214 protein-coding genes and 1 riboswitch (2 of these 215 running past the window's edge) are annotated in these 230686 nt (G+C 36.4%); of the genes, 119 read left to right on the top strand and 95 right to left on the bottom strand.

Features of this window, described 5'->3' with window-relative positions:
• The 13 genes from MP478_RS08160 to MP478_RS08100 all read left to right on the top strand — a co-directional run.
• Positions 1-398 carry the 3' portion of a hypothetical protein gene (locus MP478_RS08160; RefSeq protein ID WP_257200154.1) on the top strand. It extends 355 nt beyond the left edge of the window, so the window shows 398 of its 753 coding nt (coding positions 356-753); the start codon falls outside the window, past its left edge; its stop codon occupies positions 396-398.
• A gap of 2 nt (positions 399-400) precedes the next feature.
• A complete protein-coding gene (locus MP478_RS08155) occupies positions 401-940 on the top strand; it encodes a phage tail protein (RefSeq protein WP_257200153.1) in 540 nt (179 codons plus the stop codon).
• 442 nt (positions 941-1382) lie between these two features.
• On the top strand, positions 1383-1751 hold the full coding sequence (locus MP478_RS08150; protein ID WP_257200152.1) for a hypothetical protein: 369 nt from the start codon (positions 1383-1385) through the stop codon (positions 1749-1751).
• A gap of 106 nt (positions 1752-1857) precedes the next feature.
• Positions 1858-2283 (top strand): hypothetical protein, encoded by a 426-nt coding sequence (locus MP478_RS08145; RefSeq protein WP_257200151.1) that lies wholly within the window; start codon positions 1858-1860, stop codon positions 2281-2283.
• Positions 2284-2292: 9 nt separating this feature from the next.
• Positions 2293-2439, top strand: coding sequence for a hypothetical protein (locus MP478_RS08140; RefSeq protein ID WP_257200150.1), 147 nt, complete (start codon positions 2293-2295; stop codon positions 2437-2439).
• Positions 2440-2447: 8 nt separating this feature from the next.
• Complete coding sequence (locus MP478_RS08135) at positions 2448-2708, top strand: hypothetical protein (protein WP_257200149.1); 261 nt, start codon at positions 2448-2450, stop codon at positions 2706-2708.
• Between the two features lie 203 nt (positions 2709-2911).
• The gene (locus tag MP478_RS08130; RefSeq protein WP_257200148.1) at positions 2912-3340 is read left to right on the top strand and encodes a rhodanese-like domain-containing protein; all 429 of its coding nucleotides are present in this window, start codon (positions 2912-2914) and stop codon (positions 3338-3340) included.
• 1 nt (position 3341) lies between these two features.
• Positions 3342-3842: a TlpA disulfide reductase family protein gene (locus tag MP478_RS08125; RefSeq protein WP_257200147.1), complete on the top strand. Its 501-nt coding sequence runs from the start codon at positions 3342-3344 to the stop codon at positions 3840-3842.
• A 136-nt stretch (positions 3843-3978) separates the two neighbouring features.
• Positions 3979-4362, top strand: coding sequence for a DoxX family protein (locus tag MP478_RS08120; protein ID WP_257200146.1), 384 nt, complete (start codon positions 3979-3981; stop codon positions 4360-4362).
• A gap of 128 nt (positions 4363-4490) precedes the next feature.
• Positions 4491-5564, top strand: a complete 1074-nt coding sequence (locus MP478_RS08115; RefSeq protein WP_257200145.1) for a sensor histidine kinase — start codon at positions 4491-4493, stop codon at positions 5562-5564.
• On the top strand, positions 5545-6246 hold the full coding sequence (locus MP478_RS08110) for a LytTR family DNA-binding domain-containing protein (RefSeq protein WP_230039177.1): 702 nt from the start codon (positions 5545-5547) through the stop codon (positions 6244-6246). The genes MP478_RS08115 and MP478_RS08110 overlap by 20 nt, the downstream gene beginning before the upstream one ends.
• A gap of 113 nt (positions 6247-6359) precedes the next feature.
• Positions 6360-9383: a SusC/RagA family TonB-linked outer membrane protein gene (locus MP478_RS08105; RefSeq protein ID WP_257200144.1), complete on the top strand. Its 3024-nt coding sequence runs from the start codon at positions 6360-6362 to the stop codon at positions 9381-9383.
• Between the two features lie 11 nt (positions 9384-9394).
• On the top strand, positions 9395-10834 hold the full coding sequence (locus MP478_RS08100; RefSeq protein ID WP_257200143.1) for a SusD/RagB family nutrient-binding outer membrane lipoprotein: 1440 nt from the start codon (positions 9395-9397) through the stop codon (positions 10832-10834).
• A gap of 278 nt (positions 10835-11112) precedes the next feature.
• Here the strand turns inward: MP478_RS08100 and MP478_RS08095 are convergent, their stop codons facing one another.
• On the bottom strand, positions 11113-11430 hold the full coding sequence (locus MP478_RS08095) for a multidrug efflux SMR transporter (RefSeq protein ID WP_230039165.1): 318 nt from the start codon (positions 11428-11430) through the stop codon (positions 11113-11115).
• 307 nt (positions 11431-11737) lie between these two features.
• On the opposite strand from MP478_RS08095, the gene mug reads away from it, so the two are divergent.
• Positions 11738-12238 carry a G/U mismatch-specific DNA glycosylase gene (gene mug, locus MP478_RS08090; RefSeq protein WP_257200142.1) on the top strand — a complete coding sequence of 167 codons (501 nt, stop codon included), beginning with the start codon at positions 11738-11740 and terminating at the stop codon, positions 12236-12238.
• 16 nt (positions 12239-12254) lie between these two features.
• Here the strand turns inward: mug and MP478_RS08085 are convergent, their stop codons facing one another.
• Positions 12255-12860, bottom strand: a complete 606-nt coding sequence (locus MP478_RS08085; RefSeq protein WP_230039161.1) for a DNA-3-methyladenine glycosylase — start codon at positions 12858-12860, stop codon at positions 12255-12257.
• A 123-nt stretch (positions 12861-12983) separates the two neighbouring features.
• Between MP478_RS08085 and MP478_RS08080 the strand changes: the two genes are divergently transcribed.
• Positions 12984-13409, top strand: coding sequence for a hypothetical protein (locus MP478_RS08080; protein WP_230039159.1), 426 nt, complete (start codon positions 12984-12986; stop codon positions 13407-13409).
• A gap of 23 nt (positions 13410-13432) precedes the next feature.
• On the opposite strand, the gene MP478_RS08075 is transcribed toward MP478_RS08080, so the two are convergent.
• Together MP478_RS08075 and MP478_RS08070 are read right to left on the bottom strand one after the other, a co-directional pair.
• Positions 13433-13702 carry a hypothetical protein gene (locus tag MP478_RS08075; protein WP_257200141.1) on the bottom strand — a complete coding sequence of 90 codons (270 nt, stop codon included), beginning with the start codon at positions 13700-13702 and terminating at the stop codon, positions 13433-13435.
• A gap of 85 nt (positions 13703-13787) precedes the next feature.
• The gene (locus MP478_RS08070; protein ID WP_257200140.1) at positions 13788-14006 is read right to left on the bottom strand and encodes a hypothetical protein; all 219 of its coding nucleotides are present in this window, start codon (positions 14004-14006) and stop codon (positions 13788-13790) included.
• A 199-nt stretch (positions 14007-14205) separates the two neighbouring features.
• Here MP478_RS08070 and MP478_RS08065 point away from each other — a divergent pair, with 199 nt between their 5' ends.
• Positions 14206-14766, top strand: a complete 561-nt coding sequence (locus MP478_RS08065) for a hypothetical protein (RefSeq protein ID WP_257200139.1) — start codon at positions 14206-14208, stop codon at positions 14764-14766.
• A 74-nt stretch (positions 14767-14840) separates the two neighbouring features.
• Here MP478_RS08065 and MP478_RS08060 read toward each other — a convergent pair whose 3' ends face one another.
• Together MP478_RS08060 and MP478_RS08055 are read right to left on the bottom strand one after the other, a co-directional pair.
• Positions 14841-17012 (bottom strand): S9 family peptidase, encoded by a 2172-nt coding sequence (locus MP478_RS08060; protein WP_257200138.1) that lies wholly within the window; start codon positions 17010-17012, stop codon positions 14841-14843.
• A 12-nt stretch (positions 17013-17024) separates the two neighbouring features.
• On the bottom strand, positions 17025-18419 hold the full coding sequence (locus MP478_RS08055) for an aminopeptidase P family protein (RefSeq protein WP_257200137.1): 1395 nt from the start codon (positions 18417-18419) through the stop codon (positions 17025-17027).
• Between the two features lie 186 nt (positions 18420-18605).
• Here MP478_RS08055 and MP478_RS08050 point away from each other — a divergent pair, with 186 nt between their 5' ends.
• The 19 genes from MP478_RS08050 (at position 18606) to MP478_RS07960 (ending at position 43354) form a co-directional block, all read left to right on the top strand.
• Complete coding sequence (locus MP478_RS08050; RefSeq protein WP_257188773.1) at positions 18606-19490, top strand: AraC family transcriptional regulator; 885 nt, start codon at positions 18606-18608, stop codon at positions 19488-19490.
• A gap of 88 nt (positions 19491-19578) precedes the next feature.
• Complete coding sequence (locus MP478_RS08045; RefSeq protein ID WP_257200136.1) at positions 19579-20484, top strand: dihydrodipicolinate synthase family protein; 906 nt, start codon at positions 19579-19581, stop codon at positions 20482-20484.
• Positions 20485-20500: 16 nt separating this feature from the next.
• The gene (locus tag MP478_RS08040; protein ID WP_257200135.1) at positions 20501-21991 is read left to right on the top strand and encodes an aldehyde dehydrogenase (NADP(+)); all 1491 of its coding nucleotides are present in this window, start codon (positions 20501-20503) and stop codon (positions 21989-21991) included.
• Positions 21988-22986 (top strand): 4-hydroxyproline epimerase, encoded by a 999-nt coding sequence (locus tag MP478_RS08035; RefSeq protein WP_257200134.1) that lies wholly within the window; start codon positions 21988-21990, stop codon positions 22984-22986. The genes MP478_RS08040 and MP478_RS08035 overlap by 4 nt, the downstream gene beginning before the upstream one ends.
• 8 nt (positions 22987-22994) lie before the next feature.
• Positions 22995-24260, top strand: a complete 1266-nt coding sequence (locus MP478_RS08030; protein WP_257200133.1) for an FAD-binding oxidoreductase — start codon at positions 22995-22997, stop codon at positions 24258-24260.
• 175 nt (positions 24261-24435) lie between these two features.
• Positions 24436-26490 carry a zinc-dependent metalloprotease gene (locus tag MP478_RS08025; RefSeq protein WP_257200132.1) on the top strand — a complete coding sequence of 685 codons (2055 nt, stop codon included), beginning with the start codon at positions 24436-24438 and terminating at the stop codon, positions 26488-26490.
• Between the two features lie 320 nt (positions 26491-26810).
• Positions 26811-27305 (top strand): GNAT family N-acetyltransferase, encoded by a 495-nt coding sequence (locus MP478_RS08020; protein WP_257200131.1) that lies wholly within the window; start codon positions 26811-26813, stop codon positions 27303-27305.
• Positions 27306-27668: 363 nt separating this feature from the next.
• On the top strand, positions 27669-28085 hold the full coding sequence (locus tag MP478_RS08015) for an Rrf2 family transcriptional regulator (protein ID WP_230039128.1): 417 nt from the start codon (positions 27669-27671) through the stop codon (positions 28083-28085).
• Positions 28086-28167: 82 nt separating this feature from the next.
• Positions 28168-28881, top strand: coding sequence for a phosphoadenylyl-sulfate reductase (locus MP478_RS08010; protein ID WP_257188780.1), 714 nt, complete (start codon positions 28168-28170; stop codon positions 28879-28881).
• 10 nt (positions 28882-28891) lie between these two features.
• On the top strand, positions 28892-29800 hold the full coding sequence (gene cysD, locus MP478_RS08005) for a sulfate adenylyltransferase subunit CysD (protein WP_257200130.1): 909 nt from the start codon (positions 28892-28894) through the stop codon (positions 29798-29800).
• 93 nt (positions 29801-29893) lie between these two features.
• Positions 29894-31132: a sulfate adenylyltransferase subunit 1 gene (locus MP478_RS08000; RefSeq protein ID WP_257200129.1), complete on the top strand. Its 1239-nt coding sequence runs from the start codon at positions 29894-29896 to the stop codon at positions 31130-31132.
• Between the two features lie 5 nt (positions 31133-31137).
• Complete coding sequence (gene epsC / locus MP478_RS07995; RefSeq protein WP_257200128.1) at positions 31138-31968, top strand: serine O-acetyltransferase EpsC; 831 nt, start codon at positions 31138-31140, stop codon at positions 31966-31968.
• A gap of 26 nt (positions 31969-31994) precedes the next feature.
• Positions 31995-32906 (top strand): cysteine synthase A, encoded by a 912-nt coding sequence (gene cysK, locus MP478_RS07990; RefSeq protein WP_257200127.1) that lies wholly within the window; start codon positions 31995-31997, stop codon positions 32904-32906.
• A gap of 24 nt (positions 32907-32930) precedes the next feature.
• Positions 32931-33776: a uroporphyrinogen-III C-methyltransferase gene (gene cobA / locus MP478_RS07985; RefSeq protein ID WP_257200126.1), complete on the top strand. Its 846-nt coding sequence runs from the start codon at positions 32931-32933 to the stop codon at positions 33774-33776.
• A complete protein-coding gene (locus MP478_RS07980; protein ID WP_257200125.1) occupies positions 33766-35478 on the top strand; it encodes a sulfite reductase flavoprotein subunit alpha in 1713 nt (570 codons plus the stop codon). Before cobA ends, MP478_RS07980 begins: the two co-directional genes overlap by 11 nt.
• Positions 35479-35511: 33 nt before the next feature.
• Complete coding sequence (gene cysI / locus MP478_RS07975) at positions 35512-37185, top strand: assimilatory sulfite reductase (NADPH) hemoprotein subunit (RefSeq protein WP_257200124.1); 1674 nt, start codon at positions 35512-35514, stop codon at positions 37183-37185.
• 622 nt (positions 37186-37807) lie between these two features.
• Positions 37808-40684, top strand: a complete 2877-nt coding sequence (locus tag MP478_RS07970) for a TonB-dependent receptor domain-containing protein (protein WP_257200123.1) — start codon at positions 37808-37810, stop codon at positions 40682-40684.
• A gap of 5 nt (positions 40685-40689) precedes the next feature.
• Entirely contained in the window at positions 40690-42207 is a 1518-nt protein-coding gene (locus MP478_RS07965; RefSeq protein WP_257200122.1) for a TSUP family transporter, read from the top strand.
• Between the two features lie 355 nt (positions 42208-42562).
• A complete protein-coding gene (locus MP478_RS07960) occupies positions 42563-43354 on the top strand; it encodes a hypothetical protein (RefSeq protein ID WP_257200121.1) in 792 nt (263 codons plus the stop codon).
• Positions 43355-43533: 179 nt separating this feature from the next.
• Here the strand turns inward: MP478_RS07960 and MP478_RS07955 are convergent, their stop codons facing one another.
• The 4 genes from MP478_RS07955 to MP478_RS07940 form a co-directional block, all read right to left on the bottom strand.
• A complete protein-coding gene (locus MP478_RS07955; protein ID WP_257200120.1) occupies positions 43534-44442 on the bottom strand; it encodes an AraC family transcriptional regulator in 909 nt (302 codons plus the stop codon).
• Between the two features lie 168 nt (positions 44443-44610).
• A complete protein-coding gene (locus MP478_RS07950) occupies positions 44611-45546 on the bottom strand; it encodes an NAD-dependent epimerase/dehydratase family protein (RefSeq protein WP_257200119.1) in 936 nt (311 codons plus the stop codon).
• 189 nt (positions 45547-45735) lie between these two features.
• Positions 45736-46122 (bottom strand): DoxX family protein, encoded by a 387-nt coding sequence (locus MP478_RS07945; RefSeq protein WP_257200118.1) that lies wholly within the window; start codon positions 46120-46122, stop codon positions 45736-45738.
• 67 nt (positions 46123-46189) lie between these two features.
• Positions 46190-47173, bottom strand: a complete 984-nt coding sequence (locus MP478_RS07940; RefSeq protein WP_257200117.1) for a polysaccharide deacetylase family protein — start codon at positions 47171-47173, stop codon at positions 46190-46192.
• An 89-nt stretch (positions 47174-47262) separates the two neighbouring features.
• Between MP478_RS07940 and MP478_RS07935 the strand changes: the two genes are divergently transcribed.
• The gene (locus MP478_RS07935) at positions 47263-48111 is read left to right on the top strand and encodes an AraC family transcriptional regulator (RefSeq protein ID WP_257200116.1); all 849 of its coding nucleotides are present in this window, start codon (positions 47263-47265) and stop codon (positions 48109-48111) included.
• A gap of 65 nt (positions 48112-48176) precedes the next feature.
• On the opposite strand, the gene MP478_RS07930 is transcribed toward MP478_RS07935, so the two are convergent.
• Positions 48177-48674, bottom strand: a complete 498-nt coding sequence (locus MP478_RS07930) for a hypothetical protein (protein ID WP_230039070.1) — start codon at positions 48672-48674, stop codon at positions 48177-48179.
• A gap of 157 nt (positions 48675-48831) precedes the next feature.
• Here MP478_RS07930 and MP478_RS07925 point away from each other — a divergent pair, with 157 nt between their 5' ends.
• Both MP478_RS07925 and MP478_RS07920 read left to right on the top strand, forming a co-directional pair.
• A complete protein-coding gene (locus MP478_RS07925) occupies positions 48832-49335 on the top strand; it encodes an N-acetyltransferase (RefSeq protein ID WP_230039068.1) in 504 nt (167 codons plus the stop codon).
• 271 nt (positions 49336-49606) lie between these two features.
• A complete protein-coding gene (locus MP478_RS07920) occupies positions 49607-50095 on the top strand; it encodes a hypothetical protein (protein WP_230039066.1) in 489 nt (162 codons plus the stop codon).
• A 149-nt stretch (positions 50096-50244) separates the two neighbouring features.
• On the opposite strand, the gene MP478_RS07915 is transcribed toward MP478_RS07920, so the two are convergent.
• Complete coding sequence (locus tag MP478_RS07915) at positions 50245-50706, bottom strand: Lrp/AsnC family transcriptional regulator (protein ID WP_257188794.1); 462 nt, start codon at positions 50704-50706, stop codon at positions 50245-50247.
• Positions 50707-50905: 199 nt separating this feature from the next.
• Positions 50906-51090: riboswitch (cobalamin riboswitch) on the top strand.
• 175 nt (positions 51091-51265) lie between these two features.
• Here MP478_RS07915 and metE point away from each other — a divergent pair.
• Positions 51266-53566: a 5-methyltetrahydropteroyltriglutamate--homocysteine S-methyltransferase gene (metE, locus tag MP478_RS07910; protein ID WP_257200115.1), complete on the top strand. Its 2301-nt coding sequence runs from the start codon at positions 51266-51268 to the stop codon at positions 53564-53566.
• A 58-nt stretch (positions 53567-53624) separates the two neighbouring features.
• Here the strand turns inward: metE and MP478_RS07905 are convergent, their stop codons facing one another.
• Entirely contained in the window at positions 53625-54014 is a 390-nt protein-coding gene (locus tag MP478_RS07905; RefSeq protein WP_257188796.1) for a Fur family transcriptional regulator, read from the bottom strand.
• Positions 54015-54102: 88 nt separating this feature from the next.
• On the opposite strand from MP478_RS07905, the gene MP478_RS07900 reads away from it, so the two are divergent.
• The 3 genes from MP478_RS07900 to MP478_RS07890 all read left to right on the top strand — a co-directional run bounded on the left by MP478_RS07900 (position 54103) and on the right by MP478_RS07890 (position 57113).
• Positions 54103-54441, top strand: coding sequence for a MerC domain-containing protein (locus tag MP478_RS07900; protein ID WP_230039058.1), 339 nt, complete (start codon positions 54103-54105; stop codon positions 54439-54441).
• Positions 54442-54444: 3 nt separating this feature from the next.
• Positions 54445-55641: a GTP-binding protein gene (locus MP478_RS07895; RefSeq protein ID WP_257200114.1), complete on the top strand. Its 1197-nt coding sequence runs from the start codon at positions 54445-54447 to the stop codon at positions 55639-55641.
• Positions 55642-55718: 77 nt separating this feature from the next.
• A complete protein-coding gene (locus MP478_RS07890; protein ID WP_257200113.1) occupies positions 55719-57113 on the top strand; it encodes an alkaline phosphatase in 1395 nt (464 codons plus the stop codon).
• Positions 57114-57404: 291 nt separating this feature from the next.
• Here MP478_RS07890 and MP478_RS07885 read toward each other — a convergent pair whose 3' ends face one another.
• Positions 57405-58229, bottom strand: a complete 825-nt coding sequence (locus MP478_RS07885; RefSeq protein ID WP_257200112.1) for an anti-sigma factor — start codon at positions 58227-58229, stop codon at positions 57405-57407.
• Position 58230: 1 nt separating this feature from the next.
• On the bottom strand, positions 58231-58800 hold the full coding sequence (locus tag MP478_RS07880; RefSeq protein ID WP_230039050.1) for an RNA polymerase sigma factor: 570 nt from the start codon (positions 58798-58800) through the stop codon (positions 58231-58233).
• Positions 58801-59110: 310 nt separating this feature from the next.
• On the opposite strand from MP478_RS07880, the gene MP478_RS07875 reads away from it, so the two are divergent.
• From MP478_RS07875 to xth, 4 genes are all read left to right on the top strand, one after another.
• Positions 59111-59680: a fasciclin domain-containing protein gene (locus MP478_RS07875; protein WP_230039048.1), complete on the top strand. Its 570-nt coding sequence runs from the start codon at positions 59111-59113 to the stop codon at positions 59678-59680.
• A gap of 80 nt (positions 59681-59760) precedes the next feature.
• The gene (locus tag MP478_RS07870; protein WP_230039046.1) at positions 59761-60474 is read left to right on the top strand and encodes a ferritin-like domain-containing protein; all 714 of its coding nucleotides are present in this window, start codon (positions 59761-59763) and stop codon (positions 60472-60474) included.
• A gap of 24 nt (positions 60475-60498) precedes the next feature.
• The gene (locus MP478_RS07865) at positions 60499-61314 is read left to right on the top strand and encodes a ferritin-like domain-containing protein (RefSeq protein WP_257200111.1); all 816 of its coding nucleotides are present in this window, start codon (positions 60499-60501) and stop codon (positions 61312-61314) included.
• A gap of 267 nt (positions 61315-61581) precedes the next feature.
• The gene (xth, locus tag MP478_RS07860; RefSeq protein WP_257188803.1) at positions 61582-62358 is read left to right on the top strand and encodes an exodeoxyribonuclease III; all 777 of its coding nucleotides are present in this window, start codon (positions 61582-61584) and stop codon (positions 62356-62358) included.
• A gap of 112 nt (positions 62359-62470) precedes the next feature.
• On the opposite strand, the gene MP478_RS07855 is transcribed toward xth, so the two are convergent.
• Positions 62471-63262 (bottom strand): LexA family transcriptional regulator, encoded by a 792-nt coding sequence (locus tag MP478_RS07855; protein WP_230039040.1) that lies wholly within the window; start codon positions 63260-63262, stop codon positions 62471-62473.
• A gap of 442 nt (positions 63263-63704) precedes the next feature.
• Here MP478_RS07855 and MP478_RS07850 point away from each other — a divergent pair, with 442 nt between their 5' ends.
• Positions 63705-63989 (top strand): hypothetical protein, encoded by a 285-nt coding sequence (locus MP478_RS07850; protein WP_179140018.1) that lies wholly within the window; start codon positions 63705-63707, stop codon positions 63987-63989.
• A gap of 205 nt (positions 63990-64194) precedes the next feature.
• Entirely contained in the window at positions 64195-66579 is a 2385-nt protein-coding gene (locus MP478_RS07845) for a TonB-dependent receptor (RefSeq protein WP_257200110.1), read from the top strand.
• Between the two features lie 59 nt (positions 66580-66638).
• Here the strand turns inward: MP478_RS07845 and MP478_RS07840 are convergent, their stop codons facing one another.
• Positions 66639-67244: an alpha-ketoglutarate-dependent dioxygenase AlkB gene (locus MP478_RS07840; protein WP_257200109.1), complete on the bottom strand. Its 606-nt coding sequence runs from the start codon at positions 67242-67244 to the stop codon at positions 66639-66641.
• A 298-nt stretch (positions 67245-67542) separates the two neighbouring features.
• Between MP478_RS07840 and MP478_RS07835 the strand changes: the two genes are divergently transcribed.
• The 3 genes from MP478_RS07835 to MP478_RS07825 all read left to right on the top strand — a co-directional run bounded on the left by MP478_RS07835 (position 67543) and on the right by MP478_RS07825 (position 69140).
• Complete coding sequence (locus MP478_RS07835; RefSeq protein WP_257200108.1) at positions 67543-67674, top strand: hypothetical protein; 132 nt, start codon at positions 67543-67545, stop codon at positions 67672-67674.
• 144 nt (positions 67675-67818) lie between these two features.
• Positions 67819-68817, top strand: a complete 999-nt coding sequence (locus MP478_RS07830; protein WP_230039034.1) for a phosphotransferase — start codon at positions 67819-67821, stop codon at positions 68815-68817.
• A 26-nt stretch (positions 68818-68843) separates the two neighbouring features.
• Positions 68844-69140 carry a hypothetical protein gene (locus MP478_RS07825; protein ID WP_230039025.1) on the top strand — a complete coding sequence of 99 codons (297 nt, stop codon included), beginning with the start codon at positions 68844-68846 and terminating at the stop codon, positions 69138-69140.
• Between the two features lie 199 nt (positions 69141-69339).
• Here the strand turns inward: MP478_RS07825 and MP478_RS07820 are convergent, their stop codons facing one another.
• On the bottom strand, positions 69340-69933 hold the full coding sequence (locus tag MP478_RS07820) for a hypothetical protein (RefSeq protein WP_257200107.1): 594 nt from the start codon (positions 69931-69933) through the stop codon (positions 69340-69342).
• A 206-nt stretch (positions 69934-70139) separates the two neighbouring features.
• On the opposite strand from MP478_RS07820, the gene MP478_RS07815 reads away from it, so the two are divergent.
• On the top strand, positions 70140-70535 hold the full coding sequence (locus MP478_RS07815) for a VOC family protein (protein ID WP_257188809.1): 396 nt from the start codon (positions 70140-70142) through the stop codon (positions 70533-70535).
• Between the two features lie 355 nt (positions 70536-70890).
• On the opposite strand, the gene MP478_RS07810 is transcribed toward MP478_RS07815, so the two are convergent.
• On the bottom strand, positions 70891-71673 hold the full coding sequence (locus MP478_RS07810; protein WP_257200106.1) for a YdcF family protein: 783 nt from the start codon (positions 71671-71673) through the stop codon (positions 70891-70893).
• A gap of 153 nt (positions 71674-71826) precedes the next feature.
• Here MP478_RS07810 and MP478_RS07805 point away from each other — a divergent pair, with 153 nt between their 5' ends.
• The 9 genes from MP478_RS07805 (at position 71827) to MP478_RS07765 (ending at position 78182) form a co-directional block, all read left to right on the top strand.
• Complete coding sequence (locus MP478_RS07805; protein ID WP_257200105.1) at positions 71827-72639, top strand: helix-turn-helix domain-containing protein; 813 nt, start codon at positions 71827-71829, stop codon at positions 72637-72639.
• A gap of 65 nt (positions 72640-72704) precedes the next feature.
• The gene (locus MP478_RS07800) at positions 72705-73175 is read left to right on the top strand and encodes a DUF6265 family protein (RefSeq protein WP_257200104.1); all 471 of its coding nucleotides are present in this window, start codon (positions 72705-72707) and stop codon (positions 73173-73175) included.
• Between the two features lie 539 nt (positions 73176-73714).
• Positions 73715-74584: a YDG/SRA domain-containing protein gene (locus MP478_RS07795; RefSeq protein ID WP_257200103.1), complete on the top strand. Its 870-nt coding sequence runs from the start codon at positions 73715-73717 to the stop codon at positions 74582-74584.
• Positions 74585-74716: 132 nt separating this feature from the next.
• Positions 74717-75046 (top strand): helix-turn-helix transcriptional regulator, encoded by a 330-nt coding sequence (locus MP478_RS07790; protein ID WP_257200102.1) that lies wholly within the window; start codon positions 74717-74719, stop codon positions 75044-75046.
• 123 nt (positions 75047-75169) lie between these two features.
• Positions 75170-75640: an SRPBCC domain-containing protein gene (locus MP478_RS07785; protein WP_257200101.1), complete on the top strand. Its 471-nt coding sequence runs from the start codon at positions 75170-75172 to the stop codon at positions 75638-75640.
• A 199-nt stretch (positions 75641-75839) separates the two neighbouring features.
• Complete coding sequence (locus MP478_RS07780; RefSeq protein ID WP_257200100.1) at positions 75840-76418, top strand: YdeI family protein; 579 nt, start codon at positions 75840-75842, stop codon at positions 76416-76418.
• An 18-nt stretch (positions 76419-76436) separates the two neighbouring features.
• Positions 76437-76838 carry a DoxX family protein gene (locus MP478_RS07775; RefSeq protein ID WP_257200099.1) on the top strand — a complete coding sequence of 134 codons (402 nt, stop codon included), beginning with the start codon at positions 76437-76439 and terminating at the stop codon, positions 76836-76838.
• A 186-nt stretch (positions 76839-77024) separates the two neighbouring features.
• The gene (locus MP478_RS07770; protein ID WP_257200098.1) at positions 77025-77501 is read left to right on the top strand and encodes a hypothetical protein; all 477 of its coding nucleotides are present in this window, start codon (positions 77025-77027) and stop codon (positions 77499-77501) included.
• A 123-nt stretch (positions 77502-77624) separates the two neighbouring features.
• Positions 77625-78182: a DUF4256 domain-containing protein gene (locus MP478_RS07765; RefSeq protein WP_257200097.1), complete on the top strand. Its 558-nt coding sequence runs from the start codon at positions 77625-77627 to the stop codon at positions 78180-78182.
• A gap of 664 nt (positions 78183-78846) precedes the next feature.
• Here MP478_RS07765 and MP478_RS07760 read toward each other — a convergent pair.
• Positions 78847-79800, bottom strand: a complete 954-nt coding sequence (locus MP478_RS07760; protein WP_257200096.1) for a hypothetical protein — start codon at positions 79798-79800, stop codon at positions 78847-78849.
• A 168-nt stretch (positions 79801-79968) separates the two neighbouring features.
• On the opposite strand from MP478_RS07760, the gene MP478_RS07755 reads away from it, so the two are divergent.
• Positions 79969-80469 carry a hypothetical protein gene (locus tag MP478_RS07755; protein WP_257200095.1) on the top strand — a complete coding sequence of 167 codons (501 nt, stop codon included), beginning with the start codon at positions 79969-79971 and terminating at the stop codon, positions 80467-80469.
• Positions 80470-80524: 55 nt separating this feature from the next.
• On the opposite strand, the gene MP478_RS07750 is transcribed toward MP478_RS07755, so the two are convergent.
• The 3 genes from MP478_RS07750 to MP478_RS07740 form a co-directional block, all read right to left on the bottom strand.
• Positions 80525-81556 carry a low specificity L-threonine aldolase gene (locus tag MP478_RS07750; RefSeq protein WP_257200094.1) on the bottom strand — a complete coding sequence of 344 codons (1032 nt, stop codon included), beginning with the start codon at positions 81554-81556 and terminating at the stop codon, positions 80525-80527.
• Positions 81557-81653: 97 nt separating this feature from the next.
• Positions 81654-82076, bottom strand: coding sequence for a hypothetical protein (locus tag MP478_RS07745; protein WP_257200093.1), 423 nt, complete (start codon positions 82074-82076; stop codon positions 81654-81656).
• Positions 82077-82173: 97 nt separating this feature from the next.
• The gene (locus MP478_RS07740; RefSeq protein WP_257200092.1) at positions 82174-85185 is read right to left on the bottom strand and encodes a reprolysin-like metallopeptidase; all 3012 of its coding nucleotides are present in this window, start codon (positions 85183-85185) and stop codon (positions 82174-82176) included.
• A gap of 242 nt (positions 85186-85427) precedes the next feature.
• Here MP478_RS07740 and MP478_RS07735 point away from each other — a divergent pair, with 242 nt between their 5' ends.
• Together MP478_RS07735 and blaIND are read left to right on the top strand one after the other, a co-directional pair.
• Entirely contained in the window at positions 85428-86081 is a 654-nt protein-coding gene (locus tag MP478_RS07735) for a metal-dependent transcriptional regulator (RefSeq protein WP_230038962.1), read from the top strand.
• Between the two features lie 189 nt (positions 86082-86270).
• Complete coding sequence (gene blaIND, locus MP478_RS07730; protein ID WP_230038960.1) at positions 86271-86990, top strand: IND family subclass B1 metallo-beta-lactamase; 720 nt, start codon at positions 86271-86273, stop codon at positions 86988-86990.
• A gap of 56 nt (positions 86991-87046) precedes the next feature.
• On the opposite strand, the gene MP478_RS07725 is transcribed toward blaIND, so the two are convergent.
• The 4 genes from MP478_RS07725 to MP478_RS07710 all read right to left on the bottom strand — a co-directional run bounded on the left by MP478_RS07725 (position 87047) and on the right by MP478_RS07710 (position 91370).
• A complete protein-coding gene (locus tag MP478_RS07725) occupies positions 87047-88213 on the bottom strand; it encodes an aminotransferase class V-fold PLP-dependent enzyme (protein WP_257200091.1) in 1167 nt (388 codons plus the stop codon).
• A 118-nt stretch (positions 88214-88331) separates the two neighbouring features.
• Positions 88332-89471: a hypothetical protein gene (locus tag MP478_RS07720; protein WP_047495386.1), complete on the bottom strand. Its 1140-nt coding sequence runs from the start codon at positions 89469-89471 to the stop codon at positions 88332-88334.
• A 25-nt stretch (positions 89472-89496) separates the two neighbouring features.
• Positions 89497-90333, bottom strand: a complete 837-nt coding sequence (locus MP478_RS07715) for a TssN family type VI secretion system protein (protein ID WP_373567393.1) — start codon at positions 90331-90333, stop codon at positions 89497-89499.
• Positions 90334-90452: 119 nt separating this feature from the next.
• The gene (locus MP478_RS07710; protein ID WP_257188830.1) at positions 90453-91370 is read right to left on the bottom strand and encodes a type VI secretion system baseplate subunit TssG; all 918 of its coding nucleotides are present in this window, start codon (positions 91368-91370) and stop codon (positions 90453-90455) included.
• A 412-nt stretch (positions 91371-91782) separates the two neighbouring features.
• Here MP478_RS07710 and MP478_RS07705 point away from each other — a divergent pair, with 412 nt between their 5' ends.
• The 5 genes from MP478_RS07705 (at position 91783) to MP478_RS07685 (ending at position 96543) form a co-directional block, all read left to right on the top strand.
• Positions 91783-92574, top strand: coding sequence for a S1/P1 nuclease (locus MP478_RS07705; protein WP_257188831.1), 792 nt, complete (start codon positions 91783-91785; stop codon positions 92572-92574).
• Between the two features lie 277 nt (positions 92575-92851).
• The gene (locus tag MP478_RS07700) at positions 92852-93718 is read left to right on the top strand and encodes an RNA polymerase sigma factor RpoD/SigA (RefSeq protein WP_002979276.1); all 867 of its coding nucleotides are present in this window, start codon (positions 92852-92854) and stop codon (positions 93716-93718) included.
• Positions 93719-94234: 516 nt separating this feature from the next.
• On the top strand, positions 94235-94831 hold the full coding sequence (locus MP478_RS07695; protein WP_257200090.1) for a hypothetical protein: 597 nt from the start codon (positions 94235-94237) through the stop codon (positions 94829-94831).
• A gap of 11 nt (positions 94832-94842) precedes the next feature.
• Positions 94843-95343, top strand: coding sequence for a GNAT family N-acetyltransferase (locus MP478_RS07690; RefSeq protein ID WP_257200089.1), 501 nt, complete (start codon positions 94843-94845; stop codon positions 95341-95343).
• Positions 95344-95424: 81 nt separating this feature from the next.
• Positions 95425-96543: an FAD-dependent monooxygenase gene (locus MP478_RS07685; protein ID WP_257200088.1), complete on the top strand. Its 1119-nt coding sequence runs from the start codon at positions 95425-95427 to the stop codon at positions 96541-96543.
• A gap of 117 nt (positions 96544-96660) precedes the next feature.
• On the opposite strand, the gene MP478_RS07680 is transcribed toward MP478_RS07685, so the two are convergent.
• The 7 genes from MP478_RS07680 to MP478_RS07650 form a co-directional block, all read right to left on the bottom strand.
• Positions 96661-99429 (bottom strand): multicopper oxidase domain-containing protein, encoded by a 2769-nt coding sequence (locus MP478_RS07680; RefSeq protein WP_257200087.1) that lies wholly within the window; start codon positions 99427-99429, stop codon positions 96661-96663.
• Between the two features lie 89 nt (positions 99430-99518).
• Positions 99519-99992 (bottom strand): DUF3347 domain-containing protein, encoded by a 474-nt coding sequence (locus MP478_RS07675; RefSeq protein ID WP_257200086.1) that lies wholly within the window; start codon positions 99990-99992, stop codon positions 99519-99521.
• Between the two features lie 117 nt (positions 99993-100109).
• Entirely contained in the window at positions 100110-100490 is a 381-nt protein-coding gene (locus tag MP478_RS07670) for a hypothetical protein (RefSeq protein WP_230038937.1), read from the bottom strand.
• Between the two features lie 171 nt (positions 100491-100661).
• Positions 100662-102863: a TonB-dependent siderophore receptor gene (locus MP478_RS07665; protein WP_230038935.1), complete on the bottom strand. Its 2202-nt coding sequence runs from the start codon at positions 102861-102863 to the stop codon at positions 100662-100664.
• Positions 102864-102907: 44 nt separating this feature from the next.
• Positions 102908-103717 (bottom strand): 3-deoxy-8-phosphooctulonate synthase, encoded by an 810-nt coding sequence (gene kdsA, locus MP478_RS07660; RefSeq protein WP_047495421.1) that lies wholly within the window; start codon positions 103715-103717, stop codon positions 102908-102910.
• A 105-nt stretch (positions 103718-103822) separates the two neighbouring features.
• The gene (locus tag MP478_RS07655; protein ID WP_257200085.1) at positions 103823-104584 is read right to left on the bottom strand and encodes a hypothetical protein; all 762 of its coding nucleotides are present in this window, start codon (positions 104582-104584) and stop codon (positions 103823-103825) included.
• Positions 104581-105009 (bottom strand): MarR family winged helix-turn-helix transcriptional regulator, encoded by a 429-nt coding sequence (locus MP478_RS07650; RefSeq protein WP_257200084.1) that lies wholly within the window; start codon positions 105007-105009, stop codon positions 104581-104583. The genes MP478_RS07655 and MP478_RS07650 overlap by 4 nt, the downstream gene beginning before the upstream one ends.
• 220 nt (positions 105010-105229) lie before the next feature.
• On the opposite strand from MP478_RS07650, the gene MP478_RS07645 reads away from it, so the two are divergent.
• On the top strand, positions 105230-105478 hold the full coding sequence (locus MP478_RS07645; protein WP_230038929.1) for a hypothetical protein: 249 nt from the start codon (positions 105230-105232) through the stop codon (positions 105476-105478).
• A 243-nt stretch (positions 105479-105721) separates the two neighbouring features.
• Here MP478_RS07645 and MP478_RS07640 read toward each other — a convergent pair whose 3' ends face one another.
• Entirely contained in the window at positions 105722-106090 is a 369-nt protein-coding gene (locus tag MP478_RS07640) for a hypothetical protein (RefSeq protein WP_257200083.1), read from the bottom strand.
• Positions 106080-106634, bottom strand: coding sequence for a DNA-3-methyladenine glycosylase I (locus MP478_RS07635; protein WP_257200082.1), 555 nt, complete (start codon positions 106632-106634; stop codon positions 106080-106082). Before MP478_RS07635 ends, MP478_RS07640 begins: the two co-directional genes overlap by 11 nt.
• Positions 106635-106779: 145 nt before the next feature.
• Here MP478_RS07635 and MP478_RS07630 point away from each other — a divergent pair, with 145 nt between their 5' ends.
• The gene (locus tag MP478_RS07630) at positions 106780-107079 is read left to right on the top strand and encodes a hypothetical protein (protein WP_230038923.1); all 300 of its coding nucleotides are present in this window, start codon (positions 106780-106782) and stop codon (positions 107077-107079) included.
• Positions 107080-107200: 121 nt separating this feature from the next.
• Positions 107201-108010: an enoyl-ACP reductase gene (locus MP478_RS07625; protein ID WP_047495453.1), complete on the top strand. Its 810-nt coding sequence runs from the start codon at positions 107201-107203 to the stop codon at positions 108008-108010.
• Between the two features lie 85 nt (positions 108011-108095).
• Here the strand turns inward: MP478_RS07625 and MP478_RS07620 are convergent, their stop codons facing one another.
• The 6 genes from MP478_RS07620 to MP478_RS07595 all read right to left on the bottom strand — a co-directional run bounded on the left by MP478_RS07620 (position 108096) and on the right by MP478_RS07595 (position 118577).
• Entirely contained in the window at positions 108096-109535 is a 1440-nt protein-coding gene (locus MP478_RS07620) for a glycoside hydrolase family 30 beta sandwich domain-containing protein (RefSeq protein WP_257188841.1), read from the bottom strand.
• Between the two features lie 39 nt (positions 109536-109574).
• Positions 109575-110384 carry a glycoside hydrolase family 16 protein gene (locus MP478_RS07615; protein ID WP_257200081.1) on the bottom strand — a complete coding sequence of 270 codons (810 nt, stop codon included), beginning with the start codon at positions 110382-110384 and terminating at the stop codon, positions 109575-109577.
• Positions 110385-110461: 77 nt separating this feature from the next.
• Positions 110462-112684: a glycoside hydrolase family 3 N-terminal domain-containing protein gene (locus tag MP478_RS07610; protein WP_257200080.1), complete on the bottom strand. Its 2223-nt coding sequence runs from the start codon at positions 112682-112684 to the stop codon at positions 110462-110464.
• Between the two features lie 11 nt (positions 112685-112695).
• Positions 112696-114120, bottom strand: a complete 1425-nt coding sequence (locus MP478_RS07605; protein WP_257200079.1) for a glycoside hydrolase family 30 beta sandwich domain-containing protein — start codon at positions 114118-114120, stop codon at positions 112696-112698.
• Positions 114121-114122: 2 nt separating this feature from the next.
• Positions 114123-115652, bottom strand: a complete 1530-nt coding sequence (locus tag MP478_RS07600) for a RagB/SusD family nutrient uptake outer membrane protein (RefSeq protein ID WP_257188845.1) — start codon at positions 115650-115652, stop codon at positions 114123-114125.
• 9 nt (positions 115653-115661) lie between these two features.
• Positions 115662-118577, bottom strand: coding sequence for a TonB-dependent receptor (locus tag MP478_RS07595; RefSeq protein WP_257188846.1), 2916 nt, complete (start codon positions 118575-118577; stop codon positions 115662-115664).
• Between the two features lie 177 nt (positions 118578-118754).
• Between MP478_RS07595 and MP478_RS07590 the strand changes: the two genes are divergently transcribed.
• From MP478_RS07590 to MP478_RS07575, 4 genes are all read left to right on the top strand, one after another.
• Positions 118755-119942 carry a sugar MFS transporter gene (locus MP478_RS07590; RefSeq protein WP_257200078.1) on the top strand — a complete coding sequence of 396 codons (1188 nt, stop codon included), beginning with the start codon at positions 118755-118757 and terminating at the stop codon, positions 119940-119942.
• A 23-nt stretch (positions 119943-119965) separates the two neighbouring features.
• Positions 119966-120754: an NUDIX domain-containing protein gene (locus tag MP478_RS07585; protein ID WP_230035637.1), complete on the top strand. Its 789-nt coding sequence runs from the start codon at positions 119966-119968 to the stop codon at positions 120752-120754.
• Positions 120755-120883: 129 nt separating this feature from the next.
• Complete coding sequence (locus tag MP478_RS07580; RefSeq protein ID WP_230035635.1) at positions 120884-122062, top strand: acyl-CoA dehydrogenase family protein; 1179 nt, start codon at positions 120884-120886, stop codon at positions 122060-122062.
• A 160-nt stretch (positions 122063-122222) separates the two neighbouring features.
• The gene (locus MP478_RS07575; protein WP_257200077.1) at positions 122223-124178 is read left to right on the top strand and encodes a T9SS type A sorting domain-containing protein; all 1956 of its coding nucleotides are present in this window, start codon (positions 122223-122225) and stop codon (positions 124176-124178) included.
• An 85-nt stretch (positions 124179-124263) separates the two neighbouring features.
• Here the strand turns inward: MP478_RS07575 and MP478_RS07570 are convergent, their stop codons facing one another.
• The 5 genes from MP478_RS07570 to rsmG form a co-directional block, all read right to left on the bottom strand.
• Complete coding sequence (locus MP478_RS07570) at positions 124264-126630, bottom strand: patatin-like phospholipase family protein (protein ID WP_257200076.1); 2367 nt, start codon at positions 126628-126630, stop codon at positions 124264-124266.
• Between the two features lie 172 nt (positions 126631-126802).
• A complete protein-coding gene (locus tag MP478_RS07565; RefSeq protein ID WP_257200075.1) occupies positions 126803-129490 on the bottom strand; it encodes a PD-(D/E)XK nuclease family protein in 2688 nt (895 codons plus the stop codon).
• A complete protein-coding gene (locus MP478_RS07560) occupies positions 129487-130023 on the bottom strand; it encodes a DUF922 domain-containing protein (protein ID WP_257200074.1) in 537 nt (178 codons plus the stop codon). The genes MP478_RS07565 and MP478_RS07560 overlap by 4 nt, the downstream gene beginning before the upstream one ends.
• 2 nt (positions 130024-130025) lie before the next feature.
• A complete protein-coding gene (locus tag MP478_RS07555) occupies positions 130026-130430 on the bottom strand; it encodes a hypothetical protein (RefSeq protein WP_257200073.1) in 405 nt (134 codons plus the stop codon).
• A gap of 62 nt (positions 130431-130492) precedes the next feature.
• The gene (gene rsmG, locus MP478_RS07550; protein WP_230035622.1) at positions 130493-131128 is read right to left on the bottom strand and encodes a 16S rRNA (guanine(527)-N(7))-methyltransferase RsmG; all 636 of its coding nucleotides are present in this window, start codon (positions 131126-131128) and stop codon (positions 130493-130495) included.
• Positions 131129-131360: 232 nt separating this feature from the next.
• On the opposite strand from rsmG, the gene MP478_RS07545 reads away from it, so the two are divergent.
• From MP478_RS07545 to MP478_RS07525, 5 genes are all read left to right on the top strand, one after another.
• On the top strand, positions 131361-132554 hold the full coding sequence (locus MP478_RS07545; protein ID WP_257200072.1) for a pyridoxal phosphate-dependent aminotransferase: 1194 nt from the start codon (positions 131361-131363) through the stop codon (positions 132552-132554).
• A 22-nt stretch (positions 132555-132576) separates the two neighbouring features.
• The gene (locus tag MP478_RS07540; protein ID WP_257200071.1) at positions 132577-135516 is read left to right on the top strand and encodes a pitrilysin family protein; all 2940 of its coding nucleotides are present in this window, start codon (positions 132577-132579) and stop codon (positions 135514-135516) included.
• A 143-nt stretch (positions 135517-135659) separates the two neighbouring features.
• Complete coding sequence (locus MP478_RS07535; protein ID WP_047098363.1) at positions 135660-136292, top strand: peroxiredoxin; 633 nt, start codon at positions 135660-135662, stop codon at positions 136290-136292.
• A 127-nt stretch (positions 136293-136419) separates the two neighbouring features.
• Positions 136420-136728 (top strand): co-chaperone YbbN, encoded by a 309-nt coding sequence (locus tag MP478_RS07530; protein ID WP_230035616.1) that lies wholly within the window; start codon positions 136420-136422, stop codon positions 136726-136728.
• Positions 136728-136976, top strand: coding sequence for a hypothetical protein (locus MP478_RS07525; protein ID WP_257200070.1), 249 nt, complete (start codon positions 136728-136730; stop codon positions 136974-136976). Before MP478_RS07530 ends, MP478_RS07525 begins: the two co-directional genes overlap by 1 nt.
• Positions 136977-137698: 722 nt before the next feature.
• On the opposite strand, the gene MP478_RS07520 is transcribed toward MP478_RS07525, so the two are convergent.
• The 3 genes from MP478_RS07520 to MP478_RS07510 are packed head-to-tail and all read right to left on the bottom strand — an operon-like array spanning position 137699 to position 139953.
• Positions 137699-138388, bottom strand: coding sequence for a Bax inhibitor-1 family protein (locus tag MP478_RS07520; RefSeq protein WP_257200069.1), 690 nt, complete (start codon positions 138386-138388; stop codon positions 137699-137701).
• A gap of 34 nt (positions 138389-138422) precedes the next feature.
• Positions 138423-138869 (bottom strand): peptidylprolyl isomerase, encoded by a 447-nt coding sequence (locus tag MP478_RS07515; protein ID WP_257200068.1) that lies wholly within the window; start codon positions 138867-138869, stop codon positions 138423-138425.
• Between the two features lie 49 nt (positions 138870-138918).
• Complete coding sequence (locus MP478_RS07510; RefSeq protein WP_257200067.1) at positions 138919-139953, bottom strand: acyl-CoA reductase; 1035 nt, start codon at positions 139951-139953, stop codon at positions 138919-138921.
• Between the two features lie 59 nt (positions 139954-140012).
• On the opposite strand from MP478_RS07510, the gene MP478_RS07505 reads away from it, so the two are divergent.
• The 8 genes from MP478_RS07505 (at position 140013) to MP478_RS07470 (ending at position 149042) form a co-directional block, all read left to right on the top strand.
• Positions 140013-140363 (top strand): 4Fe-4S binding protein, encoded by a 351-nt coding sequence (locus tag MP478_RS07505; RefSeq protein ID WP_257188859.1) that lies wholly within the window; start codon positions 140013-140015, stop codon positions 140361-140363.
• A gap of 121 nt (positions 140364-140484) precedes the next feature.
• Positions 140485-141549 carry a 3-phosphoserine/phosphohydroxythreonine transaminase gene (gene serC, locus MP478_RS07500; RefSeq protein WP_257200066.1) on the top strand — a complete coding sequence of 355 codons (1065 nt, stop codon included), beginning with the start codon at positions 140485-140487 and terminating at the stop codon, positions 141547-141549.
• Between the two features lie 112 nt (positions 141550-141661).
• On the top strand, positions 141662-142627 hold the full coding sequence (locus tag MP478_RS07495) for a D-2-hydroxyacid dehydrogenase (RefSeq protein WP_257200065.1): 966 nt from the start codon (positions 141662-141664) through the stop codon (positions 142625-142627).
• 2 nt (positions 142628-142629) lie between these two features.
• A complete protein-coding gene (locus MP478_RS07490) occupies positions 142630-143874 on the top strand; it encodes a DUF1015 domain-containing protein (protein ID WP_257200064.1) in 1245 nt (414 codons plus the stop codon).
• 56 nt (positions 143875-143930) lie between these two features.
• A complete protein-coding gene (locus tag MP478_RS07485; RefSeq protein WP_257200063.1) occupies positions 143931-145334 on the top strand; it encodes a M28 family peptidase in 1404 nt (467 codons plus the stop codon).
• Position 145335: 1 nt separating this feature from the next.
• Positions 145336-146697, top strand: a complete 1362-nt coding sequence (locus tag MP478_RS07480; protein ID WP_257200062.1) for a M28 family peptidase — start codon at positions 145336-145338, stop codon at positions 146695-146697.
• 2 nt (positions 146698-146699) lie between these two features.
• Positions 146700-148058 (top strand): M20/M25/M40 family metallo-hydrolase, encoded by a 1359-nt coding sequence (locus MP478_RS07475; protein WP_257188865.1) that lies wholly within the window; start codon positions 146700-146702, stop codon positions 148056-148058.
• A gap of 738 nt (positions 148059-148796) precedes the next feature.
• A complete protein-coding gene (locus MP478_RS07470; RefSeq protein WP_209799765.1) occupies positions 148797-149042 on the top strand; it encodes a hypothetical protein in 246 nt (81 codons plus the stop codon).
• Between the two features lie 70 nt (positions 149043-149112).
• On the opposite strand, the gene MP478_RS07465 is transcribed toward MP478_RS07470, so the two are convergent.
• The 4 genes from MP478_RS07465 to MP478_RS07450 all read right to left on the bottom strand — a co-directional run bounded on the left by MP478_RS07465 (position 149113) and on the right by MP478_RS07450 (position 152513).
• A complete protein-coding gene (locus MP478_RS07465; RefSeq protein WP_257188866.1) occupies positions 149113-149328 on the bottom strand; it encodes a hypothetical protein in 216 nt (71 codons plus the stop codon).
• 207 nt (positions 149329-149535) lie between these two features.
• The gene (locus MP478_RS07460) at positions 149536-150573 is read right to left on the bottom strand and encodes a peptidylprolyl isomerase (protein WP_257200061.1); all 1038 of its coding nucleotides are present in this window, start codon (positions 150571-150573) and stop codon (positions 149536-149538) included.
• An 81-nt stretch (positions 150574-150654) separates the two neighbouring features.
• A complete protein-coding gene (locus tag MP478_RS07455) occupies positions 150655-151167 on the bottom strand; it encodes an FKBP-type peptidyl-prolyl cis-trans isomerase (protein ID WP_257200060.1) in 513 nt (170 codons plus the stop codon).
• 275 nt (positions 151168-151442) lie between these two features.
• The gene (locus MP478_RS07450; RefSeq protein WP_230035586.1) at positions 151443-152513 is read right to left on the bottom strand and encodes a branched-chain amino acid aminotransferase; all 1071 of its coding nucleotides are present in this window, start codon (positions 152511-152513) and stop codon (positions 151443-151445) included.
• Positions 152514-152598: 85 nt separating this feature from the next.
• On the opposite strand from MP478_RS07450, the gene mnmD reads away from it, so the two are divergent.
• Both mnmD and MP478_RS07440 read left to right on the top strand, forming a co-directional pair.
• Positions 152599-153273: a tRNA (5-methylaminomethyl-2-thiouridine)(34)-methyltransferase MnmD gene (gene mnmD / locus MP478_RS07445; protein WP_257200059.1), complete on the top strand. Its 675-nt coding sequence runs from the start codon at positions 152599-152601 to the stop codon at positions 153271-153273.
• Between the two features lie 99 nt (positions 153274-153372).
• Positions 153373-153789, top strand: coding sequence for an NUDIX domain-containing protein (locus tag MP478_RS07440; RefSeq protein ID WP_257188869.1), 417 nt, complete (start codon positions 153373-153375; stop codon positions 153787-153789).
• A 28-nt stretch (positions 153790-153817) separates the two neighbouring features.
• Here MP478_RS07440 and MP478_RS07435 read toward each other — a convergent pair whose 3' ends face one another.
• Positions 153818-154522 (bottom strand): DUF4294 domain-containing protein, encoded by a 705-nt coding sequence (locus MP478_RS07435; protein ID WP_230035580.1) that lies wholly within the window; start codon positions 154520-154522, stop codon positions 153818-153820.
• A 51-nt stretch (positions 154523-154573) separates the two neighbouring features.
• On the opposite strand from MP478_RS07435, the gene MP478_RS07430 reads away from it, so the two are divergent.
• Together MP478_RS07430 and rpe are read left to right on the top strand one after the other, a co-directional pair.
• Positions 154574-155647, top strand: a complete 1074-nt coding sequence (locus MP478_RS07430) for a M42 family peptidase (protein WP_230035578.1) — start codon at positions 154574-154576, stop codon at positions 155645-155647.
• A gap of 130 nt (positions 155648-155777) precedes the next feature.
• Positions 155778-156428 carry a ribulose-phosphate 3-epimerase gene (rpe, locus tag MP478_RS07425; RefSeq protein ID WP_047495569.1) on the top strand — a complete coding sequence of 217 codons (651 nt, stop codon included), beginning with the start codon at positions 155778-155780 and terminating at the stop codon, positions 156426-156428.
• 212 nt (positions 156429-156640) lie between these two features.
• Here the strand turns inward: rpe and MP478_RS07420 are convergent, their stop codons facing one another.
• The 3 genes from MP478_RS07420 to MP478_RS07410 are packed head-to-tail and all read right to left on the bottom strand — an operon-like array spanning position 156641 to position 158485.
• The gene (locus tag MP478_RS07420; RefSeq protein WP_257200058.1) at positions 156641-157126 is read right to left on the bottom strand and encodes a DUF1772 domain-containing protein; all 486 of its coding nucleotides are present in this window, start codon (positions 157124-157126) and stop codon (positions 156641-156643) included.
• A 39-nt stretch (positions 157127-157165) separates the two neighbouring features.
• Positions 157166-158260: a DUF692 domain-containing protein gene (locus MP478_RS07415; RefSeq protein ID WP_257200057.1), complete on the bottom strand. Its 1095-nt coding sequence runs from the start codon at positions 158258-158260 to the stop codon at positions 157166-157168.
• A gap of 3 nt (positions 158261-158263) precedes the next feature.
• Positions 158264-158485: a hypothetical protein gene (locus tag MP478_RS07410; protein WP_230035572.1), complete on the bottom strand. Its 222-nt coding sequence runs from the start codon at positions 158483-158485 to the stop codon at positions 158264-158266.
• Between the two features lie 180 nt (positions 158486-158665).
• On the opposite strand from MP478_RS07410, the gene MP478_RS07405 reads away from it, so the two are divergent.
• On the top strand, positions 158666-160513 hold the full coding sequence (locus MP478_RS07405; RefSeq protein WP_257200056.1) for an alpha-L-fucosidase: 1848 nt from the start codon (positions 158666-158668) through the stop codon (positions 160511-160513).
• A gap of 86 nt (positions 160514-160599) precedes the next feature.
• Here MP478_RS07405 and MP478_RS07400 read toward each other — a convergent pair whose 3' ends face one another.
• From MP478_RS07400 to MP478_RS07360, 9 genes are all read right to left on the bottom strand, one after another.
• Entirely contained in the window at positions 160600-161016 is a 417-nt protein-coding gene (locus tag MP478_RS07400; protein WP_034687444.1) for a nucleoside-diphosphate kinase, read from the bottom strand.
• Positions 161017-161621: 605 nt separating this feature from the next.
• Complete coding sequence (gene rsgA, locus MP478_RS07395) at positions 161622-162548, bottom strand: ribosome small subunit-dependent GTPase A (protein ID WP_257188873.1); 927 nt, start codon at positions 162546-162548, stop codon at positions 161622-161624.
• A gap of 191 nt (positions 162549-162739) precedes the next feature.
• Complete coding sequence (locus tag MP478_RS07390; RefSeq protein ID WP_047495586.1) at positions 162740-163822, bottom strand: chorismate mutase; 1083 nt, start codon at positions 163820-163822, stop codon at positions 162740-162742.
• 393 nt (positions 163823-164215) lie between these two features.
• The gene (locus tag MP478_RS07385; protein WP_257200055.1) at positions 164216-164602 is read right to left on the bottom strand and encodes a hypothetical protein; all 387 of its coding nucleotides are present in this window, start codon (positions 164600-164602) and stop codon (positions 164216-164218) included.
• Between the two features lie 227 nt (positions 164603-164829).
• Positions 164830-165915, bottom strand: coding sequence for a DNA polymerase III subunit gamma/tau (dnaX, locus tag MP478_RS07380; RefSeq protein ID WP_230035564.1), 1086 nt, complete (start codon positions 165913-165915; stop codon positions 164830-164832).
• A 98-nt stretch (positions 165916-166013) separates the two neighbouring features.
• Positions 166014-166646: a TetR/AcrR family transcriptional regulator gene (locus MP478_RS07375; protein WP_257188874.1), complete on the bottom strand. Its 633-nt coding sequence runs from the start codon at positions 166644-166646 to the stop codon at positions 166014-166016.
• 6 nt (positions 166647-166652) lie between these two features.
• Positions 166653-167909 (bottom strand): aminotransferase class I/II-fold pyridoxal phosphate-dependent enzyme, encoded by a 1257-nt coding sequence (locus MP478_RS07370; RefSeq protein WP_257200054.1) that lies wholly within the window; start codon positions 167907-167909, stop codon positions 166653-166655.
• Between the two features lie 426 nt (positions 167910-168335).
• Positions 168336-168695, bottom strand: coding sequence for an AraC family transcriptional regulator (locus MP478_RS07365; RefSeq protein WP_230035559.1), 360 nt, complete (start codon positions 168693-168695; stop codon positions 168336-168338).
• 87 nt (positions 168696-168782) lie between these two features.
• Entirely contained in the window at positions 168783-169520 is a 738-nt protein-coding gene (locus MP478_RS07360; protein ID WP_257200053.1) for a response regulator transcription factor, read from the bottom strand.
• An 88-nt stretch (positions 169521-169608) separates the two neighbouring features.
• On the opposite strand from MP478_RS07360, the gene MP478_RS07355 reads away from it, so the two are divergent.
• The gene (locus tag MP478_RS07355) at positions 169609-170256 is read left to right on the top strand and encodes a DUF1349 domain-containing protein (protein WP_257200052.1); all 648 of its coding nucleotides are present in this window, start codon (positions 169609-169611) and stop codon (positions 170254-170256) included.
• Positions 170257-170438: 182 nt separating this feature from the next.
• Here the strand turns inward: MP478_RS07355 and MP478_RS07350 are convergent, their stop codons facing one another.
• The 8 genes from MP478_RS07350 to pdhA all read right to left on the bottom strand — a co-directional run bounded on the left by MP478_RS07350 (position 170439) and on the right by pdhA (position 177516).
• The gene (locus MP478_RS07350) at positions 170439-171050 is read right to left on the bottom strand and encodes an inorganic pyrophosphatase (RefSeq protein WP_230035553.1); all 612 of its coding nucleotides are present in this window, start codon (positions 171048-171050) and stop codon (positions 170439-170441) included.
• Positions 171051-171067: 17 nt separating this feature from the next.
• Complete coding sequence (locus tag MP478_RS07345; protein WP_257188877.1) at positions 171068-171580, bottom strand: hypothetical protein; 513 nt, start codon at positions 171578-171580, stop codon at positions 171068-171070.
• A gap of 224 nt (positions 171581-171804) precedes the next feature.
• Positions 171805-172716: a hypothetical protein gene (locus MP478_RS07340; RefSeq protein WP_257200051.1), complete on the bottom strand. Its 912-nt coding sequence runs from the start codon at positions 172714-172716 to the stop codon at positions 171805-171807.
• Complete coding sequence (radC, locus tag MP478_RS07335; protein WP_230035547.1) at positions 172713-173390, bottom strand: DNA repair protein RadC; 678 nt, start codon at positions 173388-173390, stop codon at positions 172713-172715. The genes MP478_RS07340 and radC overlap by 4 nt, the downstream gene beginning before the upstream one ends.
• Before the next feature lie 40 nt (positions 173391-173430).
• On the bottom strand, positions 173431-174009 hold the full coding sequence (locus MP478_RS07330) for a murein L,D-transpeptidase catalytic domain family protein (RefSeq protein ID WP_257200050.1): 579 nt from the start codon (positions 174007-174009) through the stop codon (positions 173431-173433).
• A 14-nt stretch (positions 174010-174023) separates the two neighbouring features.
• Complete coding sequence (locus MP478_RS07325) at positions 174024-174692, bottom strand: ABC transporter ATP-binding protein (RefSeq protein ID WP_047495625.1); 669 nt, start codon at positions 174690-174692, stop codon at positions 174024-174026.
• Between the two features lie 113 nt (positions 174693-174805).
• Complete coding sequence (locus MP478_RS07320; protein WP_257200049.1) at positions 174806-176416, bottom strand: 2-oxo acid dehydrogenase subunit E2; 1611 nt, start codon at positions 176414-176416, stop codon at positions 174806-174808.
• Between the two features lie 98 nt (positions 176417-176514).
• Positions 176515-177516, bottom strand: coding sequence for a pyruvate dehydrogenase (acetyl-transferring) E1 component subunit alpha (pdhA, locus tag MP478_RS07315; RefSeq protein WP_230035542.1), 1002 nt, complete (start codon positions 177514-177516; stop codon positions 176515-176517).
• A gap of 125 nt (positions 177517-177641) precedes the next feature.
• Between pdhA and MP478_RS07310 the strand changes: the two genes are divergently transcribed.
• The 3 genes from MP478_RS07310 to MP478_RS07300 are packed head-to-tail and all read left to right on the top strand — an operon-like array spanning position 177642 to position 180520.
• Positions 177642-178244, top strand: a complete 603-nt coding sequence (locus MP478_RS07310; protein ID WP_257188881.1) for a phosphatase PAP2 family protein — start codon at positions 177642-177644, stop codon at positions 178242-178244.
• Positions 178245-178252: 8 nt separating this feature from the next.
• Entirely contained in the window at positions 178253-178744 is a 492-nt protein-coding gene (locus MP478_RS07305) for a BlaI/MecI/CopY family transcriptional regulator (RefSeq protein WP_230035538.1), read from the top strand.
• A 12-nt stretch (positions 178745-178756) separates the two neighbouring features.
• Entirely contained in the window at positions 178757-180520 is a 1764-nt protein-coding gene (locus MP478_RS07300; RefSeq protein ID WP_257200048.1) for a DUF4153 domain-containing protein, read from the top strand.
• A 39-nt stretch (positions 180521-180559) separates the two neighbouring features.
• Here the strand turns inward: MP478_RS07300 and MP478_RS07295 are convergent, their stop codons facing one another.
• Complete coding sequence (locus MP478_RS07295) at positions 180560-180934, bottom strand: RNA-binding protein (RefSeq protein WP_209799804.1); 375 nt, start codon at positions 180932-180934, stop codon at positions 180560-180562.
• 577 nt (positions 180935-181511) lie between these two features.
• Between MP478_RS07295 and MP478_RS07290 the strand changes: the two genes are divergently transcribed.
• From MP478_RS07290 to MP478_RS07250, 9 genes are all read left to right on the top strand, one after another.
• Positions 181512-181907, top strand: a complete 396-nt coding sequence (locus tag MP478_RS07290) for an acyl-CoA thioesterase (RefSeq protein WP_230035534.1) — start codon at positions 181512-181514, stop codon at positions 181905-181907.
• A complete protein-coding gene (locus MP478_RS07285; protein WP_257188883.1) occupies positions 181904-182464 on the top strand; it encodes an AraC family transcriptional regulator in 561 nt (186 codons plus the stop codon). The genes MP478_RS07290 and MP478_RS07285 overlap by 4 nt, the downstream gene beginning before the upstream one ends.
• Before the next feature lie 269 nt (positions 182465-182733).
• Positions 182734-185586 (top strand): heavy metal translocating P-type ATPase, encoded by a 2853-nt coding sequence (locus MP478_RS07280; RefSeq protein ID WP_257200047.1) that lies wholly within the window; start codon positions 182734-182736, stop codon positions 185584-185586.
• A gap of 4 nt (positions 185587-185590) precedes the next feature.
• The gene (locus MP478_RS07275) at positions 185591-186316 is read left to right on the top strand and encodes a DUF72 domain-containing protein (RefSeq protein ID WP_257200046.1); all 726 of its coding nucleotides are present in this window, start codon (positions 185591-185593) and stop codon (positions 186314-186316) included.
• Positions 186317-186626: 310 nt separating this feature from the next.
• On the top strand, positions 186627-187487 hold the full coding sequence (locus MP478_RS07270; RefSeq protein WP_230035527.1) for a polysaccharide deacetylase family protein: 861 nt from the start codon (positions 186627-186629) through the stop codon (positions 187485-187487).
• 76 nt (positions 187488-187563) lie between these two features.
• Positions 187564-188223, top strand: a complete 660-nt coding sequence (locus MP478_RS07265; protein ID WP_257200045.1) for a YggS family pyridoxal phosphate-dependent enzyme — start codon at positions 187564-187566, stop codon at positions 188221-188223.
• Positions 188224-188279: 56 nt separating this feature from the next.
• Positions 188280-189464 carry a sigma-54 dependent transcriptional regulator gene (locus MP478_RS07260; protein WP_230035523.1) on the top strand — a complete coding sequence of 395 codons (1185 nt, stop codon included), beginning with the start codon at positions 188280-188282 and terminating at the stop codon, positions 189462-189464.
• 99 nt (positions 189465-189563) lie between these two features.
• On the top strand, positions 189564-190925 hold the full coding sequence (locus tag MP478_RS07255) for an MATE family efflux transporter (protein ID WP_230035521.1): 1362 nt from the start codon (positions 189564-189566) through the stop codon (positions 190923-190925).
• Between the two features lie 85 nt (positions 190926-191010).
• Complete coding sequence (locus MP478_RS07250) at positions 191011-191835, top strand: GLPGLI family protein (protein ID WP_257200044.1); 825 nt, start codon at positions 191011-191013, stop codon at positions 191833-191835.
• Positions 191836-192039: 204 nt separating this feature from the next.
• Here the strand turns inward: MP478_RS07250 and MP478_RS07245 are convergent, their stop codons facing one another.
• Together MP478_RS07245 and MP478_RS07240 are read right to left on the bottom strand one after the other, a co-directional pair.
• On the bottom strand, positions 192040-192543 hold the full coding sequence (locus MP478_RS07245) for a GNAT family N-acetyltransferase (protein ID WP_257200043.1): 504 nt from the start codon (positions 192541-192543) through the stop codon (positions 192040-192042).
• 316 nt (positions 192544-192859) lie between these two features.
• Entirely contained in the window at positions 192860-193423 is a 564-nt protein-coding gene (locus MP478_RS07240; protein ID WP_257200042.1) for a Crp/Fnr family transcriptional regulator, read from the bottom strand.
• 76 nt (positions 193424-193499) lie between these two features.
• Between MP478_RS07240 and MP478_RS07235 the strand changes: the two genes are divergently transcribed.
• Positions 193500-194189 carry an HAD family hydrolase gene (locus tag MP478_RS07235; RefSeq protein ID WP_257200041.1) on the top strand — a complete coding sequence of 230 codons (690 nt, stop codon included), beginning with the start codon at positions 193500-193502 and terminating at the stop codon, positions 194187-194189.
• Between the two features lie 74 nt (positions 194190-194263).
• Here the strand turns inward: MP478_RS07235 and MP478_RS07230 are convergent, their stop codons facing one another.
• From MP478_RS07230 to era, 3 genes are all read right to left on the bottom strand, one after another.
• Positions 194264-196666, bottom strand: coding sequence for a prolyl oligopeptidase family serine peptidase (locus MP478_RS07230; RefSeq protein ID WP_257200040.1), 2403 nt, complete (start codon positions 196664-196666; stop codon positions 194264-194266).
• Between the two features lie 144 nt (positions 196667-196810).
• Positions 196811-197239 (bottom strand): DoxX family protein, encoded by a 429-nt coding sequence (locus tag MP478_RS07225; protein ID WP_257200039.1) that lies wholly within the window; start codon positions 197237-197239, stop codon positions 196811-196813.
• Positions 197240-197306: 67 nt separating this feature from the next.
• Positions 197307-198182 (bottom strand): GTPase Era, encoded by an 876-nt coding sequence (gene era, locus MP478_RS07220; RefSeq protein ID WP_230035508.1) that lies wholly within the window; start codon positions 198180-198182, stop codon positions 197307-197309.
• 327 nt (positions 198183-198509) lie between these two features.
• Here era and MP478_RS07215 point away from each other — a divergent pair, with 327 nt between their 5' ends.
• Both MP478_RS07215 and MP478_RS07210 read left to right on the top strand, forming a co-directional pair.
• Positions 198510-199073, top strand: a complete 564-nt coding sequence (locus MP478_RS07215; RefSeq protein WP_257200038.1) for a Crp/Fnr family transcriptional regulator — start codon at positions 198510-198512, stop codon at positions 199071-199073.
• Positions 199074-199181: 108 nt separating this feature from the next.
• Positions 199182-199514, top strand: coding sequence for a multidrug efflux SMR transporter (locus MP478_RS07210; RefSeq protein ID WP_027375222.1), 333 nt, complete (start codon positions 199182-199184; stop codon positions 199512-199514).
• A 166-nt stretch (positions 199515-199680) separates the two neighbouring features.
• On the opposite strand, the gene MP478_RS07205 is transcribed toward MP478_RS07210, so the two are convergent.
• The 5 genes from MP478_RS07205 to gpmI all read right to left on the bottom strand — a co-directional run bounded on the left by MP478_RS07205 (position 199681) and on the right by gpmI (position 204539).
• Positions 199681-200448, bottom strand: a complete 768-nt coding sequence (locus tag MP478_RS07205) for a class I SAM-dependent methyltransferase (RefSeq protein ID WP_230035504.1) — start codon at positions 200446-200448, stop codon at positions 199681-199683.
• Positions 200448-201257 (bottom strand): type I methionyl aminopeptidase, encoded by an 810-nt coding sequence (gene map / locus MP478_RS07200; RefSeq protein WP_230035502.1) that lies wholly within the window; start codon positions 201255-201257, stop codon positions 200448-200450. The genes MP478_RS07205 and map overlap by 1 nt, the downstream gene beginning before the upstream one ends.
• An 84-nt stretch (positions 201258-201341) precedes the next feature.
• Positions 201342-201773, bottom strand: a complete 432-nt coding sequence (locus MP478_RS07195) for a BT0820 family HAD-type phosphatase (protein ID WP_209799831.1) — start codon at positions 201771-201773, stop codon at positions 201342-201344.
• 97 nt (positions 201774-201870) lie between these two features.
• The gene (locus tag MP478_RS07190) at positions 201871-202848 is read right to left on the bottom strand and encodes an acyl-ACP desaturase (RefSeq protein ID WP_257188897.1); all 978 of its coding nucleotides are present in this window, start codon (positions 202846-202848) and stop codon (positions 201871-201873) included.
• Positions 202849-202997: 149 nt separating this feature from the next.
• Positions 202998-204539, bottom strand: coding sequence for a 2,3-bisphosphoglycerate-independent phosphoglycerate mutase (gene gpmI / locus MP478_RS07185; protein ID WP_257188898.1), 1542 nt, complete (start codon positions 204537-204539; stop codon positions 202998-203000).
• Positions 204540-204754: 215 nt separating this feature from the next.
• Between gpmI and MP478_RS07180 the strand changes: the two genes are divergently transcribed.
• Positions 204755-205078, top strand: coding sequence for a translation initiation factor (locus tag MP478_RS07180; protein ID WP_047495705.1), 324 nt, complete (start codon positions 204755-204757; stop codon positions 205076-205078).
• A 2-nt stretch (positions 205079-205080) separates the two neighbouring features.
• On the opposite strand, the gene MP478_RS07175 is transcribed toward MP478_RS07180, so the two are convergent.
• On the bottom strand, positions 205081-205980 hold the full coding sequence (locus tag MP478_RS07175) for a leucine-rich repeat domain-containing protein (RefSeq protein WP_257200037.1): 900 nt from the start codon (positions 205978-205980) through the stop codon (positions 205081-205083).
• Positions 205981-206030: 50 nt separating this feature from the next.
• On the bottom strand, positions 206031-208184 hold the full coding sequence (locus tag MP478_RS07170) for an alkaline phosphatase PhoX (protein ID WP_257200036.1): 2154 nt from the start codon (positions 208182-208184) through the stop codon (positions 206031-206033).
• 382 nt (positions 208185-208566) lie between these two features.
• Here MP478_RS07170 and MP478_RS07165 point away from each other — a divergent pair, with 382 nt between their 5' ends.
• Entirely contained in the window at positions 208567-210918 is a 2352-nt protein-coding gene (locus MP478_RS07165) for a PDZ domain-containing protein (RefSeq protein WP_257200035.1), read from the top strand.
• Between the two features lie 152 nt (positions 210919-211070).
• On the opposite strand, the gene MP478_RS07160 is transcribed toward MP478_RS07165, so the two are convergent.
• Positions 211071-212900, bottom strand: a complete 1830-nt coding sequence (locus MP478_RS07160; protein ID WP_257200034.1) for a cytochrome-c peroxidase — start codon at positions 212898-212900, stop codon at positions 211071-211073.
• A 230-nt stretch (positions 212901-213130) separates the two neighbouring features.
• On the opposite strand from MP478_RS07160, the gene MP478_RS07155 reads away from it, so the two are divergent.
• Together MP478_RS07155 and MP478_RS07150 are read left to right on the top strand one after the other, a co-directional pair.
• Positions 213131-213592 (top strand): hypothetical protein, encoded by a 462-nt coding sequence (locus MP478_RS07155; protein WP_257200033.1) that lies wholly within the window; start codon positions 213131-213133, stop codon positions 213590-213592.
• A gap of 18 nt (positions 213593-213610) precedes the next feature.
• Positions 213611-214465: a nucleoside phosphorylase gene (locus MP478_RS07150; RefSeq protein WP_047495721.1), complete on the top strand. Its 855-nt coding sequence runs from the start codon at positions 213611-213613 to the stop codon at positions 214463-214465.
• A 243-nt stretch (positions 214466-214708) separates the two neighbouring features.
• Here MP478_RS07150 and MP478_RS07145 read toward each other — a convergent pair whose 3' ends face one another.
• From MP478_RS07145 to MP478_RS07135, 3 genes are all read right to left on the bottom strand, one after another.
• Positions 214709-215236, bottom strand: a complete 528-nt coding sequence (locus MP478_RS07145; RefSeq protein ID WP_257200032.1) for a DUF1697 domain-containing protein — start codon at positions 215234-215236, stop codon at positions 214709-214711.
• A 125-nt stretch (positions 215237-215361) separates the two neighbouring features.
• Positions 215362-216855 (bottom strand): hypothetical protein, encoded by a 1494-nt coding sequence (locus MP478_RS07140; protein ID WP_257200031.1) that lies wholly within the window; start codon positions 216853-216855, stop codon positions 215362-215364.
• Positions 216856-216944: 89 nt separating this feature from the next.
• Positions 216945-220430: a DUF2723 domain-containing protein gene (locus MP478_RS07135; RefSeq protein ID WP_257200030.1), complete on the bottom strand. Its 3486-nt coding sequence runs from the start codon at positions 220428-220430 to the stop codon at positions 216945-216947.
• Positions 220431-220651: 221 nt separating this feature from the next.
• Between MP478_RS07135 and MP478_RS07130 the strand changes: the two genes are divergently transcribed.
• From MP478_RS07130 to MP478_RS07110, 5 genes are all read left to right on the top strand, one after another.
• The gene (locus MP478_RS07130; RefSeq protein ID WP_257188908.1) at positions 220652-221689 is read left to right on the top strand and encodes a PLP-dependent cysteine synthase family protein; all 1038 of its coding nucleotides are present in this window, start codon (positions 220652-220654) and stop codon (positions 221687-221689) included.
• Positions 221690-221770: 81 nt separating this feature from the next.
• Positions 221771-223042 (top strand): pyridoxal phosphate-dependent aminotransferase family protein, encoded by a 1272-nt coding sequence (locus MP478_RS07125; protein WP_257189048.1) that lies wholly within the window; start codon positions 221771-221773, stop codon positions 223040-223042.
• Between the two features lie 73 nt (positions 223043-223115).
• The gene (locus MP478_RS07120) at positions 223116-224006 is read left to right on the top strand and encodes a DMT family transporter (protein WP_257200029.1); all 891 of its coding nucleotides are present in this window, start codon (positions 223116-223118) and stop codon (positions 224004-224006) included.
• A gap of 510 nt (positions 224007-224516) precedes the next feature.
• On the top strand, positions 224517-225209 hold the full coding sequence (locus tag MP478_RS07115; protein WP_257200028.1) for a hypothetical protein: 693 nt from the start codon (positions 224517-224519) through the stop codon (positions 225207-225209).
• Between the two features lie 96 nt (positions 225210-225305).
• Complete coding sequence (locus MP478_RS07110) at positions 225306-227495, top strand: radical SAM protein (RefSeq protein WP_257200027.1); 2190 nt, start codon at positions 225306-225308, stop codon at positions 227493-227495.
• A gap of 960 nt (positions 227496-228455) precedes the next feature.
• Here MP478_RS07110 and MP478_RS07105 read toward each other — a convergent pair.
• The 3 genes from MP478_RS07105 to atpD form a co-directional block, all read right to left on the bottom strand.
• Positions 228456-229274, bottom strand: coding sequence for a hypothetical protein (locus MP478_RS07105; protein ID WP_230035471.1), 819 nt, complete (start codon positions 229272-229274; stop codon positions 228456-228458).
• An 81-nt stretch (positions 229275-229355) separates the two neighbouring features.
• A complete protein-coding gene (locus tag MP478_RS07100) occupies positions 229356-229637 on the bottom strand; it encodes a F0F1 ATP synthase subunit epsilon (RefSeq protein WP_230035469.1) in 282 nt (93 codons plus the stop codon).
• A 98-nt stretch (positions 229638-229735) separates the two neighbouring features.
• Positions 229736-230686 carry the 3' portion of a F0F1 ATP synthase subunit beta gene (gene atpD, locus MP478_RS07095; protein ID WP_257200026.1) on the bottom strand. Its footprint extends 558 nt past the window's final position, so 951 of the gene's 1509 nt are visible here — the last part of the coding sequence; its start codon lies off the right edge, out of view; its stop codon occupies positions 229736-229738.

The following is a 230686-nucleotide window of genomic DNA, read 5'->3' as shown; positions in this document are numbered from 1 at the left end:
ATTACAATGAAGCTGTTACACTTTCTGAATGGATGAAAGCAAACAAAGGATTAAGTAGAGAACAGATTATAAACCAAATGGAGAATAGAAGTTCTTCACCTCTAAATTCCCAACAAGGAGGACCTGCAATAAGATATGTATTTCACCCCAAAACTGGAAATGTTATTGATATGAGACATATGCTGATTATGGGAAATAACGGACCTATAATTGGGACATCTGTAGAAATCGGACAGCAAATTGCAGGATTACCGAGTGGAATGAACAGGCAAGATTTTTATTCAAATTCTTTGGGGTATAAATTTTACAGAACGTACAACGATACTGGGGCTCAAATTTTAAGCTTCTTTGGAGTTGGTAATTTTACAAGTTTAATAAAAGGATTTTTAACTCGATAATTATGAATATAAGAATTTGGCTTTGTATTTTGCTCATCATAATTGTATCTTGTAAATCGGATAATTTTTATGATACAAAACGAGAATTATCTACAAACAAAACTATCTATAATATTGGGGATGAGATTATAATTAGAATGAAAATAACTCCTCAAAAAATTAGAAAAGAAATACTTGTATACAAAAATTATAAAAATATTGATTTTTCATTTTCAATAATTAATCATCATAAAAATATCTACAACGGTTATTGGTCAAATACAAGTGGAACAAATCTACCATTATCAGATATTAAAGAATTGACTATTACAAAAAATGATCCGTTTATAGTAGAATATATAGGTAATATTGGTGTTGAAAATGAAAATGTATACATACTTTTTCCTAAACTTAATAATTATAAAGTAACATTTAATAAAGAGATTTTACAAGATGCGAATACGTTCATCAGAATACACGGAATAAGTTATCCCATAAAACCAGAAATAGGAGCATCTCTGGAAGAATATTTTAATACTAAAGATTTTAAAATTAAATTATAAAACAGCAGTAAATCAATTACCGCTGTTTTTGAATTTACGGATTCTAAAATAGAAGAAGATTAATCCCTTACGCTGGCGCGAACATCTTACTCGTGCCTATTTCCTTACTTGGATACAAGCAGACGCTTGCGCCAGCTTGGGAATATGATTGATCATCAAGCAGTATATTCAGCAGGGGGTTGTATTTAAAAATACCCAAAACACTTTTAACCATATCCAAACATAACTTGTAAAAATAAGAATCTATGAAAACCATAACTTATTTGTTTTGGAGTTTGTATAAGTATTTCATGAGGACTTGGAGGTGAGACTGGATTAGTTATTTGGTTTCCTATACTATTATTAATTCTTCTAATTATTAAGTCATTTGCGGAAAAATAGTAGATAGCATGAATCAGACCAAGAGTCTGGAATTTTGAAAGAGGACCTAAATACTAATTATATGAGAAACAAAATATTTATAGTAATTACTTTTTTTATAATATTTTCTTGTAATATATCGGATACTTATGAGAAATTACCTTTTGGAGGGTATGAAATTGATTTTGAAGGAGGTAGTCAAAACAGGCTACTGAAAAATAATGAATTAATTATTGATAGTGGACTAGTGGATTGCAAGTATAATGATGCTTATATGTTGGTTTCTGTAGATACTACTTATTCTATGAAACCAGAAAAAAAAGACAAGAAAAATTTGAAATATTTTATACAGGATTTAAAGAAAGATACTATTATCAAAAAAATATCTTATAAGGATCTGCAAAAGATTATAAAAGAAAAATCCTTAAAAGATATAGATATTACAAATTAAATGAAGTCTTATTGATTGGAGTTTTTTAGAAGCTATATATCATATTGAATGGAAAATTAGTTAGGGGTAAATACAGTAATCATCCTATACCTTAAAAATTAAAATTATGAAAATTATAAAAATCATAGTACTATTTTCATTGCTAATATGCTGCTCAAAAGAAAAAGAGCAAAAAAAATCTAAAAATATTACAATAGAAAAATTCAAAAAAGAAATTTTAATAAATGGTAATATTAATGCATATAACAAATTAAGTATATATTATCTGAAATCAACATTTCATAATGAACTTTTACCTTACTCAATTCTAATGGCAGATAAATATAATCACGGAGATGCCTGCCATGATATATTTGTGCAATTAATCGGTTTAAAACAGGCACCAAAATCTCAAAAATATGACATTTCCATTTTTAATAAATTAAATGAAGGGGAAAAGCAGTATGTCCTATTTTATCTGAAAAAAGGAGCTACATTAAAGAACATAAATTGTATAGTAGTTTTAAAAGAACTAGGTTATTCCGACAATTAATACTCCAGATTGCTTGAGAATCTTTTTGCTGGTGTTAAAGCTGGTCAAGTCAGAAACTGGGCTAGTTTTTATGGGAGGAACGCTGTTTGGTTTGGAGGTGCAAGAGTAGGAGTAGGAGTACGAAACGGACTTATCTATAATGGAACTCATAAATAATATTGAAGATGGATATACAGGAGAAAACAATAATGTTTTTTAAAAAATGTGGTGTTTATGATGATAAACTAAAGAACAAAACAATTATTAATGATGTAAATGAAGATTTTATGGATTTAGAATCGTTATTTGAATCTTTCTTTAAAGATTTTGACATTGAGAATAGCTGTGATTTTGATGTTTATAAATATTTTCATAAAGTGTCTTTTTTTAGTAAAATTCTAATAGCATTTGGATTTAAGATTAAAACAGAAATAAACCATCAATAACAATAAGCCATATGATAGAAATAGCGAAGCGAAAAGAATGGTTTGACCCGGAATAAAATTATTTCCTGTTTCCATGGGGTGACAAAGCTTTGGAAGTGCTTTTCATCAGGATTTTTAGAAAACCTACGTAAAAGCTGTATTCCGGATAGATTCCTCTTTCCACTGTCAACTTCTTATTTATCTTTGTAAAAAATAGAAAAGCTATGAAGTATTTGTTTGTTATGGTTTGTTTTGTCTGCTCGATGCTGAGCCAGGCACAGCAAAAACAAGATCCATGGAAAGATAGTCAGCTGATGGACCCTGCATTGTTGGCTTCCAGCATTGTAAAGAATAAGACGAAGGATATCGTAATTATTTCTGTAGGTCCGGAAGCCATTATTAAAGGCTCTGCAGATATAGGTCCCACGCATGAACCTGAGAATCTGGAGAAATTGAGAAACTACCTTAAGGGCATTCCTAAAAACAAAGAAATTGTGATCTACTGTGGATGCTGTCCTTTTGTAAAATGTCCTAATATCCGTCCGGCATTTAATCTGCTGATGGAAATGGGCTTTAAAAATGCAAAGCTTCTGAACCTTCCGAAAAATATTAAAACAGATTGGTTAGATAAAGATTATCCTACAAATGATTAAGATGAAGATGTATTATACCGTATTATTTTGTGTCATTTTCTCTGGATTGATGATGGCTCAAAACCGCAATATTGAAATAGGCAAGAAAGCTCCGGAAATTACCCTGACTAAGGCAGACGGAAGTACATTTATCCTTTCTTCATTAAAAGGTAAAATGGTATTGATTGATTTTTGGGCAACCTGGTGTGCCCCCTGTGTAGAAGAACAGCCGGAACTGAAAACCCTGTATACTACCTACGCAGGTCAGGAGGATAGCAAGAAATTTGAAATTCTTGGCATTTCTTTAGATAAAAATAAAGAAAACTGGCAGAAAGCGATAGACCGGTTTGCTATTAACTGGATTCAGGTCAGTGATTTAAAGTTCTGGAAAAGTCCGGTAGCAAAATTGTATGAAGTAGATGAACTTCCTTTCAATGTCATCATAGACGGAGAGGGTATGATCATCGCTAAAAACCTTCATGGTAAAGATTTGGAAGACTTTTTAAAGAAAAATTTAAATTAGAATTAGTATAAAAACAGCGGTAATTGATTTACTGCTGTTTTTGTATAGATAAGGTGGAAAATACTTTCATCTATTTTTAAAAGCTGTTGATATACAGTTGAGAATACATTTTCTTAGAGCTTCCTACTTTAGTTCTATGAAAAAAAGCATCTTCCTCCGTTTTGCACTCTCCGTGATTTTGTTAATGCATAGCCTGATTTCTATTTTCAGTGGCGATGTCAATAATTTTGGAATCCATTATCTGGATGCCATAGGGTTCAGTCCTGTAGGGCTTTATGTTGCCTGGACTGTTAAACTGATCCATCTATTTTCAGTCCCTTTAATCTGGGTTGACCGGTATATTAAACCGGTGGCAATCTGCAATATCCTGATTTTTGTTTTTGGAATTTATTATGTTCACTGGCAGAACGGCTGGTTTGTTGTGGGGGGTGGCACCAATGGTGTTGAATTTAATTTCCTGTTGATTTTTTCCTTTCTCAATCTAATGTTCCCAGAAATCCGTTTTAAAAAGACATCGTGATTATTGTTTACCCAACCTATACAGCATAAAAAACAAGTCGTTTATAGATGAGTACCATACTTTGGTAGACTTTATATTTTTATATTTGACTGAACAATATTACTTTGTACATTTAAATTATTATAATTTTGAAACCTATCGGAAAATCTAAGCTCCGTATTCATTTGCTCTTTTGGATACTTTATTATATCCTGGAAGTTTATCTTGATTTTTATTGGTCAAAATATCAGTTCCCGGATTTCAAATGGCAAATAAGACTTCAGAATACTTTTATGCTGGAGCTGGGTTATCTTATGATTAAAATCCCGCTTGCCTATTCCTTGTTATATGTATATGAAAAGATGCATATCAAAAGCATTTTTAAATATACTCTTTATATTGCTATTGTGATAATAGCCGTGTTGGGACATCGGTTTTTCACCCATTATGTAATGTACCCTTATATCTATGGGCTTGAAGAAACACAGGACGGCAAAGAGCTTTCAGGATATATTAACGGACTGGTAGCCTTCAATTCTTTTATGGATCTTATTTTTATGGTTGGGCTGGTTTTTGGAGTGGAAATCACCAGACAGAAAAACGTGTTGAAAGACCAGATTTCCCAATTGAAATCCGAAAAACTGGATCAGGAGCTTACGATGCTGAAGGCGCAGATCAATCCGCACTTTCTTTTTAACACCCTCAATAATATTTATGGGATGGCTCTTAAAAAAGCGGATGAAACACCGGATGTTATCCTGCAGCTTTCTAAAATAATGAGATATAATATTTATGAGGCTGCGGAGAAAAATATCTCTATAAAAAAAGATATTGAAAACATCACAGATTTTATCCAGATCCAAAAAATAAGACATCGCCATCTTAGCATTCATTTTAATGAAAATATAGATAATCCGTCACAGGAAATATCTCCGCTTATACTGATCCAGTTTGTTGAAAATGCTTTTAAGCATGGGGTGTCCGAAAGCTTGGGAAAGGCTTTTATTCATATTGATATTCAATTGAAAAATAGAGTTCTTGTTTATTGTATCGAAAATTCAAAAGAAGACAGATCCCATGAACATTCTACCAAACTGGGACTGAAAAATATCCGCAGACAGCTGGAGTTGCTTTATCCTGAGCATATACTTTCTGTTGAAGATAAAACTGACCGATATATTGTACAATTAACCATCGATTTCAATGATACATTCCACCACTAAAAAATACAGCTGCATTATTGTAGAAGACGAGCCCATAGCGGCAGAAATTCTGGAAAATTTTGTTTCCCGGGATGAAGAACTGAATCTTGTGGGGAAATGTGCTGATGCCGTTTATGCCAGTAACCTTTTGAGTATTCATAATGTGGATCTGATGTTTTTGGACCTTCATCTTCCTGTAGTAAAAGGTTTTGACTTTCTAAGAAAATTAAAGAATCCTCCTTTTGTCATTGTAACCACTGCTTATCATCAATACGCTGTGGAAGGCTATGAACTGGATATAGCAGATTATCTGATGAAGCCTATCCCTTATGACCGTTTCGTTACAGCCGTTGAAAAATTCAAGCATTTGATGCAGGCCGAAGATGCTTTGCTGGAAGTGGCTGAGCGTGATTATATTTTTATCAGCAGTGGAAAAAAACAGATTAAAATTATACTGCAGGATATCTTTTACATCGAAAGTTTAAGAGAATACATCAATATTCATACAAAGACAGAAACCTTCACTTTTAAAATGCCGATCAGTAAGATTGAAGAAAGCCTGAACCCAAAAATGTTTCTCCGCATCCATAAATCTTATATTATTTCCCTTTCAAAAGTGGAAATAAAATCTGCTAACATCATTCAGGTTAACGGAAAAAAGCTTCCGGTTGGAAGGACTTATAAACCACTCGCAGGATTTTAAAGGCCCTATTTATTTTTAGTAGACGTTAATGAGCTGTTGATATATAGATTTGATTATAATTTTCACTAATTATTGAATTTTGAATAACAATCATGTTATAAAAATTAATAATTATGAAATACAGGTTAAAGCTTTTCAGTGTAGGTGTTGCTTTTTTTATCGGAAGTGAAACCTATTTCAGCCAGGGTAAGCAAGATACCCTCAAAGCACAGAACATAGAAGGGATTGTAGTTACGGCCTTAGGAATAAAAAGAGAGAAAAAATCTCTGGGCTATTCCACACAGGAGCTAAAAGGAGAGGAGATCAACAAAAATCCAACGACCAATTTTCTGAATAATCTTTCCGGAAAAGTAGCCGGTCTAGAGATCAGACAGTCTACCAATTTCGGGGGATCCATAGATGCTGTTTCCAGGGGATACAAATCTATTCTGGGAGATAACCAGGCTCTTTTTGTAGTAGATGGCGTTCCGATTATCAATAGAAATATCAATTCTACAGGGCAGCAAAATGGGGGCGGAGGCTATGATTATGGAAGCCCTGTATCAGATATCAATCCCAATGATATTGAGACATTAAATGTACTAAAAGGAGCTGCCGCAACCGCTTTATACGGATCAAGAGCTCAAAATGGCGCTATTATTATCACTACAAAAAAAGGAAAGAAAAATACGCAGGGAATTGGATTGGAATATAGCGGAAGTATTTCTGTTTCCACTGTTGATAAATCTACCTTTCCTGAATATCAGACGCAATATGGACAGGGCTATTTCGGGAATATTTTTGCGAACTATCAAAATAGCCCCATGGCCATCTTTTGGCATGATGCTTCTTATGGAGCGCCTTATGATCCTAATCTGATGGTTTGGCAATATGATGCTTTTATTCCCGAATCACAGAATTTCGGAAAAAAAACGCCTTGGGTCATGGCTAAAAACGGGCCTATTACTTTTTTTGATAAAGCAATTAATCAAACCAATAATATTGCTTTGAGTGGTGGAAATGACAGGGCAACATTCAGGTTAAGTTATTCCAATACCAATGCAACGGATATCATGCCGAACTCTTCTTTAATGAAGAATAACTTTGGTGGGAATGCCTCCTATAAGATTACAGATAACCTTACCGCTACTATTTTTGCCAATTATATTACACAAAATACAAAAGGAAGAAATTCTACAGGATATACCGATAATATTATGGGTAATTTCCGACAGTGGTGGCCCACAAATGTAGACATTCAGTACCAGAAATATCTTTTTGATGCTTTTGATAAAAACTATACCTGGAATATTAAATCTCCCGTTAATCTGTCGCCGGCTTATTGGGATAATCCCTATTTCACAAGATATAAAAATTACCAGAATGATAAAAGAGAACGGTTTGCAGGAAATTTCAGCCTGAGCTACGACCTGTCAAAAAATATCAATATACTGGGAAGAGTAGGGATCGACGGATATAGTATGATTACTGAGGAAAGGAGGGCCGTGGGTTCTATTCCTGCATTTTTCAGCTTTAATACGATTGAGCAGCCTTCAGGATATGCCGTGACGAATCTCCGTTTTACAGAAACCAATTATGATCTGATAGCCACTTACAAAAAGAATATTACTGAAGATCTGAGTATTCAGGGATTACTGGGGGGAAATATCAATGTTCAGACCAATTACTCTAATGCACAGACTACATCGGGAGGATTGTACATTCCGGATCTCTATACCATTTCCAATTCAGTGGCTACTCCTGCAAAACCTATTATTACAGATAATTCTAAATATATTTATGGGGCTTTTATCCAGGCATCTTTAGGATATAAAAACACCTATTATCTGGAAGGAACATTCAGAAGAGATCAGTCTACGGCTTTACCTAAAGGAAAAGGAGCTTACTATTATCCTTCTGTTTCGGCAAGTATGGTGTTTTCTAATCTCCTGAAACAAGACTGGCTAAGCTTTGGAAAGCTGAGAGGGGCCTATGCGGAAGTGGGTTCGGATACTAATGCAGATCAATTGAGGAACAGATATCTTGCTCAGGCTTCTTTTGGAAATAATCCCGTTTATTCTTATAATACCACGTTAAGAAATGCAGATCTTCTTCCCCAAAAACTTAAAAATATTGAGATAGGAACCAATATGCAGTTCTTTAAAAACAGAATAGGATTTGATTTGGCATGGTTCAGAAATAAGGCATTTGATCAAATACTGCCACTTCCTATTTCCCTGGCAACAGGAAGTGGTGCTAAAATTCAGAACACAGGAGAACTGACGACAAAAGGGTTTGAAGTTTCCTTAAATATTACCCCATTAAAGTTCAATAATTTTACCTGGGATATGATGTTGAACTGGTCTAACCCTAAGACCAAAGTTACCGCGTTAAGAGAAGGTATTGAAAATATCACCATCGGTACGCTGCAGGGAGGCATTAGCATTAATGCACCTCTGAACGGAGAATATGGAAGCATCTGGGGCTCAGATTTCGTTTATGATCCCAATGGTAATAAAATTATAGGAACCAACGGAGCTTATCTTCATACAGATGACAGCAATCACAATTTAGGAAGCTTTCAGTCGGATTTTATCGCAGGACTGAATAATTCTTTTACATATAAAAATTTCAACCTTAGCTTCCAGATCGATTGGAAAAAAGGAGGTAAAATATTTTCTCTGGATCAGTATTATGGATATGGCACAGGTCTTTATCCTGATTCTGTAGGCCTGAATGACCTGGGAAATCCTGTCAGAAACACTTTGGCAAATGGGGGTGGACTTATTCTGCCGGGGGTAATGCAGGATCCTAATAATCCGGGACATTATATTCCCAATACAATACGTCTTGACCGTTCCATCTCCAGCCAGAATTTAGAAACAGATCCTCCTGTGGCCGCATTTGTGTATGATGCCAGTTTTATAAAGCTTCGCCAGGTATCCGTTTCTTACACCTTCAATAATACATTCTTAAAAAATGCAGGAATTCAAGGTCTTACGCTCGGACTCACGGGAAGTAACCTTTGGATCATCCATAAAAACCTTCCTTATGCCGATCCAGAATCGGGGCTTTCCTCAGGAAGTATACAGGGGTATCAGTCGGGGGTAATGCCTTCCACAAGGAACTTCTCATTTAATCTGAAAGTAAATTTTTAAAATCTATTACAATGAAAAACACTATTATACTTATATCCTTTCTGACCGTATTGTTGACAGGCTGTACATCAGATGATGTTAATAATGATCCTAATGTAGCTTACAATATGTCACCGGAACCTCTGATTACCTATGCAGAAAAGGAGCTCAGCGATTATATGAATACGCCCAGTGTCAATGAAAATAACTTCAGGCTTACCATGCAGTATTGGCAGGAAGCTACCTATGTAAGCGAAAGCAACTACAATTTTACGGCAAGAAACGTTTCTAATAACATTTGGGGAGATAATTATGTGAATGTTCTCAATAATCTAAACAAAGCAAAAGAGCTTGTACAACAGTATCAGCCGGCTGCTTCAGAGGTAAACTCCTGGCCTGCGAAAAAGCAGAACCAATTGGCTATTATTGATATCCTTTCGGTCTATACCTTTCAGACTTTGACTGATATATTTGGAGATATCCCTTACAGCCAGGCTCTTAACAATGAAAAATTTCCGCTTCCTGCCTATGATGATGATGCACAGATCTATGAAAAGCTTATCATCCGTTTAAAAACAGATATCAATAACCTGCAGGAAGGAGAAGGAACGTTTGGAGCTGGCGATATTCTTTATGGCGGAGATATAGGAAAGTGGAAAAAGTTTGGAAATTCCCTTCTTTTAAAACTGGGAATTGCTGTTTCTGACATTAACCCGACGCTTGCCCAATCCAGCATTAATGTTGCAATCTCCGGTGGAGTTATCATGGATGAATCACAAAATGCTATTTTCAGATATCAGGCTGAAACACCAAACTTCAATCCTTTATTTGAAAACCTGGCGAACAGTGGAAGAGACGATTTCTTTGGCGGAAAACCTTTTGTCGATTTTCTAATCACAACTTCTGATTCGAGAATAACAAAATATTTTCAGGATGTAGATGGCGTTTACATCGGGCAGGAAATTGGTTTGCCGGGAGTTTTTTCAGATTTTTCAGCTCCGGGGATCTTTGCATATATTCCTGTAACACCCGGCACTCTGATCACCTATACTGAAGTAGCTTTTTACAGGGCTGAAGCAGCAGCCCGATTTGGAATCGGCGGCAGCCCGGAGGCCCTTTACAACACCGCTGTTCAGGCTTCATTCCAGGAATGGGGGCTTCCTTCCCAGGATGCCCAGAATTATCTCTCAGACCATCCTTACAATGCTTCCAACTGGAAAAAATCTATTGGAGAGCAGGCATGGGTTGCTACGTACAATCATCCGGTAGTTTCCTGGAATTTCTACCGCAGATTAGATTATCCTGCTTTACAGGCTCCCCCAACAGCTATTGCCAATGCCGAAGGAAAAGTTCCGGTAAGATTACAGTACCCAACTTTAGAAGCAACTACCAATGGTACTAATTATGCCAAAGCTGCTGCTGCAATAGGCGGAGATAAACTGACTACAAAAGTTTTCTGGGATATCCATTAAATAGAGTTTCTTATTTTTTTCATATCATTTATTTTGTAAATCTTTTGAAGCCTGTATTTCTTTATACAGGCTTTTTACTATCCTTTGGTAGATCACAAGTCTTTATTGATAGCTTAATTTTCTTTATCACCGGCTATTTATTCAAATTTGATTCAGAAAAAAATGAATGATCATATAAATATATAATGTGGTTGATTATTATTCGAATGTTGAATAATGTTTTGGCTTAATGATTAGTAATAATCTTAAGCCAATTTTATTTTCAGACCTATTTTTTATTAAAATACTTTGAGACCAACGATTCCGACCACAATGAGTAAGGCAGACAATAATCTGAAAATATGGGCAGAATCCTGAAAAAACAGAACACCTACTAATAAAGTTCCTACCGCACCAATTCCTGTCCATACTGCATATGCTGTCCCCATAGGAATACTTTTCTGTGCATACCAGAGAAATCCGCCACTGACAGCCATACAGGCAATTGAAAATAGGATCCAACTCCATTTATTACTACCCGGCTGTTGAGATAATTTAAGTCCCAGTGGCCATCCGATTTCAAAAATTCCGGCAATAACTAATGCCATCCAATTCATACTTTTTATTTTAAGGTTATTTAGGATTGAAATTCATCTATCCTAGTGAACATGATTAAGCTTACAATTGATTTCTTATCATCTATCATCAGGTACTTCATCTATGTTACGTCGGTAAAATTAGTACAACCTGTTTGCTTTCAGTTAAATGAATGATGTGACACGGCAAAAATAACAGGTAAAATGTAATATACTCACAATGAAACGTTATGTATTTTAAAATAAACTGTAAGTTAAATAGGGTATCTTTAAGCAGTAAAAACAGATAGAACAGATGTATTCTATCCTAATATGCTCCATTTCAACTATGCTAACAGATATAATTGCTACCAACCTCGATGTCATTTTTTGTGGGATCAATCCAGGGTTGAAATCAGCGGATGACGGCCATCATTTTTCAGGAAGAAGCAACCGGTTTTGGAAAGTGCTCCACCAGTCCGGTTTTACACCTTATGAGGTTCAGGCGGTCAATGATACTTCTATTCTGGATTTCGGATATGGCCTTACTACTGCTGTTGCAAGGGCTACTTCCCGTGCTGATGAACTTTCAAAAGAAGAATTTGACGAATCTCTTGAAGCTTTTAAAGTGAAAATGACAAAATTCCAGCCCAGATATGTTGCATTTCTGGGTAAGGCAGCTTACAAAGCTTTTTCTAAAAAGAAAGAAATTCTTTGGGGACATCAGTCTGAAGATTTTTGTGGCGCAAAGGTTTGGGTTCTGCCAAATACCAGTGGTTTGAACCGTGGATTTTCTCTTGACGATCTTGTTGCATCTTACCGTGAATTTTATGTAGCTATTCAGGAGTAGTCAGGAATACATAGACCTATATTTTGTTGGGCTTGCTTACATATTTATTATTTTTCACAAAAAAACGCCAGGGTAAAAGTGCATCTTCCTGTGCATAAGCAACTCCTATGCGAGGGCCGGCTATTATTTCATCAGGCTTGTACAGAATACCATGATCTTCAATCCAGATCTCATCTCCGGTCAGATCTTTTTTATTAAAAGACTGATTAATTCCTAATGCTTTTGCTGCAGATCCGGGGCCAGAGGAAATAGCAGCTTTGGAGAACGGCATATTTCGTCTGTACTCCATAATTTCTTTCCCTATCAATGGTTCCACAGCTCTGATCAGTACGGCATGAGGATCATCTTCTACAGAAGTTACCACATTGAAAAGATGATGAATTCCGTAGCACAAATACACATAAGAAATACCACCATGGCTGTACAGCGGCTCAGTGCGGTTAGTACGCCTGCCTCCATAAGCATGGGAAGCTTTATCCTGTACCCCAAAGTAAGCTTCTGTTTCTACAATAATTCCGGCCGTAATATCATCACCAATTGCAGTAAAAAGAACTTTTCCTAAAAGGTTCTGAGCCAGGAAAAGGACATCTTGATTGGAATAATAGGAGAGTGGTAATTTCAAATCGATGATTTTATGAGTTGACAGATCAAAATTAATGATATAAAAACAAATTTCATAGACTTAAGCAGATTGTTACTACATTTGGAAATTAGTTATCTTCATTTTTCACACCAAAAATAAAATATGATGAAGCCCTTTAATCTGATCCTGTTTCTATTTACTTTTTGTTTGGCGGCACTGTCATTCAATATTCCTTATCAGCAATCGTATAAAAAAATGATTGTTGGAAAATGGCAGCCCGTACTTTCAACAAGTGAAGGAATTGAAGCCAATGGAAACAAAACAGTAAAAAATTACAGACTAAGCAGCAAAGATCTCATGGAGTTTAATGCTGACGGTTCTATTACTGATAGCGGGCAGCTTTATTTTTCATATGAATTAGATCCTGATGAAAAAATCTTATCCTTATTCGAAGGAGGCAATCATGAACGAAAATTTGAAATCCAGCAGCTGGATAAAACAACAATGAAGATTGTCATGAAAGATACTGACAAGTACAAAGGAGAACCCTTTCATATTATCTGGACCATTGTATTTAAAAGAAAATAAATTTATTGATTGGTCCGGAATGTTTACGGTAAATTAGAAAAGTTTTCCAGTTTACCTTCCAAAAGCAGCACTTCTCCATTATCATACTGATCTCTTCTATCCAGTAAGTATCCTAAATAGATTATAATTGAATCTATCTGCCTTCTGGAAATAAAAACATTTTCTTTTTGAATTTCGTCTTCTATTTCTTCAACATAGTCAATTTCATCTTCATCAGCTCTATCTTGTATTTCTTTTTCGTATTTGATTGCTGACAGTATTAATTTTTTTTCTTCAGTAGTAAATTCTAACATGGTTTTTATTTTTTAATGAATATCATTTTGTATCACTATAAAAAATAGGTTTCAATGATTTTTAATCCTCGGAGAAGTTCTTTTTTTATTTAGGCAGAGTAATACGTCTCATATTTAAGCTGTTAAAGATAAATATTTTCTTTTCCTTAGCCATTCGCATCAAGACTTCATTTCTGTCTTCAATGGACATATTGAGAATATGATCAAAAGCTCCAAAGGTAACGCCGTTATTACCTCCGTCTTTTTCATGCTGTACTCTAACGATCTCCAGTATCTGCTTCTCTATCTCTTCCTGATTTTCCATGGAGTAAAGATACAAAGTTTGTAACTGTTCCTGAAAGTGAAAATCCAAAATTATTTATAATTCTCTTTAATCATCATATAGAGTTGGATGCATTAAAAGCTGGTAGCAATGATGTTTTTAACCGTATTTTAAGTGAGCTCTAATTGTATTCTAATGCATTAAAGCTATTCTGTTGCATTATTAGTTTTAATTTTGCAGAATGAAAAAGAAATATTTTGCGGCTGTATGTAAAGCTTTTTACTTATTATTTTTAATGGTTGGCAGTAATTTGTTTAAATCACAAATGAAGGGAAGCTCCGAGATAAAAATAGCATATGGACTTGGTACGACCACTGATTTTATTAATGCTTTCAGCTCTATTTTTACATTGGGTTATGGTCCTTACGAGAAAAGGAATTCCGGCGCCTTTATTCTTGGATATAACTATACAATACAAGATAAATGGGTGATTGGGACAGATTTTTTATATCAGCAAATAACGAGAGAATATCCTGATCATGTATTACAAAAATCACACAATTATACTGTTGCGGTAAAAAGCGACTATAACTATATCTCAAAGCCAAAATTTCGCATGTATTCCGGAGTGGGGCTAGGACTCACGATGGAAAAGAGCAGGAACCCTTCGGAAAGTATTTCACATTTTAATTTTCACCTTACGGGATTAGGAATTAGATTAGGAGGCAGGCTTGGCGTAAATGCTGAAGTAGGTTTTGGATATAAAGGAATAGGCAATGTAGGATTTGCTTACAGTTTATAATTAACAAGATCATATTCATTATCCCTATTTAAAAGAAAAATACCAGATGAATTGATATCTGGCATTTTTTTATATTATTTTCCTCCCGGTGGGCAATGTTCTTTTAGATATTTGGTAAACATGGTGGCCAGATGGAGTGATGTTCCTTCTCCTTCACTGATCGAATGCGTTCGGTTAGGGTAAGACATCAGCTGAAACTGTTTATTGTATTTCACCAGTTCATTAATGTATACTTCCGTATTTTGGTAATGCACATTATCATCTCCTGTTCCATGAACCAATAAAAGGTTTCCTTTCAGATTTTTAGCATAGGCGAGTGGAGAACCGTTTACAAAATCTTCTCTGTTTTCCTGGGGAAGTCCCATATACCTTTCCTGATAGATATTGTCATAAAATAACTGATTGGCTACAGGAGCAATAGCAATTCCTGTCTGATAAATTTCAGGATATTGTCCCAAAAGGTTTAATGTGGAAGAACCTCCACCGCTCCAGCCCCATACGGCAACTCTGGAAGTATCTACATAGGGCCATTTTGCAAATAAAGCTTTTGCTCCCATTGCCTGATCACGGATATTAAGCTGACCTATTTTACGGTAAACAGATTTTCTCCATTCACGTCCTTTAGGTGCAGGTGTTCCACGGTTTTCAAGAGAAACATATAAATAACCGTCCTCAGCCATGTCACCAACGTATAAAAAATTCCTGCCTGTATAGAAGTTATCTGTTACCGTTTGCGATCCGGGCTCCCCATATACGGTAAAAACAATTGGATATTTTTTGTTAGGATCAAAATTTTTAGGTTTTACCACCCAGCCGTCCAGGGTTACCCCGTCCTGCGTCGTAATCTGGAAGAATTCTGCTTTAGATTTTGCAGGATCTGCCTTTGCTGATCTTTTTGCAGCCACAAGCTCTTTATGATCAGGAAGTGATACCACAGCTCCCACAGAATTTGCATTGACACTGCTGTTACTAAACATCGCAATCTTTCCGTTGGGTGATACCATGTAATTATTAGAACCCGAATAGGATTCAGGAGTTACCCTTTGTGCATGCCCTCCTTTCATGCTTACTTTATACAGGTACTTCTGAGTGGCATTCTTAGGAGAAGCTAAAAAGTAGATCTGTTTTTGGGGAACGTCAAAAAATTCCGGTTTTATAACATCAAAATTATCTTTTGTAATCAGTGTTTCTTTCCCGTTCAGGTCTATTTTATAAATATGCCTCCATCCGTCTTTTTCAGAAAGCCACAAAAACTCTTTCCCATTGTCTATCCAATCCCAGCCGCTTGGATCATTATCATTCCAACGGGATTTTATGTCAATCCACGCGGCATCTGCTTCCGTATAAATTGTTTTCCCATTTCCGGAGCCGGCATCGGCTACAATAATTTTACTTTGATTCTGTTTTCTGTTCAGCTGCTGCAGAATAACAGACTTAGAATCCAGTACCCATTCCATTCTCGGAATATAGTGTTGTACTTCATCCCCTGCAATATTGGCCTTCTTTGATGACTGGGAGACCACATCATAAAACCAGATGCTGCAGCCTGAAGGGTTTTCTCCAACTTTCGGATATTCCACAGGAACCGTAAACGAATACAGGCTGTCTGTATTATTGATCATCAGGAAATTCTTGGTTCCCCTTGCATCCAGCTTCCAGTAAGCAATTTTACTTCCGTCCGGAGACCATCTGAAACCATCCTGAGTTCCGAATTCCTCTTCATATGCCCAGTCGAAAGTACCGTTAATGATTCCATCTGTGCCATCCTGGGTAATTTTACTGATCTGGTTGTTTGAAAGATCTTCAATATAGATATTATGCTTAGACACATAAGCTACTTTTTTACCGTCTGGGGAGAACTTGGCAAACATTAATGATGCTGTCGGCAACCCTTTTCCAAGCTGAGTAAGCTTTTTGGTGTTTTTATCAAAAATCCAATAATCTCCACGTGTATTGTCTCTCCATACTTTCTGAGTATTGGCAAAGACTAATAAGCTTTTCTCGTCCGGAGATACCTGAAAGCTTTGTACCTCTAAAGGGGCAGAGCTTCCGGAAGGAATTAATTCATTGCTGTTTAAAAAAGTCTGATCTTTTCCGGGATTCAGGACATTAACAACTTCAATTCCTTTTTTTGTAAATGAATAATAAGCATTGCCATCAGGAGTCCACTGTGTTTTTTGCGCAGCTAATGGCGACAGGCACAGGAAATATAAAGCAATGACGGTTAGTTTTTTTATGTTCTTCATATGATATTTCAATTAATCTAAATGTTCAGCACGGTAGTTTTCAATGTCTGCAACCGTTTTAATCAGTCCGTTCCCCAGAAGCCTGTAGCTGCCATCTGTAATCAGGAAGTCATCTTCTACACGTATCCCTCCAAAATTCCGGTACTCATTTACTTTATCATAGTTAATAAAGTCAGCATTTTTATTTTCAGACTGCCAGATATCAATCAGCTCCGGAATCATATAAATACCGGGTTCAACTGTTACTACAAATCCTGATTCCAGTTCCTTTCCTAAACGTAAAGATTTAAGTCCAAATGTTTTGGTATCCTTCGGATCTTGTTCGGTATAACCAATATATTGCTCTCCAAGATCCTCCATATCATGAACGTCAAGTCCCATCATATGTCCTAATCCACATTGGAAAAATAGAGTATGAGCATGGTTTTTTACTGCTTCTTCAGGATTTCCTTTCATCAGCCCCAGGTCAATAAGACCTTCTACAAGGTGCTGGGATGCTTTCAGGTGAATATCTTTAAATCGAACTCCGGGTTTCAGAAGACGTTGGGCATTATCAAAAGCATTCAATACCACCTCATACATTTCCTTTTGCTTTGTGGTAAAAGTGCTGCTTACCGGGAATGTCCGGGTTAAATCACCTGCATATCCCATCGCCGTTTCAGCTCCTGAATCATTAAGAAAGAGATCTCCTTCTTTCAGTGTATTGAGACGGTAATGATTATGAAGTATACCTCCGTTTATCGTTACAATAGGGGGATAAGACATCTGGCATTCTTTATTGGCTGCAAGATATTGAATAGCATTCGCCACTTCATATTCTTTACGGCCAGGTCTGGCCATACGCATGGCCAACAGATGCATTTCATTAGATACATTGACCGCTTCTTCTATCTGTACTATTTCCTGGGCTTCTTTTATAGAACGCTGTTTTACAATAGCCTTAATCATCTCCACAGAAGGATGTAATTCTGCTATTTTTATACCTAGAAGATCCGCCACCAAAATTTTATTGGAAGACTGATAGGGAGGAAGGTAATGTACTTTTCTGCCGGAAGCCCGTGCTTTTAGAAGATACTGAGGAAGCTCAGCATAAGGCAAGGTTTCCTCTACACCTGCTTTCAGGCTTTTCTCTTTCAGTGTTTCCTGCCTTCCCATCCATACAATATCATCAATACTTAATTCATCTCCGAAAACAATCGTCTTATTTTCATCAATATCAATAATGGCAGCAATCCGGGGTTCCTGAATCCCGAAATAATATAAATAAGTACTGTCCTGACGGAAATAATAAGGATTGTGTTCAAAATTCACAGGATTTTCTATATTTCCTAAAAACAGTAAAATCCCATTAGCTACATTACTTTGTAATATGGCTCTTCTGTCTTGGTAAGTTTGTGCTGAAAACATATAGTATGAATACTTTTTTATTTAAAGGTTTAAAGTTACGATTTTGTACTATTTGTAGCGCTTTGTTCACTAAAATAAATAATAGGTAAAGTTTGGATTTTAATATGATATTCAATGTTCATATTTTGCTTAAATTCGGCAATATTTTAACATATTACATAATCTGTCCCATAAAGTATTGATTTTATGAAAAGTCTCCAGTTTTCAGTGCCTGCCGACACCAACAAAAGCATCCGTATACAGGAAGATAGTATGCCTAATTTCTATCCTTACTTTCACCGCCATACGGAAACCCAGATCATGTGGATCCTCAAGGGGCATGGAACACTGGCTATAGAACAGAATCTCTTTACTTTTGAAGCAGGGGATATTTTTTATCTTGGAGCCAATCAATCACATGTCTTCAAAGGTGATTTTGATAAAAATGAAAAACAAAAGGTTCATTCAATCTCCATTTTTTTTGATCCCCGCAAAAAGATCTCTGCATTTTTCCACTTACCGGAATTTGAAGAGCTTAAAAATTTTATTGATACCTCAGAGGTAGGTTTCAAAGTGGCTTCAAAATTAAAAACAAGTGTAGGAGAAAGCATTGCAGCGTTACAAAAAACAAAAGGAGTAGATCAGATCATAGATTTCATAAGGATCTTAAACCATCTTATGCAAAACAGACATGTGCATATTCCTTTATCTTCAGAAAAGAATCTCCCTAATCATATTTCGGATAATGACCAGAGAATTATAGATGCTCAGAATTATATTAAGAAAAATTTCACCCAGCAGAAACTCACCCTTGATCTCATTGCAAAAGAAGCTTGTATGACTCCACAGGCATTTTGCAGATCTTTTAAAAAACGTACCAGAATTACCTATATTCAATATCTTAATGAATTACGAGTGCAGAGAGCCTGTAGATTATTAACCTCCAGCAACATGTACAACATTTCTTCCGTTGCTTTTAACAGCGGATTCACCAGTATTACCAACTTCAACCGGGTATTTAAATCCATCATGAAGTACTCTCCAAAAGAATATCTGAAGCATTATAAAGAGGCTACTACAGACCACGAATAATCACATGTTAAAATACGGTTAGAATACATTAAAATATTAACATTTACCGTTTTAAAATTCACCTAGTTTTGAATAAATATTATTTGATATGAGTACAAAACTAAACTGGGAAGGGATTTATCCTGCTGTATTAACTCCTTTTACAAAAGAAGGAAAGATTGATTTTGAAATGTTTGCAGTCAATACAGAAGCCCAGATTAAAGCCGGAGTGCATGGCATTATCCTGGCAGGGACATTAGGAGAGGCCAGTACTTTGGAAGCTGAAGAAAAATTTGAATTGCTGAAGTATGCTAAAAAAATGACAGAGGGAAGAATTCCCGTCATCCTAAACCTTGCTGAAAATACAACCAAAAATGCTATACATTTCGCTAAAAAAGCAAAAGAATCAGGGGCTGATGGACTTATGCTTCTTCCACCCATGCGTTATAAAGCGGATAGTCATGAAGTAGTAGAATATTTTAAAGCAGTAGCTACCGCTACAGATCTTCCTATCCTTATTTATAACAACCCGGTAGACTACGGAATTTATGTTACCCTTGAGATGTTTGATGAGCTTATTCAATACCCAACCATTCAGGCTGTCAAAGAATCTACAAGAGATCTTGCCAATGTAACGAGAATGATTAACCGTTTTGGAAAGAGAATCAAAATTCTTGGAGGAGTAGACACCATCTGTCTGGAAACCCTGATGCTTGGAGCAGATGGCCTTGTTGCAGGCCTTGTGGATGCTTTTCCTAACGAAACAATGGCCATGTACAACTATGCTAAAGCAGGTGAATATGACAAAGCATTAGCCATCTACAGATGGTTTATGCCTTTGCTGGAACTGGATATTCATCCTAAACTCATTCAGTATATTAAACTGGCTGCCACAGCAGAAGGAATAAGCAATCCTTATGTAAGGGCACCCCGTCTTGAACTGCAAGGTGAGGAGGCAGCAAGAATTAAAAAAATCATTGAAGAGGGCAGAAGCAACCGTCCGGCACTAGATTAACACCATACATAAAGCTATGATTCCAGAAACATCAAAAGAAAATATAGAGAAAAGGATTCAGATGGCTGCTGAGGCCTATCAGTTCCTGAAGAATACTACCATAAAAGAACGGGCGGTATTTATGAATGCTGTTGCCGATCAGATTGAAGCTTTAGGAGAAGAACTCTTGACAACAGCTCACGCTGAAACTTCATTGCCTTTAGAAAGACTCACAGGTGAAAAAGCCAGAACAACAGGACAGTGGAGAACTTATGCAAAAGCAGTAGCCAGTGGAATATATACAGAACCACGAATTGATCTCGCACAAGCTGACAGACAAAAAGGAGACTTAAGAAAATATAATGTAGGCATCGGTCCTGTGGTTGTTTTTGGAGCCAGTAATTTCCCATTTGCATTTTCTACAGCTGGAGGCGATACGGCAAGTGCTATCGGAGCAGGTTGCCCTGTAATTGTAAAAGCCCATCCTGCACACCCTCAAACTTCTCAAATAATGGCTGATGCCATAACAGCTGTTGTAGAAAAATTTGGATGGACGGAAGGAATCTTTAGCCATATAATGGGACCATCCCATGAGATCGGGGCTTATTTAATCCAACATACAGATATTCATGCCGTAGCATTTACAGGTTCATTCAGTGGGGGAAAAGCCTTATTTGATATCGCCAACCGTCGCGAAAATCCTATTCCGGTATTTGCAGAAATGGGAAGTATCAATCCGGTATTTGCCTTTGAGCATATATTGGAAAATAAAGCAGAAGATCTGGCAAAAGAATATGCATCCTCTTTAACACTGGGGGTAGGGCAGTTCTGTACCAACCCGGGAGTATTTGTTGCTCTGAAAGGAGAAAGCCTGACCAGATTTATTGCCACATTAAAAAATGAAATTCCGGGCATTGTTCCTGTCAATATGCTTCACAAAGGGATTTTTGAAGACTTCGAAAAATTGAAAAGTACGGCTGTTGCACAATCAGGGGTAAACGTACTTGCAGAAGTAAATACAGAAATTAATGAATGGCAGGGCCGGGCTATGGTTACAGAAACTACAGGTCAGCATTTTATTCAAAATAATATTTTAAGTGAAGAGGTTTTCGGACCATTTGGTATTATAGTAGCTTGTGAAACTCCTGAAGAAATATTGCAGATTGCCCAGGCGTTGAAAGGACAGTTAACCATAACCGTAGCGGCTACAGATGAAGATGTGCGTCTAAATATCAAGCTAATTGATATTCTGAAGGATAAATGTGGCCGGCTTTTATTCAACGGAATGCCTACAGGAGTAGAAGTGGTTTATGCTATGCAGCACGGAGGTCCTTTTCCCTCTACTACAGATGCCCGTTTTACATCCGTAGGACCGGATGCCGTCAAACGGTTTGTTCGCCCCATTTCTTTTCAAAACTGGCCGGATGAATTCTTACCGGAAGAACTGAAGGATGAAAATCCATTGCAAATCAGCAGAATGGTAGATGGAGAAGTGAACTCAGGATCATTAAAATTGCAAACAACATGAACAGAACATTTTTTTGTATAGATTCCCACACTTGTGGCTGCCCTGTGCGCCTTGTTGCAGGTGGCGGACCTATTTTAAAAGGAAACTCCATGATGGAGCGCCGGCTTCACTTTATGAAGGAATATGACTGGATCCGCAAAGGGCTCATGTTTGAACCCCGAGGACATGATATGATGAGTGGCAGTATTCTGTATCCTCCTATTGACGACAATAATGATATAGGGGTTTTATATATTGAAACCAGCGGATGCCTTCCTATGTGTGGACATGGTACTATCGGAACAGTAACCATAGCCATAGAAGAAGGGTTGGTAATTCCGAAAGTTCCCGGAAAATTACGCCTTGAAACCCCTGCAGGACTTATTCTCATTGATTACGTACAGGAAGGGAAAAAAGTAAAGTCTGTAAAACTGACCAATGTAAAGTCTTTTCTGTATGCTGAAAATCTGGAAGTTGAATGTCCGGATCTTGGATTGATACAGGCAGATGTAGCTTATGGCGGGAACTTTTATGCCATTATTGATCCTCAGGAAAATTTCAGGGATATATCAGATTTTACAGCCAGCCAGCTTATTCATTATGGGAAAATGATCCGAAAATTACTTAATGAGAAATATCAATTTATTCATCCTGAAAACGAACATATTACCGGATTAAGCCATATTCAATGGACAGGTCAGCCTACCGATCCCAAAGCCAGCGGACGTAATGCTGTTTTAGTGGGTGAAAATGCTTTAGACCGCTCACCTTGCGGTACCGGAACTTCTGCAAGAATGGCACAATGGTATGCCCAAGGAAAATTGAAAGAAGGAGAAGAATTTATCCATGAAAGCTATATCGGTTCCCAGTTTATCGGAAGAATTGAAGGAACAGCTACTGTTGACGGAAAACTGGCTATTATTCCATCCGTTGAGGGCTGGGCAAGAATTACCGGCTATAATCAAATTATTATTGACGATGAAGATCCTTACTGGCAGGGATTTCAGGTTATGTAAACAAACGTATGACACAGAATAAAGGAAAAGCACTTATTATCGGTGCAGGTATCGCAGGATTGAGTTCAGCTTATTATCTCTTACAGAAAGGCTGGCAGGTAGAGATCCTGGAACAGAATGATCTTTCCAATAATTGCTCTTATGGCAATGCAGGGATGATTGTACCCAGTCATTTTACTCCATTGGCGGCTCCGGGAGTAGTTGCCCAGGGAATACGCTGGATGTTTGACAGTAAAAGTCCGTTTTATGTCAAACCTTCACTCAACTCCAAACTGATATCATGGGGGCTGAAATTTTTAAAATATTCTAACCAGCATCATGTAGACCGTTCAGCATCAGCAATCCGGGATCTTAATCTGGCCAGCAGTGTACTTTATAATGAAATTGCTGAAAAAGAGGAATTTGACTTTGAGCTTAATCAGAATGGTATTCTAATGCTTTACAAAACCGAAAAAGTAAGGGAAGAAGAAACAGAACTTGCCCATAAAGCCATGAATTTGGGATTAGCGGTTGATATTCTGGATCAAAAAGGAATCCAGGAACTGGAGCCCAACACAAAACTGGATGTTATCGGAGGAATCAATTACAAATGTGACGGGCATATGAACCCGATGAAACTGATGAAGCAAATGATCTCTTACCTTAAAACTAATGGTGTCATTTTCCATACTCAGCATAGACTAACAGGGATTGAAACTTCCGGAAACGATATTAAAGCAGTGATTGCCAATAATAGGCGATTCACTGCAGACCGGTTTGTAATGACAGGAGGGTCATTTTTACCTGAACTGGCCCAAAAAGCGGGTATTAAAATCCACTTAATGCCGGGGAAGGGCTATTCATTCATGCATCGGCCCGTAAATCCTGTCAATACAATGGAACATGCAGCCTTATTACTGGAGGCAAGAGTAGCGGTAACCCCTATGGGTGGGCAGATCCGCTTTGGTGGCACTATGGAACTGGCTTCCCATCAGGATAAAATTAATATGAAAAGAGTAGAAGGAATTGTTCGGTCTATTCCTCAATACCTGCCCGATTTTCAGGTAAAACTGCCCAAAGAATCTGACATTTGGTTTGGGTACAGGCCCTGTGCTCCGGATGGATTACCTTATCTGGGGCAGTCTTCAAAACTAAAGAATTTAATCGTTGCAGGCGGCGGGGGAATGATGGGACTAAGTCTGGGGCCCATTTTTGGAAAAACAGTTTCAGAACTTGCCAATGACCAAAAGCCAACGGTTGAGATAAAGATATTCAACCCTGAAAGATTTAGTTAAAAAAACATTACATAACACACAAAATTAAGCCCAAAACAATTTGATTATTCAAATAATTTATTAACAAACAAATCCAAAATTTATGAAAAAATTTAAATTACTACTACTTGTTTCCCTATTTCCAATAATAGGTTTTGCTCAAGAAAATAGACCTCATGAGTGTAAAGCAGATGAAATGATGAAAAAACATTTTGAACTGCACCCTGAATCTAAGACTGAATATGAAAATTTTGAGAAATACACCAAAGATTTCATAAAAAAAATGGGATCAAACAAAAATTCATTGAATAATACGATCAACAATCCAACCTACATCATCCCTGTGGTTTTTCATGTGTATGGAGAATCTCAAAGTAATGTAAAAGTAAATTACCAAAAAGTAGTTGACTTACTGCAACAAATCAACTTAAATTTCAATGGAATCAACACTGATTCAAATACTGTGGATCCTGATTTCCAATCCATTAGAAGAGCGTTAAGTATTGAATTTCGATTAGCTAAAATTGATCCAACTGGAAAAGCAACAAGCGGAGTGATTTTTCATCCTTTCAAAGGTGGATATGGCAATGGAGGTGGATATGATGCAGAAATTGGTGCAGATGCATGGGATAATACAAAGTATATGAATGTGTATATACAAAATGATCTATATTCAAATAAAGATTTATATCAATCAGGAGTTGCCTGGTATCCGGATTCATACATGACTTCAGTAAATACAGCCAGAGTTGTTTATAATGGACGTTATATATTTAATGCTTCAGGAACAGTGGCTTCAAACGAGTTTTCTGATACATTTACTCACGAATTTGGGCATTGGTTAAATCTTCAGCACACGTTTAATGTTCCATGTTCAACTGCAAACCCAACTAATGATGGCGATGGAGTTGCTGACACACCTGTAGAAAATACTTCTTCCGGATTAGGATGTACAGCTGGTAACAATTGTCTTGGACAAAAAGTGAACGTTGAAAACTATATGGGATACAATGGTTCTTCCGGTTGTTATAAAATGTTTACCAATGGACAAGTTGGCAGAATGCTAGCAGCATTAAACCATCCTTCAAGAATAAATTTATGGCAGCCTGCCAACTTAGCCGCAACCGGAGCTGCCAATACTCCACCTAGATTAACCCTTAGCAACAGTACATTTACAGAGAACTTAAACAATAATGGAGCCGTGTCATTAGATGGAACAGCAGCATCTGTCCCTACATCAACCATTACCCTAAACGGAGCAATATTTGCCGTACCAAATGGAACAACTCTTACTGCAGGAACACATTTCACTTCTTCATTACCATCAGGACTAACAGCAGCTATAGCAGTTACAAGCCCTACTACTGCTACACTTACCATAAATGGTACGGCAACCAGTCATCCTAAAAGTCAGGTCCTGAATTCATCAATTACGTTCCTAGATCGGGCTATAACAGGAGGCGTAACTTCATTAGGATCAACTACAGCTTTGGCATTAACTTTTTCTTATAAAGACCCTTATAAAATAGTTACAGGAACTCCTCTGGAAAGTTATGCCAATCCAACACCAACAACAGTAACAACCAACTCCGGAGCACCTTGGAAATATTTTATCATTAACCCGGAGCTTAGTGATGATGCAGGGTATGGCGCTTGGTACTATGGCGCAAATCAATTAAAATTTGAAACCTATTGGAAAGGATTAGTATGTGGGGTGGGGACAAGAAATATTAGTTTAATTCCTGCTTGCACCACTATAACTAATGCAAATAATATAGGTTACCCAATTGGTACTCCCGGACAACTTGACGTGTACACCCCTACATACACTAACTGGTCTGGCCAAACCGCTTATGTTGGTTTTAGAAACCAATTCGAAGGCTACAATATTAACGGCTATTTCAAACTGATTGTTGGGACCAATGGTTCAGGTTATTCTGTAACTGAGTTTGGATACAATACACAACCATATGGCAGTATTACAACGCCTTGTGCATTATCATTATCCACTTCAGACGTTGATACAACAAACTCAGAAACTTCTATCTATCCAAATCCAGTTTCTGATGTATTGAATATTAAAACAAAAGGGAAAATTAAGTCAATTTCTGTTTATGATATGTTTGGAAGAAAAATGAATGCTAAAGTTATTGGTGATAAGGTTGATGTTAAACACTTCCTAAGCGGAACTTATTTAATTGATATTGAAACTTCTTTAGGGAAATCTTCCCAAAAATTCATTAAAAAATAGGATCAAACGCTATATCAATACAATATGATCGTTAGTACTAGGTTTTATTTTAACTATAAATTCGTCAAACATTCATAGTTTACCTGCATGTACTTTTGAGATGGTACAGGATTAAGATGAGCTCAATGAGCTCATCTTTCTTTTTTCTATACCACAATCTTCTTTCAAATTAAATAACAAAACACTTTTCTCAGAAATATGAATAATAGTTTAGTATTTATATACAGTTGATTGGGCTTCATTGTAAGCCCAATTTTTTTCCTATTTATGAGCAGTTCTTCATTTATTTACGTAATTTTATTCTTTGATAACAATATTCAGTGCATTATAAAAACGACACCATCATCATCCGCGAATTTACTCCCGAAGAATTCCCTTTATTTTCTACTCTTTTTGAAAATGAGAATGTTACCCGCTACCTGCCTTACAAAACTCCTGAAGAATATAAAGAGATGTTTGACAAAGCACTGGCAGATTATGAAACAGAACCATTCAGCAGATGGGGAATATTTAACACAAAGAATAATGATTTTGTGGGAATGTGCCTGGCCAGAATCTTCCTTGATAATCCTGACCAGCTGGAAATAGGATACACCTTAGGAGAAAATTACTGGGGAAAAGGTCTCGGAACGGAAGTCTGTAAAGCACTTGTTGACTATTGCTCTTCATTACATCTTAAGAAAGATATTGTAGCAGTAACCGATCTGGATAATATAGGATCTCAAAAAGTGCTTCTGAACAACAACTTTAAAAGAATTGAAAACATAAAACGGGAAGATAGGGAACTGGCTTATTTTGTATTGGATAAAAAGTAACCGGAGGAGAGTCGGGTACTGACATTGTAATTTTTTTGTGGAAACGACTGTAGAACCACCCCGTCAAATCTTTGATTTGACACCCCTCCGGAGGAGGGGAATATACAGTCCTTCAATAGAATATTTGTGAAAGTCTCTGATTTCCTTAGCTTAAGAACTTCTCAGCAGCCAGTTTGTACCTTACATTATACTAAGTGTTAAAAATACTTTTTCTGATTTTTGCGGTTGACCTCTTAATGGTTTACATTGATTCAATATTGTATGGAGAAACACAAACCTATATCTTTTATCAATTAATTATAAACCTGTCTCTGATTGATTAGATTTCATTTATCAGATAATTTGTTATAACTTGCAGAAATTATGATGTCGAAACGTTGCAAATACGCACTGAAAGCAATGGTCAGATTAGCAAGAAATTACAATCAAGGCTTTCTGCCCACTTCCGTTATTGCACAGGATGAGAACATTCCCAAGAAATTTCTCGAACAAATTCTTCTTGAACTTAAAAGAGCCAAGCTTGTTAACAGTAAGCAGGGTAAAGTAGGAGGATATTATTTGCTTAAATCCCCTGATGAAGTTTCATTAGCAGACATTTACCGTATTTTTGACGGGCCTATCGCTCTTACTCCATGTGTATCCTTAAACTTCTACGAAGCATGCGATGACTGCGTAGATGAAGCTACCTGCTATCTGAGAAATGAACTTATTATCGTTCGTGAAAAAACCAGAAATAGCATGATGGAGGCCACTCTTACTAAGTTTATCAACAAAGATTAAATTTTTTTTCATTTAAATTCTACTAATTTGATAGGAGTTATAGAATTTTATATATATTTGCAATAATTAATTTCAATTGGATATGGAAAACAATCTGAAAAAAGAATTTGAACAACTTCTGGAAGGGGCCTCCGAGGCTTCTTTTCAAAATAACAGTCTTCAGGTTCTGGCAGAAAGATTCCCTGGTAAGGTTATTTTTTCGACCAGTTTTAGCTATGAAGATCAGGTAATTACCCATCTGATAAAAGATCTGGAAGTAGAAATCTTCACATTGGATACAGGAAGACTTTTTGAACAGACCTACGAAACATGGACGAATACAAGAGCTTTTTTCAAAAAGAATATCAAAGTCTATTATCCGGATACGGAAGAAATAAGAGCTTTTGTTTCAGAAAACGGGCCTGATTCATTTTATCAATCCGTAGAGCAGAGGAAGATGTGCTGTACAATCCGTAAAGTGCATCCTTTGAAAAAAGCATTGAAAGGCTATAAAGTATGGATCACGGGACTTCGGTCAGAGCATTCTGCCAACAGACAGCATATGCCGCAACTGGAATGGGACCCGGATAATAAGATTATCAAATTTCACCCCCTCCTCAATTGGACGTCTGAACAGGTAACAGACTATGTGAAAACACATCATTTACCTTATAACTCCCTTCACAAAAAAGGATTTATCAGCATAGGATGCGCACCCTGTACCAGGGCCATTAAAGAAGGAGAGGATTTCAGAGCAGGCCGCTGGTGGTGGGAAGATGCCAACAAAAAAGAATGCGGCTTACATATTCATCAATAAAAAAGAAAAAATGTCAATACATCAATTAAACTACTTAGATCAATTAGAGGCTGAATCTATTTACATATTAAGAGAGGTCGCAGGACAGTTTGAACGCCCGGCACTACTATTCAGCGGAGGAAAAGACAGTATTGTACTGGCTCATTTGGCTAAAAAAGCATTTTTATACGGAAAGATTCCGTTCAAATTTGTACATGTTGATACCGGCCATAACTTTCCGGAGGTCTTAGAATTTCGTGATCAGCTAGTTAATCAGCTCAATGTCGATCTGGTTGCAAGAAAAGTGGAAGATACCATAAAAAGTAAAAAACTGACAGAAGCTAAAGGGAAATTTCCCAGCAGAAACTGGCTGCAGACCTATACTTTGCTGGATACTATTGAAGAATTTGAATTTGATGCCTGTATCGGAGGAGCAAGGAGAGATGAAGAAAAAGCCCGTGCTAAAGAAAGAATATTCTCTGTCCGTGATGAATTCGGGCAATGGGACCCTAAACTTCAGCGCCCTGAATTGTGGAATATCTTTAATGGAAAAATTCACAAAGGAGAAAATGTAAGGGTTTTCCCGATCAGTAACTGGACAGAACTCGACATCTGGAACTACATCCGAAGAGAAAAAATTGACCTGCCTTCTATTTATTTTTCGCATGAAAGGGAAGTGGTAGACTTTAACGGACAGTGGCTTGCCAACTCTTTACATGTCTTTTTAGAACCCGGAGATGTGGTAACAACAAAAAAAATCCGTTACAGAACCGTGGGAGACATGACGTGTACGGCTGCAGTGGAATCTAAAGCGGATACCATTGATGCCGTAATTGAAGAGATTGTGGCCACCAGGATTTCAGAACGTGGAGAAACGCGTATTGATGACAGGGTAACAGAAGCCGCCATGGAAGACCGCAAAAAAGGAGGCTATTTCTAGATAAGCAATCAGCAGTGAATACTATAATTGACAGCCATAACTTATCATACATTATTCATTGCCCATTACTCATTATTTATAATTCAAAATCAGATGGATATATTAAGATTTATAACAGCAGGAAGCGTAGATGACGGTAAAAGTACCCTTATCGGAAGACTGCTTTACGATAGTAAAAGTATTTTACAGGATCAGCTGGAGGTACTTGAAAAACATTCTAAAAACAAAAATGAAGACGGGGTAGATCTTGCACTTTTAACAGATGGGTTACGTGCAGAAAGAGAACAGGGAATCACTATTGATGTTGCTTACCGCTATTTTTCGACCCCAAAAAGAAAATTTATTATTGCCGATGCTCCCGGTCATGTACAATATACCCGGAATATGATTACCGGAGCATCTAATTCCGAACTGATGGTTATTCTTATCGATGCCCGTAAAGGAGTGATCGAACAGACAAGAAGACATTCTATCATAGCATCATTGCTGAAACTGAAAAAAGTAGCAGTAGCCATCAATAAAATGGATATGGTAGATTATTCAGAAGATGTTTTTGAAACCATCAGATCAGATTATTCTAAAATTGCAGAGCATCTGGGACTTAATGAGGTTGCCTATTTTCCAATTTCAGCATTGAAAGGAGATAATATCGTTTCAAAATCCTCCAGGACAGGTTGGTACAAAGGAAGCTCACTTTTAGAATATCTGGAACAGGTAACCCTACATGAAGAACTGAATACCGGCAGCCGTTTTCAGGTTCAGTATGTAATCCGTCCGCAGACCGAAGAGCTTCATGACTACAGAGGATATGCAGGGCAGATATTGAGTGGACAGTTTAAAAAAGGAGACAAAATCCATATTCTTCCGGCAGGTTTAGTCACTGAAATTGCTAAAATTGAGATCAACGGATTTGAAAAAAATGAAGCTTTTGAAGGTCAGCCTGCGGTCATCCATACCATTCATGATCTGGATATCAGCAGAGGGGATATTTTTGCAACAGAAGAACAGCTTCCAACAGTAGAAAAAGATCTGGAAGTTCTTTTATGCTGGCTGGATCAAAAACCGCTGCAGCCTGGTAATAAATATCTGTTACAACAGAATAGCAGACTGGTAAAAGCTGTTGTCAAAGAGGTAGAATATAAGATCAATGTCAATACCCTTAGCCGCGAACAAATTGAAACTGGTATCAAACTTAATGAAATTGTGAAAGTTACGCTTCGAACGGCACAACCTTTGGTCTATGATAGTTTTATCAATAATAAAACAACAGGATCTGCAATTTTAGTAGATGAAACGTCTAATTCAACTGTTGCAGCCTGTATAATTCAATAGAAAAAATGGCAATTCCCAATAATTTAATTGAAAGAATTCATCAGACGAAACAAAGTAATATTCATGGATTCTTTGATAAGATCAAAACAAAGAAATGGGTTAAGGATTTGTATGAGACGCTTTTCCTTCCTCAGAATGACAATACTGAAGATCAGTTGAAAAGGAATTTTCAATCATTGGAAGAAACACTTTTTAGTCTGATTATTACGGTAACAGGAAATAAAGAGATCACTCAGGTTAATGTCAGTCAATTCTTTGAAGCCTTGCCTGAAATGTATGATCAGCTGGTTCTGGATGCAAAATCTATTTTGGAGTTTGATCCCGCTGCCCACTCTCCGGAAGAAATATACCTTGCCTATCCCGGATTTTTTGCTACTTATGTATATCGTATTTCACATCAGCTTTGGAATCAGGAAGTAAGAATATTACCCCGGGTCATTTCGGAATATGCCCACAGTAAAACGGGAATTGATATTCATCCAGGGGCTATCATTGGAAAATCATTCTTCATTGATCACGGAACCGGAATTGTCATCGGAGAAACTACGGTTATTGGAAACAACGTCAAAATATATCAGGGAGTAACCCTCGGAGCATTACATGTCTCCAAAGAAAAGGCTCATCAGAAAAGGCATCCCAATATTGAAGATGATGTTATTATTTATTCAGGAGCCACTATTTTAGGAGGAGACACCACCATTGGCAGAGAGAGTATTATCGGAGGAAATGTATGGATCACACAGGACGTTCCTGCCAACTCTCTGGTCTATCATAAAAGTGAAATCAAAATAAAGGATAACACATCCTTACCGGAATCCTTAACCTTTGTGATATAAAGAACAAAAATAAAAATTATATTGATATGAAATTTCAGAATGCATTAGAAACGGTTGGGAATACGCCCGTCGTAAAAATCAATAAATTATTCAATTCAGATCATGAAATCTGGATCAAGTTAGAAAAAAGCAATCCGGGAGGAAGCATTAAAGACAGAATTGCACTGGCTATGATTGAAGATGCAGAAGCTAAGGGATTATTAAACCAGGACAGCACCATTATAGAACCGACAAGTGGAAATACAGGAATCGGTCTTGCATTGGTTGCTGCAGTAAAAGGTTACAGACTTATTCTTGTAATGCCAGACAGCATGAGTATTGAAAGACGTAAGATCATGGAAGCTTATGGTGCCAATTTTGTGCTTACTCCCAGGGAAAAAGGAATGAAAGGGGCCATTGAAAAAGCCAATGAACTGGCAGAAGAAACGCCTAATTCATGGATCCCGAGACAGTTTGACAATCCTGCGAATGTAAACATCCACATAGAAACCACCGCTCAGGAAATTTTAAAAGACTTCCCTGACGGCCTGGATTATATTATTACAGGAGTAGGAACCGGAGGGCATATCACCGGCATTGCAAAAGTGGTAAAAGAAGCTTATCCCCATGTAAAAGTAATTGCTGTAGAGCCGGAATTATCTCCTGTATTAAGTGGAGGAAGTCCTGCACCGCATCCATTACAAGGCCTAGGAGCCGGATTTGTACCTTCTATTTTGGATATCACCCTTCTGGATGGAGTCATTACAGTAGGTAAAGAAGAAGCCTACGAATATGCGGTTAACGCAGCAAAAAAAGAAGGTCTTTTCGTAGGCGTTTCTACAGGAGCCGCTTTAGCAGCAATCGCAAAACATTTACCACAAATACCACCTAACGCTAAAATCCTTACCATCAACTACGATACCGGAGAAAGGTATCTGTCTGTAGAAGGACTCTTCTAAATCCTCAACTAACACCTACTTTCAATGAAAACACTTATAAAATCACCAAAGGTTTACCTTATCGGTGCAGGGCCCGGCAACCCTGAACTGATCACCATAAAAGCCGTAAAAGCCATTGCCAAGGCAGATGTCATTTTATGTGACCGTCTTGTAAGTCCTGAGATCCTGGAAACTTACGTCAATGGAAATACAGAAATCATCTATGTGGGTAAAGAATGCAGTAAAAATGCATCTACTCCTCAGGCTCATATCAACAGCCTGATGGTTGATTATGCCCTTCAGAATAAAACCGTTGTAAGGCTTAAAGGAGGAGATGTATCCCTATTTTCCAATATCCTGGACGAGCTTCAGATTTTAAAACAACACCATATTCCTTATGAGATTATCCCTGGAATTACAGCAGCTTTAGGAGCAGCAGCATTTGCAGGGATGCCTCTGACAGCAAGGGGATATTCAACATCTGTCCGGTTTCTGACCTATTATAAATCTGAAATTCTTACTGAGGAATATTGGAAAGAATTAGCTGCTACCAATGATACCCTTGTCTTTTATATGTCTAAAGGAAACCTTACAGATCTTGTGGAGAAGCTGAAACAGCTTGAGATTTCCAAGGACAAAAAAATAGCGGTTGTCGAACAGGCTACTACACCTTATCAAAAAGTGTATACCTCTTCATTTGATGATTTTAATGAGACTTTTGGAGATAAAAACTTTGCTTCACCTTCATTGGTGATCATTGGTAAAATAGTACATCTGCATGAAGAATTTTCATGGATGGAAAATGCAGAACAGGAAGGTTTATATTTTAAATCGGTGGAGAACGGAAGTCTTATATCAAAAACTCAAAATTTCTTTGAATATGCTGTCTGAAACTAAATTAAATGTATTAAAACAAATATCCGGTGAATTCTCCAGAGATGAAGCCATCTGGGCAAGTGGCTATTTAGCAGGTATTGCAGGCGGAACTTCACTCACAGCTGTATTACCACCTTTACAAACTGAGGATATCCATCAAAATACAGTAAAAAAGATAACCTTAGCATATGGTACGGAAACCGGAAACAGTAAAAAACTGGCTACAGGTTTGGCGGGAATTATCAAGAAAAAGGGAATTCAGGTTAAACTGGCAGACCTTTCCCAGTATAAGCCAAAAGATCTGGATAAAGAAGAGTTTTTCTTTGTTATCATCAGTACACAGGGAGAAGGAGAACCTCCTCTTCTTGCGAAGAAATTTTACGATTATATCCATGAGAATGAAGTCAATCTCACCGGTCTGAAGTTTGGAATTTTAGCACTAGGGGACAGCAGCTATCCTCAGTTTTGCAAGACTGGTGAAGATATAGATTACCGTTTTGAAATATTGGGAGCACAACGTATTATTCCGTTGAAAAGATGTGATATAGACTATGAACAGGAAGCCACCCATTGGATAGAACAGGTATTTGAAACAGTCAGTAAGACTTCTGATACGACACCAAAAAACAGTGCTGTTCCTAAAGTATCAGCGGGAAGAAAGAAATACAAGGGAACGGTTTCCTCCCTAATCAATCTGAATGATATTACTTCTGAAAAAGAAACCTATCACATTGAAATAGAAACAGATGAACCTCTCTTGTATCAGCCGGGGGCAGCACTGGGCATTATCCCTTTCAATTCAAAATCTGTCGTGGATGAGATCATTAATCTCACAGGAATTGATCCTAAAAAGAAAATTGAAACAGCAAAAGTAACGGACAGCGCAGAAGAACTGCTACATAAACATCTTAATATCAGTTATTTATTAAAAAATGTAGTCAGCCAATATGCAAAGATCACAGGACATTCTATTCCGGAAGTACGTTTAAGTCTTCTTGATCTCTTGAGAATTTATCCTGTAAAAACAGCTGAAGAATTTGAAGAAGTCATTCAGGTATTAACAGGTCAGGCACCCCGTCTGTATTCTATATCTTCTTCTCTGGAGGCTCATGGTGAAAATGAAATTCATATCACTGTTGCCAAATCGGAGTTCTTTGTTGACCATGAGAAACACAGTGGTTTGTGCAGTGGCTTTCTTAGCGGGTTCAGTGAAGGAGAGACCGTAGAGTTTTACATTCAGGATGCAGGACATTTCAGATTACCTGAAGCCGATAAAGATATTATTATGATTGGTCCCGGAACCGGTATCGCTCCTTTCAGATCATTCCTTTGGGAGCGGGATGCTTTAGGAGCAGAGGGGAAAAACTGGCTCTTTTTTGGAGACCGGAATTTTGTATCAGACTTCATCTATCAGTCTGAAATTCAGGATTTCCTGAAAACTGGCAGTCTTACTCATTTAGACCTTGCTTTCTCCCGGGATACCGCTGAAAAAATCTATGTACAGCATAAATTGGAACAAAAAGCCCAGGAAGTTTTCTACTGGCTTGAAGGAGGCGCCTCGGTCTACGTATGCGGTGCTAAAGAACCTATGAGCCGTGATGTGGAAGAAACCCTCCTCAATATCATTCAGCGTCAGGGAAAACGAAATAAAGAGGAAGCTATTCATTATCTGGAAGACATGGAGCTGAGTGGCAGATATGCTAAAGATGTCTATTAACCCTACAAAAGTACCGTAACATAAAAAACAATTATGAGCAATAAAGATAACCTTTCACCGGTAGAAAGAATTAAAACCGGAAGTAACGGCCTCAGGGGAACATTAAAGGAAAGCCTTTCCGATGATTTCACAGGAGCCATCAGAGAAGATGATCAGACCCTGATCAAGTTTCATGGGATGTATCAGCAGGACGATAGAGACAGAAGGGAAGAGAGGGTTTCCAAAAAGCTGGAATGGCTGTATTCTTATATGATAAGATTAAGGCTTCCCGGAGGATTTTTAACCTCGGATCAATGGATAGGCTTGAATGCAACAGCTGAAGATCATTCTACAGGAACTATAAAAATCACCACAAGACAGACCATTCAGCTGCATGGTATTTTAAAATCACATTTAAAACCAACCATTCAGAGTTTCAATCTGCAGCATCTTGATTCTATTGCAGCCTGTGGAGACGTCAACAGAAATGTAACCTGTACAGCCAATCCTTCTGAATCTCCATTGCACCGGGAGGCTTATGAACTGGCTGGCAAGATCAGTGAAATGTGTCTTCCGAAGACTCAGTCTTATTATGATATCTGGATTGATGATGAGCTTATTGTAGATCGAAAAGCTGAAGAAGATCCGCTGTATCAGGACAGGTATCTTCCCAGAAAACTGAAAATAGGAATTGCTGTTCCTCCGAATAATGATGTGGATGTATTCATCAATGATATAGCCTTGATTGCCATTATTGAGAACAATGAAATCGTTGGATATAATATTGCGGCCGGAGGTGGATTGGGTGCTACTCATGGAAATGAAGCTACCTATGCCCGTCTTGCATCCGTTCTTGGATTTGTAGATACTGGAGAAAAGGTTTTAAAAGCTGTTTATGAAATCATCACGGTACAGCGGGATTTTGGAAACAGAAGTGACAGAAAACTGTCCAGATTAAAATATACAATCGACAAACTTGGAATTGACCAGTACAGGACTGAGGTAGAAAAAAGAACAGGCTTTAGTTTTGAACCGGCAAGAACATTTAAGTTTGAACAGAGAAAAGACCGCTACGGATGGATACAGAACCATGAAGGGAAATGGTTCTATACTTTATTTGTAGAACATGGCCGCGTTTTAGATACCCAGGAATATCCTTTAAAGTCAGGATTATTAAAAATAGCCCAAACCGGGAAACTTAATTTCCGTTTCAGCTGTAACCAAAACCTTATTCTTGCTGACATCAATGAAGAGGATAAAACCGAAATTGAAAACCTTCTTAAAGAATATGGGATTTCAGATGATACCGATCAGGCAAGTGCCCTTCGTAAAAATTCTGTTGCCTGTGTGGCATTAAACACCTGTTCTCTTGCCTTAGCCGAAGCTCAGCGCTATCTGCCTTCTTTAGTCACAAAAATAGAGCCTATCCTTGAAAAATACGGTCTTTTACAGGAAGATATTACCATCCGTATGACGGGATGCCCCAATGGCTGTGGAAGATCTCCCAATGCGGAAATCGGATTTGTAGGGACTGCTTATGGTAAATATAATCTTCATATCGGAGGAGATAGATTGGGAATGCGCCTTAATACAAAATTTAAAGAGAATATTGGCGAAGAAGAGATTCTTGCGACACTGGATGAGCTTTTTGGAAGATATGTACAGGACAGACATACGGAAGAAACATTTGGTGATTTTTCATACCGTTACTTACAAACTTTAGATTGAGATAACAGGTGTTTAAACTTTTTATTCTAAACCACAAAAGTCACAAAAGTTTTTATTTTAAACACTTTAGTTCACTTAAGTCGGTTTAAAATGATGCAGTATAAAAAGTTCACAGAAGCAGAAAATCTTTGATTTTCAGAAAACTGAAGTGTACTTACTATCCACAAAGCTTTTAACTTAAAAAATAACTAAAGTGTTGAAACTTTGTTCCTTTTGTGGTTAAAATACGTCCCTACATTAAAAAACTAAAATTGAAAATATGACTAGCCTTTTTTATGACCGGAAAAAAATAAACCAGCACTATCTTCTTTTAGGCGAACGAATGTGTATCTGTTGTTGATTCTCAGATAACAATACCAATCAGGCTGTTTAACTTTTATAATGTAGTAAAACCACCCCGTCAAACCTTTGGTTTGCCACCCCTCCGGAGGAGGGGAATATACCGTACTTAAATTGAAATACTTAGGAAAATCAGAGATTTTCAAAAAACTTAATGTACTTCTTATACACGAAGATTTTCACTTGAAAAAAACTAAAGTGTTTAAGGTTTTGTGGTAGAAAATATGGTGTTTTATTAAAAAAGTTCAGACAGCTTCATTCTCAACCTAAAAAATGAAGAAAAATGAAAAACAAAAAAGAAGGAGCCTTTCTGCCAAAAGCAGGCATTATTGCATTTACATTTCTATTTTTTAACCTGGCGGAAGCACAGCAGCAACTTATTGAATTAACAGGGAGCATCAGGAATACAGGTACCCGTAAAGGTCTTGACTCAGTAAAAGTACAGATTGAAAATACAGAAGATACAGCATTAACGGACCCACTTGGTCATTTTAAGATAAGAACCAGAGTTACCATTCCATTCAGATTGGTGATTAATAAAGAGGGGTTTTCGAACCAAACGGTTGAAGTTCTTTCATCTACCAACAAAATAACCATAGGACTCAATCCTCAAAATACCATTATTGACGCGGTTGTTATTTCAGCATCAAGAGCTCCCGAAAAAATTTTGAGATCACCGGTTGCCATTGAGAAAATTGATATCAAAACGATCCGGGAAAGTCCTGCTGCTTCCTTTTATGAAACGCTGGAAAACGTGAAAGGGCTTCAATTGCTGACTTCAAGTCTCACCCTGAAGATCCCTAATTCCAGGGGCTTCAATTCACCTAATAATTTTCGGTTTATGCAGCTGGTGGATGGGGTAGATGTACAGTCTGCAACGCTGGGAGTACCATTGGGAAATGCAATAGGGCCTACCGAACTGGATATTCAGTCTATGGAAGTGACTCCGGGAGCGGCTTCTGCACTGTATGGGATGAATGCCATCAACGGATTGGCAAGCCTCCAGACAAAAGATCCTTTTACCTCTCAGGGAGTAAGTGTTTATTTCCGGGGTGGGGTCAATCATGTGGACAATGTCAGTCATAAAATATCTTCTCTGGGAGAAAGTGCCATTCGGTTTGCAAAAGTTTTCAATAAAAACTGGGCTGTTAAAGTGAATGCTTCTTATTTCAGCGGAGTAGATTGGATTTCAGATCATCATACGGACCAAAATCCCAATTCACTGATCACCGCCAATCCTAACTTTTCTTTAGCAAATAATCCTGCTGAAGATCTCTGGAATAAATACGGTGACGAAAGGAATAACAGAGTAGCTGTAAAGGTTGATTATAACGGAAAACCTACTACTTTCAATGTTTCAAGAACAGGATACCTGGAAAAAGACCTGGTAAATCCTGATGTGAAAAATATAAAATTTGATGCAGGGCTGTATTACCGTTTTGGAGATCAGTGGAGAGCTTCCTATGTTTACCGGTACGGATTACTAGATGGGACATTTCAAAGGGGAAATAAAATCAGGCTACAGAATGCTACCGTTCAAAACCATAAAATAGAACTTACAGGCAAAGAATTGACTTTCAGGGCCTATGTCTCCATTGAAAATACCGGAGATTCCTATAATCTGAAACCCTTAGCCGATAACATGGATCTCACCAACCTTTCGAATACCAACTGGAAAAATATATTTCAAACAAGCCTTCAGAATAATCTCAATGCGGGGCAAAGTCTCAATAATGCTTTTATTCTGGCCCGTCTGGAAGCCGATAAAAATAGAGCAGTCCCGGGAACTACAGCTTTTGAACAGTTAAAAAATACCATTATCGGAATTAATAACTGGGATTCTGCCAATGCCGGAATTGCAGGAGCACCAGCAACTGGTGGCGCTAAGCTGGAGCAAAAATCGCGTTTTTATCAGGGCGAGCTTACCTATGATCTTACCCGCTTTGTAAAAATATTTAATCTTCTTGCCGGTATAGATTACCGTTTATACAGCATCACTCCGGACGGAAATAACTTCGTAGACTTCAACAGACCTGTGAGTGAGAGAAATATTCCTTTGGCCAACGGTACATTCGGGAAAGATGTTATCTATCAGAAGTATGGCCTATTTGCACAGATTACCAAACTTTTCTTTGATAATAAGTTAAAACTGAATGCAGCATTACGGGTTGACAGAAACCCGGAATTTGAATCCAAGCTTAACCCGAGAATAAGTATCGTCTATTCTCCTGTTACCCAACATAACTTCAGGGCTTCCTTTCAAAACGGATACCGTTTTCCTTCACTTTTTGAGGCTCTTTCCTTTGTCAACAACGGAAATGTACGAAGAGTGGGAGGCCTTTCCAAAGTAAATGAAGGATTAGGTTATCTGGAAAACTCTTACACACTCGCTTCTATTGACAGATTTACTTCTGCTGTAAATGCGGATGTAGACGGAGGAAAAAGTCAAAGTCAGGCAGCACAGGACCGTCAACAGCTTTTAACGGTCGCTAATCTGCAAAAACTACAACCTGAAAAGATCAATTCATTTGAAGTAGGCTATAAATCTGTATTTTTCAATAATAAACTTGTACTGGACTGGGATTTTTATTACAATATCTACGAAGGGTTCCTCGGCCAGGTAGAAGTTGCCGTTCCTAAAAACAGCCAGGTAGGAAGCAATACGGCAGTGCTTGCCATGCTGGACCGTAGCAAACAGGACCGATACAGGGTCTATACAAACAGTAACACGACCTACAAAAGCTATGGAACTTCTTTAGGAGTCCGGTATAATGTTATTAAAAATTATAACATCAACACCAATATCTCTTATAATGATCTTGCTTCCAACAACAATTCGGATCTATTTATTACGGCATTCAATACTCCGAAATGGATGGTTAATATAAGTGTGGGCAACAGGGAAATTATTAAGAATATTGGATTTACGGTGGTCGCAAGGTGGCAAAACAGCTTTATGTGGGAAAGTCCTTTAGCTTCAGGAGAAATACCGGCTTATTATACCATAGATGCCCAGGCAACATGGAAACTTCCTGAGATCCATGCGAATATAAAAGTAGGGGCCACCAATCTGCTTAACCGCCGTTATTTTCAGTACGCCGCCGGACCTGAAATCGGAGGGTTATACTATCTCGCTTTCACCTATGATTTAAAACTTTAATTAAGATGAATAACTCACTATATCCCATATTCTTAAAGCTTGAAAACTTATCATTACTAATCATTGGTGGTGGCAAGGTTTCTCTTGAAAAATTAGAATCAGTACTTGGAAACTCACCTGAAACCTCCATACAACTGGTGGCTAAAGACATCATTCCGGAAGTTAGGGTTTTACAAAACCAATACCCTAATATAACTTTGCATGAAAGACCTTACAACGAGAATGATTTTAAGAATATTGATCTGGCCATTGTAGCAGTAAATGATATTGCACTGGCAGCACAGATCAAAGAACAGGCCCATCAGAATAACGTATTGGTCAATATTGCAGATAAACCGGATTTGTGTGATTTTTATTTAGGATCTATTGTGAAAAAAGGAAGCCTTAAAATTGCCATTTCAACCAACGGAAAATCACCAACCATAGCCAAGAGGTTAAGAGAAACATTTACAGAAACCATTCCTGATGAAATGGAGCATATACTTGATAATATGCACAATATACGAAACCAGTTAAAGGGAGACTTTAATTACAAAGTAAAAGAGCTCAATAAAATAACTACCCAGTATTTATCTAAAGGAACGGCCTCTCCGGCAACATCAAATATAGAAATTGAAAAGTTGATCAATATTACCAAAATAGCCCAGAGAAAGGCAAATATTTATCTGGTGATTATCGGCGTTTTGCTGCTGTTTGGAATATTTGGGCTTGTTGTTTATCAGTTCAATCTTTCCGGTGATATTCAGAATTTCCTGAGTAAAGATGGTCATATTTTTTACTGGATGCTTTTTGCAGGTTTTATGGCAGAAATAGTTGCCGGATCTATGGGAATGGGATATGGTGTGATATGTACTACTATATTGCTTTTGCTCAATGTTCCGCCACCCGTAGTGAGCGCAAGTATCCATTCTGCAGAATCATTTACCACTGCAGCCGGAGGATTCAGCCATTACAAATTAGGAAATGTCAATAAGAAAATGGTGTGGGTATTGTTCCCGTTAGCCATCGTAGGTTCCATTATCGGAGCATTAACCCTATCTCATTATGGTGAACACTATGCCCACATCGTGAAGCCTATTATCGCTTGTTATACGTTATATCTGGGAGTCAATATCCTGAAAAATGCCTTTAAGAACAAAAAAACAGGCCGCATCAGAACAAAACGGAGAACGAATCTCAGAGTATTGGGACTGGTGGGTGGTTTTATAGACTCTTTTGCAGGCGGTGGCTGGGGGCCTTTGGTTACCGGAACATTAATAAAAGAAGGAAGAATTCCAAGGTATGTGGTAGGCAGCTCAACCGTTGCTAAATTCCTGTTAACGGTCACCAGTGCCATCACTTTTATTTTCACCATTGGGATTCATCATTGGAATATTGTGCTGGGGCTTCTGTTGGGAGGCGTTTTTACGGCTCCGTTTTCAGCGATGCTTACCTCGAAATTACCCACTAATAAAATGTTTGCTGTAGTAGGCGTAGTTGTTATTGTCATGAGTCTTATCACCATCATAAAATCATTATTATAATACAGGCATAAAAAAAGCTCCTTTGGGAGCTTTTTCGGTTGAAATAAGATTCATAACGGGAGCTTATTTTTTATCAATTCCCAATCCGGTACATCCCTGAAACAGGAAAAGGGACAGGAACAGTAAATACAGGGTCTGTGGAAGATAGAGAAAATAGCTTAGCCATGTAAAAGGATCCATTTCATAAATTCCGGTCTCTGCCTTAATGGAGATAGGCTCTTTAGGAATTGTATTCAGATCATGGGTGAATAATGCAATAAGTAATGAATAAAAATAGCTGAAATTGACTAATTAAATTCGCATTCTATTCAATAGCTTTGTAAAAAATAATTATTCAATAATAAAGAAGTAGAAAATGATGAAAAACAAATTATTCTTAACCATATTATCCTTCTCAACATATATGTTATCAGCGCAGGAAGCAGATAATTCTTTACAAGGTTATTATAAGGCAAGTAATGATAAAACACTTTACAATAGTTTTAATTTCGATGGCAATGGAAAAGTATTGATAGCTGATATGGATTATGGGGATTATTTTACAAGAAATGACAGCCTGATCATTTATCCGGATAAAAGTATCTTCATTTTCAAGATCAAAAAAGGAAAACTTACAGGAATCTCAGATTGGATTGAAAAAGGAGTTTGGATTCCCAAAAAAGACGGCTCAGAAATCAATAACAGACGTCATCCGGCAGATGCCCAAAAGAAAGCCCAGCTGTTAGCCGAATATTATGACAAAACAAAAAGTTCCACAGGGTCAGATCTTGATTTTGAAGCATTAGCCTCCGGTAAAACCTCAAAAATAAATGAAGACCTGTGTAATAAAGGCTTAGCAAAGGCTTGTATGAATCTTTTTGGGTTAAAAATGCTGCAATATACTCCTGGTCTTCTCACAGACCCTGTAAACATTGCGTCAAAAAAAATAAAACCTCATCCTGAACTACTCTCACTATCAAAGAAAATTATAGATCTTGGAGAACCTGAAGGATATACCGTATTGGGAACTTATTATTTTACATTGGGATTAAGAGAAAAAGCCTTTAAAACCTGGGAAGAAGGAGAAAAAAAAGGAAGTTTAAAATCCGGTACCACAAAAGCTTTAATTGAATTTCAGGAAGAATTGGATAAAGAAAAAAAGGACTAAGGGCACATCCCGTCATAATTTAAAAGTATAAAAGATGGAGTAGTACAGGGAATGATACAGCCCGGTCAATTATATTTACAAGAACTACAGACTCGTGGAAGTAACTGCTCCTTCAAAGGCCAAATAAGTAATATACTCATAGGACTTAAGAGTAAGTGTTTCTTTTTATAAAGCTATTTTTAGTTAAACGTCTGCCTGAATTCCAGCGGTGAAACTGCCGTCCTGTTTTTAAATAAACGGTGAAAAGACTGTGGATGCTCAAATCCTAAATAATAAGCAATCTCAGACACGGTCATCGCTGTTGTAGACAGTAATTCCTTTGCTCTGTCAATCAGCCTGTTCTGAATGTGCTGCTGCGTAGTTTGGCCTGTATGAACTCTAAGCATATCACTTAAATAATTGGGACTGATATTCATTTCTGAGGCAATAAACTGTACAGTAGGGATTCCATCCATAATTAATCTGTCGTTTTTAAAATAATCATTCAGTAACCCTTCAAGCTGAATCAAAAGATCATGATTCATTTTCTTTCTGGTCAGAAACTGGCGGTTGTAAAAACGGTCACAGTATTTCAGCAGCAAATCAATATTGGAGACTAATAAATCCTGAGTGAAAACATCCATATTATTTTCGGTTTCCCTGCGGATGTTATCAATGATATCCGTAACAGACTTTTCTTCTCTTTCAGAAAGATGTAAAGCCTCATGGGCAGCATATGAAAAATAGCCATATTCCTTTACCGTGGATGCTACAGGATATCCCTGTAAAAAATCAGGATGAACAAGCAATACACTGCCCTTGACTTCGGAAAGTAAAATATCTTCAAACTGTACCACCTGATGGGGAGCAATAAAATACATGATACCATCCTGAAAATCATAATATTGCTGGCCATATTTAAATTTTCCTGCACAATCATTCTTAATGGCCACAACATAGAAATCTGTAGTTACAGCACTGCGAAGACTCTTAGGATCAGCAGAAACTTCAGTAAAGTCAAAAACACTGATCAAAGGATGGGAAGGTCTTCCCAGCTTTAAATAAAGATGCAGTGTCGTAATGGAGGTTATTTTTTCAGGTGCTTTCATTGGCTTTCTGCTTTTACCACTTTAAATGTATTGATAATTGAATGAAAAAGGTACAAAATTTTATTTTTGGAGATCTTCCCACCTAAGTGCTAAAATCTTTTGTGACTTTTACTGCATCGAATTTTCGAGTTGTGGTTTAAAATAGGGTGATTTATTCTAAGAATATATTTACTTTGCTGCCAGCTGTTCTTTTCGGATTTGCTCAATTCCCTGTCTGTAGGTCGTTACCTGAAAATCGGGAAACCTTTTTCTAAATTTAGAATCATCGAACAGATTATCATACCCATATCTTGGAAGCAGTTCCAGCAGTTCCTTTGCATTTTTATTGAAAAGGGCACCTATTCTGAAAGCTATTTTAGGAATGACAGAATACCGGAATTCTTTCCCATATACCTGAGAAACCAGTGTCATAAATTGTTTATAGGTCAGTTTATGATCATCTACAGGCAGGTGCCAGGTCTGACCGAAAGCATCGGGCGTATTTCCTATTAAAGCAGTAGCACTGCTGGCATCTGGGGTCCAGATCAGGCTTCGAAGTTGGTCATCCCTCAATGGAACTTTCAGTTTCTTATCTTCTTTAATGGCATTGAAAATAAGACTGTTGGTAATACTTTGTGTCTTTCCAGGTCCATAAAACTCAGGCGCTCTGCAGATCACCGCTTCTATAGTTCCGGCTGCCATTTCCTTTAGAAGCATGTCGGTCATCTCTTTTCTTACCATTCCTTTTCTTCCTACAGGGGCAAAAGCAGTCTGTTCCGTCAGGACCTTGTTATTTTGAGGGTACATATAGGTATTATCAAAAAATACCAACTTCGTTCCATTGATAATACAGGCATCTATTACATTTCTTAGAATCATTGAAAACTGTTTCTCCCATAAATCCGTATCCATAGGAAGTCCCAGTGTAAAATAAGCAATTTCACTTCCTTTTACCGCTTCTATTGCTTTATTTCTGTCTGTGAGGTCTGCAGAGAATACAGTATCGGTATCATTTACTTTAACGGCTTTTCTGCTGACGATTCTGATATCGGAGGTATAGTTCCGTTTCAGTTCCTTTGCCAGTTCCTGCCCAATCTTCCCATTGGCTCCTAATATTGTTTGCATACTATTTTATTTTCAGAGTTTCTTATTAAAACTGATCATCAGTAAAATACCATTGATAACCATCTTTATTTCTGATACAAAATTCGGGCATCATCGGAAAAAATAGGTATCCCAATCATCGGAATTTGTAACACAATCTCTGAAAGACGGCTGAAGGTGAGAAAACTTTTCTCACCTTCAGCCATGGTATCACTTCCTGTCCAATGCAAGACTATTATCCTCTATTCTGCTGATCAGGATATAAAATAATCCGGCATAGATCATTTGAATTCCCATGGCCTCCCAGTTTTCAACTGTACTGCACCCGAAAAGCAGCATCACAATGAGTGATGCTCCACTCATCGTGACAATACGGGTTTTGAAACCTATCATAAGCAGCAGACCAATTGTAAACTCGAGAAAGGGTAGTGCTGTACTAAAAGCATGTACCAATACCTGTGGCAGCCAGCTTTTTTCAAAACCCGTTGTCATTCCGCCTGCAAAATCCTGTAATTTGGTGAGCCTCACAAGCCCGTGTCCAAAAAAATTGATTCCCATTGATATACGAAGGAAAAAGTATCCGGTTCTTTTATTCATTGTTGTTATTTTTATGTGTTATATTATTTTTGAGGATCTGAAAGGGAAGTATACAGTACATGCTCTCTTACTTATTATACTTCTCTTCACTGTTATCCACAGGAGTCCTGGGATCATTCATCACCATTTTGGCAATATCATCTTTTCTCATAAAAACAACCCCCTGTTTTTTCTGAGTGTATTTGATAAACTCTTCCATGGCATGAATCATAGCAGGCGTTCCGCCAATCCGGTCATGAAAGCTTATGCTCATCATTCTCCTTTTAGAAGCTCCTTCCTCATAGAGACGGTTAAACTCAAATTTCAGCTGAGCCAGAAACTGATCAGGGCTCCAGTGTTTGCCTTCAATGTTCACAATATCGTTATTCCGGATAGTATAAGGTATTACCATGAAATTTTTCCCTTTAACTTTAGTAATGAAAGGCTCATCATGGCTTACATCATCTATATGGTACAAAAATCCGAGTTCCTGTAGTACTTTCAATGTATTCGGACTTCTCCTCAGCCAGTTGCTGTTATAGCCTACCGCTATTTTTCCGGTTATTCTTTCAACAACGTCTACACCTTCTTTCACAAAATACAATTCATCAGTAAAGCTTTTATTCCACTGATTATCCCAGGTAAAACCATGGGCAGCTACTTCATGGCCTCCATTTGCAATGGCTTTGGCAACCTCCGGATATTTTTCGGCAGCAGTTCCCACCATATGGGATGTTACTTTAATATTATATTTTTTCCAAAGATCCAGCATACGGTAAATGCCTTCATTGGCCCCATAACGGTACCAGCTTTCCGCAGGAAGATCCGGCTGGCCCGTTGGAAGGGGAGTCCCGCTAAAAGGGCTTTCAGCACCTTCAGGCTGTCCACCGGTTTCAAACTGCATAGAGACGGAAATAACCAGTTGAGCACCATTGGGCCAATATCTTTTTCCTTTGACTTGTGTTTCCTTTGGGTTACTATTTTCCCCTTGGGTCCTGTCGTCATTACTGAAGCAGGAAACCAGGAATACGGTAGAGAAAAGCAACGATGCTGATTGTCTTATATAGTTCATTTCGAATATTTTTGTTCTGCAAAATTGCTTAGTATTCAATCATTATATATTGTAAAAATTAATGGTAAATTTGTAAAAATCCATTCTTTATGAAACGCATTGTTAATTTCAATTCCTTTAATGTTTTCAGTATTGAAAAAGAAATATGGGATGTTGAGTATCATAATCATAACTTCTATGAATTGATTATCATTGAGAAAGGAAAAGGATTCCACCACCTGAACGGTATTGTATTTCCTTATAAAAAAGGCGATGTCTTTCTGCTCAGACCCAGTGACGGACATGAGTTTTCTATAAAAAGTAAAACAAGGTTTATCTATATAAAATTTACAGAGCAATATATATGGGAAAACCTGTTGATGAATAAAAAGAATGAATTAAAAAAGGTCATTCAGCTTCTTATGGAAGATCGGTCTTTTGTCTATGAATCGGCCATCAACGATAAAGCTGACAGAGCTCACCTGTTACAGCTTGCCCACATTCTACTCTATGAATTCAGTCATCAAAGCAGATATAATAAAGAGATTCTAACAGATATCTTCTCAGCCATTATAACGGTTCTGATTAGAAATACCATGGAAACCACCACCCATAAAAAATGGATTTTTCAGCATGTAGGCAGGATTGAAAAGATCCTGTACTATATCAATGTCAATGTACTGGATACAGATAAAATGAAAATTGAGAACCTGGCTAAAGAATTTCTGCTTTCTCCCAACTATATCAGTATTTATGTGAAAAAGCAAACCGGGTTTTCAATACAGCAGCACATCATTCAATACAAAATAAAAACAGCAGAGAAGCTTCTCCTGCAAAGCCATTACAATATTAATGAAATTGCTGATAAACTGGGTTTTAATGATACCAGCCATTTTAATAAAATATTCAAAGCCTATCAACAGAAGTCTCCGTCTGAGTTTAGAAAAGAAAATAAATAGTCTTGAAAATACTTAAATTAAGTATAAACTGTATTAAAATCAGGATATTGCAGGTGATGTTTAGTTTATCGCTTATTTTTTATTCCAATCACTTTTAAAGCATCAGGTGTCAAATAAATATCATCAAAAACAGTAAGAGATTCCACATCATTGAAACCCAGAGGAATCATATCATTTTTATTAAAAGATAATTCTATGGAAGGATCATATGATGCTACGATTCTCACCTTTGAGTAGCCGTTATAATCCACTTTAAAACCTTCAAACATACATTTTTGTTCTGCTTGCTGATACTCTGCATACTCTTCAAATCCCACCACATCCGTTCTTTTTCCATCATTATGCTCCAGGGACTTCCAGGAAGCATAATTTTTGGGCTCCTTCAGTACATTTCCTTGCTTATCTACAGGAACAAACATTCCAAGATAGAGTGGTTTTCTTAGAAAATTAGCATAATTATTCATCAAATTTAAAATTTGAAGATCGGCATACCCTTCATTAGAATAGTATTCAATTACGAAGGTTGTCATCGGAATCAGCTTGAGAGAAGCATCAGTCGGCATAATGTGTGTTTTCTTTATCGGACGATAAAAATAGTATTTTTATTTTCTTTTCCCAACGGAAGTCTGCAATAGAATGGAATTTATACCCATTCTGAATAACAATAATAAATATACATCTGTTTATTTTTTGGTATTTTTGAAGAACAATAACGTAATAATGATAGTGAACACCTTTCTACAGGATATTAATGAAGTTTTTGCTCTTTATAAAATGGCTTCTGATTTCAAGAAAACAGTATCCGGGGTACAATGGCCGGAATTTGACAGAAGCATGATAGAAACAGAAATTAAAGAAAACCGCCATTGGAAAATTATAGTAGACGGACAGATTGCCTGTGTCTGGAGCATCACATTTAATGATCCTCAGGTTTGGGAAGAAAGAAATGCAGATCCTGCCGTTTATATTCACAGGATTGCTACCCATCCAAATTTCAGAGGACAGAAATTTGTGGAACAGATTGTTGAATGGTCGGCACAATTCGCAAAGGAAAGTGGGAAAAAATATGTAAGAATGGATACCACAGCAGGAAACCAAAGACTGGCTGATTATTATATACAATGCGGATTTACCCAATTAGGCGCTAAAAAAATAGCTGATACCGAAGGGCTTCCTGCCCATTATCATGATGCGACTATGGTACTTTTTCAGTTGGAAGCTTAATATTTTATTTACAGACAGGTTTAACATCGTTTAATAAGGTAACTAAGTTCCTCAATGGGGACCAGAAGGGCAGAATTTCAGACTATATTCTTTTTTTAAACAGAGCTTTTACACTTTTATGTTGCTTTCAGAATTATTTAGTGTGTACTTACATTCTTATTAAAATTCTTGAAAATCCACTTTAAATTCGAATAAATTCCTTCAAAACAACAGTTCATTAGCATTAAATTTAAAAGAGCTATCTTTACAATAACCAAACAAAATTATTAATATGTCATTTGTAACCCCAGAAGGAGCAAGGAAAGCTCAGCTGTCTGTAACAGAAAGAGCACCCGTTGCTCATGCCGTTCTGTCAGGCGCAGAAAATATCTCAAAGTATAATACCGGCGTATGTCATGATGTAGTAGCTTATGCTTTATACATGCGAGGTGCCCGGATAAGCCCGAATCAGCTTGCTGAATCAGCAGGACAAAAATGGCTGACTGTATTCAGATATCCGGAAGGAGAAAAGTGGGATGGATACGCTCCCATTCCGGCAGGAAAAGCAATCGGCTTCTACAGACTTATCGACAAAACATGGTTTCATTCAGCAATTACTACAGGAAATGGTAACGAAATCCGATCTGTAAACGGATTCTCATTAGGATCAGCATGGTCTGTTCCCGTAGATATGGACTGGGTTTTCTTAGGTAAAAGAAATTCAGACGGAACCTTTAATTATGACGGCACTAAAATAGAAGTGTACATTTCACCTTTATAAGGAGCCTAATAAGACAGAAGCAATTTTTAATAAACTGTTTCTGTCTTATTTTTATTTCTTTTTCTTCTGAAATAACAGGAATTCACCCATCGATTCCTTTATTTTCTCCAAATACCCGTTACCAGCTAAAACGATTGTACTCAAAAATATCAGATTGTTAATCCATGGGTATTTTTTACTTCTGCCATTACAAACGTACTGTGCGTACTTCCGATAGAATCTACAGAACCCAGTGTGTTGAATACAAAATCCTGATAATGTTTCATATCCCGGACCTGAACTTTCAGCAGGAAATCAAAATCTCCGGAAATATTATAACATTCTGCCACTTCTTCTATTTCCAGAATTTCATTAACGAAATCATAGCCTACAGAACGGTCATGAATTTTCAGCTTGATCTGGCAGAAAACGGTAAAACCCCGGTTAAGCTTATCCGGATCAAGAACCGCAGCATATTTTTTCACATAGCCTTCCTGTTCCAGACGTTTCACCCTTTCAAAAACAGGAGAAGGGGAAAGATTAATTTCTTTGGCAAGCTCCTTAACGGTAAGTTTTGCATTTTTCTGAAGCAGTCTCAGCAGCTGTATATCTTTGGTATCAAGATGTTCCACAGGATATTATTCTTTTTAGTATTAATTTTATTCAAAATTACAGAATTATATTCTTTTAAAATAAAATTATACAGATTTATTTACTTTATTTAAAACTATTTATTATTCGTTTATTCTGTATTTGTAAATTTACACAAAATTAAAATCTTCTATTAGCACAGATAGAAAATGTAATTGATAAGAATAGTTCTTTACAGATACTTCATCAAACAGGAGAGGTTTTACGTAAGGTAAATTAATAGGGAATCGTGTGCAAATCACGAGCTGTCGCGCAACTGTAAGTAACATACCAAAGGGTTCTGTCCTTGTGATCCACTGCCTAAGCGGGAAGGACGACAGAAACTGTTACAAGTCAGGAGACCTGCCTTTACTGAATTGACAATGCTTTCGCGGTCTGAAGCTTTGGGTCATACAGATGATATACTTTTTAGTACGTTTTTCCAAGAGTAAAACGGAACTGTCAGGTATGCATTATTTCCCCAAAAAATCTTACCGGCAAAAGCATTACGAAGCATTCAAAGAGCTTTTAAAAATAAGTTTAATTAAAAGTTTAAAAAAAATGCAAACGCACATTCTTGGCTATCCGCGAATTGGTAGCAAAAGAGAACTCAAAAAAGCCTGCGAGCAATATTGGTCAGGCAAAATCCTTTTGGAAGAACTTCTTACTACAGGAAGGAATATCTGCAATCACAATTGGAATATTCAGAAGGAGGCAGGGATAGACCTTATTCCATGTAATGATTTTTCCTATTATGATCAGGTACTGGATATGAGCTTAATTGTAGGTGCTATTCCGGTACGTTATCATGAAGTAGCCCTTAAAAAAAATAATTCAGAGCTGGATCTGTACTTTGCGATGGCCAGAGGATACCAGAAAGACGGGCTGGATATCACGGCCATGGAAATGACCAAATGGTTTGATACCAATTATCATTATATTGTTCCTGAATTTTATAAAAATCAGCAGTTTACACTGACTTCCGACAAAATATTCAACGAGTTTGCAGGAGCTAAACAAGCAGGAATTAATTCCAAGCCGGTACTCATCGGACTTGTTTCTTATCTTCTTTTAGGAAAGGAAAAAGAAGAGGGATTTGATAAACTGGATCTTGCCAAAAACCTTCTTCCGGTATACACTGAAATCTTAACAAAACTTCAGGATCAGGGTGCTCAATGGATTCAGTTTGATGAGCCGTTTTTAACTTTAGATGTAACAGAGAAAGCAAAAGAAACCTACCAGTACGTTTACCGGGAACTTAGAAAACAATTCCCACTGCTAAAATTCATCGTTGCGACCTATTTCAATGGATTGAAAGACAATGCATCTCTTGCTGTGTCACTTCCTGCAGACGTTCTGCATATAGACCTGGTGAGAAATCCTGAGCAGCTGGCAGATATTTTACATACTGTTCCTGAAAACTTAAGCCTGTCATTAGGAGTGGTAGACGGAAGAAATATCTGGAAAAATGATTATGAAAAATCTTTGGCTTTCATTAAAAAAGCTATTGAAAAACTCGGTACAGAAAGAATTTTTGTGGCTCCGTCATGTTCATTGCTTCATTCACCTTGTGATCTGGATTTTGAAACGGCCCTTCAGCCTGAAATCAAAAACTGGCTGTCTTTTGCAAAACAAAAAGTGAAAGAAGTCGTAAGTCTTAAAGCTCTTGCTTCAGGAACTGAGGACGAAAGTATCCTTGCAGATTTTGAAGACAATAAAAAGGCTGTGGCCGGCAGAAAAACATCTTCTCTTATCCATAATGATAAAGTGAAACAAAGAGTAGCTGCCATTACTGAAGAAGATGCTCAGCGAAAGAACTCATTTAGAATCCGTAAAGAAAGGCAGCAGGAATCATTACAGCTTCCGCTATTCCCAACCACAACCATAGGCTCATTCCCGCAAACTACAGAAGTAAGAAGCTGGAGAGCCCAGTTTAAGAAAGGAGATCTTAGTGCAGAACAATACGATGCTTTATTAAAAGAGGAAACTCAGAGAACCATTCGCTGGCAGGAAGAAATAGGAATTGATGTGCTTGTTCACGGAGAATTTGAACGTAATGACATGGTTGAATACTTCGGGGAAAAGCTTGAAGGATTTATTTTCACTAAAAACGGCTGGGTACAGAGCTATGGAAGCCGCTGCGTAAAACCACCGGTTATTTTCGGGGATATCTCCCGCCCTGATCCAATGACTATATACTGGTCTCAATATGCACAATCCCAAACCAATAAATGGGTAAAAGGAATGCTGACCGGTCCTGTTACTATCTTGCAATGGTCATTTGTACGGGATGATCAGCCCCGTTCAGAAACCTGTAAGCAGATTGCTTTGGCCATCCGTGATGAAGTAGTGGATCTTGAAAAAGCAGGAATCCGAATCATCCAGATTGATGAACCTGCTATAAGAGAAGGTCTTCCATTGAGAAAAGCAGAATGGCAAAACTACCTGAAATGGGCCGTAGAAGCCTTCAGAATCTCAGCAAGTGGAGTAGAAGATGCTACCCAGATCCATACCCATATGTGCTATTCTGAATTTAATGATATTATTAAAAATATTGCCGATATGGATGCAGATGTCATTACAATAGAATGTTCGAGATCCCAAATGGAACTTTTAAATGCTTTTGCAGACTTTAAATATCCAAACGAAATAGGTCCCGGAGTTTATGATATCCACTCTCCAAGAGTACCTTCTAAAGAAGAAATGATTGAACTTTTAAGAAAAGCTCAAAATGTAATTCCAGCCACCCAGTTATGGGTAAACCCTGACTGTGGCCTCAAAACAAGGCATTGGGAAGAAACTGAAAAAGCTTTAATTGCAATGGTAGCCGCTGCTAAAGAAGCTTCAGCAGCCTATGCATAATCATTGCTTGTTCCAATATCATCATGAAAAAGCATCTCCAGGGATGCTTTTTCCTTGTTTAAGCATGCGCACATCTCGGACAGATTCCGCTGATGATAAAGTTATACTCCTGAGCTATAAAATTCTCGGGTAAACTAATTTCGGGTATCGCATTTTCAATACAGGTAACAGAATGGCATTCTTTACAATTGAAATGAACGTGATTATGAAAATGTTGTTCGTGAGTACATTTCCCGCTACACTTTGCAAAATTAACGACCCCATCAATATTGACTATCTTGTGAATAGCACCTTCGTTTTCAAGCCTTTCCAAAACTCTGTAAATGGTAACCCTGTTACACAAGTCTCCTAATTTCTTCTGAATATCAGAATGGGTAAGAGCCACCTCAGAATCGTTGATAAGGTTCAGAATCTCAGTTTTGGCATGGGTATTTCTAACTTGTCTCATATTTTTAATGCAACAAAGTTGCGTTATTTAAAATTTTGTATTTACTTTGCAACAAAGTTACAATAACAAATTTAAATCAATCCTTTTTATGAAGTCAAAAATTCTTGATGCAGTAGGAATCTCCGCCGCCGTTTTATGTTTGATTCATTGCATAGTTTTCCCTTTACTGATGATCATCCCTTTGGGAATATCCCATAATCCTTATATTGATCTGGCTTTTCTTATCATTGGAACCCTCGTAGTTTTCAGAATAACGGCAAAAATAGCCAACCGCCGGCTCAAGTTTCTGTTCTGGATCTCTATTATTCTGATCGCCATTTCTGTACTGGCTGATTTTATATTTGAAGTTCATATTCCTCTTATTTATGTGGGAGCAGCAGGCTTAATTACAGGACATATTATCAATTTTAAAAATCATAAACATTAATACATGACAAAGAAACTTCCTGTAACTGTACTGAGTGGCTTTCTGGGAGCCGGGAAAACAACTTTACTGAATCATATTCTGCACAATAAACAGGGTTTAAAAGTAGCCGTTATTGTGAACGATATGAGTGAAGTGAATATTGATGCGCATTTTATCGGGAATCAGAATACACTTTCGAGAACGGAAGAAAAGCTTGTAGAAATGAGTAACGGATGCATTTGCTGTACACTCCGCGAAGATCTGATGATTGAAGTGGAGCGTTTAGCGCATGAAAAACGTTTTGATTACCTGCTGATCGAAAGTACAGGAATTAGTGAGCCTATCCCCGTTGCCCAAACATTTACCTATATGGATGAAGAAAGTGGCATAGACCTTTCCAGATTCAGCTATGTAGACACTATGGTGACCGTAGTGGACAGCTTCAATTTTATGAAAGACTTTTCAACGAATGAATTACTGATGGACAGAGACCTTACAGATATGGAAGGGGATCACAGAACCATCGTTAACCTTCTTACGGACCAGATTGAATTTGCCAATGTCATTGTCTTAAATAAAACAGATCTTATCGATTCCGAAACTCTTGGATTTTTAAAAGCAGCTATAACAAAACTGAATCCTGAAGCCCGCATCATTTATTCAGAATTTGGAGTGGTTAATCCTCAGCATATTTTAAATACCCATCTCTTTGATTTTGATACCGCACAGTCTTCAGCCGGCTGGCAAAAAGAACTTCAGTCTGATCATCATAATCCGGAAACAGAGGAATACGGTATAGGCTCGTTGGTTTTCAGGAATCAGAGGCCATTTCATCCTGAAAGGTTATGGAACTACCTTAATGAGAGGTATCCTGAAGGTATTTTAAGGGCTAAAGGGCTTTTCTGGCTGGCTTCAAGACCGGATGATGCGTTAAACTTCTCCCAGGCAGGAGGTTCATTCCGTTTGGAAAAAGCCGGAGTCTGGTGGTCCAGTATGCCCATGAATCAAAGACTACACTATAATTCATTTACAGAAAATCAGGAATTTATTGAAAGCAGGTGGGATAAAAACTGGGGCGACAGAATCAATGAGCTTGTTTTTATAGGTCAGGATATAAACAAAGACCAAATGATACAGGATCTCCAAGACTGTCTTATTAATGATAAAGAATTATTAAGCCAACAACAGGACTTTCAGGATCCGTTTCCTGAACATATTTAAAATTAACTTTTAATTAATGCAACAAAGTATCAATAATATCATAAATAGAATACCTTTCAGCATTATTTTTACAGCATATGGACAGACGTAAATTTCTAAAAGGATCAGCATTACTATCAGGTCTCTTTACAATATCTCCGCTTGAACTTTGGAGTTCCAAAAGAAGTACTGAGCAACTCCATTCCGGAAGTGCAAAGAACATCATATTTATGGTAAGTGATGGGATGAGCCTGGGAACACTTTCAATGGCCGACCTGTATTCCAGGAATATTTTAGGAAAAGGAAGTAACTGGCTTAGTCTGTATCATGATCAAAAAGTTTCACGGGCATTGATGGATACGGCTTCAGCCAGTTCTATTGTCACAGATTCAGCTGCTGCAAGTTCAGCTTTCGGGGGGGGAATCCGAGTAAAAAACGGGGTTTTGAACATAGGACCTAATGGTGAAAAGCATCTTCCTATATGGCAAAAATTTAAAAAAGCAGGAAAAAAAGCAGGCTGTGTCACCACGGTAACGATTACCCATGCTACACCTGCAGGATTCTGTGTGAATTCTGCCCAACGAAATGCAGAACCTCAAATCGCTGAAATGTATGCCGAGCTGGAGTTAGATGTCCTGATGGGCGGCGGCGATGAGTTTTTTAATCCGGAAAAACGGGAAGATAAAAAAGACCTCTATGCTGTTTATCGGAAAAAGGGATATCAGGTGCTTAAGGAGCGTAATCATCTGAAAAACATTAAAAAAGGAGAAAAGATAATAGGAATATTCAGTACAGGAGCATTACCTTACAGTATTGACAAAGCCAGTCTTCCTGATTTCAAAAATACACCTACACTGGCTGATATGGCAAAGACCGCTATTGATCAGATGAAAGATCATCCGGGAGGTTTCGTACTTCAGGTGGAAGGAGGAAAAGTAGACTGGTCTGCTCATGCCAATGATGTAGCCGCATTAATTCATGATCAGCTTGCATTTGATGAAGCCGTAAAAACGGTGATGGACTTTGCAGAAAAAGACGGAAATACGCTGGTCATCATTACTACAGATCATGGAAATGCCAATCCCGGAACGATTTACGGAACTGATGCAACTAAAAATTTCAACAGTATTTCAGATTACAAATACACTAATGAATATATTCTGAATAAGATCCATAAAGATTTTTCTGTAAAAGATATTAAAGACTGGATTTACGAAGGAAACAAACTGATTCTGAATGATGATGAAGCCAAACATCTATTAAGTTTCTATAATGGCCTTGAAAAAGAAGAGGGGCTTTACAATTATAAGAAACTCCCCTTTAAGCTCTATTCTGATATCCAGAAAAACCGTAATTCTGTGGGGTGGATCAGTATGGATCACTCCGGAGATTATGTAGAAGTGGCGGCTTATGGTCCGGGAAGTCAGCTTTTGCAGCCTTTCATTAAAAATACAGATCTGCATGATCTCATGCTCAAAGCTTCACCTCTATAAACTCATTCATATTTTCATATCATATTAATTTTTGGTGGTAACAGGGCGAATTGTATTCGCCTTGTTTTTATTTTATATACTATATCCATCTTCATCATTTTGAGTGAAAATACTCTTGTTCTGTTTTATATTTTTTGATCAAAACAACAAATAGCCTAAAATATTGATATAAAAATGTTTCGGTTCCTATTATGCAGAAGCCCTATAGAATGCTATCACAGTAATGGTAAGTGTGTTAAACAAAAAATGAGGAATTTTATAACTTCATTTTTTGTTTTATTATTGGAAAGTTTATATTCCACCCATTACATACATGTTTTCCATAGTAGGAACCGGACTTCCGCCTTGTTTTTCAAGGGTGATGGCAAAGGCCTGTGCTTTTGAAATAGTCGCCAGTGGAACCTGACTGTCTTTATCTTCAGTATACATTCCAGCGCTTACCGGTTTTCCATCTTCAAGAGCCCAAAGCTGATACTGCATTCCTTCCGGAGTTTTTGGAAGATTTTCAGCATTCAGGTATACTTTTTTTGTTTTTTTGTCCCAGAAAACCATGGCCTTGGCGTCCTGATGTCTTTCAACCCCTTTCAACATCACCATTTGCATGTCCGGATTGGAAAACATATCCAGTTTCCGGTCCATTTTTTTCATAGCTTCGTCCTGAGATTGTTTTTCCGCTGCCAGTTTTGTCATTTCCTGTTTTGTTTCAGACTGGCTGTTCATCCAAAACAGATTTCCGGCCACACTTAACAGGAATAAAACAGACGCAGCAACAGCGTAAGCTTTCCAGTTTGTTTTTCTCTGGATCTGTTCCTGAGTTTTAATTTTTCTGCTATCTTCTGCTTCCGGAGTATCTATAGAAAAGGAAGAAGCTGTTTCTTCAACAGAAGACTGTTCCTGTTGAATTTTATTCCAGATTTTAGATTTCAGATCACTTGGAGGTGTTACAGCCTGGGCCGTAGCAAGATGTTCCAAAGTTTTTTGTGCTTCTTCAAAAGCTGCTTTTACTTCAGCATTATTCTTCATCACACACTCCAAAATCCCAGCTTCCTCAGGAGAAGCATGGCCTAGAATATAAGATTCTATAATTCCGGATGATATGTATTCTTTTGTGTTCAATTTATTGATAATCTTTTAGCAAATCTTTTAATTTCATCAATGCATTCCGCATTTTCGTTTTTACCGTTCCCAGGGGTATCTTCAGCTTTTCGGATATTTCATGTTGGGTATATCCCTGATAATAAGCCAGATTAATAAGTTCCTGCTTGTCTGCGTCCAGTCCTTCCAGTACATTGCTAAATCCGATATAATCGGATGAATTGTTGGTCGTTGAAAGTTCTGTAGTATTATATACGAAATCCGGAAGTGGTTGGTTTTTAAGCTCATTCTGAAACCCTTTAGATTTTAAATAATCTATAGCTGTATTTCTGGCAATATTGATCATCCAGGTATAAAACCTTCCTTTGGATTCATCATATTGATGGATAGAATTCCATATTTTGACAAAAACATCCTGAATCACTTCTTCGGTATATTCTTTAGACTGAACAATACGAAGAATAATTCCGTACAGCGCACCGGAATAGTGGTCATACAGATAATGAAAACCATTTTCGTTTTTTTCTTTTAATAAAACGATAAGTTCCTCTTCAGAATAGGCTGTCTTAATAATTATTATTTTTCTTTCCAAATGTAGCAAAATAAAATACATTCCAAATAAAATCATTAAATCTTTTACTTCATATATGATTTTAAAGGTTTTATTTAAGATATATCAGGAAAGCTTAATTCAAGAGCAATACTACCTGTGTATTCCATGATCAACCCTGTTCTTACTTGAAACCTACATAAAATTTGCTTTGATTTCATTCTTTATAAAAAATAAATAACTGATTATCAAGTATTTGTTGATTATTTCATTTTTTATCAATCTAAAACAAAACCAACCTCGTAAATGACACTAAGAACACAATCAACCTTAACAATAAAAAATCAGCACAATGAACACACAATCAAAAACCGCAGTTTTAGCAATGGTCGCTTTATCATTCGCTTTTAGTGGGAAGGTAACTGCACAAATGATGAAAGAAAAAACAGTAATGGTAGGAGGTGCTGCCATGTATCCGGCAAAGAATATTATTGAAAACGCCGTCAATTCTAAAGACCATAAAACACTGGTAGCGGCAGTAAAAGCTGCAGGTCTGGTAGAAACATTACAGGGAGCAGGTCCCTTTACCGTATTAGCACCTACAGATGCTGCTTTTGCAAAACTTCCGAAAGGAACCGTAGAAAGCCTTGTAAAACCTGAAAATAAGGCTATGCTTACCAGCATATTGACGTATCATGTGCTATCCGGGAAATATAATGCTAAAGAAATATGGGCTGCAGTAAAAGCCGGAAACGGAAAAAGTATGATGAAAACTGTACAGGGTGAAGAGCTTACATTCTGGACGAAAGGTAAAGATCTTTATGTAAAAGATGCGAAAGGAAACAGTGCAAAAGTGACCATCGCGGATGTAAACCAGTCTAATGGTGTCATTCATGTAATAGATACAGTTCTGATGCCATAAGAATTAATAAAGCTTTAAACAGCATATGCAGGTATGCTGTTTTCTTCAATTATCTAAACAAACACTTAAAAATTAATATTATGAAAAAAACGATTCATGTTTCTAATCAGGGAGCAACCCTTGATACCAGCAGAAGAAACTTTTTGAAACTGGGAGGTATAGGGTTAGCCATAGCTGGCCTCACACTGGTAGGTTGTGATGATAATGATGACTTTCAAATGATAGATGGTGGTAAAATATTTGATCTGGGAACAGGAGATGTGGGTATATTAAACTACGCTTATGCCCTCGAACAGCTTGAAGCAGACTTTTATACTAAAGTAGTTAATAACTTTTACAGCGGAATCTCAAGTATTGAAAAAGAAGTTTTCACAGATCTTTATCACCATGAAGTCATTCACAGGGATTTTTTTAAAGCAGCCATTAGCGGAGCCACTGAGAATGTCCTTCCAAAACTTGAATTTCAGTATCCCAATGTGAACTTTAACAACCGAAGCTCTGTGCTTGCCACTGCCAAAGCATTAGAAGATACCGGAGTAGCAGCCTATAACGGAGCCGGAAAATACATTACCAATGCGGCTTATCTTGTTATTGCCGGGAAAATAGTTTCTGTAGAAGCAAGACATGCCTCTGCTATCAGAAACCTGATCAATCCGGGATCTGCAGATTTCTCAGGAGATGATGTAGTAGATGCTAACGGCCTGGACCTTGCCAAAGAGCCTAAGGATATTGTAATGGCTGCAGGTGGGTTTATAAAAACTCCTTTCTCCTGGAAAGAAAGAGGTATTAATTAATCATTCATCTTCAAATCTTGTATTATGAACATTCTTAAATTATTAGATAAGCTTTCTCATGATAATTTTTTTACTGCAGAAGCTTCAAGACTGGAAACAATTACGAATATGTCATTATTCGGAAAAAAAGCAGCAACAGCAGCCGTTCCTTTTGGATTAGGTGCCCTGGTGGTTAGTCCGGCAAAAGCGGAAACCCCAACAAAAGAATTTACAGGTACTGCATTAAAGAGTACATTAACCGATGCTTTACAATTGGCATTGGTATTAGAATATCTTGAAAATGAATATTATGCCTTAGGGCTGTCTACAGCAGGCCTGATTCCCAATTCTGACAGGCCGGTTTTTATGCAGATCTCAAAACACGAATCAGCCCACGTTAGTTTTCTGAAAAGTACTCTTACTTCTCTGGGAACAACACCGGGAGCGAAACCAACCTTTGATTTTACGGCTAATGGAAGTTTCTCTCCTTTTACAGATTACAATCAGTTTCTGGTCCTGGCGCAGGCTTTTGAAGATACAGGAGTAAGAGCTTATAAAGGACAGGCCGGAAATGTCATGTCCAATAAAGTTGTCCTTCAAGCTGCTTTACAGATTCATTCTGTGGAAGCAAGACATGCATCACAGGTAAGAAGAATGAGAGCCAATAAAGGCTGGATTGAACTTGCCAACGGCGGAAATATGCCTTCAGCAACAGATCCTGTATATGCAGGAGAGGACAATGTGAACCAGTCCGGATACAATACAGGATCCTTATTTGGGACAGCAGCAGGTTCAGCAGCTTATGACGAAGTGATGAGTGGCAGTGATGCCCAAACTATTGCCTCTTTATTTATAGTGTAATTGTGATTGGATGGCAGTGGAGTGATACGCTTTTTCCAGCATATCCGGAAAAGGGCCTCTATCCTCAAAAAATACGTATCGTTAGGCCTTAAAAAAACATATCATCAACAATTAGTTTTAACCATTCCTTTACTAAAGTACCATATATTATATAATGTATGGTACTTTTGTATGGTACATTAAAGGCTGTCTTAATACAGAATTCTTCTCATATGATGGAATAATTATTGCCTTATTCAATATGGTTCATTCTAATATTTTTCTATTATGAAAATAGCAACCTATAATGTCAACGGAATAAATGGCCGGCTACCTGTACTCTTGCAGTGGCTGAAAGAATCATCACCCGATATTGTATGCCTTCAGGAGCTCAAAGCTCCACAGGAACGGTTTCCTTTAAAAGAAATAAATGCAGCAGGCTATGAGGCTATATGGAAAGGGCAGAAAAGCTGGAATGGAGTAGCCATACTGGCAAAAAATATGGAGATCACCGAAGTACAGCGTTCTCTGCCTGGTGATCCTGAAGATCTTCAGAGCAGATATTTAGAAGCCATTATTGATCAAATGGTTATATGCTGCTTATACCTTCCCAATGGCAATCCATATCCGGGATCAAAATTTGAGTATAAACTTTCATGGATCAAACGCTTAAAAAGGAGAATGAACCAACTTATCAAAATGGAGCTTCCCGCAATCCTTATCGGGGATTTCAATATTATTCCCGAACCTATCGATGTTTATAAACCTGAGCGCTGGGAAAATGACGCATTATACAGAACTGAAGTAAGAAAAGCCTATAAAGAGCTGCAAAAGAAAGGCTGGCTGGATTCTATCCGTACTCTTTACCCTGAAGAAAAGATCTATACATTCTGGGATTATTTGTACAAAGCTTATGACCGCAATGCCGGAATACGGCTTGATCATATTTTATTAAGTCCTTATCTGAGTTCTCAGCTAGAATCGGGTGGAGTAGACCGTCATGTCCGGGGCTGGGAAAAGAGCAGTGACCATGCACCGGTATGGATTATATTAGACCGACACTGAAAGCCATGATGGCTGGTAACAAAGGCTTTAAGAAATAACAGACAGCCGGCTTCACAAAGAAAACCGGCTGTCTGTTATCTGTATTCTATAGAATCAAAGATCTATAGCAAATTTATGATGACAATTTACGCCGGCGGCCGGAAACCTTTCGGTCAAGATCTTTGATATCCTGTCTCAGCTCACGGAACATTTCTTTAAAGTTATAGCTTTCATAATCACCGGGTTCAAAGTCTTCCGGAAAAATTCCTGAAGCATATTGCCATATTTCCACCACTTCATCAAAAGGGATTTCGTAAGGCTCATAGAACGAATTATCTGCACTTACGCTGATGGAGCTTTCATTCTTTTCTTTAAAACGTTTGTAGGTAATTCCGTCATTTAAAGTAACAAAAACATAGGTTTTACCCGGTTTCAGGTCATTTATTCCTTCTACATATTTCCCTACAATATAGGACCCGTCTCTAAACGGAGGCATAGAGTCTCCATCTGCAGGGAAGGCCCTGTATTTTCCATTGGTAAGAAAGGGGAGTGCAATCCTTTGAAGGCTTTCAATATATTCTACATCACTATACCCCTCCAGATATCCCATTGATGCTTTCTGGGGAATAATTTCAATAGTATCATTCCCATGATGGTCTACAGCTACCGGAAGCACAATCCTGTTATCCGGAAGTTTCAGCATTTCATCCATAGGATATTTTTGGATATCTACAGATACCAGCAGATCAATACTCACATGGAAGTATTTTGAAATTTTTACCAGAAGCTCAATTGGCGGTTCAGATATTCCATTCTCATATTTAGAATATCTTACTCTGGAAATCGTTAATTCGTCAGCTACATTTTGTTGGGAAAGTTTTCTCTTAGCTCTTAAGAAGCGTATATTATTTGAAAAAATTGACATTGATAAAATAAAAGTATATCAGCAAAAATACAAAATTGATTTCGTTATCAGTGACCCGGAAGGTTGGTTTTACTGTACAAAGTAGAAAAATTCAGTTTTTCACAGCTATTTTTATGGAATAGTTAGAAAAAACTGAGCTCCTGAACTTCAGTTTTAATTTTCCTGTCCTCTATAGAAGCTTCTTATTTGCTTTGAAGAATATTCATTAAAAGACAATATTTACTTATAAATTAATAACTCTAAATTTTTGAATTTGAAATATGCTTTTTAACATTTAGTAAATCAACCAGATACCACATTAAACGATATTCTCATTATTTTGCTTTTATATTAATGAAATATTAAATTATAAAAACATATTATTAATTTTTTCAGAAAAACTTATCGACTTATTATTATTATTCTTATATTCGTAATGTAATAATCATATAAAATTATAGTTATGAAAAACTTAAAAAAATTAGACAGAAACGAGTTAAAAACAATTTCTGGTAACGGATTACTTGATCCAATCGGTGGATTACTAGGAGGATTAGGTGGTGTAGTTGGAGGTGTTGTAGGAGGTGTAGGCACTATCGTTGGTGGTGTTGTTACAGGTGTAGGTTCTACAGTTGGTGGTGTATTAGGCGGTGTGGGTACCCTTGTAGGTAACACATTATGCCAAACACAATGTGTAATCAATGGTGTAATTCACATCAGATTACTTGAGTGTGGATCTACTTGCTAAGAAAAAACAAGTAATAAAAACTATACCGCTCTTTTCAGAGCGGTTTTTTTGTGGGTATATTTATCATATATATTTTATTATAACACAATTTGTTATGTGTAAATAAACATTATATTCAGAAACGCAGTGTACCTCCTTTAATGCAACAAAGTTGCTTTAATAAAATTAATTATCTAGCTTTGCCGGATTATTAAAGCATACGCATATGAAAAAAGCCGTTATTTTTTTGATGGGAGGGTCTGTCATTTCTTACCATTCTGTGATGAAAGCTCAGGATCTGAGTACTGAAAAGACAGTCCAGGATATAGAATCAATACGGATACAGGGAAAAATGAACAGGGATGTGGTAAATATTCCAAAGAAGACACTGGATTTTATACAGTCCAAAACCTTAGGAGAAACGCTGAGTAAAATTCCGGGTATCCAAAATTCAGGATATGGGCCCAATTCCGGGGCTCCTGTTATCCGAAGCCTGAGTGGAAATAGGGTAAAAGTTCTGGAAAACGGAACTTCAGTGAATGATCTTTCAGGAATAAGCCCTGATTTTAATCTGGATATTCAAATGGATAATGCTCTGAGCATTAATATTTATAAGAATTCAGCAGCAGTACTGTATGGTGGAAAAGCTATTGGAGGAGCCGTTGATATTGAAACGAACTATATCGTCCGTCAGCTTCCATCAAAAAAAATTAACCTTCAGGCACTTCTGGAAGGAGGAAGCAACAGTGGACAGAAACAGGCCTTTTCAGCAAAAGGTACCATCACCAAAAACTGGGTATGGACAATAGGAGGTTCCAACCAAAAACAGGAAATCGTCCGTATACCGGGGAAATCTAAAGACAACAGATGTTATGATCCAAACCTGGTAGGATTTAATAGTATTTTGCAATCCCTCTGCCAGTTGGATGTAAATTCAAGAAATGTTCTTAACATTAGTCTGTTCCCTTATATCAGCCAGTTTGCCAAGGATCATATGGTAGAATATGAACTTTCACAGGATGATCTTTATACATTCAGCCCCACTTATTACAATCCGTCGGATGGCCAATATCACCCCAATCCCAAAAACGATCAATACGTTCCGGGGCAGGATCCCACGAAAGACCGCTACAGAAGCGAAGTAAACAGTATTAAGGACTATGTGCCAACAAAAGACGGTGTCATTCCAAACAGTCATTCAGAAAGCAATTCATTCTATTTGGGGACCAGCTATATTGGTAAATCCTTTTATATAGGAGGAGCCTATCAAAATTCCTATTCCTATTTTGGTGTTCCCGGCTATGCCTTATCCAAAATCCCAAAACACTCCCATGGGAAACCCCAGCAGCCCCTAGAGTATTTACCTATTAATATAAGAAGCCTATCCCATAAGGCTATGCTGGAAACGGCCTATCAATTCAGCCATTCTCCAATTGCCAGTATAAAGCTTAATTATATGGGAGTACTTTCCACAAATTCAGAACTTCTGGAACGCTATAAAGCCAATCAATTTCAAGTACAACAACATAATGGCCGCTTGGAAATAGCGCAACAGAAACTGAAATTTCTAACAGGAACTACAGGACTTGAAGTACAATACAGAGAAATGGAGGGTAGCGGAAGTCAAAGATATCTACCTAACAACATAAGCCGTGAAATTGGCATATTCACGATGCAGCACCTCAATTTTGATTTTCTTGAATTTGATTTGGGATACCGGAATGACCACGTCCAACGCAGGGCTGATGCTGATAAAAAATACATCAGAAGCCGCGGGCTTTCAGGAGGAAATCTCACAGGAAGGAATTTTACTCTTAATCAGTTTCATACAGCAGCCCAATGGAATATTTTAAAAAAAGCTTATCTGAAAATACAGTACAATCACTCTGAAAGAGCACCCGAAGTCAATGAGCTTTATGCTGGCAACAATCATTTTGCCATTCTCACAGAAGAAAACGGAGATGACAAGCTGGATAAAGAAACTGCAAAAACCTGGGAAATTGGTGGTGGACTTAATTTGAAAAATATACGCTTATCCGCCAATTGGTACCATACTTTCTATAAAAATTACATCTACCTTGCTCATACAGGGATTTCACGGGAAGTTTTCCTGGTAAAGGAATGGCGTTCTGATGATACCGAGATCAATGGAATAGAAGCGGAGGCTGCTTACAAAATGGACCTTCACAGATTGGGAAAATGGGAGTTAGGCTCTTATTATGACCTGGTAAGAAACATCAGTACGGCAGACAGTTCCATAAGAAAATGGAGTGATGGAGATTATATGCCTAATATGCCCACAAGCCGTTTTGGATTCAGCCTTACAGGAACGGTCCAAAAGCTGAATTTCAATATAGCATTAGACCATTATATGAAGCAAAAATATCTTGGTAAAAATATAAACCCGGAGCTTCCTATGCCTGCATTTTCACTTCTTAATGCCCGTATTTCTTATGAAGACACCCATTTAAAAACAGGAAGTATAGAATATTATATACTGGGAAACAACCTGTTAAATACAGAAGCAAGACTTCAAAATTCTCAACTGAAATTCCTTAGCCCTCTCGCCGGAATTAATATTTCAGTAGGGGTAAAAATCAAAATATCATAATATCTATAACCCGTCTGCTGCTGTGTGAGCAATTGATAAAAGCAGGTAACAGACGGGTTTTATTTTATCAACCGAAAGGTCATATTGATCCTTGGTTTCATAGGCAGAGCAGATTTGGCAATGCGGTGTTCCCAATTTATCTGAAGATCTCCTTTCATGATTAACAGAGAACCATGCTGAAGGGGGAGGCTATATTTATTGGTATGATCGTCAACGTTTCTGAAATCAAAACTTCTTACCTGTCCAAGGCTTACAGAGGCAATAACAGGGTGGTCACCAAGTTTACTATCTTTATCCCGATGCCAGGCTACAGAGTCATTCTTATCACGGTATAAATTTAACAATACTGAGTTAAAAGCACATCCCGTGGCATTCTCTATACGCTCTTTTACATCAAGCAGTTCCGGAAGCCATCGATTGGCTGTAAATTGTGTATCTCCCAATTGATAGGTCTTTTCTTCATCACCGTACCAAGCCGTCAAACGGGGAGTGAGAACCATTTTATCATACATTTTCTGGGTTCTCTGTTTCCATGGAGCAGTATTCATTAATAGTTCTTCAAGCCCTGAGGCCTCATCTTCAGGTAAAAAATGCTCCGTATACTCCAAAAGCTCTTTAGGGAACCGATAATATTCTTCAGAATTAAATAAACTAAGCTGCGACATTTTAAAATTTAAGGTCTATAAATGAATTGCACTGAACTGTTATCATAAAAAAAGATAGTGATATAAATTATATCAACAAAAATACAAATTTTGTTCAAAAATGTAACTATTTTTACAATATAGGCCTGGACAATATTTATAACATAAACACAAAATTCTGTTTAACAGACATATAAATAGATCATCTGCAAAATTATCAATAAAAGCTTGTAGGTATTTTAAAGGGCAGGGAAGTTATGCGCAGATTCACGGGAGTTCCGGCGGTGTAGCAATACCTACCATTCAAATTGCCAAGGCTATGGAAACTATTATGTTCACAACAGCAAGAAAAGTTCATGATCAATTTCTTACTAAATTAGGTGCAGGTTATGTTATTGACTGCGAAAATGAGGAATACATTACTGTTATTGGAATAGAGATTAAAAAATAATCGTCATGTATCTTTGTAATTGCTAATAGAAGTTACATCGGAACTAAAAGTAATAAAAAATGGTAATCTAATTTTATTGACAAAAAAGAAAGAAATGTTAACGAAATTGCATATATTTTATAACCAACTGCGAACTAAGAATTAATGACAGAGAAATTTCCTACAATAAATAGTACACTTTCACCAAATGGACTTGGTAAACTTATTCAACGAAAATATGAACTAACCGACAAAACGGAATGCAACATATTTCGGCTTGCTATGAATCATTTATACATTGTTCATGATGACGAAAACAAATACGTTTTTAGAGTTTACACACATAATTGGCGGACTAAATTAGAAATTGAAGAAGAATTAAGACTTTTAATTCTTCTGAAAGAAGTAGACCGACAAGTTGCTTTTCCAATAGCTGATAAATCGAACAAATTCATTCAAGAAATTGAAGCTCCAGAAGGTACACGATTTGGCGTTTTATTTTCGTATGCTAAAGGCATTAAGACAGCTAAATTTTCACCCCAAACAAGCTTTCTAATTGGACAAGCATTAGCAAAAGTTCATCAATCCACAGAAAATATCGAACTGATGAGAATGTCTTACAATGCTCAAAACTTGCTCAAGAACCCTGTTTTAAGAACAAAAGAATTCTATAGTAAAAATAGAAGCGAAATTGAATTTTTAGAAAGCCTTTCTGCTTTTTTAACGCTAAAAATGGAAAATATTGACAACCAGAAAATGAGATATGGAACTGTTCATCTTGACGTTTGGTTTGACAATTTGCACATTGACGATGAAAAAGAAATAACATTTTTTGACTTTGATTTCTGTGGCAACGGTTATTTATGCTTTGACATTTCTTATTTCCTATTTCAGTTATTTGCAACCCATTTGAACGAAGAAGAATATCAAACAAAAGCAGAAAGCTTCATAAAAGGGTATGAGATAGTAACTAAAATTAGTAATGAAGAAAAAAAGTTTTTACCCTTCGCATGTTTAGCAATTATGACCTATTACATAAGTGTTCAGTGCGACAGATTTGAATATTGGACCAATATTTTCCTGAATGAAGATCATTTAAAAAGAATGGTTGGAAATCTCAAACGATGGATTGCTTACCACAAAATTGAGATTAATATAAACTGATATTGAAATCAAAATATGCTCACGTAATGACAGAAAGCTACATACAATACGCAAGCGGATATCAAAAAGACAATATTGATGAAGAGGATATAGTAAAAGCTATATCAGATATTCAGTTAATGGATGATGAGCATGGAGCCTTTTGGGTTTCAGTTATAACCGATGATGAAAACGTGATTGAAGTACATAAAGATTTATCACTCTTCGTCATTTTCGAAGGACAGCAAACCAGATACCAGGCTACAGATTGGAACGAAGTCACAGAAATCTATAAACTATTATTGCTTGAAAAATTCGATGTAATAACCTCAAAAGTAAAATAAAGAAACCCTAGCACGGGTTTTCGTAATTGGGACTTAAGTATAGGATGGATCGATTAGTTGGAATGGAACTTTGGATTCTGATGTAAATTAAAAAATGTTATACTTTTTGAAAAGCTAAAATATATACAATTTAACATAATATAAATTATAGGACAAAATAATCATCTAAGGAATAGAGGACTAATGACATCAAAATCCCTTATTCACCTAATTTTCCTTGCAGATATTCTTTAACGACTTCCCGGAACTCTTCTTTGGTAAGGAACCTGTCCAGAAACTCTTCCAGGCTTCCTTCGTTTTCAATTTCATTAAAATAAACTTCATGGTCCGTTCCGTATACCGCTGGGTTTGATTGATCAGGATCTTTTGCACACACAAAATAATGATCCGGATATCCATATGAATAAAATATACAGACAAAATCCATTTCTTTGCCTTTTACAGTTTTTCTTACGTCATCTTCCTCTACAAGCCCATCTAATTCTTCATAATCTTCCGAGCCTGGTTTAAACGGAGTAAACATCCAGTCTTTGAAAAAATATTGGCCATATGTACAGTCATGTAAGGAAAAATAATATTCAGTTAAGTCGCGGTAAAATTTTTCATTATTTTCTTTATACAGTTTTTGATGAATGCTGTAAAACTCGTCAATACCATACACATCCCAATCTTTGTCATATAAATAATTGTCGAATCTAATACTCTGCCAGTTTTCTACAAAATTTTTATCTGCATGTACAGCGTCAGTATTTCCTCCTAAAATTTTAATTTTATTAATAATCTGTTCATTCATCTTATTATTATGTTAAATTAAATTGTAACAAATACAGCATAACTGATTAAAAAGCAATAGTTTAATTAATATCTATCTGAGAATTAATCAATTATTAGTAATATATTATTTTTAATGGCCTTTATAAAAATACAAAATCTTGCCACATGGCAACCCTTATCCTATTGAAAGGTGCTACCTTTATCCTAACCAAAAAATAAAATAGTATGAAACCAAAAATGATCTGGGCAAACCTTGCTGTGGCGGACCTTGAGCGAACACAGAAATTTTATACAGAACTGGGATTTAAGCCCAATAATCCACACAGTTCTAATGAATTGGTAAGTTTTTTTGTGGGAGACAATGAATTTATTATTCACTTCTTTCTAAAAAACATCATTGAGACCAATGTAAAAAATGTAAAATTTGGTGACTCTCACCATTCCAATGAAATTATATTTACCCTTTCTGCTGAAACCATAGATCAGGCTGATCAGTGGGCGGAAGAAGTTAAAAATGCAGGCGGAACCATTATCTCAGAACCTGAAAGCTTTGGAAACAACTATTATGGTTTTGTCTTTGCAGATCCTGATGGACATAAATTTAATGTCTTCAAAATGTAAATATTCTGAGATTTTGATTACAACTTATTTTGGTCTTAAATCTTCTTCATTTTCAACCAGATAGCATAGGTACAGGATGGAAAAACACAGCTTTTTTGAGCCTTCATTAGTTTTTCTGTATTTTAGGCTTTTAAAAGAAAAACAAGCCATAATTTCACTGAAGAAAACAGACTGATGATTTAATATGGCAATGTAAATTCAATAGAGATGGACTTTAGTCCATCTGATAAAACATTACAATCAATTTGGCTTTAGCCAAAACCTATTAAAAAAGTTTGAACAGTTTTAAAGCAAACCGGCCCCTTAAGTTAACTCAAGGGACCGGTTATTTATATGTACAATAGACTGCAGAATACTATTTATTCATTCCTAAACTGTTATATAACTGCACCTGCCATATTCCCACGACCTCTTTAAGCATAACAAATGTAAATGCAGCATTATAGCTGTTAGGAAATATTGTGAGTTCAGTATCTATAAAATCCGATGCTTTAGGAATAGGTTTTAATCCAAAGGTCTGAAACAGAGCCACAGATCTTTTCATATGAAACCCCGAAGTCACCAGATATACACTGGATGGCCCCATCTGATTTACTATCTGACTTGAATATTTTGCATTTTGATAGGTATTCATGCTTTGATCTTCCTTAATCATGTCAGAATCCGGCACCCCCATCTTTTTAAAATTCTCTCGGAATAATTCGGCTTCGCTTGTATGTCCTCTTCCTTTTCCAGAAATTAATATTTTACAAGATTGATTATTTTCCCTGTATTCATGATACAATTGATAGGCAGTAACTATTCTGGAATAAGACATGGTATGCAATTTCTCTGTATTGTCAATATCTACCACCCCGCCACCGAGCACTACAATAATGGGATTCTGAGCCGGTATATTCTTCATCCCTGAAGTACTGATATAACTTTTCTGCAGATATCCGGAGATTAGTTTACCCAGAAAACCGTTTCCTATAAGGATAATCATGACAACTGCTGATATAAAAATTCCTGTTCTCAGATTTTTACATTTATTCTTCCTTTTCAACAGAGCGATAATAACTACTGCAAGAAATACTAAAAAATAGGGTTCTGTAAAAAGCTGTACAATACGGAATAAAAAGTCCAGTAAAAATTTCATCTATGATACTATTGATTAATGCTAAGAAAATATTGGATTTTCAAAGATAAGGTTATTTCATAACTCCTGTTTTCCTCAATATATTTCAAAGGTCTCTTTGAATTGATTTCTATTTTTATTTGATAATTTTATACCATCAGAATATGAAATACTATGGATTATCAAACATTCGAACCCGGGCCGGAGCTGGCTCCCTTTATCAAATGCTATTGGACACTGGACAGTCCAAAAGAAGACGTGCCGCAATCACAGACTATCGTTCCGGACGGCTGTATGGAAATGATTTTCCATTATGGAGATCTCTACAAACAATATATCCAGGGAGAAGCTATTGTACAGCCTAGAAGTTGTGTTTTCGGACAGCTAACCCAACCTTTAAGAATAAAACCTACCGGAATCACCGGCATTTTCTCTGTCCGTTTTCATCATGACGGTTTTTTGCCGTTTGCTGCTATTCCCATAAAAGAGATGGATGATAAAGCCATTCCGCTGGAAGATCTGTTTGGAGCTGCCGGAGCTGAATTGGGTGAAAAAGTATTCCATTCTAAAACAGTTCAGGAAAAAATAAGCCATGTAGAAAACTTTTTGCAGGAAAGACTTAATCCTGAAACCATTGACAGGATTGTACAATCTACCATTGATATACTCCTCAATGTAAATGGACAAATCTCCGTAAATGAATTATCGCAACAAACCAATATCAACCGCAGACAGTTGGAACGCAGGTTCTCTTCAGCCATTGGCATGAGTCCTAAACAACTTTCCAAAACTATAAGACTTCAATCAATCCTGAAACAGCTTCTTCATAAAGAATACACCAGTCTTACGGCACTTGCTTACGATGCTGAATATTATGATCAGGCTCATTTTATCAAGGATTTTAAAGAGTTTACAGGCCTTAGTCCCAAAGAGTTTTATGGTGACCATCTTCAGATGTCCTCATTATTTTACAAAAAAGATTCGTGATGTCGCATTTTTACAATTGTAAAGATTTATTTATCATGAATTTTGATTGATCTAAAATAAGCAACATGAAAACAAAACTAATTCCCGCTGTCATTGGACTCTTGATTATAGGCAGCTGGACTCAGCCCAGTGAAATCAAAAAACTGGAATGGCTGCTTGGTACCTGGGAAACCAAAACCACGAAAGGCAGTCTTTACGAAACCTGGACTCAGAAAAGCAATACTGAACTTCAGGGAGAAAGCTATTATTTAAAGAATAAAGATACCATTCACTTCGAGTCTGTACGCCTTGTAGAAAAAGACAGAAAACTGCATTATATCGTATCTGTAAAAGGTCAACATGATGAACAGCCTGTCGATTTTATTTCAACTCCTGGCTCAAATCCCACTTCACTGGTATTTGAAAACCGGCAGAATGATTTCCCTCAAACGATTACCTATAAAAAAATCCGTAAAGATTCTTTATTTGCAGAAATCTCAGGCCTTATGAATGGGAAAATGGCCAGACAGGCATTCCCCATGAAGAAAATAAAATAATTTCCTTTATCAGAATACAATCTATTGTGTACACCGGTATTGTTTTCAGAATAATAGTTTTCGGCGGCCTGCGGCCGCCGAAAACTTATCTATCCACTCACCTTCATCAGGCAAGTTCACTTGCCCACCCGTAGCTTACTAAAAATATACAGCACCATCATAAAACTTTGCGTTTAACCTAAAAAGATATAAATCTCCCGCAGATCACACAGATTTCGCAGATTTTATCTTTTACTTATCTGTGCAATCTCCAAAATTTGCGGGAAATTATAAAAAGAAACAAGCGAAAGAGTTTATTTCTCTCACCATAAAAACCAAAAACCTATCCACTCACCTTCATCGGCAAGTTCACATGCTCACCCTTAACTCCCTAAAAAATATACAGCACTATCATAAAACTTTGCATTCATAAAACGCGTAAGAATAAAATAAACACTAATCTTCATTTTCAATAATAACCATATATATAAAATCTTATTTTCAAATAATTTCCATTTAAAAATTATATTTGTCATTAAAATTTTTCATAAATTAATTCAATGAGCAAACCAATTATATTTGGAGAGATAGAAGGATTTCAAGAAGGATATTTATTTAAAAACCGTCAAGAAATCATGGATAGTAATCTTCATAGAACCTTGCAAGCTGGTATTGATGGCAATATAAAAGAAGGTGCTTCCGTAATAATCCTTTCAGGAGGCTATGAAGATGATGTTGATAATGGAAATGAAATCATTTATACAGGCGCTGGCGGCAATGATTCTAATACAAAGAAACAAATAGAAGATCAATCTTGGAGCAACAGAAGCAATGCGGCCTTGTTAGTAAGTATGGACCAAGGACTAGCTGTTCGAGTTATAAGAGGAGAAAAACATAAATCACTCTATTCACCTAAAGAAGGTTACAAATATGCCGGATTATATAGTGTTGTAGATGCGTGGGAAGAAATTGGAAAAAGTGGTTTTAAAGTTTGTAGATTTCTACTAAGATATTCCGGTTCTCAACTTACAGATAATCTATTTCAAGAATTTAATTCTAAACAGCAAAAAATAAGGAAAGAAACCGTAATACTCAGAATAGTGCGTGATACGAAAATAGCTGTGGAAATAAAAAAATTATACGATTTTAAATGCCAAATTTGTAATATTAGTATCCCGACAAAATCTGGTCATTATGCAGAAGGAGCCCATATAAAACCACTTGGAATGCCCCATGATGGAGAAGATAGTATTGACAATATCCTTTGTCTATGTCCTAACCACCATGTTATGTTCGATAAAGGAACCTTTTCTATATTAGATAATTATGAATTGATAGGGCATGAAAATGGAATATTATTTATTCATAAAAATCACAAAATTAAGCCCTCAAATTTACAATATCATAGAAAAGCTCATGGGTATGAGTGAGTTGTATTTTCTAATATTTCGCCCCTTCTATAGTTTAGTTCATAAGGTTTTTCATTAAAAATCAACAATTTCTCACAAAAAACTTGCGTAGCTAAATAACTACACATATATTTGTAGTCAAATAACTACACAATGAATTTAAGAAGAGATGTATTTCAGGCGATCGCAGATCCTACCAGAAGATCTATATTGATGTTGGTAGCGGCTCAATCGATGACAGCCGGAGCAATAGCGGCTAACTTTAATACAGCAAGGCCTACTGTTTCAAAGCATATCCAGATCCTTACAGAATGTGAACTATTGAGATCTGAACAAAACGGCCGGGAAATTACGTATCACCTTAATCCAAATAAAATGAAAGAAATAGCCGATTTTATAGAACCCTTCCGCAAAATGTGGGATGAGAAATTCAATAAACTGGAAGATGTGATGAAGGCGTACCAGAACTTGAAAAATAAATAATAAGAGATAAAAGATGAGGGACAGAGAGATAATAGACTTTAAATAGTATTGATTTTCTCCCACTCTAATACTCTCAACTCTTAACTCTCAACTCTTAACTCTTAACTCTCAACTCTTAAAATCATGGAACTTAAAACAAAAATCCACGCAGAAGATGGCAAACAGGAAATCTTTATCATCAGAGAATTTGATCTTCCTGTAGAATTGCTCTTCAAAGCCTATACAGAAGCTGAACTTTTCGAACAATGGATGGGCACCAAAGTGACCAAGTTTGAAAACAGGCCACACGGAAGTTACCGCTTTGAAACCTTAAATCCTCAGGGAGATGTAGTGTTCAGCGCTAATGGAGCTATTCATGATATTGTTCAGAATGAGAAAATTACGAGAACTTTTCAAATGGAGAATACACCTTTTCCGGCTCAGATTGAATTTTTAGAATTTGAAAAATTAACCGATACCACCAGCAAAATTACGATCCAAACCATTTATAAATCCGTAGACTTCAGAGATCAGCACCTGAAAATGCCATTCGCTCAGGGAATTAATATGGCGCATAACCGTTTACAGGAAATATTTAGAGAGACGGAGAGATAATAGACGAAGAGATGAGAGAGATGAATACCATAGTTTACATTGTGAATGCCAATAGGGAATTTTGTTTTGCAAGTGAATCGTCAACGATGAAAGAAAGAACAACAACCTTAAACATTACACTTTAAACTTCACACGCTCTTACCCTCCCACTCTAATACTCTCAAACCCTAGAACTCCAGAACCCTCAAACCCAAAATACATGAATCCAAAAGTTAATTTTTTCTTTGAAAATGCCGGGCAATGGCAAAAAGAATTTGAAAAACTAAGAACAATTGCCTTAAGTACCGAGCTTGTAGAAGATCTAAAATGGGGCTGTCCCTGTTATACCTATGAAGGAAAGAACATTTTCTTAATTCACGGTTTTAAAGAATATTGTGCCCTACTCTTTTTTAAAGGAGCCTTGATGAAAGATCCTGACCAGATTTTAATTCAGCAATCTGAAAATGTACAGGCGGCAAGGCAAATTCGTTTTACAGACCTTCAACAGATCAATGATCTTGAAAAAGAACTTCGGGCCTATATGTTTGAAGCTGTAGAAATTGAAGAATCCGGGGCAAAAGTTGAAATGAAGAAAACCAAGGACTTCGAAATGGTTGAGGAATTTCAACAAAGATTAGATGAAAATCTGGCATTAAAGGAGGCTTTCGAAGGATTGACACAAGGAAGACAACGGGCCTACCTACTCCACTTCTCCTCTGCCAAGCAATCCAAAACCAGGGACGCAAGAATTGAGAAATGCATTCCTCAAATCCTGGACGGAAAAGGGCTTAACGACTAATCATAAAACTTAATCAATATGGAAACATCAAACCGATCAGAAAAAAGAACAAAAATCATCTATTGGATATTTACCCTTTGGATGGCTCTTGGAATGGTTTCTACAGCTATTGTCCAGCTTATGAAAAATAAAGACGAACTCGCCAACTTCACCAATTTGGGCTACCCCGCTTACCTGATGACCATCATAGGAGTCTGGAAAATTTTAGGCGTTATTACTATCCTTGTTCCGAAGCGTTTATTACTAAAAGAATGGGCTTACGCCGGGTTTTTCTTTGTGATGTCAGGAGCGGTTATTTCCCACCTTATTGTTGGAGATACCGCAGCCAGAACACTTCCGGCTGTACTATTATTAGTTTTAGTCCTTATTTCCTGGTATTTCAGACCTGCCAACAGAAAAATTTCTTTTACCAATCATTAATAAAACGATAAAGATGCCATACAATTATCCTATTATAACGGGTTGGATAATGGGTTGGAAACGCAAAGGCGCAAAGATTTAATACAACAAGAAAGTTTTTAAGACGCAAGAAAATCAAGGATTTCCAGCAAGTTTTTATCAAATACAATAATGAAGCAGCATTCAATTTTATCATAGATAAAATCCTTGCGTCTTAAAGCAGTATTTTTTATAATAATTTGCGGCTTTGCGAGTAACCAACTATTTACTATTAGATGTTGGAAAAACGCAAAGACGCAAAGATTAATACAAAAAGGCTATTATAAGACGCAAGAAAATCAACGATTTTCAGCAAATACAACCAAACACAATACTGTAGATTTAGATCAGCAGCATTCAATTTTATCGCAGATAAAATCCTTGCGTCTTAAAGCAGTATTTTTTATAATAATTTGCGGCTTTGCGAGTAACCAACTATTTACTATTAGATGTTGGAAAAACGCAAAGACGCAAAGATTAATACAAAAAGGCTATTATAAGACGCAAGAAAATCAACGATTTTCAGCAAATACAACCAAACACAATACTGTAGATTTAGATCAGCAGCATTCAATTTTATCGCAGATAAAATCCTTGCGTCTTAAAGCAGTATTTTTTATAATAATTTTGCGTCCTTGCGGTTAGCCAACAAAAAAATCCATCACAGAAAAAATTTTCACTTCTACACCCGTATTTTTATTACAATTGATATCTTTGAAATAGCCCAAAACAGTCTTCCCAATAAAGTATCCATAAACAAAATTTAACATGAAAAAGAAAACATTAACTCCCGAACAAAGCGAAACTCTTTTAAAAGCACTGAAAACCCGCTTTGAAAAAAACATGAATCGCCACAAAGACTTAAAATGGGAGAAAATACAGTCAAAACTGGAAGCCAACCCTGAAAAACTTTGGTCACTGAACAAAATGGAAGCCACAGAAGGTGAACCTGATGTGGTAGATTATAACAAAAAAACAGACGAATATATCTTTTTCGACTGCTCCCTGGAAAGCCCTAAACGCCGAAGCCTCTGCTATGATTATCAAGCCTGGGATTCCCGAAAAGCTAACAAACCGGAAAGCAACGTCATTGATATGGCTGTTGAAATGGGGATTGAACTTTTAACAGAAGAACAATACCGCCAGCTTCAGGAACTCGGAAAATTTGATCAGAAAACTTCAAGCTGGGTAAAAACACCGGCTTCTATCAGAGAACTTGGAGGAGCTATTTTCTGTGACAGACGCTATAATACCGTTTTTATGTATCATAATGGTGCAGATTCCTATTATGCAGCGAGAGGGTTCAGGGGAATGGTGAAGGTGTAAGAGAGTTGGAGGGTTTGAGAGTTTGAGAGTGAAAAAATCTTTGATTTTTTCACAACTTTAGTGTACTTTATATGCGCAAAACTGGAAACTTTAATAACTTAAGTGTTTAAAAACTTTTGTGACTTTTGTGGTTACAATAAACACTTTAGAGCACTTTAGCAAGTTTAAAATAATAGCGCATAAGTAAGATTACTTAAGATGAAAAATCAAAGATTTTCTTAAAACTTTAGTGTACTTTATATGCGCAAAGCTGGAAACTTTAATAACTTAAGTGTTTAAAAACTTTTGTGACTTTTGTGGTTACAAGAAAATCCTAACCTACTAGGGGTTAGATTCCTCCGGAATGACAAGCAGAACACTATTATACATCACTCTATATAAATCTCAATATTGCAAATACTTAAAACACTTTAGAACTCTTTAGTAAGTTTAAAAGAATAATGCATAAGTAAGACCATTTTAGATAAAAATCAAAGATTTTTTCAAAACTTTAGTGTACTTATTAGTACGCAAAGTTGGAAACTTTAATAACTTAAGTGTTTAAAAATTTTTGTGACTTTTGTGGTTACAAGAAAATCCTAACCTACTAGGGGTTAGATCTTCCGGGATGACAAATAAAACGTTTAGTTTATTATAAATTACTGGTCTCTTTTTTTCAATAAATTCAGAAATCTTTCAGCCATGGAGATTCTACACTCCAGAATATAATATGAACCCCCAGGAAATCCTGAGCATAGCTTACAAATTCTTCTTTGGTAAAAGGTTTCTTTGTTTTTGGGTTTTTATACGTTAAGGTGGGCTCCTGAACAGCCATGGCTACTAACGGTAACTTTCCTTTATACTGATGAAAGAATGGATAAGAATTTTTCATCTGGGCATTTTTATTGGGAACAATATCCGGACCTCCCAATCCTATATTATTTTTATCTGCAAAATCAAATAAGCGGGACATATACTGATGATCGTTTTCCCATTCACATGGAAAGAAATTCACATACTGTAAAACATAAGATTTTTTAAAAGCATTTCTGGCAAATTTTAAATTATCCAGCTCGGCCTGAAAGTAGGTGTCGCAGCTGAAACCTGTTTTATCTTTTTTCATATCAATATCGATGGCTGTTTCCGGAAGGTTAATGCCCTGGATCTTTCCGTCAAACTTTTTGGCCAACGCTTCTATCAGTTTCTGATACCTCTCCCGAACTGCGGGATTCCATTGCTGGGTAACCCAGCCACTTCCTACAGGTTTATTCTCACCCGGATTGTCATATTGAGCAACCAGTCCACCGGTATATACCTTTTCATTTAAAATATAATCGGGAACGTATCTTGCCTGAGGTTCAAAGAACCGATCCTGAAGCTGGATAAAAAGCTTTCTGTCTAAAGAAGTCAAATAGGCTAAGTCTTTTTCAATACGAGAAAAATCATAAACATCTTTTGATGTTTCCAGTGCTCTCCAGTTATAGACAATCTGCACTCCTCCAATATCTTTTCGCATAATCATTTTCTCGATGTTCTGCAGATCTCCCGACGAAGTATAAATATAGTTTTGGGGCGTTTGTCCCATTAAAAAATGTAATCCTAGCAATACTATTCCTAATCCCAGTATTCTAGTGGTCATTGTCATCATGATGAATTTAAAAATAATATACTATGAATCATTTTCCGTGCCCAAGTCAGTGATCTTTTTAAACTTTTGAAAAATATTCTTATTTATCTATAATATTCTTTAATATATAAATAGTATTACTAATTTAGCAGTTCAAATTTGATTTAAACAACTGAGGATATGAAGAAATTAATATTACTGAGTGCTGTTTCGGCATTTCTGATCAACTGTAATAAGAAAACTGAAGCTCCGGCTCTGAAAGCAGAAGCAGATACCATTGCGGTAGCTGAACCTGTAATAGACACCTTAGGTCCAAAATCTTTCTGCTATATTGGTGTAACAGGAAAAGACAGTGTTTTTGCTTCTATTGATGATAATTTAGGAACAATCATTGGGAAATTATCTTATAAAAACAGTGAAAAAGACAGTTCAAAAGGTGATGTAACCGGCTTTAAATCCGGGGATACATTGAAACTGACTTATGAGTTTGCCTCTGAAGGCAAAAAAAGCAAAAGAGATATTTACTTCCTTCAGAAAGACAATACGCTAACAGAAGGAATTGGTGATCATAAGGAAGAAGCTGGACATTCAAAATATGCTGATGAAAAGAAAATCAGCTATCAGGACGGACAAAAACTGAATACTGCTGATTGTGAAACAGTGAATAAAGGCCTAAAGTAAACCTGGCCTCTGATATAAATAAAAACAGTCTAAAAAAATAGACTGTTTTTTATGTTTATAATTCCCTGTTAATAATTTCTATGAAACTGTTGACAGCATCATCTCCTGTATTCCAGGAAGTAATAAGGCGGATTGCAGAGAACTTTTCGTCTACTTTTTTCCAGACAAAAAAATCAAAACTTTCAGACAGTACCTCTATAAGTTCATTGCTTACAATAGGGAAAATCTGATTGGTATACGTATCTGCAAGGAAATGACCACCCTTGCTGCGGAAAGCATTTTTGATTTTCATCGCCTGCTGATTGGCGTGCTTTGCAAGATCAAAATATAAATCATCTTTCATCAGCTCTAAAAACTGGATTCCCAACAGTCTTCCTTTTGCCAGTAAAGCACCCTTCTGCTTGATATTAAATGCAAAATCTTCCTGAAGGCTTATCGTGTTAACCACAATAGCTTCACCTATCAATGCACCGTTTTTAGTGCCGCCAAGATAAAAGATATCCGTTAATTCCGCTACCCTTTCCAGGGTAAGGTCGCTGATTTCCGAAGTAAGCCCGTGCCCCAGCCTTGCACCATCCATAAACAGGTATAAGCCGTTCTGTCTGCAAAAATCTGAAAGCTCCCCTAATTCTTTGGCCTGGTAAATAGTTCCAAGCTCTGTAGAATTGGAAATATATACCAGCTTGGGCATGACCTGATGGGGTATATTTTTATGGTTCGCCAACACCGGAATAATATCTGAAGGTCTTAGTTTGCCATCCTCCGTTTCAATGCTTAATATTTTGTGTCCTGTTGCTTCAATAGCACCGGTTTCATTATTTAAAATGTGTCCGCTGGATGCAGATATAGCACATTGATAAGGTTTTAGAATGGAAGAAATAACAATCAGATTAGCCTGCGTCCCACCGGAAACTAAATAAACTTCTGAATCTGCTTTTTTTATTTTTTCTTTTATAAGTTCTTTAGCTTTTAATGAGTACTCATCTTCTCCATAGCCAGCCTGCTGTTCAAGATTACACTGTAAAAGGGTCTGTAATATATTAGGATGACATCCCTCAGAGTAATCGTTTTTAAATGAAAATTTCATAGAGTAAAATTAAAAAAATGTAATAATATTATCCCTATGAAAAAGAGTTAAAATATCAGAATTATCAGGCTTCCAGAACGGCTTTCGATAGTATATTTTATTTTATAAAATCATTTGGCTGACCCACCTGATAATCTCCATCAGGCTTTATATAAATTTTATATTTCTTTTTACATGTTTTATCCACGGGTTCAATAAAATAAGATTTTGCATTTTCCAGATAAGCACCACTCAGCTTGCCGGAAGCAATGGTCAGTGTAATGAGTTTTGTGCCGTCTTCAGACTTTCCTTTAAAGCTGTAAATTTTTGCTTTTCTCAGCAACTCGCTTGTGGTGTCTATGGTATTATATTTTGTCTCCTTTCCATTAATATCATATAAATTAAAAATAACATCCTTCTTACTCCCTTCAGTCAATTTATTTTCCTGTATAAATTTTTTAGGATTAAAAGTAAAAGTAAAACTCTGAGCCTGAGCATTACAGCATATCATAAAAACCAGGACTGTTAAAATACTTTTCATCTTTTTGAGTGTTGATAATTAATTGTTAAATACTAAGCAAATTCTGTACAAAAAAAGAGCTATAATCAGTATAGCTCTTTAATTTGTGTATTGTCAATTACTTTTTGATAATTTTTGATTGATGAATCAATGTTTTACCATTTAATAATTTTAACATATAAATTCCAGTTTGAAACTTAGAGAAGTTGATTTCAGAGTTGCTAACTGCATTATTCTCCATTAACCTACCTGAAGCATCATAAATTTCATAATCAGTGATTTTTTCATCACTGTGTATCTGAAGGTAATCTTTCACCGGGTTGGGCACCAGTCCGATTTGCTTTTTAACCATATCACGGGTTGCCAATGCTGTAGTAATGATTAAAGTAACACTGTTTGTACTTAGCTGGTAACACACTTTGGTCTGTGTAAGCTCACCAATGGTCTTATTAAGTAAAGCACTTTCGGTTCCGGTAAATGAAATTCCCTGTACTGTATAGGTTCCTACCGGTAATGACGTAAAGTCTGCAGTGGCATTGGTAGCTACTATAGTATTGGTCGTGGAATTGATAGCTGCATACGTATAGTTAACCCCGGCAGGGCTATCAATAATATTATAGAACTTCCCGGGACCTGTAGTACTAAGAACTACGCTGGATCCTACAGGTGTATTGCTCAGATTTCTTGTGGTTGCAAGATATTCCACCCCTTTTTCCAAATTGGCACTGAATGATCTGTAATACGTAAAACCAGTACCTGTTCCGGAATAAACAGCATTAGAAGTCACGAAGTTGGCTGTTCCGGTCTGGTTTCCTTTATAAATGGTAACAGCTACTCCACTCGGAGAAGGATAGCTCAGCGTATAACTTCCGGTCTCTGTCACCTTAAATCTAAAAGGAAGCATGCTGGAACCTGACACAAGCAAATGAGGAGCTGTTTGGGTCTGATTGTAGATATACCAGTTTTCCGGGCCCATATTAGCTGCATCAAAAGTCAGTGTTTTAGCATTATAAATATCACTGGAGGGTGTTTGTGGCTGTAAATTAAGATGAGCCTGCGGACTCCCCTGAGCGGCCGTTACCACTTTTGCATTTTCTACAATGATCGTATGGAAGGCATTACAGCTTGAATTGATGATAAAATTAGTATTAGACACATCAAAGAACTCAGCAAAATCATTAATCACTGCAGTTACTTTAACTCTCGCTTTATCGGTATACGGAACGAATGGCAAAGCTACAGCAGCCGTACCATTATTGGGCACATTAGAAGCAAGTGTGTAAGGGAAGGTTTCTCCTCCATCCGTAGAAAGAAGGATATTGACCGTACTTTTTAAAACATTGGTCTGGTTAACATCCCATGTTACATTGATATTGGAATCCGCATTTACGGATACATTTGAATTAGGATAAGTAACCGTTAAAGGTCCCTGGTTAGTCACTGTTAACACAACCTGATCAGAATCTGCTCCACCTGAAATGACACTGTTATCTCTTACTGTAAATCTCATCTTCATTGTTCTTGCTACCAGAGGCAGTGCTTCTGCCTCATTAGTAGGAGGCGTATTCTGATTGTCCAGGACAAATTTCATCTTAGGGAAATACCGTTCAGTGGTAAGGGTAGTCTGCTCAGATCTAAACAACGGAGCTGTAGTACTGTTCACCGCAGAATATCCGCCACTTCCATTAATTGTACTTCCAAATGCACCTTTGTCATTGGCAGTAGCCACATCTACCTGATCCCATGTGTATGATAAATTGGAATCTTCTGCATCACTTCCTATTCCTTTCAATTTAAAAGGTGTGTTTTTTGGAATACTGATGGCTGTATTTCCGGCATTGGCAGAAGGAGGTGTATTCGCTACCGCTACAGAGGTAAAACAGGTAGAGGATACGCTGAGTGTATTTAAAATCTGATCAATACTTTTGGCATGGAAGTAATTCAGTCCGTTATTGCCGGTATTTGTCTGATCATTAGGAGTCGTACAGTTGTTTTTATAGGCCATTATCGTTGATCCAGAACCAGGTTCTACAGCTGCTGCTGCATTCCATCCGGAAGTACAGAATGTAGGGCTTGAAGGGGTTCCTCCTACAGCATTATATGTATGCCCTGCTCCAAACTGGTGTCCCATTTCATGAACAATCAGGTTGGCAGACAATGATTTCGGCATAGAAAGTGTCCACTGGCTCCAGGCTCTAGCTTTGAGTGAGGCCGTACAAGGCCTTGGCCCTGCCTGTCCCTGAGCACTTCCGTTAGCTCCCGGCATAATGTTGAAAGTGTGCCCAATATCATAATCAGCATATGGAAGTGTTCCGTTGGTATTGAGAACATCAAATCCAGCTTGCGAATTAGCTGCTGAAGCAAAAGAAGGATCTACCGTAAAAGGATCTGTAGCTCCATTGGTAAAAATTAAGGTTTTATTGACCGTCTTATCAATCAAAGCAAAGGAAATAGATAATTCCGACTCATAAATCTGGTTAATAAGATTCATCATAGCCACCAATTCTCCAAGGGCAGCATCCTGATTTCCAAGAGCTGTGGTAAATTCCCCGGTGGTAGCCACTGCCATTCTAAATGTTTTCAAGGTATTTCCATAGGGGAAACCTGTTACTGATTTCTGAACATTCAACCCTTTGGCTACCGCCTCTAAGCTCTCTCTGAAATCGTTTTCATCAGCTCCACACTGAAATTTTTCACCAAACATTTCAAAAGAATTATAAATCCTGTATTCTCCTTTTTTAGTCTTATAGGGTTCAATAATATAATACCCCTGATTAGACTTGATCATTGCAGAAATTTCATTTCCTACTAATGTAAGCTTTATCTTATCCTGCCTGTCTTTTGAAAATCCATCAAAGGTTATAATGTTATCAAGCCTCTTATTGAGAAGATTATTTTCAGACAGGATAAATTCTTTTTTAGTTCCGTCGATAAGAGTCAATACGATAGACTGATTATTAATTTTTTTCGAACTTTTCCTGTTGACATCAATATTTCTCTTGAAATTTTCTGTGTTTAAGGTAAAGGTAGTTCCGGGAAGATCATCACTACTTAGACCATAGGGGCTCAATACCTGTGCATTCATTAGAAAAGATGCACAAATAGAAATAAAAGTAATTTTTAGTTTCATTGTTGCTGTTTTTTTTTAAACATTAAAGATAAATAATTAATCAATATATAGAGAATAAAATAATATGAAAAACTTACGTTTCATGATATATTTTTAATAAAAACAATAAATACTTATCATTTTAAATGATTTAGCAGAAAATAAGACCATTCCACTAAATTTTGAAATTTATAGACGGAGTTGTTCTCTATATTACTTTTAATATTATTTTGTTAGATTTGTATTGAAAATCATCTAACATTTTGAAAACAACACTCACAGAAGAAAATTATTTGAAAGCACTGTTTCATTTAGTTGACAATGAAGGAAAAGTAACGATTAATGAGCTTAGCAAATTTTTAAATGTAAAAATGCCGAGTGTCAATAATATGATGAAGAAGTTTGCAGAGAAGAAATGGGTCATTTACGAAACCTACAAACCTTTAATTGTTACAGAGAATGGAAGACGCGAAGCCGCTTTGGTAGTTCGTAAACACAGACTTACTGAAATGTTTTTGGTAAAAAAAATGAATTTCGGCTGGGAAAATGTCCATGAGATTGCAGAACAGCTGGAGCATGTACATTCTCAAATTTTCTTTGATAAAATGGATGAAATTCTGGATTATCCAAAATTTGATCCTCATGGAGAACCTATTCCTGATAAAAAAGGAAATATCATTGCTCAGGATCTGCAGAGATTGAGTAACTGTGAAGTGGGTGAAACCGTAATTTTTGCTTCAGTTACCCTCTCCGATGATGCTTTTTTAAGCTACCTAACTGAAAGAAAACTTCTTCTCAATACCAGAATCAAGATTCTTAAAATTGAAAGCTTCGACAAATCAGTTACCATAGAGATTGAAGGGAAAATCGAAGTACTCAGTAAAAAGGCTACTGAGAAAATACTGGTGAAAAAATAATTATTGTTATAAAACTAAACGGTTAACAAAAACTTCGCGTTCTATGCAGCCTTGTTGGAAATTGTTAAAAAACGGTTAAATACTTTTCCACAAAAACTTTGATGCTTTAATTTTATTAGGTTTGCAAAACTTTGTGCTTGCCTTTTCTTTCGTCAAGCAATAAAACATTAATTATTACCCTAAAAAATTATGAAAAAAAGCATTCAGTTTTTTATTATTTCCATGCTGTTAAGCCCATTTGCCAATGCTCAGGTAAGAGATTTTGTTATAGAGCCACCCATTAAGCCCAATTTGTATATTTATAAAACATTCGGTGTATTTGGGGGGAAAGAATATTCTACCAATGCAGTGTATCTTATTACTAAAAAAGGAGTTGTTTTATTTGATGTTCCATGGCAGAAGACCCAGTACCAAAGCCTGATGGATACTATACAGAAACGTCACAACTTACCGGTTATTGCTGTATTTGCAACCCATTCACATGAAGACAGAGCCGGAGACCTGAGTTTTTATAACAACAAAGGAATTAAAACCTATGCTACAGTAAAAACAAATGAACTCCTGAAAAAAGACGGAAAAGCAATATCAACTGAAATCATAAAAACAGGAAAACCTTACCGTATAGGCGGAGAAGAGTTTGTGGTAGATTTTCTTGGTGAAGGGCATACTGCCGACAATGTAGTAGTATGGTTTCCGAAATATAATATTTTAGATGGCGGATGCCTTGTAAAAAGCAGAAATGCTGTAGATTTAGGGTATACAGGAGAGGCTAATGTGAAACAATGGCCACAAACAATGGAAAAACTGAAAACTAAATATTCGAAAGCTGTTATGGTTATTCCGGGACATGATGAATGGAAAGGAGGTGGACATGTAGAACACACCCTGGAACTTCTGAATAAAAAATAAAGTTCAGATTAATATTAAAGAGGCCTGGCAGTTTGCCAGGCCTCTTTAAATATCAGTTATTGCTTCAGAATTGCAGCTACTTTTTCAATTTCTTCCATGGTATTAAAATAATGCGGTGACAGACGAATAGCCTGATCTACATTTTTTAAAGTAAAGTCAATTAATGCTCCATTCTTATTATTTACTTTAAAAATAATTTTATTCTCACTTAGTATTTTTTGAATGGAATCAATCTTTCCATCCTGTTCGCAGAAAGTAATGATACTGCCCAATCTATTTCCTTTATCCAAAATTTTGAACCCATTATTCAGAAGGCTGGCTCTCAACGTTTCCGACAGTTTCCTGTTGTAGTTTTCAATATTGACCATTCCTATCGCATTGGCATACTTTAAAGCTTCCGTAAACCCGAGCAATGAAGCATTGCACCTTTCAAAAAATTCAAATCTTTTTGCAGTTTCACTGAGCTGGTAATCATCAAATGCAGTCCATTCGGCACCATTACTATCCAGAAATAAAGGGGCCATTTTCTGAGCTAATACATGATCCGAAACATATAAAAATCCTGTTCCTCTCGGTCCCCTTATAAATTTCCGGCCAGTTGCCGTTAAAAAGTCACAATTAATCTTTGTAACATCTACAACCAGCTGTCCTACCGACTGGCAGGCATCTACAAGATATAGGATATTATACTGCTTACAGAGCTTCCCTACTCCTTCCACATTTTGAATTAACCCTGAGCTGGTAGGAATATGGGTCACCGCAATTAATTTGGGGCGGTGCTTTTGGATTAACTCTTCAAAATACGCAAGGTCCAGCTCATTATCCGGCAGATTGACGGCTCTGATAACTTTAATATGATACCTCTTCTGTAAAGAAATAAAAGCAATATGGTTTGATATATAATCATCATTGGTGGTAATGATACAGTCGCCATCTTTAAAAGATATACTTGACAATGCTTTTGCATACCCATCGGTGGCACTGTTTGTAAAAGCAATATTGGAAGGTTTAGCATTAATCAGCTTCGCAGCCTGTTCATAAAACGCATTGATTGGCTCAATGTTTTTCTCTGCTGTGGTATGCCCTCCCAACTCCTGTTCTTCATATAAATAATCCACCATTCTTTCAACAACAGGCTTAGGCATCAGGGATGAGCCGGCACTGTTTAAGAATATCTTATTCAAGCACCCGGGAGTGTCCTGTCTTATTGCATCTAGATTCATTGTATAAACCGTTATAAATTTGAAAAATAATGAGTAGGCAAATAGCTTTAATTTCAATAATCAACATTAATAAAAAATCCCGAATTTTCATCCGGGATTGATATTATATTACATGAAGTTAATCTAAAACACTCCATCCTCTCTTCGGATTGGTGTTGGTAGAAACTTCCTGTTCGTTAACGATAATATTCTCTTTTCTCTGACCGATATAATCAAGTTCGCTTAATTTAGAGAAGATAGTCTCCAAACTTCTCAGCATCTGCTGGATATAAAGCAACGGCTCACCGCAATTGTGGTGGTCATAATTGGTTTCAGCTACAATAGAAAGCTGGTTCAATAAAGTATGTGGTGCAATTTCACTCCACTCCAAACTGTAATTCAGCATTTCTTCCAGTTCTGCAGGAACCAGAAGCTGAGTCGCATTGTATAAATGAAGAGCCAGCTTGGCAAAAGACTCAATCAAAAATACAGGCGGCTGCCAAGGGGTAATATTTCTGAACTGAAAATACATATCTCCAAAAGTATTAACCATGGTACTGCATAAAAATTTAACATTCTGTGCCAATGCCGTATTCTGGTTTTTATGAGAGGTCTTTTGAATAATCTTAAATGCATACTGCTGAAGATTTCCAATAGACTTCGCAAAGCTGCCATAATAATCTACTAAAGCCGGATGACTCTGAACAGAAGTACATGGAGGGATAAAATTGGAATCTACCTGAGCAATATTTCCTTTCAAATCAACTTTACCAATGATCAGATAATTTCCTCCGGAATAGCTGCTGTTGAGCGATGTTACAGGAAGTAATTCCAGGTGGTGATTCGGCTGGGCATTAGGATGGCGTGGTGGAATTTCCTCAGGATCAATATCCCCGAAAGGAACTTTATCAAAAGGATTAACAGATATCAGAATATAATAATCTCCGTCTGCCTGCTCTTCATTCATCGTTTTTGCTAACGACTTTACACTTATTCTCCTGTCCGTCAATTCAATACGGTATCCAGCCATGGTAACAGCACTGCATCGTTTGATGACAAGCTGTACATCATTGGTTGCCGTGTTATGAACATCAAAAATAGTGCGGTCCGTGATCTCAGTAGAGATAGGTAAAAGTCCGTAATTATATGTAGTAATTCCAAGTGAATTGGAATCTCTGATGGTATCGATTAAGAAATTATCCTGATCATTAAGGTGTCTTTGGGAAACTTTCATCCCATCTACCCAATTGATTGCAAAATGTTTTATTGGCTGTATCATGTTAAATACTTTTTAGTTTTTGTGATTATGATTTTCTTAAAACTCCTTCCTCTTCATGCTGAATGACTCTTTTACAGATCACCACTTCATTCTCAGAAATGCTGTTTGTAGAAATATCCTGGTCAAAATCTATATATTTTCTAAAGCTGAAAAATGATTTCTTAGTATAGAAGATCCAATAATAAGGCTCCGCTTCCTGATCTGAAAGATGAATAACAGAACCTGGATTTTTGTGGTTGTAGTCATCTACCACTCTGTAAAACCAGTCTCCAAAAGTAACTCCTGTAGGAAGTGTTTTGGCTTTAATTCTAAATCTGTTTGTATCTTCTAAATTCTTACTTAATTCAACATTAAGGACCATTAATCTGTCAAAATCTGCTCCTTCAAAATCCGGCAGCTTCTGATCCGGAGAATATCTCCATGTTTTATAAATATCAAAAGGAATACTGATAAGCTGCATATAACAGTAATAGAATACCATTGGAACAACGAAGATCAGTATACTGGTAGCAGCCATTACCGCATATCCCGTACCTTTACTCATCCAGTTAAAGATCAGCGTAAACAGGAATCCCCCAAAAACAATACACGTTAATGAAAGTATAGATTCAAATAAAATACTCATGGCCAGAGAATCTATATGCTTTTTAAAATACTTATGCAGCAGATTAACGTGAATAATCCCCAAAATAAGGTAAATAACCTGTGCAATAAGATACCAATACGGATTAAATAAATTTCCGGCAAATCCAAAAACACCCGGAATAGCCAGACATAAACTGCACAGAAGTACGTATACAATAATTACTTTAATTTTTATCGCAGGTTTGTTTCTCCTGATTATACCGAGTATAACCATCATAATAACTGCGATTAAAGGCATTAAAATATACCTAAAAAAAATACCCTTTACTGAAGAAATTTCCATTTGTTTCTTTTCGAATTTATACTTTGTTGGTAATTGTAAATATATAAAATAATTTAGAGAAATGTAGAGTATCCAAGGCGATTGGCATTTCTATCATCATCTTCCAGACTGAATGAATATTCTAGCTTTTCTGTAATAAAGTTCTCTTCTACATCTACGGTTACAGGCAGAAAATAATCATACAGAATCTGCAGCACCTGCCTGAACGGATTTCCTGGGATGTATTTTTTCATCTCCAGATAAGGAATAGGCCCTATATTGATTACCCAGTTCCGCTGCCCATCCATATGTCTTCCACTGGGAATATAGGTAACTCCCAATCTTGAATTCCCCAATAACATGGAGTCATCATTCTTCTCTAATCCATCAATGATATTGGGAGAAAAAGTAACTTCTACCGGTACCTGCAGAAAAGCCGTCATACATCTTTCAAACCATTTCTTATCTCCTCTGATCTGATGAAAAAAGGGTAAAATATGCATGAATATATAAGCATTCTGTTTATCCAGCATATTGATCAGTGGCCAAAGCTCACTTACTGTTTCCAGTAAAGCATCCGTATTGCTCGTGATCTCAAATTCAGATTCTTTAAGCAATGCACTTATTTCCGTAAAAAATACCTCCAGCTCAAAAGGACGGAAAAACTTCCGTGCATCTTCCTCTACTCTTTTCTGTTTACGGATTTCCCGTACTACCGTATCAACGTTCTTTCTTGACGCGCCCAGAGACGGTGGATGGAAAAGTCCTTCCGGAAGGTAATCATAGATACCTTCCCTATAACTTTCTATAGTAAATACCTCTTCATCAAATCCTAAATAGCTGCTCGAAATACTTTTAATATCTTTCAGATAGGCACGGTCATTTACCCCGATCCGCTCAATAAATATATTGCTTACAGCCCTGTGATATCTCAACAGATTAACTGCCACTGCTTCAGCCTTAAAGTCTGTCTGCAGTTTATTGTAATTCATGTCTACAATATTATTCTCATGCATAGTGTTTCCTGTGATTATGACTGGTAAAGATAATATATCTCATAAGTTTGAAAAAATATTTTGCTAATAATTTTATCCTAAAAATACTAATTTATTGACATTAAAAGGAATAATATTAAGTAAATTCCGTAAAAATACGGTAAACACTCACTTCACTCCCGTCTTAGATTTTCAAATTGACAGCTTATAATCAAATACTTAAAGCTTACGTGATCGCTATTACAGGATTATACCACGTAAAAGAAACAAAGCATCCTATGTTTGATATACCCACCTCTTTTTATTGCAATCCTATTTTATTAACAAATATTATAGAATAATTTTACTATTATTCCATGTTCATTCGGAAAGCGGCCGTATCTTTGCAGCCTGAAAATTGTTATTTAAAATGAAAAGTATTTATTCTAAAATTCTGATTTTAGCATTCATCTCTTCTTCACTTTATTCTTATGCGTGGGGATTGACGGGTCACAGAGTTATTGCAGACATCGCAGAAAACCATCTTTCGAGAAAAGCCAGAAGGGAAATCAAAAAAATAATGGGGAAAGAGCGTCTTGCTTATTGGGCAAACTGGCCAGACTTCATTAAATCTGATACTACAGGCACCTGGAAGCAAGCTTCATCATGGCATTATGTAAATATTGATCCACAGACTGATTTTAAGGCTTTTGATCAAAATTTAAAACTTCAGGCCGGCCCAAGTCTCTATACTCAGGTCAATACTTTATCCAGCCAGATCAAGGATAAAAACACATCTGAAAAAGACAGAAAGATTGCATTGATCTTTTTAATCCATATTATGGGCGACCTTTCTCAGCCGCTGCATGTAGGAAGAGCTGAAGATCTAGGTGGAAACAGAATCAATGTTACTTATTTCGGAGACAAAACCAATTTACACTCCGTTTGGGATGGTAAGCTGGTAGATTCACAAAAGTACAGCTATACGGAATATTCAAAACTTCTGGATATTAAATCTAAGGAAGAAGTGGCACAGATTCAGTCCGGAACACTGGAAGACTGGCTGTATGATTCTCATAAAATTGCCAACAAGATCTACGCACAGACGCCTAACGATTCGAAATTATCTTACGAATACCAGTACAAATTCAATGATACCCTGGAGAGACAGCTTCTGTACGGAGGGTTGAGACTGGCGAAGGTATTGAATGAACTTTTTTAAGGTAAGGAGTGAACCATAAATAATACTTATGATTCATCCTAATATAATAAAAGCGGAACTACGGTTTCGCTTTTTTTGTTTGAAATCATCGGGATTTTACAGCATGCAGTTCAAATAAAAAAAAATGCAAAATGACCTTTTAAAGCCATGAGAGGTACAATTTACAACTATTTTCTGAATCTTAAATTAAATAAATAAAAAATAATTGAAACGGGTGTAACCTTTTTATATGTTGAAGCGTATTATATATAGTAACTCTTTTTTGAGGAAAAAATAGATGAGACAATTAAAAATCACCAAGCAGGTTACCAACAGGGAAACTGCTTCATTAGACAAGTACTTGCAGGAAATTGGTAAGGTAGAACTAATTACTGCGGACGAAGAAGTAGAATTGGCACAAAGAATACGTGCGGGCGACAGAGCAGCACTTGAGAAATTAATCAAAGCCAATCTTCGTTTCGTAGTTTCTGTATCTAAACAATACCAAAATCAAGGTCTTTCTTTACCCGATTTGATTAATGAAGGTAACTTAGGATTGATGAAAGCGGCAAAAAGATATGATGAAACCAGAGGTTTTAAATTTATTTCTTATGCAGTATGGTGGATCCGTCAATCAATTTTACAGGCGTTGGCTGAGCAGTCAAGAATTGTAAGATTACCGTTGAATAAAATTGGTTCCATCAATAAAATTAATAAAGCTTACGCTCACCTTGAGCAGGAAAATGAAAGACCCCCTTCTCCGGAAGAATTGGCTGAAGTTCTTGACATGAGCGAAGAGGATATTAAAGAATCTATGAAAAACTCCGGAAGACACCTGTCTATGGATGCACCTTTAGTAGAAGGTGAAGATTCTAACCTTTATGATGTACTACGTTCCGGAGAATCTCCAAGCCCTGATAAAGATCTAATGCTTGAATCTCTTCAAATTGAAATTGAAAGAGCATTGAATACGTTGACTCCAAGAGAGGCTGACTTGGTAAGATTATACTTCGGACTGAACGGAAAACATCCAATGACTTTAGAAGAAATTGGAGAAACTTTCGATCTTACCAGAGAGAGAGTTCGTCAGATCAAAGAAAAAGCGATCAAAAGACTAAAACACAATACCAGAAGCAAGATTTTGAAATCTTATTTAGGTAAATAATTTTAGTAGTACAACATTATATAGCGGAGTCTGTTTTTCAGGCTCCGTTTTTTTATATAAGTCTGTTTAAACTTGCTAAAGTGTTTTAAATATTGCCAATGTTGAGATTTATAGAGTGATGTATAATAGTGTTCTGTTTGTCATCCCGTAGGAATCCAACCCTAGTGGATTAAAACTTTCTTGTAGTCACAAAAGTTTTTAAACACTTGAGTTATTAAAGTTTCCAGCTTTGCGCATATAAAGCACACTAAAGTTTTAAGAAAATCTTTGATTTTCATCTTATGTGAACGTAATTGTGCGGTATTCCTTTAAACTTTCTAAAGTATACTAAAGTGTCTAAAAAAATAAAAACTTTGATTTGTATTCAATTATGCAAACCGCGTAACAAATTTCAATTTGCTATCAACTAATTAAAATCATACGCAGTCATCTTCACAGAAAAGAATTAAATGTTTACTTTTAATTGTTGAGATACGGTGTAACAATTATGATACCTATTACTTAATAAAACCTACTATGAAAAAAATACTTTTCGCTTCTACCCTGGCTCTGTCCATACTTTCCTGTACAGAAAATAAGCAACAGAATCCACCTCTTGTAGAAAATGCTGTTGACAATGCCGAGTCATCCGTTTCAGGCTCTTTTAAAAGTTATCGTGAAATTGGCACAAGTGTAGACAAAATCTATTTCGAATTAATTAAGAATGATAAAAATCTTACAGCTCTCAATTCCAGAGTAGTGAAAACTTTTGAGGAAACAGAAAAAGCTTTAGCTGTATATAATAACATACTCAACACCTCTGAATCTTTTTATCAGGATGCCCATTATCAGATTAAGGCCATCACAGATTCACTGGTAAAACAGCAGATAGAAAAAGAAATTACCGCCAGCTCTGACCGGTATAAGCTTAAAGTAAAAAATATAACAGACCGTATCAGCCAAATCACTAAAAACAATGAAACACTGACCAGTACATATACTGCATTCAAAATCAGAAAAACACTTCCTGAGATTGAAAAATACCAAAAAGCCCATCCTTTAAAAACAGATAGTTTGGATCGCATCATTACTAAGCAGAATCAATTGCTGGAAGAATTAAAAAAATTAAAATAATACAATCTCTCATGGAATATACTACACAATGGCTTACTGATAAAGCCCGCGTCAAGGAGCTGGTAGATTTTTTTATTACCCATAAAACAGATTCTTACATTTCCCATGGTGAAATGATGTCCGGCAGAGCTGTAGATGCTTACCATTGGAATCCCGATCTTGAAGTGATTCTGACGGAACAATTGATCACTGATTTTAATTCCGACGGCAGTTCCAGGCTGAATATTCTGATTGCAGAAAATGAGAACGGGGAAATTGTCGGGATGATGGTTTTCAATGTGATCAACAGCCCTTTTAAAAAATATGCGATTTTAGAGGATATGCTTCTGGACCAGTCTGTGAGAGGTCAGTCTCTTGGAAGCAGACTCTTGGAGAAAGCCATCCATGAATCTAAAAACTGGAACATTAGCTTTATCCTATTGGAAAGCGGTATCAATAATCACGGAGCTCATAATTTTTTCAGTAAATATGGTTTCAAAAAAGTATCAGAGAGTTATATTTTAACATTATAAATTAAAATACATAGAGTCAGATTTTATCTTCCATAAGATTCTTGCCCCTTAAAAATGGTATAACAGGAAAAATCAATGTTTATGAATACTATTTCAATCATAGGAGCCGGCATTGGCGGTCTTACCCTTGGAAATGTACTGAAACAGCATCCCTATGATTTTATAATCTATGAATCTGCCCGGGAAATAAAACCTGTAGGAGCAGGCATTATGATGGCTGTGAATGCCATGCAGGTATTTGACCGGTTAGGTTTAAAGGAAAAAATTGAAAAAGCAGGAAACAAAATCCACAGGATCACCATCGCTAATGAATCCCTACAGCCTATTTCAAAAACGGAGATCCTGGGACTGGAAAAAAAGTATAATTCCTGTAATGTCGCTATCCACCGGGCAGCCCTTCAAAAGATTCTTGTGGAAAATATAGGATCAGAACATATTCAGCTCGGATATTCTCTGCTGAAAATTGAAAAGAAAGAAAACTATGCGCTGACATTTGAAAACGGAACTCAGAAAGAAAGTAAGATCATCTTTGGAGCAGACGGTATAAAATCTCAAGTCAGGAGTCAGATCTTTACAGCCGGTACTATCCGGAATTCTGGGCAGAAATGCTGGCGCGGTCTGGTAGACTTTGAGCTTCCTGAAAAACACCACCAGGAGGCATTTGAAGTATGGGGAAAAGGGAAACGGTTTGGATTTGTGAAAATTTCAGAGAAAAAAGTCTATTGGTATGGCTGCATCAATGAGAAAAGTTTTGACCAACACATTATGCCCGCCGATATTTTCAGTGACTTTGATTCTTTAATTGTAAAGCTTATCGAAGCTACCGCAAAAGAAGACATTATCTGTAATACCATTACCGACCTCGCTCCTATTCCTCAATGGTATACAGACAACTTATGCATGATTGGTGATGCCGCCCATGCCACCACTCCGAATATGGGACAAGGTGCCTGTCAGGCCATTGAAGACGCTTATATTATCGGAAGGTTACTGGAAAAAAACAGTGATTTTAATGCTGTTTTTGAAGAATTTCAAAAGATCAGAAGAAAGAAAGTAGATTATATTGTCAATACAAGCCGAACTATCGGAAAAGTCTCTCAATGGGAACATGGAAATTCATTGCGCAATTTTTTAATGAGGTTAATCCCCGAAAGCACCAACCAAAAAATGGCAAAAAAAATTATAGAACTGGAAATGTAAAAACTTTATTTTCGTGCAGATTAAGAATAGGCAGTTCAAACAACAAGAGAACATCATCTTCAGATATTCTCTTTATTATAGTAAAAAGACTGGCTTAGTGAGCCAGTCTTTCTTTCATTAATAGGTTAAAGTAAGGCCGGCTCCCCAACCCATTTCATTATCATAATTTCCGGAAAGGGATAACCATTTTTGTACGATATATCTTATTCCCGTTGAAAATTCTCCATCGGAATTAACACTGAAATTACCTCTGAATCTTCTGGAAAGTGGAATATCTTCCCTGCTCAGCTCCAATAATACTTTTCCATTATGGTCTACACTTGCATCTGCTGTAATCAACATTGGTAAGACGTATTGCATCCCGACAATGAAGGCATATTTACTTTTTGAAGCCTTCTGTTGGCCAAACCAGGATTTCTTACCATGAAAATCCATTCCCATATCCTCGGCCATCTGTCTTTCCATAATCTCATGATTCTTCTGGATTCTCACTCCGGCATAAGGAAGTGCCCACTGGAACTTTCCTAAGAATCTTCCCACTTTTACATTACCTTCAAAGTGATCAAAATTCCAGTTGGAATGAAACTCATTAAGATTGGCCCATCTTGGCCCGAACATCGTCATTGTTTCTGCATGCATCTTATTGCTGGCAACATCCAGCATAGCCATAGAACTGATCATTTTATTGTCCTGCAGGAAGTTTTTCCAGGCCAGCTTTCTATTAGGCAGCTGTGGATTGGGTTTTGAATTTTCATAACTGAATATTCTTCCCATCCCAGCCATCATATGATACAGGATATGACAGTGGAAAAACCAGTCTCCATCCTGATTGGCTGCAAATTCAATAGTAGTGGTTTCCATTGGCATAATATCCACTACATTCTTCAGTGGAGAGTATTCCCCTTTTGAGTTGATCAGCCTGAAGTCATGACCATGCAGATGCATAGGATGACGCATCATGGAGTTATTATACAGTTTGATTCTAAGGATTTCTCCTTTTTTAATCATAATCTTATCTGTTTCTGTAACTGTTTTATTATCTAAAGTCCACAGATAATGGCTCATATTCCCTTCCAGGGTAAACTTCATTTCACGAACACTGTCTGCCGGAAGAATTGTTTTTTCCGGAGACTTCAGGATATTGTAAGACAGCCTTTTGATGGTCTTTTCTTCCTTCATATCCATTCCTGCATGTTGAGAATGATCTTCTTTTTTATCCTCTTCTTTCGTTTTTACCCCCATCATCTCATTCATATGCTTCATGGTCATTTTCCTTTGACTTTCAGATAATTCCGGGTACATCACTTCATTCATATCCATCATTTGATTTCCCATCGTCATATTCATCGGCTTCATATTTCCGCTCATTTCCATCATTCCGTTCATCATCTTCATTCCTTCAAAAAGCATTAACCTTGGTAAATTGGGAGCTTCTTTTTTTTCACCGGAACCCAGCCAAAGGGAGGCATGCCCTATCCTGTCTTCTGAAGTGGCCCTGAACTCAAAGCTTTTATTTTCAGGAATGGTGACTTCAATGTCGTAAGTTTCGGAAACCCCGACAATCAGACGGTCTACTTCTACAGGAACTACATCATTACCGTCATTTGCTACTACTTTTATCTTGCCGCCTCCATAATTAAGCCAGAAATACGTGGATGAACCTCCATTGGCCACTCTTAATCTTACTTTATCCCCGGCTTTTAAATTGGAATAATCTGAGCTGGGAGTACCGTTAATCAGAAATTTATCATAGTATACATCACTCACATCCATAGCCTCCATCCTTTTCCATTCATTCAGGGCTTTGGTTCCAAAATTTCCGGACTTGATAGCTTCCCAATAACTCTGAACAGCATTTTTCTTTATGGCATACCAGTCTGTATTGGCCATATGCAGCCTTCTTGCAATCTGCATAGGATCATCATCACTCCAGTCTCCCAACAATACCGGTATTTCAGCATTGTATTCTGTCTTAGGTTCTCCTTCTCTCTTGTTAAATACCAGAATCCCATTCATTCCTATCTGCTCCTGAAGTGCCTCATGGGAATGATACCAATAGGTTCCATTCTGAGAAATCCTGAACTTGTACAGATGGGTTTCTCCAGGCTTCACAGGTTTTGTGGTAAGGTATGGAACTCCGTCATGTTCATTGGGTAAAATAACACCATGCCAGTGGAGCCCTGTATTTTCCTTAAGCATATTGTGGAGATAGATTTCGGCAGTATCCCCTTCAGTAAAATACAGTGTCGGAGACTGAAGCTTTCCGTTGATCGCAATAGCTCTCCGGTTTTTCCCGGTAAAATTGACGATGGTATCTTTTACATATAAATCATAACGAACTGTTTTCCCTCCAAAACTAAGTCTGCCATTTTCAGAATTTCTTTTTACAACAGGACTTTCATCTTTTGGGGTTTCTAAAGCAATGTGCTGATGTTCTTCTTTTTCCACCAGCTCCATTCCGCATTTAGGACATTTCCCCGGTTTATCTGAAATGATTTCAGGATGCATAGGACAAGTGAAAACAGATTGTTGTTTAGATACAATTTGATTTTGCGTTTTAGCCTTTATATCAGACTTTATCACCTTCACTTCTTGAGCTTCATTCGCCTTACTTACTTTTTTAACATCAACCTTCTTTTTTATTTTAGCTTCTACCGGTTGAGATTTTATCACTATTTTAGGTATTGATTTTTCCTGTGGTTTTGCTACGGCTTTAGGTTTTACGACAACCGTTTTCTTTACCAGAGTCATTTTACATTTCGGACAGTCTCCAGGTTTTGGAGAGACTACTTCCGGATGCATCGGACAGGTATAATAGGTTTTGGTTGTTTGCGCAAAAGTAAAGACAGAAAACAAAAGCAGCAGAAATATGATTAGTTTTTTCATAATTTTCCGAACTTTTAGAAGTTGCATAACTTAAATCAAATTATAACTTAAGATATACAACTTATTATTTTAAAGTTAAATACAAAGTATTATTTAATTTCCGACTTTACACTTCCGCAAGAAAGCATAGCTTTACCATAGTAGGGATTGGCAATCTGTTTTTCATCGCTCAACCAGCTTCCGTCAGCCATTGGGCAGTATTGTACGTACACCGGTTTTTCTGAAAGTTTGAACTCTTTTGTCAGCGCAATCATATTGTCTGAAAGGTTCAGGAAAGTTTCTCTTTGAGCGGTAACGCTTCTAGCCTCGGAGATCGCTGAAGCATCTTTTCTAAGAATATTAAGATTTCCTTCTGATACTGCCTTATAATCTACAGTTGAAGCTGTTTTAATGAATTCTGTAGCCGCTTTTGAGGTTTTATCTGCATCATCGGAAGCCAGGGCCGATTTGATGGCAATATAGTTCTGATATAGTTTTGAAACCTGAGCGTCTTTTTTAGACTGTGCAGAAACTGAAAGGATTGAAAATAAAGATAGGGCTGCTGTAATGATATATTTTTTCATTGTTTTAAATTTTAGAATTAATTTTTAATAAAGGAATATTAAAGACACATCAGAAAATGCGTCAGAGCGTGTCGTCTGTAACGATATGATCATCATACCGGAAACGACGGACGTATTCTAAATTCTAAAATTACAATGATGGATGTAAATAGGAACCGGTTGGTATTCCGGAGGCCCATTGATCTGAATTTGAGTAAATTTTGAAGCTGAAAAAGATTTGTCAGCAAAGAAAAACTGGTGTGTAACAGGGATTTCAGAAATTTGTCCTAAAAAGTTAATACTAATCAAATCTGATTTTTGAGAATCATCAACTTTTACAACTTTAATTTCTGTTTTACAACATCCCTTTTTCTCTTTAACACCACATTTTCCACAGATGTCACTTGTTTTCTGGCTTACAGAAACAAATTCCTGCATACAAAAATGAACACTAAATGCTGCTCCGGAAGAAAATCCGAAGTAGAAAATAGAGAATAATATGGCAAGAATCTTTTTCATTGACAGGACAAAGGTAAAAATATCCGCGAAACCGTTGTTATAAAATTCGGTATTGTTGTTATAAAATTCTGGTTTATTAAAAAAGCTCCGGAAAATATCCCGGAGCTTTTACTATTTTTTAGTATTTCATGGGATTGAGTATATCTACAAAATCCATTTAACGTCTAAGTTCTACAGTTTAAACTCTAACTTAACATTAAAGAAACGCCCTGTAAGACGTACGGGAACCGGATACATAACATTAGAGTTATAATCAGTGATCCACTGATTAGCTACCGTATTGTTTATATTAAATGCATTGAAAACCTGAACTCCCAGTGTTAGCTCCTCGAAGTTACCCCAGAATCCATATCTTTTCTTTTTATCCTTTGGATCAATAAAAACTTTCGATAATCCAAGATCTACTCTTTTATAAGCAGGCAATGTACTCTGATACTGATAAGGGTTTGTGAAAACAGGTGCTCCGTTTGGAAGCCCCATAGCATATACCAATGTAAGATTAACACGCATTGAAGGGAATCTCGGCATATAATCCTGATAGAACATAGCAAATCTGAAACGTTGGTCCGTAGGTCTTGGGATATTTCCCTGCCCGTCTATATTCTCAAATACCCTTGCATAACTTGCAGACAACCATGAGTCTACTCCGGGAACAAACTCTCCGAATAATCTGGTATCAATACCATAGGCATATCCGGTAGCATTATTCTGCCCTGAATAGCGGATTCTTACATTATCCATATAATAAGGAATCAGGTTATCCATTTTTTTATAATAGAGTTCTGTAGTAAGTTTAAACGGCCGGTCATACATCTGGAACTCGTAGTCGTTAGCAAGAATTAACTGTATCGAACGCTGAGACTTTATATTGCTGTTGAAATTCCCATCAAGGTCTTTGATTTCCTTATAGAAAGGAGCCTGATAATAAATCCCTCCTGAAACTTTAAATAACATATCAGATTCCCAGTCCGGTTTTATGGCAAACTGAAATCTTGGTGAGAATATTGTTTCTTTATTAAAACTCCAATTGGCTACCCTGGCTCCGGCATTGATGAATACTTTACTGGCTCCCCAATAAAATTTTTGTGAATACTGTGCGTAAGCGGATAATCTTGTAGGTTCAATATTATTGGCACCTGCAATATAATACGCCAGCTTAAGATCTCCGGTTGTTCCCCTTGGATCTACAATAGGCCTTGGAAGGCTATATCCTGCCGAATCTACAAGTTTCCATTCGTTGGTAAGATCTTTTAGATTTTCTTTTTCATATTTGAATCCAACTTCTATATCCGTATTGCTATTAGGAGAAAAACGGGCCCTGAACTGTGTTCCGTATGTTCTTACAAAAAGATCATTTCTGGCATGATCTATCTGTGCCCCTGCATCAAAGCTGGGAAGCGGATCTTTTGTAATAGGATCAAAAGTCTGCAGCTTATAGCCTGACTGTATGGAATAATACTCTTTTTCCCTGTTTTGGTAAGCAAAACTATCCAATGTAAGTCTCCATTTATCAGATGGTTTATAATTCATGGAAAAAGTTCCCATCATATTTTTATACTGGTCCTTTTCCTGCCCGTAATAATTGATGTATACATTGATAGGCTGCTGAAGTGTTCCAAAAGTAACATCTTTTGCTTTGGGAACCATTTCATAATCGTTCTTGGAATAATACCCGATGAATGACATGGAGAATTTATCATTCACATGATAATTGATATAAGACTGAAAATCCCAATACGTTGGGTTAAAGTCTGTATCTTCATTCAGTGTATTTAAAACAAGATTGGTATTTCTGTATCTTCCTGAAAATAAAGCCGTAAGTTTTTTATTTTTTGAAGCAAGCCCTGTTGTAAGCCTTCCTCCAATTAAACTTGCCTCCCCTGAAAGCTCAAACTTTTCAGGTTCTCGGTAATAGATATTTAATGCGGAAGACATTTTATCTCCATATTTAGGTTCAAATCCTCCTGCTGAGAAGTTGACTGTTGAAACCATATCCGGATTAATGATGCTCATCCCTTCCTGCTGAGAGTTTCTTACAAGGAAAGGTCTGTAAATCTCAATATCATTGATATAGATAAGGTTTTCATCATAGTTTCCACCACGCACCATATATTGGGAAGAGAGCTCAGTATTTGAGTTTACGGAAGGAAGGGTTTTAAGCAGCCCTTCAATTCCTCCACTTATAGAAGCTACTGCTTTAGCCTCTTTGGCTGAAATTTTTACGTTGGTAAGATCGTTTGTTCTTCCTGTTGTTTTTTTCTGGAATACAACTTCCTCAATATCGGTTACTTTAGTCACCGTATCCTTTTTTCTTTGTTGGGAGAAAATAAGTACGGGAACTATAAGGCTTAACGGTAAAACTAGTTTTTTCAAAAGAAATGTTTTAAGAATTTCTAAAATTAATGTTTTTTTAACAATTACAAAATTGATTCTCTAATTCTTGTTAATTTTTGCAGTAAATCTTCTAATAAATCCAGTCTTAGCATATTGGCCCCATCAGACAATGCTGTTTCAGGAGTAGGATGTGTTTCTATGAAAAGGCCATCTGCACCTACCGCTATTCCAGCTTTAGCCACTGTTTCAATAAGGTCTGGTCTTCCTCCTGTCACCCCTGAGCTTTGATTAGGCTGTTGTAATGAGTGGGTAACGTCTAAAATGACCGGAGCATATTCTCTCATCGTGGGAATACCTCTGTAATCTACGATCAGATCTGTATATCCAAAAGAATTTCCTCTTTCAATGATCGCTACTTTCTGATTATCAGAATCTGTAATTTTCTGAACGGCAAACTTCATCGCTTCCGGAGACAGAAACTGTCCTTTTTTCAGGGTAACACATTTCCCGGTTTTTGCTGCGGCTACCAAAAGGTCTGTCTGACGTACCAAAAATGCAGGGATCTGTAAAACATCCACGTACTGCGCTGCCAGTGCTGCATGCTCATTTTCATGAATATCCGTTGTAGTAGGAATATTGAATGTCTCCCCTACTTTTTTAAGGATTTCAAGAGATTTTTCTTCACCAATAGAGGTAAAAGAATCTACTCGACTTCTGTTGGCCTTTTTAAAACTTCCTTTGAAAATATAGGGAATATTGTACTTGTCTGTGATCTCAATTACTTTTTCTGCAATTCTTAGGGCCATATCTTCCCCCTCAATAATACAAGGTCCGGCAATAAGAAAAAAGTTTTTTGAATCTTTGTGTTGAATATTATCTAAATATTGAATCATTATTGTTGTAATTAAAAAGTTCAGTAAAAATACTTATAAAGTTTCAGACTTGGAAATTATTTGGAAAGAGAGTGGAGTTTAGAGGTTGGATAAGAACCTTGGAGCTTATAGATGAAAATACCTGGGATCAGGATACTGGAAAACAAAATCAAGTTCTGAAATTAACTTTGAAGACATAACTTTCTTTCCCTGTATTTCACCGGCTTCAGTATCCGGCAAATTCTTTTGGGCCTGAATTACCTGATTTTTTGACGGATGCATCGGAGCGGTCACATTATAAAGTTTTCCTTTTGTCCCTTTTTCTATCATTTCTGAGATCACTCTACAGCTATCAGCGTAGTGAATATGGTTAACTGCAAAATCCGGATTGGACACAGTATAGTTTTTAAGAAGCCTATCATCTCCCATCAGACCTCCCAGTCTTAGAATATTCACCTGCGGATATGTATTTCTTACCAACCTTTCTCCCGAAACCTTTTCTACAGGTACATCTTCTTCGGTTACCTCTTCCGGAACATCCGGATAAACACCTGTAGAGCTCATGAGAAACATCTGTCCTTTGAAATCACCTATAAATAATGATAAATTCTGAATTCTGTTGTACAGCGAACTTACACAGCAGCTTCTTCCTGAAACCGGAATCGTAATAATTAAAACATCCAGATTTTGAATTTCTTCCCATTCCGGATAAGGTTCTGCCAGCTGATAATCCATAAAATGAGCCACTACTGCATGAAATCCTTTAGCATTCAGTTCATCAGCTTTATCCTGTGTAGTGGTGGTAGCATATATTCTATATCGGTCAGACATAGCTGTTGCCATTCTTTCTCCCAGCCATCCGTAGCCTATAATTCCTATTTTTTTCATATATCTGATATTTTCTGAGAGGAAAGCATTTCGTCCAATGCAGCCATTAAACCAGTTTTCGTTTCTTCATTGAGATGTATACATTTCTGAACAGCTTCCGGAATATGTTTTGCCTTTTCCTGAAGTATCTTTCCGTTTTCTGTGAGGTTTATAAGCACTACCCTTTCGTCCTCTGTACTTCTGGTTCTCGTTAGAAGGTGATGGGTTTCCATCCGTTTCAGTAAAGGAGTTAAAGTTCCGTTATCCAGATGAAGATGTTCTCCTATTTTACCAATATTCATTTTTCCATTCTCCCATAAAACAACCATGACCAGATATTGAGGATATGTCAGCGAAATTTCGTCCAGGTAAGGTTTATACAAACCTGTAATATACCTTGAAAGCGCATATATTTTAAAGCATAAATGTTCGGAAAGAGCCATCATAAATTTTTTATTAAGTAACAAAAATAACTTATTTATTTTGTGCACAATATTTTTGTTTACAATATTTTTCCTATGAGAAAAGAATAGCTGTTACAGAAGTACGACTACACTTTAGTGTAAAATTACTATGACCCGTTTATTTTTTCACCTTTTTCTTATTTATGACTTCACTTTATTGTTAAATTCGCAATAACTAAAACCTTTAAAACTAACATTAAGCATGAAAAACACTAAGCTATCCGGCTTGTCTATTGACGAGCTCACCAAAGAAGATAAAAAGCGGTCTGCTATATTTATTTCGTACTGCATTATTGTAGGAATCATGATTGTCGCTTCAATTTATGCAACGCTCAGGAACGGTTTCAGCATCATCAGTTCCCTCCCTATATTTTTCATTCCTATGTATCTCACCATATGGAATAGCCAGCGGGAAATACGTAAAGAGATCAAATCCCGAAAGTCCAATTAAAAACTTTTTACAAAATGCAGAATAGATGGTTAAACTGTACTTTTCAAGAGTCTTATGATTCCCTTTACTTTTATGCTCTTCGTAATGCTTATTGGGTATTTATCCGCTTTTATCGCTACAGTATTACCTTAATTTAAAAACTAAATCATAAAAAAGCCTTCCAAATTAGAAGCCTTTAACACCATATCAACTATAATAAATACATTATTATTCAAATACACTTCCCTTTTCTCCCAGCTTAAATTATCCGTTTACATCCAGCTTAGCAGAAGTATTCGGAGCAACAGTGCCAATTCCTACATTCGCATTATTATTTCCCAAAACAATGGCATTGGCCTGTGAAGTGGTCGCTCCATATCCTACAGCTGTTGAATATTTTCCCAGAGCATTCGCTTCGGAGCCTACAGCCGTTGAATTTTCACTATTGGCAACAGCATTATATCCTAATGCCGTTTCACTATTGGTATTGGTATTTGTTTTTGCATTATACCCTACTGCCAATGACTGGAAACTTCCTGCAGAGGAGTTGTTTCCAATAGCTGTAGATTCATTTTTACTGGTTTGGGCATTGTATCCTATTGCTGTAGATTTAAACGTGTGTTCACCTAACAAAACAACTTTTGATATGATCATTTACCATTCCGGTCGCCTGCATATGAGCATATACAACGGTAGACCCCATAAATTTGAATCCTCTTTTCTTCAGATCTTTAGATATATTATCTGAAATTTCTGTGGTTGCAGGAACATCTGCCAAAGTCTCAGGTTGATGATCTATAGATTTTCCGCCTACAAAATTCCATATATATTGAGAAAAGCTCCCGAATTCTTTTTGTACCTCCATAAATTTCTGAGCGTTGGTGACGGCAGCCAGTATTTTCAGCCTGTTTCTGATAATCCCGGAATCATTCATTAATTCTTCTATTTTATGCTCAGAATACACAGCCATTTTCTGATAATCAAAATGGTCAAAAGCTTTTCTGAAGTTTTCTCTTTTGCTGAGAATCGTATACCAGCTTAAGCCCGCCTGAAAGCTTTCAAGAATCAGAAATTCAAAAATAGTTTTATCATCATATACAGGTCTTCCCCATTCCTTATCATGGTATGCTCTGTACAGATCATCTTTTTCACACCATCCACAACGAATTTTTTCCATAGATTAAAAATTTACAGGTTTAAAGTTAATATCCATTTTAGAAAAAATAAAAAAAGATTATGAAAAATTTAACAATATCACATCTTTTTAGGAATGGTTATTGTTTATTTACTAATACACAATTCAAATTACAAAATATAATATTATGAACAATTCAGAGTATAACAAAGCGGAAAATGCAGTGAACAATGTAGAGAACTCTTTACAGAATGCTTCAGATCAGGCCAAGTGGAAAATCAATGAATTGGCAGACAGAGCCAAAGATTATATTAATGAGAAGAGGAATAACGATCAGGAAGCTAATCAGGAAGACTGGTTAGACAGGGTAAAAGCTAATGTTTCAGATGCCTGGGAGGATATCAAAGATAAAGCAGATGAGGCCTGGGAAAAAACCAAAGATGCAGCAGAGGATGTAAAAGCAGAATGGAACAAGAAAACCAATTAATAATTTCAGTCATATAAATATTTTCAATAAAATGGAGTCTTAAATTGATAAGGCTCCATTTTTTATTATGTCATAACCACAATTATTGCTACATTTGTATTTCAATAAACATTAAAAAATTATGTCATACGGTTTACTTAAAGGCAAAAAGGGGATTATTTTTGGAGCCCTTAATGAACAATCTATCGCATGGAAAGTTGCTGAAAGATGTCATGAGGAAGGTGCGGAATTCATCTTATCTAACGCTCCTATCGCTTTGAGAATGGGAGAGCTTAATGGTTTAGCAGAAAAAACAGGTTCTGAAGTGATAGCTGCTGATGCTACTTCTATAGAAGATCTTGAGAAACTTTTTGATGCTGCAACCGCAAAATTCGGAAAAATAGATTTTATCCTTCACTCTATAGGCATGTCCGTAAATGTAAGAAAAGGAAAACATTATACTGAAATGAATTATGACTGGTTAGAAAAAGGTTGGGATATTTCAGCTGTTTCTTTCCATAAAGTAATGCGTGTAGCTTGGGAGAAAGACTGTATGAATGAATGGGGAAGTATTTTGGCCCTAACTTATATTGCAGCTCAGAGAACTTTCCCTGATTACAATGATATGTCTGATAACAAGGCTTATCTTGAAAGTATTGCAAGAACTTTCGGAAATTACTGGGGGGCGAGAAAAGTACGTGTTAACACAGTTTCTCAGTCACCTACGCCTACTACGGCAGGTAGTGGTGTAAAAGGTTTCGGAGGTTTCCTTGGATATGCTGAAGATATGTCTCCGCTAGGAAATGCTACAGCTCTTGACTGTGCTAACTATTGTGTAACTTTATTCTCTGATCTTACTCAAAAAGTAACTATGCAGAATCTTTTCCATGATGGTGGTTTCAGCAGCTCAGGGGTTACCCAGAAAGTAATCAGCAAGTATGATGTTGAATAATTAAGAAGATATTTTTACTTATAAAATAAGAATCGGCGGCCTCTTTGAGGCCGCCGATTCTGTTAAAAATAATATTAATATGAAGTTATAAAATTACAGTCTGTATAGAATGGGCAGGTGCATTCAGCTTGGCAGCCATTCCTTCTATCCACAGATTTGTTTCGATATCGTTGTCCGAATCATTCATAATTACGGTTACCAGTTGTCCGTTTTGGTTCATGAAAGCAGTAGAAGTCAGGGCTGCTCTGTTAGAAGAACTTCCGATTCTCTGGGCATTAGGTTTAATAAATTTTGATACATGCCCTACGTAATAGTATTCATAGGTATAATGTACCTCTCCTGTTTTGGTATCTGCAATAATGGGGGCAAAACAGAAGTTCCCTTTATGATTGGGGCCTCCTGTTTCATCCAGCAGGATATTCCAATCAGTCCACAATGCATTTCCTTTGTTGAAGTCGTTAAGCATATTTTTCCCGTACAGCTCACCTAAACTTACATCATAGATCTGGTCCATTTTGAACTGTTCTTTACAGCCTTCTGTAAACGCCAGAAATTTATCTGGAAAAGCTCTGTGGGTTTCTGCTAAATTATCAAAAAGCTGGGTTTTATTATTCCATGTTTCATACCAGTGATATCCTATTCCATGGGCATATTTTGAAGTTTCAGGGTCACTCAGGGTAGTGGTTGCTCTTTGATAAATCAGGTCTCTGTTATGATCCCAGATCATTACTTTTTTATCTTTATACCCATTTTTCCAAAGTGTAGGCCCCAGATTGTTTTTCAGAAACTCACCTTCCTCCTCTGCGGTATAGATGCATGATTCCCAGCTTTGTGTTGCCATAGGCTCGTTCTGAACGGTTAATCCCCACACATTAATCCCTCTTTTTTCATATTCTCTGATGAATTGGATATAGTAATCTGCCCAGGTTTGGTAATATTGATTTTCCAGCCTTCCGCCTTTGTATAAACTCTTATTAGACTTCATCCAGGCGGGTGGACTCCAGGGGGAAAAATAAAATGTAAAGTTATTTCCTATTGCATTTTTTGCTTCTTTAATCATAGGAATCTTATACTTTTCGTCGTGGGCGATATTGAAAGATTTCAGAGAAGTATCATTATCTGCCACATAGGTATAAGAGTCGCTGGAAAAGTCACAGGAGTTCATATTGGTACGAACCACGGTATACCCCAGCCCATCTTTACCAAAATAAGCGTCTAAAATTTCTTTCTGCTTATTTTTAGGCATTTTGTAGAAAGTTTCAGCCGAAGCATCGGTGATGGCCCCACCTATTCCTATTAATTTTTGGTATTTAAAGCCGGGAGCCACAAAAATACAGGCTTCTGTTTCCTTAGGCTGGCCAAATTTTTCAAACTTTACAGATCCTTTATCGGTCATTTTTTCATTGACCTTAGAATTGGTAAGAATTACTTTAGCTGTTTTTCCTTCATTTTTCTTCCAATAGTTTTGCGCATGAGCATTGAAAACAACACCTACAACAAAACAGCTTACAATTAGTTTTCTCATATTTTTTTTCTGTTTTTGGACCTATCGTCCTCTTTTTCATTATTTATTTTGATAGACTCTTACATAGTCTATATAATACTTCTGTGGAAAAACAAGATCATCAATTCCCTCTTTTCCACCCCACATTCCTCCTACTGCAAGATTTAAAATGATGAAGTAAGGCTGGTCAAATGGCCATGCTCCATAGTTTTTTTCTTTATTCTCGTAGGTAAAAAATTTTTGTTCATCTATATAAACATCTATTTTTTCCGGCGTCCAGTCTGCTTTATAGACATGGAAGGCATCGCTTACATCCTTTATAAACAGGGTATCTGTTTTCTGTGTTCCCTGAATATGGTTGTACTTTTTAGTGTGAACAGAAGCATGTACATACCCCTGATTAAAGCCCACGTGCTCCATGATATCCAGTTCGCCATCATCCGGCCATTTCTTCATATTTTCGCTCATCATCCAGATGGCAGGCCATGTTCCGCGGCCTTTGGGAAGTTTTGCCCTGACTTCTATTGTTCCATACTGAAAAGCAAATTTCCCTTTGGTTAAAAGTCTTGCAGAAGTATATTTATTGCTTTCCCAATTTTCTTTTTTAGCTTCAATGATGAGATTGCCTTTTTCCATTCTGACATTCTCAAGTCTGTTTTTAGTATAAAACTGAGCTTCCTCATTTCCAAAACCGCCGCCTCCGGTATCGTAATTCCATTGTAATGAATCGGGAAGTCCTTTACCATTAAATTCATCATTCCATATGAGGTTTCTGCCAGAATCCGGTCTGTTTGAAGCACAATTGAGGACAGAAAGGAAGAAAGCTCCTCCTGTACATATTTTGATGATATTTTTAGCTTTGAGATTCATATGGATTAGGTTTGTTTCGGTTAAAGCCATTTTCTGTCCTCTTAAACAGGCTAATGTTCACTTTTAGTGAGTTGAACTTATTTCACCCAATTAATTCTTTTTGTCTGAACATTTTGAGAATTGGTTCCGATCATGATATCAAATTCTCCACTTTCCCAGTCAAAGTTCAGGTCGTCATCAAAAAACTTCAGCTCTTCGGGTGTCAGTTGAAAATCTACTTTTTTACTTTCTCCTTTTTTGATAAATATTTTTTGAAAGCCTTTCAGTTCCTTCACTGGCCTTACTACTTTTCCGAAAAGATCCCTGATGTAAAGCTGTACCACTTCTTCACCGTCATATTTCCCTGTATTGGAAACGGTAATGCTGATGTTCAGTGTCTGATTTCCTTTAAGACTTGTTGAACTTAAAGCCATATCAGAATATTTAAAATCGGTATAGCTCAGGCCATATCCAAACGGATATTTTGGGTCATTATCAAGATCTATATAGGCGGAGACATAGTTTCTGTCTGTATTATTTTTTGCAGGTCTTCCCGTATTAAAATGATTATAGTACACAGGGATCTGCCCTTCTGTTCTCGGAAAGCTCATCGGAAGTTTTCCTCCAGGATTCACAGTGCCAAACAGAACGTCTGCAATAGAGTTTCCTGCTTCCGTTCCCAGCCACCATGTGTACATAATCGCTGGAATATTGTCTGATGCCCAGTTGAAAATCAGAGGTCTTCCGGCATTAATCATCAAGATGATAGGTTTTCCCGTTTTGGCAATTTCTTTTAATAACTCTTCCTGAACGCCAGTAAACCCGATATTGCTTCTGCTTTTTGCTTCGCCGCTCATCGCATGGCCTTCCCCCAATGTCATAATCACAACATCAGATTTTTTTGCCGTTTCTACTGCTTCCGAAAACTGACTTTTATCCTGATCATCAACATTACAGCCTTTTGCATAGACTAAAGTGGAGTTTTTATCGAGTTGATTTTTAATTCCATCAAATTGTGAAACAATTCTTTGGTTATCATCTTTGAAAGCAATAGACCAAAATCCGTGATTGGCAACAGTCTCTTTAGCAAAAGGACCAATCAGAGCAACTGTTTTTACTGTTTTTGAAAGTGGAAGAATATTCCCCTTATTTTTAAGAAGAACAATACTCTTTGAACCAAATTCTCTTCCGAATTTTCTGTTCTCCTGATTATCGGTTTGTTCTTTCTGTCTTTTTTCATTGCTGAACCGGTAAGGATCATCGAAAAGGCCCATTTCAAATTTTTTGGTTAAAATTCTCCCTGTCGCATCATCTACCAGTTTAGCATCTACTTTTCCTTCTTTAACCAGTTTTGGAAGTTCTGCCATGTATACACGGCTTTCCATATCCATATCACTCCCCCCCTGTATAGCTTTTTCTGCGGCTTCGTCAGTATCTCTGGCATAGCCGTGAGGAACCATCTCCCCGATACTTCCCCAATCTGAAACCACAAAACCTTTATAATTCCATTTTCCCTTTAAAAGGTCTCTCTGTATATATTTGTTAGCTGTAGCCGGAATTCCGTTAATGTCATTAAAGGAATTCATGAAAGTAGCTACTCCTGCTTCTGCAGCAGCTTTGAATGGTGGAAGATACGTTTCATTCAGCTGTCTGAGGCTCATATCTACGGAATTATAATCTCTCCCACCTACAGCTGCTCCGTATGCTGCGAAATGTTTTGCACAGGCCATCACGGCATCAAGACTTCCCAAACCTCTGCCCTGAAATCCTTTTATCCTTGCTAATCCTATTTTTGTCCCCAGGTAAGTATCTTCACCGGAACCTTCCATTACCCTTCCCCATCTCGGATCTCTGGCGATATCCACCATTGGAGCAAACGTCCAGTGAATACCATAAGCAGCCGCTTCCGTAGCAGCTATTCTTTCTGATTTTTCTATCATCCCCAGATCCCAGCTTGCCGCCTGTCCCAGATTCACAGGAAAAGTGGTACGGTATCCATGGATAACGTCCTGCCCGAATAGTAAAGGAATTTTTAACCTTGACTGCATCGCCAGTTTCTGAAATGCCCTGGTTTCTTCTGATCCTGCCACATTCAGCATGGAACCGACTTTACCTTTTTTAATTTCCTCTAAAACAGCTGCAGAATTAGACTGCTGGGGCCCTGTAGCATATTCAAAACCACTGTATTGAACCATCTGCCCCACTTTTTCTTCAAGGGTCATTTTAGACAGCAGCTCTGCTACTTTCTGATCAATTGTTTTCTGCCCGTAAGTGCTCATACCCAATGTGGAAAATGCCAGTAAGAAATAAACTCTTTTCATGATATCAAAAATTAAAAAACAAAGGTTGCTGTAGAACGTCCTGAAATTGTTGCAGCAGCGGTTTTCCCGGCAAATTTAATATTAAAATTTTCATCTGCTTGGTTATCGTTCTGAACAATTAAAACTATTTTCCCAAATTGAGTCTTAAAAGCTACTGTGGAAAGTTTATCGGTCTGTGAGGAAGCGATACGCTGAGAACCTGCAGGAACAAATTTCGAAGCATGTGCAATAATATAGTAGGAAACATTTCTTGTGAAATTTTCACTGTCAGAAACGGTAATTGCTCCTTTACATTCTGTACATCCGCCATCTGTATGGGGCTTATACTGAGGATCGTTTGCCAGGTTCCATTCCAATGCATTTTTACTCCAGTTTCTCATAGAACCGATGATCACATTTTTTGTGTGCCAGTTCAGGTCTTCATTAAAAGTTCCCTTTGCACCGGTCCACTGCTCGGTAAAATACAGGTTTTTTTCAGGAAAAGCATCGTGCACAGTACTTAAAGCAGAGATTTCGCCTTCATATAAATGAAAAGCAGACCCGTCAATATACTGATAAGCATCAGGATCTTTCAGAATATCAATGGCATACTCAGGCTTATTACAGTTGTGGTCGTACACTACAATTTTAGTATGGACTTGATTGGTTTTAAATTCCGGACCTAAATGATTTTTGATAAAATCTCTTTGCTGTTCGGAAGGCATATATAAACTGGGATTATTTCCCGGATGCAGAGGTTCATTTTGAGGTGTAACCGCATCAATATAAATCCCCTCTTTCTTCATTTCCTGAATATATTTTACAAAATACCGGGCATAAACACCATAGAATTCAGGCTTTAAGCTTCCCCCTTTTGATTTTCCATTATCCTTCATCCAAACCGGTGGAGACCATGGCGCTGCAATAATCTTGATTTTAGGATTAATTGCTAAAATTTCTTTCAACATGGTAATCAGAGCTTTATCCTTTGCCAGACTGAATTTCGAAAGACCGGCATCTGTCTGCCCTTCCGGAAGATCATCGTAAGAAAATACCTCTCCATCAAGATCTGAAGCCCCTATGCTTAACCTTAAATAGCTTACAGAAATTGAATTTTTACCGTTTCCAAAAAGCTCATTGAGTAGAGCTTTTCTTTTTGAAGGTGACAGCCGGTTGATTACTTCCACACTTCCCCCGGTTAATGTGTATCCAAATCCATCAACATATTGAAACTTTTGAGAACTATCAATTTCAATATTCCGATCTTTATTGGAACTATTTCCAAATTTGAGAGGAGTCTGCAGCTGTAATTTTACACTTTCATCACCTTTTGTGAGCCAATACTGGACCTCATCGCCTTTACCCCCAGCAACCGATGTGCATGATAAAGGAAAAAGTACCACACCACAAAGTAGTGCGGTACCTCTAAAGAAACTATATAAGTTGTGAAACTTCATGTTTAGTAACCTGGGTTTTGCTTAATCAATGTGTTAAGAAGCTCGTTATAAGGAATAGGTAAAAGCTCATTCCTGTTAGCCTTGAAACCTCTTGATGCTAATTTGGACGGCGCATCACCCCATCTTACAAGATCAAACCACCGGTGTCCTTCCCCGGCAAGTTCTCTTCTCCGTTCATCTTTAACAGCCTGCAGAGAAACCGGAACTGATGGGAGCCCAACTCTGGTTCTTACAGCATCCAGCAACGCCTGGGCTCTTGCTCCTGAACCATTGAGCGCTTCTGCTTCCATAAGATAAGTGTCTGCAAGTCTTATTACGATGTAATTTCTGCTGTAATTAAGCTCCGGTGCTCCCGGAAGGTTAGATACTTCGTCTCTTGTAGGAAGATATTTATTCAGAAAATACCCGGTGTCATTATGAGCCGGCGAATATTTGATTTCACCATTAGCTGTCAGCTGTTTGGCATTTAATATCGTGGATTTTAGCCTTGGATCACCAGCCATAAAGTTGTAAAGGTCTTCTGTGGCAGTGTTAAATGCCCAGCCGGAAACAATATCCGGTGCTGAAGTTTTCAGCCTGTCATAACCTCTTGGCCCAATCATAATACAGATAGAGTTTCCCTCATCTTTTCCCTGCCCCCAAAAAGGCCAGTCGGAATTCCCTTTATTGGTGTGCATGACTTCAAGAATTGATTCTGTGGTAAATTTATTCCCGGCCTTCCACAGATCATCGTAGTTGGCTACTAATTTATACCCATATTGACTGGCCTGTCCCGGTGTTCCGTTTACTTCTGCAAATTGAGCGGCGGCCTGTGCTTTTTTATTGTTATACAGATATATCTTACCTAAAATAGCCCGCGCTGTTCCCTGGCTGATTCTTCCCACCTCAGCTTTGTTGGTAGGGGCTATGGATAACGGAAGGTCATTAAGAGAAGCCTCAATATCGGATTCAATTTGGGTGTAAACAGCCTGAGGATCTGCCTGAGGAATATTATAAAAATCGTCTGTAGCTGTGATAGGTTTTAGAATCAAAGGTATATTTCCGAACATCTTCAGAAGTTCAAAATAATACAATGCTCTTAGTGTTTTAGCTTCAGCAATGAACCTGTTTCTGGTCTGATCATTCATTTTAGCATCGGGGATACGCTGAATCAAAAGATTGGCTCTGGCAATTCCCTGGTAAAAATCATTCCAGTAGGTTTTAGGAACCGAAATCTGATCAATGGAAAAATTAGAAAAACTTTGTATCCCGGCCCCATCTGTAGGACTTCCGCCTCCGGAGTAAAAATCATCAGAACCTGCATTAAAGAAGGTTACTGTATTTTCAAAACCTCCGGAATATTTTCTGAGAAGATCATATACCGATACTAAAGCACTGAAAGACTGCTCTTCGTTCTGGAAATAGTTATTGGAGTCAAAGGCTCCTTTATTCTGTACATCCTCGATGAATTCATCACCACATGAAACGGAGCTGAATCCGATCCCTGATGTAAGAACGACTAATAATATTGTTTTATAGAATCTATTTTTCATGTTGTTTTTTTAGAATTGAATATTGGCTCCAAATAAGAATGTTCTGGCTTGCGGATAGTAAGCTCTATCGATACCGTAAGAATCATTTACTGCAATCTCAGGGTCATATCCTGTATACTTTGTAAATGTGAACAGGTTTTCCCCTGTTACGTAAAATCTGATTTTATTGGCTCCGAAGCGTTTGGAAACATCTCCCGGCAAGGTATATCCCAACTGTACCAGCTTAATCCTCATAAATCCTCCATCCTGAAGATAATAATCAGACATTTTAGTATAGTTTTTATTATCATCGTTGGCATCCAGTCTTGCCACAGTATTCGAAGTACCCGGGCCTGTCCATCTGTCAAGAATTGTAGTCTGATAATTGCTGTAGAAAAGATCCAGTCTTCTTAATCCCTGGAAAATTTTATTTCCTCCCTGTCCCTGGGCAAATATCATCAGGTCAACATTTTTATAGTTAAGATTCACGGTAAGCCCATATGTAAATTTGGGTACGGAACTTCCTAAATATTCATAGTCTTCATCACTGATTTTACCATCACCATTCACATCCGTTCTTCTAAAATCACCAGGTTTAGCACCTGGCTGGATAAGATCTCCATTGGCATTTCTATAGGAATCAATCTCTGCCTGAGTCTGGAAGATACCTGCATTTTTGTATCCAAAGAAAGAACCGTACGGCGATCCCACCTGGAATCTTGTAACAGGCCCCATAGACTGGAATGAAGCAAAGTTTTCATAAATTTTATCATCTTCAAGTCTGGTTACCTCATTCTTTAAATAAGAGAAATTTCCATTGACTGAGATGCCGAAATCATTCCAGTTCTTTTTATATCCTAAAGCGATCTCTACCCCGTTGTTATCCATATCTCCAACATTCCTCCATGGTCTGTCCGGAGCTCCTACATATCCAGGAATGTCTACCTGACGAAGAATATCTGTTGTTTTCTTTTTAAACCAGTCTACAGTTAAAGTAAAGTCCTGTAATAATTTCAGATCTGCAGCAATATTCAGCTGTGAAGTTTCTTCCCAGCGAAGATCCGGGTTTTCTAATGTTGTCGGAGCATATCCGATCACGATATTATTGTCGCCATAGGTATAGTTACTTCCGGATTTAAGGAAGTTGGCAAATCTGAAGTTCTCAATAGCATCATTTCCTAAAACCCCATAGCCTCCTCTGAATTTTAACGTGTTTACGATTTTATTTTCAGGCCAGAAATTCTCATTAGAAACATTCCATCCTACTGAAAATGCAGGGAAATTTCCCCAATGCTGTCCTTTTGCAAATTTAGAAGAACCATCTCTACGGATTGTTCCCGTAAAAAGGTATTTGTCTTCGTAATCATAGATCACCCTTGCAAAATAAGATGCTTTATGCGTCTGAACTCCGTCATTGGCAACGGTAGAACGGTTCTCCTGAGGAACATCAAAATTAAATGATGCATCTTCCCAGCTATTAACAGGAAGATTAATATAAGTCGTATTATTTCCTGAGCCTATATTATAATAATACGCCCCCTGTCCTATCAATACACTTAAGTTATGTGCCCCCCATTTATTCTGATAGGTCAAAGTATTTTCAGTATTCCACTCCAGCTTTCTGTTACTTTCTCTTAAAAAGCTGTTAAAAACAGTATTTCTGGAGTTTGTATTCAGATAGTATTTTGGGGTGAACTGTTCTTTGCCCCAATAGGAAAGCTTTCCGTTTAAAGTTGTTTTGAATGTAAAATGATCCAGAAACTTCAGTTCTGCAAACACATTGGCTACAAAATCATCCGACCAGTTGTACTTTCCTAACTGGGTTTGTTTGAAGGCCAGCGGGTTGGTCATTTCATTTTCCACGATAGTAGATACACCGTATGGGTTTCCGAAAGCATCCCTGATCAGGTAAGGAGAAAGACTGGCATTGTTATACGGGCTTGTATTCAACAAAGCAGGATCTGTCACCACTACCGGCGTTATAGGATCCAGGTTAATTACGGAGCTCAAAGGACCTCCAAACTCATCATTGGCATTAACGCCTTTGGTCTTTTGATGCGTATAAGATAAAGTCTGCCCAATGGTAAGGAAATCGAAAACCTTATGGGTGGAATTTAACCTTACATTCATTCTTTTATAGTTGGAAATATCTCTCAGGACAATTCCGTCCTGCTCATAATACCCAAATGAGGAATAAAAAGTTGACTTATCATTTCCTCCGCTGATACTGAATTCATGAGACATTCTTTCAGCTGTATTGAAGGCTACATCCTGCCAGTCTGTTCCTGTTCCAAAAGATTGAGGGTTGGTAAAACGTGGATCCTTTCCAGCATTCGTCAGGGCTTCGTTGATGATGGTTCCATATTGGCTGGCGTTCAGAAGATCAAGCTTCTTGGCCGCTGATCCTACCCCATAAAAACCATTATAACTTAAGTTCATCTTACCCTTTCTTCCTTTTTTAGTAGTTACCAGGATAACTCCTTTTGCCGCAGAAACTCCATAGATCGCAGAGGATGCTCCATCTTTCAGAATTTCTATATTCTCTATATCCGACTGGTTAAGCCATGCAATATTATCTACCACGATACCATCCACTACCCATAAAGGATCATTACTTCCGGCTCCAAAGCTGGTAACACCACGAACTCTTACCGTAGCAGCAGATCCCGGCTGTCCGGAATTGGTAACTACAGAAACCCCGGCTGCCCTTCCCTGAAGAACCTGTTCAGGCTTACCCGAAGGAATATCTTCAATATCCTTGGCCCTAACACTGGATATGGCTCCTGTCACATTACTTTTCTTCTGGCTACCGTAACCAATCATTACAATCTCGTCTATTTTGTTTTCTTTAGAAAGCGTGTCCTTCACCTTAGTCTGGGCACTGAAGTTGGCCGTAAAATAGAGGACGGCAACCAATCCTAAGCTTCTTGATATTCTTACATTCATATACAGTTATTATTTTAATTCTCAAATTGAGACAATAAAAATATATTTTTTTTTAATTAATTAACATTACATTAATAAATATTTTAATTTTTCGTTTATTTTTAAGGGTTAGAAGCGTTATCTTCGCACTAATATTTCATAAAAAGCAATAAGAATCCAATAAAATCGGTCCCCAAAATGAACGTCAAGCTTTCCAATATTTCTCTTCCGTTAAAATTGACTTTTCTTATTTTTTCGATGGTATTGAACTGTATGGGGCTTATTATTCTTCAGCTTTCTGAGGCTAAAATTACCTATAGTGAACTGGGACTTCTGGAGTCATTCAAGGACTTACCTATTGCATTTATTTCTCTGTTTGCTGTAAGTTTCATTAATAAAACAGGAACAAAAAAGGCGTTAATCCTGGCTTTGAGTATTGTAGGCGTATGTTCCTGCCTTCTTCCGTTCATTGAAGTATTCTGGTTTTATAAATTATGGTTTGCCATCATCGGGGCCTGTTTTGCCATTGGTAAAATTTGTGTTTTCGGAATTATCCGTAATAATATTTCTGATGAAAAATCACTGGCTAAAACCATGAATAATGTGGAAGCTTCTTTTATGATCGGAATATTTGTGGTCAATACAGGCTTTGGCTGGCTGATCTCAAGCTCCTATTCCCAATACTGGAAATTTGGTTTCTTACTTATAGCGTTAGCCTGCATCATCACCATTATTTTATTTGCAAAAGCTGATATTTCAGAGGCTAAGCAGCTGGAAAACAAAAGCATTGTCTCCGAGTTATCGGGACTGGCCACACCCCAGGTTCTGCTGTTTCTGGGAGTGGTCTTCTTTATCATATTTGTAGAACAGGGATTCAACTCATGGCTGCCATCATTTTATAAAAACCACTTAAAGGTCAATTCATTTTTTGCCCTTCAGGCCACCTCTTTCCTGGCTCTTTTCTCTTATGCCGGAAGAACGGTAACCGCCAATATCATCAGAAGGTTTTCATTACCCGGTTATTATATTTCATGTATATTTTTAATCCTTGCCATTCTTATAGCCATTGTAGCCATACAGTATTTTGATGCGGAAAATTCAAAGGTACTATTGTTTTTGTTTCCGGTTATCGGGTTATTTTTATCACCCCTCTACCCTGTTATCAATTCTAAAATGATAGCCCAGACTGATAAGGAAAAAGTAAATCTCTTTACTTCACTTATTGTCATATTCTCTTCTTTGGGTAGCTCCGTCAGTTCAATTATTATGGCTGTCCTGTTTGGAAAACAACTCTTAAGCTTCTATCCTTTATACATATTATGCTCTGTAATTGTGCTTTTTACAATTAGTTTGTTTTATTTTAAAGTATCTAAAAAGAAAATATAGAAAATAATTTTATTTTTACTGTCATGAAAATCAAAGACACAAAAAATAAAGAAACCCTGCGGGAACTTATTGACACAAAAGATTTTGTAGCTCATATATCAGTAGACTGTACCATATTCGGATTTCATAATAATATTCTGAAAGTACTGCTCCTGAAATATCATGATCTTGATTTGTGGTCACTGCCTGGTGGTTTTGTATTCAATGATGAAGATCTTAGGGAAGCTGCCGAAAGAGTACTGTATGAAAGAACGCATTTAAAAGGGCTGTTCTTAAAGCAGTTTCATACTTTTGGTAGAATTGACCGTACAGAAAATAATGTCCATCAGATCCTGCTTCGGAATAAAGGAATTGAAGTACCCAAAGACCACTGGATTTTTCAAAGGTTTATTACGGTAGGATATTGCAGTCTTATTGATTTCTCAGTCGCCAATACTTTTCCGGATGCATTTAATGAAAGTTGTGAATGGTTTGAAGTCAGTAAATTACCGAAAATGGCTTTCGATCACGACAGGGTGATAGAAACCGGATTGGAATACCTCCGAATGAATATCAATACAGAAGCTGCTGCAAGTAATCTCCTTCCCGAAAAATTTACCATGAAAGATCTTCAGGCGCTCTATGAAACTATTTTAGGTCAGAAATTCAGAAGAAATAATTTCCAGCGGAAGATTTTAAGCTTAAATATCCTTGACAGGCTGGAGAAACTTTATGATGGCTCTGCTAATAAGGCTCCGTACCTGTATAAATTCAAAAATGAAGTCCACAATTCTACCAATCAGTATCCTATATCTAATGATGAGGAGGAATAAAAAGGTAAAATTATTTTATAAAATCAAAAAAGTAACACTATATCACTGAAAATCAGCATTAATCTAAGTTTTTAAAAAAATTTTTTTAACCACCCGAAAAATGCTATTTTTAACAAAATCAAAAAAATCATGTCATATTATCCTCTTACAAGCATTCCTGATTACTATGGAATTGATGCTTTACTTACTGAAGAACATAAACTGATCCGCCAATCTGTAAGAGACTGGGTTGAGAGTTATGTAATGCCTCAGATTGACCAGGCAGCTCAAAACCATACAGATCTTCCCGGCCTTATGAGGGAATTGGGGAAAATTGGTGCTTTAGGTCCTTATATCCCTGTTGAGTATGGCGGTTCAGGATTAGATCAGATTTCTTATGGTCTTATTATGCAGGAATTGGAAAGAGGAGATTCAGCGGTACGTTCTGCTGCTTCAGTACAGAGTTCCCTGGTGATGTTTCCAATAAACGAATTTGGTTCTGAGGAACAAAAAATGAAATATCTTCCAAAGCTTGCTTCCGGAGAAATGATAGGATCTTTCGGACTTACTGAGCCTAATCATGGTTCTGATCCAAGCTCTATGGAGACCTATTTTAAAGATATGGGAGACCACTACCTTTTAAATGGTGCTAAAATGTGGATCACCAATTCTCCTCTATGCGACATCGCAGTAGTATGGGGAAAAAATGAGGAAGGAAAAATACAGGGATTAATCGTTGAAAGAGGAATGGAAGGCTTCACGACTCCGGAGACTCATAATAAATGGAGCTTAAGGGCCTCAAAAACAGGTGAACTGGTATTTAATGATGTAAAAGTTCCGAAAGAAAACCTGCTTCCGGGAGTTACAGGATTAAAAGGACCTCTGTCTTGTCTTAATTCTGCAAGATATGGAATTTCATGGGGTGTCATTGGTGCTGCTATCGATTGTCACTGTACAGCAGTTCAGTATTCTAAAGAAAGAAAACAGTTTGGGAAACCCATTGGATCTTATCAGCTTCAACAGAAGAAATTAGCTGAATTCTTAACTGAGATTACAAAGGCACAGTTATTATGTCTTCAGTTAGGAAATCTTAAAAACGAACATAAAGCGACTCCTGCACAGATTTCTATGGCTAAACGTAACAACGTAAAAATGGCTATTGATATCGCAAGAGAATCAAGACAAATCCTTGGAGGTATGGGGATCATGGGTGAATTCCCGATGATGAGACACGCCGCCAATCTGGAATCTGTCATTACCTATGAAGGTACCCACGACGTTCATTTGTTAATCACCGGTTTAGATATTACGGGAATTAATGCTTTTTAAATAAAAGGTAAAATATAATCTGAGAGCCTGGCCAATTGGTCAGGCTCTTTGTATTACTCACTTTCAAGAGAAGTTATATTCGGTGAATAGTTATTGATGTCGTAATATTCTAATCGATTCTTTAAAAATATTACCTTAATACCCTAATAAATACATCAATATGAAAAAAATCACAACTCTTTTATTGGCGCTTACTGCTCCGTTTTATTTTGCTCAACAAGCTGGTGACCTTATCAGCTCCGAACAGAAACTGGATTTAACTCCACAAGGTGTTATCAACTTCATCGCCAATAATCTTGGTAACCAGAATGCTCCGGATTTTGTAAATTATCTCAATAGCTTTAATGTTGGTTTAAAAGGTTATAAAATCACCTATTACACTAGAAATGAAAACAATAATCTTGTAAAAGCTACCGGTTTACTGATGTATCCTAATGTAGGCTATAAGCTTTCAACGATAGTATCAGATCACGGCACAACAGACAGCAGGCAGAATGTTCCGTCTAATCTTAAAGGCACCATGGTGGCTGGTTTTGTCCTCGAGCTCTCCCATGCCCTCAATGGCTATATTTTAATGGCTCCGGACTATGTAGGGATGGGAGACGGAGATGGAGTTCATCCTTATGTAGACTATGCTACGGAAGCGGGGGCTACCATAGACTTCGTTACTGCTGCCAATAAAGTACTGGCACAATTAGGAGTAAAACGTTATGATGAATATTTCCTGGCAGGCTATTCTCAGGGAGCCCATGCAGCCATGTCTACCATTAAAAGACTAAGCATCTCTAACCCGGGCAACTTAAAATTTAAGTATGCCTATATGGGAGACGGTCCTTATGATTTTTCAGGAGTGACTTTACAAAAAGGGATTTTAGAGAAAGATATTTATCCGTTCACTGCATTCATAGCCAATGTTATCAACAGCTGCAATAATACAGGATTTAAAACCTATAATAATAATATTTCAGAAGTAATCTCAGCTGAATATCTGGACAGATATAATTACCATGTCGTTCAGGATAATGGAGGCTTATTGTGGGGGCCTCTGCTATGGAGAAAGCTCTTGACAGAAAGTTTTGTGAATGATGCTACCAATAACCCCAACCATGTCCTCAGACAGTGTCTAAAGCCTAAAGATGTCTATGACTGGTATAATAAAACTCCTATGACATTAGGTCATTCTACCGTAGATTTAGCCATTCCACCGGAAAATACATCAAAAACAATTGATGTGCAGCGTGGCTATTATCCATGGTGGGATTTGAATAAATACAAATTGGAATCCTTTTACTGGGGACCTTTAGGCCATGTAGGAGGAGCTCTGCCTTTCCTTTTGGCATCTAATGCAAAATTCAACACCTTGAGAAGCGGAGGGCTTTTGAATGAACGGGCGATAGCAGGTTCTATTTTCGGGAAACAGTCAGCCAATACGGCTTCAGAAGTTCATCCATTATTTTCTTCCCAGATAAAACCGGATCTTGGAAGTATGCAGCTGGTTGACATTACAGATTTCAATAAAGAAAAAGTAGCGCGCAGATCTGCTGTTGACAACAACCTATCCTCTTTAAAAGATGGCGTTTATCTGTTAAAAGTATCGGAAAATAATGAGAGTAAAATAATTCCGTTTGTCAAAAACACGCCTGCCGTAATTGCAGAGAACGAGATTGTAAAGTCAGAAAACAATGCTGTTTTACAATTAAAAGTTGATCAGGAAGAACTTTCTGCTATCAATATTTTTGATGACAAAAAAAATCTGATCAAAACAATTTCTCAGGAACAATATCGTGAGGAAGGTGGAATCAGTCTTCAGAACCTGGATCATCAAAACTATACCTTTGAAGTAGTAACTCCGTTTTATAATCTGCAGTTCAGCAAAGCAGTTGGAGAACGTCCATCAGAAAGCACTGCCGAGTTATTTACACAAAACCGCCAGATTATGGCAAGATCCCGGAACGACATTAAGATGATCAGCATATATTCTGTTTCCGGAGCATTAATTCTTCAGCAGGAAGTGAATAAGCCGCAGTTTGAATCGGCAAGTTTAGATCCGGGAATGTATGTAGTTCAACTCACTCTATCTAACGGAAAAATGATTAATAAAAAAATCAAATTATAATTCACTTTAATCTATTTTATATCATTTCAAGTTAATTTTGTGCACTTCATTTTACGATGGATGAAGTGCATTTTTTATTGATTCTCTAAAATTTAAATCCGATGCTAAAATAGATCCTTGAAAAATCAAGCTGATTATTTCGGGAAATATTAATATTAATGGGACCTATAAGAGATTCATAACCTAAATTCAAAGCATATCCGAACATATCAAAGCTGTTAGTAAAAGGAGAAAGCTCATCACTGATCTTACCATAAGTAAAAGAAGGGGCAATATAAAACTTCTTCATCACTCTGTATTGTAGTGACAGTCCTCCTTTAACTACAGAGTTGGTAGGTAATTCTTTCTGCCGGAGTCCATTGAATTCAGGATTCATCAGCTCAGTGTTATATTCACTACCTCCCAAATTGTATTTTTCATTAAGAAAAAGATAAGGAATCTGTTCTTCTCTTACAGAACCCAGGCTTGCTCCAAGAAAGAAATTGGCTTTCAGCGCCAGTCTTCTTGTAATAGGATAAGCAAAATTTTCATTCAGAGTAAATGAAACAAAGTTCTTAGGTTTAAAATAATATTCTGCTTCAGGATTTAATATGGCATACAGTGTAGGCTGTACACTGCTTAAATCATATAGCTTATAGCTGTCTCCATAATATAATCGGGCACTTACCTGAAGATGATTTCCTCTGGTAAAATAATATTTCTTATTAAGATTATTCTGTTCGAATTTCAAAAAAGTATTGAAATTGCTGTGGTTGTACAGTTTTTTGTTATAATTATCCGTTTTTGTCTGATCTACTTTATCCAGTAACGTATACATTCTTTCCAGATTGAATTCCGTTCCTAAAGAAAGAAAAGCATTGGGAGACACATTATAATTCAGTGATATTTTCCCGGTGATATTTCTATACATATGGTTGGGAAAACTGGCATTGGCATCTTCATCAAACACATTAAGAAGTCTGAAGGTCAAGTCATTACTTTTAAGATGAACAATCTTTGCTTCGGCATCAAACCACCATCGGTCTTTCTTACCTAGAAACTGCTGATAAGCCAGTTTTGCTTTAAAACGTTCTGAAACATCTACCGTTGCCAAAAATCTCGATCTGTTCATCAGGATATTCCTATAGGTATAATTAACAATAATCCCCACTGACTGTTCATTATCGTAGTGAAGAGCCAGCTTGAAAGCTCCTTTTTTGGCTTTCTTTACAAAAATATTCATTACAAGGCCGTCACCTTCTTTGGTATAAGTGTAATAAACCTTCACGTATTGCCGCATTCCAAATACCCTGTCTATGGCTTCATTAACCGTTTTTACATCATAATACTTCCCTTCTTCCAGGTTCATTTGGTTTTTAATAACCTCAATTTCAGTGGCGTCTGTAAGTGGTGTTCCATCTTCCTCATTAAACGTGAATTTTGTAGTAGGAAGTTTTACTTCTTCAATCAGGGTATGTTCATATTTTATTCCAGCTTTTCGCTGAGCCTCGGCCAATGCTACAAACTCCGGAAGATGCTTTTTAGCTTCAATTTCACCAATCTTGATGATCCTTCTGAATTTGGCAAAATCTTTTGTGGTAATATCTCCTAAAGGATCCACAAAATCTACCAGGATATTGGATAATACTTTCTGATGCTTAAAATCTTCTACTGACCGGATTGCGTGGGTCTGATAAATCATCTTCATCGGATTCTCTATCTCTTTTTTGGTAAAGAGCCTGAATCCGGTATACCCTCCCATTACAAAATCAGCGCCCATCTCCCGAACTTCATTCGCAGGATAATTCCTGTCCAGGCCGCCATCCACTAAAAGCTTCCCATCAATATACACCGGTGCAAAAGCTGCTGGGATTGCCAACGTAGCACGGATTGCCAATGGCAGGGATCCCTTTTTCTGCATAACCAAACCTCCATTTTCTATGTCTGAAGAAGTAAGCTGTACAGGAATCTGTAATTGACTGAAATCATTGATATGCTTTGCATTGAATGTAAGCGTATTAAGAACTTCTCCCATATATTGTCCTTCGATATAGGAACTGGGTAACGTGGGAAATCCTTTTACAACAGGAAATTCAAGGATGTATTTATCATACTCATCCTTTTCACTGATATTCACTTTATGGTATGGAATTTTATTGCTGAGAATTCTGTTCCAGTCAACTCTGTGAACGGTAGACTTTAGCTGATCTGCATTATACCCCATTGCATACAAACCTCCTAAAATACCTCCCATACTGGTACCCGTGATATAATCCACCTTAATTCCCAGTGAATCTACCATTTTAAGAATCCCGATATGAGCAAATCCTTTAGCCCCGCCGCCACTAAGAGCCAAACCAAACTTAGTATCCTTGGTGATGTGCTGTAGTGCAATACTCAGAGAGTCATTTTTTTGCTGGGACCTGGCTGTTAAGAAAAGAAATGTGCTTAAAAATATCAGGCTCTTTTTCATGTGTGCTCTTTATTTTTTCAGGTTAAATCAAATTAATCAGTTTATAAAAATATTTAGTTTAACCGAGCTGTAAATATACAATAAAAAAGCATTTTCCTTTATCTGTAACTGCGCAGTAAAGATTAATTTTACGAAAAAACAACCTGATTTACAATAAAAAGAAATAAAGATTCTAATAAGCCTTTATACTTTCCACAAAAGGAATTTCCGGATTTAGAATTTCAAGGATAAGGCTTTTAACAGATTTCATGGCATCATCAATATTCCCTTTCTCAAACTGTAAGGAAACAACCCCTTTTTTAGCTTCGGAAAAGCTCCATATTCCTGTTTCTATCGGGAAACCCCAGAATTCCGGTAAATGCTGCACTACATAATGATAAATACAAAGCTGTAAAGCCTGTTTTCTTTCACTGTTGTGAAAATAGCCCTCTACATTCTCGCCGTCAATTTTTACAATGAGATTTTTAATCTTGGCTGTTTTGTAATCGATGATTCTTAAAGTTCCATTCAGCTTATCTATCCGGTCAATGAATCCCAAAAAGGAAATTTTATCGTTTCCTTCGAGATAAAAATCTATGTTTTCAAACCTTCTTTCTATATCGATAATTTCCAGTTTATCCCCTTGTTTTACCAGCTCAAGATCATGCCTCAGAATATTTTCAATCACTTTTTTAGCAATTGCCTTATGAATATAATTCATTCCTTTTTCATAGAATTCCGGCTGATGTTTAAGCTTTTCAATGGCGATATCTATATATTTATCAATAGCTTTAATTGAATTTTCTAAATCACTTTCTTTTAACACCTTACCCTTTATCTCTTCATATATTTCCTGAAGTGAATAATGCACAAGATTTCCATAATTTTTCACAGACAGTTCTTCTTCAATCTCATCTGTTTCCGAAGTATTTAAAATCTTTGATAAGTAGAAATCTATAGGATTATAAAGGTAGCTGGTAAGATGGGAAGCGGATACTTTTTCCTTCCATTTCTGAAGTCTCTCCTGAACAATCTCAGTCTTAGGAATTTCTATAGGTTTGGTGAGGATAGGTTCTGAAGAGTTTTCAATAATCAGATGTTCAATATGATGGGAGCTCTCCATTTCTATCTGCGTAATAAACCTGCTTTTTTCACCAGTATTCACTCCGGAGCTCAACGCATTGTACAGCAGATGTACATTGGTAGAATCCTGAATCAAACGGTAAAAGTGATAGGCATAAATACTGTCATTTTCAAGGAACGTATGCAGGTCAAAGAATTTTCTTATATCAAAAGGAATATAAGTATTCTGCGAGTTTCCCAGAGGGAGTTTTCCTTCATTAACGGAAAGCATAATAACATTTTCAAAATTCAGGAGACGGGTCTCCAGCAGTCCCATAATCTGAAGCCCTCTTAAAGGTTCTCCCTGGAAATCGATACTTTCCGAGTTGATATACTGGTTGATCAGGATCTCCAGAGTATCCATTTTGATTGTAATATTATAGGGAGTCAGCTGATTTTTGATAATCCGGAAGGCATTTTCAAAATGAGAGACATTTTCATACTGAATATCATCAATTTCCAGCCATTTTACCTGCTGACAAAATGCAATAAGGATATCCAGGTATGTGTTGGTATTCTCTGCTTTTTGAAGCAGTTCAAAATAAGAAAGCCCATTCAGAAGCTCCTGCAGGAGTTTTCTGGAAATATAAACAATATTCCTTTCTTCTATTTTTGCTTTAAAATCATTGATGACCTGCTCATCTTCTGCAGACTTTGGAAGCTCTTCCAAAATAGGAAAAACATCCCGGTAATAATATGAAGATTTATTTTTCTCCAATTGTTTCTGAAGATAGAAAAGGCGTTTCACAGCATTGGAAAAAGACAGGTTTTTCAATGGAAAACCCATGGTAATATTTAAAGTCTCTATCCCGTGCATGACATCAAGACTCGCCGGAAGAAGATTCTCATCAAGAAGTACTACAGCTGTATTGGAATAGGTTTTATTATTGATTTCCTTGAATATTTCCGGCAGTACTTTTGTTTGGGTAACATTTCCTGAAACTTCATATACTTTGATGTTTTTAGGCTGGTTAAAGTCATCTTCAATCCACTGAAAAGCACGGTTGTCATCAAACTCTTTCCATGTTTTATGGTTTCTGAGAAATTTTCCGGCTTCCTGTCTTTCATCATCAAAATAATAGCGGTCGGCCTGAAAGAAACACTGGGCTTTATTCCATTGCAGCAAGCTCCTCACCAGTTTCTCCTCCACCGGTGTGAAGGCATTAAAGCCACAAAAGACAAAATGTTCCGAAGTATTTTTAGCAAAAGAAACAATTTCAGCTTTAGCTGTTTCATGAATCATCCCGGAAGTTGCCCAATTTCTTTCTTTAAGTCTTTCCTTTAATGCCGGGAGAAATATGTTCATATTCTGCCAGAAGTTCAGGAATTTCTTTCTTGGCACGTCATCATCTTCTCCAAGATTCTGAGCCCATTCTTTAATCCTTTCCTCATCAAACATATATTCCAATACAGCCTGATCACTATCTGAAAATTTCAAAACATCATCCCAGTCCTTCTGCAACGTAGGAAACCATTTTAAAAATTCTGAAAAATCATCATTCGGAATAAGGTTCAGACTTCTGTAGACATCAAATGAAAAAAGCCAGAGCGGTATTCCCTGGATAGGCTGCTTATCTGCAATGGTATTGATCAGCTCTTCCACTGTAAAGAAATTGGGAAGAAATCCTGAGTAATTGCGCTCTTCTAAGATCTGCCTGATAAATACAATGGGACGCTTTCCGGGCAGAATAATATTAAACGCCGAAAGGTCCGGGCTTTGTGCCAGCAGTTCGTGAATGATCTTATTGAGGAATTTCAAGGGGCTTTATAGCTTTTTAAATGTTCTAATTCTTCAGCAATGACAGTATTATATTCTGCCTGCTTTTCTTTATTCATCCCATGATTGGTATCTTTATCATAGGAGATCTGAAAGTTTTTATAGTCGTTGGATATGCCTTTATAAATTGAAGCAAACCATTTGTCATAATCAGCAGAAGTATTGATTTTTTCAGCAACCATTTTTCGTATTCTTCTTACAAATAACTCTGCAATATCAAAATGTTTCTGCTCATGGACTAAGATATAATCATTAATCTTTTTCACATCCTTCCATGATTTATCTTCATTGAAAATCGTTTTAATCTCTATGGTAACAGGAGATTTAGGATTGGTAGATTTGATCACTGAATATTCCCAGCCACAATGGGTATAGGCGGCTACATCCGGATTATTTCTTCTGTTGGCTGTGCTTTTAAAATTATTCCAGTCCAGCTTTTGACCTTCCTTCCAGATGATCTTTTGTCCAAATGCAAGGTGTACAGCTAAAAAGAGGGATAAAACAATCAGCTTCATGCTTATTTCGCTACAATTGTTTTTGTAATCCAGTTCTTTCCGCCATTCCAGAATCTAAAAGTATAGGTTCCCTTTTGCTGTGGGCTAAATTTAATCTGATTGATTCCTACGTAAACGCTTTGTTCACAGAGGCCATTCGTCCTATATTTATAAGCAGTTACCGTTCTTTCCAGATCATCTTCATAAATATAATCATATCCGTAAAAACCATCACAATGAGAAGGGTAAGTAGAATACGTTTTTATATTCTGTATGCTAAATACATCCATTGTGTCTTTCATCACCTTTACACTGTCTATTTTGATCTTAGCAATAGATTCAACCGTCTGGTAATCATCATCATTACATGAGACTACAGCTAACCCCAGTAATAATGTCGAAAATCCAATGTTTAAAAACTTTTTCATAACCTTCAATTTTCTGATTATCAATAAATATTTAGCAAAAATTATTCCTTAATTATACAAATTTAGGAATTAAAGTTACCTTTTGATACATAAACTACTTTTTTTGTATCAAAAAATTCTTCATCAAAATAGTTTTTAAGATTATAGATCTCAGATTTAATCCCGGCAAGCTCCTCAGCGAGGTCGCCGCCCTTTAAATATAAAATTCCGTTATGCTTGGGATTTAACTGTTCTTTTTCAAATTTCCCTTTCAGCCATCTTAAAAATTCAGGCATCTGGGTTACCGCTCTGCTGACTACAAAATGGTATTTTTCTTTCAGCTTTTCCGCTCTTCCATGAATAGCCTTCACGTTTTTCAAACCAACACCTTCTGCCACAGCATTGACAACGCTGATTTTCTTTCCGATAGAATCTATTAAAGTAAACTCTGCTTCAGGAAACATAATAGCTAAAGGAATTCCCGGAAAACCACCTCCGGTTCCAATATCCAATACTCTTGTTCCCGGTGCAAATTCCATTACTTTAGCAATTCCCAGCGAATGAAGGATATGCTTTTCATACAGCGATTCCATATCTTTTCTGGAAATTACATTGATCTTTTCATTCCACTCATTATAAAGCTCCTCCAATTGGGCAAACTGTTTTAACTGTGTTTCTGTAAGATCCGGGAAATATTTTAATAGTAACGTTGTAGACATGTGAATTATTATAATCTGCAAAAATAAGGTTTTATTATTTTTATTCAAACTTTAGCAGCATCTATATCAAAAAATAAAACGGTATGAATATGCTAAAGGAATTACTCTGCGAAAAACATCAATTCAAAATAGTTTGAAGCTCCCAAAACCTGATAAAAATCTTTAAACTGGGCCTGTTTTTATTTCCCGACAAAACCTTTTTATTATATATTTGTTAAAATTGAAAAAAAATATGGATAAACTTTCAGATAGAGTAAAAAGACTAGGATACTCACAGACTTTTGTAATGTCTAACAAAGCCAGAGAAATGAAGGCAAGCGGAATTGATGTGATCAGCTTAACTCTTGGCGAGCCGGATTTCGATGTTCCGGACAATATAAAACAGGCTGCTTTTGATGCCATTAATGAGAACTACAGTCACTACTCTCCTGTTCCCGGATTCCTGGAATTACGTGAAGCAATTGCATATAAATTAAAAAGGGATAATCATTTAGAATATAAATCTACTCAAATCTGTGTCTCCAATGGTGCTAAACAGGCCATCATCAATGTTTTGGCAGCTATTATCAATGATGGGGATGAAGTACTGCTTCCTGCTCCTTATTGGGTAAGCTATGATGAGATGGTAAAAATGATGGGTGGAAATTCCGTAATGCTTCCAACTTCTTATGTAACAGACTTTAAAATTACGGCAGAACAGCTGGAAGAAGCCATCACAGAAAAAACAAAAGCTGTACTTTTCAGCTCGCCATGTAACCCCTCAGGAGGATATTATACGTATGACGAACTGAAGTCATTAGCAAAAGTGATCGCCAAATATCCTCAGATCACGGTCATCTCGGATGAAATCTATGAATACATCAATTATGAGACAAAAACCACTTCTATAGCCCAGTTTTCTGAAATATATGAACAAACTGCCGTTATCAACGGAATGTCTAAAGCATTTGCAATGACAGGATGGAGAATAGGATATTCTGCATGTCCTGAATGGCTGGCAAAAGCTTGTGAAAAGGTTCAGGGTCAAATGACCAGTGGAGCAAATACAGTAGCTCAGAGAGCTTCCATTACGGCATTAAAGACGGACCCATCCGAATACAGATATATGATCGATGCTTTTAAGCAGAGAAGAGATCTTATGTTTGATCTCATCAAGGAAATTCCAGGATTCAAAGTATTGCTGCCAAAAGCAGCATTCTATTTCTTCCCGGATATCTCGCATTATATCGGAAAAACATTAAACGGAACTGAAATTAAAAATTCAGATGATTTTGCCATGTTCCTTTTAGAAAATGCCCATGTAGGCTGTGTAGGTGGACTTTCTTTCGGAAGCCCGGAATGTATCAGATTTTCATACGCCGCTTCTGAAGAAGAACTTAGAGAAGCTATGAAGCGGATCAAGAATTTACTGGCTCCTTTCAATTAATAACCCAATTCCAATATATCAAATGAATCTGTTCAAAAAACTGACAATTGCCACAAGTATTGCTGCTGCAAGTTTCGCAGGCTACGCTTATGGGCAGGATTTCCAATGGAAAGAAGCAAAATCCAACGGCTACTCTTACAGGTATGTTACCAATGATCCTACTTCAGCAAGGTATTACACTTTGAAAAACGGCTTAACGGTCATTCTGAGTCCTACCCATAAAGATCCGAGGATTCAGACTTATATTGCCACGAAAGCAGGAAGTAAAACCGATCCTGCAGACCATACCGGACTGGCACACTATCTGGAGCATATGCTTTTCAAAGGAACTGATCAGTTTGGCTCTAAAGACTGGGCTAAAGAAAAACCTCTTTTGGATCAGATTGATGCTCTTTACGAGAAATACAACACTACAAAAGACGAAGCTAAAAGAAAAGAGATCTATAAAGAAATAGACAGGATTTCCGGAGAAGCCGCCAAATATGCCATTGCCAATGAATACGACAAAATGCTGGCTGGTATGGGAGCTGATGGAACGAATGCCTTTACTTCTTTTGAACAGACGGTGTACACTGAAGATATCCCGGCGAATGTTATTGATAAATTTCTGGCAGTACAGGCTGAAAGATTCAGGGAGCCGGTATTGAGGCTTTTTCATACAGAATTGGAAGCAGTTTACGAAGAGAAAAACAGATCGCTTGATGATGACGGAGACAAGGTTTTTGATACCATGTTTGCCAACCTTTTTCCTAATAACAATTATGGAAAGCAGACGACAATAGGAACTATTGAACATTTAAAAAACCCATCCCTTCAGGCCATCAGAGATTATTACAATAATTACTATGTTCCCAATAATATGGGGATTATCATGTCAGGAGACTTTAATCCGGATGAAGTCATTGCAAAAATAGACAAAGCCTTCTCCTACATGAAAACCAAAACAGTTCCTGAATATAAAATCGGACAGGAAAAACCAATTACAGCCCCTGTTATCAAAGAAGTTGTGGGACCCAATCCTGAAAGCGTAATGCTTGGTTTCAGATTTCCGGGAGCTTCTACCAAAGATGCCAGATTACTGAACCTTGTAGGCAATATGCTTACCAATGGCCAGGCAGGATTAATTGATCTTAATCTGGTAAAGAAACAAAGATTACTGGGTGCAGATGCTTTTCCTTATGCCTTAAAAGATTATTCTGTTTTATTGATACAGGGAAAACCTACGGAAGGACAGTCTTTGGACGAAGTAAAAAACTTGTTGCTTCAGGAAATAGACAAATTAAAAAAGGGAGAATTCTCTGATGATTTAATTCAGTCTATTGTTAACAATGAAAAGAAAAATATCATCCAGAAAGATGAAAAATACTCGTCGAGAGCAGGGATCCTGATGGATGAATTCACCTCTGATGTAGATCATAAAGTTTCATTGGAATATGTAGATGAAATCTCCCATCTTACCAAAAAGGATATTATGGATTTCGCCTTCAAATATTTACAAAACAATAATTATGTAGCTGTTTACAAGAAAAAAGGTGAAGACAAAACTATTGTAAAGGTTGATAAACCAACCATTACTCCCGTGTCAGTAAACAGAGAAGATCAGTCTCCTTTCCTTAAAAAGATTGATGAGATGCCTGAAAATGCGATCTCTCCGGTATGGTTGAATTATGACAAAGATATCGCTAAAAATAAACTGGGAGCTATAGACGTTCTTTCTGTAAAAAATACAGATAACGCCCTTTTCAGGATGTATTATCATTTTGATTCCGGAAAATGGAACAACAAGATACTTCCCTTGGCAGCAGAATATCTTCAGTATTTAGGAACAAAAAATAAATCTTCTGAAGCCATCAGTAAAGAGTTTTATAAACTGGCATCGGGTTTTGAGGTAACTGCCGGAAATGAAGAAACCTCTGTATCTCTGGAAGGTTTAAATGAAAACTTTGATCAAACCATTGCTTTATTTGAAGACCTTATCAACAATAGCCAGGCTGACCAGGAGGCTTTAGATGCCTATAAAATAAGACTTAAGAAAGCAAGGGCTAATGCCAAACAGAATAAAGCCACCATCATGAGCGGGCTTAGAAGTTACGCCCAGTATGGTGCACAAAATCCTTTTAATAACGTTTTAACGGATGCAGAACTTGATGCCCTGAAGGCGGAAGACCTGATTAATGTACTTCACGATTTATTCAATTTTAAACATAAAGTACTTTATTACGGTCCAAAATCAGGGACCGAAGTGGTAGCATCTTTAACTCCTGTTCACAAACTTCCTGCAACACTTAAAGAACTTCCTACATCCAAAACTTTCGTTCAGATCCCTACAGATAAGAATAAGGTATTGTTTGCCCATTATGATATGGTTCAGGCTGAAGTTTTGTGGATCAGAAATTCCGATCAGTACAATCCAACCATTACTCCAACCGTAAGTTTATTCAACACCTACTTTGGAGGCGGAATGGGTTCCATTGTATTCCAGACCATCAGAGAATCCAAGGCATTGGCCTACTCTACTTATTCTTATTTTGCACTTCCGGGTAAGAAAACAGATAAAGATATGATTATGGCTTATGTGGGAACCCAGGCTGACAAATTCAATGATTCTACCACTGCAATGAATGAGCTGCTTACCACACTGCCAAAATCCGGGCAATTGTTTGAAACGGCTAAAAGCGGATTGAAAAAATCTATTGCATCAGAAAGAATTACACAGGATGGTATTATTTTTTCTTATTTAAAATCTCAAAAGCTTGGAAACAAATTTGATATGAGAAAAAATGTTTACGAACAGGCTCCAAAACTGTCTTTTACAGATATCAATGCCTTTCATGATAAGGAAATGAAAAATAAAAACTACACTTACTGTCTTGTCGCTTCTCAAGATAAAGTAAATGAAGCCGATATGCAGAAATTAGGTGAGGTAAAGAAGCTTAATTTAACTGAAATATTTGGATATTAAAATAAACAAAAGTCCTGTTTTCAGGGCTTTTTTATTTAGGATGAATCAAAAACAATTATAGATTTTATTTATCAATAATAACTTGTTCGATAGATGAATCTTTTATATCTTTGCCTAGAAATTAAATATAAAAACAGAAAATTATGTCTTTAGTAGGAAAAAAATTCCCAAATTTAACAATTGACGCAATGTCAGAAATGGGTGACGATCTTAGAATCAACATTCTTGATGAAGCAGTAAACAACCAACAAAAAGTTCTTTTATTCTGGTACCCGAAAGATTTCACTTTCGTTTGCCCTACAGAACTTCACGCTTTCCAGGAAGCTTTAGGTGAGTTCGAAAAAAGAAATACTAAAGTAATCGGAGCATCTTGTGATACTAACGAAGTACACTTCGCTTGGTTAAACACTCCAAAAGATAACGGAGGTATCGAAGGGGTTACTTACCCACTTTTAGCTGATACTCACAGACAATTAGCAAACACGTTAGGAATTGTAGATCAGGATTTCGAATATAACGAAGAAGGAGAAGAAGTTTTCACAGGTTCTAACGTAACATACAGAGCAACTTACCTTATCGACGAAACTGGAAAAATTTTCCACGAAGCGGTAAACGACATGCCTCTGGGAAGAAACGTAAAAGAATTCTTAAGATTAATTGACGCTTATACTCACGTTCAAAAACATGGTGAAGTATGTCCTGCAAACTGGGAAGAAGGTAAAGATGCTATGAAAGCAGACAGAACTTCTACAGCAGAATACTTAGCAAAAAATTAATATCTTAATTTTAATATAACAATGTAACAGTCTAACGGTATAACGATTTTAAAAGTCATCTTTTTGAATGGTTAGATTGGTAAATTTTTAGATTGTTACATTGTTTCTTTTTTTTAAAAATAAACTTATGTACACAGAATTAACCGAAGATACATTACAGAATATAGTGAATGACAACGAAAAAGTAGTTGTTCAATATGGCGCAACATGGTGCGGAAACTGCAGAATCATGAAGCCGAAATTCAAAAAATTAGCTTCCGAAAACGACAGTATTCCTTTTCTATATGTAGATGCTGAAAAACTTCCTGAGAGCAGAAAATTAGCAAAAGTGGATAACTTACCTACTTTCGCCATCTTTAAAAACGGTGAGTTGGTAAACCAGGTACAGTCTAACCAGGCAGAAAGTTTAATTAACCTTTTTAACGAATTATCATAATGAAATTACCCGTAATCAGACAGTTTTATCAGAATCAGACTCCTGAAAATCTTGAAAAAACATTGGAAGTTCTGGAGAATTTCTGTGAATTCAGAGGAACAAGTGAAGAAGATCTAAATGTGGCAGGAGAGCTTATTACAAACATCTGTGGAGCTTTAGAAGTTCACTCTAACGTACAGAATGGAATGAGCGAAAAAGATGCTTTAAATTCTTTTGCACAAAAGGTTTTAGGATCTATCGATAAATAGTTCTTTAATAATTAAAAATTATAAAGACACAATATACCTGGGGATTCCCATTACTATATTTTTTCCCTATTCTTTAATAACTACTTTATTTTTACTGGAATAATACTTCAAAAGGCCATCTGGTCACTCTGAAGCCAGAAGTTATATCCGTATCTGTTAAAGAATATCCAATTAAAATCCCGATGAAATGTCATCAGGATTTTTTGGGTTCGCTGATTTAAATATTCATATTACTTGTAAATAAAACACTAACCTCACTCATATCTTTGCACTAATAGTACAAATACAAACTAAGTCAATTGTGTCACCCGTGAAAATATTTGTGTTATTTGTGGTGAAAAAAATGGCGAAATACGTCTATCCTATTATACATAAGCTTCATCAGATTAATCTCAATTAATCAATCCTTTGCAACCTTACCAATCAGGTTTCTCACTTTTCTTTGCGTTAAAAAACATTACCTTACTATCTAAAGACAAAGAGAATTGTAAACGGTTATATAAACATCTGCGTAATCAATACAATCTGCGAGATGAAATTTAAATAGGTTTTGGCTAAAAGCCAGTGAATACAACCTAAAAAGCAAGCGGCTAAAGCCCACTCCTATTGAATACCAAATGTTATCTATGATAAATATTAATTTTGACAGAAATAAAAAATCCTGATGAAAATATCACCAGGATTATATATAAATGATAAGCACAAAGCTTACCATTATTGAATTAGTTTCTTTTGCTCATTAAGATGCTTAAGATATACCAAAACAGAAGCATAATAGAAGCAAAAAGCTGTAATGCAGCTCCTACATACTGATTTGTTCCGTATGAATCTTTTAATTTACTAGTTTGGTATAAAATTGTTGCTGAAGCCAAAATAACCATTCCCACTGAGAACCATAATCCTAAGTTAAAACCGAATAGCATTCCGCCAACAATCAATCCGATTGAAATGAATCCTCCGATAACGATAATATTTCTTAAAAAAGAAAAATCTCTCTTAGAAGTAAACGCTACGGCAGAAATACCGGCAAACATGGCAATAGTTAAAGTAGCTGCCTGAAAGATTACATTGGCTCCACCTGCCATATTCGTAGCAATATAAAGCATAGGCATAAAGATTACCGCTTCCAGTAGGATATAAAACCCTAAACCGAGATATTGGGTAGACTTACTTTGTGAAAGTGACCATTTAGAAGCTAAAATTGAAGCCAGCCAAAAAACACCGATAATCAATAACCAGGCATATCTTTGTCCGAACATCATGGCAATAATTTCTACCGGCACCGTCTTCAACAAGATCGTTTCAACTCCAATAAACGCAAGAATTGATAAAGCAACATGCAAATAGGTTTTCTTGTAAAAACTCGCTTTCTCTACATCTGAGGAATGAGCGACTAAAACATCTGTCATCATAGTTAATATTTCTTTTAATTAATCGAAAATAATTTTATTTATCTTTCTTTTCTGGCATAATTCCCAGAATTTTTCCATCCTCTTCAAATATGGCACTCACCACTTCTTTTGAAGATGAATCTCCTGCGTACTTGTATTTGATATTAGGATGATTCGCACCATCCATCGTTACATAATACCCTACTTTTAAGACTTCAAGTTTTTTGTTAGGGTCTATACCTTCTTTTACTTTTTTAAGAACATCGTCCGTCACAATTTCTTTTACTTTATCAGAAAGCAAGCCGTCAATAGTCTTATGATCAGAGGCTTTTAAAGCAGTCATAAACTTCACAAAGTTATCATTATAAAGATTTACTTTCTCCTTACTTATGGTAGCCGGCTGTTCTTTCTTTTGATTGTTCTCAACTTCCAGTCCTACAACTTTCTGTGCAAATACCAGTTGTCCTCCAATGATGGCAAGTCCTAAAAATATTTTTTTCATATGATCCGTTTTGTTATTTTGGTGAAATAAGTGATGGAAGATACGAAAATCAGACCATTTCCAAAAATTTCATTGTGTCTACATTATCCGCATACGTATCAAGACCCGGATTCTGGGCCTCTCCGAAATGAATAGAGTCTAATCCTAGTTCATCTTTAGCTACTATACATTGAATATTCTCTTCGTTTTCAGCTATAAAATTTTTAACATCCTCCAATGAACTGTATCTGCTGAAATTGATCACAGAAAGCGGGCTGAATAGTTTATCATCCTCTTTCAGCATCACAAAATTATTGTCCCAGAACTTATCCTGGTTCAGTAAGTATACAGCCCTGTTGTAATCATAATTATTGGCATATTTATGATGATTGATAATATCCTGAAACCCTACGAAACTCTCAAATAATCTGTCGATTACAAAGTCCTTCGGGATAAAAATCCGGGTTACATTCCTGCATCCCAGACCAAAATACTGGAAAATATCATTGGCTAAAAGCTGTAATTCCTCTTCAGTTTCGTCACCTTTTAAAACAGCAACCGATGTTCTGTTTTTACGGATAATGCTCAAATGATTTTTAAAATAATACTCCAGGTATCTTGCGGTATTATTACTTCCGGTAGCAATGACCGCATCAAAATTCTCTAATCTTTCTACAAATTCAAACTGAACCTGGTCTCCGGAAAACTCTTTCCACTTTTTTAACAGGAACGGAATCATATACTTATCTTTTGAAGACAGCTTAATTACAGGAATATGATTGCTTAAAACCACAGAAACCACATCATGAAATCCTACTAAAGGAATATTTCCTGCTAAAATTAAGCCTACTCTCTTTGAAATTTTTGAGACAGAATAGTTTTTTAGCCAACCTCTGATGCTTTCTGCTGTAAGCAAATCTGCCCATTGCTGTAAAGCAAATTTCTGATTCTCAAGGGTAAACCATTGATTCTCTATTTTTGTTTTCTGTAACAATAATTCAATATCTACATCATCCTGATTGTAGTCTTCCGTTTTTTTCGATAAAAACGTTTTTATATAATCACTTAATTTAATAAGTCCTAAAACTTGATTTTCGCTATTCATAATTACTGTAAAATTGGGGAATATTTTGTAATTTTGTGCAAATTTAAAAAAAATTAGCGATGGCTATTAAAATAACTGATGAATGCATTAACTGTGGGGCTTGTGAACCTGAATGCCCGAACAATGCAATATATGAAGGAGCTGTAGACTGGAAAGCTTCTGATGGTACTGCCCTGAACGGGACAATTACACTGCCATCAGGACTTACTGTAGATGCTGACGCGGCACAGGAACCTGTAAGTGATGATGTATATTTCATTGTAACAGATAAATGTACGGAATGTAAAGGCTTCCATGAAGAACCACAGTGTGCGGCTGTATGTCCGGTAGACTGTTGTGTTCCCGATGAAGATCATGTAGAATCTGAGGAAGCCCTTCTTACTAAAAAAGCATTTTTACACGGCGAATAAAAAATTCCGTCTCATCATCTGTGAGGCGGTTTTTTTAACCATAAATTCAAAATCTAGTAAAAAAAGAAAAAAATAAATCGCAGGGAGCCAGCTCCCTGTTACAACCAAAAAGTAAAAAAATATGAACAAAAAGCACAACTTCAGCGCAGGACCATGCATTTTACCTCAGGAAGTATTTGAAAAATCAGCTCAGGCTATTTTAGATTTTAATGGTATCGGGTTATCACTTCTTGAAATTTCACACAGAAGCAAGGATTTCGTAGCCGTAATGGACGAAGCACGTGCGATTGTAAAAAGATTGATGAATCTTGGTGATGATTATGAAGTACTTTATTTGGGAGGTGGTGCCAGCTTGCAGTTTGCAATGGTTCCTTATAACCTTATGAGAGTAGGTGGCAAAGCAGCATACCTGGATACGGGTACCTGGGCTGCCGGAGCAATCAAAGAAGCAAAGAAATTAGGAAATGTAGATGTTGTAGGCTCTTCAAAAGAAGAAAACTACGCTTTCATTCCTAAAAATTATACGGTAGGTTCAGATTACGATTATTTTCACTGTACTTCCAACAATACAATTTATGGAACTCAAATGAAATCTTTCCCTGAGGTAGACACGCTGATGGTATGTGATATGAGTTCTGATATTTTCTCAAGACAACTTGATTTCTCAAAATTTGACTTAATCTATGCGGGAGCTCAGAAGAATATGGGACCTGCCGGAGTTACTTTAGTGGTTATAAAAAAAGAAATTCTTGGTAAAACAGGAAGAGAGAATATGTTGTCTATACTGGATTATTCCCAGCATATCAGCAAAGAATCTATGTACAATACACCTCCTGTATTCCCTGTATATGCGTCTTTATTGACTCTTCAACACCTTGAAAATAATGGAGGAATTGCTGCTGCGGAGCAAAGAAACGAGGCCAAAGCTAAGCTTTTATATAATGAAATTGACAGCAATCCACTGTTCAAAACATTCTGTGTAGAAGAAGACCGCTCATTAATGAATGTTTCTTTTAACATTACAGACGAAAGCAAAAAAGAAGAATTTGATAACGCATGGAAAGCTGCCGGTATCAGTGGACTTAACGGACACAGAAGCTTAGGCGGATACAGAGCAAGCTTGTACAATGCTTTGACAATTGAAAGCGTGCAGGTTTTAGTGGATGTAATGAAGTCGATAAAATAGCTTATATTAGGCGACCGAAAATAAAAAAATAATAGATGACTGATTTCAGAGGTTAGACCCTAAAAATCTCACTTCTTATTTCTCAAATTTAACATCTATAATAAAATAACGCATGAAAGTTTTAGCAAACGATGGAATTTCAAAATCAGGAGAACAGGCTTTAAAAGAAGCCGGAATTGAGATCCTGGACAATAGAGTGGCTCAAGATCACGTTATTAAATTTATCAATGATAATAACGTGGATGTCCTTTTGGTAAGAAGTGCAACAAAAGTAAGACAAGAACTGATTGATGCATGCCCTGGTCTTCAGATTATAGGAAGAGGCGGAATTGGGATGGATAATATTGATGTTGACTATGCTAAAAGTAAAGGAATTAAAATTATCAATACTCCTACAGCATCTTCAAAGTCTGTAGCAGAACTGGTTTTCGGACACTTTTTTTCATTAGCGAGATTTCTTCATGAATCCAACAGGCTGATGCCTCTGGAAGGAGACACTCACTTTAATGCCATGAAAAAATCATTCAGTAATGCCTATGAACTTTCAGGAAAGACATTAGGAGTTATTGGCTTTGGAAGTATTGGCCAGGAAGTGGTAAAAATGGGAATTGCATTAGGAATGAAAGTTCAGGTTCTTACAAAAAACCCGAGAACCGAAGTTCTTACCCTGAATTTCTTTGATGGGCAGGCTGTTCATTTTGAAATCACGTCTACCAATGATATGGATGCATTTCTTAAAGATGCAGACTTTATCAGTATCAATACTCCAAAAACAAATAAGTATATTATAGATACCCCTCAGTTTGAAAAAATGAAAGACGGTGTTTATATTGTAAATACAGCAAGAGGCGGCGTTATCAATGAAGTGACATTAATAGACTTCATTGAGTCAGGTAAAGTGGCGGGAGCGGCATTGGATGTTTTTGAAAATGAACCCAGCCCGGAACTGCCGTTATTAATGAATCCATCCTTATCCCTGTCTCCTCATGTAGGAGGTAATACAGTGGATGCGCAAGAGAAAATCGGAGTCGAACTTGCGGAACAAATTATTAAGTTACAAAAAGAAACTATAAGATAAATATGCCTGTTTTTAAACCTTTCCGTGGAATAAGACCTCATAAAGACTTGGAGAGTACTTTCCCTACACATCCACTGGATAATTTCACCCAGGAAGAGATTGCAGAGAAGGCTCAAGTTGAAAATACTTACATCAATATGATTAAACCTTATGTTGTAAGTAAATCCAAAGATATTGACCGGAACCTGAGGAAGATCCGTTCTACATTTGAAGAGCTTCTGGACGAAAAAAAATTAGTCCAGGACAGTTCAGCCTATTATCTTTATGAGCAGATCTACCCCAATAAACAGGTTTTCAGAGGTCTTTTGGGACTGGCCAGCATTGAAGATTTCTGGAATGGAAAAATCAAAAGACATGAAAGTACCATTCCTCAGAAAAAAGAAAAACTGGCACACTATCTTGAAAAAGTAAACCTGCAGGCCGAGCCAGTACTGCTCACCTACCCTGCCAACTCTAAAATTGAGCTGTTGATGAACCATGAGGAAAAAAATGTTCCTATCTTTAATCATACAGATAACCTGGGTATAAGACATAAAATCTGGAGAATAGATAACCGTCTGAAACTTCAGCAGTTCAAAGAAGTAATAGATCAGATTGATTCATTTTATATTGCCGACGGACACCATAGAATTGGCTCTACAGCCATCAATGCAAAGCGTCACAAAGAGAAAAATAAAAGACATAACGGAACTGAGCTTTACAATTTTGTATACAGCTTTATCGTTTCCAACCAGTCTATTAAAATTCATGATTACAACAGAATTTTACATGATATGAATGGTCTTTCCAATGAGCAGTTTTTAAAAGAACTTGAGACTTATTTTCTTATTCATGAAAAAGGAGAAGCCTCATATTTCCCGTCTCAGAAATTCCATATTTCAATGTATCTTGGTGGGAAGTTTTATTCCCTTCACGTAAAACACGATCTTCGTTCCAAAGAAATGTCTCTGGATAACCTTGACCACCATCTTTTAGATAAGTATATTTTCAAAGATATCCTGAAAATTGAAGATCCTGACAGCTCAGATAAGATATCATATGTAAAAGGAACTTCTAATATTAACGGTATCAATATCTTAAAAGAAAAAATAGACAGTGGTGAAGGTGTAGTAGGCTTCGGAATCTACCCTGTAAGTTTTAACGATATGATTAAAATTTCAGACTTAAGATTAAGTATGCCTCCAAAATGTACATTCATTGAACCCAAATTGGTTACTGCTTTATTAATGTACGACATGAAATCTTAATAAATTCCCATTTTTTTTCCTACTTTTAACATCGGAAAAGAAAGGTCAATAAAAAAATGAAAAAAATATTCATCATACTTCCACTCTTTTTGAGTGGATTTTTATTTTCTCAGAAAAAGCCGCAAAAACATCCGGCAAAAAAAGGCACCGTAGCCAAATTCAATTATCATGATGAATTTAAAAAGATATCAGACGAAATCTTAACCAATGGTGAAGCTTACTCTAATCTTGGAGAGCTTACAAAAGGCATCGGACCTCGCTTCAGTGCCACTCCGGGTTATGCAAAAGCATCGGAATGGGCTGAGAAAAAACTGAAAGACGCCGGTATACAAAATATATGGAAACAGGATGTAAAAGTTCCTGTTTGGATCAGGGGTAAAGAATCTCTACAGATAAAATCAGGAAACGGAGAATGGAAAAACATCAGAATGCTCTCCTTTGGAAACTCTGAAGGAACAGGCGGAAAAGATCTTACAGCGGAGCTTTTACTGGTAAATGACATGGCGGAACTGAACGCTTTAACCTCTGTACAATTAAAAGATAAAATAGTTTTCGTCAATTCTCCTTTAGACCAGAAAGTAGTCAATACCGTTGACGCTTATCTTATCACGGCCAAATCTAAGCTGCTCTCAGCCTCTGTCATTGGCAAAAGAGGCGCTAAAGGTTTAATTATACGGTCACTCACTACAGCTTCGGACGATACTCCTCATGCTAAAATGATTTATTATGAACCGGACGACAGGGTGAGGATTCCTGCAATAACCATCGGAGTAAAATCGGCTGATGAACTTGAAAAATTATTGAAAAAGCAAAAAGTAACTGCTAAACTGAACCTGTCTGCCGAAACTAAAGGAGAAGCTGTTAACCAGAATATTATCGGCGAAATTCCAGGAAATAAAGACGCAAAAGTGATTGTTCTAGGAGCACAGCTTGACTCATGGGACTTTGCAGAAGGAGCCCACGATGACGGTTCCGGAGTTGTACAGTGTATTGAGGTTCTAAGAACGCTTAAAGCACTTGGCTTTACCAATAATCATACAATAAGAGTTGTATTGTACGCCAATAGTGAAAATGGCGGCCAGGGACGGGATATGTATGCCTCGTATGTAAAAAAGAAAGATGAGAAACATATTTTTGCTTTAGGAACAGATTCCGGAGGCTATTCGCCAAGAGGATTTTCTTTAGATATGCCTCCTCAGAGAAGAAGACAGATTTTTGAATGGAAAAACTACTTTCTTCCCTATGGAATCTATGATTTTGACCAAACTTACGCAATACAGGATATTGCCCCCTTAAAAAAGCTGGATATCCCGCTGGCAGAACTGGTAGTAGACACCCAACGTTATTTTGACTACCATCATTCTGTAGAAGATACTTTCGACAAAGTAAATAAAAGAGAGCTTCTCCTGGGAGCTGTTGCTATGACTCAACTTATTTTCATGATTGATAAAAACTGGTAACATGAAAAAAATTATAAATCTATCATTACTCATTCTCGGCGTGGCTTTTTTATCTGCCCAGACCAAAGAGGATTCTATACAGTTCAACAGGATTTCCACTGAAATTCTCAATAACGGAAAAGGCTATAATGAATTGAGGGAACTCACCAAAAATATTGGCCATCGTTTAAGCGGTTCCGAAGCTTATGAAGAATCTGTAAAATGGGCGGCACAAAAACTTAAAGAGGCCGGAGCTGATAAAGTTTGGCTTCAGGAAGTAATAATTCCTGTCTGGGAAAGAGGTAAAGAATCATTACACATCAAAACTTCAAATGGCAGCTGGAAAAGCCTTAAAATGCTTTCTCTGGGTAACTCTGAGGGTACAGGAGGAAAAGATATTTCAGGAGAAATTATCATGGTAAAGTCATTGGAAGAATATGACAAACTACCGGCTGAAAAAGTGAAAGATAAAATTGTTTTCTTTAATTATCCCTTCAATCAGGGGCATGTACAAACCTTTATTGCTTATCGGGAAGCAGGAGCTTACAGAAGGACAGCAGCTTCCTTAACCGCTAAAAAAGGCGGAAAATTTGCTGTTATACGTTCTCTTTCTTCAGCTTTTGATGATATTCCACACACCGGAAATATGCGTTATGATGATAGTATATCTAAAGTTCCTGCACTGACTATTGGAAATACCAGCGCAGACGAACTGGAAGCTTTATTAAAAAATCAAAAGGTAACAGCAAAACTTAACTCCAACTGTGGAATGAAAGGTGAGAGACTCTCCCACTCCGTTATTGGTGAAATTACGGGTAAAAAAGATAAAAACGTTATTGTTGTTGGCGGACACCTGGATTCATGGGATGTAGGAGAAGGAGCCCATGACGACGGAGCAGGAATCGTTCAGAGTATAGAAGTGTTAAGAACCTTCAAAAAATTAGGATTACAAAATAACCACACCATCAGAGCTGTTTGCTTCGCCAATGAAGAAAATGGGACAAAAGGAGGAAAACAATATGGAAAAAACGCTAAAGATCACAACGAAAAACACCTTTTCGCTATTGAATCTGATGCTGGGGGCTATTCTCCACGAGGTATTTCATTAGAAATGGACGATACCAAAAGAAACCAGGTCAAAAGCTGGGTAAACCTATTTTTGCCCTATGGAGTTTATAACTTTGAAGGAAAATATTCAGGTTCAGATATTGCTCCGCTTCATGAAATGGGCGTTCCCACTGCAGAATTAGTCCCTGATCCCCAACGTTATTTCGATATCCACCACACCTCGGAAGATACTTTTGAAAAAGTAAACCGCAGAGAACTTCTTCTCGGTTCCACGGTGATGACACAACTTATTTATATGATTGATAAAAATTGGTAACTATGAAAAAGATATTAGGTACAACATTATTAGTTTTGGGAGCAGCTGTTTTTGGCCAAACCAAAGAAGACTCCATACAGTTTAACAAGATCTCTACTGAAATCTTAAACCATGGAAAAGGTTATAACGAATTGAGGGAACTCACCAAAAATATTGGCCATCGTTTAAGCGGTTCCGAAGCTTATGAAAAGTCTGTAAAATGGGCAGCACAAAAACTTAAAGAGGCCGGAGCGGATAAAGTATGGCTTCAGGAAGTAATGATCCCTGTCTGGGAGAGAGGTAAAGAATCATTACAGATCAAAACTTCAAATGGCAACTGGAAAAATCTTAAAATGCTTTCTTTAGGAAATTCCGAGGGAACAGGAGGAAAAGATGTTTCAGGAGAAATCATCATGGTAAAATCCATTGAAGAATATAACAAACTGCCAGCCGAAAAAGTAAAGGATAAGATTGTTTTCTTCAACTATCCTTTCAGTCAGTCATTTATAGAAACATTCAAAGGATATAGTGATGCTGCCAAGTATAGGGTCACTGCTGCTGCATTAGCCGCTAAAAAAGGCGGAAAATTTGCTATTATACGTTCTCTTTCTTCAGCTTTCGATGATGTTCCCCATACGGGAGCAATGCGTTATGAAGATAATGTATCCAAAGTACCCGCTGTAGCTGTTGGAAACACAACGGCAGATGAGCTGGAAACTCTCCTGAAAAGCCAGAATATCACCGCTAAACTTAATTCCAACTGTGGAATGAAAGGTGAGAAACTCTCCCATTCCGTTATTGGTGAAATTACAGGTAAAAAAGACCAAAGCGTTATTGTCGTTGGCGGACACCTGGATTCATGGGATGTAGGAGAAGGAGCTCATGATGACGGAGCAGGAATCGTTCAGAGTATAGAAGTATTGAGGACTTTCAAAAAGCTGGGAATACAAAACAATCATACCATCAGAGTAGTATGTTTTGCCAATGAAGAAAACGGAGTGAAAGGAGGTATCCAATATGGTAAAGCAGTAAAAGAAAATAATGAAAAACATCTTTTTGCTATTGAATCTGATGCCGGTGGTTTTGCCCCAAGAGGAATTGCCCTGGATATGGATGATGCCAGAAGAAATCAAATCAAAAGCTGGTCAAAACTCTTCCTTCCATACGGAGTCTATAACTTTAATGAAAGATTTTCCGGAACAGATTTATACCCTCTTCACGACATGGGAATCCCTGCTGCTGAGCTGATGCCTGATTCACAAAGATATTTCGATATCCATCATACAGAAGAAGATACTTTTGAAAAGGTGAACCGCAGAGAACTCCTGCTGGGAGCTACAGCTATGACACAGATGATCTACATGATTGATAGAAACTGGTAGTAAAAAAATTATAGCTAAACATAAAAAGTTCATAGAAGCCTGAGAGATTAGGGCTTTTATGAACTTTTTTTAATCTTTGACACACTTATTAGGATATTATATCCGTAATATTAAAATGTCGTGATAATTCCCGTTTATCTTATAAAATCCATCCCAAGCCTTCACATAATTTCTACAATTATTCTCATCACTTCCACTGAATTTGCAATCAGGGGCAGCTTCATTTTTTATACTAAAAATTCTTAATTCAAAACAATTTCTCCTTGTTTAAGGAATTAAGCAGTGAAAATCACTGTAAAACAAACATATACAATCCTAAAAAATAAAATGTTGGTGACAAAATATTCACTTTGGCATGAAATTAGCATGTCTTACAACGAAAAAAACATAAAAACACTGGATGAAAAAAGGTCTTCTGTGGATATTCAGTTTTCCACCGATTCAAAATGTGACCCTTTTTTTTCTGCGATGCCCTAAATGATATGGAAAATGTGATTGATTAACCTTGGTTCATTTTTCACAACACTATAATTCATATCAGACTGGTATCATAACCCATGAATCATTAATGATTCAAAAATTTACTGATCAACCCTAAGCTATATGCTCCGGGCTCAGTCGTATAAATAAATGGCACGTCTTCATGAACCTTAGCCCAGTAAGAGAATGTATTCTTTTTACCATGTAAGACAGCTGCTTATCCATATAAATTAATGTATAACCCTTAAAATGGTAATAATGATGAGAGATTTTTTTGAAATGATTTTTAAGAGAAATGAAGATGCTGCAAAAATGCATATCTGGAGCTTGCTTTTGGTATTAAGTTTTGCCATCTTTTCTGTATTGGTATACACCTTAAAACCAAGCTTTAACAGCTTAATAATATATCTGACTGCATTCGCCGCTTATATCGGCTTTGGTCTTGTATTCATCAGTTCCCTGGCGGGGACAAGTATGAAAAAAAGATCCAGCAGAAACATATAATTTTTAATTCTTTTTTTTACTGAAAAACCGTCCTTTGGGACGGTTTTTTGTTTTACAATTCACTGATCATTTATTCAATACCTTTCATCATCTCGGTAAGGATCTTTATTGTTTCTTCCTCAATCATTTTTTCAGATTTTGTAACCAGCTCTATCCTGAAAGGCTCACAACAAGCCTTTATTCCAAAGCCGTCATCTGTTTTCACAAATTCAGGATGCAAACCATGTTCTTTACACACTTCTGCTTCAATTTCTTTTCGGATTAAAGCATAATCTAGATTAATCATATCTTTTTATTTTGTTTCATTGATGATGGATAAAGATAGGAATAAATTGCTTGTATAGAAATCCGGATTTCTACGGTACTTTTACAAAAAATCAACTGTGAAGAGCGGGGTGGTTTCTGTTTAAAATACTAACCCTTATTCGATTTAGCAATAATTACAAAAAGCCGCCCCTTGCGGAACGGCTTTCATATCTTAAAAATATTTCAATTATTTCACTTTTACAAGCTCTACATCGAAGACTAACCAAGCGTTTGGCGGAATAACTCCTCCTGCTCCTCTTTCTCCGTAAGCCATTGCCGGCGGGATCAATAAAGTAGCAGTTTCACCTTCTTTTAATAACAGGATACCTTCATCCCATCCTTTGATTACTCTTCCCATTCCAATTGGAATATCGATAGGCTCATTTCTTTTGAATGAAGAATCAAATTCTGTTCCGTCTACTAACTTTCCAGCATAGTGTACAGATACGTTATCACCAGATTTCGGAGCTTTACCGTCTGTTGTTTTTGTGATTTTGTAATAAAGACCAGATTCAGTTTTTTGCATACCTGCTTTCAGGTTTTCAATCATTTTCTCCTGGTTAGCTTTAAACTCTTCTTCTTTTTTCTTTCTTTCAGCTTCCTCCTTAGCGATAAAAGCTTTATTATTTTCTGCAATTTTAGCCTTCCCTTCGCTGAAAGTCTTAGCTGCATCGTAGTTTTTGTACTCATCACCTTTACCGAAAACAGAAACTTTTTCTAAAACGATATCTGTTTTAGGCTTATCCTGAGCTCCTTTTTCAACGTTAGCGATAGCATCAATTACGTCATTTCCTTTTACTACTTTACCGAAAATAGTATGTTTTCCGTCCAACCATGGTGTAGCCACTTCAGTAATGAAAAACTGAGAACCATTGGTATTAGGTCCTGAGTTTGCCATAGAAAGAATACCTTTCCCGGTATGTTTAAGGTCGTTTCTCTCATCCTCGAATTTATATCCAGGATCTCCCATTCCTGTTCCCTGAGGATCACCTCCCTGAATCATGAAATCTTTGATCACTCTGTGGAAAATTGTTCCATCATAATAAGGAACTCCTTTAGCCTTAGCCTTGTTATCGATTTTCCCTTCTGCAAGACCGATAAAGTTGGCCACAGTTACTGGTGCTTTCTTGTCTTCAAACTTTACAATCAGATTCCCTTTTGTAGTTTGAATGTTTGCATAAAGTCCGTCATTAAGACCTTCGTAAGTTTCTTTGTCTACGTTCATTTTTTTATAAATTGGAGTACAACTCATCAGCGAAATACTTGCCGCTGCCAGAATTATATTTTTGTTAAACAATTTCATGTATTATAAAGCTTTTAATTTTATGATTAATGGGATGTCGTTATCTATTTTTTTTTCGTCTCCAAATGTTCCATAAGCCAGTGAAGATGGCACCAAAAGCGTTACCTCTTCCCCATCTCGTATAAACCGTAAAGCATTTTCCACAGCTTTCAGCTCATCAAAATGCCCAAATTTAGCATCTCTTCTTTCAAAAGACTGATCATAAATCTTGGTCTCATCAAAATCATACAGATCATAGGAATAAGAGATCGTGGTATTGTCTGCTCTCCTTTCTCTCTGATCATACCCTTCCGCTGTTACCCAATAATTAAGCTGTGTAGGATAATATTTTACCGGCTGGCTATTGGCCCACTGCTGGATGTGTCCTCTTTCTATAGCATTCAGATTTTTCATCCTTTCTTTAGAAACATCCAGATCTTTTTGGCTTAAAACACCACCTACCGGAGGGTGCGCGGGCTGTGCATTCCTATTGCAGCTCAACAGACTGATTAATGATATGAAGACTAATTTTCTCATAAACTTTTGCGAAAATACACATTTCGGGAATCAATTACAAAACTTATATCAGATTTCCGGGAACAATTTAAGGAACATAAAATACAATATTTTACTGTAACAAAAAATTGTTTCAAACTACTGGTTTTTAAGAATACTGAGAAAAACTTTATTCAAGGCTCTTTTATATTAAAAGTGACTGAATTTTTCTTACTGGTTACAAGCATCCTGGGGCTGAAGTCAATAAAAAAAGCCGGAAATATTCCGGCTCCTATATATTTTATATTCAGTTTAGATTAAACTGTTTCTAAAGCGTGGTCCACCACAACTCTCCATCCGAATGGATCTTCAGAAAGATTGTTCTGCAGATCTACCAAATCCTTCTTAAGAATAGCCGCAAAGCTTTCCTCATCAGATAATCTTGGAAGCTCAAGTTTTTCTCCCTGATATCCTAAAGCCTGGAATACTGTAGTTACTACAGCAGTTCCTACTCCCCATACTTCTTTTAAAGTACCGTTTTTCTGTGCTTCAACTACAGTTTTTACCGGAATTGGTTCAACTTTCACCTCAATACCTCTTTTCTTAGCCAATTGAAGGAAGCTGTCTCTTGTAACTCCGTCAAGAATTTTCTCTGAAGTCGGAGGCGTATAAATAGTATCGTTAATTCTTACAAACACATTCATAGTACCACTCTCTTCAAAATATTCGTGAGTAGCGTCATCCGTCCAGATGATTTGCTCATAGCCTTCTTCAATAGCCAGCTGAGTTGGGTAAAAAGAAGCAGCATAGTTTCCTGCTGCCTTCGCAGAACCCACACCACCGTTTGCTGCTCTTGAATAATGATCAGAGATCTTTACAGAAACAGGCTCTGAATAATAGCTCTTCGCTGGTGTTGCAACAATAGCGAACATATATTTGTTAGAAACTCTTGCTTTCAAAGCTTCTTCAGTAGCAAAAATCAACGGTCTGATATATAATGACATTCCCTCTCCTTGTGGAATCCATTCTCTATCGATATCTACCAATGCTTTTAAACCGTCTAAAAACATTTCCTCAGTCACTTCAGGCATAGCAAGACGCTTCGCTGACTTGTTGATACGTTCAAAATTCTTTTCTGGCCTGAAAAGGAAAACCTGCCCATCTTTGTCTTTATAAGCTTTCATACCTTCAAAACAAGCTTGCCCATAGTTTACTCCCATCATAGCAGGCGTAAATGGTATCGGACCGTAAGGAACTAATTTCACATCACCCCATTTTCCATCTTCATACTCACATATAATCATATGATCAATGAAAGTACCACCAAATGAAAAATTATTTGGGTCAAATGTAGAAATTCTAGAGTTTTCAGTTTTTTGAATTATCATTTTTAAAATTTTTTACGATGTTCTACAAATTTAATATAATTTTCTAAATATAAAAATTTTAGAGTAAATTTGACAAAAAAATAGCTTGAAAAGAGAAGTAAAGACCACTAACGATGGAAGCAAAACGTTGTTTATCAACGACTTAAATGAGAACTACCATTCTCATCATGGCGCGTTGCAAGAAGCAGAACATGTGTTTATCAAAAATGGACTAAATTTAGTTAATGATTGCGAAATTAATATTTTAGAACTCGGTTTTGGAACAGGTTTGAATGTTTTAGTTACAATTAATGAATATTTAAAAACTGACAAAAATCATGTCATTAATTATTTTTCGCTTGAAAAATACCCCGTAAATGAATCTGAAGTTAACGATTTGGCATATTTTGAGCTTTTTGATAATCCTGAGTTCAAAAATATTTACCAGAAAATTCATCTGGCAGATTGGGAAAAGTCAGTTGAAATCATTAGTGGTTTCAACTTAAAAAAGATAGAATGTGACTTTTTCGACCTCAAGGACATAGAATTGCCAAAAATTAACCTGGTCTACTTCGACTGTTTCGGAGCAAGAGTACAGCCTGATCTTTGGGAAAAACCGTTATTTGAAATGGTTTCTGACAAAATGGCCATTAATGGATTATTAACAACCTACTCTTCTAAAGGAAGTGTAAGAAGAATTCTTCAGGAACTGAACTTTAAAGTAGAAAAAAAACAAGGCCCTCCTGGAAAAAGGGAGATGATTAATGCCATAAAGCTTTAATAGTTTAAAAGACATAATACGCCTTTGCTTTTCCTGATTTCACCATTCCTTCATGAAAATTTCTTACATTAGCTTTACAAAATATTATACCTATTATATATGATAGACAAGATCAACATTAGAGTGTATGGCTGTGCAGTAAAAGACAAGAAAGTTTTGACCTTATTTGAAGAATATGCAGGAGAATCTTTAGTGAAATTTCCGGGAGGAGGATTGGAATACGGTGAAGGGGTACTGGAATGTCTGCACCGTGAATTTGATGAAGAGCTTAATGTAAAAATAGATATTACAGAACATTTCTATACACAGGAAAACTTCCTGGTTTCCCGCTTCAGAGAAAACGAACAGCTTCTTACCTTATATTATATTGTTAATATCATCAATGAGGAAGACTTCCTGATCATGGATCCATGCATCGAAAAAACAGAATGGATAGCTATCGACAGGCCCGACAATCCATTTCCACTTCCAATAGATAAAATTGTATTCGATAAATTAAAAGAAAAATTCCTGTAAGCTTTTACAGGAATTTACTTTTATATTGTTATTTTTTGACCTTAAACTGATTGGCTCCCGGATAAGGCTTTAAATAGCCGGAGTTCCAGTTGGACTGCAGTAATGACTCTATGAATTCATCACTCCTGTTTTTGTGAGGATCATACTGTTCTTTCAAATCAATATCAGCCATCTTTCCTTTTACATTCCACCAAAAGGCACTCCATCCTCCTCTAAGCTCTTTTATAATTTCATAAACATTTTTACCGGTAGCTCTGTTCATTAATTTTGCAAAAACCTGGCCTTCGGTTGTCGTAAGATCTCTTAATTGTTTTTCATATTGGTCAGCAAGCATATTCTGCCTTTCTCTTATAAATTTTCTTTTAGCCTTACTATCCATATTATCCATATCTGCCTGCATATCCCGATACTGTTGCAAAGCAGTCACAAATAACGGATATACCCTGTATAGCTTTTTATTTAGAAAATAATAGTAATTTTTATCGAGCTGATTGTTGAATCGGGGTTTGTTTACCAGAACAAGTTCGTCCATCACTACTACAGGCTCTCCATTAATCTCGTAGATTTTAACCTTTTGTTGCTCGTCGTAATAATACTTATTACCGAATTCATCCACTTTCAGAGATTCAGCAGGATATTGGTTAAGAGGTTTTGCCACAATAGAATCCGTCTGACCAAAAACACTGACTCCAAAAAAGAAAATAAAAAGGCAGATAATCTTCCTAAAATTCATTATTTTTACACTTATAAGAATAAAAATTAAACGCAAAAATCATTCCTTTTTATGAAATTTGAAAAGAAATCTTTAAAATTTTTAGAAAAATATTTAAATACTTCATCACCAACAGGTTATGAACACAAGGGACAGGAGGTCTGGATGGACTATATCAGACCGTATGTAGATAAAATTGAAGTGGATCATTATGGAACCTGCTATGGTATCATTAATCCTGAAGCTGATTTTAAAGTAGTAATTGAAGCCCACGCTGATGAGATTTCCTGGTACGTAAACTATATTACTGACGACGGATTGATCTACGTCATCCGAAACGGAGGCTCGGATCAGACTATTGCCCCTTCCAAAGTGGTTCATATCCACGGAGAAAACGGAATTGTAAAAGGAGTTTTCGGATGGCCGGCTATCCATACCAGAACTAATCAAAATGAACCTACGCCAAAAATTGAAAACATTTTCATCGATTGCGGAGCCACTTCCAAAAAAGAAGTGGAGGAAATGGGAATCTATGTAGGATGCATGATCACTTATCCGGATGAGTTCTTTGAAATGAATGACAGGTATTTTGTCTGCAGAGCTTTGGACAACAGAATCGGAGGTTTTATGATTGCTGAAGTGGCAAGGCTTTTAAAAGAGAATAAAAAATCAATTTCTTTTGGGCTGTATATCACCAATTCTGTTCAGGAAGAAGTAGGACTATACGGAGCTGATATGATTGCCGATACGATTAAGCCTAATATTGCGATTGTAACCGATGTTACCCATGATACAACCACTCCTATGATCGAAAAGAAAAAAGAAGGTGATCAGAAATGTGGTGACGGACCTGTAGTATTCTTCGCGCCAAGTGTTCACCATACGATCAGAGAATTAATTATTGATACGGCAAAAACAAAGAAAATACCTTTCCAGAGAGCTGCGGCAAGCAGAGCAACAGGAACAGATACAGATGCCTTTGCCCACTCTAACGGTGGGGTACCAAGTGCTTTAATTTCCCTACCTTTGCGTTATATGCATACCACGGTGGAAATGGTATCCAAAGAAGATGTAGGTAATGTAATCAAACTGATCTACGAAACCATTCTGAAGATTAAGCCGGAAATGAAACTAAAGTATCATTAATAGAATCAAGATGAAAGATACAAGATTCAAGACATTCAAAATATGAATAAAAAAGATATTCTCGTACATCTTAACCATTTATATCTCGACTCTTGATTCTTGACTCCAAATATCTAATTAAAAAGTAAAAATGAAAACGAAGCTTATTGCTCCTTCCCTTTTATCTGCAGACTTTGGGAATCTGCAAAGAGACATTGAAATGCTGAACGCCTCTCAGGCTGACTGGTTCCATATTGATGTCATGGATGGTAGATTTGTACCTAATATTTCATTCGGTTTTCCGGTAATGAAAACGGTTCAGCAGCATGCTAAAAAATTCGTGGATGTACATTTAATGATTGTAGAGCCCGAAAAATATGTTGATGAATTTATCAATCATGGTGCTGATCTGGTTTCTGTACATTACGAAGCGTGTACACACCTTCACAGAACGATTCATCATATTCAAAGTAAAGGGGCGAAAGCCGGGGTTGTTTTAAACCCTTCCACTCCTGTTCTAATGCTTGAAGATATTATTGCTGATGTAGATCTTGTTTTATTAATGAGTGTAAATCCCGGATTTGGAGGACAAAAATTCATTGAAAACACGTATAAAAAAATTGCAGAAACAAAAGATCTTATCTTAAGCAATAACTCTACAGCACTTATTGAAATAGACGGTGGCGTTAATCTTGATAATGCCTCTAAGCTTTTTGAAGCAGGAGCTGATGTGCTGGTAGCCGGAAATGCGGTATTCTCTGCGGAAAGCCCGGAAAGAACCATAGAGCTTTTAAAAATTTAAATTGTATTTTCAACCATACAGAAAAAGGCAGTTCTCAGGGACTGCCTTTCCTCATTTTTGGAACTTTGAGTAGATGTGGTTATTAGCTATTTTGAGTTTTTATCTTTACTTCTTCCTGATAACAACACAAATTTCTCAATAAAGATCCACACTTTCATCAGTAGAAATACTGAATTTTAACGTAAGCATTTCTACCTAATCCCATTGTTTTTTTACACTTCTTTATTCCAAATACACGCACAAACTACCAAAGCAATACTGATTACCGAGAAAACAGTTCTTACGTTATTTAAGAGATTCCATCTGTTCTCAAAACTTTCCCGCATTTGCTTAATGGCACCGGTGGTAGCTCCCGAAATATCAAATTTATCAAGCACATCATTCATCGGAACATTTCCTGCTACTGTAACGCCAAAAACACCTATCAGATAAGCTAATGTTGCCAGCAAAAGGAAAATAAAAGCAGGCTGCTGCCCACGAAATACAAATGCAGATACAGGAAGAAGAACCGCTGTTCCCATAAAGCTCATAAAAAATACAGGATTAAGAATTTCCCGATTGATATTCTGCATTGCTTTCAGATATTCTCCATCAGATAATTTCCCCAGTCCCAATACTACAGAACAGGAATAGGCGTAGAAAAGTCCGGCAATTAAAGCCGTAAGCACAGCAGTAACAATTAATAATAGGGTTGCCATTTTCATATATTTTGATTTGTGGTTAGTAGTCGGTATATTTTAATAGGGATTCCATTTTTTAATAATATTCTGGGCAGTCAGAATCATTTCAGGGTCCCAATTTTTCGTTTTAAAATAATGAAAATTCTGATTTTTAATTAACGTAGGATCAGCATGATCAAATAACAGCTTTGTTAGCCGGATCTGTTCCTCGTATATAATTAAATCTTCCAATGGTTCTGAAAGGAGTCTCTCTCTTTTTACCCACTTTTCTGCTTTACCATTCATTGTATCAGAATAGCTAATAATTCTTTTAATCCTCATAAAATCATTAAAAAAACACTGCTTCTCCTCTTCTGTATGAATGGTATGTCCAAGTCTTTCAATGATAATATATTCCAGGTTATGACATTGTGACAGCACTGAAGGAAGCACCGCAAAGATTTCTTCCGGAATTACATCATCATGTGTATCTCTGCGGATCATTTTTTTTCCATAAACACTATCCTGCCAGCTTCCCCCTGAAAGATGAATCTCTTTGACCTTCTCCAAAGGATACAAACCCACAATATCCTGCATACTCACTTCAAAGTTGCAAGACTGACAATATATATTATGAAGATCAAGGATTAAAAAACCATTAATATCATCTATTAACTTATCAAGAAAAACACCCTGCTCTCTGACATCGTTAACGGAAAAAGAAAATGCCAGATTTTCTACTCCAATAGGAATATCTACAGCGTCCTGCAGTCTGTAAAGCCTGTCTTTTCCAACCTCAAGTGTTTTCGGATGCAAAGAAATGGGCAATGGTACACCCTGATGATAATTTTCGGTGTTCATAAAACCGAAATGCTCTGTAATATGATTATAATTTCTCTTTTGAACTTCCTGCTTCAGTTTTTGAAGCCACATTTCCTGTCGCTCCGTCCACCTTGCATCGAATAAGGAGTAATAAACGCCATGCCCAAGCAAACGGTCATTTCCGGCGTAAAAGTCTAAAAGATCTTTAAGCCATGACGGCTCCTCAGCTTCAAAGAAGGTATCAAATGACCACTCGATCACATCCACAGCATTGTTCTGTAGCAAAGGTAAAATAGCAGAAACAAAATCTGCCTCTGCCATCATTGATAATCCTAATAGTGGTTTTTCCATATCCTATCCCATTCCACAGGCAGGACAACCATGAGGTAAACGAACCACAGTATCTTTCTTCGCAATAACTTTAGGTGTTCCCGGCTTTGGCTTTTCCGGAGTTTCTTTAATTACTGCTTTTTTAACTTTCTTTACAGGCTTTTTAGTGTTCGTAACAGACTTCGTTGTCTGTGCCGAAACTCCTACTGCTAATAAACTAGCCATTAATAGGGTTGGAATTTTCATTTTTTTTCTTTTTAAGGAAGTTTACAATAAGTGTTCCATTTATTTTGCTTTAAAAATACAACAATTTATCATTGAATATTTTATTTTTTTCAGACAGCATCTCTTCTATTAAACGAATATTTGAAATGAATATTTGAGAAATAGATATTCTTTATTTATATTTATCATTAAAAATAAAAAATGAGAAACACGCTTATAAAAGCTGTTTTCCTTGGATTGGCAGTATCAGCACACAGCATCAATGCACAAATACAGTCCGTTGACAACAATAAGAAAATGGAATGGTTCAAGAATGCTAAACTGGGTGTTTTCATTCATTGGGGAGTTTATTCGGTTAACGGAATTTCTGAATCATGGTCATTCTTCAATAATTACATCAATTATGAGAATTATATGAAGCAGCTGGATGGGTTTTCAGCTTCAAAATATCAGCCGGAACAATGGGCTGAGCTTATCAAAGAATCGGGGGCAAAATATGCCGTGATTACGACAAAGCATCACGATGGAATAGCACTTTGGAATTCTAAGGCTGAAAAAGCGATCACTATTCCCGGTAATTCTTCAGCCCAAAAAGATGTTTTGAGCCCTTTCGTGGCCAGTCTTAAAAATTCAGGATTAAAAACAGGTCTTTATTTTTCACTTCCGGACTGGAGCCATCCGTATTATGACGTCAATACCCGGATTAAAAAACGATATGATATAAAAAATGATCCTAAGCGCTGGCAGAACTTCACCAAGTATTATCAGACCCAGCTTACTGAGCTTTCTTCACAATATAAACCTGATCTTTTATGGTTTGACGGAGATTGGGAGCATACCTCTGAAGAATGGAAAGCTCCCCAGACACTCGGGATTCTGAAACAGTACAATCCGGATATTATCATCAATTCAAGGCTTAATAATCATGGTGATTATGATACTCCGGAACAGGGAATTCCTGTTATTGCTCCACAAAATCCTTATTGGGAACTCTGTTATACGATGAATGATTCCTGGGGATATCAGCCTTATGACAATAACTACAAAACCCCCAATATGATTGTCCGTACCCTGGCAGACGTCATCAGCATGGGAGGTAATCTATTGCTTGACATGGGCCCTAAAGCTGATGGAACAATCCCTGAGAAACAGGTGGAAATCTTAAAAAATCTTGGAAGATGGGTTTCTAAAAATAAAAAGGCCGTTTACGAAACCCAACGGGGAATTCCTTTTGAAAATTATAAAGGAAAGTCTTCTCTGTCTGCTTCTAAAAAGTCTTTATTCCTCTATCTGGAAGAAGATAAAAACATGACTAAAATTTATGGTTTGGCAACAAAGCCCGCTTCTGCAAAAATTATAGGAGATAGTAAGGCTGTAGTGGAAATGAGCTATGATGACAAAAACACAGTAAGCCTTCACTTTTCAAATATGAAATTTGATAAAGACATTAGCGTTGTAGAACTCGCTTTTGATAATCCTCCTGTATTTCTTAAAGACTTTAAGAAAGAAAAGCAACCGCTCTCCCAACTTATTGACCAAAAAGACACTCAGTCGGCTATTTATGATATCGCTGATGCTCTTCATGATGGTGATCATCTGTTCACCAATTCCGGACTGACCAATGACGGGCTTGATATGCAGCTTGGCCAAAACACTCATACAAACCCTGAAACACTTCAATGGATCAGTAAGCATGCAGAAGCTCTTTTCGACACTGAAAAAGGATTGCCGGAAGGTCATTATCCGGGCATGAGCAGCCTGTCTAAAGATAAACAGACCCTTTATCTTTTTGTAGAAGATAAGCCAACCGGCCCTATTGCTTTAAAAGGAATAAAAAACAACATTGCCAGAATCAGAATTGTTGGAGAAGGCACTTTACTTGATCACAGTATTTACAACAAGCTTTACTGGAGTGACAGACCAGGTATTGTATATATTGATATTCCAAAGGAAAGGCTTGATAAAAACATGACCGTCATTGCGGTTTTACTTGACAAACCTATTGAGCTCTACAGAGAAAAGATTGGAGCAATTGAAAATAATCTTTAACCTTAATTTCAAAAAATTGGAATAGATTAAAAAAACAAAATCCGGAGAAAAAATTCTCCGGATTTTTTATTTTGTAAGGTAGTTTCTTAGAAAATCTCTCTTCCTGAAAAATGGAATTGAGCTTCGATAAGAGCGTTCTCATCAGAATCTGATCCGTGAACAGCATTTTCACCAATGCTTCTTGCAAACATTTTTCTGATTGTACCTTCTGCAGCTTCTGCTGGATTTGTAGCTCCAATCAATGTTCTGAAGTCTTCAACAGCGTTGTCTTTTTCTAAAACTGCAGCCACGATAGGACCTGAACTCATGAATTCTACCAATTCTCCATAAAATGGCCTTTCAGCATGTACTTCGTAGAATTTTTTAGCATCAGCTACTGTAAGCTGAGTTAATTTTAAAGCTTTGATTTTAAAACCTCCTTCTGCAATCTTACCTAATATAGCACCGATATGTCCGTCAGCAACTGCATCAGGCTTAATCATAGTGAATGTAATGTTAGACATAAATGTATATTTTTTTAATGCCGCAAAATTACAAAAAATATCTTTGATTTTTATTTTAATTTTTTTTTAACATAAAAATAACTTTTATTAAGAAATTGTGAACTAAACTTTGGCACAGTAATTGTTTATTCTATTGCGATTCTCATGTTTAATTTGAGTTTTCATGGTTATTAGTTTTTACCCAGCTTCGGCTGGGTTTTTTATTTGTAAAAAATCAACACTTTTATTGCTAATTTGATAAAATTAAAAACCATATAAAATCATATTAATACGTTATTGCTTCTATTTCAATCAATGAAATAATGATTTTTTTTCGTTTTTTTTTAAATGATTCATTTTGGTGGCACAAATATTTCAAAAATATGACATTATGCCGGACATTTTGAATGTCAAAAAGTGGAGTTATTGTAAAAGTATTTATTTCCAGGACGGAAAAAATCGGCCGGATCATTTTTTTCTGAAAAAATTTTAATCAAAAAAAGACACCCCATACTATAAGATATTTTTTAATGTGATTCCCCGGTCTGTTTTTTCTATGTTCATAAAGTATTTGCAGATCAATTTATATTGATCCGATAGTATTGTAAAGAGGTGAAACCAGGTAATTATTTTTGAGAAGCTTCTTCTGCCTCATCCATAAGCTTAATGTAGGTAGAATAACGGGAATGTTGAATTTCTCCGGTCTCCAAAGCATCCAGAACCGCACATTTGGGCTCATTGATATGAAGGCAGTTATGGAATTTACATTCTTCTCTTTTCTTAAAGATTTCAGGAAAATAATGCTGTACTTCATCTTTTTCGATATCAATCATGGCAAACTCACGAACACCGGGTGTATCAATTACATTACCTCCAAAATCCCAAAAATGCATCTGGGCGAAGGTTGTCGTATGTTTTCCTTTGAGGTGAGTATCGGAAATTTCGGAAGTTTTCAAATTAAGCCCGGGCTGCAGTGCATTTACCAAAGTAGATTTTCCGCATCCTGAATGGCCGAAGAATACTGAGGTCTTATCTTTAAGGAGCTCCTGAAGCTGATCCAGGTTCAAACGGGAATAAGAAGAGATTTCTAATGTATCATACCCTATTTCCTGATAAAGAAATTCAATATCTTTTACAATTTCAATTTCCTCTTCATGCAGGACATCAATTTTATTGAATAAGAGTAAAGGGGTAATATTATAAGCTTCACAGCATGCTAAAAAACGATCCAGGAAACCAAGTGATGTTTCAGGGTGTTTCAAGGTAAAAATAAAACACGCCATATCAATATTGGAAGCGATGATATGAGCTTCTTTTGAAAGGTTTACTGATTTCCTGATCAGGTAATTTCTGCGGGGTTCTATTTTGGTAATCCACGCGATATCATCCTGCTCTAACTGAAATTCAACAAAATCTCCTACTGCAAGTGGATTGGTAAGCCTAGTTTTTATTAATTTAAACTTTCCCCGGATTCTGGCCTCGAAAATTTTATTTGTTTCCGGTTCCAAAACCTGGTACCAACTTCCTGTAGATTTAATGATTTTTCCTTTCATAGATAATGCTAGGTGCAAATATAAGAAATTAAGAAATAGAAAGTAGGGCTTAGAGTTTAGGAAATAGGTTAAAACAAATGTTTCTACAGCTATCCCTAAGCTCTAAGCCCTTTATTTATGATCGTCAGAACTTATTTCACAGAGTTTATGAACTTTTCAGTTCAAATTACTCCATCTTAAGTCTTGTTACCTTATGCTCTGTCAATCATGATATTATTCTGTACCTCAATAGATTCTTCATGAATGGCCTTGAATACCTTTTCAATAAATTCATTAGACATTCCTGTTTCTTTAGCTTTTTGATTAGCGTATTCAGTAATTACTTTCCAACGCTCAGGCTGGAAGATGGCAATATCATTTTCCTTTTTAAGTTTTCCGATTTTTTCTGAGATCTTCATTCTTTGAGAAAGAAGTTCTATTAACTGGAAGTCAAGATCAGAAATTAAAGTTCTGTGTCTTCCCATTTCACCTTCAAATCCTGCCAGATTTGAGCTCCTTACTTTTAAGTTTCCGATAAGCTCTGCCAATACTTCAGGGGTAATCTGTTGCGCTGCATCACTCCATGCTTCATCAGGATTACAGTGGCTTTCAATGATAGCTCCCTGGTATCCTACGTTAAGTGCTTCCTGTGTGATATCAGCCAATCCTGTTCTGTTTCCACAGATATGAGAAGGGTCAATCAGCATTGGAATATCCGGGAACTGACTTTTGAAATCCAAAGCAATCTGCCAATTCGGGTTATTTCTGTATTTTGTTTTCTGGTATGTGGAAAATCCTCTGTGAATTACTCCAAGATTTTTAATATCCTGGCCTAAAAGTCTTTCTAAAGCGCCAATCCATAAAGCTAAATCAGGATTCACCGGATTTTTAACGAATACAGGTTTGTCTGTACCTCTTAAGGCCATAGCAATTTCCTGCACGGTAAAAGGGTTTACTGTAGAGCGTGCCCCAATCCAAAGAACATCTACATCTGCTTCTAGAGCGGCAAACACGTGATGTGCATTGGCAACTTCCGTAGCAGTTTTAAAACCGTATTCTTCTTTTACTTTTTTTAGCCAGTTTAAACCAATTACTCCTACACCTTCAAAACCATTGGGTTTGGTACGGGGCTTCCAGATTCCTGCACGGAAAACAGATACCTGAGCATTTGATTCTTTAATTCTTTTAGCCGTTTCAAGCATTTGAGCTTCACTTTCTGCGCTACACGGTCCTGCAATCATTAGAGGCTGTGTAAGCCCACTGATCCACTCGCTTTTTAAATCTTTTAGGTTCATATTCTAAATTTATTGTTTTGTTATTTATTCTAAAGTTCACAGCACGGCCCTTTCATTATAAATTTACTTTATAATTCTTTTCAAAAAATGCCGTTCAAAATTTTTTTAAAGGAATCAGGAGAATAAAAGGGCTTCACTCCTCCTGTATTTTTTGGAAAGAAATTCAGTTAGTAGTACCAGTAAAATCGGTAATAGGTTCTGAAATTTCTATAATAAGAAGAAGAAAAGCTAAAATAACCGCTAAAATAATTAGCGGGTGTAAAATAAGACAGATATGTTGTCAATAAATTTTCCATTTTTGTTCTGGAAATGTCTTGTTTTAGCGTTTCTTGTTAGTATTTGCTTTTGTCAAAAAAATATTTTTCACAAAATTATTTCACAAATATATAAAAATTATGTCAAATCAAACTTCATTAAATCATCAAGATCTTTTAAAAGCGGATTTTTTTCTATAAATTTTTCAAATATTTTTCTTTTGGTGACCACCTCAATCTTCAGATTTTCAACGTCCCGCTGGTATTCTACGACAATAGAATGATTGTGAACTTTGCTTCTGAAATGATTGAAAAATTCTCCACTTATTTTATCAAATTCCACTTTAGCAGAATCTGAAGGGTATAAAACTTTGATTTTATTTTCTTCTTCCTTGACCAGTTTAAAGGTTTTTACGGCATTAAAGATAAAACCGTCTTTTCTCTGCAGCTGTTTGAGCATAAGGGTCCATTCTGCTTGCAGGTCTGTCTCGGTAAAATGATTTTGCGGAAGTTTTTCAGTTTTCACGATTACGGTTTCTTCCACCACTTCTTTCTCTTCTTTATTCAGAAAAGAATTGATACTGAAGCCTGAAGAACCTCCTGGTCTCGATAAAGGTTTATTGGTTTTCTGAATAACAGTTTCCTGAACAGCATCAGGGTGTGGAACTGCGGGCTGTACGGGTAATTCTTTTTTCTCAGGAACCTTTACAGGTATTTTTACGTCCTGCTTCTCACTGAGAAATGGTGCCAGTATTAAGAACTTTTTTTTTTAGTATCACCTAAATTAGCTGTCAGAGAAGCCAGCTGCATTAATGCAATTTCAACCGTAAGTCTTGGGTTTTTAGAATTTTTATAATTGATATCTGCGTGGTTACAAATCTCAACAGCGTCAATCAATTGCTGGGCGTTCCATTTCTGGCTCTGTTCTACAAACTTGATCTTGGTCTTCTCTCCTACTTCAATGAGTTCTAAAGTGGCCGTATTCTGGGCCATCATAAGATCTCTGAAATGGTTTCCTAAGCCTGCAATAAAAATATGAGGATCAAAACCCTTCTTTACTATCTCATTAAAGGCGAATAGCGCTTCCGGGATTTTATTCTCTTTGGCCAGATCCGCGATATTCAGATACTGGTCATAATCTAAGATATTGAGAACTTCAGCAGCCTTGGCCAATGTAATATTCTTCTGAGAGAATGTGGAGAGCCTGTCAAAAATAGATAATGCATCTCTTAAAGCACCATCGGCCTTCTGGGCAATCATATAAAGAGCATCTTCCTCATACTGGATATTTTCTTTCTGAGCAATATTTCTTAGATGATTCTGGATATCTTCAATAACAATTCTCTTGAAGTCATAAATCTGACACCGCGATAAAATGGTAGGAATTATCTTGTGCTTTTCGGTAGTTGCCAAAATAAAAATAGCATGCGCCGGCGGTTCTTCAAGTGTTTTAAGGAAAGCATTAAAAGCAGCAGAAGACAGCATGTGTACCTCGTCAATGATATACACTTTATATTTTCCTACCTGAGGGGCAAAACGTACCTGATCAATAAGTTCTCTGATATCATCTACAGAGTTGTTGGATGCAGCATCCAGCTCATAGATATTGTAGGCAAAGCCATCTTCTGAGACTGAGCCGTCTTTTTCATTGATCTTTCTCGCCAGAATTCTGGCACAAGTAGTTTTACCCACACCACGAGGTCCACAAAAAAGTAGAGCCTGGGCCAACTGGCTCTCTTCAATTGCATGTTCTAAAGTATCCGTAATATGAGATTGCCCAACAACTGTATCAAACTCTTGGGGGCGATATTTTCTTGCAGATACTATAAAATTTTCCATTGGTCAAAAATAAGGAATATAGTTTTAATTTGAAAATTAAAAGTTTTCAAATTATATACAAAATTTTATTTCTGATCAAATTGGAAAACTTTTAGTCATCATTTTTTGATTTGGTAAAAATGATCGATAATCTCAACGATCACTTTTTCAACTTCTCCTCTTCCTTCTTCAGTCCTCATATCAATACCACAGAATTCGGTTCCGTTATAGGCAGGAAATAGGTTTAGGTAATAAACTCCTGCTACCACTAAAGCCAGCATTGCTCTTATGCTTGTTGCATTTTCTCCGAAATATGGGTCTGTTACATTTTCAAATAAATTAGCCCCTACTTCTTCTCTTTGCTTTAAGATATTTTTAAGGATAGGTTTACTTTCAGAAAGCTCCCAAAGAATAATCTTTTGAAGTTCCTTATTTTTCTTAAGGCTTTCAAACTGCGTAAGAATTCCCTGAGTTAAAGCTTCTTTACCTTTTCCAATCTGTACTTCTTCTTCTATATTCGGGCTAAACTTAGTCCAGTAATCCTGAGATTTTATATACTCGTCAATAAGCTTATCGGTACTTCCAAAGTACTCATAGATAAGTTTTTTATCAAATCCGGCTACTGCTGCAATTTTACTTACTTTCAGACCTGAATAGCCTTTTACTCTCAAAATTTTCCCAACTGCTGCAAGCAGTTTTTGTTTTGTTTTTTCTTTGTCCCTAATGGGGCCTTGCACTACTTTTCTAGGCATAATTTATTATTTTTTTGCAATATGCAATTTTTTATTAATATCATCAAAGACATTCAACGTTTTGTCAAGATGCTCTTTTTCGTGTCGCGCTGTTACAGTCATTCTGATACGGGCATCTTTTCTGGCTACAGCAGGGTACATAATAGGATTTGTATACACTCCTTCTTCAAGCAATATTCTGCCAATATCCCACATTTTACTCTGATCCCCTATTTTTACCGGAATAATGGCTGAGCAGGTGATTCCTGTATCCAATCCCAGATCATTAAGTCCATTTTTAAAATAATTAATGTTATCCCACAGTTTATCCTTCCAGAATGGTTCTTCATCAACTAAATCAATTGCTTTCAAAATTCCGAAGGAAGAAGGGGGTGCTGTTACGGAGAAAATGTGCTGACGAGACTGGAACTTAAGGAATGATGTTATTTTTTTATTTGCAATAACATATCCTCCCAGGTTACCAAAAGTTTTACTCGATGTTCCTGTTATAAAATCTACCTTATCCAATAAGTTATCATCTTCAAGGGCTCCTCTCCCGGTTTTTCCCATAACTCCAACACCATGTGCATCATCTACCATGAGATAGGCATTATATTTTTTTACAAGATCATATATTTCTTTAGCACGTGAGGTATCTCCTTCCTGAGAGTATACTCCATCCACTATAACAAGTTTTGTACGGTACGTATTTTCAGACATCTTCAAAATATGTTCCAAAGCTTCCAAATTATTGTGGGGAAATGTTTTTTTATTTGTAAAAACACATCCTTCATGCACACTAGCATGTACTCCCATATCTAGAATAGCAATATCTTCTTTCTGCATTAAAATCTGCAAAGTAGCGCTGTTAGCGGAATACCCTGTAGTAAACAATATCACTTCTTCTTCACTTCTTCCAAAAAAACTGGCAATTTTTTTTTCTATAGCATTATGATAATCGAAATGCCCACCGATAAGGGGGGATGCCCCTGTTCCTGTTCCATATTTATCAATTCCTTCAATAGCAGCCTGCTTTACTTTTGGATGCTGTGTAAATCCTAAATAATCACTGGAAACGAAACTTACATATTCCTTATTGTGGTCTGCAATATCAATATTTAATGTTGCATTGGTTCCTGAAGTATTTTTCAGTCTGTAGTTCATATGCCCTCTAGATGTCATATGATCCAGGAATTCGTAAAAATATTCCGCTCTTTGAGCAATATCATAATCCGGAATATTTTCAAAATCTTTAAAAGTTGCCGTTGTAAAATCAATACTCATCCTTAATGTTGTTTGTGTGTGTGTTTGTGACTTAAAGAAGCAAATATATAATTATATAAGATTCCACAGCTTCTGTATGGTATTAAAATATTATTAATACAGAGCGGTTTATTCTTATTTTCATAGAGGCAAAATTGCTTCTGTTCCTATAACATTTAGCATATTTTGTTCTAAATTAATTCAATAAATTTTTCTAATCTAAATTTAACAAAAAAAAGAAAACAATAAAGCAATATCAATAAATAAATAGCAAAAAAGATAGTTGTTATTTGCAACTATCTCATTTATACAACATTATTTTTTTATGTGATCTCCTGAGTATTTATTAAAAGGCTATTTGTTATATAATTCCAATATATTTAACTCACTTTATAGAGAAGTTAAAATACAAAAACACTTATAAAAAGGACCTTGTATCCAAACAAACTATTCTTTTTTATTAAATTCTCTAAAATTACCGGGAGTTTCACCTGTCATCTTTTTAAAGAATTTAGAAAAATTGGAGGGGTCATAAGTAAAGATGCGGGCAATCTCTGCGACAGACTTCTTTGAAGTAGTCAACATAAGCTTAGCCTCATCAATAATTTTTTCATCATAAAAATAGCATGGATGTTTCCCTGTTTCTTTTTTAAGGGTATCTGTAAGATGCGTATGTGAAATAGCAAGTTTCCCTGCAATTTTATTCAGCTCCATAAATTCAGGAACATTGCCGGAAATTACATCCCTGACATGTTTATCTAAAAAGTCAAAATACTGACTCGTAATCTCTTCGCTTCTTTTCATCATTTGTTATTTTAAATTAATTCAGATTATAAATTTAAAAATAAGAATTAAAACAATATGGTGAACTTTTCGGATTTTAAAAACATATATTTAATAAAAGCTGTCTTTAAAAGCCTGGGTAGAATTATTCACTTTTAGCTTTTCAAGGATATTCTGACGGTGTCTGCTGACGGTATTTACACTAATGAAAAGCAAATCCGCAATTTGTTTACTGCCATATCCTTCTCCCACATATCTTAAAACCTCAAGTTCCCTGTGAGTCAATATATTTTTATAATCCAGCTTATCTTTTACAAGAATTTCCCCTTTTACAGTATTAGCAATCAAAAATTCAGGAATTAAAGACTGTTTCAAAGCAATATTATAAAGGCAAAGTGCAAATCTCAGTTTCCCGTTTTCCGGTGAAAATATATAAAACATACGGTGTTTTACGGCTTTGTATTCTTCATTTTTATCTTTCATTCTGATGTTTGACAAAACAGCATAGTCCGAACGAAATTCGGGTTCTATTGAATCCAGAAAATTAAAAAACCGAAGCTCATGGATATATTTTTTAAGCCTGTCATCAGGATGTATCTTCTTCAGCATCTCTTCTTCCCAAATGGAATCGATTTCCACAGAGTCCGTAGTAAAATTTATTCCCAGTTCTAAAGCGGCTTTTGATTTATAAATATAACTTTTATCAGCCTGCATATCGCTTAGCACTCCTATTGCGCCTTCCATCTGCGAATACATTTGTGTTCTTTGCTTATAGATCTCAATGTCCAGCAAACATTTCTTTGAGGTCTTATCCAGCAGCTTATCACTTAATTGTTCCCGGATCTTCATATGGTTATTTTTCAGTATTGATATGAAACTTCTTTACTTATACTTTTGCTAAAATAATAATTTACCCTTAGAACTTATCAAAAAGAAAATGAAGAGATTGATATTAGGTTTATGTGCGTTATTTCTGATCCAAAAGATTTCGGCTCAGACCTTAGAGAAAATGACCTGGTTTAATGAACCCGAAAAATGGGAGATCAAAAACAACAGCATATCCATGTTTGTTACGCCGCAAAGTGATTATTGGAGGGTTTCACATTATGGATTTACAGTAGATGATGCTCCATTTTACTATAGCCTTTATGGAGGTGAATTTGAAGCCAAAGTAAAAATAACAGGTAATTATAAAGCAAGATTTGATCAAATGGGTCTTATGCTGCGGACCGATAAAGATCATTACATCAAAGCCGGAGTAGAGTTTGTGGACGGAAAATACAATCTAAGTACTGTTGTCACCCATGATAAAAGTGACTGGAGTGTTATTACCTTAGACAACATTCCTTCAGCAATTTGGATAAAAGCTGTAAGAAGACTGGATGCCGTTGAAATATTTTATTCTTTTGATGACAAAAACTATAGTATGATGCGGAACGCGCCACTTCAGGATAACACGCCTGTAATGGTAGGTTTAATGGCCGCCTGCCCCGATGGGGAGGGATTTACGGCTACATTTGAAGATTTCAGGGTCAAGCATCTGCCGGATCAACGGAGGCTGAAATGGCTTGAAAACAATAAATAAACGGTTGAATTACACTTCAATATACAGTCAATTTTTGCCTCCCATTTTTGGGGGGCTTTTTTAAGTTTATATTTATCTCTGATGATTGTATCCAATGATAAAAAATTTAAACATTTTCTATACAATAAAAGGGATAAACAGAAAACTGTTTATCCCTTTAGACATATTTATCAAGAGAATTTTTATCCTCCGAATTTTTCTGCATAATCAGCCTGAGAAGCTTTGATTACTTTTCTTGCATGTTCAACACCATATACTTCCTGGATTCTGCATTTTGCAGGCTCATCCGGTAAGTTCTTATATGTTAAAAAGTAGTGCATCAATCTTTTAACTTCAGCTTCCGGTAATTCAGAAATGTCTCTGAAGTGTCCGAATGCATGGTCATTAATCATTACAGCGACAATTTTATCATCTGCTTCTCCTCCATCGATCATTTTGAAACCACCGATTGGAATAGCTTCCATCAATAAACCTCCTGCATGGATATTATGAGAACTTAATACACAAATATCAAGTGGATCATGATCTCCCATTGTTACATCATCAGCTCCCGCTTCAATAGCAAGTTTCATTACCTCATTGTGGCAGTATGTTCTTGGTACAAAACCATACAATGCCGGAATAATATTAGAAAACTTCTGTGGTCTGTCTACTTTCAGGTATCCTGTTTCTTTATCTACTTCATATTTAATTGTATCTGAAGGAACAATTTCCACAAATACATTAACAACATTAGGTGCATCCTCTCCTGCAGAAATTCCGTGCCATGGATGTGCTTTAAAATTTGGAATCATTATTTATCTCTTATTTTTTAAGTTATTATTAAAATTTCTTTTCTCAAGTCTTCTATTGTAGCTGCAATATAGTCATTGTCCTCCATATAGTTCATGATAAAAATAGTCTTGAACTCATCAAGATCAGCATTTCCGTTCAATCCTTCATATGTTTTATGAAGCAGCTCTATTACGGCATTTTTAGAATCTACAATATTCTTCCACGAATTTTTCGAAAGATACAGCTGCTGTGAAGAATTGTATTCAAACTCTTCATTGATCGTTTTCTCTGTAAGGAAAAGGAATTCGTGAACAGCAAGCTCTTTATCAAATTTCTGAATAAGGTTGGAAGGTTTCAGTCTTTCAAGAAATAAGGTCATCCTTTCATAAGAATGTGTTTTATTTTCTGTATTCGATTTCACCGAAAGCAACTTGATCTCCTGATTTTTAAGGGTAATATACGAATGTACAAACTGTCTGAGCAATACCAGGAAAGGAATCGCAATAATCAATGCAAATGCATACGGTAGATATTCTGAAAAATTAGCCATAATTTTAGGTGGCAAAATTACTAATATTTTCTGAAATTATAGCTCAAATAAAGCAGGCCTTTGTGTAACTTCATGATAACACACACTGTTTTCATCAAAAAAATGATAAACAAGGCTTTTTCTGGTTCTGTTTTTATCCAAATGAGGTTAGCCGTATAGCTTTTTTTTCTTATTTGAAAGCAGTTTTAACTTTTAGGGAAAAATGTACTGTTTTTTCTATCCTATTAAAAGAGCTTACCGTTTAATAGAAAATACACAAATTTCTTCAAAATGTCTTTTTTTGAATTTTCAATGATTGCGTAAGGTTTTAATTCCGGTCGGAACCCTCTGAAAAACTCTTCAATATTAGGTAATTCCCCGCCTTCAAAATCAAATATATGAGTTTCAATAGTTTCCCTGATTATGGTATCAATCAGCACTGAAGCCCCGGATATTTTTACATAATCTTTATCATTAAAAGTGCCTAAAAGTGCCACCATACTGCAATCAGAATACGTTGCGATTATATTGATTATTTTATGATGATAAAAAAAAGCTGAAAACTTCAGATAATTCAAATGATAGAAAGCTTCAAAAATCCTCATGAAATCCGGAAGATCATTTTCTTTACACAGCCCAATCATATTATTCTCTATAAAAAGCTTAGCCTCATCATAGCTAATTGTTTTTATTTCTGAATTCTTTAGAATTTCATCGTCCAATCTAAGTTTTCTTTTTCTTTTTGGGGAGTACCGTGCGTATACTTTTTCGTAAGAATCCGGATAAAGTAAAAAATTCTTTCTCAATCTAAGTTTTCTTTGAATTTGATTGAAATCGTTCAATGGATATGCTCCTATTAAATAATTTTTCTCCAGATAATTCAAAAAAGCTTCGTTAAGCTGCTCATCATCTTTGGCAGAAAAAACACCTAGCTGCTGACAAAGCTTAGGGTTAAGAACAATTTTAATTCCATATTTTTTCACAAAAGGAACAGGCATTACTGCCTCATAGTCATTATAGACTAAGATTTCCCATTGTTTTTCCGACGTGGTATCTAAAAAATCTTTTGTCGCAGAGTATTTCTTCTGTTCAGAATTTTCTAAACATCGGGAATATTTTACAAAATCAATTTCATTGTATCTTAATCTTCTAATCATAATAATCCTGTGTCCGAAAAACTAAAATATGAATCCTGAGTAATGATAACATGATCTAAAAGCTGGATACTTAAAGTCTTTCCAGCCTCTTTTATTTTTTGTGTGATATTCATATCTTCCCTACTTGGTTTTAGACTTCCTGAGGGATGGTTGTGTGCTATAATAATACCTGTAGAAAAATGATCCAGCGCTTTTTTAAAAAGAATTCTTACATCTACAATAGACTGGCTGATTCCTCCCTGTGTCATCTGGGATATATGAAGTACTTTATTACTGTTGTTCAGAAAAATAGCCCAAAATTCTTCAGTTCTCAGATCGGATAACTGATTTTTAAGCAATAAATAAGCATCATTGCTATTTCCGATAGTTGATCTTTCCGGAATTTCCTGCCCGGCTCTCCTTCTTCCTATTTCTAATGCTGTTGCTATAGAAATGGCTTTAGCTTCTCCTATTCCTTTAAATTTCATTAAATCCTTAATGGAAAGCAGACTTAGCTGATGCCAGTTATTATCTACCGAAGCTAAAATTTTTCTTCCCAATTCTACAGCACTTTCTTCTTTATTTCCACTTCCCATTATGATTGCCAGTAACTCTGAATCAGAAAGTGAGTTTTTACCTTTATGTAAAAACTTTTCTCTCGGTCTGTCATCTTCAGCAAGAAATTTTATAGGCATGGGAGGTAATTTTTATAGGTTATGATTTATAAATGATACACTAGTAAAATGCATATAAAATAATGGGCTGTTCTGATTGGTCAATATATTTTGCACTTTCATTAAAAGCATTTACAGAAAGCATGGGACATCCCAGGCTTAAACATGCCGGATTCTGAGATTCTCTATCCGGGACACATCCGTAAGAATGGAGTACAATTGCCCTTTGCATGGCATTATTATTGGTTGTGTCCAAACCTTTTAAACGGTATGCTTTTCCAAATTTCCCGACATAGCTCTCCCGAATTTCATATTTTCCTAATGAAGACTGGTAAGATCCTTCGGTATTACTGAACTGTAAAGCGCTCGAATGGGAAATAGCAGAACCTGAACCATGCGATACAATAGCTTTTTGTACTACCTTATCTTTTTTTAAATCATAAACAAAGTAACGATATTTTCCGGAATGTATTTTAAAATTGATAAAAACAGCCAGTTCCTGATTATAATTTTTTCCTTTGAGATAGCTTTTAATCTCAGAAATTTTAGACTGAGGAACTCCGGATATATTCAACTGCTGCGATTCAGCTTTTGAACAGGAGATCAATAGTATAAAAAGAAATATAAAGTGTTTCATCATTTGGCTGGCATCTGCTATTCTATAATCATTCCGTCTTTCATAACAAGTTTACGGTCTGTTATTTCAGCAAGATTCGGGTTATGGGTTACAATAACAAATGTCTGGTTATATTTATCTCTCAAATCAAAAAACAGCCTGTGAAGGTCATCTGCATTTTTTGAATCCAGGTTACCTGTTGGCTCATCTGCAAAAATAATTTTGGGTGAATTGATCAATGCTCTGGCCACAGCTACCCTTTGAGCTTCACCACCGGAAAGCTGATTGGGCTTGTGGTGCAGCCTCTGTTCTATCTTTAGGTCTTCAAATAAAGCATGCGCCTTATCAAGAGCTTCTTTTTCGTTAGCTCCGGCAATTTTGGTAGGAAGCAAAACATTTTCCAAAGCCGTAAACTCAGGAAGGAGCTGATGAAACTGAAATACAAAGCCAATATTCTGGTTTCTGAATTTAGAAAGCTGCTTATCATTCATATTGATAAATGATTCTCCTGCTATGGCAATTTCAGTATCATATTTAGATGAAGCAGTAGGATGATCCAACGTTCCTAAAATCTGCAACAATGTAGATTTACCGGCACCCGATTCCCCAACAATAGAGACTACTTCTCCCATTTTGATGTGAATATCAACTCCTTTCAACACTTCTAAATTCCCATAAGACTTATGGATATTTCTTGCTTTAATCATGATTCAAAAATAGTAACATATTGTTGATTTTACAACAAATTGTTACAACATTATTGGTAGTAAAACAAAAAAACCTCCCAAAGCGGGAGGTTTTTGTATATACAGTTTAGAAATTACAGTAACAATGTTAATGGATTTTCTAAATATGTTCTTAATGTCTGTAAGAATTGAGCACCTGTAGCCCCATCCACTACTCTGTGGTCACATGCCAATGATAGCTTCATTGTGTTTCCTACTACAATCTGACCGTCCTTAACAATTGGTTTTTCAATAATTGCACCTACGGATAGAATAGCAGAGTTGGGTTGGTTGATAATACTTGTAAATGTTTCGATTCCGAACATTCCCAGGTTGGAAATAGAGAATGTAGACCCTTCCATTTCGTTCGCTTTAAGACCTTTCGTCTTAGCTCTTGAAGCCATATCTTTTACAGATGCAGAAATCTGAGTATAGCTCATCTGATCTGTATTTTTCAACACAGGAACCACTAATCCGTCAGGAATCGCTACGGCTACTCCCACATTGATATTCCCCCTATGGATGATCTTATCCCCTGCCCAGCTAGAATTTACCTGAGGGTGTTTTCTTAAAGCAATCGCTGTTGCTTTAATGATCATATCATTGAATGAAATTTTAGTATCCGGTAAAGAATTGATCTCCTGTCTAGCTACAATAGCTTTATCCATATTGATCTCAACCATCAGATAATAATGAGGTGCAGAGAATTTACTTTCAGAAAGACGTTTCGCAATGATATTTCTTACCTGTGAGTTTGGAGTCTCCGTATCTTCTCCCTGAACGAAGTTTACTGCCACTTGAGCAGCAGCACTTGCAGCCGGAGCTGAAGCAGCTGGCTTCGCCTGAGATGGCTGATAGCTTTCAATATCTTTTTTAACGATTCTTCCATTTTCTCCAGAACCCTGAACGCTGTTGATATCAACACCTTTGTCCTGAGCCATTTTTTTAGCTAATGGAGAAATTGCAACTCTGTCGGAAGATGAAGAATCTGCAGCCGGAGCAGCTTTTTCTTCTGTTTTAGTTTCCGCTTTTTGTTCAGCAGGCTTTTCTGATGACTGAGCAGCAGCTTTTGGAGCTCCTACAGCTGAAACATCTGTTCCTGCAGGGCCAATCATTGCTAATACGGAATCTACCGGAGCGGCACCACCTTCTTCTACACCCTGCTTCAATAATACCCCATTGAATTCAGATTCGAAATCCTGAACCGCTTTATCTGTTTCAATTTCAGCAAGAAGATCTCCTTCTTTTACTGTATCTCCTACATTTTTGTGCCACTTAGCTACTTTACCTTCTGTCATAGTATCAGAAAGTCTTGGCATTGTAATAATCTCTACTCCTGCCGGAACTTCTGCCGCAGCAGGTTCAGCAGCAACCGGAGTTTCTGACTTAGGCTGTTCTTCTGATTTTTTTTCTTCAGATCCTGCACCGGAAGCAGCTGCACCACCTTTCAATCCTGAAATATCTTCTCCTTCATTACCGATGATCGCCAAAACAGAGTCTACAGCAGCAGCATCTCCTTCTTGTACACCCACGTATAAAAGAGTTCCTTCTATTTCAGATTCGAAATCCTGAACTGCTTTATCAGTTTCAATTTCAGCTAAAATATCGCCTTCTTTTACTTTGTCGCCTACTTTTTTATGCCATTTTGCCACTTTACCTTCCGTCATAGTATCAGAAAGGCGGGGCATCGTAATTACTTCTGCCATAATTTTTTTATAATTTGAAAATTTAGCAATCTGAAAATTTGATTGGAGCCCATGAGGATCTCTACTGTTTCCAAATCTTCAGATTAACCTATTATCTTTTAGTTTTCTAATTTATCTAAGAACGGGTAATTCTCCTGAGCATATACATACTCATAGATTTTGTCTGCATCAGGATATGGAGAGTTTTCCATGAACTCAATACATTCGTCCACAAAATCTCTTGATTTGTTATCCATCACTTCCAATTCTTCTTCCGTAGCCCATCCGTTTGATAAAATTCTGTGTTTTACCAATTCGATAGGGTCATCATTTTTGTGTACAGCCACTTCTTCTTTTGATCTGTAAGGCTCCGCATCAGACATAGAGTGTCCTCTGTAACGGTAAGTTCTTGCTTCAATGAATGTTGGTCCGTCTCCTCTTCTTGCTCTTTCAATTGCTTCATAAGCAGCTTCAGCTACTTTTTCAGGATCCATTGCATCTACAGCAAGACAAGGCATTTCATATCCTAATCCCAGCTTATAGATATCTTCGTGGTTGGCAGTTCTTTTTACAGAAGTTCCCATTGCATACTGGTTGTTTTCCACAACAAATACTACAGGAAGTTTCCAGTTCATTGCCATGTTAAATGTTTCATGTAATGAGCCTTGTCTTGCTGCTCCGTCTCCAAAGAAACAGATATTTACAGCTTTTCTGTCAAAATATTTATCTGCAAAAGCAATACCAGCTCCTAAAGGAATCTGTCCTCCTACAATACCATGACCTCCATAGAAACGGTGCTCTTTACTGAAAATGTGCATAGAACCACCCATACCTCCGGAAGTACCGGTTGCTTTACCGCAAAGTTCCGCCATGATTCTCTTAGGATCTACTCCCATCGCCATTGGATGGATATGGCATCTGTAAGCAGTAATCATACTGTCCTTCGTTAAGTCCATTGCATGCGTGAATCCGGCAGGGATTGCTTCCTGACCGTTGTACAAATGTAAAAAGCCTCTGATCTTTTGTTTTAGATAAAGAGAACGGCATTTGTCTTCAAACCTTCTCCACATTGTCATATCTTCATACCACTTCAGGTATACCTCTTTAGAAAATTCTTTCATGTGTTAGCTCTTGCTTTTTTATGATGAAATAGTTGAGCAAAATTATGAAAAAAACTTTGTTTTTATTGTATACATATCAATTGTTTTTTTGGTTATAGTGTTATATTTGACTTTTAAACTTAAACATGGAAGAAAAGAACTCTTCATTCACGCACAAAATTTCAAAGATCATCTCTGATTTTTTCAATCCTTTGGTCTCACTTTTTATCTTTTTCATTTATATGAGTGTACAGTCATATACACTAAAAGATTCCTTATTATACTTCGTGCCTATCTTATTGATGATTATGTTACCTGTCATTATCTGGCTGGTATGGAATGTAAAAACGGGAAGGTACACCAATATGGATGTTTCGAACCGGGTACAGAGAAAAACATTATATGTATTTATTGCTGTCTGCGTACTTGTCTATCTTCTTTTTAATTATCTCAGAAACGGATATATAGACCTTACCATGCTGTTTATCCTTATTCTTCTTATCGCTTTGCAGATCAGTAATCTTTATATTAAAAGTTCCATGCATACAGCCTTCAATGTATTTGTAGCAGCTTTATTTTTCTCATTAAACTGGAAGCTGGGGATTCTGTGGCTGGGGATTGCTGCTTTGGTGGGAATTACAAGAATCATTCTAAAAAGGCACACCATTAAAGAAGTATTTATGGGCGCAGGAATAGCATTTTTAATATCTTTTATCTATCTTTATTGCAATATACAATTTCAACATTAGAAGAATATATGAAAATAAATCATCTTACTGCCGCGGAGGAAAACTTTATGAAGCTGTTTTGGAAGTTGAATTCCTTTTATCTTAAGGATGTTATGGAACAGCATCCGGAACCCAAACCACACCAGAACACCGTCTCTACTTATTTAAAAATATTAGTTGAAAAAGGCTATTTGTCTACTGTAAAGGAAGGCAGGATTTTTAAATATTCAGTACTTGTTCCTTTTGAAGAATATAAAAAATTTCTGTTGAAAGAACTTTCCCATCACTTTTTTAATGATTCCGGAAAAGAGATTCTGGAATTTTTAATGAATGAAAAGCTAATCTCCCAGAATGATCTGAAAGGGTATTTCGATCTTAAAATTGAAATAAAACCTACCAAAGTAGAAGAGCCGAAATTTGAGGTCGCTGATGAAATTTTAAGTCCTAAAAAAGAGAAAAAAACAAAAGTAAAAGAAAAGGATAAAGAAAAAGACAAAAAGAAAAAGAAGAAAAAAATATAAATACTATGGCCTATGAAAACAAAATTTCTTGAGATAACAGGAAAAGCCAAAAAAGTTATATTGCGTTATCCGATGGTTCTCTTCATGGCTCTGTTAACTTCTGTTGGTGCTATTTATTTATATGAGGCCACAAGGTCAAGAAATGATTCTTTCACATGCTATATGTTCACTATTTGTTCCGGTCTGGGAATATCATTGATGTTTGCATTGAAAATACTTTCCCAACGGATAGGAAAACGTTATCTATTAGAATTAGCAGGAGTTATTGGTCTGATAGGATTATTTTTTATACTACCTGGTAACAAGAAAGATTTTACTGAAGTCTATGGATACATCATTGCTGTAGCATTCATTCTTTCTCACCTGCTGGTTTCTTTTATAGCCTTTTTAAATAAGGATAGGGAGCTTAATTTCTGGCAGTATAACAAAAACCTATTTGTTAATATCGTACTTACGGCTATATTCACAGGAGTCCTTACTGCCGGAGTAGAACTGGCTATTTTAGCCATTGACAAACTGTTTGACTTTCAGTTTAATGATAGAGTTTACTTTGATGTATTCTTTTTTCTGGCTATTGCCGGAAGCTGTCTCATTTTTCTGATTTTTAATGAAACAGGGTTACCCGACCTTGAAAAAGACAGCAAATATCCTGTTGTTTTAAAATTCTTCACTCAGTTTATTCTGATTCCGCTTCTTTGTATCTATGCCGTTATTCTTTACTTTTATTCACTTAAAATACTGATCAACTGGGAGCTTCCAAGAGGATGGGTTTCTTATCTGATTCTAGCTTACAGTATTGTAGGAATTCTTGTTTTACTGCTTGTACATCCATTAAAAGAAGATCATACAAGATCTTGGGTCAAAGTATTTTCAAGATTATTTTATTATACTGTTATTCCTCTGGTAATCCTACTTTTTGTTGCCATTTTCACCAGACTTTTAGAATATGGATATACAGAGCCAAGATATTTTGTTTTACTCCTTGCTGTATGGCTGACAAGTTTAATTGTTTATTTCATTTTTATCAAAAAACCGAGCATAAAATTTATTCCCGTAAGCTTATTTATATTTGGAGCCTTTTCACTGGTATTTCCTTATCTAAATGCTTTTAGCGTCGCCAAAAGAAGCCAGAAAAGTGAACTCATGAAGCTTTTAAAGGAAAATAACTTACTTACAAATAATAAAATAGATTTCAATAAAAAGATATCAGATGCTGTGATTAATAAAATGGCATCACAGTTTGAATTTTTGATTGTAAGAAAACAGGAAAGTTTTTTACTTAATCTTGTTGATTCTACAATGCGGGGCAAATTGTCAAAAGATTTCGAAGAACCCTATTACTGGGCAATCAATAACAGCCTGAGAAATTCTTTTATTTATGCTGATAAACATTCCGGAACACTTGCCTATGAACAACTGACACTTGAGTCAGAGACAGATGTAGTAAATATTGGAAACTATCAGTATTTAATTAAATTTCAAAGCTATAGCCAGGAATCAAAAAAAATTAACGGAGATCTGTTTCTTATCGACAACAAGACTGAAAAGATCAAAGTAATTCTGAATTCAAAAGAAGAAGTAGATTTTACTCCGGCTATTGATAAGCTATTTAAAAATAATATACGCACTGGCGGAACGGTAAAATTAAAAGAAGTTTCCGTAGAAAGTGATCTGGGTAAATATCACATTAAGATTATTTTCCCTTCTGTCACCAAACAAAAAGATTCCGGAAATATTTACTATAATGATGCTTTATTCCTGATCAAAGAAAAATAAAGACATAAAAAAAGCGGCTTTTAAGCCGCTTCATATTTTTTACCAACGTTTTCCACCGCCGTTTCCTCCGCGATCACCTCCGCCACGGTTATTTCCGTAGCTTCCGCTTCCACCACCTCTGTTGTTTCCATAACCACCACCTCTGTTGTTATCGAAACTTCTTCTTGGTTTCTCTTCTCTAGGTTTAGCTTCAGATACGTTAAGCTCTTTTCCGTTGAATTCTTTCTGATTAAGAGCTTCGATAGCCTGCTGTCCTTCTTCATCACCCATCTCTACAAAACCGAAACCTCTTGAACGACCAGTTTCTCTGTCTGTAACGATTTTAGCTGATGATACATCACCAAATTCTGCGAATAGATCATGCAACTCATACTCTTTAGTTGCGTAATTGATGTTTGAAACAAAAATGTTCATTTTAAATAAAATTAAAAAATTAATAAAAATTTGGTATATAAAAGAAAAGCAACATAAATTAATGAACAAATATTGATTCCAAATATAAACGAATGCAAGATACAATAAAAAATCTAAAATCAAAATATTTTTTACCTGTCTCCAACTTTTATTGGCCTTTTATAATTTATTTTAATTAATCAGCAATAAATAATTATCGTTTTACAATATTTATTTATAAAAATACAGATATAAGTTAAAATTAGTTAACATAATAATTGATGATAAAACATTGCTTTTTTCATGGAATTAACTTTCATTTTTACTTAAATAAAACTATCTTCTGTGGACAATGAGAGCAAAAATAATCAATCTGAACATAATAATAGTAAAAACTAAGAAGTCATAAACCCTATTTTCCAAGAAACAAAGTCTTTTATATGTTAAAAATTATGAAAAATAAAGACAATTAAGGATCTTCTCAGCCTCAAAGAGAAAACGATTGAGAAAATGAATGATATTCTTTCCATCAATAAATGCCATTCTTTTGAAAAGCCCGGTTTTAAACATTAAATTTGCAAAACAAATTATTAGAATTATGAACTACCATACCAGAAAATGGGTAAAACCTGAAGATTTGAATCCCAATCATTCTCTTTTCGGAGGAAGACTTTTACAGTGGATTGATGAAGAAGCTGCTTTATATGCAATTATTCAGTTGGAAAACACAAAAGTAGTCACAAAATTCATCTCCGAAATTAATTTTGTAAGCTCTGCAAAACAGGGAGATATCATAGAAATAGGCATAGAAGCTATCCACTTCGGTTCTTCTTCTGTCACTCTTAAATGTGATGTCCGAAACAAGATGACCCATCAAACGATTATTACGGTTGATAAAATTGTAATGGTGAATCTTGATCAGGATGGAAACCCTGCTCCTCACGGTAAAACTCAGATTGAATTTGTAAAAGACAGATTAAACAGCAGTTTATGACAATTTTCATAAAAAACATGGTCTGCAACAGATGTATTTCTGCGGTTGAAGATATCTTCAGCAAGGCTGATGTGAAAATAAGCTCCGTTATATTGGGCGAAGTGGAAACTGAAACTGAAATACCAGCTGACAAAATGAAGACCATTGAAAAAGAGCTGCTTGAAACCGGTTTTGAGAGAATTATGGATTCAGCTCATCAACTGATTGAAAAAATCAAAAATCTTATCATTGTAAAGGTCAGTGAACTTGACATTGCTGATAATTTTTTGCTTTCCGAATTTTTAAGTTCAAAGCTCCATAAAGATTACAGTGCTCTTTCCAAAACGTTTTCACAAAACGAAAACATTACCCTGGAGCAATTCTTTATTCTCCAAAAAATTGAAAAAGTAAAAGAACTCCTTTTATATAATGAATTCAATCTTACCGAGATTGCGGGAAAGCTGGGCTATAAAAGTGTCCAGCACCTTTCTACCCAATTTCGGAACAGTACTGGTTTTACCCCCACTGAATTCAAGAAACTGAAAGATCATCACAGAAAACCTCTGGATAATCTTTAAGTTTGAGTAAGAGTGCCGGAAGGTTTAGTATCATAAGAATATAAGCAGTATTCGAATAATTACATTTCATGCCTTAATATGGATAAAGTTTTTCCTATTTGTCTTCCTTATAAGAAAATATATATCCTCCCACCCTCTTACTCTAATACTCTCTCACCTTAATATTCTCCACTCTAAAACCTTTTAACCAAATTTTATAACTATTATCCTTAAATTTATAACAGCATTATTCTTCCTTTTTGGAAATTTGTAATATAAATTTAAGAATCATGGAACAACAGTATAAAATACTCGGAATGACCTGTTCAGGCTGCCAGAAAAAGATTTCCAATCAACTGAACAGCATAGAGGGTGTGAAAGCCGATGTAAACCTGGAGAACAATACAGCAACAATCTCCTCTAATCACAGCGTTGAACTGTCTGTTTTGAATAATGCTTTAGCCGAAATAGGAAAATATAAACTTGAAGATCCAAATAATCCGGACAAGGCTTTTGTAAAGCCCCAGGATCGCATATCTCCATCTTCAGTATATTATTGCCCGATGGAATGTGAAGGCGATAAAGTATATTTCAAACAGGGGGAAGGGTGTCCTGTATGCAAGATGTATTTAGTTCCTATTGAAGAAAAACTGGCAAAAGATCCCAATCACAAGCCAACCTATTCATCCACTCACCTTCCGGACAATTTCAAAGCCAGCATTGGAAAACATTATTGTCCGATGTTCTGCGAAGGCGACAAAGTATATGATGAAAAAGGCGATTGCCCGGTATGTCATATGCATTTAGAAGAAATCACTGCGGATCTTGTAAAAAATGCAGATACCCACAGCCATCATCACTCCCACGCTCATGATCACAGCGATCACCATGCAGCTCCTGCAGTGACGGATGAAATGGCAGGAAAATACTATTGCCCCATGTATTGTGAAGGTGATAAAACTTATGATTCTAACGTAGGTTGCCCTGTATGTGGAATGGATCTGGTAAAATATCCTGAAAAGAAAACAGCTAAATATACCTGTCCTATGCATCCTGAAATCATTCGTGATGAACCCGGAGACTGCCCTATTTGCGGAATGGACCTGGTAAGAATGCCAGACAGCGGAGATGATGAGGAAGATGAAACCTATACTCTGTTAAAAAGGAAATTTATTACTTCATTGGCTTTTACGATCCCTGTTTTCATCCTTTCAATGGGTGGAATGTTTATTAATTTTCCTTTTTCCCATCAGGTTCAGGGATTTATTGAACTGGCTTTGACACTTCCCGTTATGTTTTATTCCGGGTGGTTCTTGCTGAAAAGAGGCTGGGTTTCTTTCAAAACATGGAACCTCAATATGTTCAGTCTTATTGCACTGGGAGTGGCAGCAGCATTTATATTCAGTATTACAGCATTAGCTTTCCCGGATATCATCCCCCATGAAATCCGTGGACATAATCATGAAATCCCATTATATTTCGAAGCTGTCTGTGTCATTTTAACATTGGTTATTTTAGGACAGTTGATGGAAGCAGCAGCTCATAAGAAAACAGGAAATGCCATTAAAGAATTAATGAACCTGTCACCGGATGAAGCTAACCTTATCATCAATGGTGAAGAGAAAAAAGTCTTGCTTTCTCAGGTAAAAATCGGAGACTTGCTAAAAGTAAAACCCGGCGAAAAAATTCCGGTTGACGGAAAAATTACAGAAGGGAGCTCTATTGTAGATGAAAGCATGATTACGGGAGAGCCTGTTCCTGTGGAAAAAAGTGTTGATGATAAAGTTTCTTCGGGAACCATCAATGGAAATCAGGTATTCATTATGAAAGCTGAAAAAGTGGGTGACGAAACCCTTCTTTCACAAATCATTAAAATGGTAAATGAAGCCAGCAGAAGCAAAGCACCTATCCAGAAGCTTACTGATAAAGTTTCAAAAGTATTTGTTCCTGTAGTAATTCTTATTGCTGTACTTACCTTTTTTCTATGGCAGTTTTTTGGACCGGAAGGAAAAAGAAGTCTATTTGCTTTCGTAAATGCTGTGGCCGTTCTAATTGTAGCTTGTCCGTGTGCTCTTGGACTGGCAACCCCTATGTCTCTGATGGTAGGAATAGGGAAAGGAGCTAAGAGTGGCATCCTGATCAAAAATGCAGAAGCACTGGAACAAATGAATAAGGTAAATGTTCTGATCACTGATAAAACAGGAACTTTAACGGAAGGAAAACCTTCTTTGGAACATATTGAGACCGTAAACAGCGAAGACAAAAATCAAATCTTACAGTTGGCATTTTCGCTCAACCAAAATTCTGAACACCCTTTATCCAATGCGGTTATAAAAAGAGCAAAAGAAGAAAATATTGCTGCTGAAAAAGTAGATCAGTTTGAAAATATTTCGGGAAAAGGAGTGAAAGGGAATATCAATGGGAAGACAGCTTACCTTGGAAACGAGAACCTTCTCGCTTCACACCAGATTATGATTCCTGATAGTTTAAAACAAAAAGCAATAGAAGTACAGTCAAAAGCACATACCATTTCTTATATTGCACAGGATCAAAAAGTATTGGGCTTTATAAGCTTTACAGATAAAATAAAACTAAGCTCCAAAAAAGCAGTTGAAAGACTGATGAGTGAAGGAATTGATGTTATGATGATGACCGGAGATAATGAGCACACAGCCAAGGCAGTGGCTGATGAGCTGGGAATCAAACATTTTAAGGCCAACTGTCTTCCTGAGGATAAGCTGAATGAAGTAAAAAAACTGCAGCAAGAAGGAAGAATCGTTGCCATGACCGGTGACGGAATTAATGACTCTCCTGCCCTTGCCCAATCCAATGTAGGAATTGCTATGGGAACAGGAACGGACGTCGCTATAGAAAGTGCAGAAATTACACTGCTCAAAGGAGACATCCTGGGCGTAGCAAAAGCTAAGCTGCTAAGCGAAAAGCTTCTTAAAAACATTAAAGAAAATTTATTCTTTGCATTTATCTATAATGTATTGGGAGTTCCGGTAGCGGCAGGATTATTGTATCCATTCTTTGGAATTCTGTTATCACCTATGATTGCAGCTGCGGCCATGAGCATCAGTTCCTTATCTGTGATTCTGAATTCATTGAGGCTAAACTCCGTAAATCTGGATATAAAATAATATCATGAAAAAAGAAAATCTTTACATTGGATGCTCAGGATTTTATAATAACGACTGGAAAGGGTCGCTGTATCCTGAAAATGCACCAAGTAAAGATTTTCTTTCTTTATATGCCAGGGCTTTTAATGCTGTAGAGATCAACTCCACATTTTATAGGATTCCAACGGCCAAAACTCTTTTAAAATGGTATGAGGACACCCCTGATCTGTTTAGGTTCTTTATTAAAATCCCAAAAGCCATTACTCATCAAAAACGGCTTACAGAATCAAAAGAGGATATTGTAAACTTCTGTACTCATATTCAAAACAGCCTGAAGGATAAGCTCTCCGGTTTTTTATACCAGTTTCCTCCTTCTTTTAAAAATACCCCGGAAAATCTCGACCTGATCGTTAATAATCTTGATTTTAATTTTTTAAATGTCATTGAGTTTCGTCACGAATCATGGTGGCAGAAAGAAATATTTGATTTCTTACAAAATATCAATATTGTATTTTCAGGAGTAAGCTTCCCCGGAAATCTTCCTGAAGAGGTCATGATTAATCATCCTGAAATAATCTACTACAGATTACACGGAAAACCTGTTCTTTATAAGTCTGAGTACAGCAATGATTTTCTTGATCATCTTGCCGCCAGACTTAAGACAGCAAAACAAACAGCCTTTATACTCTTCAACAATACCTGGGGAACTTCCGCTATTAAAAATGCAATGTATTTAAAAGAGATTTTATAACGATACTTTTAATTTTTCAACAGTATAAAGGATATCAATTTGTTAAAGTTAAATAATTCCCAACAATAGGAAAAAATTTTTAACTTCAATAAAAATAGAGAAACTCTATCGTTTTCGCATTTATAAATGTTAAAAAACAAATAAAACAAAATCATAAACTTGTAATCAATGAATTAATGGAAATATGCTTTAAAATAAAGTTCTTAAAATAACCTTAAAAAGAAAAAACACCTTGAATAATGGCATATAATTTGTTAACTTTTCAGTGTTATTTTTAACGATTTTTAACAATTTAATTTCCATTACCTTTATGAGAAAAATTTTTGCGGGAAAGTCAAAAAACACGACTTTTCTCGGGATGCTTGCATTGATGAGTGCAACTTCGTTTTTATTGAACAGCTGTAACTTCAAGAATGATGTGAATGAAAAGCTCAATTCACAAGAACATCCTACCGCGGAAATAGTCCCCACAATAGACGATGAAGATGTAGATTCTGATAAAAGAATTATCTACCTTACCTTTGATGACGGCCCGAATCAGGGCACAGAAAACCTGTTAAAAATCCTGAATAAAAGAAATGTATGTGCTACAGCTTTTCTTGTAGGAAAACATGCCTATGGAAGTAAAAAGCAAAAGGACGATTTTGAACTTTTAAAGCAAAATCCTCTGGTAGAGCTTGCCAATCACAGCTTCAGCCATGCCCACAACAAATACACAGATTTTTACAAGAATACACAGGCAGTGGTACATGATTTCGATATCGCCAAGGACAGCCTTAAACTTCAGGATAAAATTGCCAGAACTCCCGGGAGGAATATCTGGAGACTCAACAATATTAACGTAACTGATATTAAAAGCTCTACTCTAGCTGCAAATGGGCTTAAAAATGCCGGCTATAAAGTTATCGGATGGGACCTGGAATGGAGACCTTCTCAAAAAATGACTTTAAAAGGGAGCCATGAAGCCATGCTAAAAAAAGTAGACAGCATCTTTCTTAATGATCTTGAAAAAACTTCAAGACACCTTGTTTTTCTTACTCACGATCAATACCTTAGAGATACTGATTCTATCAACGAACTAGATCTGTTTATTGAAAAACTGCAGAAAAGCAACAAATTCGTTTTCAGAAAGATTTCACAATATCCGAAGATCAATGAAGTATTGAATTAATGTTTTTTACAGAAAGTATCATCTAAAATTAATCTATAGGCAGCAACTGTCAAGTAAATTTCGGAAATTTGCATTTATGAGTATTCAAGAAAATTATCAGATTATAAAAGACCGGCTTCCGGAAGGTGTACAGCTGGTTGCTGTTTCCAAAACACATCCTGTTTCAGCCATACAGGATGTTTATGATTTGGGGCAAAAAGTATTTGGCGAAAATAAAGTTCAGGAACTGATGGAAAAATCCCCTTTACTTCCTGATGATATTCAGTGGCATCTGATTGGGCATTTACAGACCAATAAAGTAAAATATATCGCTTCTTTTATAGACACTATACAAAGCGTGGATTCTGAAAAATTATTAGCCGAAATTGATAAAGAAGCCAGAAAAAATAACAGAATAATCAAAATTTTGCTGCAGGTAAAAATTGCCGCTGAAGACAGCAAGTTCGGACTTGAAATTCATGAGGCTGAAAACCTTTTTAAACAGTATATCGATGGTCAATATTCTCATATCGAAATTACCGGTTTAATGGGAATGGCTACTTTCACCGATGATGAACAACAGGTGAGAAAAGAATTTTTAACCCTAAAAGGCCTTTTTGATGAATTAAATAAACTAAAAACATTAAAAACCTTATCAATGGGTATGAGTGATGATTTCCCGGTAGCTATTGAATGTGGTGCCAATTCAGTGAGGGTTGGATCGGCTATTTTTGGGAGAAGAGATTATTCAAAATAGAATTTTTAGGTACAGTTTTTGCTAATAATTGAAACAAAAAATTTAAATTTGCAACTATGCAAAAAATCCTTATAGTAGAAGACGAAAAAGCAATCTCGGGAGTACTTCACAGTATTCTTTCTGATGAACTTACCGAATACGAATTTGTTATCGCTGAAGACGGCCTTGAAGGCTACAAGCAGGTAGAAAAAGAAGATTTCGCTTTAGTGATTTCTGATATTAAGATGCCTAAGCTTTCAGGAACCGAACTTTTGAAACAGAGTCTCGCCTTAAAGCCTGAAACTACTTTTATCATGATCTCAGGTCACGCAGATATTGATTCTGCTGTTTCCTGCCTTAGAGAGGGTGCATACGACTTCATTTCCAAACCTATTGACATCAACAGACTGATCACCAGTGTAAAAAATGCGTTGGTAAAGGAAACCCTGAAGAAAGAAAATAAAAATCTTCAGACGGAGAACAAGACATTAAAGAGAAAAGTAAATAAAAAGTATCAGATGATCGGAACCTCTCCTGCTTTGCAGAAGATTCAGGATATGATCGAAAAAGTAGCCGTTTCTGATGCCAGAGTACTTATTACCGGACCTAATGGTGCCGGAAAAGAACTGGTAGCCCATGCTATTCACAACCAAAGTGAGCGTGCAAGAGGTCCAATGATTGAGGTAAACTGTGCTGCTATTCCTTCTGAGCTTATTGAATCTGAGCTTTTCGGACATGTAAAAGGATCTTTTACCGGTGCTATTAAGGATAAGCAGGGAAAATTTGAACAGGCTAACGGAGGTACTATCTTTTTGGATGAGATTGGTGATATGAGCCTTATTGCTCAGGCGAAAGTACTGAGAGCTCTTCAGGAAAGCAAAGTTTCTCCTGTAGGAAGTGATAAAGAAATAAAAGTTGACGTAAGAGTAATTGCGGCAACCAATAAAAACATGCAGAAAGAAATTGAGGAAGGAAAGTTCAGAGAAGACCTTTACCACAGACTTTCTGTTATTGAAATTTACGTTCCACCATTGGACGAAAGAAAAGAAGACATCAAATTATTAGTTGATCATTTCTCCGGTATGATTGCCGATGAACACGGTACTGCTGTGAAAAAATTTGATGACAAAGCTGTTGAAGCGTTAAAAGCGCTTTCATGGACTGGAAATATCAGAGAGCTAAGGAATGTGGTGGAGAGGTTAATTATTCTTGGTGGAAACACTGTTTCTGAAAGTGACGTTGCAAGTTTTGTAAGGAAATAATAAATTATTATTTACAATATATAAAAATTTGCAGTATCAATACTGCAAATTTTTTTTTTGACTTATTTTGAATATAAACTATATGAATCTTAAAATATTATGAATTTTTTAAACAAAAAATATACGAAAGAATGCCTGACTCTGGCTCTGCCTGTCATGCTGACCCAGGTAGGGCAAGTCTCAGTAAATTTATTTGACAATATCATTGTCGGACAACTTTTGGGAGCGGATGCACTAGCCTCTGTTTCATTAGGAAATGCCGTATTTTTCTCAATCTTTGTACTGGCACTTGGATTTTCATTTGCTATACCTCCATTGGTATCGGAAGCACATTCAAAACAGGATCATGCAACCATTAATTCTGTTTTCAGTCATGGATTTGTGATCAATATGTCCGTAGGAATTATCCTGATGGTGGTCTTACTTCTGGCAATGCCACTACTCTATCATTCCGGGCAGCCTGCAAAGATCATCCCAGATACTGTAGACTTCTTAAGTATTATGGTCATCAGTATGATCCCATTTATGGCTTTCCAGACTCTTCGTGAGGTTTCTGAAGGGCTGTCCTATACAATTGGGGTTACCAAGGCTACCATCATTGCCAATATCATCAATATTGCTTTGAACTATGTATTTATCAAGGGACTTTGGGGGCTTCCTCCAATGGGCGTAAAAGGATCTGCTCTGGCAACACTGATTTCCAGAATCTTTATGGTTGTGTTTCTTTATTTTGTATTGGTTAAAGAAGAAAGAACCAGACGTTATATCAAAGATTTCTCTTTAAAAATACAGGATTTTTCAAAGAAAATGTTCGATAAAATGATAAAACTAGGCCTGCCAACTGCTTTACAGATGTTCTTTGAAGTAACGGCTTTTGCCGGGGCAGCTTTCATCTGTGGACTTATTTCTGCTCATGATATTGCTTCACACCAGATTGCACTCAGCATGGCTTCATTTACCTTCAACTTATGTGTAGGTTTCAGTGTTGCTTCTACGGTAATGATCGGGAGAAAACTTGGTGAACAGAACTTTGTGGAATTAAGAAAAGTGGGAATTAATAATTTGAAGATCGCCTTTATTTTTATGTGCATCTGCGGACTGGTCTTTATTTTAGGAAGAAATATACTGCCTACTTTCTTTACTAAAAAAGAAGAAGTGGAAGTGATTACCCTGGCCTCAAAGCTAATGATCATTGCCGCTTTATTCCAGCTTTCTGATGGAATACAGGTAACGGCACTGGGAATGCTGAGAGGGTTACAGGACGTTAAAATACCTTCTATTTACACCTTTATAGCGTATTGGGTCATTACTATTCCTTTAGGGTATTTCTTTTGTGTAACCTTAGAAATGGGAGCCTTCGGAATGTGGATCGCTCTGGGATTAGGCTTAACGGTATCTGCCGTCTTCCTAGTCAAACGATTTTTAAATATGTCTGCGAAAAGAGTTAAGCAGAATACCTAAATAAAACGTATTAATACATCAACGCAGGGCTTAAAGCTCTGCGTTTTTATTAGATTTTATTACATTTGCCTCCTAATTAATTATCATGAAAAAAATAGTATTCCTGCTTGCTTTATCCGCAGGATCTTTTTACCAGGGGCAAACCAATAGATTCACCTATGAACTTCAGTACCGGAAAGATGCTTCAGAAGAATACAGAAAAAATATGATGAATCTGGATATCAATCCAAAATCTGTTACATTTTATGATAAAACCTTTGCCGATTATGACTCTATAAATAAACAGGCTCATGAAGCCATTTCCCGCTACAGTACAAAAACCGACCAGGTCATCGAAAGAAAACCCGATTCTTTCAAAAACAAATGGTACAGAGACTTTTTTGATTATTTTGTTGTAGAAACAAATGATGAAATGAAATGGAAGCTGCTGCAGCAAACCCAGCAATACAACGGCTATACACTTCAGAAAGCTACCACAGATTTTGGAGGCAGAACCTGGAACGCCTGGTTCTCCAATGATGTGAATATCAAGGAAGGACCTTATAAATTCCGTGGACTTCCGGGCTTGATCTTTATCCTGGAAGATACCGACAAAAATTTTGTGTATAAACTGATCAACAATAAGAAACTTGATACTTATTATGATACCAAAGACTTTGTGGAAACCCATTATGGAAAACCTGCCATTCCTATAACGAACGAAAAATTCAATACATACATTGCAGATATTTACCAAAATCCTACGAGAATGTTTTCAGAAAATATAAAAAACGGGCAAAAAGCAACTTTTAAAAATGAAAGCGTAGAATCTATCGAAGAACTTAATAAGAAAAAAGAGATGCTTCAAAAAGGTATTAAAGGACGGTATATCTATATTGAAAAGGATAAGGAACCGGTATTCAAAAATTAACTTATACTTTATTATAAGAAGTAATCTCGTTATGAAACAAAATCAGTTGTTTCTTACTAAAAAAACAACTGATTTTACTTGATATACTTAAGTTTATATTCTCGCAGATCTTAACTATATTGCGTAAGTTCTTCTCAAATATCTGCTTAATCTGTAAAATCAGCGAGAAATCATTCAAAAAACATTTTGAAATAGCATCAATATTTATCCAATCTTCTTTCCCAGGATCTTTAAACTTCTTTCAATTCCATCCAGAACGGCTACGTTAGGAAGGGTTCCCCAATCTTCAAATCCAAAGTGCCGGAATAGCTTTAAACTGGGTTCGTTATGAAGGAATATAAGCGCCACCAGATTATGGACTCCGAATTTTCCGGCATTATCAATACAATACTGAAGGATTGTTTTTCCATAGCCTTTTCCTCTGCAGCTTACATCCAGATAAATGCTTACCTCTACCGTTCCGCTGTACGCAGCTCTTTCATGGAATGAACTGAAACTTACCCATCCTATGACCTGGTCTTCAGAATCTTCAACGATCCAAAGTGGTCTTGTTTCAGGGTTATGCTCCTCAAACCATTCTTGCTTACTTTCCACGGATACTTCTTCCATATCTGCAGTTACCATTCTTGAAGCAATTGTTGAATTGTAGATGGCTACAATTCTATTTAAATCAGCCCTCTCAGCATTTCTGAACTTTAATTTTTCCATTGATATCGATTCAACTTTTTTCAATACAAAAATACTAAATTTTAAAACCACCCCCCCTTAATAAATAAGGGCATCTTTTATAAATTTCAACATTTAAACAAACAAACCCCTAATATTTAACATAGATTTCAAAACAACAAACCTATTTAAACTAGTTGAAAATTGAGTCAAAAGCTGAGTGAAAAACTATAAACACTTTAGTTTATTTTAAGCGTAAACTGATTGAAAATAAAAAGTACACGTAAGCAAAAAATCTTTGATTTTTTTTAAACTTACGTGAGCTTTAGTGAGCTTGTTTTCATAGCTTTAGGTTGTTTTATTTCAAATCTTTTAAAATCCTGTTTAAACTTCTCACCGTTATTCCCAGATAAGCTGCCGTGTCTTCTTTAGAAATTTGAATACCTTGTTTCTCCTGCATTTGCATGAGCTGGGTTAAAGTATGTTCTATCGTATACAGCTGCTGATAAGACGCTCTGCTGGAAGTATTAATAATCCGTTCTGCGAAGGATTCCAACAGTAGGTTATTCAGACGGAGATCATTTTTAATCAAGGACCTGAAAAAAGAAATATTTACTGCATAAACTTCTACTTCTGACAAAGCTTCAACACTGCATAAACAATTGTTATTTTTGATCACCTCTACTTCCCCGATAATTTCTCCGCTACCCAAAAATTCAACAATATATTCTTTCCCGTTTTCTTCCATTAAAAAACACTTGGCAACTCCTTTTTTAATCAGGATAACGCTGGAGAGCGGCTCACCCTGTACCGTTATTTTTTTGCCTCTGGAAAAAGATTTTATGGCAATATGTTCCTTATTCTCCTGTTTTGTGTAAAGATCTTCGAGATAGTTTAAAAATGTATGATTCGTTCTTAACATGCTGGTCCAGGACAAATGTCCTTGGTTGATTTATTTTTTATGTTGAATTTTGTCGACAGAAAATTACGAAACTAAAATGAATAATCACATAACAACCATTGCCTTTGATGCCGATGACACCCTATGGATCAATGAACCTTATTTTCAGGAAGCAGAAAAAGAATTCTGTGTACTTCTTGAGGACTATTTGCCGCAACATTCAATATCTCAGGAACTGTTTAAAACCGAAATGCAAAACCTGCATTTATATGGATATGGGGTAAAGGGATTTATGCTGTGTATGATTGAAACGATAGGCAGAGTTTCAAACAACATCGCTTCTCTGCAATTAATAAATAAGGCCATTGAGCTGGGTCAGGACCTTTTGCAAAAACCTATTGAACTTTTGGATGGAGTAACGGAAACTCTTGAAAGCTTAAAGGGAAAATACAGACTGGTTGTGGCTACAAAAGGAGATCTTTTGGATCAGGAGCGTAAACTGAAAAACTCAGGATTACAGGAGTTTTTTCATCATATTGAAATCATGAGTGACAAGAAAGAGAATGATTATAAAAAATTACTGAAGCACCTTGACTGCCAGCCGGAGAACTTTTTAATGCTTGGAAATTCTGTAAAATCAGATATTTTACCGGTACTTAAAATTGGAGGATCGGCAGCTCATATTCCTTACCATGTTACCTGGAGCCATGAACAGCATGATCTTCAGCTGGAGCATGAGCATTTTATGGAATTGAAAAGCATTGATGAAATACTTACATACCTGTAGAAAGGTAACCTTCAATCATTATAATGCTTAGTATACATACAAGAAGGCTGTTTTTCAACAGCCTTCTTTTTTTATTATTTCTTCAAACACTTTTCAAGGAACTGATCCTGCTCCCATAAAAGATGTAGGATATTTTCTTTCGCCTGGTATCCATGCGATTCTTTTGGAAGAAGAACCATTTTCACCGGTGCTCCCAGATTTTTCAGAGCCTGGAAATATCTTTCTGTCTGTAATGTGAAAGTTCCCGGGTTATTGTCTGCGTCACCATGCACCAAAAGAAGGGGTGTTTTCATTTTATCTGCATTCATAAACGGAGACATGGTATTGTAGATCTCCGGAATATCCCAGTAATTTCTCTGCTCACTCTGGAATCCAAAAGGGGTCAGCGTTCTGTTATACGCTCCACTTCTAGCAATACCACAGGCAAAGAGATTGGAATGTGTCAACAGGTTCGCCGTCATGAAAGCGCCATAAGAATGTCCTCCAACAGCCACTTTCTTTTTGTCGATATATCCCAACTGATCTACAGCATTGATAGCCGCATCGGCATTGGCTACCAGCTGAGGAATGAAGGTATCATTAGGCTCGGTTTTTCCTTCACCAATGATTGGAAAAGCAGCATCATCCAAAACAGCATATCCTTTTGTTGTCCAGTATACGAAAGAACCGTAATACGGGAATGTAAATTCATTTGGATTCTGGGTATTTTGTCCTGCTGTATTTTTATCTTTATATTCTGTAGGATAAGCCCAAATTAACAGAGGAAGCTTTTCTTTCTTCGCTTTTCTATCGTAGTTTGCCGGTAAATAAAGTGTTCCAGTCAGAGTAACGCCATCATTTCTTTTGTAGGTAATTACTTCTTTATAAACATCTTTAATACTCTCAAAAGGATTGGCAAAATGAGTTACCGTTTCTGTTTTATTGGACTTAATATTCTTTTTAAAATAGTTCGGATACAGACTTGGCGATTCCTGAGTGGTTAAAATCTCTCCTTTTGAAGGATTAAGAATATCAATAATACTCTCTTTCGCATTTTTAAGGTTGGAGGTATACAGTCTTTTTTTCTTCAGTGATTTCACATCCATTTCATCAATAAACGGATGTTGGCCATCTTTTGTAAATCCGTCGCCAATAAGATAAGCTTTACCTCCTTTCAGATCAATAACAGATTTTCCATATTGGTTTTTTACTCTATTAAATTTCCCCGGATCACTGTAGACATCCTGATAATTTCTGTCTTCAATTATTTTGGATTCGTTATTATTAAAATCAACAAGGAAAGATTTTGTATTTCTGGTATCATACCAGCCTTCAGAAACTACGGCATAATGATCATTGGTCCAGTCTACATCTTCATACCTCTGTTTTGTTTTGAAGAATGATTTCGGAGCGGCAGTAAACGGAGCCTCCCACATAAAGATTTCATCTCTGTATTCCGAAGCTTTAGATTGGTCTCCTCCATCAAGTGCTTCAGCAAATACCAATGTCGAAGGGGCATCGCTTCTCCATGACAGGTCTCTTTTTCCTGTTCTTACTGATGAAAAGCCTTTCGGCATAATCTCATTCAGGGGAACTTCATTTACCACTTTTACAGCGCCTCCTTTTATATCGTAAACCGTTGTCGTTATAGGAAATCTGCTTAAAGGAACAATATATGAGAATGGTTTCTTAAGAACTGTTGCCATTAAATAATTTCCATCGGGAGAAAAGCTTAAGCCGGTATACATATCCTGATCTTTTACTTTTTTAAGGCCTCCGTTCAGGTCAACACTGTATATTTCAGACGCTGTAAGAACCTCAAAATTCTTTTCATCCTGTGGATTCTTCAAAAGGTCCTGGTATGTTCTGTTCTGAGATACTTTTCCATCGGCTGTAGAAACAATAGGTCCTGTTGGAAGATCTTTGCCTGAATCAATTAACACAGGCCTGTTTTGAGGAAGGGTTTTGATTAATAAGCTCTGTGAATCATTGTACCATACGTACGGTGATCCTAAGTTGGCATTCAAAATATCTCCGGTAATTTTCCTTGCAGTAGCCGTTTCCATATCTACAATCCAAAGTTCCACTCCTTTAGCAGTTGTGTTGGTAAAAGCCAGTTTTTTTTCATCCGGAGAGAATGAAGTATATGTAATTTTAACATCTGCCGGTAAATTCTTTACCTGAACCTCATTCTTATCATTAATCTTCCTGATTTTAAGGTTATTCAGGTAATTGGCAGTGCTTGCAATATTGGTAACCGGATTAATCCTCAGTCCGCCCAGTTTCATTTCCTGCTGGCTAAGATCGCTTAGTGTCTTATACGTAGGACGGTACATAAAAACAACCCAGTCTTTTTTGCTGTTCATCAGCACACCGGGCGGTCTATCATAGTCTGCAAGCTTAAGAATTTCTGCAGACGGTTTTTGATAGGTAATATTTTCCTGTGCATCATAAAAATTGAGAAATGCCAGAAGGCAAATAGTCAGTTTTATCTTCATAAAATCATTTTTTACGAATTTAGTGATTTTAAATAAATTTTTAAACACTAAGTCACAAGATCCTCCATAAATCCCATTATATCGGTAATGGAAATAAAAAAAGAGCATTAAACAATGCTCTTTTATATCTTTTTTGAAACCGGCTTACCAATCTGAAGCCCGTTTTCTTTTTTCTATCATATGATCTACTGAAAACTTTCCTGCACCAAATGCTGCTAACAGAAGATACACAGAAAGATAAACAAGACTCAGCTCTCTCTTTTCAAAAGGATCTGCGCCATGAATAAAAAAGCCAGCAACAGCCATTGTAAAGATTAGAAATCCTAAAGAGATTCTTGTGAAAAGCCCTAATATCAGTAATATTGAACAAACAAATTCCGCAAATACCGTAAGAATCAGGGAAATCTGAGGCCCTAATCCGATAAAATCAAAAAACTCAATTTTACCGCCTTCCAATAACATCTGAAGCTTTGGAAATCCATGAGAAAGCATTGCAAAACCTACAAAAACTCTCACTGCAAATAAAACAATATCTTTAAGTATTGAGCTGGAATTTGAATTAGTATAGTTCATTTACTAAAAAATTTAGACTAAGGTAATAAAAATCTTTTAATACAACGGGATTACAGCGTTTTTTAGTCTATCTGTAACCAAAGTTTTTTAAATCTCTGTCATTTTTTCGCCAATCTTTTTTCACTTTTACGAATAAATTAAGGTGAATTTTCTTAGAAAAGAATTTTTCAAGGTCTAATCTTGCTTCAGTCCCCACTTTTTTAATAGCCTCACCTTTATGCCCAATAATAATTCCTTTTTGGGTATCCCTTTCTACATAAATAATAGAATCTATAAAAATAATTCCTTCTTTTTCCTTAAACTGTTCTGTAACCACTTCTACAGAGTAAGGAATTTCTTTATCATAATTCAAAAGAATTTTCTCACGAATAGCCTCATTTACGAAAAACCTTTCCGGCTTATCCGTATACTGGTCTTTATCATAATAAGGCGGGTTTTCAGGTAGTAAAGACTTTAATTTAGGTAAAATAATCTCTGTATTGAAAGCATTCAGTGCAGAAATAGGCAGAATCTCCGCTTTCGGAATTTTATTGTGCCAGTCTTCTACTAATTTTTCAAGCCCTTCCTGTGTAGTCTGATCAACTTTATTCAGTAAAAGAAGGACAGGAACAGGAATTTTATTCAGTTTATCTATTAAAAACTCCGAAGGTTCTGCTTTATCGGTAACATCTACAATAAATAGGAAAACATCAGCATCCTGTAAAGAATCCTTTACAAAATCCATCATTTTTTCCTGAAGACCATATTTTGGATCCAATACTCCCGGAGTATCAGAAAATACAATCTGTAGATCCTCTTCATTATAAATCCCAAAAATTCGGTGACGCGTTGTCTGGGCTTTCTGCGTTACAATCGCTAACTTCTCCCCCATCAACTGGTTAAGAAGAGTCGATTTTCCGGCATTGGGCTTTCCAACTATATTTACAAATCCTGCTTTGTGCATAAAAATATTATTACGAACTGCAAAGTTAGTAAAAACAAAATTGGTCTTGGTGTGAATCTCTATATTTAAAAAGAAAAAAGAGAGTTATTGAGCGTTATACTGCATTACAAAAAAGAAATTTTAAAGGGAACCTGATAGGAAAGATTAAACGTTTATACTTACCTAAGTCTACGATCAATCATTAGAGCAGCCCATAGCATATAATTCAAAGGATAATACATCAAGAATTTTATCAACTTTTATCTTCTTTAAACCTAAAAAAATTATAAGATTATTTTGCATTACATTACTTAAAACTGATACTTTTGAATATTAGAATTCATATGTATGAATATAGACCAGATTCTTGATCAGATTTATCTCCTTCCTGAAGCCTCAAAAAAAAGTTTAAAAGAACATATTACCGAAGTTTCTCATCCTAAAGGTTTTTGTCTGATGGAGGCTGATAAAGTAATCCCCTATCTTTATTTTATCCGCAAAGGTATTGCCCGTGCCTATGCCAGCACTTCAGAAAATGACATTACCTTTTGGTTTGGAAGTGAAGGCCAGTGTATTCTTTCCATGAAAAGTTATGTAGAGGATAAGCCCGGTTATGAGAGTATTGAACTGCTGGAAGACTGCGAATTGTACCAGCTGGAAACGGAAAGCCTAAAGAAACTGTTCAATGAGGACATTCATATTGCCAACTGGGGAAGAAAATTAGCGGAGGCCGAAATGATTAAATCTGAGGAACTGATCATCTCAAGACAGTTTAAAACATCTCTGGAACGTTATAAGGATCTTATGTTTTATCAGTCTGATTTACTGAAAAGAGTTCAGCTGGGCTATATTGCATCTTACCTCGGAATCACCCAAGTGAGCCTGAGCCGGATACGGGCAGAGATTAAGTAGTTTGAACCGGATTATATAATTCCTTCTATTCCCAATCGCATTTTTTAACAATTGTAAAATTTTGTCTGCTTTAAAATTCTGAAATTTGCAGTAGAAAAATTAACAAAAATGAATTGGATCATATTGGTTATCGCAGGATTATTTGAAGTTGCTTTCGCTTCATGTTTAGGAAAGGCAAAAGAAACATCAGGAACGGAAATGTACCTTTGGTATACCGGCTTTCTGATCACGATGACTATAAGCATGCTTTTGCTGATCAAAGCAACTCAGACACTGCCTATCGGGACAGCGTATGCCGTGTGGACAGGAATTGGCGCTGTAGGAACAGCTTTAATGGGAATTTTCTTCTTTAAAGATCCTGTAAGCTTCTGGAGAGTATTTTTTATTGTAACGCTTATCGGCTCTGTTGTAGGACTGAAAGCTGTTTCTTCTTCACACTAAGATTCGACCTTAAAAAAGCATATAAACTTCTATCTATATTTAAAATGGAACCGTCTTCTGTATGAGGGCGGTTTCGCTTTTCTTACCCAAATTTTTTCAGTATTTTCTGCTTCCATTGCTTTTGGTTTATCCTTAAAAAAACCTGCCAAAAATGGGCAGGTCTTATTTATTTTTTGAAAACCAGAGGTAAGATTTCGTTCTCTCTTAGTCCGTATTTTTTGATTTCTTCCTGTGGAAATTTCTGAGAATAGAAATTCACTTCTGTTTCGAAACCTGCTTTTTTCAAACGGTCAAAATAATCCATCCCATACCAGCGGACATGGTCATATTGTCCAAAATGTTTCTGACGTTCTTTCGGATCTTTAATGCTAAAATCTTCATAGGTTTTTTCCAATGAGTTTTTCATCGGGACCTGCAGTATTCCCCATCCCCCGGGTTTCATCACCCTGTACAGTTCACTCATTGCCTTGGCATCATCTTCAATATGTTCCAAAACATGATTACAGAAGATAATATCAAAACTTTCATCCTCAAAAGGTAAATCCAGGATATCTGCCTTTACATCTACAATCGGGGAATACAAATCTGCTGAGATATAATTCAGATTGCTCATCCTCTTAAATTTCCTCAGGAATTCCTGTTCAGGAGCAATATGCAGAACTTTATAGCTTTTAATAAAAAAATCAGTCTCATTCTGAAGATATAGCCACATCTGGCGGTGTCTTTCCAAACTCAGTGTTCCCGGAGAAAGGGCATTCTCTCTCTGCTTTCCATATCCGTAAGGAAGAAATTTCCGATAAGACCTTCCATCTATAGGATCAAAAAACTGATCTCCTTTAAAAAACTGATAAATAAGCGGCCTTGCCCAGATGCTCATTTTGATAAGCATCGGACGCGGAATTTTATTCAGTAAAAGTTTCGTTATTTTTTTCATTAAAAATCCAGCTGAAACTGCTTTTCTTCGTCGCTTTGAATTCCTAAAGCTTCGTAAATATATTGGAATGTAGAAAGCAACACAGGTTTACCGTTGATTACAGCCACATCATGTTCAAAGTGAGCAGATGGCAGATTATCTAAAGTAGTTACCGTCCATCCGTCATTATGGAATTTCACTTTTTCAGTTCCAAGGTTAATCATCGGCTCAATAGCAATAGCCAGTCCGTCTTTAATCACTTTTCCGCTTCCCTGTCTTCCATAGTTTGGCACCTGTGGATCTTCATGCATTTTTCTCCCTAAACCATGCCCTACAAGCTCTTTTACCACTCCATATCCTTCTTTTTCACAATGGGCCTGGATAGCATGGGAAATATCACCGATTCTTTTTCCCCTTACACACTGTTCAATTCCTTTATAAAGAGATTCTTTACTCACCTGCAGTAGTTTTTTCACTTCAGGTTTTACTTCGCCAATTTCAAAGGTATAAGCATGATCTCCTACAAAACCGTTCAGGATTGCTCCACAGTCTACGGAAAGTACATCGCCTTCTTTTACAATATCCTTGTTGGGGAAACCGTGAACTACCTGATCATTCGGAGAAATACACAGTGAGTTCGGAAAGCCTCCATATCCTAAAAACGCAGGCTCTCCTCCATGATCCTTAATAAAATCATGAGCCAGTTTATCCAAATATAAAGTATTTATTCCGGGTTTAATTTCTTTAGCCAACATTCCCAATGTTTTAGAAACCAATCGGGCGCTCTCCTTCATAAGACGCAGTTCGTCTATCGTTTTTAATTGAATCATTGTATTAATTTACCAATGTATTAATGTATCAGTGTAACAATATTGATTGATAAAGGTACACTGTTAAATTGTTATATTTTTATTTTACCAGAAAAGTCCTTTTTTCTTTTCTTTTTTTAGTTTTGAATAGGCAAGAACTTCTCTTCCTTCTACACGGAATTCTATTCTTTCCTGAATAATATTGTAGATTTCACCCCATCCAGGAAATCCCCCTAAATTCCGGTCATCAATAAACCAGTCTGCATCCAGTTTTCTGGATTGATTTTCAGAATCGAAAACTTCTCCTTCAAAGCTTGAATTTACGGCATAAAATTCTACGCCGTTTTTTTTGCAGAATTCTACTGCTTCATCTAATGTTTTTCCGTGTCTGTATGTCCAAAGGATAAGTCTGTATCCTTCTGCCTGAAGTTTTTTTAAGGTTTCAAAAGCAAAAATTTTTGCTTTTCCAATTGCCGGATATGCATCATCTACAATCGTTCCGTCAAAGTCAACGGCAATCTTTTTATTATTTAACATTTTGTTCTTTTTTTAGCTTGGCAAAGATAAGAAATAAAAAAGAGTGCCAAAAAGAAAGGCACTCAATACTTTTATAATTTAAAAAAATCTATACAATTTAGCTCTTCACCCAGTTAAACTGGAACTGAAGATCCGGTGTAGAAACTCTGTCTGTAATCTTCTGAAGTCTTGCAGGAAGCTTCATTAAATATTCCTGAGCTTTTTCTGCTTTTTCTGTAAGCCCTTTTACGTGCTCAATTTTCCATTCATCCAACAGATCTTTCATGATATTGATATAATCATTACCTGTATATACCATACATCTTTGTGCAGCATCTGAAAAATGTCCCCAAAGTTCTCCTGCTTTTTGCCCTGACTGTCTCATCAGGTGAGCTGGCATTACAATTTTCTTACGCATCATATCTTCAAAGGCAAGAATCATTTCTGAAGGGTCAATTTCAAGGATTTTAGCCACGAAATGTTTGTATGCTTTAGCGTGTCTTGCTTCATCTGCAGCAATTACACCACACATTTTAGCCAGCTTTCCGTTTCCGGATTGTTTAGCCAAAGTACCTACTCTTCTGTGAGAAATATTAGTTGCTGTTTCCTGGAAACTTGTATAAATGAAGTTTCTGTATGGATCCATACTCGTTCCTAAATCAAACCCGTCATTGATTAAATACTGAGTGGTAATTTCTACTTCTCTCATATTTACTCTGCCACACAGGTATAGATATTTATTCAGTAAATCGCCGTGTCTGTTTTCTTCTGCTGTCCAGGCTCTCACCCAGTTCGCCCAGCCCATTTTTTTTTCCTGGTCTACTCCATCTACACCCATTAACCAGGACTCATAAGAAGGAAGAGCCTCTTCCGTAATACAGTCTCCAATTAGAGTTACAAATAAGTCGTAAGGCATCTCACGGGCAAAAGTCTGAATTTCCTCTAAATCATGTTTAAAGTCATCGCTTGACGGATCTGGCAGGTAATCGGAAGGCTGCCAAATTTTTTCAATTGGCGTTAAAAATTTATCCAGAAAAGAACCTACTTCCTTTTCCAATATTCCCATTACTTCTTTCCTAACAAGCTTTTGATACATTTTACTATTCAGTTTTTAATTAACAAAGATATGATTTATTTATTATTTATGGCATAATAAAGTATGCAAGTCATACCTTATCTGATATATATCATAAAAAATGCCATTATATGATTATAACGGCATTTTTTTATGAATATTATTGAATTTTAACTAACTAAAATCTCTCCTGTCATAGCAGCCGGTATTTCTACGCCCATTACATTAAGGATGGTAGGCGCTACATCACCCAGTTTCCCGGGTTTTAAATTCCAGGTTTTATCTTTATCCATTACGATAAAAGGAACGAGGTTGGTTGAATGCTGTGTGTTTGGAGTTCCATCCGGATTAATCATTACATCTGAGTTTCCGTGGTCAGCCAGTATAAAAACAGCATATCCGTTTTCATAAGCAGCTGTAGCCACTTTTTCAATGCACTGATCTACTACCTCAGCCGCTTTTACAGCCGCTTCAAAAACCCCTGTATGACCTACCATATCTGTATTGGCAAAATTCAGACAAACGAAATCAGCCGTTCCATTTTCTAATTCCGGTACAATAGCACTGGTGATATCATAAGCTGACATCTCCGGCTTTAAATCATAGGTAGGAACATCTTTTGGGCTTGGACAAAGTAATCTTCTTTCTTCCTTAAATTCTTCCTCCCGTCCTCCCGAGAAGAAAAAGGTAACGTGAGGATATTTTTCCGTTTCGGCAATTCTGATCTGGGATTTTCCGTTTCTCTCAAGTATTTCCCCCATGGTTTCTGTTAACACATTTTCGTCAAAAACAACCTGAACATTCTGGAATGTTTTATCGTAATTCGTCAACGTAATATAATAAAGGTTGAGTTTACGCATAGAAAAATCCGGGAAATCTTTTTGTGAAAGAACTTCTGTAATTTCTCTTCCCCTGTCTGTACGGAAGTTGAAACAGATCACCACATCATTATCTATAATCTTCGCTACCGGCACTACATTTCCTGTAGCGGTAGTATTCATCAGAATAATTGGTTTAAGGAACTCATCGGTTACATTATGATCATAAGAATCCTTAATAGCAGCCAGGGCATCTGTAGTCTGTAAGCCTATTCCTGCCACAAGAGCATCATACGCTAATTTTACACGCTCCCATCTCTTATCTCTATCCATGGCAAAGTATCTTCCTACTACCGTTGCCAATTTTCCTGTAGTAGCTTCCATATGCTTCTGAAGCTCATCTATAAATCCCAGCCCTGAATGTGGATCACAGTCTCTGCCGTCTGTAAAGGCATGAACAAAAACATTTTCGTTCAACCCGAATTCTTTGGCAGCAGATAATAATCCTTTTAAATGATTGATATGGGAGTGTACTCCTCCATTGGATACCAATCCCATAAAGTGTACTTTTTTATTTTCTCTTTTTGCATATTCAAAAGCATCCTGGATCACTTTTTCCTGTCCCAAGGTTCCGTTTTCAACGGCCATATTGAGTTTTACCAGGTTTTGATACACTACTCTTCCGGCACCCAGATTCATGTGGCCTACTTCAGAGTTTCCCATTTGTCCTGCAGGAAGTCCCACTGCTAAACCACTTGCTTCAAGTGTGGTGTGTGGAAATTTTTGGTAACAGCTGTCTATAAATGGTGTATTTGCTTTATCTATGGCAGAAACATTTGGGTTTGTTCCCAATCCCCATCCGTCAAGGATTGCCAGTATTGCTTTTTTCGACATTTCGTATAACTTTTGTACTACAAATTTACCTAATTTCCGATGAATAGAAGAATTTGAAGGCTCGAATTTTATTGATTATTGATCATCAGGATGATATCGCAGGTAATACGGAAATGATCAGATGAATTTCTATCGAATGAAAAAAGATCATTTTTATCATAAAATTTCAGCTTCAATTCCCTTCATAAATCAGTAAATCTTTTTAATTTTGCTTTATGGATTTACGAGATCAATTGAAGAACCTTTTTCCTGATCATGATGAGCAGGATTTTGAAATGCCTGAAGAACAGTTCAAGCAGAAAGAACCTTTGGTATGCAAATTTGAAAAAAAGGGAAGAAACGGAAAGCCTGTAACGATAGTTGAGGGTTGGGAAGGCAGCGAAGAAGACCTTAAGAAAATTTCAAAGAAAATAAAAACCACCTTAGGAATAGGCGGTTCTGAAAAGGATGGGACAATTATCATTCAGGGTGATAACCGTGATAAAATCATGAGTATCCTTAAAGATATGGGCTATAAAACCAAGCGTGTTGGCGGATAGGTTTAGAAATAAACCTGAGCTTCCGGCAATAAGGTTTTTAATTTTTCAATTTTAGATTTTTCAATAGGATTTCCTATAAGAATTAATGTTTTAAGATTTTTTAACTGTTGAATTTCTACAGGAATATCTTTCAGGTTATTGTTGGCCAGGTTCATGCTGACTATATTTTTTAATCCTTTTACTTTGGATGAAATTTCGGTAATATGATTATCACTTACATTCAGAAATTCGAGATTATGAGATTTATATAGATTTTCCGGTAGTTTTACAATGGCATTCTGCTGAAGTTCAAGGTATTTTATATTTTTAGGAAAAGACAGGTTTCCAAGATCATTGATCTGGTTGTCAGAAAGGTTTAAAAATTTCAGATTTTTAATCTGGTCCAAACGGTCTCTAATAAAACTGATCTGATTCCCCTGGAGATTGATTTCTTCCAAAGTCGGAATTTCCATCAATGCTTCGGGAAAAACATTCAGGTTATTGGCATCAAGATGAATGGCTTTTAAGTTTTGAAGTTTGGCTACATTAGGATTAATGCTTGTCAGGCTATTCAAATTGATAGAAAATGTAGTAAGCTTTGTAAGCTTCCCTATTTCGTCCGGAATATATTTAATGCTGTTTTCATTAACATTTAAGATCTCCAGTTCTTTGAGCTCAAACAGCTCCTGATCCATTTTTTCAAATTTATTAGCCATCATATTCAGAAAAAATATGGAATCCAGCCTGGTAATCTGGGGAGGCAGATTAAATAAGCCTTTTTCTCTGAAGCTCATACTGTAAACAGTTTTTTTGCTGTTTAAAGCATCTTCAATATTCGTGAAGGTAGGATATTTAACGGGATCGATCTGGGCTTTTGCCAGAACGAGAGAGAAAATAGAAATAAACAGTATCGATTTTTTCATAGATAAAAATGTCCGCCGGCAATACTACCGGCAGACAAAAGTTTAATTATTTATTTCTTTAAAAGTTTTACTGTCTTCTGGAATCCTCCTTCTGCTTCAATATTTAAAATTAAAACACGGGATGCTTCCAGCTGTGATGTAAAGTCTAGGTCCAATACTTTGCTTAAACCGTTAAACTTCTTTGTATAAACAATTTTTCCGTCCATACTGTAAGCGGTCACAGCAATATCTTTCAATCCTTTTTCAGAGTTTATTTTAACAACTCCTGAAGTAGGGTTTGGAGCTACGTTTACTGTAGTTTCTGCAGCTTTATTCTCTATAGTTCCCAAAGACCCTTCTATTCCTAAGTTTTCTTTAAGTGCAATCACAATTGTTGCAGATTTTCCTTTATAGTTGATTGTATTTCCAGTCGCGTCAATATCTGTAGAAATAGTAGAATCCGGATGCTGGATAGAGAAGAATCCAAATTTATGATCAGGAGTGAATGTAAGCCCTGTAGGTTCAGAACCAGACGGCATAGAAGCAAAGAGTCTTACTTTAGGATTAGCCTGCGTGTGGTCAGGAGCAATAACCCAGATATAGTTTTTCCCACCATCCTGAAGAACCCAAAGGTTTCCAAGCTCATCAAAGGTAAGGTTATCATTTCCGTCTCCCCAGGCTTCAGACATTGTTCCCTGAGCTGTATTGAAAGAATATGATGTAGAAGCTCCTCCTACAAATGTTTCCACCTGGGAAGCGGTAGCTCCATTATCCTGTAAACGGTATACTTTGTCTAATCCTTTTGCTGTAAAGTAGATCTTACCGTCTAATGGGCTGATATCTACATCTTCCACTCCATTGAACTTTGTTCCTCCATATGTTTGGGCAAGACTATTGGTATTGTTCTGGTCAGCCTTAGCTTTGTTTGGGATCTGAACCCATGTTGCTGTAGTACCCACCGGATCTCCCGATGTACTAAGTCCCTGATCTAGTTTCAATACATAAAGATTTCCTGAAGCCAGGTTATTCGGAGTATCCATTACATATTTGTATACCATGTGCGTTCCTCCATCTTCTCCGTAATAAGCAACAGTTCCGGCGGTATTGATCACAACATTTTCATGGTTCATGATTCCCATCTGCCAAAGTTTACCTTTAGTTCCGTCCTGATTTTTAGAAATCACCTGAGCTGTGGCAGGATCAATTTCAACAAGCCATCCGTAATCTTTATATCCGTCATTGTTCACATCACTGGAAGTAACAGATTCTTCAGCTGTAATCACTGTTCCCCATGGAGTAATTCCTCCTGAGCAGTTCCTGATTGTCTGTACCAGGCTAGGATCTGAAAAACTTACAGCTCTGGATTTTGTCAGCTGCCAAAGTTTGGTAGAGGTATTATAGTTGATTTCAGCCATGGTAACTCCTCCCGGATTGGTTTCATGGTTTACTGAAAGATATCCGTTTGTGCTGCTTCCGGTTTTCGGGACATAGGCCGTAAAGTCGTTCTGCCCTCCTACGAATCCTCCTCCTTCTGTATAGTTATCTCCTTCTTTCAGGATAAGCTGGTACTTATGCGCTGTAGGAATAATAAGCTTGCTCGTCTGTGCGGTAGGAACGATAGAGGTAAAACAGCTGATATGGGTTCCGTTACAAGTGGTAGCGGCAGGTATTGTCTTTAAATAAGCATCAATTCTAAGATCGGAACTTCCAGTACTTCTATTGTGTAACTCAACAGAAATTCTGTTCACTCCGTTTACAAATTTCGACTTTGGAATAGAGAAAATATTGTATACACTTTCTGCAGCACCATCAACAGTTGTACTTGAAAGTGTATTAAAAGTGACAGCACCGGCAGGCATATTATCTCTTACGACTTCCTCACCATTAAGATATACTACAATCCCGTCATCTCTCATTATTCCCAACTCCATATTATCTGAAAGTGTAGATAAATCAACCGTGAAATCCTTTGCAAAATAGGCTGTAATAAGACCTGTAGCACCATTATGTATGGTAGTGGTTACAGGATCACCATATCCTAAAGGACCATTTCCTGTGGCCCATGAAGAAATATCATATGTTTTAGTTTTCCATGCATCCGGCTGAGCCTGATCAAGGTCTTTGTAATTCCATGACGAATTTTTATTAAAAATAAAAGTCTGCGCCTGAATAGAGGTACCGGCAAGTAAAGCCAAAGCTCCGAGTGTGAGTAATTTTCTCTTCATTTTAATTTGATTTATTAGACCTTGCAAAACTATTTTTTTAGAGCTATCCTTCTGTTAATAGGACTTTAAATATAGATCGGGAAATATTAATTAATTTAGAACCTAATGTTAAGGGGATTAAATTATTGTTAATACTTACAGCTTTACGGACAAACTATAAGGGCTTATAAAGCTTAAATAGGTTAGTTATGAACCTCTCATTGATTGGAATAAATATTTTATAAAGTATTTAAAATTCTTTCGTAATTTACTGATAAACTATTCACAATTAATTACTTATATTAAAATTAAATCAAAAAACTATGAAATAACAAAAAAAATAATTTATTGTAATTAATAACTTTCAAATAGTTTAAAATATTCACTAAAACAACAAAACACAATGGAAAAAAAAATTATATTATTTTTTGCTTTATTCTCAATTGCAATTCTTCATGCGCAAACTAAATTATATATTTCTGTTAATGGTAATGATACTTATTCCGGAACTTTAAAAAATCCATTCAGAACTCCTGAACGTGCCATACAAGAGGCTGAAAAAATGACAGGAAAAGAGGTTATCATTTATCTGAGAGGAGGTATTTATTATTTACAAAAATCCCTCGTTTTACAGGATGGAAATTTGAAAACAAAGTCACTTCTTATCACCTCATATCCTGGTGAGCAAGCTGTTATAAGTGCCGGAAAATTGATAAAACCTGATTGGAAACCCTATAAAGATAACATCTATGTTACCCAGATACCCCAAAACAATACTTTTGAACGGTTGTTTATCAATGGACAGCTTCAGGTACTGGCCCGTTATCCCGATTATGATAGCACAGCCAGGGTTTTCAACGGAACCTCAGCCGATGCCATAGCTCCTGAACATATCAGACAGTGGAAAAATCCGAGAGGAGGTTATATTCACGGGCTCCATGCCGGAGAATGGGGAGGTTTCCACTATCAAATAACGGGAACTGATGAAAAAGGGGAACTTAAACTAGAAGGAGGCTGGCAGAATAATCGTCCATCTGCATTGCACAAACAATTTCGCTTTGTGGAAAATATTTTTGAAGAACTCAACAGTCCGGGAGAGTGGTTTTTCGACAAAGAAAGAAGCCTGCTTTATTACTTTCCAGCAAAAGGAATAGACCTATCCAAAGCACAGGTAGAAGTTTCTCACTTAAAAAACAGCATTGAAATAAAAGGCACTGCAAAAACTCCCTTATCCAACATAGAAATAAAAAACATAAGCTTTATGCATAATGAGCGAAGCTTTATGGATACCAAAGAACCTCTTTTAAGAAGTGACTGGGCCATTTATAGAGGAGGGGCTGTTCTTCTTGAGAATACTCAGGAAATAAAAATAACAGATTGTACATTTACCGAGGTAGGAGGCAATGCCATTATGATAAGTGGGTACAATAGAAATAATCTTATCAGCGGAAACCTTATTTATGGTGCGGGAGCCAGTGGAATTGCGTTTGTAGGAAATTCCAGCGCGGTTCGCTCTCCCTCATTCAGATATGAAGATTATATTCCTTATGAACAACTGGATAAGACTCCCGGACCAAAATCAAATCTTTATCCTCAACAATGTATTGCTGAAAACAATCTCATCCATGACATAGGAAGGATTGAAAAACAGTCTGCAGGTATCCAGATAGATATCGCTTCCAATATTACAGTAAAACACAATACCATATACAATACACCAAGAGCTGGTATTAATATTGGTGATGGTGCTTTCGGAGGACATATTATAGAATTTAATGACGTGTTCAATACCGTGCTGGAGACAGGAGATCATGGAGCTTTCAATTCATGGGGAAGAGACCGGTATTGGAGTCCTTCCAGAAAATATATGGACAGCATTACCATCGCACATCCTGAATTAATCTTACTGGATGCTGAACAGACCACGATTATCAGAAACAACAGATTCCGTTGTGATCACGGATGGGATATTGATTTAGACGACGGCTCTTCCAATTACCACATCTATAATAATGTACTTTTGAATGGTGGACTTAAGCTGCGTGAGGGATTCAAACGAAAAGCAGAAAATAACATTATGATCAACAATAGTTTTCATCCGCATGTATGGTTTAAAAATAGTGGCGATACCTTCTCCCACAACATTGTAATGATTCCTTATGCTCCTATAGGGATTGATAACTGGGGCAACAACATTGACTATAATCTTTTTTTCAATTCTTCTGCCATGGCCGCCGCTCAAAAGAGAAATACAGACCAACACAGTATTGCCGGAAATGCAACTTTTATCAATCCTCAAACCGGAGATTACAGAGTCAATAAAAATTCACCGGCATTGCATATAGGGTTTAAAAATTTTCCAATGGATGAATTTGGGGTGCAGCTTCCCAGACTCAAAAAAATTGCGGCTAAGCCACCATTCCCCATATTAACATACAATACTGATAACGAAAAAAATGTAGCATCAATCAGCTTTCTGAATGCATTAATAAAGTCAGTAGAAAGTAATGAAGAGCGATCAGCCTATGGACTGGCCGATGAAAATGGTGCTATTATTGTGAAACTTGAATCCAACAGCCCATTGAAAAAAGCCGGCCTGCAGGAAAAAGATGTCATCAGAACTATGGATGGTACAGAAATCAAAAAAGCAGCTGATCTGCTTAATATCTATCAGCTTTCCCAATGGAAAGGAGAAGTAAAAGTAGAGGCTATTCGCAATCAACAGCCTATACAGGTAAAATTGCTGCTAAAATAAAAAGAATAACAAAATTTTCAACAGTTATATTAACCTGAATTCTGGATAATTTGTTTCGGAAAGACTTTTGTACATCGATCGTTTGTTAAACCTTATAGGTTTTAAAAACCTATAAGGTTGTAAAGTGGAGCTTATTTTTTCCAAAATCCATATTATTTCGCTTTACTCACGTCGGTAAGAGCATTCAGGAAAGCAATAATCTGCTTGATTTCTGTTGGGCTAAGATTCAGTTTATCGGGAGCTAATGTTTGATTTTTCATTTTTAATCCTAAGCCTTCTCCTCCACCTTCGTTATAAAAATCGAGAACTTCTTCCAGCGTACTGAAAGCTCCATTATGGAAATAAGGTTTGGTAAGGGCAATATTTCTTACTGTAACAGTTTTGAATGAGTAATCATAAATCCATGATTTTTCTTTTTTCACCGGGCTTTTTCCTCTTCCAAGATCGGAATCGAGTTCTACAGGAAGCTGACTGACTGGTTTTGTTGTGATTCCTAATACTTCAGATTCGTTTTCATTGAAAAGCGGTGGTACTAAACCTGAAAAATGAGGGGCAAAATGGCAGGTAGCACAATTGGCTTTCCCCATAAATAAATTAAAACCCTTTTTAACATCTTCGGAAACCTCTTTTTCATTTCTCATAAAACGGTCAAAGTCACTGTCAAAAGAATACAACGAAGCTACATAAGAGCTTAAGGCTTTTGAGAAGTTTTCCTTATTGATTTTACCATCTTTAAAAGCATTACGGAATTTATTTTTATATTCAGGATCTGTTTTTAATTTGCTGATGATATTTTCATAGCTGGTATTAAACTCTTCTTCATTATAAATGACATGTTCAGCCTGCTGTTCAAGATAAAAAGCCCGAAGATCGTAGAAAAATCTTTTCGCAAAAACAGCATTATAAAGAGACGGTGAATTTCTTAAGACTGTTTTTCCTTCCATATTGCTTGGAGATTTTGCTGTAAGGTCTGTAAAAGCGTTTTCCTGAAGATGGCAGGTTGCACAGCTCATTTTCCCGTTACCACTAAGATTCTGATCGTAGAAAATGGATTTTCCAAGGTTTCTAAGAGAAGGGCTGTCTTCTGAAGATTTTAATAAAGTATAGAAATATGGATCTAAGAAATCACTGCTGAAAAGGTTTTTGTTACCTACATTCCAGCCTGAGAATTCTTTCAAATCGTCAGGCCTGCCGTCCCATCTTCCCAATTCTTCATATAATGGCTGTATATATTTTTTATAAAATTCTATCCTGTCAAAAGTTTCAAAATCTTTATGGGAAGACAGATAGCTGATTCCTTCAGTCAGAATCTGATTGGCTTTTCCAATATTGTAGTTTTTAAAATAAAGATCGTCACTGATATATTTTTTTATTCCCAGAAATGCAGAACGGGCTTCTTCAGACGTATTCAGAGAACCCGGAGTATCAAATCCTGTCACTCCCAAGGTGTAAATTCTGATCAGCTCTATACGTAAAGGCAACGTTTTATTATTTCCTCTGCTTAGTCCATTTTTTACGGTGCTCAGATAGAAATTTGAATAGCTCTTATATAAAAAATCAGTAATGGTTTTAATCTTTTCTTTTTCATTTGTGGCATCTTCGGAGAATATAAGTTCATCCAAAACCTGCAACCCTTCCGGTGGAAGTGTATAAGCTGATGTTCCGGCTGCTTCTATATGGAATAAAGGAGCTGCATTAAGGTGAGTTTTTGTAAATTCAGGATAATGATAGGCAATATAAAATTCTATTTCCTTGAATGAATTTCTGGTACTGCTAAGGGATTTTTGCAGTTCTTCAAGGGAAATCTTATCTTCAGAAAACCGATAAACATCTGATTTCAGCTGTTCCAGCTTACCCTTAAAGTCTGTTAATCCTTTATTGATAAATGTATTTTCGTTTTCCTTTCCTTTGTAAACCGGGTTAAAAGACATTACTGCAAACCCTATTAAAAGGATCACAACAAGCAATGGGTAAGATCTCATTAATTTTTAACGGCAAATCTATTAATCAAATATTATCTTAACTTTAATAGGAGATTAAAAAATGTTTATATTTATAGGTAACAGATTTTTTACTAATTTTAAACCCCGAAATCAAATTCATTATTCTAAGGAGAACGGTTCTTTCGAAAAAACCGGTGAAAAATAATGGTGAAGGTTACTGGGAGAGGATTTTTAATATAATTCAACAAATCAAAACTAAAAATAGTAATATGAAAACAAAGTTATTGTTTGCTTGCATGGCCAGCCTGCTTTCTCTTTCTGCTTTTTCGCAAAAGAAAAAACAACAGGAAATGGCTGTTTATGCAGAGAAGAAAGGTAACGACTATTACCTGGTCCGATTAGAGCAGGGCAAAGATATTCCCAATGTCTATGTATACTCAAATGGAGTTACAAAGCCTTATAAAAATTATACTGAACTAAAAGATGTTGTAATGGAATTTCCCGGAATGATGGAAACCAACAACTCAACTAAGGAAGAGCTTGTTTCTGTCCTCAAAAAGGATAATCATTTCTATGAGATTACCTCACAACGGAAAGATCCTAAAAACTTTGAAAAAACAATTATTACGGTCTACGAAGTCGTTCAGGGACAAAAAAGAATCGTTGAAGAATACGATACGATCTTCGATCTTGCCGGATCTCCTTATAAAGACGCAATTTTCATTAATTAAAATACAAAAATATACATTATGCTCAATAAACTTGCTGCCTCAGAACTTGTTCTGAATGAAGACGGAAGTGTATACCACTTGAATCTTTTACCCGAAGATATCGCTGATAAAATTATCCTTGTGGGTGATCCTGACAGAGTGGCAAAGGTTTCAAAATATTTTGACACGGTAGAAATCAAAAAAAATAAGAGAGAATTTTATACGCATACAGGAACTCTTCGCGGAGAAAGAATTACAGTAATGTCCACAGGTATCGGAACTGAAAACATCGATATCGTGATGAACGAACTGGATGCTTTGGTTAATATCGATCTTAAAAATAAAGAGTTCAAAACTGAACACAAAGCTCTTGAATTATTCCGTATGGGAACTTGCGGAAGTGTAAACCCGGATGTACAGGTTGATAATATGCTGGTTACCCAAAATGTAGTGGGACTAGACGGATTGATGCACTTTTACCAGGATTACAACTTTGAAAATGAGTTTTCTAAAAGCTTCATGGAAAAATTCCCTTATGAAAAAATTAAGCCAATGCTTTATTTCTCAGACTGGGCAGAAGAAATGGGAGACTATTATAAAGATGCCAAATACCACGGAAATACGGCTACATTCCCAGGGTTCTATGCTCCACAGGGAAGACAGCTTCGTTTAAAAGCAGTAGATGACAAATTCCTGGAAACTTTAAATGATCTTGGGATCACAAATTTCGAAATGGAAACTTCTGCTATCTATGCTCTTTCAAAATTATTAGGACATAAAGCCATTACTGTGAATAACGTAATTGCCAACAGAAGACGTGGAGAATTCTCTGCAGATCACCATGCTTCTGAGAAAAACCTGATTGAATGGGTATTGGAAAGAATCATTAAATAAGTAGTGCTTCCATTATAATAATTACATACAAAAAGCTATTCTCATTGAGGATAGCTTTTTTGTTTTTATCAGGTTTTGGCTAAAACCGATTGGGATTTATTGTTTTTTAAAAACCCGCTTCTATTGAGTATACAGATACTTCTTATCTTAACATTAAGGCATTAAGAAAGTTTGTTTATTATGTGAATTAAGAAATCAATAAATTTTTAATTAAGCAATGTTAAGTAGGGCTTCTAAAAAATCTTAGTTCATCTTTTTCAGGATTTTTTCAAAGGTGTTGGTATTCCTGCTTGTAAACCGGTCTTTAAGGCTTTTTTTGCCTAAAATCTTTCCAAAAGTAGAATCTAAGGTATTTCCTTTTGGAACCTGCCAGTAAAATATACTATTGATAATTTCTGCATTTTCATTTTCTGTCTGGGAAGCTTTTTGAAATTCTTCCATCAAAATATTCTCAATTCCCGGAACTCCCACAAAGGCATAAATATGAAGATCATCACTCTTTTCAAAAGGGATACTATTCCAGAATAATTCTACCTCCTCTTTGGATTTAACAAATAAAAAAGCTTCATAAGAAAAATGCCCGGACATTGCTTTTTCCAGAATTGTCTTTAATTCTCCAGCAGTTTTATCTGAAGAAAAAACGATATTTCCGGAAGCGAGTATGGAACTTACATCTTCCATTCCAGCCTCTTTAAAAACCTGGCATACGTCAGCCATTTTCATGTTTGTTCCTTTTACGTTGACACCACGGAGAAAAGCACAGTATTTCATAGGTTGGGTTTGAAGGTTTGAGAGTCGGAGGGTTTGAGAGTTTGGGAGTTTGAGTCCGTCTACCCTTTCAACTTCTTTATTCTTTATTCTTTATTCTTTATTCTTTATTCTTTATTCTTTATTCTTTATTCTATTTTAATGTATAGATTATAATCTGTTCCGGAAGGCTTCAGCTGATAGATTTTTTCCAGTATTTTGTGGTCGCTTTTCAGGTGATCTTTCACTCTGAATTCTTTCAGAAGCCTGTAATGAGTCTGATAATAAACAGCATTAGCATCATTGCCTTCATACAGATTTTTATAGGAAAGAAGATATTTTGGCTTTCTTGTTTTTACTGTATTGATCCAATAATTCACTTTATCCTTTTTGATTTCTTCCTGAATCTGTTTATCTACCAGCCCTACTTCATCAATTGTTTTTAACCCCGAAAAGTAAGGAACATATCCCGCCGGTTCCAGCAAGATCCATTGATTCTTGTCCTTTTCATATTGGTTTAAAAATACCCCTATTGTTCTGCGGTAATTCCATTCTCCATTTCCTGTCGCAATAGAATGAATAGTCTGAAAGGCAAGCATGGGAACAATATAAAATATAATCAATAAAGACAGCCACAGGTTTCTTTTCTCTTTCTGTTCTAAGATAAAAATAAGAACAGGCACGAAAAGCAGAAGCTGCGGAACCCAGTAATACCAATCGAATAAGCTTTTTTGAGAGATAAAAATAATCTGTTTTATCCATCCGAAAATAAAAATCATCCACAGGAAATAATTCCTGTTATTTCTCTGTCTGACCAGGTAAATGAAACACAGAAGCTCAAAAATCAATACAACAACTGTTACAGGATTAAAATTCCCAGGTACTTTCAGCATTCCCCAGAAATTTCCAAAACTTGCAAAGAAATAATTAATGTGCTGCTGCAGTGTAAAACTTTGCTCATACAGTAATTTCTTTGCTGTGATGGTATTATTGACAAGCTCACCAAAGTAAAACCAGTTGAAGGCTACGGTAAATAAAACACCCCAAATTCCCCCAAAGACATAAATCCATCTGATTTTTTTGTTCCAGAAAAGGTCAACCAGAAATACAATTCCCAGGAAGATCACCGTGTCTATTCTTGTGAACATGATCAGAACCGGAAGTAAGGCCAGCACCCATTTTTTTCCTTTGTAAAAGCCGTAATACAGCAATGACATCTCCAGAAAAAATAATAGTCCATACTCCATTCCAAGGATTGAAATTTTAATGGAAGGAGGAAGAATACCTATTAAAAAGATGAAAATAGCTTTATGCAAAGGATTTTTAAGAACCAAATGAGAAAGAAGCAATGTCCCTATTGTAAAAAGAAGAGAATTGAAAATCAAAAGAGGTTCAATAAAGTTTTCTTTTCCAAAAACAAAGTTGAAAATATAGGATACAAAAACATACAGATGAGTGGTAGAAGCCGAGATTTTAGTATCTCCATTGAAACCGATCACTCCGTAATCCAGTAAATTCTGAGCGACCCTCCAGGTAATAAATGCATCTTCCTGGATATAGTGCGTTAATAAAAAAAGGAGTTTAAAAAGTACTGTAAAAATTACAGCATAGATGGGGAACCTGCTATTCTTTGTTTCGGACATTCTGTATTTTTAGTTTCACAAATATAGCCTTAAAATTCAGGATTCCCAATAATAAAAAAACGGAACCGAAGTTCCGTTTTTAAAGTATTTTATTGTGTTACCTTGATAATTGCAGTAGTAATCTGATTTTCTTTTTCTTTTGAATACGTAGAATCAAAAGGTTCCATGATATCAAATAAATACTGATAGAATGGTGTGATCTGCTGAACATTTTCAGATTCCTTCATTGCTTTGTCTTTACCCATCTGCTGAAGTTCTTTTACAAAAACATTGAATTTCTTATCAATCGGTTCAATGGATTTTACCAGATAAGCATATGCTTTTTCTTTCTGACCTATTCTTGTATAAGCATCTGTAACTGCAGAAACAATAAGAGAATATTCCATAGGTTTTGTTCTCATCTGTCTTCTCAGATAGCTCTGATCTGCTTTAGAAAGGCTTAAATAATAATCATATTCTTCAAAGATTCCTTTCTTAAGCACTTCTGCCAGCTGAAGACCTTTCTGCTCCTGACCTGCAATAATGTATCCTGATACAATTGAACTTAGGGAACGGGGATCATTATATTTTTCTGCAGGGATTTCTTTGGCTGCAAGATCAAGAATTTCCAATGCTTTTGCTTTCTGATTATTCAATGCAAGTGCTGAAGCTGCTCTGCTTGCTGACATTCTGTAGCTGATAATATTGGATGTAGCTGTCTCGTCAAAGTGGGTATTTAAATTTTTGAAATTCCCCCATCTGAAGTTTTTCACTACATTATACAATGAGTTGGCATCTACTCTTCCCATATCTCCATCCGGAGTTTGAGGCGTATGAATTGGTATTAGCCTGTAACTGAATCCGTCAAACTGAAGATATTCATTTAGGTAGAAAATATTTTCGCTGTCATAGATTCCTCCTGAGGAGAAATTGATCGGACGTTTCCAGTCGAAGTTTGCCAACAGGTCCAGAAGAATCAGGTTGTTCTTATAAAGCGTGTTTCCTTTGTAAGTGATCATAATCTGATTCGCTACATTCGGAAGATCTTCCGGGTTGATGATTCCTGCTTTCAAAGCATTTTCTTTGTTGACAGGAAGGATAAATTTATTAACCGGAAGAATATTATATTTTTCATATTTTTCTTCTCCGAAATACATTTTTAAAAGCTGATCTTTTTCAGGAGACTTGAATTTAATGAACTCAATAGCCTGCTTCAATGTTAAAGAATCCTGAGTAAGATATTTTTTGAATGACTGGAATTCCGTTTCAGGAGCGCCCTGTTCTTTCAACATAGAGAAAACCCCTTCCCAATCTTCTTTCTTCATCATATAGATCTGGTCATTGACACCGTCTCTGTAATCATCATGTGTTAACTGACTTGGGATACCCATTGCATTATACGTTCTTCTTTTCACCTGATCTAAGTTCCATGGTGTTGAAGCAAGGGTAAAGTTAACTACTTTTACATCATCTCTGAATCTTTCAGTTTCCTGAATTGCCCAAACCGGGTAAGTATCATTATCTCCATATACGAACAGGATATCGTTCTTAGGCAGTGATTTTAATACAGAATAAGCATAGTCATACGCTGTATATCTATTGCTTCTGTCATGAACATTATAGTTCTGGAAGCCCATCATAAATGGTACTCCCAATAAAACAACTCCTAAAGCAATATTAGCACCGTTAGATTTTATTTTGGATTGTAAGAACCACAGAATAGCACCTGCTCCCAATCCTATCCAGATCGCGAAAGCATAGAAAGAACCTACCATTGCATAATCTCTTTCTCTAGGCTCAAAAGGTTTTACTCCTGTATAGAAAACAATTCCTACACTGGTTAAAATAAATAAAGATAATAAGGCATAGAATCTTCCGAAATCACGGTTCAGTTGGAAAAAGAATCCAATCAAACCTAAAATCAATGGAAGGAAGAAAAATGCTACGGTACTTTCATTTTTAAACTTAGCAGGCATTTTATCCTGATTTCCTACCAATGCATTATCGATAAAAGGAATACCTGAAATCCAGTTTCCTTTTGTACTTTCCATGTTTCCTTCAAGATCATTCTGTCTTCCTACAAAGTTCCACATCAGGTATCTTACAAAGTAATATCCGTTCTGGAAAGAAATGAAATAATCCATATTCTGGAGTAATGAAGGCTTTTGAACATTGATCAGGTTATATGGTTTTACCTTCAGATAATCTGCCGCAGTAATTGATTTATCTTCATATTTCGTTCTCATCTCATCGAAGATCTGCTTAGCCTGTGGGTTATCTGCAACATCTTCATTGCCATAATTGAATGTAAAATCAGGAGCTCCGTACATGGCAATATAATTCGCCATTACATCTTTATCTTCACTGAACATTCTTGGCATTAAGCTTATCTGAGACTTATTGAATACATAATTGAAACGGTCTCCGGTTTTTCTATACGTTCCGGTTTTTTCATCTTTTTCGTAGATTTCCCCGGTTTTCGTTGTTTTAAAACTTCCGTCTTCATTTTTCTCGATTCCGTTAGCATCAAGAAATGCCGTATAGTTTTGTCCGTAGATCGTTGGCCAGTCACCATACTGTTCTCTGTTGTAATAATCCAACATACCAATAGCTGTATCAGGATCATTAAGGTTCATAGGTGGATTAGCATTTGCTCTGATTGGAATAACCATCCAGCAAGAAAATCCTATCATCATGAAAACCACAGATAAAGCTGCCGTCTGGTATACATTTTTCTTTGCTCTTCTGGCATATTTAATAATAAAATAGCAGATCGCTACCATTAGGATAAATGCAACAATAGTTCCTGAGTGGAAAGGAAGTCCCAGCCCGTTTACGAAGAAAATCTCCAGTCTTCCGAACATGGTCATAATTAAAGGGAAAATAATTTTGAAGACAATAATCAAAATTCCCAGGGTAATAAGGTTTGCCCAGATAAAGTTTTTCCAGGTAAACTTATAATTTCTTGCATAGTATACAAGGCATACTGCAGGAATAGCCAGCATACACATCATGTGTACCCCAACAGAAAGACCTAAAATAAAGAAAATAAGGATGATCCATCTCTCACTGTCAGCAGCTTTATACTCATTCTCCCATTTTGTGATCAACCAGACCAAAAGTGCGATAAACATGGAAGCCATTGAGTATACCTCTCCTTCTACTGCAGAAAACCAAAAGGTATCTGAGAACGTAAAGCAGAGTGCTCCTATTGCTCCAGCAAATAAAATAGAGATTTCCTGATGTTTGGTAATCTCTTCAAAGTCTTTGTTTAAGAGTCTTCTTACAAAATGTGTAATGGTCCAAAACAAAAATAAAATAGTCAGTGCACTGAACAATGCAGACATCGCATTAATTACGATAGAATAATTTTCGCCTTTTCCTAATGCAAAAATGGCTGCCACGGCACCCACAATCTGGAATAAAGCTGCTCCCGGAGCATGCGTTACTTCAAGTTTTACTGCTGAAGAAATGTACTCTCCACAATCCCAAAAACTGAAATTGGGTTCTATCGTGGACAAGTACGTAAAAAACGCAATGACGAAAATCACCCATCCTAAAGCGGTGTTCCATTGCCTAAAAGTCCAATTTTTCATAGTATTAAATCAATTATGCGAAAATAAGGCTTTTATATTATTTTATATTGTTTTTAACAAAATTTAAAAATTTGGCGTAGAATTTGCGATCATACACCTGCTAAAACTGTAAATGAGAAAATAAGTTTTCTAAAATTGACCTCTAGAAATCAAACAAAAGTTTAGTAATTATTTATTTTTTTGTATTTTTGCAGTCAGATTTTTATTGAAAATAACAAGTAATGAGTAATGTTTACGATAATATTCTTGGCCTGATAGGACATACTCCTATGGTGAAGCTAAATACCGTCACAAAAGATATTCCAGCAACCGTTTATGCCAAGTTAGAATCATATAATCCTGGACATTCCACCAAAGATAGAATTGCACTACATATTATAGAAAATGCAGAGCAGAGAGGTTTATTAAAAGAAGATTCTGTAGTTGTAGAAACTACTTCCGGAAATACCGGATTTTCTATTGCAATGGTATGTATCATCAAAGGATATAAATGTATTCTCGCAGTAAGCGACAAAACGAAACCTGAAAAGATTGCTTATCTAAAAGCATTAGGAGCAACTGTATATATATGTCCGGCTAATGTAGCAGCGGATGATCCGAGATCATACTATGAAGTAGCTAAGAGAATCGCTCAGGAAACCCCTAATTCTATTTATATCAATCAGTACTTTAATGAACTGAATATTGATGCCCACTATCAGACTACGGGTCCTGAAATTTGGGAACAGACAGAAGGTAAGGTCACTCACCTTTTTGCATGTACAGGAACAGGTGGTACCCTGTCAGGTTCCGCTAAATTTTTGAAAGAGAAGAATCCGGATATTAAAATTATTGGGGTGGATGCAGATGGATCTATATTAAAAAGCTATCATGAGACGGGAGAAATCCATAAGGAAGATGTTCATCCTTATCAAATTGAAGGTATGGGAAAAAATTTAATTCCTTCTGCCCTTCTTTTTGATAAAGTAGATGAGTTTGTAAGAGTAAATGATGAAATGGCTGCATACAGAACCCGCGAAATTGCTTTAAAAGAGGCCATCATGGGAGGTTATACTACCGGAGCCGTAACGCAGGGGTTAATACAATATGCCCAATCTCACGAACTAACGAAGGATGATATCATTGTCTTGATTTATCCTGATCACGGTTCAAGATATATTACAAAGGTGTACAGTGATAAATGGATGGCTGAGCAGGGATTTGTTAATAATTGTGTTCACAATTACGATGAAGTCTTCAAGACAGAGTTTATCAAATAATAATATATAATCACAATATAAATCAAGCCTTTTGCGTGTTCTACAACAAAGGCTTTTTTACTTAAAAATCACGATATAATGTTGGATATTTTTGAAAGAATAAAAGAAAATCCAGGACCTCTTGGACAATTTGCAGATTATGGTGAAGGCTATTTTATTTTCCCAAGATTGGAGGGCCCCATTGGTCCGAGAATGCAATTTCAGGGTAGAGAAGTAATTTTCTGGAGTGCCAATGACTATTTAGGTCTTTGTAACCATCCTGAAGTGAAGGAAGCGGATGCCAATGCAGCTGCAGAATATGGAATGTTTTACCCTATGGGAGCAAGGGCGATGTCCGGAGAGACAGAACAGCATCTTCAATTGGAAAGAGAATTGGCAGATTTTGTACAAAAAGAATCAGCATATTTATTAAACTTCGGTTACCAGGGAATGGTATCTACCATTGATGCTTTGGTAAGCAGAAATGATGTCATTGTTTATGATATGGATTCTCATGCGTGCATCGTGGATGGAGTAAGACTTCATTCAGGTAAAAGATTTACCTACAGACATAACGATATAGAGAGCCTTGAAAAAAACCTTCAAAGAGCTACCAAAGTTGCTGAAGAAACCGGAGGTGGTATTTTAGTAATTACTGAAGGAGTTTTCGGGATGAGAGGGCAGCAAGGAAAAATCAAAGAGATTTGTGATCTTAAATCAAAATATAAGTTCAGACTCTTAGTAGATGATGCCCACGGATTCGGAACGCTTGGTAAAACAGGTGCAGGAGTAGGCGAAGAGCAGGACTGTAATGATCAGATCGATGTATACTTCTCTACGTTCGCAAAATCAATGGCAGGTTTCGGAGCATTCCTTGCGGGTGATAAAGAAATCATCAGATATCTGAAATTTAACTTAAGGTCTCAAATTTTCGCTAAATCTCTTACCATGCCAATGGTAATCGGAGGTTTAAAAAGATTGGAACTATTGAGATCAAGACCCGAGATCAAAGCAAAACTTTGGGAGAATGTTGAAAAATTGCAGAGTGGTCTTAAAGAAAGAGGGTTTAATATCGGTGATACCAATACGTGTGTAACTCCGGTTATGATGCAGGGAACCCCGGTAGAAGCAACTCTATTGGTTAAAGATTTAAGAGAAAATTACGGTATTTTTACATCTGTTGTTGTATATCCTGTAATTCCAAAAGGAATGATTCTTTTAAGATTAATTCCTACAGCATCTCATACGGATGCAGAGATTAATGAAACTCTCGCAGCATTTGAAGCTATTCATGATAAATTAGTAAGTGGTTACTATAAAGAGCAGGAACAGCTCTTACTGCAGGAACAGGGATTAAGTTTTAAACCGATTTAATCATAAACATACAAAAACCACTGATTGATTCAGTGGTTTTTTATTTAAAAACTATAAAAGCTATACAAACGAAATGAAACTCAGAGGATATATGTTGGGAACGCTGTCTGCTGTTTCCTATGGATTGATTCCTATTTTTATTCTGCCCATCAAGCAGGCGCATTTTTCAGTAGATGTAACCTTATTTTACAGGTTCCTCTTTTCTGCTTTACTGGTAGGTGGATATCTCCTCTATTCTAAAGAGAGTTTTAAAATCAATAAGAAAGAATTGTTGATATTAGCTGTTCTGGGAATCTGCTATGCTTTGTCTTCGGAGTTTTTATTTTTAGGCTACGACTTTCTTACCCCAGGTATCGCTTCTACTGTTTTATTTATTTATCCTGTTATTGTAGCTTTGATTATGTTCTTTTTCTATAAGGAAAAACTCAACAGGCTGTCTATAGTATCATTGCTGTTTGCTTTTGCAGGCGTTATTGTTTTATGTTTAAAAGGAAACGGACTGGACATCAACTTTACAGGATTGGGAGTTGTCATGCTGAGTTCTCTTTTTTATGCATTATATATGGTTATTGTTAATAAATCAGATCTCAAGGTTTCCGGATTTAAGCTGTCTTTTTATTCCATGCTTATCACATCTCTGTTTTTTATGACAAAGACAGGTTTGGAGGGAGGATCTTTAACGATACCTTCCCTATCTCTATTTTTTAATTTTCTCATTTTTGCTTTTCTCACTACCGTTATTTCCAGCTTATGCCTGGTATACGCCATTAAATACATAGGATCCACTCCCACGGCAATACTTGGCGCTTTGGAACCTGTAGTTGCCGTAATGGTAAGTGTACTGATATTTCATGAAAAGTTCACAACTAATCTGTTCATCGGTATTACGCTGATTCTTTTAGCAGTTACCCTTAATGTGATTGCCGGCAACAGGAAGTCGAAAATTAATCAATGCACGGCCTAAAGTGGCTTGCTGATAATTACTTATGTCATTACAAAAATTTTTATATTATATTTACTCAACAATTGATGGGTAATATAAAGCCTGTTTAAACTAATTAAAAATTGAGTCACAAAAGCTGAGTGAAAAGCTATAAACACTTTAGTTTATTTTAAGTTTAAACTGAATGAAAATAAAAAGTACACTTAAGCAAAAAATCTTTGACTTTTTTAAAACTTACGTGAGCCTTAGTGGGCCTATTTTCAAAGCTTTATTAAACTTAAGTGTTCAAAAAACTTTGTGACTTTTGACTACATCGAAATAACATTCATCGACTGAAAGGAGATAATCTTCGATTTGTGATTAAATAAAAAGTTTAAACAAGTTCATACTATGCAAATTATTCAAAAGATCATTTTTTCTTTTATTACTAGAATATTCTTATGTTTAGTTTTATTGTTTTCGGAGCCGGTATCGTTGCAGTTTAGATTTCTATGTGTGATCATTTTCTGTATTCCCTGGATCAGGTTTTTTATGAATGACACAGATAGGAAAAATATCGATCAGTCAATTTATTATAAACTTCTATTTCTTACCACACCTGTTTTATATATTTTTATAGCCTGGAAAATCTTTGAACTGTATCATTTCAGTTTAATGACCCAGCTAGTTTTATTCTCTTTACCGGTAATAGCAGGGCTTTATATAAAATCGAAAGATAAAGATATGTCAAAGAACTCTCAAAGTATCTTACAGACCATGAGTTTCTATTCTATCCTCTTTTTCTTAGCATTTAATGTATCCTTTGACTTTTCCAAACCATTATCGAAAGGATACTTAATTACTGATAAAGCCATTTCTACAGAAGAAAAAACAGATTCGGATGGTTATTCTGAAATTACAAACTATCAGTTTATGACGATTCCGAAAGAAAAAATGAATCCAACAACTGATCATCATAATCCCACCAAAACATTCCTCACTATTCAAAATAAGAAATATGAAATTCTTACCAGAAAATCTAAAATTGTAAAATATAAAAATGATTATGAATATTTGCGTTCCTACTATCTAAAAGAATATACAAAACCTGATGTAATCAATGTAAAACGTAAAACTTATAATCAATTTGGAAAAGGAGATTATCTCGATATTGAAACATATCCCGGATTATTTGGTATAGGATGGACCTATTATCATTGGCAACATAATCATTACTATCAATAAGGCTTTTGAAAACACTTTTATAATTTTTCGTCAAATAATCAGTAAAAATCTTTGCTCTTTTAGATTTAAAACTTATAACTTTGCAAAAATTTTCTGTTGAAAGATCTGCTTCTTATCACCCCACCTTTTACCCAACTCAATACTCCTTATCCCGCAACAGCTTATATCAAAGGATTTTTGAACACCAAAAATATTTCCAGCTATCAGCTTGATCTGGGTATTGATGTTATTTTAGAATTGTTCTCTAGAGACGGGCTTCAAAAGGTTTTTGAGAAAAATATTGATCTTCAGATTTCTACTGAAAATACACAGAGAATATTTGCTTTAAGAGAAGAGTATTTAAAAACCATTGACCAGGTAATTTCTTTTTTACAGGGTAAAAATCCAACATTAGCCAGACAGATCTGCAGCATGAATTTTCTGCCTGAAGCTTCCCGTTTCAACCAACTGGATGATATGGATTTTGCTTTCGGAAACATGGGTTTACAGGATAAAGCCAAACATTTGGCCACCTTATACCTGGAAGATATTTCAGACTATATCATTGAAAATAATGATCCTGATTTCGGATTCAGCAGATATGCAGAACGCCTTGGGAAAAGTGCCAATTCTTTTGACGAGCTGTATTCAAAATTAGCCGGTCCACAAACATTTATTGATGATTTTACATTGAAAATTCTCCAGGATGAAATAGAAAATATACAGCCTAAACTGGTTTGTTTTTCAATCCCTTTTCCCGGAAATTTGTACTCGGCTTTTAAGTGTGCTCAGTTTATTAAAAAGAACTTTCCTCACATTAAAATAGCTATGGGAGGAGGTTTTCCCAATACAGAATTAAGAGAGGTTAAAGATCAGAGAGTTTTTGAATTCTTTGATTTTATCACCTTGGATGACGGTGAACTTCCTATTGAATTACTTTGTCAAAACGTATTGCATCCTGTAGGAGAATTTGAATATAAAAGAACTTTTTTAATTGAAAATCAGGAAGTTGCATATAAAAACAATTCCAAAAGACACGATTATAAGCAGGCTGAAATTGGTACTCCGGACTATACAGATTTAAAATTAGACCAGTATATTTCCGTTATTGAAATTGCCAATCCCATGCACAGCTTATGGAGTGACGGCAGATGGAACAAACTGACCATGGCTCATGGATGTTATTGGGGTAAATGTACCTTCTGTGATATTTCCTTAGATTATATTAAAATCTATGAACCTATCTCTGCCAAAATTTTGGTAGACAGAATGGAAGAACTCATCAAAACAACCGGTGAAACAGGTTTTCATTTTGTAGATGAAGCAGCACCTCCAGCTTTGATGAGAGAAGTTGCACTGGAAATTCTCAGAAGAAATCTTGTCGTAACATGGTGGACCAATATCCGTTTTGAAAAAAGCTTTACCAGTGATTTATGCTATCTTTTAAAATTATCTGGATGCGTTGCCGTTTCAGGAGGACTTGAGGTGGCTAGTGATCGATTGTTAAAATTAATTGATAAAGGAGTTTCTGTGGAGCAGGTGGCCAAAGTAACGAAAAATTTTACCGAAGCAGGAATTATGGTTCATGCCTATCTGATGTATGGCTACCCTACCCAAACTGTTCAGGAAACAATAGACTCACTGGAGATGATTCGTCAAATGTTTGAAATGGGAATTCTTCAAAGTGGATTCTGGCATCAGTTTGCCATGACTGCCCATTCACCTGTAGGAATCAATCCCGAAGATTTCGGAGTTATTCCGGTAAAACAGGAAATTCTATTCGCAAACAATGACATCGACTTTAAAGATAAAACAGGAATCGATCATAATAAATTCAGCTTTGGATTAAAAAAATCCCTCTTCAATTATATGCATGGAATTAATTTTGAAATTCCCCTTCAGGAATGGTTCGATTTTAAAATTCCAAGAACAACAATTCATCCTGACCATATTCATGACTGTCTTTTAGAAGATGATTCATTCTCTTTTAAAGGAAACTCAAAAATTGTGTTTTTAACCAAAAATGTAATCGCTGAGAATCGCGTAAAAACAAAAAAGAAATATTCTGGTACGTACACATTAATTACATTCCACTTAAAAACCAATATCGTGAAGGTCGAGCTGGAGCAAGAGAAAGCTGACTGGTTACTGAATGTATTGCATGAGAACTCTATAGAAAGTTCGAAAAAGATTACAGCTCAACAACTTAAGAATCAGTTTGAAGAAAATTTTGAGGATTTTGAGCTTTTCTGGTTCTCAAAACCAATGCAGCAATTAAAAGAAAACGGGGTCATTTTGAGTTTATAAAATTTCAGTTTTTTCTCAGGGATTTGAAAATTCCATAGATTTTTCAATTTAAGGTATAAAAATGATTTTTTTTTTAAAGGTGAAAACGGTACGGAAAAGTCTGCACCATTCTTTTATGCATTTATAGAATACTTCTCTATATTAGGTTTTGGCTAAAGCCAATTAATTTTTGAAATTATTGATGAACGAATGGGCTAAAGCCCATTTCTATTGAATACAACTTTTGTAGATTTTGCCGATTTTTTTATTATATGATAAAAACATTTAGTTTGTCATTCAGGAGGAATCCAGATTATATTTTTATATTAACAACGTTGAGATTCCTACGGAATGACAAAGATTATGGTAGATTTTGGATGAAGTTTAATTTTTATTGAAAGATCATATGCTCGCAGGCTTTGCGGATCGAGCAAATCCTTTTTATTATATGATAAAAGCGCTCAGTTTGTCATTCCTGAGGAATCCAGATTGTATTTTTATATTAACAACGTTGAGATTCCTGCGGAATGACAAAGATTGTGGTAGATTTTGGATGAAGTTTAATTTTTATTGAAGACAATACGCGCAGGCTTTGCGGATCAAGCAAATCCTTTATACGATAAAAGCGCTCAGTTTGTCATTCCGGAGGAATCCAGATTGTATTTTTATATTAACAACGTTGAGATTCCTGCGGAATGACAATGATTGTGGTAGATTTTGGATGAAGTTTAATTTTTATTGAAGACAATACGCGCGCAGGCTTTGCGGATCAAGCAAATCCTTTATACGATAAAAGCGCTCAGTTTGTCATTCAGGAGGAATCCAGATTGTATTTCTAAATTAACAACGTTGAGATTCCTGCGGAATGACAAAGACTGTGGTAGATTTTGGATGAAGTTTAATTTTTATTGAAGGTAATACGCTCACGGATTTTGCAAACCAAGCCTATCTTACGATAAGAACCTTTTCCATTGAAAGTTTTTAATTAGCTGTATCTTTTACAACAGGGCCAACGGATACTTTTTCCTGAGTTTTAATAAAATTGGGATCCATAATAGCCATGCGTTCTGCAAGTGCCTTATAAGTTGGAAATTTTAAGATAGAAGCTCTGCCCGACATTTCCTTATAAATTGTAAAAGACTTACCACCAGCACTTTTCAATTGTTTTGTGGTTGTAATATACCGTCCGATATATTTACTTTTGGCATCATAAATCTCAATATCTATAAAAGTTTTATCCATGATCGTATCGTCTGAACCAAAACTTACAGGTAAATTGGTAAAATATCCCACCGGAACACCATTGCTTAGGATTTCGCCTACTTTATTGACCTCAATATTCAGTTTATCAATCTTTTTCCTGATGGTATAAGCTTCTTTTGTTTTACTGTCCAGCTTTCTTTTAGGCATGTTCGAAAACAGTTCATCAAGATTTTTTACATTGATTCCTTTATTATCAATTATTTTAAGCCCCTTCACAGAGGTGTAGACGGCAGATTTTTCTTCCCCGGAAAATGCCGACGGTGAAATATAATCCAGTTCTATTACTTTATCCCTGTTATACACCCTATTAATTTCTATGTAGCTGTCTCTCACCGAGTCAACGATACTTTTATCAATAAATTTTATCGTATATAGCGGTGTTTCCTTTAAATCCATAAAGGTATAATTATTGGATTTATTGGAGAGTTTTGCTACCGGAATTCCGTCTAAGTTAATAATTCCTCTTTTGGTTTTAATATTCTGGGCATTGAGGAAAACTCCCAGAAGCGTAAAGAATATAATGATACTTTTCTTCATAGAACCAGCCTTTTACATAAAATAAAAAAAGTGTAACACAAAGTTACACTTTCTTGAAAATATATTTAGCTTTTCATTTAATTATTCACAAAGGATAATTCCTTTATTATGATTAAATTCTACAACACCGCTTTTGATAGAATAAGAAAAAACAGAGTCTTTCTCATTTTCTTTAGTAAAGTTTTTAGCAAAAGCTTCATCAATTGAATTAGCAAAAAGCTTCACTTTACCACCGATTAAAGAAGAAACAATTCCTGCGTGGTTTTGCATGATGTGAAATTCACCATTTTTTCCAGGCAACAATACTGAGTTTACTTCTCCTTCAAAAACTACGTATTCTGGTGTCAAAATTTTTATATTCATTTAATTTAGATTAAAAGATTAAAAGATTGAAGATTAAAAGATTTTTGACAAACATTATATGTCTCTCATCTCATGTCTAAAAATCTTATGTCTAATTATTAAGCGTTTTCAGCTAACATTTTTTGTCCTGCTTCGATAGCTTCTTCGATGGTTCCTTTCAAGTTGAAAGCAGCTTCTGGTAAGTGATCTAATTCACCATCCATAATCATGTTGAAACCTTTGATTGTATCTTTGATATCTACCAATGATCCAGGAATACCTGTAAACTGTTCTGCTACGTGGAAAGGCTGAGATAAGAATCTCTGAACTTTTCTTGCACGGTAAACTACAGATTTATCTTCTTCAGAAAGTTCTTCCATACCAAGGATAGCAATGATATCCTGAAGCGCTTTGTATCTTTGAAGAATTTCTTTTACTCTTTGAGCACAGTCATAATGTTCGTGACCAATAACTTCCGGAGAAAGGATTCTTGAAGTAGAAGCTAGAGGATCTACCGCTGGGTAAATACCTAATGAAGCAATCTTTCTGTCAAGTACCGTTGTTGCATCCAAGTGAGCAAACGTAGTTGCAGGAGCCGGGTCAGTTAAGTCATCCGCAGGTACGTATACCGCCTGTACTGAAGTAATTGAACCATTTTTAGTGGAAGTAATTCTTTCCTGCATCGCTCCCATTTCAGAAGCAAGAGTTGGTTGGTAACCTACCGCTGATGGCATACGACCAAGAAGTGCAGATACCTCAGAACCAGCTTGTGTAAAACGGAAGATGTTATCTACGAAGAAAAGTACATCTCTACCTTGTCCGCTTTCACCACCATCTCTATAATACTCAGCCAATGTAAGACCAGAAAGTGCTACTCTAGCTCTTGCACCTGGTGGCTCGTTCATTTGTCCGAAAACGAATGCCGCTTTAGATTCTTTCATAGCTTCTAAGTCTACTTTAGAAAGATCCCAACCTCCATTTTCCATAGAGTGCATGAAATCATCACCATACTTGATAATTCCTGATTCCAGCATCTCTCTTAAAAGGTCATTTCCTTCTCTCGTTCTTTC

The organism is Chryseobacterium sp. WG14, from assembly GCF_024586945.1.
Lineage (GTDB): Bacteria > Bacteroidota > Bacteroidia > Flavobacteriales > Weeksellaceae > Chryseobacterium.
This window is presented reverse-complemented; position numbering and strand designations above follow the sequence as displayed.

What these genes read in the sequence shown, in the direction of transcription:
- map (WP_230035502.1), bottom strand. Translation starts at nt 201,257, where the DNA reads ATGATTCAATTAAAAACGATAGACGAACTGCGTCTTATGAAGGAGAGC.
- MP478_RS08040 (WP_257200135.1), top strand. Translation starts at nt 20,501, where the DNA reads ATGATTCCAGAAACATCAAAAGAAAATATAGAGAAAAGGATTCAGATG.
- metE (WP_257200115.1), top strand. Translation starts at nt 51,266, where the DNA reads ATGCAAACGCACATTCTTGGCTATCCGCGAATTGGTAGCAAAAGAGAA.
- epsC (WP_257200128.1), top strand. Translation starts at nt 31,138, where the DNA reads ATGGCAATTCCCAATAATTTAATTGAAAGAATTCATCAGACGAAACAA.
- MP478_RS07520 (WP_257200069.1), bottom strand. Translation starts at nt 138,388, where the DNA reads ATGATGACAGATGTTTTAGTCGCTCATTCCTCAGATGTAGAGAAAGCG.
- MP478_RS07245 (WP_257200043.1), bottom strand. Translation starts at nt 192,543, where the DNA reads ATGGAAAAATTAAAGTTCAGAAATGCTGAGAGGGCTGATTTAAATAGA.
- MP478_RS07450 (WP_230035586.1), bottom strand. Translation starts at nt 152,513, where the DNA reads ATGATAATTCAAAAAACTGAAAACTCTAGAATTTCTACATTTGACCCA.
- MP478_RS07135 (WP_257200030.1), bottom strand. Translation starts at nt 220,430, where the DNA reads ATGAAAAATTGGACTTTTAGGCAATGGAACACCGCTTTAGGATGGGTG.
- MP478_RS07525 (WP_257200070.1), top strand. Translation starts at nt 136,728, where the DNA reads ATGAAATTACCCGTAATCAGACAGTTTTATCAGAATCAGACTCCTGAA.
- MP478_RS07840 (WP_257200109.1), bottom strand. Translation starts at nt 67,244, where the DNA reads ATGTCGCAGCTTAGTTTATTTAATTCTGAAGAATATTATCGGTTCCCT.
- MP478_RS08145 (WP_257200151.1), top strand. Translation starts at nt 1,858, where the DNA reads ATGAAAATTATAAAAATCATAGTACTATTTTCATTGCTAATATGCTGC.
- MP478_RS07935 (WP_257200116.1), top strand. Translation starts at nt 47,263, where the DNA reads ATGAAACGCATTGTTAATTTCAATTCCTTTAATGTTTTCAGTATTGAA.
- MP478_RS08035 (WP_257200134.1), top strand. Translation starts at nt 21,988, where the DNA reads ATGAACAGAACATTTTTTTGTATAGATTCCCACACTTGTGGCTGCCCT.
- MP478_RS07465 (WP_257188866.1), bottom strand. Translation starts at nt 149,328, where the DNA reads ATGATTAATCTAGATTATGCTTTAATCCGAAAAGAAATTGAAGCAGAA.
- MP478_RS07370 (WP_257200054.1), bottom strand. Translation starts at nt 167,909, where the DNA reads ATGAGTATTGATTTTACAACGGCAACTTTTAAAGATTTTGAAAATATT.
- MP478_RS07780 (WP_257200100.1), top strand. Translation starts at nt 75,840, where the DNA reads ATGAATCCAAAAGTTAATTTTTTCTTTGAAAATGCCGGGCAATGGCAA.
- MP478_RS07355 (WP_257200052.1), top strand. Translation starts at nt 169,609, where the DNA reads ATGAAGAGATTGATATTAGGTTTATGTGCGTTATTTCTGATCCAAAAG.
- MP478_RS07150 (WP_047495721.1), top strand. Translation starts at nt 213,611, where the DNA reads ATGCTCAATAAACTTGCTGCCTCAGAACTTGTTCTGAATGAAGACGGA.
- cysI (WP_257200124.1), top strand. Translation starts at nt 35,512, where the DNA reads ATGAGCAATAAAGATAACCTTTCACCGGTAGAAAGAATTAAAACCGGA.
- MP478_RS08125 (WP_257200147.1), top strand. Translation starts at nt 3,342, where the DNA reads ATGAAGATGTATTATACCGTATTATTTTGTGTCATTTTCTCTGGATTG.
- rsgA (WP_257188873.1), bottom strand. Translation starts at nt 162,548, where the DNA reads ATGAAAGGAAAAATCATTAAATCTACAGGAAGTTGGTACCAGGTTTTG.
- MP478_RS07610 (WP_257200080.1), bottom strand. Translation starts at nt 112,684, where the DNA reads ATGAAAAGAGTTTATTTCTTACTGGCATTTTCCACATTGGGTATGAGC.
- MP478_RS08100 (WP_257200143.1), top strand. Translation starts at nt 9,395, where the DNA reads ATGAAAAACACTATTATACTTATATCCTTTCTGACCGTATTGTTGACA.
- MP478_RS08065 (WP_257200139.1), top strand. Translation starts at nt 14,206, where the DNA reads ATGAAAAAGAAATATTTTGCGGCTGTATGTAAAGCTTTTTACTTATTA.
- MP478_RS07655 (WP_257200085.1), bottom strand. Translation starts at nt 104,584, where the DNA reads ATGAAAAAAATAGGAATTATAGGCTACGGATGGCTGGGAGAAAGAATG.
- MP478_RS07925 (WP_230039068.1), top strand. Translation starts at nt 48,832, where the DNA reads ATGATAGTGAACACCTTTCTACAGGATATTAATGAAGTTTTTGCTCTT.
- MP478_RS07295 (WP_209799804.1), bottom strand. Translation starts at nt 180,934, where the DNA reads ATGAACATTTTTGTTTCAAACATCAATTACGCAACTAAAGAGTATGAG.
- MP478_RS07670 (WP_230038937.1), bottom strand. Translation starts at nt 100,490, where the DNA reads ATGAAAAAGATTCTTGCCATATTATTCTCTATTTTCTACTTCGGATTT.
- MP478_RS08055 (WP_257200137.1), bottom strand. Translation starts at nt 18,419, where the DNA reads ATGTTTTCAGCACAAACTTACCAAGACAGAAGAGCCATATTACAAAGT.
- MP478_RS07175 (WP_257200037.1), bottom strand. Translation starts at nt 205,980, where the DNA reads ATGAAAAAATCGATACTGTTTATTTCTATTTTCTCTCTCGTTCTGGCA.
- MP478_RS07510 (WP_257200067.1), bottom strand. Translation starts at nt 139,953, where the DNA reads ATGAATAGCGAAAATCAAGTTTTAGGACTTATTAAATTAAGTGATTAT.
- MP478_RS07890 (WP_257200113.1), top strand. Translation starts at nt 55,719, where the DNA reads ATGGACAGACGTAAATTTCTAAAAGGATCAGCATTACTATCAGGTCTC.
- MP478_RS07115 (WP_257200028.1), top strand. Translation starts at nt 224,517, where the DNA reads ATGAATGACACAGATAGGAAAAATATCGATCAGTCAATTTATTATAAA.
- MP478_RS07120 (WP_257200029.1), top strand. Translation starts at nt 223,116, where the DNA reads ATGAAACTCAGAGGATATATGTTGGGAACGCTGTCTGCTGTTTCCTAT.
- MP478_RS07585 (WP_230035637.1), top strand. Translation starts at nt 119,966, where the DNA reads ATGAAAATCAAAGACACAAAAAATAAAGAAACCCTGCGGGAACTTATT.
- blaIND (WP_230038960.1), top strand. Translation starts at nt 86,271, where the DNA reads ATGAAAAAAAGCATTCAGTTTTTTATTATTTCCATGCTGTTAAGCCCA.
- MP478_RS07330 (WP_257200050.1), bottom strand. Translation starts at nt 174,009, where the DNA reads ATGATGAAACACTTTATATTTCTTTTTATACTATTGATCTCCTGTTCA.
- xth (WP_257188803.1), top strand. Translation starts at nt 61,582, where the DNA reads ATGAAAATAGCAACCTATAATGTCAACGGAATAAATGGCCGGCTACCT.
- MP478_RS07740 (WP_257200092.1), bottom strand. Translation starts at nt 85,185, where the DNA reads ATGAAACTAAAAATTACTTTTATTTCTATTTGTGCATCTTTTCTAATG.
- MP478_RS07595 (WP_257188846.1), bottom strand. Translation starts at nt 118,577, where the DNA reads ATGAATGTAAGAATATCAAGAAGCTTAGGATTGGTTGCCGTCCTCTAT.
- MP478_RS08095 (WP_230039165.1), bottom strand. Translation starts at nt 11,430, where the DNA reads ATGAATTGGATGGCATTAGTTATTGCCGGAATTTTTGAAATCGGATGG.
- MP478_RS07480 (WP_257200062.1), top strand. Translation starts at nt 145,336, where the DNA reads ATGAAAAAAATTATAAATCTATCATTACTCATTCTCGGCGTGGCTTTT.
- MP478_RS07590 (WP_257200078.1), top strand. Translation starts at nt 118,755, where the DNA reads ATGAACGTCAAGCTTTCCAATATTTCTCTTCCGTTAAAATTGACTTTT.
- rpe (WP_047495569.1), top strand. Translation starts at nt 155,778, where the DNA reads ATGAAAACGAAGCTTATTGCTCCTTCCCTTTTATCTGCAGACTTTGGG.
- MP478_RS07365 (WP_230035559.1), bottom strand. Translation starts at nt 168,695, where the DNA reads ATGATGAAAAGAAGCGAAGAGATTACGAGTCAGTATTTTGACTTTTTA.
- MP478_RS07215 (WP_257200038.1), top strand. Translation starts at nt 198,510, where the DNA reads ATGAATATAGACCAGATTCTTGATCAGATTTATCTCCTTCCTGAAGCC.
- MP478_RS07775 (WP_257200099.1), top strand. Translation starts at nt 76,437, where the DNA reads ATGGAAACATCAAACCGATCAGAAAAAAGAACAAAAATCATCTATTGG.
- MP478_RS08025 (WP_257200132.1), top strand. Translation starts at nt 24,436, where the DNA reads ATGATGAAAAAACATTTTGAACTGCACCCTGAATCTAAGACTGAATAT.
- MP478_RS07810 (WP_257200106.1), bottom strand. Translation starts at nt 71,673, where the DNA reads ATGAAATTTTTACTGGACTTTTTATTCCGTATTGTACAGCTTTTTACA.
- MP478_RS07800 (WP_257200104.1), top strand. Translation starts at nt 72,705, where the DNA reads ATGAAAACAAAACTAATTCCCGCTGTCATTGGACTCTTGATTATAGGC.
- MP478_RS08150 (WP_257200152.1), top strand. Translation starts at nt 1,383, where the DNA reads ATGAGAAACAAAATATTTATAGTAATTACTTTTTTTATAATATTTTCT.
- MP478_RS07720 (WP_047495386.1), bottom strand. Translation starts at nt 89,471, where the DNA reads ATGATACAGCCAATAAAACATTTTGCAATCAATTGGGTAGATGGGATG.
- MP478_RS07155 (WP_257200033.1), top strand. Translation starts at nt 213,131, where the DNA reads ATGAAAACAAAGTTATTGTTTGCTTGCATGGCCAGCCTGCTTTCTCTT.
- MP478_RS07865 (WP_257200111.1), top strand. Translation starts at nt 60,499, where the DNA reads ATGAACATTCTTAAATTATTAGATAAGCTTTCTCATGATAATTTTTTT.
- MP478_RS07360 (WP_257200053.1), bottom strand. Translation starts at nt 169,520, where the DNA reads ATGAAGATCCGGGAACAATTAAGTGATAAGCTGCTGGATAAGACCTCA.
- MP478_RS07455 (WP_257200060.1), bottom strand. Translation starts at nt 151,167, where the DNA reads ATGAGAAAATTAGTCTTCATATCATTAATCAGTCTGTTGAGCTGCAAT.
- MP478_RS07965 (WP_257200122.1), top strand. Translation starts at nt 40,690, where the DNA reads ATGAATAACTCACTATATCCCATATTCTTAAAGCTTGAAAACTTATCA.
- MP478_RS07505 (WP_257188859.1), top strand. Translation starts at nt 140,013, where the DNA reads ATGGCTATTAAAATAACTGATGAATGCATTAACTGTGGGGCTTGTGAA.
- MP478_RS07605 (WP_257200079.1), bottom strand. Translation starts at nt 114,120, where the DNA reads ATGAAGTTTCACAACTTATATAGTTTCTTTAGAGGTACCGCACTACTT.
- MP478_RS07830 (WP_230039034.1), top strand. Translation starts at nt 67,819, where the DNA reads ATGACAGAGAAATTTCCTACAATAAATAGTACACTTTCACCAAATGGA.
- MP478_RS07530 (WP_230035616.1), top strand. Translation starts at nt 136,420, where the DNA reads ATGTACACAGAATTAACCGAAGATACATTACAGAATATAGTGAATGAC.
- MP478_RS08155 (WP_257200153.1), top strand. Translation starts at nt 401, where the DNA reads ATGAATATAAGAATTTGGCTTTGTATTTTGCTCATCATAATTGTATCT.
- MP478_RS08130 (WP_257200148.1), top strand. Translation starts at nt 2,912, where the DNA reads ATGAAGTATTTGTTTGTTATGGTTTGTTTTGTCTGCTCGATGCTGAGC.
- MP478_RS07620 (WP_257188841.1), bottom strand. Translation starts at nt 109,535, where the DNA reads ATGAGAAAACTAATTGTAAGCTGTTTTGTTGTAGGTGTTGTTTTCAAT.
- MP478_RS07260 (WP_230035523.1), top strand. Translation starts at nt 188,280, where the DNA reads ATGCAAAAAATCCTTATAGTAGAAGACGAAAAAGCAATCTCGGGAGTA.
- MP478_RS07945 (WP_257200118.1), bottom strand. Translation starts at nt 46,122, where the DNA reads ATGAATAAAAGAACCGGATACTTTTTCCTTCGTATATCAATGGGAATC.
- MP478_RS07305 (WP_230035538.1), top strand. Translation starts at nt 178,253, where the DNA reads ATGAAAATAAATCATCTTACTGCCGCGGAGGAAAACTTTATGAAGCTG.
- cobA (WP_257200126.1), top strand. Translation starts at nt 32,931, where the DNA reads ATGAAAACACTTATAAAATCACCAAAGGTTTACCTTATCGGTGCAGGG.
- mug (WP_257200142.1), top strand. Translation starts at nt 11,738, where the DNA reads ATGCTAACAGATATAATTGCTACCAACCTCGATGTCATTTTTTGTGGG.
- MP478_RS07950 (WP_257200119.1), bottom strand. Translation starts at nt 45,546, where the DNA reads ATGCAAACAATATTAGGAGCCAATGGGAAGATTGGGCAGGAACTGGCA.
- MP478_RS07630 (WP_230038923.1), top strand. Translation starts at nt 106,780, where the DNA reads ATGAACAATTCAGAGTATAACAAAGCGGAAAATGCAGTGAACAATGTA.
- MP478_RS07165 (WP_257200035.1), top strand. Translation starts at nt 208,567, where the DNA reads ATGGAAAAAAAAATTATATTATTTTTTGCTTTATTCTCAATTGCAATT.
- MP478_RS07685 (WP_257200088.1), top strand. Translation starts at nt 95,425, where the DNA reads ATGAATACTATTTCAATCATAGGAGCCGGCATTGGCGGTCTTACCCTT.
- MP478_RS08135 (WP_257200149.1), top strand. Translation starts at nt 2,448, where the DNA reads ATGGATATACAGGAGAAAACAATAATGTTTTTTAAAAAATGTGGTGTT.
- MP478_RS07690 (WP_257200089.1), top strand. Translation starts at nt 94,843, where the DNA reads ATGGAATATACTACACAATGGCTTACTGATAAAGCCCGCGTCAAGGAG.
- MP478_RS07100 (WP_230035469.1), bottom strand. Translation starts at nt 229,637, where the DNA reads ATGAATATAAAAATTTTGACACCAGAATACGTAGTTTTTGAAGGAGAA.
- MP478_RS07290 (WP_230035534.1), top strand. Translation starts at nt 181,512, where the DNA reads ATGAACTACCATACCAGAAAATGGGTAAAACCTGAAGATTTGAATCCC.
- MP478_RS07440 (WP_257188869.1), top strand. Translation starts at nt 153,373, where the DNA reads ATGATAGACAAGATCAACATTAGAGTGTATGGCTGTGCAGTAAAAGAC.
- MP478_RS07580 (WP_230035635.1), top strand. Translation starts at nt 120,884, where the DNA reads ATGTCATATTATCCTCTTACAAGCATTCCTGATTACTATGGAATTGAT.
- MP478_RS07725 (WP_257200091.1), bottom strand. Translation starts at nt 88,213, where the DNA reads ATGAATCTAGATGCAATAAGACAGGACACTCCCGGGTGCTTGAATAAG.
- MP478_RS08010 (WP_257188780.1), top strand. Translation starts at nt 28,168, where the DNA reads ATGGAAAACAATCTGAAAAAAGAATTTGAACAACTTCTGGAAGGGGCC.
- pdhA (WP_230035542.1), bottom strand. Translation starts at nt 177,516, where the DNA reads ATGAAAGAATTTTCTAAAGAGGTATACCTGAAGTGGTATGAAGATATG.
- MP478_RS07650 (WP_257200084.1), bottom strand. Translation starts at nt 105,009, where the DNA reads ATGATGGCTCTTTCCGAACATTTATGCTTTAAAATATATGCGCTTTCA.
- MP478_RS07265 (WP_257200045.1), top strand. Translation starts at nt 187,564, where the DNA reads ATGAGTATTCAAGAAAATTATCAGATTATAAAAGACCGGCTTCCGGAA.
- MP478_RS07600 (WP_257188845.1), bottom strand. Translation starts at nt 115,652, where the DNA reads ATGAAAAATAGATTCTATAAAACAATATTATTAGTCGTTCTTACATCA.
- MP478_RS08030 (WP_257200133.1), top strand. Translation starts at nt 22,995, where the DNA reads ATGACACAGAATAAAGGAAAAGCACTTATTATCGGTGCAGGTATCGCA.
- MP478_RS07350 (WP_230035553.1), bottom strand. Translation starts at nt 171,050, where the DNA reads ATGATTCCAAATTTTAAAGCACATCCATGGCACGGAATTTCTGCAGGA.
- MP478_RS07745 (WP_257200093.1), bottom strand. Translation starts at nt 82,076, where the DNA reads ATGAAAAGTATTTTAACAGTCCTGGTTTTTATGATATGCTGTAATGCT.
- MP478_RS07195 (WP_209799831.1), bottom strand. Translation starts at nt 201,773, where the DNA reads ATGTTAAATAATAAAAAGATTGCCGTTGACTTTGACGGAACGATTGTA.
- MP478_RS07980 (WP_257200125.1), top strand. Translation starts at nt 33,766, where the DNA reads ATGCTGTCTGAAACTAAATTAAATGTATTAAAACAAATATCCGGTGAA.
- MP478_RS07815 (WP_257188809.1), top strand. Translation starts at nt 70,140, where the DNA reads ATGAAACCAAAAATGATCTGGGCAAACCTTGCTGTGGCGGACCTTGAG.
- MP478_RS07405 (WP_257200056.1), top strand. Translation starts at nt 158,666, where the DNA reads ATGAGAAACACGCTTATAAAAGCTGTTTTCCTTGGATTGGCAGTATCA.
- MP478_RS07825 (WP_230039025.1), top strand. Translation starts at nt 68,844, where the DNA reads ATGACAGAAAGCTACATACAATACGCAAGCGGATATCAAAAAGACAAT.
- MP478_RS07475 (WP_257188865.1), top strand. Translation starts at nt 146,700, where the DNA reads ATGAAAAAGATATTAGGTACAACATTATTAGTTTTGGGAGCAGCTGTT.
- MP478_RS07905 (WP_257188796.1), bottom strand. Translation starts at nt 54,014, where the DNA reads ATGAGACAAGTTAGAAATACCCATGCCAAAACTGAGATTCTGAACCTT.
- MP478_RS07695 (WP_257200090.1), top strand. Translation starts at nt 94,235, where the DNA reads ATGAAAAAAATACTTTTCGCTTCTACCCTGGCTCTGTCCATACTTTCC.
- MP478_RS07420 (WP_257200058.1), bottom strand. Translation starts at nt 157,126, where the DNA reads ATGGCAACCCTATTATTAATTGTTACTGCTGTGCTTACGGCTTTAATT.
- MP478_RS07555 (WP_257200073.1), bottom strand. Translation starts at nt 130,430, where the DNA reads ATGAAAAAGTTTTTAAACATTGGATTTTCGACATTATTACTGGGGTTA.
- MP478_RS08110 (WP_230039177.1), top strand. Translation starts at nt 5,545, where the DNA reads ATGATACATTCCACCACTAAAAAATACAGCTGCATTATTGTAGAAGAC.
- MP478_RS07210 (WP_027375222.1), top strand. Translation starts at nt 199,182, where the DNA reads ATGAATTGGATCATATTGGTTATCGCAGGATTATTTGAAGTTGCTTTC.
- dnaX (WP_230035564.1), bottom strand. Translation starts at nt 165,915, where the DNA reads ATGGAAAATTTTATAGTATCTGCAAGAAAATATCGCCCCCAAGAGTTT.
- MP478_RS07760 (WP_257200096.1), bottom strand. Translation starts at nt 79,800, where the DNA reads ATGACCACTAGAATACTGGGATTAGGAATAGTATTGCTAGGATTACAT.
- MP478_RS07535 (WP_047098363.1), top strand. Translation starts at nt 135,660, where the DNA reads ATGTCTTTAGTAGGAAAAAAATTCCCAAATTTAACAATTGACGCAATG.
- MP478_RS07325 (WP_047495625.1), bottom strand. Translation starts at nt 174,692, where the DNA reads ATGATTAAAGCAAGAAATATCCATAAGTCTTATGGGAATTTAGAAGTG.
- MP478_RS07470 (WP_209799765.1), top strand. Translation starts at nt 148,797, where the DNA reads ATGATGAGAGATTTTTTTGAAATGATTTTTAAGAGAAATGAAGATGCT.
- MP478_RS07230 (WP_257200040.1), bottom strand. Translation starts at nt 196,666, where the DNA reads ATGAAGATAAAACTGACTATTTGCCTTCTGGCATTTCTCAATTTTTAT.
- MP478_RS07400 (WP_034687444.1), bottom strand. Translation starts at nt 161,016, where the DNA reads ATGTCTAACATTACATTCACTATGATTAAGCCTGATGCAGTTGCTGAC.
- MP478_RS07570 (WP_257200076.1), bottom strand. Translation starts at nt 126,630, where the DNA reads ATGAAAAAGAGCCTGATATTTTTAAGCACATTTCTTTTCTTAACAGCC.
- MP478_RS08015 (WP_230039128.1), top strand. Translation starts at nt 27,669, where the DNA reads ATGATGTCGAAACGTTGCAAATACGCACTGAAAGCAATGGTCAGATTA.
- MP478_RS07960 (WP_257200121.1), top strand. Translation starts at nt 42,563, where the DNA reads ATGATGAAAAACAAATTATTCTTAACCATATTATCCTTCTCAACATAT.
- MP478_RS07615 (WP_257200081.1), bottom strand. Translation starts at nt 110,384, where the DNA reads ATGAATCTCAAAGCTAAAAATATCATCAAAATATGTACAGGAGGAGCT.
- MP478_RS07750 (WP_257200094.1), bottom strand. Translation starts at nt 81,556, where the DNA reads ATGAAATTTTCATTTAAAAACGATTACTCTGAGGGATGTCATCCTAAT.
- MP478_RS07190 (WP_257188897.1), bottom strand. Translation starts at nt 202,848, where the DNA reads ATGTATCAAAAGCTTGTTAGGAAAGAAGTAATGGGAATATTGGAAAAG.
- MP478_RS08000 (WP_257200129.1), top strand. Translation starts at nt 29,894, where the DNA reads ATGGATATATTAAGATTTATAACAGCAGGAAGCGTAGATGACGGTAAA.
- MP478_RS08045 (WP_257200136.1), top strand. Translation starts at nt 19,579, where the DNA reads ATGAGTACAAAACTAAACTGGGAAGGGATTTATCCTGCTGTATTAACT.
- MP478_RS07140 (WP_257200031.1), bottom strand. Translation starts at nt 216,855, where the DNA reads ATGTCCGAAACAAAGAATAGCAGGTTCCCCATCTATGCTGTAATTTTT.
- MP478_RS07430 (WP_230035578.1), top strand. Translation starts at nt 154,574, where the DNA reads ATGAAATTTGAAAAGAAATCTTTAAAATTTTTAGAAAAATATTTAAAT.
- MP478_RS07560 (WP_257200074.1), bottom strand. Translation starts at nt 130,023, where the DNA reads ATGAAGCTGATTGTTTTATCCCTCTTTTTAGCTGTACACCTTGCATTT.
- MP478_RS08105 (WP_257200144.1), top strand. Translation starts at nt 6,360, where the DNA reads ATGAAATACAGGTTAAAGCTTTTCAGTGTAGGTGTTGCTTTTTTTATC.
- MP478_RS07790 (WP_257200102.1), top strand. Translation starts at nt 74,717, where the DNA reads ATGAATTTAAGAAGAGATGTATTTCAGGCGATCGCAGATCCTACCAGA.
- MP478_RS07320 (WP_257200049.1), bottom strand. Translation starts at nt 176,416, where the DNA reads ATGGCAGAAGTAATTACGATGCCCCGCCTTTCTGATACTATGACGGAA.
- MP478_RS07875 (WP_230039048.1), top strand. Translation starts at nt 59,111, where the DNA reads ATGAACACACAATCAAAAACCGCAGTTTTAGCAATGGTCGCTTTATCA.
- MP478_RS07645 (WP_230038929.1), top strand. Translation starts at nt 105,230, where the DNA reads ATGAAAAACACTAAGCTATCCGGCTTGTCTATTGACGAGCTCACCAAA.
- radC (WP_230035547.1), bottom strand. Translation starts at nt 173,390, where the DNA reads ATGCCTATAAAATTTCTTGCTGAAGATGACAGACCGAGAGAAAAGTTT.
- MP478_RS07700 (WP_002979276.1), top strand. Translation starts at nt 92,852, where the DNA reads ATGAGACAATTAAAAATCACCAAGCAGGTTACCAACAGGGAAACTGCT.
- MP478_RS07870 (WP_230039046.1), top strand. Translation starts at nt 59,761, where the DNA reads ATGAAAAAAACGATTCATGTTTCTAATCAGGGAGCAACCCTTGATACC.
- MP478_RS07940 (WP_257200117.1), bottom strand. Translation starts at nt 47,173, where the DNA reads ATGAACTATATAAGACAATCAGCATCGTTGCTTTTCTCTACCGTATTC.
- MP478_RS07855 (WP_230039040.1), bottom strand. Translation starts at nt 63,262, where the DNA reads ATGTCAATTTTTTCAAATAATATACGCTTCTTAAGAGCTAAGAGAAAA.
- MP478_RS07145 (WP_257200032.1), bottom strand. Translation starts at nt 215,236, where the DNA reads ATGAAATACTGTGCTTTTCTCCGTGGTGTCAACGTAAAAGGAACAAAC.
- MP478_RS07805 (WP_257200105.1), top strand. Translation starts at nt 71,827, where the DNA reads ATGGATTATCAAACATTCGAACCCGGGCCGGAGCTGGCTCCCTTTATC.
- MP478_RS07955 (WP_257200120.1), bottom strand. Translation starts at nt 44,442, where the DNA reads ATGAAAGCACCTGAAAAAATAACCTCCATTACGACACTGCATCTTTAT.
- MP478_RS08060 (WP_257200138.1), bottom strand. Translation starts at nt 17,012, where the DNA reads ATGAAGAACATAAAAAAACTAACCGTCATTGCTTTATATTTCCTGTGC.
- MP478_RS07240 (WP_257200042.1), bottom strand. Translation starts at nt 193,423, where the DNA reads ATGTTAAGAACGAATCATACATTTTTAAACTATCTCGAAGATCTTTAC.
- MP478_RS07410 (WP_230035572.1), bottom strand. Translation starts at nt 158,485, where the DNA reads ATGAAAATTCCAACCCTATTAATGGCTAGTTTATTAGCAGTAGGAGTT.
- MP478_RS07490 (WP_257200064.1), top strand. Translation starts at nt 142,630, where the DNA reads ATGCCTGTTTTTAAACCTTTCCGTGGAATAAGACCTCATAAAGACTTG.
- MP478_RS07255 (WP_230035521.1), top strand. Translation starts at nt 189,564, where the DNA reads ATGAATTTTTTAAACAAAAAATATACGAAAGAATGCCTGACTCTGGCT.
- MP478_RS07765 (WP_257200097.1), top strand. Translation starts at nt 77,625, where the DNA reads ATGAAAAAGAAAACATTAACTCCCGAACAAAGCGAAACTCTTTTAAAA.
- MP478_RS07160 (WP_257200034.1), bottom strand. Translation starts at nt 212,900, where the DNA reads ATGAGATCTTACCCATTGCTTGTTGTGATCCTTTTAATAGGGTTTGCA.
- MP478_RS07205 (WP_230035504.1), bottom strand. Translation starts at nt 200,448, where the DNA reads ATGAAAAAAATAACGAAACTTTTACTGAATAAAATTCCGCGTCCGATG.
- MP478_RS07270 (WP_230035527.1), top strand. Translation starts at nt 186,627, where the DNA reads ATGAGAAAAATTTTTGCGGGAAAGTCAAAAAACACGACTTTTCTCGGG.
- kdsA (WP_047495421.1), bottom strand. Translation starts at nt 103,717, where the DNA reads ATGATTCAATATTTAGATAATATTCAACACAAAGATTCAAAAAACTTT.
- gpmI (WP_257188898.1), bottom strand. Translation starts at nt 204,539, where the DNA reads ATGTCGAAAAAAGCAATACTGGCAATCCTTGACGGATGGGGATTGGGA.
- MP478_RS07540 (WP_257200071.1), top strand. Translation starts at nt 132,577, where the DNA reads ATGAATCTGTTCAAAAAACTGACAATTGCCACAAGTATTGCTGCTGCA.
- serC (WP_257200066.1), top strand. Translation starts at nt 140,485, where the DNA reads ATGAACAAAAAGCACAACTTCAGCGCAGGACCATGCATTTTACCTCAG.
- MP478_RS07575 (WP_257200077.1), top strand. Translation starts at nt 122,223, where the DNA reads ATGAAAAAAATCACAACTCTTTTATTGGCGCTTACTGCTCCGTTTTAT.
- MP478_RS07835 (WP_257200108.1), top strand. Translation starts at nt 67,543, where the DNA reads ATGGAAACTATTATGTTCACAACAGCAAGAAAAGTTCATGATCAATTT.
- MP478_RS07300 (WP_257200048.1), top strand. Translation starts at nt 178,757, where the DNA reads ATGAAAACAAAATTTCTTGAGATAACAGGAAAAGCCAAAAAAGTTATA.
- MP478_RS08050 (WP_257188773.1), top strand. Translation starts at nt 18,606, where the DNA reads ATGAAAAGTCTCCAGTTTTCAGTGCCTGCCGACACCAACAAAAGCATC.
- MP478_RS07845 (WP_257200110.1), top strand. Translation starts at nt 64,195, where the DNA reads ATGAAAAAAGCCGTTATTTTTTTGATGGGAGGGTCTGTCATTTCTTAC.
- MP478_RS07435 (WP_230035580.1), bottom strand. Translation starts at nt 154,522, where the DNA reads ATGAATTTTAGGAAGATTATCTGCCTTTTTATTTTCTTTTTTGGAGTC.
- MP478_RS07235 (WP_257200041.1), top strand. Translation starts at nt 193,500, where the DNA reads ATGAATAATCACATAACAACCATTGCCTTTGATGCCGATGACACCCTA.
- MP478_RS08075 (WP_257200141.1), bottom strand. Translation starts at nt 13,702, where the DNA reads ATGTTAGAATTTACTACTGAAGAAAAAAAATTAATACTGTCAGCAATC.
- MP478_RS07895 (WP_257200114.1), top strand. Translation starts at nt 54,445, where the DNA reads ATGACAAAGAAACTTCCTGTAACTGTACTGAGTGGCTTTCTGGGAGCC.
- MP478_RS07310 (WP_257188881.1), top strand. Translation starts at nt 177,642, where the DNA reads ATGGAAGAAAAGAACTCTTCATTCACGCACAAAATTTCAAAGATCATC.
- MP478_RS07515 (WP_257200068.1), bottom strand. Translation starts at nt 138,869, where the DNA reads ATGAAAAAAATATTTTTAGGACTTGCCATCATTGGAGGACAACTGGTA.
- MP478_RS07105 (WP_230035471.1), bottom strand. Translation starts at nt 229,274, where the DNA reads ATGAAGAAAAGTATCATTATATTCTTTACGCTTCTGGGAGTTTTCCTC.
- MP478_RS07635 (WP_257200082.1), bottom strand. Translation starts at nt 106,634, where the DNA reads ATGGAAAAAATTCGTTGTGGATGGTGTGAAAAAGATGATCTGTACAGA.
- MP478_RS07345 (WP_257188877.1), bottom strand. Translation starts at nt 171,580, where the DNA reads ATGGCTAATTTTTCAGAATATCTACCGTATGCATTTGCATTGATTATT.
- cysD (WP_257200130.1), top strand. Translation starts at nt 28,892, where the DNA reads ATGTCAATACATCAATTAAACTACTTAGATCAATTAGAGGCTGAATCT.
- MP478_RS07930 (WP_230039070.1), bottom strand. Translation starts at nt 48,674, where the DNA reads ATGCCGACTGATGCTTCTCTCAAGCTGATTCCGATGACAACCTTCGTA.
- MP478_RS07275 (WP_257200046.1), top strand. Translation starts at nt 185,591, where the DNA reads ATGAAAAAAGAAAATCTTTACATTGGATGCTCAGGATTTTATAATAAC.
- MP478_RS07755 (WP_257200095.1), top strand. Translation starts at nt 79,969, where the DNA reads ATGAAGAAATTAATATTACTGAGTGCTGTTTCGGCATTTCTGATCAAC.
- MP478_RS07710 (WP_257188830.1), bottom strand. Translation starts at nt 91,370, where the DNA reads ATGAATTACAATAAACTGCAGACAGACTTTAAGGCTGAAGCAGTGGCA.
- MP478_RS07820 (WP_257200107.1), bottom strand. Translation starts at nt 69,933, where the DNA reads ATGAATGAACAGATTATTAATAAAATTAAAATTTTAGGAGGAAATACT.
- MP478_RS07375 (WP_257188874.1), bottom strand. Translation starts at nt 166,646, where the DNA reads ATGCCTAGAAAAGTAGTGCAAGGCCCCATTAGGGACAAAGAAAAAACA.
- MP478_RS07900 (WP_230039058.1), top strand. Translation starts at nt 54,103, where the DNA reads ATGAAGTCAAAAATTCTTGATGCAGTAGGAATCTCCGCCGCCGTTTTA.
- MP478_RS07415 (WP_257200057.1), bottom strand. Translation starts at nt 158,260, where the DNA reads ATGGAAAAACCACTATTAGGATTATCAATGATGGCAGAGGCAGATTTT.
- MP478_RS07170 (WP_257200036.1), bottom strand. Translation starts at nt 208,184, where the DNA reads ATGAAGAGAAAATTACTCACACTCGGAGCTTTGGCTTTACTTGCCGGT.
- cysK (WP_257200127.1), top strand. Translation starts at nt 31,995, where the DNA reads ATGAAATTTCAGAATGCATTAGAAACGGTTGGGAATACGCCCGTCGTA.
- MP478_RS07625 (WP_047495453.1), top strand. Translation starts at nt 107,201, where the DNA reads ATGTCATACGGTTTACTTAAAGGCAAAAAGGGGATTATTTTTGGAGCC.
- MP478_RS07545 (WP_257200072.1), top strand. Translation starts at nt 131,361, where the DNA reads ATGGATAAACTTTCAGATAGAGTAAAAAGACTAGGATACTCACAGACT.
- MP478_RS07485 (WP_257200063.1), top strand. Translation starts at nt 143,931, where the DNA reads ATGAAAAAAATATTCATCATACTTCCACTCTTTTTGAGTGGATTTTTA.
- MP478_RS08120 (WP_257200146.1), top strand. Translation starts at nt 3,979, where the DNA reads ATGAAAAAAAGCATCTTCCTCCGTTTTGCACTCTCCGTGATTTTGTTA.
- MP478_RS07225 (WP_257200039.1), bottom strand. Translation starts at nt 197,239, where the DNA reads ATGAACTATACTAATTCAAATTCCAGCTCAATACTTAAAGATATTGTT.
- rsmG (WP_230035622.1), bottom strand. Translation starts at nt 131,128, where the DNA reads ATGTCTACAACGTTACTATTAAAATATTTCCCGGATCTTACAGAAACA.
- MP478_RS07680 (WP_257200087.1), bottom strand. Translation starts at nt 99,429, where the DNA reads ATGAAAAAACTAATCATATTTCTGCTGCTTTTGTTTTCTGTCTTTACT.
- MP478_RS07460 (WP_257200061.1), bottom strand. Translation starts at nt 150,573, where the DNA reads ATGAACGTAGACAAAGAAACTTACGAAGGTCTTAATGACGGACTTTAT.
- MP478_RS07180 (WP_047495705.1), top strand. Translation starts at nt 204,755, where the DNA reads ATGGATTTACGAGATCAATTGAAGAACCTTTTTCCTGATCATGATGAG.
- MP478_RS07705 (WP_257188831.1), top strand. Translation starts at nt 91,783, where the DNA reads ATGAAAAGTATTTATTCTAAAATTCTGATTTTAGCATTCATCTCTTCT.
- MP478_RS07715 (WP_373567393.1), bottom strand. Translation starts at nt 90,333, where the DNA reads ATGATGGTTATACTCGGTATAATCAGGAGAAACAAACCTGCGATAAAA.
- MP478_RS07785 (WP_257200101.1), top strand. Translation starts at nt 75,170, where the DNA reads ATGGAACTTAAAACAAAAATCCACGCAGAAGATGGCAAACAGGAAATC.
- MP478_RS07280 (WP_257200047.1), top strand. Translation starts at nt 182,734, where the DNA reads ATGGAACAACAGTATAAAATACTCGGAATGACCTGTTCAGGCTGCCAG.
- MP478_RS07970 (WP_257200123.1), top strand. Translation starts at nt 37,808, where the DNA reads ATGAAAAACAAAAAAGAAGGAGCCTTTCTGCCAAAAGCAGGCATTATT.
- MP478_RS07250 (WP_257200044.1), top strand. Translation starts at nt 191,011, where the DNA reads ATGAAAAAAATAGTATTCCTGCTTGCTTTATCCGCAGGATCTTTTTAC.
- MP478_RS07920 (WP_230039066.1), top strand. Translation starts at nt 49,607, where the DNA reads ATGTCATTTGTAACCCCAGAAGGAGCAAGGAAAGCTCAGCTGTCTGTA.
- MP478_RS07850 (WP_179140018.1), top strand. Translation starts at nt 63,705, where the DNA reads ATGAAAAACTTAAAAAAATTAGACAGAAACGAGTTAAAAACAATTTCT.
- MP478_RS08080 (WP_230039159.1), top strand. Translation starts at nt 12,984, where the DNA reads ATGATGAAGCCCTTTAATCTGATCCTGTTTCTATTTACTTTTTGTTTG.
- MP478_RS07130 (WP_257188908.1), top strand. Translation starts at nt 220,652, where the DNA reads ATGAGTAATGTTTACGATAATATTCTTGGCCTGATAGGACATACTCCT.
- MP478_RS07495 (WP_257200065.1), top strand. Translation starts at nt 141,662, where the DNA reads ATGAAAGTTTTAGCAAACGATGGAATTTCAAAATCAGGAGAACAGGCT.
- MP478_RS07390 (WP_047495586.1), bottom strand. Translation starts at nt 163,822, where the DNA reads ATGAACCTAAAAGATTTAAAAAGCGAGTGGATCAGTGGGCTTACACAG.
- MP478_RS07795 (WP_257200103.1), top strand. Translation starts at nt 73,715, where the DNA reads ATGAGCAAACCAATTATATTTGGAGAGATAGAAGGATTTCAAGAAGGA.
- MP478_RS07285 (WP_257188883.1), top strand. Translation starts at nt 181,904, where the DNA reads ATGACAATTTTCATAAAAAACATGGTCTGCAACAGATGTATTTCTGCG.
- era (WP_230035508.1), bottom strand. Translation starts at nt 198,182, where the DNA reads ATGCACAAAGCAGGATTTGTAAATATAGTTGGAAAGCCCAATGCCGGA.
- MP478_RS07675 (WP_257200086.1), bottom strand. Translation starts at nt 99,992, where the DNA reads ATGAAAAAATATATCATTACAGCAGCCCTATCTTTATTTTCAATCCTT.
- MP478_RS07340 (WP_257200051.1), bottom strand. Translation starts at nt 172,716, where the DNA reads ATGATTAGAAGATTAAGATACAATGAAATTGATTTTGTAAAATATTCC.
- MP478_RS08070 (WP_257200140.1), bottom strand. Translation starts at nt 14,006, where the DNA reads ATGGAAAATCAGGAAGAGATAGAGAAGCAGATACTGGAGATCGTTAGA.